Genomic DNA, 230,686 nt, shown 5'->3' on the forward strand with positions numbered 1-230,686 from the left:
CATTCTACTCCTGATCCGAGCGAGCGTTCGCAACTGTGGCCACGGGTTTTGGGCTCGCTGGCGATCATTGGCTTGCTGGTCGGACTGATGATCGGCCGCCTGGCAAATCCCGAGCCTGCCCGCTTGGACAACATCGAAGTGCACCGCGACCAGTTGGTGCTGTGGTTCAACGATGAGCCGCGGTTGCATGGCGAGGTGGTGGAAGGAACGGTGGCGATGCTGTTCGACGCCACCGGCGCTCCGGCCAGCGGGCGGTTGCTGGTGGGCGGCAAGCCGGTGACCTGGCGCATTCAGCGCAGTGATCAGGGGTTGTTGTTGACGGTGGTGGCAGCGCGTCCGTTGCAGATGCAATGGCGCGCGGTGCAGCTCGATGGACGCTGGCAAACCACCGTCGAGCTGCGCGAGCAATAAAAGAGGGGACCCCAGCCTGCCTGTACCGGGGCCCCCCAAGCGGGGCTGAAATACCCGGCCTTGCAGCCGGGCGTTTCGATGTAAAGAAGGGGAGTCCCGGCCTGCCTGTACCAAGGTCCCCAAAACAGTTGTGCGGTATTCCAGCCTTGGCTGGAGTCGCGGTGTAAAGAGGGAATCCCCGGCCTGCCTGTACCGAGGTTCCCGAAACTGGGTAATGGTTAGTACATTGCAGCGTGCGTGCCAGTTTTGTTGCAGAAGCTTTCTGAACGCCAAAAACGTTTTGTCTTGGAATCTATCTGATTGGAATGTAAGGGAAAATTATTTTTATCGGATAACAGTCTTTTAGCTCATTGAAACGGACGAGGTTTTATCCGAGCAATAAGCGATGTTCGCTAGCGCATCGTGTGGGTGCACTGCACAAGGCGAATGCACGAAAGCGGAGAGTTTCTTCAAACCCCCTGTAGCAGCGGCGCAAGCCGCGTCGGCGGTACGTGCGGTGCATCAGACCCAGCGCGGTGAGGCCGGACGCGGCTGGCGCCGCTGCTACAGAGATCGGGTATGCCGTGGGGGTGTGTGCTGGGCATCTGACGTACCCCTGTAGAAGCGGCGCAAGCCGCGTCGGCGGTATGTGCGGTGCATCTGACCCAGCGCGGTGAGGCCGGACGCGGCTGGCGCCGCTGCTACAGAGATCGGGTATGCCGTGGGGGTGTGTGCTGGGCATCTGACGTACCGCTGTAGCAGCGGCGCAAGCCGCGTCGGCGGCATCCGCGGTGCGTCTGCCCCAGCGCGGTGAGGCCGGACGCGGCTGGCGCCGCTGCTACAGGGATCGCATATGCCGGTGGCGGTGTGCGGGACGTCAGGCTTCTTCGACTTCGTCTTCGTCGGCGCCGTCGACCTTCATGCCCAGCTCCTTGATCTTGCGCGTCAGGGTATTGCGACCCCAGCCCAGCAGCACGGCCGCGTCACGACGACGCCCGGCGGTGTGCTTCAAGGCGGTCTCGATCATGATCCGCTCGAAGCTGGGCACGGCGCTGTCGAGCAGGCTCGATTGCCCGCGTGCCAAGGCCTGGTCGGCCCATTGGCGCAACGCCTGCTCCCAGTTGGTCACCGGTGCCGCGTCCTGCGGCAGGCTCAGCAACTCGGGCGGCAAGTCGCCGGTGTGCACTTCGCGGCCCGAGGCCATCACCGTGATCCAGCGGCAGGTGTTCTCCAGCTGACGCACGTTGCCAGGCCACGGCAGGTTCTTCAGGTAGTCCTCGGTCTCGCTCTTGAGCAGCTTGGGCTCGACCGCGAGTTCCTGGGCCGCGCGGCTGAGAAAATGTCGCGCCAGGGTCGGGATGTCTTCGCGACGGTCCGACAGACGCGGAATGTGGATGCGAATCACATTGAGGCGATGGAACAAGTCCTCGCGGAACTTGCCGGCGTGCACCAGGGTTTCCAGATTCTGGTGGGTAGCGGCAATGATGCGCACGTCGACCTTGACCGGTATGTGCCCACCGACGCGGTAGAACTCGCCATCGGCCAGCACGCGTAGCAGGCGCGTCTGGGTGTCGGCCGGCATGTCGCCGATTTCGTCGAGGAACAGTGTGCCGCCGTCGGCCTGTTCGAAGCGGCCTCGGCGCAGGTTGGCAGCGCCGGTGAAGGCGCCTTTTTCATGGCCGAACAGCTCCGACTCCATCAGGTCCTTGGGAATCGCCGCCATGTTCAGCGCAATGAACGGCGACGCGGCCCGCGGGCTGTGCCGATGCAGGGCGTGGGCGACCAGCTCCTTGCCGGTGCCCGACTCGCCATTGATCAACACGGTGATGTTGGAGTGGCTGAGGCGGCCGATGGCGCGGAAGACTTCCTGCATGGCCGGTGCTTCGCCGATGATCTCGGGCGTGCGGGTAAGAGCCGGTACTTCGGTCAGGCCTTGCTGTTCCTGGGCGTGCTGGTTGGCACGCTTGACCAGCGACACTGCCTCGTCGACGTCGAACGGCTTGGGCAAGTACTCGAACGCGCCGCCCTGGTAGGAAGCGACCGCGCTGTCCAGGTCCGAGTGCGCGGTCATGATGATCACCGGCAGGCGTGGATGCTGTTCGCGAATTCGCGCCAGCAGGTCCAGGCCGCTGGCCCCGGGCATGCGGATGTCGGAGATGATCACGTCGGGCTGCTGGCGTGCCAGTCGGCTCATGACACCATCGGCGCTGTCGAAGCTCTGGGTGGTCATGCCTTCTTGCTGCAGGGCCTTTTCCAGTACCCAGCGGATGGAACGGTCGTCATCGACGATCCAGACAGTTTCACTACGGCTCATGACGAAGCGGCTCCTTGTTCCAGCGGCAGGAAGATCGAAAAGGTGGTGTGGCCGGGGTGGCTTTCACACTCGATCAAGCCCTGGTGCTGACTGATGATGTTCTGGGTAATGGCCAACCCCAGGCCGGTACCGTCGGGACGGCCACTGACCATGGGGTAGAAGATGGTTTCCTGCAGTTGCGCAGGAATGCCCGGACCGTTGTCGGTGATCTCGATCTTGCTGACCAGGCGATGGCGCACATGGCCGATGGTGAACTGGCGCATGGCGCGGGTGCGCAGGCTGATGCGTCCCAGGCGTAGCTCGTTCTGGCCGCTGATCGCCTGCATGGCATTGCGCACGATATTGAGCACGGCCTGGATCATCTGCTCGCGGTCGATCAATACATCCGGAATGCTCGGGTCGTAGTCGCGCACCAGAGTGATGCAGCCCTGGCTTTCGGCCTCGACCAGATTGGCCACGCGCTCCAGCACCTCGTGGATATTGGTCATGGCCAGCAAAGGCAGCTTGTTCGAACCGAGCATGCGGTCGACCAGATTACGCAGGCGGTCGGCTTCCTCGATGATGACGTTGGTGTAGTCCTTGAGGCTTTCCTCGGGCAGCTCGCGCGCCAGCAATTGAGCCGCGCCACGGATGCCACCCAGCGGATTCTTGATCTCGTGGGCCAGGCCGCGCACCAGCATCTTGGTGGTCTCCTGCTTGGACAGCTGGGCCTCTTCCTTGGTGATGCGCAGCAGACGGTCACGCGGATGCACTTCGAGCAGCAGCCAGGTGGCGCCGTTACTGAGGATCGGCGTCACCGCGTAGTCGACCGTCAGCGTCTGCCCGGCCAGCGCGGTCAGCATCGCTTCGCGCTTGGTGAAGGGGTGAGCCTGTTCGACTGCCTGGCGCAGGGAGTTGAGGGCTTCGGTGGATTCGGTGAACAACTCGCTGATGAACTGACCATGGCTGCGTTGGCCACTGATCGCCAGCAGCATCTCGGCTGCGGGGTTCATGTACTCAAGGCGCAGGTCGGCATTGAGCAGAATGGTGGCAGTGGTGAGGTTGTCGAGTAACAGTCGGTGCAGGGCATCGCTGATGGTCATGGGGACAGGTGACCTCTTTTGGCACAGGGCGCCCGTGGCAGCGCCCGGGTTCGCGCGCGAAACAAACTCGCTGGTGCAGGGAAAATGCAAGAACCAAACCAAGGCTCCGAAAAGAAGCGCGGTTCCTGCAAATGGGTACCAATAGTGCTTCGCAGCAGGGGATCTTCGGTCCGTCAAATGCCGCGGCGACCCAAAATGGCACGGCATGCCTGGCAATGACCAGCATAGCGCACCAAAAAAGTGCGGTCAGGTATATGTGGTTTTTGGCTGTCGCTGCTCAGTCGTCTTCCGGCTTGTCCTTGAGTGGACATTCCGGGCGTACACCGTAGTCGGAACTTCGGCAGGGGTGAACCCGGCGTTTCTGAATCAGCGAGATACGCTGCAGGTGGACCGGCTGGGCTGGCGTGCGCTCGATCACATGGTCGTCCTGATCGATGATCTCGGCGGCCAGGGTATGAGTGCCGCGGTCGACGTTGCTCAGGGCGAACACCGGACTGCGCCCCGGCGCCTGTGCCACTTCGCCGTCGAGCAACAGGCGGTAGCGATGGTTGGGCTGCAAGGCCGGCTCACTGGTCAGGGTCACGATCAGTGAACCGTCTTCCTCGCGCACGGCGGTGTCCGGCAGGGGCCCGAGGATGCGCAGCATCTGATAACGCGTCGCCGCGGTTCTGTTCGGCACTGGCACCTTGCTGGTGCGCGGCGGCATCACGGTAGCCGGGGCGGTGGGCGTGGCGCGTGCAGGCATCGGCACCCGTTCGGCGCCCTTGCGCGGCTGGTCGGTGAAAACCCGGTTGCCATTGGCGTCGACGTAGGTGTACACCGCGGCTTGCGCGGAGGCGGTGATCAATGCCAGCCAGAGCAGCGTCCAGCGCATCACGGCAGGTGAACCCGCTGGACCGTGAAGGTGACGGTGGCGCTCTGCTGGATCACGGCTTCGCGGGCATCGAGGACCTGTACCGCCAGGCCATGTTCGCCGCGATCGACATTCACCAGTTGCAGGCGCGGCACGTTGCTTGGCTGACCATAGGGCTCGCCGTCGAGCACCAGGCGCAGGCGATCGCCCGAACGCAGGCGTGGCACGATCGCCACGCCCACATCGAAGGTGCCGTTGTTGGCCCGCAGCGCTTCGTCGGTTGGCAGCCCGGTCAGTTCCAGCTGGCTGTACTGGGTCTGCGGCACCGCGACGGTGGTGCTCGGCAGGGTGGTTGGCGCGGGCTTGCGCAGCGACTCCACGCTGTTGAGCGGCGGCAACTCGACCGTTTGGCTGGCACGCCCCTGGGGCGGCTGGTTGCTGTAGGCCGTGTTGCCCTCGGCGTCGGTGTATTTGTAGATCTGCGCCACGGCGGGCAGCGCACACAGCAGCAACAGGCAGGCTAGGGGTGAGCGCATGGAAACTTCTCTGAGTGGCGCTTGCATGGGGGCCAGCATAGAGCAATTGAGGGGGTGCGTGCAGCGTTGCCATGGTAGGCGCAGAACGAAAAAAGGCCACCCGAGGGTGGCCTTTCTGTCACATCACAGGGATCAGACGCTGTAGTACAGGTCGTATTCCAGTGGGTGTACGAAGGTGCGGACCTTGATTTCTTCTTCGCTCTTGAGGGCGATGAAGGCGTCGATGAAGTCATCGCTGAACACGCCGCCCTTGGTCAGGAACGCACGGCCCTTGTCCAGCTCTTCCAGGGCTTCCTTCAAGCTGCCGCAAACCTGCGGGATTTCCTTGGCCTCTTCGGGCGGCAGGTCGTACAGGTTCTTGTCGGCGGCATCGCCGGGGTGGATCTTGTTCTGGATGCCGTCCAGGCCAGCCATCAGCAAGGCCGCGAAAGCCAGGTACGGGTTGGCTGCCGGGTCCGGGAAGCGCGCTTCGATACGACGGCCTTTCGGGCTGTTGACGTAAGGAATACGGATGGAAGCCGAACGGTTGCGGGCCGAGTAGGCGAGCATGACCGGCGCTTCGAAACCTGGGACCAGACGCTTGTAGGAGTTGGTCGACGGGTTGGTGAAGCCGTTCAGCGCCTTGCCGTGCTTGATGATGCCGCCGATGAAGTACAGCGCGGTGTCGGACAGGCCGGCATAGCCTTCGCCAGCGAAGGTGTTCTTGCCATCCTTGGAGATCGACATGTGCACGTGCATGCCCGAGCCGTTGTCACCGTACAGTGGCTTGGGCATGAAGGTAGCGGTGCGGCCGTAGGCGTCGGCAACGTTGTGCACGACGTACTTCAGGGTCTGCACTTCGTCGGCCTTGGCGACCAGGGTGTTGAACTTGACACCGATTTCGTTCTGGCCGGCAGTCGCCACTTCGTGGTGGTGAACTTCGACGACCTGACCCATCTCTTCCAGTGCGTTGCACATGGCGGTACGGATCTCGTGGTCATGGTCGACCGGTGGCACTGGGAAGTAGCCGCCCTTGACGCCTGGACGGTGGCCCTTGTTGCCGCCTTCGACGTCCTGGTCGGTCATCCAGGAAGCCTGTTCCGAGAAGATCTTGAACATGGAGCCGGAAATGTCGGACTTGAACTTCACTTCGTCGAAGATGAAGAACTCAGGCTCCGGACCGACGAACACGGTGTCGCCGATACCGGTCGACTTCAGGTATTCCTCGGCGCGATGGGCGATGGCGCGTGGGTCGCGATCGTAGCCCTGCATGGTGGACGGTTCGATGATATCGCAGACCAGGATCAGGGTCGGCTCTTCGGTGAACGGGTCCAGAACGGCAGTGCTGTCGTCCGGAAGCAGGATCATGTCGGAGGCTTCGATGCCTTTCCAGCCTTCGATGGAGGAACCGTCGAACATCTTGCCGACTTCGAAGAAGTCGTCATCCAGGGCATCGCGCGCTGGCATGGTCACGTGCTGCTGCTTGCCTTTGGTATCAGTGAAGCGCAGATCAATCCACTTGACGTCATGATCTTTGATGAGTTGAACCGACTTCGACATGTTGTCCTCCGGGGTGGAATGGGGCCGATTGTGAAAGGGGGCCCCTAAATATGTGTGATGCCGGGCCCGATAGTCGGCCAAGGCAACCTGCCTCACAAGGGAGCAATTTGCATGCCAGTGCCCCGTGATGGGCGCAACGCTGATTCTCACTATCCGCAGGTTCGAACCCATTCCCCTGTAGCAGCGGCGCAAGCCGCGTCACGCTTCGTCCCCGGCATTAATAGGTATGAGCGCGGGACGCGGCTTGCGCCGCAGCTACAGGAGGTGGGGTTGAATAGGGGTGCGCTGGTTTGGTGCGGGTCTGTTTTAGATGGTCGATATTGGTGCGTTTGCCCGTTCGTACGATAACTGGTCAAACCTTGAGCAATTTCCGCTATAATCCGCGCCCCTCTTTTCAGGCTGGCATTTCGCGCGCTGTTTTCATGAAACTTATCGTAAAAGTCTTTCCAGAGATCACCATCAAGAGCCCGCCGGTGCGCAAGCGCTTCATCCGCCAGCTCGCCAAGAACATCCGCATGGTGCTCCGTGACCTGGACCCGCAGCTGATGGTTACTGGCGTGTGGGACAACCTTGAAGTCCAGACCAAGCTGACGGACGCAAAGGTGTTGCGCGAGATGACCGAACGCCTGAGCTGCACGCCAGGTATCGCGCATTTCCTGCAAGTGGACGAATACCCGCTGGGCGATATGGATGACATCGTGGCCAAGTGCAAGGCGCACTTCGGCCCGCTGCTGCCTGGGAAGATCTTTTCGGTACGCGCCAAGCGTGCCGGCAAGCATGCCTTCAGCTCGATGGATGTGGAACGCACCGTCGGCAGCCAATTGCGCCGCGAGTGTGGTGCTGCCGGCATCGACCTGAAAAAGCCCGACGTGGTGGTGCGCCTGGAAATCCGCGACCAGCGCCTGTTCGTCATCCATGACCAGCACGACGGCATGGGTGGCTACCCCTTGGGCGCGCTGGAACAGACGCTAGTGTTGATGTCGGGCGGTTTCGACTCCACCGTTGCCGCCTACCAGATCATGCGCCGTGGCCTGATGACCCACTTCTGCTTCTTCAACCTGGGCGGTCGCGCCCATGAACTGGGGGTGATGGAAGTTGCCCACTTCCTCTGGAAGAAGTACGGCAGCTCTCAGCGCGTGCTGTTCATCAGCGTGCCGTTCGAAGAAGTGCTGGGCGAGATTCTCGGCAAGGTCGACAACAGCCACATGGGCGTGATCCTCAAGCGCATGATGCTGCGGGCCGCCACGCGCCTGGCCGACCAACTGAAGATTCCCGCGCTGGTCACGGGCGAAGCCATCTCGCAGGTGTCCAGCCAGACCCTGCCCAACCTGTCGGCGATCGACAGCGCGACCGACAAATTGGTACTGCGCCCGCTGCTGGCGAGCCACAAACAAGACATCATCGATCAAGCAGTTGAAATTGGGACTGCCGATTTTGCCAAACACATGCCAGAATATTGCGGCGTGATTTCGGTCAACCCGACCACCAGTGCAAAATTGCCGCGCGTCGTCCATGAAGAGAAGTCTTTCGACATGGCCGTTCTTGAGCGAGCGCTGGAACGCGCCAAGCTGGTGTCCATTGATGAAGTCATCGACCAGCTGGGCCGGGATATCGAGGTCGAAGAGGTCAGCGAGGCGCTGTCCGGACAAGTCGTCATCGATATCCGCCACCCCGATGCCCAGGAAGACCAGCCGCTGTCACTGGCCGGCATCGAGGTCAAGGCAATGCCTTTTTATGCCCTGAACAGCCGCTTCAAGGAACTGGATTTCACTCGCCAGTACTTGCTGTATTGCGACAGGGGCGTCATGAGCCGACTGCATGCTCACCATCTGTTGAGTGAGGGACATGCCAATGTGCGCGTTTATCGTCCGACATAGAGTCCCAGGGTTGAATGGTGGGAGTATCCGCCATCGCCCTCCCGACCCCCAGACAGCGTAGGAACTACTGCGCTAGGCAATGCTGCGTCAGAAACAGGCTCGGAATGCTCATTTACAACCAGTAAACTGTGCTTCCTCGCCTATTTCTTCCTTGCCTTGCCGTCGCTCGCTACGTTCCTACGCTGTCTGGCCCGGATAGCTTTTTGTTTAATATTCGCCACGTAGAATGCGCGGCAACCGAATCCTCTGATCGAGATACACAAGTGATCGAAAATCTACGCAACATCGCCATCATTGCTCACGTTGACCATGGCAAGACCACCCTGGTAGACAAACTCCTGCGTCAGTCCGGCACCCTGGAGCGCAACGAGCTCAACGACGAGCGCGTGATGGACTCCAACGACCAGGAAAAAGAGCGTGGCATCACCATCCTGGCCAAGAACACCGCCATCAACTGGAACGGCTACCACATCAACATCGTGGACACCCCGGGCCACGCCGACTTCGGTGGCGAAGTAGAGCGCGTGATGTCGATGGTCGACTCCGTGCTGCTGCTGGTCGACGCCCAGGACGGCCCTATGCCGCAAACCCGTTTCGTGACCAAGAAGGCGTTCGAAGCCGGTCTGCGTCCGATCGTCTGCATCAACAAGGTCGACCGTCCAGGCGCGCGTCCGGACTGGGTTCTGGACCAGATCTTCGACCTGTTCGACAACCTCGGTGCCACCGAAGAACAGCTGGACTTCAAAGTCGTCTACGCCTCGGCCCTGAACGGCATTGCCGGTCTGGAACACACCGACATGGCCGAAGACATGACCCCGCTGTACCAGTCGATCGTCGACAACGTACCGGCTCCGAAAGTCGACCGCGACGGCCCGTTCCAGATGCAGATCTCGGCACTGGACTACAACAGCTTCCTGGGCGTCATCGGTGTTGGCCGTATCGCTCGCGGCAGCGTCAAGCCGAACACCCCGGTGGTCGCCATCGGCGCCGACGGCAAGAAGCGCAACGGTCGTATCCTCAAGCTGATGGGTCACCACGGCCTGCACCGCATCGACGTCGAAGAAGCCTTCGCTGGCGACATCGTCTGCGTGAGCGGCATGGACTCGCTGTTCATCTCCGACACCCTGTGCCAGCCGGACAACGTCGAAGCAATGAAGCCGCTGACCGTCGACGAGCCAACCGTTTCCATGACCTTCCAGGTCAACGACTCGCCATTCTGCGGTAAAGAAGGCAAGTTCGTGACGTCCCGCAACATCAAGGAACGTCTGGACAAAGAGCTGCTGTACAACGTTGCCCTGCGCGTTGAAGAAGGCGACTCGGCCGACAAGTTCAAGGTCTCCGGCCGCGGCGAGCTGCACCTTTCGGTACTGATCGAAACCATGCGTCGCGAAGGCTTCGAAATGGGTGTCGGTCGTCCTGAGGTGATCATCCGCGTCATCGACGGCGAGAAGCAGGAACCGTTCGAAAACGTCACCATCGACACCCCTGAGGAATCCCAGGGCAAGGTCATGGAAGAGATGGGCCTGCGTAAAGGCGACCTGACCAACATGGTGCCGGATGGCAAGGGCCGTGTTCGTCTGGAATACAACATCCCCGCTCGCGGTCTGATCGGTTTCCGTAACCAGTTCCTGACCCTGACCAACGGTGCTGGCATCCTGACTTCGATCTTCGATCGCTACGCTCCGATGAAGTCGGGCCACATGTCCGGCCGTCAGAACGGCGTACTGGTTTCGGTCGAAACCGGCAAGGCACTGACCTACTCGCTGGAAACCCTGCAGGCGCGCGGCAAGCTGTTCGTCGAGCACGGCCAGGAGATCTACAACGGTCAGATCGTCGGCTTGAACAGCCGCGACACCGACATGGGCGTAAACCCTACCAAGGGCAAGAAGCTGGACAACATGCGTGCGTCGGGCAAAGACGAAACCATCGCTCTGGTTCCACCTGTTCGCTTCACCCTGGAACAGGCTCTGGAATTCATCCAGGACGACGAGCTGTGCGAAGTCACGCCGAAGTCGATCCGTCTGCGCAAGAAGATCCTGGACGAAGGCGAGCGTACCCGCGCTGCCAAGAAAGCCAAGAACTGATCCGTAGTTCCGGTTGATTGAAAAGGCCCCCGGCGCGAAAGCGTCCGGGGGTTTTTTTATGGCTGTGTGTTGGCAGGTCTGCCCGCGAAAGGGCCGGCCCTGGCACCCTGCATACCTTCCATCGCCCACTTCTCGAGTTTCCTCGGACCGAGCCGATAGCGCAGGCAATATCGATTCCCTCCGAAGGGGGCCCCGTGAGCCTGCTACCTACCAAGATCATGTCCCGCTTCAGCCTGGGCATCCTGTTCATCCTTCTGGTCACGACGGTGGCCATCTACGCGGTCATGGTACTCAGCGGCGAGCCCAAGCTGATCCAGTCCAACACCAAGAGCGCCGAGCAGTCGGCCACGGCCATCGCTCGGCAGCTGTCGATCCAGCTGGCCGAGGTCGAGGGGCGCGTCGCCGCGCTGGCGAGTTTGGGCGCGACGCTGCCGGCCGACGTCGAGCTGGTGAAGGGTGCATTGGCACCGATCATCGACTCACAGGGCGATGCCGCCATTGCCGGCGGTGGCCTGTGGCCCGAGCCCAATGCGTTCAGCGCAGGCGTGCCGCGGCGCAGTTTCTATTGGGCACGCAGTGGGCAGGGCCTGGGTTATTCCGAGGAATACAATGCCGGCGCCGTCGATGACTATCACGCCGCCGACTGGTACGTGCAGGGCAAGGCATCCGCGCCTGGCCGCTGCGCGTGGTCGGATGCCTACGAGGATCCGGTCAGCAAGATCCTGATGACCACCTGTACCGTGCCCTACAGTCGTGACGGACGTTTCGCCGGTGTGGCGACCATCGACCTGACACTCACGGGCTTGGCCAACTTCCTCAAGTCCAATGGGCAGGTCACCGGGGGTTATGCATTCGCCATCGACCCATCAGGCAAGGTCCTGTATTTCCCGGCCGCCAACGACAAGCCGGCACCTGCCGACGAGGCGGCGATGCTCGCTGCCTACCCCTGGTTCAAGGGCGTTGCCGATTGGCGCAGCAGCGGCCAGCGCGAAGCCCAGACGTTTCATATCGATCAGGACGCGCAACTGGGTGGGGCGGGCTACATCAGTCTCACTCGGGTGCCGGCCAGTGGTTGGGTGGTGGGCCTGGCCACGCCGCAGGCACACATGACCGGCATTGCCAGCAAATTGACTGTGGATATCCTCACCACCTTGCTGCCGATCCTTGCATTGGTGTTCGGTCTGGCCTGGCTGGCCGGGCGCGCGGTGTTCAGTCAGATCAACGAAACCACGGCACAGATCGACAAGCTGGGCGAGCAGGGCGGTGGCGCCAGCGCCGAACTGGACGTGGCTCGCGCGGACGAGATCGGCCTGCTGCGCGGGGCGGTCAACCGTTACGCCGGCAACCTGCGCAGCATGCTCAAGGCCATCGCCGATGAGGCGCTGCGCCTGCAGAAACAGTCCGATGACGTTGCTCGGTTGTCGGTGATCATGGCCGAACGCGCCGAAACCCAGCGTCAGGACAACACCTTGCTGGCCACGGCGATTACCGAGATGTCGTCCAGTGCCCAGGAGGTTGCCTCCAACACCACGGAGTGTTCCGACACCGCGCAGCTGTCGCTGTCGACGGCGCGCCAGAGCCAGGGGCATGTTCAGCAGAACAGCCAGACGATCAATTCCTTGACCGGTGATATCGCCAGCGTGGCACAGGCGATCACCAGCCTGGGTCAGGACATAGAAAGTGTCAGTGGCGTGCTCGACGTGATCAAGTCGATTTCCGCGCAGACCAACCTGCTGGCGCTCAATGCCGCGATCGAAGCCGCTCGCGCCGGTGAGCAGGGGCGAGGTTTTGCAGTGGTTGCCGACGAGGTGCGCACCCTGGCAGGACGGACCCAGGCTTCGGCCGACGAGATCCAGGAGATGATCGGCGAACTGCGCCAGGCGTCGGTGAAGGCGGTCAATACCATGGTCGCGGGCGAGGACCGCACGCGGACCGTGGCGCAGCAAGCTGACGTATTGAGCGTGTCGCTGGGGAGCACGGTGGTCGGTTTCGACGACATCGTCCAGCGCACCCAGCAGATCGCTGTGGCCGCCCAGGAACAGAGCCATGTCACCCAGGAGATCAACGAACTGGCAGTGCGCATTCACGCAGCCAGCGAAGACGGCGCGCGCGATGCGTCGAGCCTCAGTGAACTGAGCCAGGGCATGCAGGCTCTGTCGACCCGTCTGGCAGGGCTGAGCCGACAGGGGTGACCGGCGGCAATTCGGCGGCGCTCCCTTCGCGGCAGAGCCCGCTCCCACAGGGGGAGGCGTGTGGCGATGTTCTGTAGGAGCGGTCATTGGCCGCGAAAGGGCGCTGCGGTGTGTCAGGCAGGCCGTGGTATGGCCTTCGCGGGCAGGGCCCGCTCCCACAGGGGTAGCAGGAACGTTACTCAGCCTTGGCGCGATACTGGCTTGGGCTGGTAGGCACAGAAGCCTGGGCGAGGCCCGATCTTCGGATGATTGCGGCAGGTGTCCGGACGCTTTTCATAGATGGTGCACAGGCGGCTTTTCTTGTCCAGGTACAGGCAATCGTTGTTGCTCATGCGCGTCAGGGTGAAAATGCCCGACTTCTGGTTGAAGCGCTCGACGATGCCTTCCTTCTGCAAACGCTTGGCAACGTTCTTGGGGGGGTCGCCTTTCTCGAATTCATCCACCACGCCGATACGGATCAGGTCCTTGATCTTCACTTCCACCGGCAGCGTGCAGCAGGTCGAGATACAGGCGCCGCACATCGGCGCGGAATATTTCTGCCAGGTGTCCAGGCGGTCCACTTCGGCGGCGGCAATCAAAGAGCTTTTCATTGTCAGGTCATCAGGTAACGTGGATCAGGGCGCGCGATCATACCGGCATTGGTGAAAAAGTGAACAACCATCTGCCTGAAACCCTGCTAATCGTGCAAAGTTACGAACCTGAGCTTTCAGCGTGTGTCGAAGCGTCTAGGCTCAGGTATTCCATCTAGAATCGTCAATTTCCCCGAGGACGCATTGCATGTCTCAGGAACCGCTTGTCCGTGACGCCGAGGTGGCCGATTTCCGCGCTGCTGTACTCGCCAAACTCACCTACGCGGTGGGCAAGGACCCCGATCACGCATTCGACCATGACTGGTTCGAGGCCATTGCCCTGGCGGCGCGCGACCACATGGTCGAGCACTGGATGGATCACACCCGGCAGATCTACCGCAAGGGTCAGAAACGGGTCTATTACCTTTCGCTGGAATTCCTCATCGGCCGGCTGCTCTACGACAGCCTGAGCAACCTCGGGCTGCTGGACATCGCCCGTGAAGCGTTGACCGACCTGGGCGTGGACCTGGAACGCATCCGTCTGCTCGAGCCCGATGCAGCGCTGGGCAATGGTGGCCTCGGCCGCCTGGCCGCCTGTTTCATGGAAAGCATGTCGACCCTGGGCGTCGCTGCCCACGGCTATGGCATCCGTTACGAGCACGGCCTGTTCCGCCAGGCCATCGTCGACGGCTGGCAGCAGGAGCAGACGGAAAACTGGCTGAATTTCGGCAACCCCTGGGAGTTCGAACGTCCTGAAGTGATCTACCCGATCAGCTTCGGTGGCCATGTGGAAACCGTCACCGACAGCGAAGGCCAGCAAAAGCAGGTGTGGTGGCCCAGCGAGACTGTGCGCGCGGTTGCCTACGACACGCCAGTGGTCGGCTGGCGTGGCTCCAGTGTCAACACGCTGCGTCTGTGGCGTGCGCGGGCACTGGAAGAGCTGCATCTGGAACGCTTCAACGCGGGCGACCACCTGGGCGCCGTGGCCGAAGTGGCACGCGCCGAGAGTATCTCGCGGGTCCTGTACCCCGCCGACAGCACCGAGGCGGGCCAGGAGTTGCGCCTGCGCCAGGAGTACTTCTTCGTTGCAGCCTCTCTGCAGGACCTGTTGCGTCGTCACCTCAATGGCAACGACAGCCTGCTCAACCTGTCCGACAAGGCCGCCATCCAGCTCAACGACACTCACCCCTCCATCGCCGTAGCGGAGCTGATGCGCCAGTTGGTGGACGAACATGGCCTGGCCTGGGACACGGCGTGGGAAATCACCGTCAACACCCTGGCCTACACCAACCACACACTGTTGCCCGAAGCGCTGGAAACCTGGCCGGTGGGCTTGATGGAACGCATGCTGCCGCGGCACATGCAGATTATCTACCTGATCAACGCCTATCACATCGATTCGCTGCGCGCCAAAGGCCAGGACGACGTCGATGTGCTGCGCGCGGTATCGCTGATCGAGGAAGACAACGGCCGTCGCGTGCGCATGGGCAACCTGGCGTTCCTCGGCTCGCACAGTGTCAACGGCGTGTCGGGCCTGCACACCCAGTTGATGCGCAGCACCGTGTTCTCTGAACTGCACAAGCTCTATCCCGACCGGATCAACAACAAGACCAACGGCATCACCTTCCGCCGTTGGCTGTACCAGTCCAACAGCGAGCTGACCGCCATGCTGGTCGACAAGCTCGGGCCGCAATTGCTCGACAACCCGGAAGGGCTGCTGAAAAACCTCGAACCTTTTGCCGACCAGCCCGAGTTCCGCAAGGCGTTCGCTGCACAGCGATTGAACAGCAAAAAGGCGCTTGCGCGCATCATTCATGAGCGCGTGGGGGTGGCGGTCAATCCGGAGGCGATGTTCGACGTTCAGGTCAAGCGCATCCACGAGTACAAGCGGCAGTTGCTCAACCTGATGCACACCGTGGCGCTCTACCAGGCCATTCGCGCCGAGCCGGAGACGAACTGGGTGCCGCGGGTGAAGATCTTCGCCGGCAAGGCCGCGGCCAGTTATCACCAGGCCAAGCTGATCATCAAACTGGCCAACGACATCGCCCGGGTGGTCAACAACGACCCGACCGTGCGGGGCCTGCTCAAGGTGGTGTTCCTGCCCAACTACAACGTGAGCCTGGCGGAAAGCATCATTCCGGCAGCGGATCTGTCCGAGCAGATTTCCACGGCCGGCTACGAAGCATCGGGCACCAGCAACATGAAGTTCGGCCTCAATGGCGCCTTGACCATTGGTACGCTGGACGGTGCCAACGTCGAGATGTGCGAATTCCTGGGCAAGGAAAACATGTTCATCTTCGGCATGACCGCCGCTCAGGTGGAGGAACGCAAGCATGCCGGGGGCTACAGTGCCCATGGCGATGTCGCGGCTTCCCATCGGTTGAACGATGTGCTGCAGGCCATCCGGGGCGGGGTGTTCTCGCCGGATGATCCATCGCGCTATGTCGGGTTGGTCGATTCGCTGACCAATTACGACCGCTTCCTGTTGTGCGCCGATTTCGACGCGTACTGGGATGCCCAGCGCAAGGTCGAGGACACCTGGCACGACGCCGACAAGTGGTGGCGCATGGCGGTATTGAACACGGCACGCATGGGCTGGTTCTCTTCCGACCGAACCATCCGCGAGTATGCGCAGGATATCTGGCAGGCGTTGGAGTAGGGCCAGGATCGGCGGCGCTCTTTTCGCGGCCGAAGACCGCTCCTACGGATGTCTGTAGGAGCGGTCATCGGCCGCGAAGAACGCACCGCGGTGTATCAAATACAGCGCACCAGCCTTTTCGCGGCCACAGACCGCTCCTACGGATTTTTGTGTTCATCCGGTAGGAGCGGTCATCGGCCGCGAAGGGCTCGCCGCATACTCGGCGGCGAACTATATTCCCTGATAGCGATCTGATGGCTGCCGCGGCGTGGCTAGCGCTCGCTAGGTTTGACCGCACCCGTGTAAACTGTGCGGGCTTTCCCCAACCCCTTTTCTACTCCGGAGTCGTCCATGTCCCGCGTTACCCTGAGTCGCTACTTGATCGAGCAGACCCGCAGCAACAACACGCCGGCCGATCTGCGCTTCCTGATCGAAGTGGTGGCGCGCGCGTGCAAAGAGATCAGCCATGCGGTGTCCAAGGGCGCCCTGGGTGGCGTGCTTGGCAGCATGGGCACCGAAAACGTCCAAGGTGAAGTGCAGAAGAAGCTGGACGTGCTGTCCAACGACATCCTGCTCGAAGCCAACGAATGGGGCGGTCACCTGGCCGGCATGGCGTCCGAAGAAATGGACAACGCCTACCAGATTCCCGGCCAGTACCCCAAGGGTGCCTACCTGCTGGTATTCGACCCCCTCGACGGCTCCTCCAACATCGACGTCAACGTGTCGGTCGGCACCATCTTCTCGGTCCTGCGCTGCCCTACCGAGCACCTGAGCCAGAACGACAGCCTCAAGGAACAAGCCTTCCTGCAGCCAGGCACCGAGCAGGTTGCTGCCGGTTACGCCATCTATGGCCCGCAGACCATGCTCATCCTGACCCTGGGCAACGGCGTCAAGGGTTTCACCCTGGATCGCGAAATGGGCAGCTTCGTGTTGACCCACGAGAACATGCAGATTCCGGAAACCACCGCCGAGTTCGCCATCAACATGTCTAACAAGCGTCACTGGGAAGCCCCGGTGACCAAGTATGTGGACGAGCTGCTGGCCGGTGAAGAAGGCCCGTTGAAGAAGAACTACAACATGCGCTGGATCGCCTCGATGGTCGCCGACGTGCACCGTATCCTGACCCGCGGCGGCTTGTTCATGTACCCACGCGACAGCCGCGAGCCAGAGAAGCCAGGCAAGCTGCGCCTGATGTACGAAGCCAACCCGATGTCGTTCCTGGTGGAGCAGGCCGGTGGTGCTTCGACCGATGGCCGCCAGCGCATCATGGACATCAAGCCCGAGGGCCTGCACCAGCGTGTTGCCGTGTTCCTGGGTTCCAAGCAGGAAGTCGAGCGCGTCACCGGTTACCACACCGAGTAAACGCCGCACGGCTAGCAGTTTCTAGCAGAGGCCGTGCCCCCCTCTGTGGGAGCGGGCTCTGCCCGCGAAGAGAGCGGCGCGGTGTGTCAGGCAGATCGCGGTGAGGCCTTCGCGGGCAGAGCCCGCTCCCACACATTAAATACCGTGCCCCGCTCCCATAGGGGCTGCTTGCCAATTGGAACCCGCGCCGCTTCCGCTCTTCTAAGCAGCACATCCCCTGTGTCTGCCGTTCAAGGAGAGCCCCCCATGTCGTTGCGCACGTTTGCCTTGCTGCCTTTGTGCCTGTCGCTGTTGATCGCCGGTTGTAGCAATGCCCCCGACGCCAGCATGGCGCCACGTACCGTCGACAGCGTAGACCTGAAGCGCTACCAAGGCACTTGGTACGAAGTGGCCAGGTTGCCCATGTTCTTCCAGCGCAACTGCGCCCAATCCGAAGCCCATTACACCCTGCAGGCCGACGGCAACATCGGCGTGCTCAACCGCTGCCGCACCGACAGTGGCAAGTGGCAGGAAGCCAACGGCACCGCTTCGCCGCAGGTCCCCGGCAAGACCGACAAGCTGTGGGTGGTGTTCGACAACTGGTTCTCCCGAATGGTCCCGGACCTGGCCAAGGGCGACTACTGGGTACTGGACGTGGACGACGGCTACCAGCACGCGCTGGTCGGCAGCCCGAACCGCAAGTACCTGTGGCTGCTGTCGCGCACGCCGCAGGTGTCCACGGCCGTGCGCGAGCGCATGCTGGCCAAAGCACGCCAGCAGGGCTATGACACCACGCGCCTGATCTGGCGCGCGGCGGATGCCGATATCGGCAAGTGATGGCGTAACCCCGCTCGCGCCCGGCCCGTGCAGAGTTGTCCTGCCCAGGCGCGAGTCGCGTTACAATGTCACTCGCTGTGCCCCACGAATCAATCCAAGGAATTCTTGTGCCGACTCCGCCCGTTGTCCCTGCGCTGGCTGCCCAGATGGGCGAAAGTCCGGCGCCCTTGTATGCCCGCGTCAAACAGATGATCGCGGTGCAGATCCTCAACGGTACCTGGCCACCGCACTACCGGGTGCCCTCGGAAAGCGAGCTGGTCAACCAGTTGGGCTTCAGCCGCATGACCATCAACCGCGCCTTGCGCGAGTTGACGGCCGAAGGCCTGTTGGTGCGCATGCAGGGCGTAGGGACGTTCGTGGCCGAGCCGAAAAGCCAGTCGGCGCTGTTCGAAGTGCACAACGTCGCCGACGAGATCGCCGCCCGCGGCCACCGCCACAGCAGCCGCCTGGTATTGCTGGAAGAAGAAGCGGCCGGCGCCGAGCGCGCCTTGACCTTGAACATGCGCGAAGGCCAGCGAGTGTTTCATTCGATCATCGTCCACTACGAAAACGACATCCCGGTGCAGATCGAGGATCGCTACGTCAACGCCCAGATTGCTCCGCAATACCTGCAGCAGGACTTCGTCGAAGAGACGCCTTATGCCTACCTGACCCGTGTGGCACCGCTGACCGCCGGCGAGCACCTGGTGGAAGCCATGCTCGCCAACCCCAGCGAGTGCGAACTGCTGCAGATCGAGCGCGGCGAGCCCTGCCTGCTGATCCTGCGGCGCACCTGGTCGGGCAAGACGCCGGTCACGGCGGCGCGCTTGATCCACCCAGGTTCGCGTCATCGGCTGGAAGGACGCTTCACCAAATAGGCCTGCTGGCGACACAAATACGCCAATCTGCCACAGGTCGCGCAGAACAATGGCTCATCGCGCGGTCACAGCCATAGACCGCCGTGACCCATGGCCCATGTGGAGCAGGACCCGATGAAACTGAACAAGACCCTCCTGGCAACGACCCTTTCCCTGGGCTTGCTGGCCGCTGCCGGTAACAGCCAAGCCGCCGGGTGGTGCGAATCGGGCAAGCCGGTGAAATTCGCCGGCCTGAACTGGGAGAGCGGCATGCTGCTCACCGACCTGCTGCAGTTCGTGCTGGAACACGGCTACGACTGCAAGACCGACAGCCTGCCGGGCAACTCCATCACCATGGAAAGTGCCTTGGGCAGCAACGACATCCAGGTATTCGCCGAGGAATGGGTCGGTCGCAGCGAGGTCTGGAACAAGGCCGAGCAGGCGGGCAAGGTGGTGGGTGTAGGCGCGCCGATCACCGGCGCCGTGGAAGGTTGGTACGTGCCGCGCTATGTGGTCGAAGGCGACGCCAAGCGCGGCCTCGACGCCAAAGCGCCCGACCTCGAAGCCATCGCCGACCTGGGCAAATACGCCCAGGTGTTCAAGGATCAGGAAGAACCGAACAAGGGTCGTTTCTACAATTGCCCGGCCGGCTGGACCTGCGAGCTGGAAAACAGCGAAATGCTCAAAAGCTACGGCCTGCTGGACAGCTACACCAATTTCCGCCCAGGCACAGGGCCCGCCCTCGATGCGGCGGTACTGTCGAGCTACAAGCGTGGCGAACCGATCCTGTTCTATTACTGGTCACCGACCCCTCTGCTGGGCCAGGTCGACGTCGTCAAGCTGGCGGAAAAACCCGGTGTGGACAAGACCATCAGCATCAAGGTCGGCCTGTCCAAGGCCTTTCACGACGGTGCGCCGGAATTGCTCGGCGTGTTCGAGAAGGTCAACCTGCCCATCGACCTGCTCAACCAGAATCTGGCGCGCATGAGTCGCGAGCGTATCGAGTCGCCCAAGCTGGCGCGCCTGTTCCTCAAGGAGCACCCGGACGTCTGGAAACCATGGGTCAGCGAAGCGGCCGCCACCAAGATCGAAGCAGCGCTTTGACCTGGTCTTTGGTATCGACAAAGCCCCCAGCATCGAGAGCGCCCCATGTTTCCTGAAAGCTTCACTTTTTCCATCGCCAACTGGGTCAATGACGGCGTCGATGCGCTGGTGACCCGCTATGGCGATGTCTTCCGGCAGATATCCGACACCCTGCTGTGGGCCATCGTCAACCTGGAAAGCCTGCTGCGCATGACGCCCTGGTGGCTGATGCTGGCAATTGTCGGCGGCATCGCCTGGCATGCATCGCGCAAGTGGCTGACCACCGCGGTCATCGTCGGCCTGTTGTTTCTGGTCGGCGCGGTGGGGCTGTGGGACAAGCTCATGCAGACCCTGGCATTGATGCTGGTTGCCACGCTGATTTCCGTCGTGATCGCCATTCCCTTGGGCATCCTTGCCGCACGCAGCGACCGTCTGCGCGCGGTGCTGATGCCGCTGCTCGACATCATGCAGACCATGCCCAGCTTCGTGTACCTGATCCCGGTACTGATGCTGTTTGGCCTAGGCAAGGTACCGGCCATCTTCGCCACCGTGATCTACGCGGCGCCGCCGCTGATACGCCTGACCGACCTGGGCATTCGCCAGGTCGATCGCGAGGTCATGGAAGCGATCAATGCCTTCGGTGCCAATCGCTGGCAGCAGCTGTTCGGTGTGCAATTGCCATTGGCCCTGCCAAGCATCATGGCCGGCATCAACCAGACCACCATGATGGCGCTGTCGATGGTAGTGATTGCCTCGATGATCGGTGCCCGTGGCCTGGGCGAAGACGTGCTGGTGGGTATCCAGACCTTGAACGTGGGCAAGGGGCTCGAGGCCGGGCTGGCAATCGTCATTCTGGCGGTCGTGATCGACCGCATCACCCAGGCCTATGGTCGTCCCCGTCACGAGGCAGGCCGATGAACGCGCCGAAGATCGAAGTGCGCAATGTCTACAAGGTGTTCGGCAAGCGCGAGAAAGAGGCACTGGCGCTGAGCCAGCAAGGGCAGAGCAAGGAGCAGGTGCTGGCCGCCACCGGTTGCGTGGTCGGGGTCGACGACCTGTCGTTGTCGATCGCCGCAGGCGAGGTGTTCGTCATCATGGGGTTGTCCGGTTCGGGCAAGTCCACCCTGGTGCGGCATTTCAACCGACTGGTAGATCCTTCCAGTGGCCAGATACTGGTGGATGGCGAGGATATCCTGCGCTACGGCATGCCGGCGCTGCGCGAATTTCGCCGTCGCAAGATCAGCATGGTGTTCCAGAGCTTCGGCCTGCTGCCGCACAAAAGCGTGCTGGACAACGTCGCCTATGGCCTCAAGGTGCGAGGCGAGAGCAAGGCGCTGTGTGAGGAGCGCGCGCAGCACTGGGTCGAAGCGGTGGGGCTCAATGGCTACGAACACGCCTACCCACAGCAGCTTTCCGGTGGCATGCGCCAGCGTGTTGGCCTGGCGCGGGCACTGGCCGCCGACACCGATATCATTCTCATGGACGAAGCATTCAGTGCCCTGGATCCCTTGATCCGCGCCGAAATGCAGGACCAGCTGCTGGAATTGCAGACCCGCCTGCACAAGACCATCGTGTTCATCACCCACGATCTGGACGAAGCGCTTCGCCTGGGCAACCGGATCGCCATTCTCAAGGACGGACGCCTGATCCAGGCCGGCACCGCCAGGGAAATCCTGCACAACCCGGCCGACGACTATGTGGACCGGTTCGTCCAGCGGCGCAGCGTCGCGATCTGAAGCCCCAAACGGCCTGTTATTCAGAAACGTCCGACAGACGTTTCTGAATAACAGGCCTTTCAGACTTTTCTGATTGTGGTCCCCCAATACCCTGCCTAGCGTGCAGGCATTCGCCTCGAACAAGGAATGCCTGCATGCCCGTCACCAAGCACTATCTCAGCCATGAAGCGATACACAAGGCGCTGCGCATTGCCGACCTGACCGACGCCTGCGAGCCGCCCCATGCCGTGCGCCTGCTGGTCAAGGATCTGCTTGCCGGCCTGGTGCGACAAGGCTGGCCCTTGGCCGAGGTGCACAAGGGGCCGCGGATCATCTCTGCCGTGGAAAACTTCCAGCTGTGCGGCGATGATCCCCAGGTGATGGATGAGGTAGGCAACCACAGCTGCTGGGTGGATGACGAACTGCTGCTGCGCACCCAGACCAGCAGCGCGATCATCACCGGCCTGCAAGCGGCGGCGGCGCGTCGGGCACCGGGCGAAACCATCATGCTCGCCGCACCGGGTATCACTTTTCGTCGCGATATCCGTGATCGCTGGCATTGCGCCGAGCCGCACCAGATGGACATCTGGGTACTGGGCGACGCCGAACTGGGCAATCGTCAGGATCTTCTGCGTCTGGTCGGTGATGTGCTGGACATCGCCGTGCCGGGGCGAATGTGGGGGCACAGCTGCGGAGCCTGCGGTTTTACCCGCGATGGCCTCAACGTCAGTCTGGTGACCCGCCAGGCACCGGTGGACATCCTCGCCTGCGGCTGCATCTGCCCGGCGTTCCTGCAGCGTCTGGAGGTCGATCCCCAAGCCCATGGTGGTCTGGTTCTGCGCCTGGGGCTGGACCGCCTAGCCATGCTGCGCAAGGGCGTTCCGGACATCCGCCTGCTGCGCGACGGCCATCCCCAGGTGCAGGCGCAGATGGGCGACCTCAAGGCCTGGCAGCCCCTGTACCGCCAGCCGGCGATCAGCCGTGACCTGTCGCTGGCGGTGGCACCGGGGTTGGGGATCGAGGATATCACCGAGCAGGTCCTGCAGGTGGCCGGCTACCGCGCCAGCTGGATCGAGGAACTGCACATACGCGGCTGCTGGCCGTTCGAGGAATTGCCCGCGCTGACCATCAAGCGCCTGGGCATCGTTCGTGGCCAGCACAATCTGGTGCTGCAGGTGGTGCTGCGCGACCACGCCCAGTCCTTGACTGCGCAGCAGGCCGACGGCTTGTATCGCGACATCCGCACGGCTTTGCACCAGGGCGTGCCGGGCGGCGCCTATCTGGTAGGGGAGCGCTTGTGAAACCCTTCAGTGGAAACCCTGCAATGAATAGGGAGAATGCGCCGGGCGGTCATTCGGGTTTATGATGGCCAACGGCAGAGACCCAACATCCAACGGAGCGCACGATGCAAACCTTGTACCCGCAGATCAAACCCTACGCCAGGCATGATCTGGCCGTGGAAGAGCCGCACGTGCTGTATGTCGACGAAAGCGGCTCGCCCAAGGGCTTGCCGGTGCTGTTCATCCACGGCGGCCCGGGTTCCGGGTGCGACGCGCAGAGCCGTTGCTACTTCGATCCCAACGTCTATCGCATCGTGACCTTCGACCAGCGCGGCTGCGGCCGCTCCACGCCCCATGCCAGCATCGAGAACAACACCACCTGGCGGTTGGTGGCAGACATGGAGCGCATTCGCGAACACCTGGGCATCGACAAGTGGGTGCTGTTCGGCGGTTCCTGGGGCTCCACGCTGGCCCTGGCCTATGCCCAGACCCATCCCGAGCGGGTCCACGGCCTGATCCTGCGCGGCATTTTCCTCTGCCGCCCGCAGGAAATAGAATGGTTCTACCAGGCCGGCGCCAGTCGCCTGTTCCCCGACTATTGGCAGGACTACATCGCGCCGATACCGCTGGATGAGCGCGGCAACCTGTTGCAGGCTTTCCACAAGCGTCTTACCGGCAACGACCAGATTGCCCAGATGCATGCGGCCAAGGCCTGGTCCACCTGGGAAGGGCGTACCGCGACCCTGCGGCCCAACCCGCTGGTGGTCGATCGTTTCTCCGAGCCGCAGCGTGCGCTGTCGATCGCGCGCATCGAAACCCATTACTTCGTCAACAATGCCTTCCTCGAGCCCGACCAGCTGATCCGCGACATGCCGCGCATCGCCCACCTGCCGGCAGTCATCGTGCACGGCCGCTACGACGTGATCTGCCCGCTGGACAACGCCTGGGCGCTGCATCAGGCCTGGCCAAACAGCGAGCTGCAGGTCATTCGCGACGCGGGTCATGCCGCCTCGGAGCCGGGCATTACCGACGCTTTGGTGCGCGCTGCCGAGCAGATGGCGCGGCGTTTGCTGGACCTGCCCCTGGAAGAAGCGTGAAGGGGCTGCTGCAGCGGGTCAGCCAGGCCCGCGTCGAGGTGGCCGGGCAAACCATCGGGGCCATCGACCAGGGGCTGTTGGTGCTGGTAGCGGTCGAGCCGGACGACACCGCCGCCAGCGCCGACAAGCTCCTGCACAAGCTGCTCAACTATCGAGTGTTCAGCGACGAGCAAGGCAAGATGAACCTGTCGCTGAAGGATGTTGGCGGCGGCCTGTTGCTGGTGTCGCAATTCACCTTGGCGGCGGACACCCGCAGCGGCCTGCGCGCAGGCTTCTCCACTGCGGCTGTGCCGGCCCTGGCGCAGGCGCTTTTCGAGCACCTCGTGGACGCTGCAAAAAAAGCGCATCCACAGGTTCAGGTCGGGCAGTTCGGTGCCGATATGCAGGTAAGCCTGACCAACGATGGCCCCGTAACCTTTTTGTTACAAATTTAATGGCCTATTGCTGGCGAGTTTGCAGTCGTCGTCCGTTTCTCACAGCATAAATACTTGAGCTACCCTGATGCGTTGTGACGCGACGTACTAGATAATCGCGCGCCAGGGGGCCACATTTCGCTACCCGGTATGTCCAGTTTGAAGCGTGTCCGGCTCCGCTTGGGGAATCATTGTGCCCTTTTGGAGTCGGAACAGTGCTCGCCAACCCGGCGCAAGACTGCTGGCCGTTGGTTTTTCGATATGTTTTCGGCGAGGGTTGCTCGTGATTGTTAGTCCTTTAAATGCTTCAAGAACACCCCGCACTCGGTTGCGCAATGCGATGCTGGCCGGGTCTGCACTGTTCTGCCTGTTCAGCGCCAGCCAACTCTGGGCTTTCAGCCTGGATGATGTTGCCGGACGCGCCAAGGAGCTCGCCGGTCAGAAATTCGAAACTCCGCGCAGCAATCTGCCCAAAGAGTTTCGCGACATGAAGTTTGCGGACTACCAGAAGATCCGTTTCCGCAACGAAAACGCCGAATGGGCCGACGCCAAGACCCCGTTCAAGCTGTCCTTCTATCACCAGGGCATGCACTTCGACACCCCGGTGAAGATCAACGAAGTCACCGCTACCACCGTCAACGAAATCAAGTACGACCCAGCGCGTTTCGATTTCGGCGACCTGCAGTTCGATCCCAAATCCACCGATCAGTTGGGCTACGCCGGTTTCCGCGTCTTGTTCCCGATCAACAAGGCGGACAAGCAGGACGAAATCATGACCATGCTGGGCGCGAGCTACTTCCGCGTCATCGGCAAAAACCAGGTCTACGGTCTGTCGGCCCGCGGCCTGGCCCTTGATACGGCATTGCCGTCGGGCGAAGAGTTCCCGCGGTTTCGCGAGTTCTGGGTCGAACGGCCGAACGAAGGCGACAAGCAGCTGGTGATCTTCGCTCTGCTCGATTCGCCACGCTCAACCGGTGCCTACAAATTGACCTTGCGTCCTGGCAAGGACACGACCGTCGACGTCGAGTCGCGGGTGTTCCTGCGTGACCGTGTCAGCCGCCTGGGCATTGCGCCGCTGACCAGCATGTTCCTGTTTGGCTCGAACCAGCCGTCCCGTGTGCAGAACTACCGTCACGAGTTGCACGACTCCACCGGCCTGTCCATCCATGCCGGCAACGGCGAGTGGCTGTGGCGCCCGCTGAACAATCCCAAGCACCTGGCCGTGAGCAGCTTCACTGTCGAGAACCCGCGCGGTTTCGGTCTGCTGCAGCGTGGCCGCGAGTTCTCCCGTTACGAAGACCTCGATGACCGCTATGACAAGCGTCCGAGCGCCTGGATCGAGCCCAAGGGCGATTGGGGCAAGGGTACCGTCGACCTGGTCGAAATTCCGACCGCCGACGAAACCAACGACAACATCGTGGCCTTCTGGAACCCGGAAAAGATCCCGGAGCCCGGTCAGGCGCTGGAGCACAACTACCGCCTGCACTGGACCACGGACGAAGACGAGTTTCACTCGCCCGACGTTGCCTGGGTCAATCAGACCCTGCGTTCGACCGGCGACGTGAAGCAGTCCAACCTGATCCGTCAGGCCGATGGCAGCATTGCCTTCCTGATCGACTACGAAGGTCCGGTGCTGGCCGCTCTGGCTGAAGACACCGCCGTTCGCAGTCAGGTCAGCGTCGATGACAACGCCGAGCTGGTCGAGAACAACGTCCGCTACAACCCGCAGACCAAAGGCTGGCGCCTGACCCTGCGGGTCAAGGTGAAGGATCCGAACAAGGCCGTGGAAATGCGTGCAGCGCTGGTCAAGGATCTGCCAGTGGAGCCTGTCAAGGCAGCCGAGCCGGTCGAAGCCAAGGCTGCGCCCAAGCATGACAAGGCACACGGCAAGGCCGACAAGGCTGCCGAGGTTGCACAGGCTCCGGCACCCGCCGCGCCTGAAACCGCTCCCGTCACACCGACCGAACCGGTCAAGACCGAGCAGGTCCTGACTGAAACCTGGAGCTACCAGTTGCCCGCCGATGACTAATTCTCCAGCTCGGCCAGAATCGCTTGGCGAATATCTGGCTCATTTGCCCCTGGGGGACGCACAGCGCGCAGAACTTGCCGACTGCACGTCCTTCACCGAACTGCACGAGCGCCTGTCCGGGCGCCCGTCGCACGATGCCGTGCTTGGCGCACAGAACTCGGTCGAGCAGCGCCTGCGGCTGGACTCGGCTGCCGAGCTGGAAGAGGCCGAGATGCTTGGCGTCGACGCCAGCGGTCGCCTGCAGCTCAAGGCCACGCCACCGATCAACCGCACGCTGGTGATTCCCGAGCCGTGGCGCACCAACGTGCTGGTGCGGGTATGGCGCAAGCTGACCGGCAAGGCCAGCAAGCCCGAGCCCACCAGCGACAAGCGGGTGCTGCCGAAGGCACGCTGGCGCTGGGTCGGTTCGATGCGTCGCTACATTCTGCTGGTGCTGATGCTGGGCCAGACCATCGTCGCCGGCTGGTACATGAAAGGCATCATGCCGTACCAGGGCTGGGGCATGGTCGACCTCGACGAAGTGGTTCGTCAGCCGATCATGCAGACCGCTACGCAGGTTCTGCCGTACTTCCTGCAGACCAGCATCCTGATCCTTTTCGGTATCCTGTTCTGCTGGGTATCGGCGGGTTTCTGGACGGCGTTGATGGGCTTCCTCGAACTGCTTACCGGTCGCGACAAGTACCGCATCTCCGGTGCCAGCGCGGGCAACGAGCCGATCGAGGCAGGCGCGCGTACCGCGCTGGTCATGCCGATCTGCAACGAAGACGTGACACGCGTCTTCGCCGGTTTGCGCGCCACGTTCGAATCGGTCAAGGCGACTGGTGACCTGGATCGTTTCGACTTCTTCGTGCTCAGCGACACCAACGACCCCGATATCGCGGTTGCCGAGCAACAGGCGTGGTTGGAAGTGTGCCGCGAAGCCGGTGGTTTCGGGCATATCTTCTACCGTCGTCGCCGCCGTCGGGTCAAACGCAAGAGCGGCAACCTCGACGACTTCTGCCGTCGCTGGGGCAGCGAATACCGCTACATGGTGGTACTCGACGCCGACAGCGTAATGAGTGGCGAATGCCTGACCAGCCTGGTTCGCTTGATGGAAGCGACCCCGGATGCGGGCATCATCCAGACCGCGCCGAAGGCTTCGGGCATGGACACCCTGTACGCGCGCATGCAGCAGTTCGCTACCCGCGTGTACGGTCCGCTGTTCACCGCCGGCCTGCACTTCTGGCAGTTGGGCGAATCGCACTACTGGGGGCACAATGCGATCATTCGCATGAAGCCTTTCATCGAGCACTGCGCCCTGGCGCCGTTGCCGGGCAAGGGTGCGTTCGCCGGTGCGATTCTTTCTCACGACTTCGTCGAGGCGGCACTGATGCGCCGCGCCGGCTGGGGCGTGTGGATTGCCTATGATCTGCCGGGCAGCTACGAAGAACTGCCGCCCAACCTGCTCGACGAGCTCAAGCGCGATCGCCGCTGGTGCCACGGCAACCTGATGAACTTCCGGCTGTTCCTGGTCAAGGGCATGCACCCGGTTCACCGGGCGGTATTCCTCACCGGCGTGATGTCGTACCTGTCGGCACCGTTGTGGTTCTTCTTCCTGGTGCTGTCCACCGCGCTGCTGGCGGTGAACACGCTGATGGAGCCGACCTACTTCCTGGCGCCGCGTCAGCTGTACCCGCTGTGGCCGCAATGGCACCCGGACAAGGCGGTGGCGCTGTTCTCCACCACCATCGTGCTGCTGTTCCTGCCCAAGCTGCTGAGCATCATCCTGATCTGGGCCAAGGGCGCGAAAGAATACGGCGGCCGTTTCAAGGTCACCTTGTCGATGCTGCTGGAAATGCTCTTCTCGATGCTGCTGGCGCCGGTGCGCATGCTGTTCCATACCCGTTTCGTGCTCGCCGCGTTCCTGGGTTGGGCCGCGACCTGGAACTCGCCGCAGCGTGACGACGACTCCACGCCCTGGAGCGAGGCGATCAAGCGTCATGGCTCGCAGACGCTGCTGGGCGCGGCCTGGGCTGCCCTGGTGATCTGGCTGAACCCCAGCTTCCTGTGGTGGCTGACTCCGATCGTGGGTTCGCTGATGCTGTCGATCCCGGTGTCGGTGATCTCCAGCCGGACCAATCTGGGCATGCAGGCACGCGATGAGAAGTTGTTCCTGATTCCCGAGGAGTACGACACGCCACAGGAGCTGCTGTCCACCGATCGCTATACCCAGGCAAACCGTGATAACGCGCTCAAGGATGGTTTCGTGCGTGCCGTTGTCGATCCGCGCCAGAATGCCTTGGCCTACGGCCTGGGCACGGCGCGGCACGGCAAGGCTGCGCCGATCGAAAGCATGCGCGCGCAGTGGGTGCATCAGGCACTGGAGGGTGGCCCGCAGAAGCTCGACAACAGCACGCGCATGTCGCTGCTCAGTGATCCGGTAGCGATCTCGCGTCTGCACGAGCATGTCTGGGCTGACCAGAACGTTGCGTGGCTGGAAGCGTGGCGTCAGTCCAAGCAGGCGGAGCGGCAATCGCCGGCTGTGCCAACGCTGGACACCGCTGCAGCGGCAGGCTTGCAGAACGCCTGACCGTGTTGGCCTCATTCGCGGGCAGAGCCCGCTCCCACAAGTAGCAAAAGCACTCCTGTGGGAGCGGGGCGGGCGGCTGAGCCCTCTGCCCGCGAATGCTGCACCTCGATATTCCTGCCATGCCCCCCAACAGCGCCATCTGGCACCCACAGGCATGCTGCAGTTCTTTGTAGGAGCGGTCAGCGGCCGCGAAGGCCGCACCACGGTTACTCCGCCATGCCCTCCAATAGTGCCACCTGGCACTCATTTCATCGCCAAACTTTGTTCAACCCCCTGTTTGAGTTAGGATCGCACCCCGAAATGGTGCGCCCAGGCTTGGCCGTGCCCGAAGTTGGCTAGGGGAATTGGTAATGAACAAGTATCTGTCGCGGCTGCTGCTCGGCGTCATGGCCATGGCGGTCGTGGGTTCGGCGCAAGCGGGCGCTATCGACGAAGCGGTCAAGCGCGGCACTTTGCGGGTGGGCATGGACCCGACCTACATGCCGTTCGAAATGACCAACAAGCGTGGCGAAATCATCGGTTTCGAAGTCGACCTGCTCAAGGCCATGGCCAAGTCCATGGGCGTCAAGCTGGAGCTGGTATCGACCAGCCTGGATGGCATCATTCCAGCGCTGATGACCGACAAGTTCGACATGATCGGCAGCGGCCTGACCCTGACCCAGGAGCGCAACCTGCGCATCAACTTCAGCGACCCGTTCATCGTCGTCGGCCAGACCCTGCTGATCCGCAAGGAATTGGCCGACAAGGTCAAGACCTACAAGGACCTGAACTCGCCGGACTACCGCATCACCTCCAAGGTCGGCACGACCGGCGAGTTCGTGGCGCGCAAGTTGATCGCCAAGGCGCAGTACCACGGCTACGACAACGAGCCTGAAGCGGTACTCGACGTGGTCAACGGCAAGGCGGATGCGTTCATCTACGATTCGCCCTACAACGTGGTGGCGGTGGACAAGGTCGGTAATGGCAAGCTGGTCTACCTCGACGAGCCTTTCACTTACGAGCCCTTGGCGTTCGGCTTGAAGAAGGGCGACTACGACAGCCTCAACTTCATCAACAACTTCCTGCGCCAGGCCCGTGAAGACGGCAGCTACGATCGTATCCACAAGAAGTGGTTCGTGAGCAAGAACTGGCTCGACGAAATGCAATGACTGCGCCTCTGGCCAGACTCTCCCTGACGCGCAGGCCTGCCCTGCGCGGCGGTCTTCTAGCGGATTGAACCCCCTGTGATCAAACACCACAAAGCTCAATGGCCCTGGCACGGGCTTACCGCGCTGGTGCTCATCGGCCTGGCTTTCAGCTTGTACGCTGCCACCTCGCGCATTTCCTATGAGTGGCATTGGAATCGAGTGCCGCAGTACTTCGTCTATCAGGCCGAGCTGCCGCAGCGCGCCGAGGGCTATGGCAGCGTCGAGCAGATCGTCCGGCAGGGCGGGCAGACACGGGTCACCCTGCGCGACGAAGACGGTGGCGAACAGGTGTTGCTGGCGGACAGTGGCAGTGTCGTGCTCGAAGAGGGCGATGACGTCTCCGAAGGCGACCAGATCGGCGTGACGCGCCACTGGACCGCCGGACCGATCGCCTGGGGGCTGTGGACCACGCTGTGGCTGTCGCTGGTGTCCGGCGTGGCCGGCCTGCTGCTGGGCCTGGTCACCGGGCTGTGCCGGTTGTCGAGCAACCCCACCTTGCGCCATCTGTCGACGGTGTATGTCGAGCTGGTGCGGGGTACGCCGCTGCTGGTGCAGATTTTCATCTTCTATTTCTTCATCGGTACCGTGCTCAACCTTTCGCGCGAATTCGCCGGGGTGGCGGCGCTGGCGCTGTTCACCGGTGCCTACGTGGCCGAGATCGTGCGCTCGGGCGTGCAGTCCATTGCCAAGGGGCAGGGCGAGGCCGCCCGCTCCCTGGGCCTGGATGCCGGACAGTCGATGCGTCACGTCATCCTGCCGCAGGCTTTCAAGCGTGTTCTGCCACCCCTGGCCGGGCAGTTCATCAGCCTGGTCAAGGACACGTCGCTGGTGTCGGTGATTGCCATTACCGAGCTGACCAAGAGCGGTCGCGAAGCCATCACCACGTCGTTCTCGACGTTCGAGATCTGGTTCTGCGTGGCAGCCCTGTACCTGGTCATCAATCTGCCGCTGTCGTATTTCGCCAGCCGGCTCGAGCGGAGGCTTGCGCAAAGTGATTGAAGTACGCGACCTGTTGAAGGTGTTCAATACCCGTGGCCAGGTGGTGCGCGCGGTCGATCAGGTGAGCACGCAGGTGGCCAAGGGCGAGGTGCTGGTGGTACTGGGCCCCTCGGGCTCGGGCAAGTCCACCTTCCTGCGTTGCCTCAATGGCCTTGAGGCATTCGATGAAGGCTCGGTAAGCATCGATGGCCTGCGCCTCGACGATCCCAAAACCAACATCAATGCCTACCGACGCGAAGTCGGCATGGTGTTCCAGCACTTCAACCTGTTTCCGCACATGACCGTGCTGGAAAACCTGTGCCTGGCGCAGAAAGTGGTGCGCAAGCGCGGCAGGGCCGAGCGAGAGGCCAAGGCACGCGCATTGCTGGCCAAGGTAGGCATCGGCGAGAAGGCCGATGCGTTTCCTTCACGGCTGTCCGGTGGCCAGCAGCAGCGCGTGGCCATTGCCCGGGCGCTGTGCATGGACCCTAAGGTCATGCTGTTCGACGAGCCGACATCGGCGCTCGATCCGGAGATGGTCGGTGAGGTGCTGGAAGTGATGAAGACCCTCGCCGAAGAAGGCATGACCATGGTGTGCGTCACCCATGAAATGGGCTTCGCCCGTGAAGTGGCGGACCGTGTGCTGTTCTTCGACCATGGCCGTTTGCTGGAAGATGCGCCCCCGGCCGAGTTCTTCGACGCACCCAAGGACCCAAGGGCACAGGCGTTTTTGCGGCAGGTGTTGTAGCCCAGGTTCCTGCGCCGATCCGCAGACCGCTTTCGCGGGCAGAGACCCGCTCCCACAGAAGTACCGCAGGTGTTGTAGTTCTGCTGCCTGTCTGGCTGTGGGGCCTCTTCGCGGGCAGAGACCCGCTCCCACAAGATCGCTGCAGATTCCTGTGGGAGCGGGTCTCTGCCCGCGAAGAGGCCCTCAGGCTCACCCAACCAGGGTCAGACCTTGAACTGACCCACCAACCCCTGCAGATGTGTGCCCAGACGCGCCAGCTCGATGCTCGACGCTGCCGTTTCCTCGCTCGCCGCCGATGTCTGCTCGGAAACGTCGCGCACGTTGAGCACGCTGCGGTTGATCTCTTCGGCCACCACACTCTGTTGCTCCGCGGCGGCGGCGATCTGCTGGTTCATCGCCTGGATCGTCGACACGGTACGGGTAATGTCGCTCAACGACTCACCGGCACGCCGGGCCAGTTGCACACTGCTGTCGGTCATCGCCCGGCTGCTGTCCAGTGCGCTGGAAACCTCATGGGTACCGGTCTGCAGCGAAGCGATCAATGACTGGATCTCTTCGGTCGATTGCTGAGTGCGTTGGGCCAGGCTGCGTACTTCATCGGCCACCACGGCAAAACCGCGACCTGCCTCGCCGGCACGGGCCGCCTCGATTGCCGCGTTCAGAGCCAACAGGTTGGTCTGCTGCGCCACCGACTTGATCACATCGAGCACGCCGCCGATCTTGCTGCTTTCCTGCTTCAACTGATTCATGGCCTCGCTGGAATGCAGCACCTCGGCGGCCAGTCGCTCGATCTGGCCCACGGCCTGGCTGACCACTCGATCACCTTCACGGGCCTGCTGATCGGCAGCCACGGCAGCTTCCGAGGCTTCCTCGGCGTTGCGCGCCACTTCCTGCACCGTCGCCGCCATTTCATTCATGGCCGTGGCCACCTGGTCGGTTTCGACTTTCTGCGCGTTGACGCCGGCGCTGGTCTGCTCGGTGACCGCGGAAAGCTCCTCGGCGGCACTGGCCAGCTGCGTGACGCCCTCGCTGATGCCACCCACCAGTTCGCGCAGGTTAAGGGTCATGCGCTGCAGGGCCAGCTGAACCTGGCCCAGTTCGTCACGTCGGGTGATGGCGGGCGACTGCCGGAGGTCGCCGGAAGCGACGCGCTCGACACTCGCCAGGGTCTGCCGCAACGGGCCGACGATCTGCGCGGTGATCGCCCATGCCGCAGCGATACCGAGCAGTGTGGCCAGGGCGGCTGCAGTGGCCAGCCACGCCTTGGCCTGGGCCGTGTCGGCATCGCGCTTGGCCGTCTGCGAGTCGCCCAGTCGGTCGCTCAACCCGAGCAGGGTGGTGCCCAATGCCGTCATCTTGTCGATGCTCTGCAGTGTGGCCTGCTGGTTTTCGCTGAATTGCGCCACCGCTGCGCGATAGGCACGCAGGGAATCGCCGGCCTGCTGCAAGCGGCCGGTGAATTCGCCGGAAACGCTGGCCCCCGCAGCGGCGACCGAAGCGATCGCCTGGTCGATGGCCGCCAGCGCCGGCTGACGTGCTTCGTCCTTGGCGCTATAGGTGTAGCCACGCACTTGAAAGCGCGCCTGCTGGATCAGCCGGCTGGTTTCCACCAGGGTGCTGTAGGCCGTCAGCTCGCCCTGGCTCAGCAGCGCTGCCTGCGCCTGATTGACTTCGGCCACGGCGCGGTCGGCGGTGCTGCCCAGTTGGCTGCGGGCTGCCTCGCGACCCTGGATCGACGCCAGCGATGCGGTGAATTCCCGGCGATAGGCTTGGGTGGTGGCTATTTCCTGCTCGACGAGCGCGATGTCTTCGGGCTGCACCAGAGTGTGCTGGGCGGCCGCAAGATCGTTGTCGAGCTGGTCGAGAAGACGGGTGACATTGTCGGCACCGGAACTGCCTTTCTGCAGTTCGAACGACTGAGCGGCAATGCGCAGGTCACGCATGCGGTCGTCGAGTATGGAAATGCTGGTGATCTTGTCGGCGCGCTCGATCAAGCGGGTCAGGCCAGACCAGCCCGTGGCGGCAATCAAAAGAGTAAGCAGTAGCACCACACCGAAACCAATCCCCAGTTTCAGGTTGACGCTCAGATTGCCCAGGTAGCGGGCAAAGGTGTTGGACATGATGAAGCTCCCTGACAGGCCGACAGCATGATTGTCGGCAGTTCAGGGGCATCGGCAGGTGTCGCCGAAACTCGATGGTGGCTAAGTGACGTGACCCACCGGGAATCGTCAAGCCTGGACGACGTGGGTCAGAACAGCCGCGCGAGCAGCACCGCCACGGCGGTTTCAACCCGCAGGATGCGTTCGCCCAGCTGCACTGGCTGCAAACCTGCAAGGCCCAGCAGGTCGACCTCGTAGGGAATCCAGCCACCTTCCGGACCAATGGCCAGGGTCACTGGCTGCTCCGGATGACGCGGGCAGGGCGGGTAGTCGCCCGGATGCCCGACCAGCCCCAGGGTGCCGGCGCTCAGAGCAGGCAGGCGATCCTCGACGAAGGGCTTGAAACGCTTTTCGATCAGCACTTCGGGGAGCTGGGTATCGCGTGCCTGTTCCAGGCCCAGGATGAGCTGCTCGCGAATGGCAGCCGGCTCGAGAAAAGGGGTTTGCCAGAAACTTTTCTCGACCCGATAGCTGTTCACCAGGACCAGCTTGGCCACCCCCATGGTGGCAATGGTCTGGAACACTCGGCGAAGCATTTTCGGGCGGGGCAGCGCAAGCACCAGTGTCAGCGGCAGTTTCGCCGGTGGCGGTTGGTCGAGCACCACGGCAAGTTCGGCCTCGTGATCTTCCAACCTTGTGACCTGGGCACGCCCCATCAAGCCATCGACCTTGCCCACCCGCAGGCTGTCGCCCAGTTCGACACGGTGCACGGCCTGCATGTGGGTGAAGCGTCGATCACGCAGCACTACCTTGTCCGGCGCGGTGAAGTCGGCCGTTTCGAGCAGCAGCAGGTTCATGCCTGAGTCGCAGGCGGCTGGCCGTTGCGGTCATCGTCCTCGGTTGGTTCGTCACCGCGCTTGCGGATCAGGGCACCGAACAGGATGCCGATCTCGAACAGCAACCACATCGGCACGGCCAGCAGTGTCTGCGAAAAAATGTCCGGTGGGGTCAGAATCATGCCGACCACGAAGCAGCCGATGATCACGTACGGGCGGATCTTGCGCAGGTACTTGACGTCGACCACGCCGATCCACACCAGCAGTACCACGGCCACCGGAATCTCGAACGCCACGCCGAAAGCGAAGAACAGCGTCATGACGAAATCGAGGTAACTGGCGATGTCGGTGGCCATGGTCACGCCCACCGGCGTGGCACTGGCGAAGAACTTGAAGACCAGTGGAAACACCAGAAAGTAGGCGAAGGCCATCCCCGCATAGAACAGGAAGATGCTCGACACCAGCAATGGTATGGCAATGCGTTTTTCGTGCTTGTACAGGCCCGGTGCGATGAAGCCCCAGACCTGGTGCAGGATGATCGGCACGGCCAGGAACAGCGAGACCATCATGGTCAGCTTGAAAGGCGTGAGAAACGGCGAGGCCACATCAGTGGCGATCATCGTGGCCCCTTCGGGCAGGTACTCGCGCAGCGGCGCCGACACCAGGGTGTAGATCTGTTGGGCGAAGGAAAACAGCCCGGCGAAGACCAGGAAAATCACGGCAACGCAACGCAGCAGGCGCGTGCGCAATTCGGTCAAGTGCGAGACCAGCGGCATGGGCTGGTCGTTTTCCGGAATTTCGCTCATGGGGCCCGCGGTGGCTGTGTAGGTTCATTGGAGGATACGGGTATCGCAACAGCCTGAGCGCTGCTCGTGTCACGGTCAACCACAGCCGGTGTCTGCGTGGCAGTGGGCACCGTGGTAGGAGTGACGTCGGTGCTCACCGCATCACGATCAAGCACCGGTTGCGCCTGGGCGCCGGGTGGAATCGGATCGGCCAGCGGTGCGGGCGGCTCGCTCGGACGCGCGGCGCGCTGCGGATCGAGGATCTTGCGCGCCTGCTCCTCGAGCGAAAGCACGTGCTCGTTGTGCAGTTGGCGACGGATTTCGTCGGCGCCTATCTCGCGTTCCACTTCGGTCTTGATCGCGTTGAAGCTGCGTTTCAGGCGCCCGATCCACAACCCTGCGGTGCGCGCGGCACCGGGCAGTCGCTCAGGGCCCAGCACCAACAGGGCGATGAGGCCCACGAGCATGAGTTCGCTGAAGCTGATACCGAACATTGATCAGTCTTTCCTGATGGGTTCTTCGACTTTCTGATGCTGGCCGTCGAGGGTATGCGGCGGAGTCAGCGGCGAGCTGGCCTGCGGGTGGACCGGCTGTGTCGGCTGCTCGGCACCCGGTTTGTCGTCGTCGTTCATGGCTTTGCGAAAGCCCTTGATCGATTCACCGACGTCGGTGCCCAGGTTCTTGAGTTTCTTGGTGCCGAAGACCAGTACCACGACAATCAGGATGACGATCCAGTGTTTCCAATCAAACAGACCCATGATTCAACTCCTCCAAAAAGACATTTCAGGCTGACGGCAGGCGGGCGGCTTTCTCATCGTGACCGGACAGGCCGAATCGGCGATCCAGTTCATCGAGTACAGCCTGTGGGTGTTGGCCGAGTTGTGCAAGCATGACCAGGCTATGGAACCACAGATCGGCGGTTTCGTAGATGACATCGCTGCAGTCGCCGCTGTGGGCGGCATCCTTGGCGGCAATGATGGTCTCGATCGATTCTTCGCCGAGCTTTTCCAGAATCTTGTTCAATCCCTTGGCGTACAGGCTGGCGACATACGAGCTGTCGGCGCTGGCGCCCTTGCGTTCTTCGAGCACCGCAGCGACGCGGTCCAGAGTGTCATTCATGGCCATGGCCTGCGGAATAGATGGCAGCGGGATTTTTCAGGACCGGGTCGACGACGGTCCATTGGCCGTTCTCGAAGACCCGATAGAAGCAGCTTTGGCGGCCAGTGTGACAGGCGATGTCACCGACCTGCTCGACGCTGAGCACGACCACGTCGGCGTCGCAGTCCAGGCGCAGCTCGTGCAGTTTCTGCACGTGACCGGATTCCTCGCCCTTGCGCCACAGCTTGCCACGCGAACGGGACCAGTAGATCGCCCGGTTTTCGGCAGCGGTCAATGCCAGTGCCTCGCGGTTCATCCAGGCCATCATGAGGATGCGCCCGGTGTGGTGATCCTGGGCAATCGCCGGCACCAGGCCGTCGCGGTCCCATTTGATCTCGTCCAGCCAGTCTTTCATGTGCGACTCCGACAACAGAGAGGGCTAGTGTGCCAGCCGATGGCGCGACTGGCTATCGGCGCACGACCAGGTACAAGCCCGATGCCAGCATCAACCAGGCGGGCCATGCCTGGACGCTGTCCAGGGCTATGCCGGAGACGGCGGTGACCGTTCCACCCACCAGCAAGGCGCCGCCGAGCAGCCGCAGGGCCCAGCGATCGTGGCGTTGCTCCCAGGGCGGCGGTGGATCCTTGCGATGAGGCTGAGACATTCGTTCGAGCAGATCGCGGGTCATGTTGGCCAGGTGAGGTAATTGCTCGACCTGCGATTGAACATTCTGAAACAAAGATTTCGGGCTGACCCGCTGGCGCATCCAGCGTTCCAGGAACGGCTGGGCGGTGCTCCACAGGTCGAGGTCCGGGTACAGCTGTCGACCCAGGCCTTCGATGTTGAGCAGGGTTTTCTGCAGCAGCACCAGTTGCGGCTGGACTTCCATGTTGAAACGTCGTGCGGTCTGGAACAGGCGCATGAGCACCTGGCCGAAGGAGATGTCCTTCAGTGGCTTCTCGAAGATCGGCTCGCAGACGGTGCGGATCGCCGCTTCGAATTCGTTGAGCTTGGTCTCGGCCGGTACCCAGCCCGAATCGATGTGCAACTGCGCCACGCGGCGGTAGTCGCGCTTGAAGAAGGCGAACAGGTTGCGCGCCAGGTAATCCTGATCTTCGGGGGTCAGGCTGCCGACGATGCCGCAGTCGATGGCGATGTAGCGCGGGCTCCACGGTGCCACGGTGCTGACGAAGATGTTGCCGGGGTGCATGTCGGCATGGAAGAAACTGTCGCGAAACACCTGGGTGAAGAAAATCTCGACGCCGCGCTCGGCCAGCAGCTTCATGTCGGTGCGCTGGTCGGCCAGGGCGGCCATGTCGGTGACCTGCACGCCGTAGATGCGCTCCATCACCAAGACCTTCGGCCGGCACCAGTCCCAGTAGACCTGAGGCACGTAGAGCAGGTCGGAGTCTTCGAAATTGCGCCGCAGCTGGCTGGAGTTGGCCGCTTCGCGCAACAGGTCGAGTTCGTCGTAGATGGTACGTTCGTAGTCGGCGACCACGTCGACCGGGTGCAGCAGGCGCGCGTCGGCGGACAGCCGCTCGGCCTGGCGGGCGAGCAGGAACAGCCAGGCCAGATCCTGGCTGATCACCGACTTGAGCCCCGGGCGAACGACCTTGACCACCACCTCTTCACCGGTCTTGAGCCGAGCGGCGTGAACCTGGGCCACCGAGGCCGACGCCAATGGCTCGACGTCGAAGCGACTGAACACGTCGGTGATCTTCGCACCCAGTTGCTGCTCGATGAGGGCCATGGCCTGCTTGGGGTCGAACGGCGGCACCCGGTCCTGCAGCAGCATCAGCTCATCGGCGATGTCTTCGGGCAGCAGGTCGCGGCGGGTGGAAAGGATCTGCCCGAACTTGATGAAGATTGGCCCCAGGTCCTGCAAGGCCAAGCGCAGGCGCGCGCCACGGTTGAGTTCCTGGCGGCTGCGCGGCAGCCAGCGCCAAGGCATGGCGAAACGGGTGATTTTCAGCCACCACGGCAGTGGCAGGGCGAACATCAGGTCATCGAGGCGGTAACGAATGATGACGCGCTGGATGCGCAACAGACGGCGGACGGCAAGCAGCTTCATGCGTTATCGCTGGAATTGTGGGATCGGGCGAGGCGCTCAATACGCGCCTCGAGGCGTTCGACGTCGACTTTCAAAGCATCCAGCTCACTGAAACGGGCCTGGGCTTCCTGCTCGCCCACCAATGTACGCGCTTCCTCGGCCAGGTATTCGCCCAGGTTCTGCGTCGCCGTGGCCAGACTCTGACGGGTCCAGCCCGTGCGGCTGCGCAAATGCCCGGCCAACAAGGCGGTGGGCACCGGACCCAGCCAGCGTGAGACTTCGTATTCCCAGTCCAGTTCAAGGTCCTGCAGCACCTTGACCAGGTCCAGCAGCGCGGCGCTGTCGCCGTCCAGATCGACCTGCGGGCTGTGCAGCACCGCGGTCTTGTCCTTGCGCAGTGCCAGTTGCACCAGGCTGGCAGCCGGCGCGCGCAACGTGCAGTCGGGCGGCGTGGCCCACTGCTGGGCCAGCATCAGGCCATTGGCACTGGGCAGTATGTACAGGTTAAAGGCGGGCTGGCGGCCCTGGATGGCAATCACCTTGCCGTGCAGGTGCGCCAGGCGCGGCAACGCCGTGGCGTCCAGGCGCAGCACACGGTTCAGACCGTATTCGACACTGGCGATCAGGCCGCCGAGCAGCATCAGGGCTTGATCCCGCGGTGCAGGGCAACGATGCCGCTGGTCATGTTGTGGTAGGTGACGCGGTCGAAACCGGCCTGCACCATCATGGCCTTGAGGGTTTCCTGATCGGGATGCATGCGGATCGATTCGGCCAGGTAACGGTAGCTTTCCGAATCGTTGGTGATCAGCTTGCCGGCCAGCGGCATGAACGCGAATGAATAGGCGTCGTAGACCTTGGACATCAGCTTGTTGGTAGGCTTGGAAAACTCCAGCACCAGCAGGCGCCCGCCTGGCTTGAGCACGCGCAGCATGGAAGCGATGGCCGCTTCCTTGTGGGTGACGTTGCGCAGGCCGAAGGCGATGGTCACGCAATCGAAGTGATTGTCGGGGAACGGCAGCTTTTCCGCATCGGCCTGGACGAATTCGATGTTGCCGGCCACGCCGCGGTCGAGCAGCCGGTCGCGACCGACCTTGAGCATCGAGGCGTTGATGTCGGCGAGCACCACCTGGCCGGTAGGCCCTACCAGGTCGGAGAACTTGCGTGCCAGATCGCCCGTGCCGCCGGCGATGTCGAGCACCCGGTTACCCACGCGCACGCCCGAGAGCTCGATGGTGAAGCGCTTCCACAGCCGATGCATGCCGCCGGACAGCACGTCGTTCATCAAGTCGTACTTGGCCGCTACCGAGTGGAACACCTCGGCGACCTTCTCGGCCTTCTGGCTTTCCGGTACGTGCTTGTAGCCGAAGTGAGTGGTGGGTTCGGCATCGCCGCCTTTGCGCTGATCATTCATATCGCTGTCACCAGGAAAAATTACGCACCATTCTAAGCCGCACAAGGGCGCTTTGTCTTGGCACGATGGATTGCCGGGGCAACCGGGTTAAACTGTGCGCCATTGAACCCTTACCTGTTGGAATTCCCGATGACCCAGATCAACGTCGAACGCAAACACAATCTGGGCCGCGACGCGGCGCGGCAGAAAGCTGAAGTGGTGGTCCAGAAGCTGATCGACCGCTATGACGTGCAGGCTACCTGGCAAGGCGACACGGTGGCGGTCAAGCGCAGCGGTGCACAGGGCACCGTGCAGATCGACGACGAAGCGATTCGAATCGATCTGAAGCTGGGCATGATGCTGGCGATGATGAGCGGCACCATCCAGAGCGAGATCGAAAAGGCCCTGGACAAGGCCCTGGCGGCTTAAAGCATCAACCTGACCACGGATTCGGCGGGGTCGCGGGATTTGCCGGCCGCGCGCAATTGTTCCAGGTAGTCGGCCCAGAGCTGCTCCTGGCGCAGCGCCAACTGGTACAGGTAGTCCCAGGTGAACAGGCCGCTGTCATGGCCGTCGTCGAAGGTCAGTTTCAAGGCGTACTGGCCTGCAGCTTCGACCTTGGCCAGGCCAACCCCCAGTTTGCCGACCTGCAGGATCGGCTTGCCGTGGCCCTGGACCTCGGCGGACGGCGAGTGCACGCGCAGAAACTCGGCGGGCAGGTGAAACACCTCGTCGGGGCCATAGGTCAGGCTCAAAGTCTTGGAGGCCTTGTGCAAATTGATGGCGCTGGGGATTCTGGTCATGGTGGGTCTCGAAGTCGCGCGGTGTCTGTTTCGCGGCCACGGACCGCTCCTGCGAACCCGGCCTGTGCGAACGATCATTGACGTCGCCCGCGAGCCGCGTTCCGTAGGCGCGGTCAGCGGCCGCAAAGGCCGCACCGCGCATGACAGGCCGTCTTACAGAATGTAGCGCGACAGGTCTTCGTTCTGCGCCAGCTCACCCAGGTGGCTGTTCACGTACTCGGCATCGATCTGGATCGGCGCCTCGCTGTGCGCAGCGGCCATGTCGCCGGCGCTGAACGAGACTTCCTCCAGCAACCGCTCGAGCAACGTGTGCAGGCGGCGCGCACCGATGTTCTCGGTCTTCTCGTTGACCTGCCAGGCGATCTCGGCCAAACGCTTGATCCCTTCGGGCACGAACTCGATGTTCAAGCCTTCGGTCTTGAGCAACTCGCGATACTGCTCGGTCAGCGAGGCATGTGGCTCGCTGAGGATGCGCTCGAAGTCCTGCGGGCTCAACGCCTTGAGTTCGACGCGAATCGGCAGGCGACCCTGCAGTTCGGGAACCAGATCGCTCGGCTTGCTCAGGTGGAACGCACCCGAAGCAATGAACAGGATGTGGTCGGTCTTGACCATGCCCAGCTTGGTGTTGACCGTGCAGCCTTCGATCAACGGCAGCAGGTCGCGTTGCACGCCTTCACGGGACACGTCGGCACCGCCCACATTGCCGCGCTTGGCCACCTTGTCGATTTCATCGATGAAGACGATACCGTGCTGCTCGACCGCTTCCAGTGCCTTGGCCTTGAGCTCTTCCTCGTTGACCAGGCGGCCGGCTTCTTCGTCGCGGACCATTTTCAGCGCGTCCTTGACCTTGAGCTTGCGGCTCTTCTTCTTGCCCTTGCCCATGTTGGCGAACAGGCTCTGCAGCTGGTTGGTCATTTCTTCCATGCCGGGAGGCGCGGAGATGTCCACGCCACCCATCTGCTCGGCCACCTCGATCTCGACTTCCTTGTCGTCCAGCTGGCCTTCGCGCAGGCGCTTGCGGAACAGCTGACGGGTGTTCGAATCGTTGCTCACCGGCTCTTCGTTGAAGCCTGCACGGGCGGCGGGCAACAGCGCATCGAGAATGCGCTCTTCGGCCGCATCCTCGGCGCGGTGGCGAACCTTGACCATTTCCTGCTCGCGCAGCAGCTTGATAGCCGCATCGGCCAGGTCGCGGATGATCGATTCGACATCGCGGCCTACATAGCCGACCTCGGTGAACTTGGTCGCTTCGACCTTGATGAACGGTGCATTGGCGAGCTTGGCCAGGCGCCGCGCGATTTCGGTCTTGCCGACGCCGGTAGGGCCGATCATCAGGATGTTCTTGGGCGTCACTTCGACGCGCAGTTCTTCGGGCAGCTGCATGCGCCGCCAGCGGTTGCGCAGGGCAATGGCGACAGCGCGCTTGGCATCGTCCTGGCCGATGATGTGGCGATTGAGTTCGTGGACGATTTCGCGGGGGGTCATGGACATGGTGTGTTCCGGACTCGGAGGTTCAGGCTGGGAAGGGGTGAAGGCTTGCGACGCATTGCGTGCAGGCCTGGCCCCACAACCGTCTGATCACTCGGCGAGATCCTGCTCCTCGATGGTCATGTTGTGATTGGTGAACACGCAGATGTCGCCAGCGATGCCCAGGGCGGTCTCGACGATTTCCCGTGCGCCCAGCTCGGTCTTCTTCAGCAGCGCACTGGCCGCGGCCTGCGCGAACGCGCCGCCGGAGCCCATGGCGATCAGGCCGTCTTCGGGTTCGACCACGTCACCGTTGCCGGTGATGATCAAGGAAGCGTCCTTGTTGGCCACCGCCAGCATCGCCTCGAGACGGCTGAGCGAGCGGTCGGTGCGCCATTCCTTGGCCAGTTCCACGGCGGCACGGACCAGATGGCCCTGATGTTTCTCCAACTGGCCTTCGAAACGCTCGAAGAGCGTGAAGGCGTCGGCGGTGGCACCGGCAAAGCCGGCGATGACCTGGCCGTGGTACAGGCGACGGACTTTCTTGGCGTTGCCTTTCATCACGGTATTGCCGAGAGAAACCTGGCCGTCGCCGCCCATGACGACTTTGCCATGACGGCGGACTGAAACGATGGTGGTCAAGGGGAGAGTCTCCACGCAGCGGGGCGAAAATGCCCTGATGGAAACGAATATGGGGGTGGGTGAGGAGATTTCAACCTTTGTCGGTTGTGCGCGGTGGTGGGACAGCTTGCGGGTATCGGGAGGTCCGTGTCACGGCTTTCGCGGCCGCTGACCGCTCCTACGGTCTGCAGGAGCGGTCAGCGGCCGCGAAGGGCGCGCCGCGGTTTACTGCCGGATCTGCCTTTGCTGCAACAGCAGGTTACTAAAGCCACTGCCGGCCAGCTGTTTCTGCGCCACGGTCAGCTGCTCGCGGTTGCTGAACGGACCCACCAGTACCCGGTACCAGGTGTCTTCCTTGACCGTCCCGGACTCCACGTTCACCGACTGCCCCAGCAGGATGATCTGCGCCCGCACCCGGTCGGCATCCGCCTGCTTGCGGAACGAACCGGCCTGCAGGTAGAACTGCGTGGTTGCGGCAGGCTTGATCACCGGCGGGGCCGGCGGCGGAGTCGCGCCACTGAGCGCGGCCTGAGCCCGGGCAGTGTCGATCTTGGCTGCCTCGGCCGGGGTTACCGGCGCCTGGGCCGGAATCGGTGGGGTTTTCTCGGGCACCGCTTCGGGTGGCACGATCACTTCGGATTCAGGCAGCAGCGTATAGAAGTCGTACTTGGGTTTGACCGGGGCTTGCGGGCTGGGCGGCGTCTTGTTCGCCTCGGCGATCTTTTCCGCTTTCAGTTGCTCGGCCTTTACCCGCTTGACGTCGCTGTTGCCCGGCTCGAGCTTCATCAGGAACACCACGAAGGCCCCTACGCTCAGGCCGATCGCCAGCCACAGCCAGCCTGGGATGGGCTTCTTCGCAGGTGCGGAATTGCGGCTGGCGCCGCGTTTGGGTGCGGGTTTTTTCTTGGCAGCCAACTTACATACGCTCCAGTGTTTCCAGGCCCAACAGAGCCAATCCTTGCTTGAGGGTGCGACCGGTCAGCGCCGCCAGGCGCAGGCGGCTGTGTTGCTGAGCGGGGTGTTCGGCCGCCAGAATCGGGCAGTTCTCGTAGAAGCTGGAGAACAGCCCGGCCACATCGTACAGGTAAGTGCACAGCACATGGGGCGTGCCTTTCTCGCCGACGTTGTTCAGTACTTCGGTGAACTGCGCCAGCTTGGCAGCCAGTTCCTTCTCGTGCTCGGCTTCCAGCACGATCTGCCCTTCGACGTCCGCGAAGTTCTTGCCCAGCTTGCGGAACACACCGGCCACGCGGGTATAGGCGTAGAGCAGGTAGGGCGCGGTGTTGCCTTCGAAATTGAGCATCAGGTCGAAGTTGAAGCTGTAGTCGCTGGTGCGGTGCTTGGACAGGTCGGCATATTTCACCGCCCCGATGCCCACGGCTCGGGCGATCACGCGCAGGTCGGCCTCGGCGGTCTCGGGGTTCTTTTCCTTGACCAGGGTGTAGGCGCGTTGCTCGGCTTCATCGAGCAGGTCGACCAGTTTCACGGTGCCACCGTCACGGGTCTTGAACGGACGTCCGTCGGCGCCGTTCATGGTGCCGAAACCCATGTGCTCCGGCTGCATGCCGTTGGTGATGAAACCGGCACGGCGCGCGACCTCGAACACCTGCTGAAAGTGCAGGGCCTGGCGCTGGTCGACGAAGTACAGCGCGCGGTCAGCCTTGAGCACGTTGCTGCGATAGCGCACCGCTGCCAGGTCGGTGGTGGCGTACAGATAACCGCCACCGGCCTTCTGCACGATCACCGGCAGGGGCGTGCCTTCGGCCGTCTTGAATTCTTCGAGGAACACGCACTGCGCGCCGTTGCTTTCCACCAGCAGACCCTTGGCGCGCAGGTCCGCGACCACGTTGGCGAGGTCGTCGTTGTAGGCGCTTTCGCCCATCACGTCGGCCGGCGTCAGTTTGACGTTCAGGCGCTCGTAGGTGCTTTGGCAGTGCGACAGGGAAATTTCGTTGAAGCGCTTCCACAAGGCCAGGCATTCGGCATCGCCGGCCTGCAATTTGACCACCAGGCCGCGGGCACGCTCGGCGAACTCTGCGGATTCATCGAAGCGCTGCTTGGCCGCGCGGTAGAAATTCTCGAGGTCGGAGAGCTCGTCGCTGGTGGCGGGCTTTTCCTGGAGATAGGCCAGCAACATGCCGAACTGCGTGCCCCAGTCGCCGACATGGTTCTGGCGGATCACGGTATCGCCAAGAAACTCCAGCACATTGGCCACGCCGTCGCCAATGATGGTCGAGCGCAGGTGGCCTACGTGCATTTCCTTGGCCAGGTTGGGTGCAGACAGATCGACCACCACACGCTGCGCGGGGCCGGCCTTGCGCACGCCGATGCGGGCATCGGCCAGGGCGGCATCCAGGCGCGCGGCGAGAGCCGCACTGTTCTGGAAGAAATTGAGGAAGCCGGGGCCGGCGATTTCCACCTTGCTCACCTGCTCGTCGGTCGGCAGTGCGGCAATCAGCTTTTCTGCCAGGTCGCGCGGCTTCATGCCGGCAGGCTTGGCCAGCATCATGGCGATGTTGCTGGCGAAATCGCCGTTCTTCTTGTCGCGCGAGTTTTCCACCTGGATTGCCGGCGTCAGACCTTCTGGCAGCACACCTTCGGCGACAAGGTGGGTCAGGGCTTGTTGAATCAGCTGGCGAATGGTGTCTTTCATGGGGTTCTCGGTCGACCGCAGGTACGGCGGTGCTGGATGCACGGGTGGAAAAACTGGGCATTATCCGGTTGTTGGCCGGGGTTGCCAACCCGCAAATCCCCCCTGCAAACCACCACCCCTGTAGCAGCGGCGCCAGCCGCGACGGCGGACGCCGCCGATCCCTGCCTCAGGTGCGCCTATCTCAATACAAATCCACCGGGTCCACATCCAGCGACCAACGCACCTGTCGCCCGCTCGGCAGTTGCTCCAGTTGCAGCATCCAGGCATTGAGCAGGCGGTGCAGCGGGGCGCGCAGCGTTGCCTGGACCAGCAACTGTGCGCGATAGCGTCCGGCGCGCCGTTCCATGGGTGCCGGGACCGGCCCCAGCAGCTCCAGGCCGCCCAGGGCCAGTTGCGCCACCAGCACTTCGGCTGCCGCACAGGCCTCATCCAGAAAGGCTTCGGCCTGGCCCGGCTTGTGCGCTTCGGCACGCAGTAGCGCCAGGTGCGCGAAGGGCGGCAGGCCTGCGCCCCGTCGCTCGGCCAGGGCCTGCTCGGCGAAAGCGAAGTAGCCCTGCTCGGTCAGTTGCACCAGCAGCGGGTGGTCGGCCAGGTGGGTCTGAATGATCACCTTGCCCGGTTCCTCCGCGCGCCCGGCGCGGCCTGCCACCTGGACGATCAACTGTGCCATGCGCTCGCTGGCGCGGAAGTCGCCGGAGAACAGCCCGCCGTCGGCATCCAGAATCGACACCAGGGTGACCCGTGGAAAGTGATGCCCCTTGGCAAGCATCTGGGTGCCGACCAGGATGCACGGATGGCCTTTCTGGATGGTTGCGAACAGCTGGTTCATCGCGTCCTTGCGCGAGGTGCTGTCGCGGTCGACGCGCAGCACCGGGTAATCGGGAAAGAGGATCGCCAGGCGTTCCTCGGCGCGCTCGGTGCCGGCGCCGACCGGACGCAGGTCCACCGTGCCGCACTTGGGGCACTGGCGCGGCACGCGTTCGACATGCCCGCAATGATGGCAGCGCAACTCGCCCGAGCGTTGGTGGACCGTGGTACGGGCATCGCAGCGTGGGCACTCGGATAACCAGCCGCAGTCGTGGCACAGCAGGGTAGGCGCGAAGCCGCGGCGATTGAGAAACACCAGCACCTGTTGGCCATTGGCCAGGGTCTGGCCGATGGCCTGCTGCATCGGTCCGCTGATGCCGCTGTCCAGCGGCCGGCTCTTTACATCCAGGCGCATGAACTTGGGTTGCTGGGCGCCACCGGCGCGATGGTCGATGCGCAGCAGGCCGTAGCGGCCGGTATGGGCGTTGTGCAGGCTCTCCAGGGAAGGCGTGGCCGAGCCCAGCACAATGGGAATGTTCTCTTGGCTGGCGCGCACCAGCGCCAGGTCGCGTGCGTGGTAACGCAGGCCTTCCTGCTGTTTATAGGAGCCGTCATGCTCTTCGTCGATGATGATCAGCCCAGGGTTCTTCATCGGCGTGAACAGCGCCGAGCGGGTGCCAATGATGATGTCGGCCTCGCCATCGCGTGCCGCCAGCCAGGCGTCGAGGCGGTCGCGGTCATTGACCGCCGAGTGCACCAGCGCGATGCGTGCGTTGAAGCGCTGCTCGAAGCGCGCCAGGGTTTGCGGGCCGAGGTTGATTTCCGGGATCAGCACCAACGCCTGTTTGCCGGCTTCCAGGCATTCGTGGATCAGTTGCAGGTACACCTCGGTCTTGCCGCTGCCGGTCACGCCCGCCAGGAGAAACGCATGGAAGCCGCCGAGGCTGGCGCGAATCGCCTCGAAAGCCGCGCGTTGCTCTTCGTTGAGCGGCAGTTCCGGTTGCGCCAGCCAGTGTTCGGCCCGCGGCCCGGGGCCGTGGCGGCGCACTTCCACGCTGACCAGTTGCTTGGCCAGCAGCAGGTCGAGGCTGTCCTTGTTCAGTTGCAGCTTGCTCAACAGCTGATGGGCGACGCCATGGGGGTGCTGGGCCAGGGTCTTGAGGGCATCGCGCTGCTTGGGCGCGCGAGCGATGCGCGGATCGTCCAGTCGTGCATCGGCGGCGGCGTGCCAGAAGCGCTCCTGGCGCGCTTCGGCCGGTTCGCCCTGACGCAGCAGCACCGGCAACGCCCAGCTGAGGGTGTCCCCCAGGCCGTGCTGGTAGTACTGCGAAGTCCACAGGCACAACTTGAACAGCGCAGGTGGCAGGGGGCTTACCGCATCGAGCAGGGCAATGGCGGGCTTGAGCTTGTCGGCCGGTACGTCGCTGTGGCTGGCCACTTCGATCAGGATGCCGATCATTTCCCGCCGCCCGAACGGCACCCGCAGGCGCATGCCGGGCATGAACACGGTGTGCGCAGTGTTGGCGGGCGCCTTGTAGTCGAACAGGCGTCGCAGCGGCGAGGGCAGGGCGAGGCGCAGGATGACGTCGGGCACGCGGGAGTTCTCTTGAGTGGAAGCAACTGCAGTCGCAGGAGCGGTCATCGGCCGCGAGGGCTGCGCCGCGGTGTTACCGAAATGACGCGGTGCGCCATTCGCGGCCGGAGACCGCTCCTACGTGATTTACGGGTCGCGGCTGGTTGCCGCTCGCACGGGGTTCGAGGTGCGCAGACTAGCAGACGACGGCCGGTGCGAGCGACACCTTGCGTGTTCGCCCTGTTCTGTTAATATACGCGGCCTAATTACGTGCGGTACTCGACAATGGTGTCGGGTGGCGGCACGCAGCCTGAGGAAGTCACCATGAAAGCCGATATCCATCCAGTATACGAAGCCATCGACGCTACCTGCAGCTGCGGTAACGTCATCAAGACCCGTTCGACTCTGGCCAAGCCACTGAGCCTCGACGTCTGCTCCGAATGCCACCCGTTCTACACTGGCAAGCAGAAGACCCTGGACGTTGGCGGTCGTGTTGACCGTTTCAAGCAGCGTTTCGGCGGCTTCGGCGCCAAGAAAGCTTGATTGGTTTGCTCTCGCTGTTGAAGAAGGCGCCCCTTGCGGGCGCCTTTTTTGTGGGCGCTTTCTGGCTCGGCTCCGCTCAGGCCGAGGCCTTCTGCCCGGCTCCGAGCGGGCTGGGCACCGCCCAGGTCCGCCAGGTCATCGATGGCGATACCCTGCGCCTGCAGGATGGCCGCAGCGTCCGCCTGATCGGTATCAATGCGCCTGAGATCGGTCGCCAGGGGCGCGGCGACGAGCCCTACGCCGCGGCCGCGCGGCGCCGATTGCAGGCGCTGGTCGATGACAGCGACGGCCTGGTCGGCCTGCAGTTGGGCCGCGAGAGCCAGGATCGCTACCAGCGCACCCTGGCCCATGTCTATGGCCGCGGCGGGCTGAACTTCGAGGCGCAACTGCTGGCCGAAGGGCTGGCCCTGCAGGTCGCGGTGGCGCCCAATGTCGAGCAGGTGGCCTGCCAGCAGCAGGCCGAGCACGCCGCTCGAAAGGCCGGGCTGGGGCTGTGGCGTCAATCGCCGGCCATCGCCGCCGCGCAGGTGGAGCGTGCCGGCTTCGCCCTGCTCGGCGGGCGGGTCAGCAAGGTCGAACGCAACCGCGCCGGGGCCTGGATCGAACTGGACGACTCGGTGGTCCTGCACGTCGCGCCCAAGGTGTTCGCGCTGTTCCCCGAAGGCTGGCTCGATGCCCTGAAAGGCCAAAAGGTCGAGGCCCGCGGCTGGGTGCTGGATCGCAATCGGCGCGGCAATCGGGCTGCCGGGCAGTTGCGCTGGATGTTGCCGGTGAGCACCCCGCAGATGGTGCAGATACAGCCGTGAACCGGCCAGAGGCGCCTGTGCATGGGCTGCCTCGCAGGCCCTCGACGGCCCTGTCGGTACCCGCCGAAAGTCGTAGGCCAGGGGCCTTGACGCATGTGACCGGGTAGTCTTGTCGGGTGTAGGCATCTTGCGTATCCTCGCGGGTCTCGTCAGACCAACGTAAAAGCGGAACGCCCCCAATGTCAGATTTGAAAACTGCCGCTCTCGAGTACCATGCCCATCCACGCCCAGGCAAACTGAGCGTCGAACTCACCAAGCCCACTGCAACCGCCCGCGACCTGTCGCTGGCCTACAGCCCCGGTGTAGCCGAGCCCGTTCGCGAAATCGGTCGCGATCCCGAGCTGGCCTACAAGTACACCGGCAAGGGTAACCTGGTAGCGGTCATCTCCGACGGCACCGCCATTTTGGGCCTGGGCAACCTCGGCCCGCTGGCTTCCAAGCCGGTCATGGAAGGCAAGGGCGTTCTGTTCAAGCGTTTCGCCGGCATCGACGTCTTCGACATCGAAGTCGACTCGGAAAGCCCGCAGGCCTTCATCGACACCGTCAAGCGTATCTCGATCACCTTCGGTGGCATCAACCTGGAAGACATCAAGGCGCCCGAGTGCTTTGAAATCGAACGCGCGCTGATCGAGCAGTGCGACATTCCGGTGTTCCACGATGACCAGCACGGTACCGCGATCGTCACCGCAGCCGGCATGATCAACGCGCTGGAAATCGCCGGCAAGACCCTGGAAGACGCCAAGATCGTCTGCCTGGGCGCGGGCGCCGCCGCCATCTCGTGCATGAAGCTGCTGGTCAGCATGGGCGCTCGCATCGAGAACATCTTCATGATCGACCGCACGGGCGTCATCCACGCCGGCCGCGACGACCTGAACCAGTACAAGGCGGTCTTCGCCCACACCACCGAGAAGCGCACCCTGGCCGATGCCCTGCAGGGCGCCGATGTATTCGTCGGTCTGTCGGGCCCCAACCTGCTGAGCGCCGAAGGCTTGAAGTCGATGGCCGCCAATCCGATCGTGTTCGCCTGCTCCAACCCCGATCCGGAGATCTCACCGGAACTGGCGCACGCCACCCGCGACGACGTGATCATGGCCACCGGTCGTTCCGACTACCCGAACCAGGTCAACAACGTGCTGGGCTTCCCGTTCATCTTCCGTGGTGCCCTGGACGTTCGCGCCAAGCGTATCAACGAAGAAATGAAGATCGCCGCCGCCAACGCCCTGCGTGAACTGGCCAAGCTGCCCGTGCCCCAGGAAGTCTGCGACGCCTACGGCGGTATCTCGCTGGAATTCGGTCGCGAGTACATCATTCCCAAGCCGATGGACCCACGCCTGATCACCCTGATCTCCGACGCCGTGGCCAAGGCTGCGATCGAGACCGGTGTGGCCACCCTGCCGTACCCCAAGCATTACCCGCTGCAGAGCGTGGATGACGTGTTCAACGGCTAAGCCTTTGGAAGCGCCATGAAAAAGCCCCGACTCGCGAGAGTCGGGGCTTTTTTTGTGGTGACCGCGAAGGGATCGACGCGGTCTGGTATCAGAACAGGTCGATCGGCGCCGATTCGTCTGCCGGGAGCGGGCTGCCCGGTGCGCTGCCGCCACCGAACTCGCTGTTGGAAGGCGGTGTGTCTTCGCTCTTGAACAGCTCGAAGTAGGCGCCCGGCGTGCCCGGTGCGGCCGCGCGGCCGCTGATCGGGTCTACCCGCAGGCTGAGGATGCCGTCGGGCTCGGGCTGCACATGAGCCGGCTTGTCCTTGAGCGCGGCGGCCATGTAGGTCATCCAGATCGGCAGTGAAACGGTGCCGCCAAACTCGTGCCGGCCCAGGGTTTCAGGCTGGTCGAAGCCCGACCAGACAGTGGTCATGTAGTCGGCGTTGTAGCCCGAGAACCAGGCATCCTTCGAGTCGTTGGTAGTGCCCGTCTTGCCGGCCAGGTCGGTGCGACCCAGGGCCATGGCGCGGCGCCCGGTGCCCTTCTTGATGACGTCCTCGAGCATGCTGGTGAGGATGAACGCGGTGCGCCCGTCGATGATCCGCTCGGCAATCACCGGGGCCGGGGCGGCGCCTGGCGTCAAGGTGGCGTCCACCGCGATGGGGGCCGATACCGTGGTCGCGCTGGCCGGTGCCGCCTGGGGCGTGGCGGCGGCGATGTCGTCGGCCGGTACCGTCGGCGGATTGGCGCGGAACAGGGTCTCGCCGTTGCGGCTGTCGATACGCTCGATCAGGTACGGCGAAACCTTGTAGCCGCCATTGGCGAACACGCTCCAGCCCGTGGCGATTTCCATCGGTGTTAGGGTGGCGGTGCCCAGTGCCAGCGACAGGTTGCGGGGCAGGTCCTGCTTGTTGAAGCCGAACTTGCTGATGTAGTCGATGGTGCTGTCTACACCCAGGCTCTGCAGCACGCGGATCGAGACCAGGTTGCGCGACTTGTACAGTGCTTCACGCAGACGGATCGGGCCCAGAAAGGTATTGGTGTCGTTCTTGGGTCGCCAGACCTTGTCCACCGACTCGTCGACGAACACGATGGGGGCGTCGTTGACCAGGCTGGCGGGCGTGTAGCCCTTGTCCAGTGCCGCGCTATAGATGAACGGCTTGAAGCTGGAGCCCGGCTGCCGCTTGGCCTGCATCGCACGATTGTAGTTGCTCTGTTCGAACGAGAAACCACCGACCAAGGCACGGATGGCGCCGGTGCGCGGGTCCAGCGACACCAGCGCGCTCTGCACCGTCGGTACCTGGCTGAACTTCAAGGTGTCATCGTCTTGACGCTGCACGCGGATCAGATCGCCTACCTGCGCAACGTCCGACGGCTGCGCAGGCGTGCGCCCGACACTGTTGGTGTTCATGAAGGGGCGCGCCCATTTCATGCTGTCCCAGGCGATCGACTCCTGCTTGTCGTCGCGGGTGAGCACGACGATGCCCGTCTTGTCGACCTTGGTGACGATGGCAGGCTCCAGGCCGTTCAGCGGACGCTGGCGAGTCAGTTCCTGGGCCCACTCGCGCGGCGTCTTGCCGGGCAGGCGAGCTTCCGGACCGCGATAGCCATGGCGTTGATCGTAGGCGATCAGCCCGGAGCTGATGGCGTGGTTGGCGTCTTCCTGCAGATTGCTCGGCACCGTGGTGGTGACGTTGAAGCCCTGTGTATAGGCCTCGCTGCCGTAGCGCCCGACCATTTCGGCACGGGCCATTTCGGCGATCCACGGCGCGCTGACTTCCGGCGTGGGCACGTGATAGCTGGCGTTGAGCGGCTCGCCGACGGCAGCGTTGTAGCTGGCTTCGTCGATTTTGCCCAGGCGGAACATGCGCCCCAGGATCCAGTCGCGACGCTCCTTGCTGCGCACCGGGTTGGCCAGCGGGTTGAAGCGCGAAGGCGCCTTGGGCAGGCCGGCGATCATCGCCATCTGCGCCAGGCTTACGTCGCGGATCGACTTGCCGTAATACACCTGTGCGGCGGCTTCGATCCCGTAGGCCCGGTTGCCCAGGTAGATCTTGTTCACGTACAGCTCGAGAATCTCATCCTTGGTAAGTTGGCGCTCGATTTGCAAGGCAAGGAGGATTTCAGTGATTTTGCGTGAAAAACTGCGTTCGGACGTCAAGAAATAGTTCTTGGCGACCTGCATGGTGATGGTACTGCCGCCGGTCTGGATATGACCGCTGCGCACCAGCTGCGAGGCGGCGCGCATGAGGCTGCTGGGGTCGACGCCGTAATGGTTTTCGAAATTGTCGTCTTCTGCGGACAACAGGGCTTGGATGAAATATGGCGGAATCTCGGCGAACTTGATCGGCGAGCGGCGCATCTCGCCGAACTCGGCGATCAGTTTTCCGTCGCTGCTGAAGACCCGCAGGGGGATCTGCAGCTCGACGCTGCGCAGGGCGTCGACAGACGGCAAGCTGGGGCTGAGATACAGAAATGCCCCGCTGAGCACGAGCAACAGCCCGCAGACGACGGCGAGGAAAGACCACCAGAAAAACTTCAGCAGGCGTATCAAGGCTTTTGGATTTCCAGATAAAAGAATGGGTTAAGCGCAGCACGCGGTACGTGGAAAAAACGCTGGGCATTATAAGCATTTTTCGACCCGGAGCGTCATTTGCGCTTCTGTCAAGACTGCTATTAAATGCCTCGTACGACAAAGGGTCCGTAAGTCGCGGATAGTAATAGGGAATCGGTTGTGCGTGGACTCTTCAGCAAGAAAGCACATTCGCTATTGGGCATCGACATCAGTTCCACGTCGGTCAAATTGCTCGAGCTGAGCCGCACGGGCAACCGTTTCCGGGTCGAGTCGTATGCCGTGGAACCGTTGCCGGCCAATGCCGTGGTCGAGAAGAACATTGCCGAACTCGAAGGCGTCGGGCATGCCCTGAGCCGCGTGCTGGTCAAGGCGCGCACCGGTACCCGCATCGTCGCGGTGGCCGTGGCCGGTTCGGCGGTGATCACCAAGACCATCGAGATGGACGCCGGCCTGTCGGACGACGAGCTGGAAACCCAGCTCAAGGTTGAGGCCGACCAGTACATTCCCTACCCCCTCGAAGAAGTCGCCATCGACTTCGAAGTGCAGGGCTATTCGGCGCGCAACCCCGAGCGGGTCGAGGTATTGCTGGCTGCCTGCCGCAAGGAAAACGTCGAGGTCCGCGAGGCTGCCCTGGCCCTGGCCGGGCTGAGCGCCAAGGTGGTGGATGTCGAGGCGTATGCGCTGGAGCGTGCCTTTGGCCTGCTCACCGCGCAGCTGGCCGGTGGCAACCAGGCCCTGACCGTGGCCGTGGTGGACATCGGCGCGACCATGACCACCCTCAGCGTGCTGCACAACGGCCGCATCATCTATACCCGCGAGCAGTTGTTCGGTGGGCGCCAGCTGACCGAGGAAATCCAGCGCCGCTACGGCCTTTCCAACGAGGAAGCCGGCCTGGCCAAGAAGCAGGGCGGGCTGCCCGACGACTATGTGGCCGAAGTGCTGCAACCGTTCAAGGATGCCGTGGTACAGCAGGTGTCGCGCTCGCTGCAGTTCTTCTTTGCCGCCGGCCAGTTCAACGATGTCGACTACATCATGCTCGCCGGTGGCACCGCTTCGATTTCCGGCCTGGATCGGCTGATCCAGCAACGCCTGGGCACCCCGACCCTGGTGGCCAACCCGTTCGCCGACATGGCCCTGAGCAGCAAGGTCAACGCCGGTGCGCTGGCCAGCGATGCACCGGCCTTGATGATCGCCTGTGGCCTGGCGCTGAGGAGCTTCGACTAGATGGCAAGGATCAACCTGCTGCCGTGGCGCGAGCAGCTGCGAGAAGAGCGCAAGCGACAATTCCTGATTGCCATGGCCGGCGTGCTGGTCGGCGCCATCGCGGTCATTTTTCTGGCGGACCGATTCATCGGCAATGCCATCGACACCCAGACGGCGCGCAATGCCCACCTGCAGTCCGAGATCGTCCTGCTCGATCAGCGCATCAAGTCGATCAGTGAGCTCAAGGCGCGGCGCAAGCAATTGCTCGAGCGCATGAAAACCATCCAGGACCTGCAGGGCAACCGCCCGATCATCGGGCGCATCTTCGACCAGATGGCGCGCACGCTGCCCGACGGCGTGTACTTCACCGACGTGAAAATGACCGACAAGAGCATTGCCATTGCCGGCGCCGCCGAGACCAACAACCGCGTGTCCGACCTGTTGCGCAACCTCGACGCTTCGCCCTGGCTGGAAGCGCCCGCCCTCAACGAAGTCAAGGCCAACACCAGTGCCGACGTCAACGGCGCCAACAGTTTCCAGCTGAACGTGCGCCAGACCGCTCCGGTCCAGGCCGAAGGGGACGACAAATGAACCCTTCGAGCTGGATGGACAGCCTGCGCAAGGTCGAGCTCAGCGAGCTTGACCTGAACAACATCGGTTCGTGGCCGACTGCGGTCAAGGTGATTGCCGGCGTGTTGCTGATGGCGCTCATTCTCGGCCTGGGCTACAACTTCCACATCTCGGACCTCGAAGCGCAATTGCAGCAGCAGGCCGATCAGGAAACTGCGCTCAAGGAGCAGTTCTCCACCAAGGCCTTCCAGGCGGCGAACCTGGAAACCTACACCGAGCAGATGCAGGAAATGGAAACGTCGTTCGGCGCGATGCTGCGCCAGTTGCCCAGCGACACCGAAGTGCCGGGCCTGCTCGAGGACATCACGCGCACCGGTCTGGGTTCGGGGTTGGAGTTCGAAGAAATAAAATTGTTGCCTGAGGTGACCCAGCAGTTTTATATCGAGCTGCCGATACAGATCAGCGTGACCGGCACCTACCACGACCTGGCCACCTTCGTCAGTGGCGTGGCCAGCCTGCCACGGATCGTCACCCTGCACGATTTCGAAGTGAAACCCGTGGATCCGAAGGCCAGCAACAGCCAGCTGCGCATGAGTATCCTGGCCAAGACCTACCGCTACAACGATCAAGGCCTGCCTGGCGCGGACGCGGCACCGACACAGGGGCAAGCGAAATGAAAGCAGTATTCGTTGCAGGCCTGGCCGCGTGCATGCTGGTGCTGGCAGGTTGCGGTGGCAACGGCGATTTCGCCGACCTCGACGCATTCATGGCCGAGGTTAAGGCCAGGCCCAAGGGCAAGATCGAACCGATACCGCGCTTTGCGCCCTATCAGGCGTTCAGTTACGAGGCTGCGTCGTTGCGCAGTCCGTTCCAGCCACCGATCAAGATCGAACTGGTGAACAGGCAGAAGGGCTCCCGGCTCATCAAGCCCGACACGGCGCGAGTCAAGCAATTCCTGGAGGGTTTCAACATCGAGGATTTCGAAATGGTCGGCACCCTGGGCAACGCCGGTGGGCGCTTTGCCTTGATGCGTGGCGCCGGTGGCGTGCACCGCCTGAAGGTAGGCGATTACCTGGGTCGCAACGACGGGCGGATCATCGCCATCAGCGATGCCCAGGTCGATGTCGTTGAAATCGTTCCCGATGGGGATGGTGGTTGGTTGGAGCGGCCTCGCACCATCCCGCTCAAAGAGCGCTCGTAAAGGGCTTGGGTCAAGCATGTCTAGTGGAACTCGAAAATGAACAGGATTCTCTCAGCCTTCGGTATTTCGCTAGGGATAGCGATGCTTTCACCGATCGTCATGGCCGCGAACTTGAAGACGCTCGACGTTGCTTCCCTGCCCGGTGATCGCGTCGAGCTCAAGCTTTCGTTCGACGGCCCGGTCACGGCGCCACGCGGCTATACCACCGAGCAACCGGCCCGGATCGCCCTCGACCTGCCTGGCGTGACCAGTCAGCTGGGCGCCCGCAGTCGCGACCTGGGCGTGGGCAACGCCCGCAGCGTGGTGGTGGTCGAGGCCACCGACCGCACGCGGATCATCGTCAACCTGACCAAGCTGGCGCCCTACAGCACCCGTGTGCAGGGCAACGACCTGTTCGTGTTGGTGGGCGAGGGTGCCGCGGCCCTGCAGGGTACGGCGATACCGGCGCCGACAGCGGCCAGGCCCGCCCCGCGACCCGCAGCCGTGCCTGCGCCTGCGCCTGCGCGCGCGGCGGTGCCCGTCGGCCGGGCCATTCGCAACGTCGATTTTCAGCGCGGCGAGCTGGGTGAGGGCAATGTCATCATCGACCTGAGCGACCCGACCATCAGCCCCGATATCCAGGAGCAGGGCGGCAAGATCCTGCTCACTTTCGCCAAGACCCAGCTGCCCGATCCGTTGCGCGTGCGTTTGGACGTGAAGGATTTCGCGACCCCGGTGCAGTTCGTCAACTCCTCGGTCGGCGCCACTGGCGCGACCGTGACCATCGAGCCCAGCGGCAGCTTCGACTACTCTTCGTACCAGACCGAAAACCGCCTGACCATCAGTGTGCGGCCGCTGACCAACGAGGACGTCGCGCGGCGCAATGTCGAGCGCAATGTCTATACCGGCGAGAAGCTCTCGCTGAACTTCCAGGACATCGACGTGCGTTCGGTGCTGCAGCTGATCGCCGATTTTACCAACCTCAACCTGGTGGCCAGTGACACGGTGCAGGGTGGCATCACCCTGCGCCTGCAGAACGTTCCCTGGGACCAGGCGCTGGACCTGGTGCTCAAGACCAAGGGCCTGGACAAACGCAAGGTCGGCAACGTGCTGCTGGTGGCCCCGGCCGACGAGATTGCCGCCCGCGAGCGCCAGGAGCTGGAGTCGCAGCGGCAGATCCAGGAGCTGGCGCCGCTGCGCCGCGAGTTGATGCAGGTCAACTATGCCAAGGCTGCCGACATCGCCAAGCTGTTCCAGTCGGTGACCCGTGGCGAGAACGTCGAGACCGAGCGTGGCTCGATCACCGTCGACGAACGCACCAACAACATCATTGCCTACCAGACCCAGGATCGCCTCGACGAACTGCGTCGTATCGTTACCCAACTGGATATTCCGGTGCGTCAGGTGATGATCGAGGCGCGCATCGTCGAAGCCAACGTCGGCTACAACAAGGCGCTGGGCGTGCGTTGGGGCGGTTCGACCAACCTGAGGGGCAAGAACAACTGGACGGCCTACGGCCTGGACAACAATGGCGACGAAGCCGGCAACACCGGCGCCGACGTCGGCAGCAACACGCCCTTCATCGACCTGGGGGCCGCCGATGCAACCTCCGGCATCGGCCTGGGCTTCGTGACCAACAACGTTCTGCTGGACCTGGAGCTCAGTGCCATGGAAAGCACCGGCAATGGCGAGATCGTCTCCCAGCCCAAGGTGGTGACCTCGGACAAGGAAACCGCGAAGATCCTCAAGGGCACCGAGGTACCGTATCAGGAGGCCAGCTCCAGCGGCGCCACCACGGTGTCGTTCAAGGAGGCCTCGCTGTCACTTGAGGTGACGCCGCAGATCACCCCGGACAGCCGCATCATCATGGAAGTGAAGGTCACCAAGGATGAGCCCGACTACCTGAACGCGGTGCTGGGTGTACCGCCGATCAGCAAGAACGAGGTCAACGCCAAGGTGCTGGTCAACGACGGCGAGACCATCGTCATCGGTGGGGTTTTCTCCAACACGCAAAGTAAAACCGTGGACAAGGTGCCCTTTTTGGGCGACGTGCCGTATGTTGGGCGCCTTTTCCGTCGGGATGTCGTGTCGGAAGCCAAATCCGAGCTGCTGGTATTCTTGACACCGCGTATCATGAATAACCAGGCGATTGCTGTGAGTCGTTGATTCTGTGCGAAATTTGATACTTGTTGGGCCAATGGGTGCAGGCAAGAGCACCATTGGCCGTTTGCTGGCCAAAGAGCTTCGGTTGCCGTTCAAGGATTCCGACAAGGAAATCGAGACCCGTACCGGAGCGAATATCCCGTGGATCTTCGATCAGGAAGGCGAGGCCGGCTTTCGCGACCGCGAGCAGGCCATGCTGGCCGAGCTGTGCGAGTTCGACGGCCTGGTGCTGGCTACCGGCGGTGGCGCGGTCATGCGTGATGAAAACCGCCAGGCATTGCACGCCGGCGGGCGCGTGGTCTACCTGCACGCCTCGGTCGAACAGCAAGTCGGTCGCACGGCACGCGATCGCAATCGGCCTCTATTGCGCACCGCCAACCCGGAGGCCACGCTGCGGGCCCTGCTGGCAATCCGCGATCCGCTGTACCGCGAGATCGCCGACCTGGTGGTGCAGACCGACGAGCGCCCACCGCGCATGGTGGTCCTCGATATCCTCGAACGCCTGCAACGCCTGCCGCCGCGCTGAAGGCCGTACGCGCGGCCATCCGCCACCGGCGCAGGGCGCCGTTTGACGGCATTCGATTCACAGAACAATAGTGGGGACACATGCAGACACTCAAGGTTGACCTCGGCGAACGCAGCTATCCGATCTACATTGGCGAAGGGCTGCTAGATCAGGCTGGGCTGCTGGCCCCGCACATTGCCGGGCGAAAGGTGGCGGTCATCTCCAACGCCACGGTGGCGCCGCTCTACCTGGATCGCCTGACCCAGACCCTGGGCGCCTATTCGGTGGTGCCCGTGGTGCTTCCGGACGGCGAAGCGTTCAAGAACTGGGAAACCCTGCAGACCATTTTCGATGCCATGCTCACGGCACGGCTGGATCGGCGCGTTACGGTCATTGCCTTGGGCGGCGGTGTCATTGGTGACATGGCCGGGTTCGCTGCTGCCTGCTACCAGCGCGGTGTCGATTTCATCCAGGTGCCGACCACGCTGCTGTCCCAGGTCGACTCGTCGGTGGGCGGCAAGACCGGCATCAACCATCCGCTGGGCAAGAACATGGTCGGTGCGTTCTATCAGCCGCAAGCGGTGGTGATCGACACCACCACCCTGGCCACCTTGCCGCCGCGCGAGCTGTCGGCGGGGCTGGCGGAGGTGATCAAGTACGGATTCATCTGCGACGAACTGTTCCTGGGCTGGCTGGAAGATAACGTCGATGCCCTCCGGGCGCTCGATCAGGCGGCCCTCACGCTGGCCATTGCCCGTTCCTGCGAGGCCAAGGCACGAGTGGTGGGTGCGGACGAACGCGAGTCCGGTGTGCGCGCCACGCTGAACCTGGGGCATACTTTCGGCCACGCCATCGAGACCCATATGGGGTATGGTGTGTGGCTTCACGGTGAGGCCGTGGGGGCCGGTACGGTGATGGCGCTGGAGATGTCCATGCGCCTTGGCTGGATCACCCAGGCCGAGCGGGATCGCGGCATTCGTCTGCTGCAGCGCGCCGGCCTGCCGGTGGTGCCGCCGGCGGAAATGACGCCGACCGATTTCCTCGAGCACATGGCAATCGACAAGAAAGTGCTGGATGGCAGTCTGCGCCTGGTGCTGCTGCGCAGCATCGGCGAAGCAGTGATCACCGCCGACTACCCGCACGATGTGCTTCAGGCGACCCTGGAAGCGGATTACCGCGCCATCGTCGCCGGGCTGGAAGCCTAGTGGAGCCTGTTCCAGCAGGACGTGTTTCCAGCAACCCATCAACGATCCACCTTTGTTCTACGAGAGTTCGATGACAAGTCTGCATGCCGATGAGGCCTTTCTCGGCCACTACCAATTGGATCATGACCCCTTCGCCGCAAGGGTGCCTGGCTTCAAATTCTTCCCGGCCCAGCGCAAGCCGGTACTGGGCCAATTGCACCATCTGGCGCGCTATAGCCAGCTGTTGCTGGTGGTTACCGGCCCCCATGGCAGTGGCAAGACCCTGCTGCGCCAGGCTTTGGTCGCCAGTACCAACAAGCAGTCGGTGCAAAGCATCGTGGTGTCGGCGCGCGGGGCCGGCGACGCCGCCAGCGTGCTGACCCAGGTCGCCCAATCGCTCAACCTCAATACTCTGGAAGTGCCGGCCCTGCTGGCGCAGATCGTCCAGTTGGGGCTGACCGGGCAGGAAGTCTACCTGCTGGTGGACGACGCGGAACAACTCGACGAATCCGCACTCGAAGCCCTGCTGGCGTTGGCGGCGGGCACCGCGGACGGGCGCCCACATGTGTTCCTGTTCGGCGAGCCTTCATTGATCGCGGGCCTGGAGCAGTTCAGCGCCGGGCAGGAATTGTTCCACGTGATCGAGCTGCAACCGTACAGCCTCGAGGAAACCCGCGAATACCTGGCGCTGCGTCTGGAGGGTGCCGGTAAGGGAATCCAGTTGCTCACCAATGATCAGATCGCCGACATTCACGAGAACTCGGATGGTTGGCCAGGAGCCATCAACCAGGTTGCTCGTGACGCGCTGATCGAGGCCATGATCGCTAGCCGCTCGTCGGTGAAGCGTCCTGCTATGGGGTTTAAGATGCCTAAGAAACACGTATTGGCGATTTCCGCCGTTGTCGTCGTCGCTGTGGCTGCCGCCTGGCTGATCCCCAGCCGCGACGGCAAGGCACCGAGCACGACAGAACAGGCCCAGTTGCCAATGGGGCAGGGGCAGCCAAGTGCAGCTCAGTCCAACAACGGCAATCCATCGGTCGAATTCAATGGCAGTTCGCAGTCGTTGCCGATGAATGGACAGCAGCCGGTCATGCGTGGCCCGCTGGCCGAGTCCACCGGCATGGGCGACGGAGAAGAGACGGGCGACGCGGTGAATACGTCGCCGCAGCCGCCTACCGTGACCACCATCGCACCGCCAGCCGGTGTGCCGGCAGGTTCGCCTGCAGCGGTTGCGCCGAGCCCGGCGCCTGCGCGTCAGACAGCTCCGCCAGCAACTACCAAACCTGCGCCGACCACTGCCGTCAAGCCTGCGCCTGCGCCCACCGTGGCGGCCAAGCCAGCTCCGGCGGCCCCTGCAGCGGCCGGCAAAGCTGCCGCCGGCGGCAGCTGGTATGCCGGGCAGTCGCCAAGCAATTATGTGGTGCAGATTCTGGGGACCAGCAACGAAGGCGCTGCGCAGGCCTACGTCAAGGAACAGGGTGGCGAGTTCCGCTACTTCAAGAAAACCCTGCAAGGCAAACCGCTCTACGTGATCACCTATGGCAGTTTCGCCAGCCGTGATGCCGCCGTTGCCGCCATCAAGAACTTGCCAGCCAAGGTCCAGGCTGGTAAACCTTGGCCACGCACTGTCGCCAGCGTCCAACAGGACCTCGCGACAGCTCGCTGATTGTCGGGCGGCACCCTATCCCCGCCGCCCCACCCTCCGGCGTCATCTGAATCCCGAGCCTGCCCCGCACTGCGAGGCAGGCTTCGCCGTCCCTGTTCCCTGGTTTGCTCTGAGAGGCTCAAGCACGGGCCCTGCAGGCATGCGGGCTTGCACTGTCAGGCTGCGGGATTCAGAATCCAGCTCAAGTCGCTATCACAATAGCCTGCTGGAAACGTTCACATTTGCGACAAATGAGTTATTGATTTCGTCGCTGAATTTGTGACCACCCGTAGCGCTGTGTACAATGACCTCCCTTTTGCCCCCGCAAAGCCGGCGAACGTTCGGCGCGTGTGGTAACTAGTTGAATCGAAAAGAAATTGCCTCGAACAAGAGGCAGCCTGGTGAGAATGTGTCTATGAAAACAGGTCTGTATCGTCCGGATGAATTCAAGGATAACTGCGGTTTTGGCCTGATTGCCCATATGTCGGGTGAGCCCAGCCATAACCTGTTGCAAACGGCCATCGAGGCCCTGACCTGCATGACCCACCGCGGTGGGATCAACGCCGATGGCAAGACCGGCGACGGGTGCGGCTTGCTGATCCAGAAGCCCGACCTGTTTCTGCGTGCCATCGCCCGACAGCACTTCGGCAACGAACTGCCCAAGCAATATGCCGTGGGCATGGTCTTCTTCAATCAAGACCCGGTACGCGCCCAAGCGGCCCGCGAAAACATGAACCGCGAAATCGAGGCTGCCGGCCTGCAGTTGGTCGGCTGGCGCGACGTGCCCATCGACACCAGCGTGCTGGGCCGCCTGGCCCTTGAGCGCCTGCCAAAAATCCAGCAAGTGTTCGTCGGGGGCGAAGGCCTGAGCGATCAGCAGTTCGCGATCAAGTTGTTCAGTGCCCGCCGCCGGTCCTCCGTGGCCAATGCCGCCGACACCGATCACTACATCTGCAGTTTTTCGCACAAGACCATCATCTACAAAGGCCTGATGATGCCGGCCGATCTCACGGCCTTCTATCCAGACCTGTCCGACGAGCGTCTGCAGACCGCCATCTGCGTGTTCCACCAGCGCTTCTCCACCAATACCCTGCCGAAATGGCCGCTGGCCCAGCCATTCCGCTTTCTCGCCCACAACGGCGAGATCAACACCATCACCGGCAACCGCAACTGGGCGCTGGCCCGTCGCGCCAAGTTCGCCAACGATCTGATCCCGGATTTGGAAGAGCTCGGCCCGCTGGTCAACCGCGTGGGTTCCGACTCTTCGAGCATGGACAACATGCTCGAACTGATGGTCACCGGTGGTATCGATCTGTTCCGTGGCGTGCGCATGCTGATTCCGCCGGCCTGGCAGAACGTCGAGACCATGGACCCGGACCTGCGGGCGTTCTACGAATACAACTCGATGCACATGGAGCCCTGGGATGGGCCGGCCGGCGTGGTCATGACCGACGGCCGCCATGCCGTGTGCCTGCTCGACCGCAACGGCCTGCGTCCGGCGCGCTGGGTCACCACCAAGAATGGCTACATCACTCTGGCCTCGGAAATCGGCGTGTGGAACTACCAGCCCGAGGACGTCATCGCCAAGGGGCGTGTGGGCCCGGGCCAGATCCTGGCCGTCGACACCGAAACCGGCCAGGTGCTGCACACCGATGACATCGACAACCGCCTGAAGTCGCGCCACCCCTACAAACAGTGGCTGCGCAAGAGTGCGCTGCGTATCCAGTCGACCATGGAAGACAACGACCACGGTTCGGCCTTCTACAGCAGCGACCAGCTCAAGCAGTACATGAAGATGTACCAGGTGACCTTCGAGGAGCGCGACCAGGTGTTGCGCCCACTGGGTGAACAAGGCCAGGAAGCCGTGGGTTCGATGGGCGACGACACGCCGATGGCCGTGCTGTCGCGTCGCGTGCGCACGCCTTACGACTATTTCCGCCAGCAGTTCGCGCAGGTGACCAACCCGCCGATCGACCCGCTGCGCGAAGCGATCGTGATGTCCCTGGAAATCTGCCTGGGTGCCGAGCGCAACATCTTCCAGGAATCCCCGGAGCATGCTTCGCGGGTGATCCTCAGCTCGCCGGTCATCTCGCCCGCCAAGTGGCGCTCGCTGATGAACCTGGATCGGCCGGGCTTCGATCGCCAGGTCATCGAACTGAACTACGATGAAGCCATGGGCCTTGAAGCGGCCGTGCGCAACATCGCCGATCAGGCCGAGGAAGCGGTACGCGCCGGACGTACCTTGCTGGTGCTCAGTGACCGCAACATCGCTGCGGGCAAGCTGCCGGTGCATGCGTCGCTGGCCACCGGTGCGGTGCACCATCGCCTGACCGAGAAGGGCCTGCGCTGCGACAGCAACATCCTCGTGGAAACCGCTACCGCCCGCGATCCGCATCACTTCGCCGTGCTGATCGGCTTTGGCGCTTCGGCGGTCTATCCGTTCCTGGCCTATGAAGTGCTGGGCGACCTGATCCGCACCGGTGAAGTGTTGGGCGACCTCTACGAGGTGTTCAAGAACTACCGCAAGGGCATCACCAAGGGTTTGCTCAAGATTCTCTCGAAGATGGGCATCTCCACCGTGGCGTCGTACCGCGGCGCCCAACTGTTCGAGGCCATCGGTCTGTCCGAGGAAGTCTGCGAGCTGAGCTTCCGTGGTGTGCCGAGCCGCATCAAGGGCGCGCGCTTCGTCGACCTGGAAGTCGAGCAGAAAGCCCTTGCCGCCGAGGCCTGGAGCCCGCGCAAGCCGATCCAGCAAGGCGGTCTGCTGAAGTTCGTGTACGGCGGCGAGTACCACGCCTACAACCCGGACGTGGTCAACACCCTGCAGGCCGCCGTGCAGCAGGGCGACTACAGCAAGTTCAAGGAATACACCGCGATCGTCGACAACCGTCCGGTGTCGATGATTCGCGACCTGCTCAAGGTCAAGACGCTCGACGAACCGCTGGGCATGGACCAGATCGAACCGCTGGAAGCGATTCTCAAGCGTTTCGACTCGGCGGGCATTTCCCTGGGTGCATTGTCGCCCGAAGCCCACGAAGCGCTGGCCGAGGCAATGAACCGCCTGGGTGCGCGTTCCAACTCCGGTGAAGGCGGCGAAGACCCTTCGCGCTACGGCACCGTGCGCAGTTCGAAGATCAAGCAGATCGCGACCGGCCGCTTCGGTGTCACTCCCGAATACCTGGTCAACGCCGAAGTGCTGCAGATCAAGGTGGCCCAGGGCGCCAAACCCGGCGAGGGCGGCCAGCTGCCCGGCGGCAAGGTCAACGGCCTGATCGCCAAGCTGCGCTATGCCGTGCCTGGCGTGACGCTGATCTCGCCGCCGCCGCACCACGACATCTACTCCATCGAGGACTTGTCGCAGCTGATCTTCGACCTCAAGCAGGTCAACCCGGCCGCGCTGGTGTCGGTCAAATTGGTGGCCGAGGCAGGCGTGGGCACCATCGCCGCCGGCGTGGCCAAGGCCTATGCCGACCTGATCACCATTTCCGGCTACGACGGCGGCACCGGTGCATCGCCGCTGAGCTCGATCAAGTATGCCGGTGCACCGTGGGAGCTGGGCCTGGCCGAAACCCACCAGACCCTGCGCGGCAACGACCTGCGCGGCAAGGTGCGGGTACAGACCGACGGCGGCCTGAAGACCGGCCTGGACGTGATCAAGGCGGCGATCCTGGGTGCCGAGAGCTTCGGCTTCGGCACCGCGCCAATGATTGCCCTGGGCTGCAAATACCTGCGCATCTGCCACCTGAACAACTGCGCCACCGGCGTGGCCACGCAGAACGAGAAGCTGCGCAAGGATCACTACATCGGCACGGTCGACATGGTGATCAACTTCTTCACCTACGTGGCCGAGGAAACCCGTGAGTGGCTGGCCAAGCTGGGCGTGCGCAGCCTGGGCGAGCTGATCGGGCGCACCGATCTGCTGGAAATGCTGCCGGGTGAAACCGCCAAGCAGCAGCACCTAGACCTGACCCCTTTGTTGGGCAGCGACCATATTCCAGCCGACAAGCCGCAGTTCTGCCAGGTGGAGCGCAACCCGCCGTTCGACAAGGGCCTGCTGGCCGAGAAGATGGTGGAAATGGCCTTGCCGGCGATTCAGGGCAAGACCGGTGGCGAATACGCGATGGACATCTGCAACTGCGACCGTTCCATCGGCGCGCGCATCTCCGGGGAAATCGCCAAGCTGCATGGCAACCAGGGCATGAACGCCAATCCGCTGACCTTCCGTTTCAAGGGCACTGCGGGCCAGAGCTTCGGCGTCTGGAATGCCGGTGGCTTGAACATGTACCTGGAGGGCGATGCCAACGACTACGTCGGCAAGGGCATGACCGCTGGCAAGCTGGTGATCGTGCCGCCCAAGGGCAGCCCGTTCAAGACCCAGGACAGTGCCATCATCGGCAATACCTGTCTGTACGGCGCCACCGGCGGCAAGCTGTTCGCCGCCGGTACCGCAGGCGAGCGTTTCGCGGTGCGCAACTCCGGTGCCCACACGGTCGTGGAAGGCACGGGCGATCACTGCTGCGAATACATGACCGGCGGTTTCGTCTGCGTGCTCGGCAAGACCGGCTACAACTTCGGCTCGGGCATGACCGGCGGTTTCGCCTACGTGCTCGACCAGGACAACAGCTTCGTCGACCGGGTCAACCACGAGCTGGTGGAAATCCAGCGCATCAGTGGCGAAGCCATGGAGGCCTACCGTACTCACCTGGAGCGCGTGCTGGCCGAATACGTCGCCGAAACCGACAGCGAATGGGGCCGCAACCTTTGGGAAAACCTGGACGACTATCTGCGTCGCTTCTGGTTGGTCAAGCCCAAGGCCGCCAACCTGAAATCGCTGCTGTCCAGCACCCGTGCCAACCCGCAGTGATATGCGCCTGAACAGTTTGATGAGGTTTTAACAATGGCTGAACGTCTGAGTAATGACTTCCAGTTCATCGAGGTCGGGCGCAAAGATCCGAAGAAGAAACTGTTGCGTCAACGCAAGAAAGAGTTCGTGGAGATCTACGAGCCCTTCAAACCCGCGCAGTCGGCCGATCAGGCCCACCGCTGCCTGGGCTGTGGCAACCCGTACTGCGAGTGGAAGTGCCCGGTGCACAACTTCATTCCCAACTGGTTGAAACTGGTGGCCGAGGGCAACATCCTCGCCGCCGCCGAGCTGTCGCACCAGACCAACACCCTGCCCGAAGTGTGCGGCCGGGTGTGCCCGCAGGATCGTCTGTGCGAGGGTGCCTGCACCCTCAATGACGGCTTCGGCGCGGTGACCATCGGTTCGGTGGAGAAGTACATCACCGACACCGCGTTCGCCATGGGCTGGCGCCCGGACATGTCCAAGGTCAAGCCGACCGGCAAGCGCGTCGCCATCATCGGCGCCGGCCCGGCCGGTCTGGGCTGCGCCGATGTGCTGGTGCGCGGTGGCGTGACCCCGGTGGTGTTCGACAAGAACCCGGAAATCGGCGGCCTGCTGACCTTCGGTATCCCCGAGTTCAAGCTGGAGAAGAGCGTGTTGAGCAATCGACGCGAAGTCTTCACCGGCATGGGCATCGAGTTCCGCCTGAACACCGAGGTGGGCAAGGACATCAGCGTCGAGCAGTTGCTGCAGGAATACGATGCGGTGTTCATGGGCATGGGTACCTACACCTACATGAAGGGCGGCTTCCCCGGTGAAGACCTGCCTGGCGTGCATGACGCCCTGGATTTCCTGATCGCCAACGTCAACCGCAACCTGGGCTTTGAAAAGTCGCCGGAAGATTTCGTCGACATGAAGGGCAAGAAGGTCGTGGTGCTGGGCGGCGGCGATACGGCGATGGACTGCAACCGCACGTCCATTCGCCAGGGCGCCAAGGCGGTGACCTGTGCCTATCGGCGTGACGAGGCGAACATGCCGGGCTCGCGCAAAGAGGTGAAGAACGCCAAGGAGGAGGGGGTCAGATTCCTCTACAACCGCCAGCCGATCGCCATCGTCGGTGAAGACAAGGTCGAAGGGGTGAAGGTAGTCGAAACCCGTCTTGGCGAACCCGATGCCCGTGGCCGTCGCAGCCCCGAGCCGATTCCGGGTTCCGAGGAGATCATCCCGGCCGATGCCGTGGTCATCGCTTTCGGTTTCCGCCCAAGCCCGGCGGCGTGGTTCCAGGACCACAGCATCCAGACCGACAGCCAGGGCCGCGTGGTGGCGCCGGAGCAGGGTCGGTTCAAGCACCAAACCAGCAACCCGAAGATCTTCGCCGGCGGCGACATGGTCCGCGGTTCGGACCTGGTGGTGACCGCCATCTTCGAAGGCCGCAACGCCGCCGAAGGGATCCTGGATTACCTGGAAGTCTGAGTCAGACTGGGCGGTGATGCCCGCTCCCACGGTGGAACTGCGGTGACCTGAGCAGGATGTGGGAGCGGGCTCTGCCCGCGAAAAGGTGGTTGCGGTATTTCAAGTGCACCGCGGTGGATTCTTCGCGGGCAGAGCCCGCTCCCACAGATGTTCTTCCCCAGGTTTACTGCCACAGATGTTCTTCCCCAGGTTTACTGCCACAGATGTTCTTCCACCGGTTTTCTGCCTGAGGTTTTCTCCTACCGGTTTTGCGTCAGCGCGGCTCAGGCGCGCATGACCGTGTGGATATCGGCGGCCAGCTCGCGCACGCGGGCTTCCTCGGTGTCCCATGAGCACATGAAGCGGGCGCCGCCGCTGCCGATGAAGGTGTAGAAGCGCCAGCCCTTGGCGCGCAGGGCTTCCAGGGCCGGTTCCGGCATCTGCAGAAACACCCCGTTGGCCTCTACTGGAAACATCAACTCCACCCCCGGTATACCCTCGACCAACGCCTTGAGCAGTTGCGCGCAATGGTTGGCGTGTCCGGCATGCTTGAGCCAGGCATCGTTCTCCAGCAACCCCACCCAAGGCGCCGACAGGAAACGCATCTTCGACGCCAGCTGCCCCGCCTGCTTGCAGCGATAGTCGAAATCTTCGGCCAGCCGGTGGTTGAAGAACAGAATGGCCTCGCCCACGGCCATGCCGTTCTTGGTGCCGCCGAAGCACAACACATCCACTCCCGCTTTCCACGTCAGCTCGGCCGGTGTACAGCCCAGAAACGCACAGGCGTTGGCAAAGCGCGCGCCGTCCATGTGCAGGTTCAGGTTCAGTTCCTTGCAGGTGGCGCTGATGGCCTTGAGTTCTTCGGGGCGGTACACGCTGCCGACTTCGGTGGCCTGGGTCAGGGTGACCACGCGCGGCTTGGGGTAGTGGATGTCCTGGCGCTTGAGCGCGACTTCGCGAATGGCCTGAGGGGTCAGCTTGCCCAGCTCGGTGCGTGCTGTCAGCAGTTTGGAACCGTTGGAGAAGAATTCCGGAGCACCGCACTCATCGGTTTCGACGTGCGCGGTTTCCGAGCAGATGACGCTGTGGTAGCTCTGGCACAGCGACGACAGGGCCAGGGAATTGGCCGCAGTGCCGTTGAAGGCGAAAAACACTTCGCAGTCGGTTTCGAACAGGCGGCGGAATTCATCGGCGGCGCGTGCGGTCCATTGATCGTCGCCATAGGCGCGCTGATGGCCCTGGTTGGCCTGCTCCATGGCCGCCCAGGCCTCGGAGCAGATGCCCGAATAATTGTCGCTGGCGAACTGTTGGGTTTGGTCGTTCATGGGCGGGTCCTTGGTGTTAGGTATGCGGGCACTGTAAACCAACTGTGAAAGATGTGTCGTCTAGGCGGGCCTCTTCGCGGCCACTGGCCGCTCCTACGGGAAACGTGTCGTCCATGCGGCCAGCTCCTGCGCTGTGTGAGGCTCGCGTGGGAGCGGTCTGTGGCCGCGAAGAGGCCGGTATGACAACCCAAAAACTGGAGCTTTTCTCGGATGATCCGACATCACGCACTGGATCTGCTCAAATGGCTGGCCATGCTGTGCATGGTCCTCGACCACCTGCGCTATGTCGGCTGGTCGCTGGACTTCCTCTACGTGCCGGGCCGCCTGGCTTTCCCCTGGTTCTGCCTGGCGATTGCCGCCAACCTGACGCGCCGCCCTGAGGCTCCCCTGGGCGGCCGCTACCTGGCCTGGTTGCTGAGCTTCGCCGCTCTGTCGGAAATCCCCTACCGCCTGTTCGTCTACCCGGCCGACACTCTCAACGTGCTGCCCACCCTCGCTCTGGGCTTGATCGTGGCCAAGGCCTGGCAGCAACGTCGACTACCCGCCATGGCCGCACTTGGCTGCGCGGTGGTTGCCGTGGCGGCGTTGTTCGACCACCAGCTGATGTTCGGTCTGGCGGGGGTGCTGCTGCCATTGGGGTTTGTCCTGGCCTGGCAGCGCCCGCTGTACTGGGCGTTGCCCCTGGGCGTGCTGTGCCTGGCCGCCAACGCCTGGGCCAACCTGTTCGAATCCGCGCGGCACTTCTACTGGCCGGCAATCGGCGGCATCGTTGCCTGTCTGCTGGCACCAGGGCTAGGCCTGCTGGTGCTGCGCGTCGGGATACACCAGGCAGTTGTCCCCATGCGCCGTTGGGCGTACGCCATCTACCCCCTGCATTTCCTCGCCCTGCTGGGCCTGCGCCTGCTGTTGCGGGCACTCTGACGCTGGCCTGATCGCGCCATGTCGTAAACGAACCTCTGCAAGGCGCGCGCAGGCATTTGGTCGGATCGCGCCGGCCCTACCATCGCAATCAAAGGGGGCAGCCGTTGCCGGTCGCCTTCGTCCAACATGCCAGGCGCCACGCCGCCGCTGGGGAGACCGCGATGTTCAGCAAACAAGATCAGATCCAAGGTTATGACGACGTCCTGCTGGCTGCCATGAACGCCGAGGACCAGCGTCAGGAAGACCACATCGAACTGATCGCCTCGGAAAACTACACCAGCAAGCGCGTGATGGAAGCCCAGGGCAGCGGCCTCACCAACAAGTACGCCGAAGGCTATCCGGGCAAGCGCTACTACGGTGGCTGCGAGCACGTGGACAAGGTCGAGCAACTGGCCATCGATCGCGCCAAGCAACTGTTCGGTGCCGACTATGCCAACGTCCAGCCGCACTCGGGTTCCCAGGCCAACGCCGCGGTCTACCTGGCACTGTTGCAGGCCGGCGATACGGTCTTGGGCATGAGCCTGGCCCATGGCGGTCACCTGACCCACGGTGCCAAGGTCAGCTTCTCCGGCAAGCTCTACAACGCCGTGCAGTACGGCATCGACACCGACACCGGCCTGATCGACTACGACGAAGTCGAGCGCCTGGCGGTCGAGCACCAGCCGAAGATGATCATTGCGGGCTTTTCGGCCTACTCCAAGACCCTCGACTTCCCTCGCTTCCGTGAAATCGCCGACAAGGTCGGAGCCTACCTGTTCGTCGACATGGCCCACGTTGCCGGGCTGGTTGCCGCTGGCCTGTACCCCAACCCGATCCCGTTCGCCGACGTGGTCACCACCACCACCCACAAGACCCTGCGCGGTCCGCGTGGCGGGCTGATCCTGGCCCGTGCCAACGAAGCCCTGGAAAAGAAATTCAACGCCGCGGTATTCCCCGGCGGCCAGGGCGGCCCGCTGATGCATGTGATCGCTGCCAAGGCGGTGTGCTTCAAGGAAGCGCTGGAGCCCGAGTTCAAGACCTACCAGCAGCAGGTCATCGACAACGCCCAGGCCATGGCCGGCGTGTTCATCGAGCGTGGCTTCGACGTGGTGTCCGGCGGTACCGACAACCACCTGTTCCTGGTCAGCCTGATTCGCCAGGGCCTCACCGGCAAAGACGCCGACGCCGCCCTGGGCCGTGCGCACATTACCGTGAACAAGAACGCCGTGCCGAATGACCCGCAGTCACCGTTCGTGACCTCGGGCCTGCGCATCGGTACCCCAGCGGTCACCAGCCGTGGTTTCAAAGTGGCCCAGTGCCTTGATCTGGCCGGCTGGATCTGCGACATCCTCGACAATTTGGGCGATGCCGACGTCGAGGCCAACGTGGCCCGTCACGTGACGGCCCTGTGCAGCGACTTCCCGGTCTACCGCTGAGAGTGGAGTGAACACCATGCAACGTTATTCTGGCTTCGGCCTTTTCAAGCACTCGCTCAGCCACCACGAAAACTGGCAGCGCATGTGGCGCACACCGACCCCCAAGAAGGTCTACGACGTCGTCATCGTCGGCGGCGGCGGGCACGGCCTGGCGACCGCCTATTACCTGGCCAAGGTCCACGGCATCACCAATGTGGCCGTGGTCGAGAAGGGCTGGCTGGGCGGCGGCAATACCGCGCGCAACACCACCATCGTGCGCTCCAACTACCTGTGGGATGAGTCGGCCCACCTGTACGAACATGCCATGAAACTGTGGGAAGGCTTGTCCCAGGACATCAACTACAACGTGATGTTTTCCCAGCGCGGCGTGTACAACCTGTGCCACACCCTGCAGGACATGCGCGACTCCGAACGCCGCGTCAGCGCCAACCGCCTCAACGGCGTGGACGGCGAGTTGTTGAACAACAAGCAGGTGGCCGAAGAGATCCCCTACCTGGACTGCACCAAGAACACCCGTTACCCGATCATCGGCGCCACCGTCCAGCGCCGTGGCGGCGTGGCCCGTCACGACGCCGTGGCCTGGGGCTATGCCCGCGCCGCCGATGCCCTGGGCGTGGACCTGATCCAGCAGACCGAAGTGACCGGCTTTCGCAAGGAAAACGGCGTGTGCATCGGTGTCGAAACCAACAAGGGTTTCATCGGTGCCAAGCGCGTCGGTGTGGTTACCGCCGGCAACTCCGGGCACATGGCCAAGCTGGCCGGTTTCCGCCTGCCGGTCGAATCCCATCCGCTGCAGGCGCTGGTGTCTGAGCCGATCAAGCCCATCATCGACAGCGTGATCATGTCCAACGCCGTCCATGGTTACATCAGCCAGTCGGACAAGGGCGACCTGGTGATCGGTGCCGGTATCGACAGCTGGGTCGGCTACGGCCAGCGCGGTTCGTACCCGATCATCGAACACACCCTGCAGGCCATCGTCGAAATGTTTCCTGTGCTCTCGCGGGTGCGCATGAACCGCCAGTGGGGCGGCATCGTCGACACCACACCGGACGCCTGCCCGATCATCTCCAAGACCCCGGTGCCGAACATGTTCTTCAATTGCGGCTGGGGCACCGGTGGCTTCAAGGCCACGCCGGGCTCGGGCCATGTGTTCGCGGCCAGCCTGGCCACGGGCGAGATGCACCCACTGGCCAAGCCGTTTTCCATCGAGCGCTTCCACAACGGCGCGTTGATCGACGAACACGGCGCCGCCGCCGTCGCCCACTGACAGGAGAAACCACCATGCTCAACATCTTCTGTCCACACTGTGGCGAGCTGCGCAGCGAAGAAGAATTCCACTGCTCGGGCCAGGCGCACATTGCCCGCCCGCTCGACCCGGGTGCGTGCACCGACGCGCAATGGGGCGAGTACATGTTCTTCCGCAACAACCCGCGCGGCCTGCAGCACGAGCTGTGGATCCATGCCGCCGGTTGCCGCCAGTATTTCAATGCGACCCGCAACACGGTGACCTACGAGATCCTGGAAACCTATCGCATCGGCAGCCAGCCGCAGTTCGTCGAAAAGACCATTGATGAGGCGCCGCAGATCGCCTCGGGAGACAAGCCATGAGCCAGGTCAATCGCCTCTCCACCGGCGGACGTCTGGAGCGCAGCAAGAAGCTGACCTTCACCTTCAATGGCGCGACCTACATCGGCTATGAAGGCGACACCCTGGCCTCGGCCCTGCTGGCCAATGGCGTCGACGTGATCGGCCGCAGCTTCAAGTATTCGCGTCCGCGCGGCATCGTCGCAGCCGGTGCCGAGGAGCCCAACGCGGTGCTGCAGATCGGCGCCACCGAAGCCACTCAGATCCCCAACGTGCGGGCGACCCAGCAGGCGCTGTACCAGGGCCTGGTTGCCACCAGCACCAACGGCTGGCCGAACGTCAATACCGACATGATGGGTATCCTCGGCAAGGTCGGCGGCAAGCTGATGCCGCCGGGGTTCTACTACAAGACCTTCATGTACCCGCAGTCCTTCTGGATGACCTACGAGAAGTACATCCGCAAGGCTGCCGGCCTGGGTCGTTCGCCGACCGAAGTGGACCCGGATTCCTACGACTACATGAGCCGCACCTGCGACGTGCTGGTGGTCGGCGCCGGCCCTGCCGGCCTTGCCGCTGCCCTGGCCGCCGCACGCAGTGGCGCCCGGGTGATCCTGGCCGACGAGCAGGAAGAGTTCGGCGGCTCGCTGCTCGACACCCGTGAAAGCCTCGATGGCAAGCCTGCCGGCGAATGGGTCGCCGCAGTGATCAGCGAGCTTGCAGGCATGCCTGAAGTGGTGCTGTTGCCCCGCGCCACGGTCAACGGCTACCACGACCATAATTTCCTGACCATTCACCAGCGCCTCACCGATCACCTTGGCGACCGTGCGCCGATGGGCCAGGTCCGCCAACGCATGCACCGGGTTCGCGCCGGGCGCGTGGTGCTGGCAACCGGCACCCACGAGCGGCCCCTGGTGTACGGCAACAACGACGTGCCGGGCAACATGCTGGCCGGCGCCATCTCTACCTATGTACGTCGCTACGGCGTGGCACCGGGCAAGAAACTGGTGCTGTCGACCAACAACGACCACGCCTACCGCGTAGCCCTGGACTGGCACGACGCCGGCCTCAAGGTGGTCGCCGTGGCCGATGCCCGCCACAACCCGCGCGGCGCGCTGGTCGAGGAAGCACGGGCCAAGGGTATTCGCATCCTCACCGCGAGCGCGGTGATCGAAGCTCGCGGCAGCAAGCATGTCACCGCTGCCCGCGTCGCTGCCATCGATGTCAAGGCGCACAGGGTAGTCAGCCCCGGCGAATGGCTCGATTGCGACCTGGTCGGCAGCTCGGGCGGTTACAGCCCGGTGGTGCACCTGGCCTCGCACCTGGGCGGCAAGCCCGTCTGGCGTGAAGACATCCTCGGCTTCGTGCCGGGCGAAGCACCGCAGAAACGCCTGTGCGTCGGCGGCGTGAACGGCGTGTATGCCTTGGCCGATGCCATGGCCGACGGTTTCGAAGGCGGTGCCCGAGCGGCCTCGGAAACAGGCTTCGGCGTCGTCGAAGGGACCTTGCCCAATGTCTTGACCCGCGTCGAAGAGCCGACCCTGGCGCTGTTCCAGGTGCCCCACGACAAGGGCACGGCGCGCGCGCCGAAGCAATTCGTCGACCTGCAGAACGACGTCACTGCGGCCGCCATCGAACTGGCTACCCGCGAGGGTTTCGAGTCGGTCGAGCACGTCAAGCGCTACACCGCGCTGGGCTTCGGCACCGACCAGGGCAAGCTGGGCAACGTCAACGGCCTGGCTATCGCCGCCCGCTCGCTGAACGTCACCATTCCGGAAATGGGCACGACCATGTTCCGCCCCAACTACACGCCGATCACCTTCGGTGCGGTGGCCGGGCGTCACTGTGGCCACCTGTTCGAGCCGGTGCGTTTCACCGCGCTGCATGCCTGGCATGTGAAGAACGGTGCCGAGTTCGAAGACGTCGGCCAATGGAAGCGCCCCTGGTACTTCCCCAAGCGTGGCGAGGACATCCATGCTGCCGTAGCCCGCGAGTGCAAGGCGGTGCGCGACAGCGTCGGTCTGCTGGACGCCTCGACCCTGGGCAAGATCGACATCCAGGGCCCGGACGCCCGCGAATTCCTCAACCGCATCTACACCAACGCCTGGACCAAGCTGGACGTGGGCAAGGCACGCTACGGCCTGATGTGCAAGGAAGACGGGATGGTCTTCGACGACGGTGTCACCGCCTGTCTGGCCGACAACCACTTCCTGATGACCACCACCACCGGCGGTGCCGCGCGGGTCCTGCAATGGCTGGAAATCTACCAGCAGACCGAATGGCCAGACCTGAAGGTGTACTTCACTTCGGTCACCGACCATTGGGCGACCCTGACCCTGTCCGGCCCCAACAGCCGCAAGCTGCTCAGTGAAGTGACCGACATCGACCTGGACAAGGACGCTTTCGGCTTCATGACCTGGAAAGAAGGGCAGGTGGGGGGTGTGCCGGCGCGCGTGTTCCGCATCTCCTTCACCGGCGAGCTGTCGTACGAGGTCAACGTCCAGGCCGACTACGCCATGGGCGTGCTGGAGAAGATCATCGAGGCCGGCAAGCAGTACAACCTGACCCCCTACGGCACAGAAACCATGCACGTGCTGCGTGCCGAGAAGGGCTTCATCATCGTCGGCCAGGACACCGACGGATCGATGACCCCCGACGACCTGAACATGGGCTGGTGTGTCGGGCGGACCAAGCCCTTCTCGTGGATCGGCTGGCGCGGCATGAACCGCGAAGACACCGTGCGCCACGAGCGCAAACAACTGGTCGGCCTCAAGCCGGTCGATCCGAACAAGTGGTTGCCCGAGGGTGCCCAGTTGGTGTTCGACCCCAAGCAGGCGATCCCCATGAGCATGGTCGGCCACGTAACGTCGAGCTATGCCAGCAACTCGCTGGGTTATTCGTTCGCGATGGGTGTGGTCAAGGGCGGTCTCAAGCGCATGGGCGAACGGGTGTTCTCGCCGCAGGCCGATGGCAGCGTGATCGAAGCCGAAATCGTCTCCTCGGTGTTCTTCGATCCGAAGGGCGAGCGGCAGAACATCTGAGGGCGGGGCGCCAGCGATCCTGTGGGAGCGGGCTCTGCCCGCGAAAAAACGCTGCGGTGTGCCAGACCCACCGCAGCGAGCCCTCCGCGATCACTGACCGCTCCCACGATGGTTTTCCATCTTTTTCCAGGCTTGAACAGCATTCACTGACAGGTGCAGCAAAATGACCACAGTCAACGTATACCAGCAACGCCCCGCTTCGGGCGCCAAGGCCGAAGACCCGCTCCACCATGCCGACCTCGCCAGCCTGGTCGGCAAGGGTCGCCAGGGCGCCGGTGTGACCCTGCGCGAGAAAAAGCTGCTGGGTCACCTGACCCTGCGCGGCGACGGCCATGACCCGATCTTTGCCGGCGCCGTGCACAAGGCAACCGGCCTGGAATTGCCCGGCGCTTTGAGCCTGGTCAGCAGCGGCGACACGTCGCTGCAGTGGCTGGGCCCGGACGAGTGGCTGCTGATCGTTCCCGGTGGCGAGGAACTGGCCACCGAGCAACGCCTGCGCGAAGCGCTGGCCGGGCTGCATGTCGCGGTGGTCAACGTCAGCGGCGGCCAGTCGCTGATCGAACTGAGCGGGCCGAACGTGCGCGACGTGCTGATGAAGTCCACGAGCTACGATGTGCACCCGAACAATTTTCCGGTAGGCAAGGCGGTGGGCACCGTGTTCGCCAAGTCTCAGCTGGTGATCCGCCGCACCGACGAGGACACCTGGGAGCTGTTGATCCGCCGCAGCTTCGCCGATTACTGGTGGCTGTGGTTGCAGGATGCCTCGGCCGAGTATGGGCTGAGCATCCAGGCCTGACAGTGCAGGGATTGCACAGCCCTGTGGGAGTGGTCATCGACCGCGAACCAGGCGCCGCGGTGCATCGGACATACCACCGTGCGCCGTTCGCGGCCGATGACCGCTCCTACAGTTGTTTCGACCTCGACACCAAGGACTACCCATGAGCCGCGCCCCTGACACCTGGATCCTCACCGCCGATTGCCCCAGCGTATTGGGCACGGTGGATGCGGTTACGCGCTACCTGTTCGAGCAGGGCTGCTATGTCACCGAGCACCACTCGTTCGATGACCGACTGTCGTCGCGCTTCTTCATCAGGGTCGAGTTTCGTCAGCCCGACGGCTTCGATGAAGTTGCCTTTCGCGAAGGCCTCGCCGAGCGCGGAGCCAGCTTCGGCATGATCTTCGAGTTGACCGCGCCGCAATACCGGCCCAAGGTGGTGATCATGGTTTCCAAGGCCGATCACTGCCTCAACGACTTGCTCTACCGCCAGCGCATCGGCCAGTTGCCGATGGACGTGGTCGCAGTGATCTCCAACCACCCGGACCTCGAGCCGCTGGCGCGCTGGCACGACATTCCCTACTACCATTTTCCGCTCGACCCCAAGGACAAGCCCTCCCAGGAGCGCAAGGTGTTGCAGGTGATCGAGCAGGCCGGCGCCGAACTGGTGATCCTCGCCCGCTACATGCAGGTGTTGTCGCCAGAGCTGTGTCGGCGTCTGGACGGGTGGGCGATCAACATCCATCACTCGTTGCTGCCTGGTTTCAAGGGCGCCAAACCCTATCATCAGGCCTACAACAAAGGCGTCAAACTGGTCGGGGCAACGGCGCACTACATCAACAACGATCTGGACGAAGGTCCGATCATCACCCAGGGTGTAGAGGTGGTCGATCACAGTCACTACCCCGAAGACCTCATCGCCAAGGGCCGCGACATCGAATGCCTGACCCTGGCCCGAGCCATCGGCTACCACATCGAGCGCCGCGTGTTCCTCAACGCCAACCGCACGGTAGTGCTGTAGCAGCGGCGCGAGCCGCGTTCGGCCCTGATGTGATGTGTCAGATGTACCGCGCCGTCATTGACGCGGCTCGCGCCGCTGCTACGGACGACCGCGCATTCCTGTAGCAGCGGCGCGAGCCGCGTCAGGGCATCGCACGAACAAACGCATGACCGCAGCACGCAAAACCCAAGCTCAAAAACAACAAACAGCGAGGTGAAAGCATGTCTGGTAATCGTGGAGTGGTGTATCTGGGCTCCGGCAAAGTCGAAGTGCAGAATATCGATTTCCCCAAATTGCAGGACCCCAGGGGCAAACGCATCGAGCATGGCGTGATCCTGCGCGTGGTCTCGACCAACATCTGCGGCTCCGACCAGCACATGGTCCGTGGCCGTACCACCGCTCAGGTCGGCCTGGTGCTGGGCCATGAGATCACGGGCGAAGTCATCGAAGCCGGTCGCGACGTAGAACACCTGAAAGTCGGCGATCTGGTTTCGGTACCGTTCAACGTCGCCTGCGGCCGCTGCCGCTCCTGCAAGGAGCAGAACACCGGCGTCTGCCTGACCGTCAACCCGGCGCGCCCCGGCGGCGCCTATGGTTACGTCGACATGGGCGACTGGGTCGGTGGCCAGGCCGAGTTCGTGCTGGTGCCCTATGCGGACTTCAACCTGCTGAAGCTGCCGGACCGCGATGCCGCCATGGAGAAGATCCGCGACCTGACGTGCCTCTCCGACATTCTGCCGACCGGCTATCACGGTGCCGTGACCGCAGGCGTTGGCCCTGGCAGTACCGTCTACGTGGCCGGTGCAGGCCCTGTCGGGCTCGCTGCCGCGGCTTCCGCGCGCCTGCTGGGTGCGGCAGTGGTGATCATCGGTGACGTCAACCCGGTACGTCTGGCGCATGCCAAGGCCCAGGGCTTCGAGATTGCCGACCTGTCCCAGGACACACCGTTGCACGAGCAGATCGCCGCCTTGCTGGGCGAGCCGGAAGTGGATTGCGCAGTCGATGCGGTAGGCTTCGAAGCACGCGGTCACGGTCACAGCGGGGCCAAGGCAGAAGCACCGGCTACCGTGCTCAACTCATTGATGGGCGTGGTGCGTGTGGCGGGCAAGATCGGCATTCCCGGCCTGTACGTTACCGAAGATCCGGGCGCGGTGGACGCGGCGGCGAAGATGGGCAGCCTGAGCATTCGCTTCGGACTGGGTTGGGCCAAGTCACACAGCTTCCATACCGGCCAGACGCCAGTGATGAAGTACAACCGGCAGCTGATGCAGGCCATCATGTGGGACCGCATCAAGATCGCCGATATCGTCGGCGTGGAAGTCATCTCGCTGGACGAGGCCCCGCGCGGCTACGGCGAATTCGACGCGGGCGTACCGAAGAAATTCGTCATCGACCCGCACAAACTGTTCAGCGCCGCCTGACCAGACCCGCTCCCACAACCTCCCTGTGGGAGCGGGGCGGGCGACGAGCCCTCTGCCCGCGAAAACGCAACGCGTCGCGCCTGATGCGCCACGGTTCTCTGTGGGAGCGGGCTCTGCCCGCGAAAAGTACACCGCGCAGTACCTGAATCCTGTGGGAGCGGGCTCTGCCCGCGAAGAGTACACCGCGCAGTACCTGAATCACCGCAGCGCGCCCTTCGCGGCCACAGACCGCTCCTACGTGGCTTCATCTTTGCCATTACACAATTTTCACCCCCGAGGAACATAATGGGACCGAACTGCCGTTTGACGACGGTCCGTCTATCTGTCCCGAGGTTGCTGCACAATGAACATCACTCGCGCCATGGCCCTGGCTTCCCTGATGGCCGTTGCCACCAGTCCCGCCTTCGCCTTCAACCTGAACGACGCGGTCAATGCCGCCTCCACCCTGCAGAACGGCAAGCAAGGCAACAACGCCGCCGTCGCTGCAGCCCCGGAAGCCGCAGGCCTGCTGAACACCTTGGGTTCGACCCTGAACATCACTCCGACCCAGGCCATCGGCGGCACCGGCGCCATGCTGGGCCTGGCCAAGAATCAACTCAGCACCGCCGACTATTCGCAACTGAGCAAATCCGTTCCCGGCATCGACAAGCTTTCGGGCAACAACGCCTTGGGTGGATTGGGTGGCCTGAGCGGCCTGCTCGGCAAGTCCGACCAGAAAAACATCAGCGCACTGAACAACGCCCTTGGCGACGTGAAAACCACCAGCGACATGAACAGCGCCTTCAGCGCGCTGGGCATGAACAGCGGCATGGTCGGTCAGTTCGCGCCAGTCATTCTTCAGTACCTGGGCCAGCAGGGTGTCGGCGGCCCGTTGCTGCAAAGCCTGGGCAGCATCTGGGGCGCCACCGGCAGCTGATCAACGTCCCGATTCGGTGCGCAATGTGCCGATCAATTGGTCTTTCTCGGTCCATAGCTGGTTGACCCAGTTCTGGACCTTGAGCCGAAATACCGCATCGTTTTCATAATCGCCATCGATCAGACCCGGATCGATGCTGCGCGACTTGATATCCACGATCACCTTGCGCACATCCCCGCACAACAGGTTCCAGAAGCCCGGGATACGCCCGTGCGGATACACCACCGTGACGTCCAGCAAGCGATCCAGTTGCGGCCCCATCGCGGCCAGTACGAAGGCCACGCCGCCTGCCTTGGGCTTGAGCAGATAGCGGAAAGGGGAGGCCTGCTGCTCGCGCTTGGCCTGGGTGAAGCGAGTCCCTTCCAGATAATTGACGATGGTCACCGGCTGACGCTTGTACAGCTCGCACGCCGCCTTGGTGATTTCCAGGTCCTGGCCCTTGAGGTGTGGGTGCTTGTCCAGAAACGCCTTGCTGTAGCGCTTCATGAACGGATAGTCCAGCGCCCACCAGGCCAGCCCCAGGAACGGTACCCAGATCAGCTCCTTCTTCAGAAAGAACTTGAAGAACGGCGCGCGACCATTGAGTGCCTGGATCAACGCGGCAATGTCGATCCACGACTGGTGATTGCTTACCACCAGATAGGACGTGCCCTTGCGCAGGTCGCGTGCCCCGCGAATATCCCACTCGGTACAAGTGCAGACCTTGAAGATCAGTTTGTCGATCTCCGACCAGGTCTCGGCAATCCACATGACCGCCGCCGAGGCATGATCGCGCCAGCGACCACGTACCCCCAGCTTGACCAAGGCGAACACCAGCAAGGGGCCGATCAACACCAGCGTATTGAGCAGCAGAAGGGCGGTCGCAAGACAGCCGGTGAGAAGGCGGCGCATAGGGCTACTCTGGCTTCATGAAGCAGGCAATGATAAGCACAAGCGCGGCTGTAACCAATTCTGCCCGAGGGTTTCGTCAACAAATGTTTCACTTTTATCTCGGTATGCTGCGCGCATTGCACACTGCCCCGAAGGAATCCCAGGTGAAGAACGTACTCGCCCTGTTGTCCATACTGGCCCTGCCCGCGCTGGCAGCAGAGCCGACCCTGTATGGCCGCTATGAATACATCAAACTGCCCGAAATTGGCGGGCAGACGCTCAAGGCCAAGATGGACACCGGCGCACTGACAGCGTCGCTGTCGGCCAAGGACATCCAGACGTTCACCCGCGACGGCGACGACTGGGTACGCTTTCGCCTGGCCACCAAGGACGCCGACAACAAGGTTTACGAGCACAAGATCTCGCGCATGAGCAAGATCAAGAACCGCGCCGAAGAAGACGACGATGGTGAAGGTACCGAAGTCTCGCAACGCCCCGTGGTCGACCTGGAGCTGTGCCTGGGCGACGTCAAGCGCACCATCGAGGTCAACCTGGTAGACCGCAGCAGCTTCAACTACCCCCTGCTGATCGGCGCCAAAGGCCTGCGTGAATTCAAGGCCGCGGTAAACCCTGCCCGCCGCTTCGTTGCCGACAAGCCCGACTGCTGATTCTGCGTATGACAGGCTGGCAATGCGCCTGTCACGTATCCAACGTGCATTAATCAGGATCGTGAGGCCTGCGAGGCGAACGGAAAATCTCTCATTTTCCCCCCTTGGATGCTGGTATATATTGTGGTGTATACCAGCACTGGGGAATGCACCATGTCTCAGACAGCGAAAGTCTTCGTAAATGGTCGAAGCCAAGCCGTGCGCTTGCCTGCCGCTTTCCGATTCGACACCGATGAAGTCTTCATACGGCGCGATCCCGAGACCGGCGATGTTATTTTGTCCAGAAAGCCGGATTCATGGGATGAGTTTCTGGCACTTGTCGCGGAAGGTGGCGTTCCAGACGACTTCCTGAACGCCGACGATCGCACCCAGGCGGGTGGTGAAAACCGTGATCCACTTGACGGTATCCCTGAATGAAGCAGCTGATGCTGGACACCAATACAGTCAGCTACCTGCTCAAGGGGCATCCAGCGGTCATCAAGAACTTGAGCGCTGTGCCCATGGCATCGGTGTGCATTTCCTCCATCACCGAGGCAGAGTTGCTTTATGGCTTGGCCAAGCGACCGTCGGCGCAGCGATTGGCGGGGCTTGTCAATGCGTTCTTGAAAACCGTCGATATCCTTCCCTGGGGCAGCCAGGCGGCCCAGGCCTATGGCTCGAGCCGAGCCGTAGGCGAGCGTCGCGGGCAATGTCTGGGCACATTGGACGGCCTTATCGCCGCCCATAGCCTTTCGCTCGGGATGACACTGGTCACCAGTGACAAGGCGTTTCGTCTTGTCGAGGGACTCGAGGTACAGGACTGGTGCGAGGTCGCGTGAGCACCCCGGCCTGTCAGGCCGACGGCACAGTCGAGCGCAGCGACTCGCGCTCACTCACCTCGGCATACCACCCTGCCAACCCCGGATAGCGCTGCCGCCAGCCAGACTCCGGCATGCGAAAATCAACATACCCCAGCGCACAGGCCACCCCGATCGCTGCGATATCGAACGCTGCGCTCAACTCCGCGACCGCCGTGGCCTCCAGATACGCCAGTCCCCGTTCGATCTTTTCCGCCTGATTATCCAGCCACAACGGCCAGTGCAGCTCAGGCGGCCGCAGGGCCTTCTCGTAGCGAATCAGCACGGCCGCGTCGAGCATCGCATCCGCCAATGACGCCACCGTCAACCGCCGCCAGCGCGACGCCCCTTCCCGAGGGATCAGCGGGTTGCCCACATGCTGGTGATCCAGATACTCCAGGATCACCCGACTGTCATGCAGCGTAGTGCCGTCTTCGAGCACCAACGCCGGAATCTTCCCGGCCGGGTTGTCCTGGTTCACTGACGCATCCGGACTGACAGGGCTCAACGCCACCGTCTTCAGCGCGACCCGCTCCAACTGACCGGTCTCATGCAGCAGCACCATGACCTTGCGAGCAAAGGGGGAGGCGGGGTTGTGGTAGAGCGTCATGGCGGGCATGAGGTGTTCTCCTTGGATAAGGAAACACCCTGTATCAGCGTGGAGACGGGGTCAAGCCGTCCCAACTCGATTGTGATCCAAAGCTCTCGGACCTGGATTGTCTTGGCCAGGAATGCAGGCGCGTAGCTCGAGTTACGCACAGGGCTGACGCTCAGCGTTCTGCCATTTCCGCTATGCCGTTGAGCAGACCTGCCTCCTTTCTCAACAGCTGCCATGGCCCATCGGCAACGATCTTGCCCTGCTGAATAACCAGAACCCGGTCGAAACGCGCCAATGCTTCGATATCGTGAGTAACGCAGATCAACCCTTTACCTTTGAATGCATGCATCAGGGTGTCCCACGTTGCCATGGCCAGCTCCTGATCGAGTGAAGCGGTTGGCTCGTCGAAAAGATTGAAGCGTCCAGGTCTGTTCAACAAGCGAAGCAGGCCAAGCCGCTTGGCCTGTCCACCGGAAAGGTTGGAAGCGTTGTCGTTGAGATTCAATTGGCTCAGGAGTGCGCTCAATGATAGTTGCCGGGCCTGCTTCAACAGTTCAGGTCCGGCGGCATGGCCATACATCACGCCCGATTCCAGATCGCCCGGCAGAAATACCGGACTTTGCGGGCAGTACCGCAGCGCGCGCAGCTGCGAGGCGCCGCGGGTCCGCTGAACGCAGATACCATTCAAAGAGAGATATTGTCGATACGCCGCATCCATACCCGCCAGCAACTCGAGCAATGTTGACTTGCCTGCACCACTGGGGCCCGTGATGGCCACGCTCTCATCGGACTTGAATCGCAGGGAAGCGTCGAGCGTCAAAAGTCGGCCTGACACCTCGCATGCTGCCAACTCCAAGGAGGAGATGAGGGGTGTCCCAGGTTCCAGTGATCGGTCCGGTCCATCGAATCGCGGAAGGCTGAGGGTCTGCTGCAGTTTCACTCTGTCAGCCATGAACTGGTGGGCCGAACGATAGGCTTCGGCAATGCCCGATATGTTGGTGAGAAATCCACCCGCAATCGAGCATAGGGCAACCAACTCGCCGATGGTCAATGTCGGGTTCGCCACCCCTTGGTTTCGAACGCCCCACACCAGAAGTCCACACGTGGAAAGCCCGATGAAGAGCATTTTCGCGGACCCCAGTGCCGCGGCAGAACTGGCGACGGTGGTAGCGCAACGCGCGTAGCGCTCGAATGCCAGGTTGAGCGGGGATAGCGTTCGTTCTGCCGCGCCTTCCAGCTTGATCGACCGTGCGGCGCGCAGCGTGCTGAACAGACATTCAGAGACTTCGTCTTCGCTGTCGTTGACGTCATTGATATGTCGAGTCCGCCACTGGATGATTCTGTGGCACACATATAAATAGATGCATGACGCCGTCAACAGCGCTGCAAAGAGTTGGGCGCCGCCAAAGTGCACAAACAGAACGCTGACGACAAGGATTTCGATGATCAGGGGAAGCCCAACGGTGATAAAGAAATTCAGTATCTGCTCATGAGCGGTAATACCTCGATCCGTCGCTTTGATCAAATGGCCGATTCTCAGATTGTCGAAGACGCAGAATTCTTTCTTGAAGATTTCTGCTAGCCAGCTGATGGATCGATCCTTGACCGTCTGCTGCACCAGTCGGGTAAGCACATACGTCTGGATGGGTGCAACCGCAGCTGTCACCAGTATGACCAACGCATAACCACCGAGCAGATAAGGTATCGTCAGGTTTTCAGCGCTGTTGTCGAGTGACAGGTTGTCAATAATAGAACCCAGCAAGAGTGGAGGCGCAAACAGCGAAAGTTTGAGGATGAATATCGTGATCAAGGTAGCCCCGAACAGGGCTGGCCTTTGCGTTACTGCATGCGCCAGGAAACGCCTCATACCGATGGGGCCTCATTTCAATGTTGGTTTGTTCACGAGCTGAATGCACAATTAGCCCGAGCAAACCAGTGGGCGTAGTGCGAGGCAGATAGAGATATCATTATGTTTGATTCGATACAACGTTAACGCACAGTGCTGCGTCCTGAAAAATTGTAGGATATTTAACAGTGAGCTATCAGAGTAATTAGCTTCAAAGTAGGGCGTGATCTTCGATTGTTTGATGTAGAACGGTTTGATGTGTAGGATTTGGAAACTTCGGTTGCTCGGATGATAAAGTTAAACAAAACATTACCGCCTAGTTAACTAGGGGTAACTTCCTTCCTCCCAGCTCAGCCCTTCCTCACCAATCCCCACACCCCCATCACCGCAGGAACCCCCAACCCCACCCACGCCAGGGCATCCCACCCGCCATCCCCCAGCAGGGCAGCGAACAATCCGGTGGCGCCGAGCACGCCGACCAACAGCGGAATGCGGAACACCGGCCAGAACATCGACTTCTTCCTTTTCGTCACGCAGTGGCCTCTGCGCCAGAGGCCTTGGCGGCGCGGCGTCGGACCCACCACAGGTACACGCCACTGCCCAGCACGATGATGGTCAATACATCCAGCGCCGCCCACAGGATCTGCATCGGCATGCCGCCGTAATCGCCGAAGTGCAGCGGCTGCGACAGGCCCATGGCGTCCATGTACCAAGGCCGTTCGACCACGGCAGTGACGTCCAGCGTGGTGGCGTCGATCAGCACTGGCGTCAGCAGGTGCGAGGTCAGGTGGGTACCGCCTTGCATGAACACCGCGTAATGGTGTTCGCTGGAAAAGCGCGTCCCGGGGAAGGCGATGAAGTCGGGTGTCATGCCTGGCGCAGCGCCGTGGGCGATGTCCAACAGGCGGGTGGCGGGCGCCAGTTGTTTGAGCGGTGGCGCGTCGCGGTAGGGTTCGATCAAGGCGCTGAGGGTTTCTGCCCGCCAGGCACCGATCAGCAGGTCGGCGCAGGCGCTGATCACCCCCGTCACGCCCACTACCAGCGCCCAGGTCAAGGTGACTACGCCGATCAGGTTGTGCAGGTCGAGCCAGCGGGTGCGGGTGGATTTCTGATTGCGCACGGTGCCAAACGTGAGTTTGCGCATGAACGGCGCATACAGCACCACTCCGGAAACGATCGCCAGCACGAACAGCAGACCCATGAATGCCAGCAACAGCTTGCCGGGCAGGCCGGCATACATGTCCACATGCAGGCGCAGCATGACCATCATGAAGCCACCGTTGGCCGAGGGCGTTTCCACGGCTTCGCCGGTACGCGCATCGAGCATGAAGGTGTGCGACGAATTGGGCTCGGTGTCGGCGGTGGCAGCGGTAATCGCCAGCACGCCGTGAGGCTCGTCCTCGTCCCAGCCGAAGTATTGCACCACTTCACCCGCACGATGGGCCTGGGCGGCTTCCACCAGCTGTTGCAGATCCAGTTGCGGCGTGTTGGCAGGCATTTCGCGGAACTGTGGCGCATCGCCCAGCAGGTGTTCGATCTCGTGATGGAACACCAGGGGCAGGCCAGTGATGGCCAGCATCAGCAGGAAAAGGGTGCAGATCAGGCTGGTCCAGGTGTGGATGAAGGACCAGCGGCGGATGGTGGTGCTTTTCATTTCAGGGCCTGCAAAAAGAACCCAGCCGTCCACATTGGGATGGCTGGGTCACGGAGCGTCAAGTGCCAGGACGTTATCACCTGTAGTCGAGACTGGCGACCGCTGTCGGGTAGCGATCGTGTGCATACACGCCTTTGCGCTGGTCAGAACACCTGGTTCTGTTGCCTGCGCCGCCACTGGCTCACTTTTTCGGCCAAGGCGCGGGGGCTGTCCAGACCTTGACGGCGCGCACGGCTGAACAGCAGCATGGCCAATTCCGCGGTCACCAGCGCATCGGCACTGGCGTGATGGCGCTCGCCGACCTGCAGGCCGAAATGCATGGTCCAGTCGTCCAGTCCAGCTGCGCGCAGCAGCGCATCGGGGCAGAGCATCGGGGCCAGCTCGGCGACATCGATGAAGGGGTGTTGCAACGTGTAGCCCAGACTGTCCTTGAGCGCGCGGCCCAGCATGTGCTCGTCGAACGGTGCATGGAACGCCAGCAGCGGGCTGTCGCCGACGAAGGTCATGAAATCGAGCAGGGCGTCTGCCGGCGCCTGGCCGGCGGCGATCGCTTCCGGCCCCAGGCCATGGATCAACACACTGGCGCCCAGGCGAGGTTGCTCGCGCAGCAATGTGCGTTCGAACTGCTGAGAGAAGTCCACCGCGCCGTCTTCGATGACCACCGCGCCGATCGACAGCACCTGGTCCTTGTTCAGGTTCAAGCCACTGGTTTCCAGGTCCAGCACCACCCAGCGCTGTTCGCGCAGGCTGCAGTCAGCCAAAGGCTGCGGGCCTGGCAACCCTTGCAGGCGCTGCTGCAGCTCGACTGCCAGCGGGGTGGGGCGTGGCCGTCGCCACGGGAACAAATTCACAGTTGATACCTCAGGCTCAGGCTGGCCTGCAGGCGTTGGGCCTGACGCAGCGACTCGCGCAGGATGCGCCGGTCCAGGTGGTTGAGCTCGGCGGGGTCGATGCGATTGGAGTAGGGCAAGTGCTGCCGGGCCTGGGCCTGATGCTGCTGCATGCGCGTCTGCTGGATGAAATGGTACGCCTCTTCGTAGGCGGCGCCGTCCTGCGCGTCGATGACCTCCTTGGCCACCAGTTGGCGCAGGCGCTCCAGGGTATTGCCGGTGTCGATGCCGTTGGCCAGGGCCAGCAGGCGCGCGCCGTCAACGAAGGGCGTCAGGCCTTGCACCTTGAGGTCCAGGGTGGCTGCCTTGTCGCTGCCTTGACGGGTCAGCACGAAGTCGCGAAAGCGCCCCACCGGTGGGCGTTGGCGCAAGGCGTTCTGCGCCAGCATGCGCTGAAACAGGCGATTGTCGGCCACCTGCTCCAGCACGCTGCGGCGCAACTGCGCACACGCCGAATCATCGCCCCATACCGTGCGCAGGTCGAAGTAGATGCTCGAATTGAGCAGGTTCTCCGGGCTCGCTTCGCGAATGAAGCCGGCGAAACGCCGTGCCCATTCCAGACGCGACAGGCACAGCTCGGGGTTGCTGGCCATGACGTTGCCCGAGCACAGGCTGAAGCCGCACTGTGCCAGGGCCAGGTTGATCTGGTGCGCCAGTGGCAGCAGCTTGCCGCGGATTTCGGCAGCGTGGGCAGCGTCGCGGGCTTCGAAGACGATGCCGTTGTCCTGATCGGTGTGCAGGGTCTGCTCGCGGCGGCCTTCACTGCCGAAACACAGCCAACTGAAAGGCACGCCCGGATCACCGCGCTCTTCCAGCACCAGCTCGATCACCCGGCAGACGGTGTGATCGTTGAGCAAGGTAATGAGCTGGGTGATCTGCGTCGACGATGCGCCATGGGCCAGCATGCGCTCGACCAGAGCGCTGATCTCCCCACGCAAGGCAATCAGTTGTTCCAGGCGCGAGGCATGGCGAATGGTGCGTGCCAGGTGCACCAGATCCACCCGCTGCAGGGAAAACAGGTCGCGCTCGGAGACCACGCCGCACAGGCGCTGGTCTTTCACCAGACAGACATGGGCGATGTGCCGTTCGGTCATGGCCACGGCAGCATCGAAGGCGCTGGCTTCAGGGCTGAGATGGAAGGGCCGCGGGATCATGTAGCGCTCGATGCCCGCACCGAAATCGGTGGCCGCGTCGGCCACGGCCTGGCGCAGGTCGCGCAGGGTGAAAATGCCCTGGGGGGCCTTCAAGTCATCGACGATGACGATGCTGCCCACTTGCTGCTCGTGCATCAGCCGCACGGCGTCGCGCAGCGGCAGAGAGCCTGAGCAGGTCACCGGGTGGCGCATGGCAAGGTCCCCCAGTCGGGTGTTCAGCGAATACTGGGTGCCCAGGGTTTCCACGGCCTGGCGCTGCACTTGCTGGTTGACCTGGTCGAGCAGGCTGCTCACCCCGCGCAGGGCGAAGTCGCGGAACACCGTCGACAGCGCGAACAGCTTGATGAAGGCCGGCTTGTTCAATTGCAGGCAGAAGGTGTCTTCGGCTGCCAGATGCTCGGTGCGCGTGGCCCGTTCGCCGAGCAGGGCGGCCAGCGGGAAGCACTCGCCGGCAGTGATCTCGAACGTGGTTTCGGTGCCGCGACGCGCACTGTGCGGCCGCTCGCCCACCACCTGCCCCTGCTTGACGATATAGAAATGCTCGACAGCGCCATCGGCCGGTTTGATGATGCTTTCACCGCCGGCATAGAAGCGCAGCTGGCACTGCTCGACCAGGTACGCCAGGTGGGCGTTTTCCATCTGGTTGAACGGTGGGAAGCGTTGCAGGAACTGCACGGTGCCGTGGATGTTCTGCAGCACCGCGGTCTTGCCCGCCTGGGTGAAGGCGTCGGTTTTGCTCATGGCCATTACCGCTCGATAGGTCGAATCGGAAGTTGTTGTTATGGGAGATTTGTCTTTATCGTTCGGCCATGGTCGACTGCATGGGCGAAGGTGCCCATTGGACGTAAGTCTAAAAGGCGGGATCGAGCGCAATGGCCAGATGGATAGGTTCTGGATGACGGGAAGCGTATGTCCGATCACGAATTGTTGTTGAGCGATGCCGAGCGTGAAGCGCTCAGCGAACTGGGCCAGGTGCAGGCGCTGCCGCCGCAGCTGGTGCTGGTAGTGGATGATGACGACGACACGCGGGATGTCCTTGCGCAGATTCTGGCGCTGCATGGCATCGAGTGCCTGCAGGCCGACAGCGCCATGGGCGCAATGCTGCAGTTGCGCGCCAACAGGGGCATCGGGCTGTTGATCACCGACCTGCGCATGGGGCCCGAGTCGGGCCTGGACCTCATCCGTGAAGTCCGCGAGTCGGAGCGTGCGGCGCTGCCGATCATCATCATTTCAGGCGATGCCAGCGTGAAGGATGCGATTACTGCCATGCACCTGAGCGTGGTGGATTTTCTCCTCAAGCCGATCGACCTGGACTTGCTGGTAAAACTGGCGCGCGAAGAGCTCGGCTTGATCTGAAGCCTCTCCCAGGTTATCCAAGGTTATCCTGCGCCTGCCTGTGGATAACCTGTGTCGACCTCTCTGCAGGGCGCGTCCTGCAAGGCTTACAGGAAATCGTTCAAAAAACAGCCAGTTTACGGCATGTTGTGCACAATCTGCGGGGACCAGGCTGTGGATAACCTCGGCGTAGATCGCTGTACACCAAGCTCCGCGCGGCCTGCAGCCAGTTGATCGTTTTCTGATCAGTCGCGTTTGCGTCGATTCCACCAGATATCCACACTGTAGATAGCCAGCCCCGCCCAGATGAAGATGAACGTCATCAAGGTCGCGGGAGCCAGGTGTTCGCCGAACACCTGAACGGCCAGCAGCAACACAAGCGTTGGCGCGATGTACTGCAAGAAGCCCAGCGTGGTATACGGCAAATGGCGCGCCGCGGCGTTGAAGCACAGCAGCGGCACCAGTGTGATCGGCCCTGCAGCCATCAACCAGAGCGCGTCGCTGGTGGTCCAGAAGGCCGGTTGGATACTGACGGCATCGCCGTGCCAAAGCAGCCAGCCCGCGGCCAGCGGTACCAGCAACCAGGTTTCGATCACCAACCCCGGCAACGCCGCCACCGGTGCCCGCTTGCGAATCAGTCCGTAGAAACTGAACGTCAAGGCCAGTGCCAATGAGACCCATGGCAGGCTGCCCACCTGCCAGACCTGCTGCGCCACCCCCGTCGCCGCCAGTGCCACGGCGATCCATTGCAGCGGGCGCAGCCGCTCACGCAGGATCAGCAGCCCGAGCAATACGTTGAGCAGCGGGTTGATGTAGTAGCCCAGGCTGGCCTCGAGCAGTCGACCGTTGTTCACCGCCCACACATAGACCAGCCAGTTGGCGGCGATCAGGCAACCGCTGCCCACCAGTATCGCCAGGCGTACGGGGTTCTCGCGCAATTCGCGCAGCCAGCCGGGGTGTTTCCACACCAGCAGCAGCAACGACCCCAGCAGCGCCGACCAGAGCACCCGCTGGGCGATGATCTCCACGGCCGGGTAGTGCGCAAGGGTCTTGAAGTAGAGAGGGATGAACCCCCAACAGATGTAGGCGCTCAGGCCCAGGATGTACCCCCGACGGGGATTGGCGACTTGCATGGAGCTCCCTGCTGGCACGGTTTCGATATCGAATCGCTGGTCGGTAACTGTTACACATCAAACCATTGGAAACAAAAAGGCGAGCACTGCTTTCAGGCACAGCGTCAGGCTAGAACAGCTTCAGCGGCTCTTCATTGAGTGCGGCCAGCTGCTCGCGCAGCGCCAGCACCTGGTCGCCCCAATACCGCTCGGTGCCGAACCAGGGGAAGCTGCGCGGAAAGGCCGGGTCTTCCCAGCGCCGTGCCAGCCAGGCGCTGTAGTGCATCAGGCGCAGCGCCCGCAGGGGTTCGATCAGCGCCAGCTCGCGCGGATCGAAGTCGTGGAATTCGCGGTAGCCGTCCATCAGCTCGGACAACTGGCCGAGGCATTCCTGGCGGTCGCCGGCGAGCATCATCCACAGATCCTGAACCGCCGGGCCCATGCGGCAATCGTCGAGGTCGACGATATGAAACACTTCGTCGCGGCACATCATGTTGCCCGGGTGGCAGTCGCCGTGCATGCGGATGTTCTGGTGCGGTGTGGCCTTGTACACCTCTTCCACGCGCTTGAGCAGGTCTCGGGCGACCGACTCGTAGGCGGGCAGCAGGCTGCGCGGTACATGGTTGCCTTCGAGCAGGGTCTGCAGCGAAGCGTGGCCGAAGTTCTGCACCGCCAACGCCTCTCGGTGCTCGAACGGGCGTGTAGCGCCCACGGCATGCAGGCGGCCCAACAACTGGCCCAGGCGATAGAGCTGATCGAGATTGCCGGGCTCGGGTGCCCGGCCGCCGCGACGCGGAAACAGGGTGAAACGGAACCCGGCGTGTTCGAACAGCGTTTCGCCCTCGTGCACCATCGGTGCTACCACGGGCACTTCGCAATCGGCCAGCTCGGCCGTGAACGCGTGTTCTTCCAGAATGGCAGCGTTGGTCCAGCGGTCGGGACGATAGAACTTGGCAATCAGCGGTTGGCCATCTTCGATGCCCACCTGATAGACGCGGTTCTCGTAGCTGTTGAGTGCCAGCACTCGTGCATCGCTCAGAAAGCCGATGCTTTCCACGGCGTCGAGCACCAGGTCTGGGGTGAGTGTTTCAAAAGGGTGGGCCATGCGAACTCCTGCGCGCGGCAGGCTGCCGCGTCCGGCTCGCCATGGTAGCGCAGACGCGGCAACAGCGGTGGCCGGGTTACGCGCCGATCACCCCGCCATCCTCGCGGCTGATGGCAATCACCGACGAGCGTGGCTTGCCGTTGGGCAGGTGTTCGGGGAAGGTCGAACCGCCGTTTTCGCCCGGATGCTGGATGCCGATGAACAGGGTGCGTTGATCGGCAGCGAAGCTGACGCCGGTGACTTCGCAACCGACCGGGCCGACCATGAACCGGCGGATCTCGCCGCTGGCAGGGTCGGCGCAGAGCATCTGGTTGTTGCCCATGCCGGCGAAGTCGCCCACGTTGGTGGTATCGCCATCGGTCTGTACCCACAGTCGACCGGCATCGTCGAACGCCAGGCCATCGGGGCTGTTGAACATGTTCTGCGGATTGATGTTGGACGAGCCGCCCTTGGCCTGGCCAGGGTGCACGCTGGGGTTGCCGGCCACCAGGAACAGGTCCCACTCGAATTCCATGGCGCCGTGCTCGTCGCCGCTTTCGCGCCAGCGCAGGATCTGACCGTAGACGTTCTTCGCGCGCGGGTTGGGGCCGCCGACCGGTTGGCCGTCGTCACCGCGTTTGACGTTGTTGGTCAGGGTGCAATAGACCTGGCCATCTTTCGGGCTGACCACGATCCACTCGGGACGGTCCATGCGCGTGGCCTGCATGACGGTGGCAGCCAGTCGCGCGTGGATCAGTACCTCGGCCTGGCTGGCAAAACCCTTGCTGGCATCCAGGCCGTGCTTGCCATGGGTCAGCTCCAGCCACTGGCCACGGCCCTTGGGGTGGTCAGGGTTGCCGTCGCCGTCGTCGAAACGCGCAACGTACAGTGTGCCGTGGTCGAGCAGGTCACGATTGGCCTTGGGGTTGTGGTGGTCGATGCGATCGCGGCTGATGAATTTGTAGATGAATTCGCCGCGCTCGTCGTCGCCCATGTACACCACGGCATGCCCGTCGCGGGTTTCGGCCAGGGCTGCGTTCTCATGCTTGAAGCGACCCAGTGCGGTGCGCTTGACCGGCATGGCGGTGGGGTCGAACGGGTCCACTTCCACGACCCAGCCATGACGGTTGAGTTCGTTGGGGTTGCGCGCCATGTCGAAGCGCGGATCGTGGGGGTGCCAATTGATTTCCTTGCTGGCCGCGACCACGCCGTAGCGTTTCTGCGCCGGGGTGAACGCCAGCGTTGCGTCGGAGCTGCCGAAGCAGTCGGTAAAGTTTTCTTCGCACGTGAGGTAGGTGCCCCAGGGCGTCTTGCCATTGGCACAGTTCTGGAACGTGCCATGCACCAGTTGCCCGGTGCTGTCGGCCGCAGTTTTGAGCAGGGCATCACCGGCCGCCGGGCCGCTGACACGGATCGGCGTGTTGCCGTGAACACGTCGGTTGTACTGCGAACCCTGGACGAAGTGCCAGTGGCCGGCCTTGCGCTGGATCTCGATCACCGACAGGCCTTCGCAGGCCAGGGCCTTGCGCACCTCGTCGGCCGACTGCGGGCTACCGCCATGGGCGTAGAGATAACGGTAGTTGGTGTATTCGTTGTTGATGGCCATCAACGCGCGATTGGCGTCGTTGGGGAAGGGGAACAGACTCATGCCATCGTTGTTGTCGCCGAACTGCACTTCCTGGGCTTCGGCGCTGCCGTTGCCACTGGGGTCGAACGCAGGGCCGCCGGCTTGCAGGGGTTGCCCCCAGCTGATCAGCACGCTGGCCCGATAGCCTGGCGGCAGGCTGATGGTGTCGCTGGTGGCAGCCGCAATGCCGGTGAAACCGAGCAGACCGCTGTTACCGGCGCTCACGGCGCTGGCCACGGCCGTGCGGGTCAGCAGGTTACCGCCCATGAACATTGCGGCACCGCACAATGCGCCAGCACCGATGAAGCGACGACGGCTCAGGCCGGTGATCTTTTCCAGGTCGGTGGCTTGATGTTCTTCTAATAGGCTCATGATCATCTCCCTTCAGGTCAGCGAGTACCTTAAGGAGGGATTATGACGAACAGGTTGCAGGCAGGGGGTGTGCCGATGCGTGCGTGCAGAAATGTTTCCGAATACAGCAATACGGGGGGAACCACGGTGCAAAGCCAGCATGAATGCGCACAAGAGAATTAGCTAACCAGATGGGCTAAGATACACTGTAGTCACCTGTACAAAGGAGTCTCCACCGATGGCCATTCACAATGTTCACGATGCCAAAAGCAATCTGTCCCGGCTACTGGATCAAGCTGCGGCCGGTGAAGTGGTCGTCATTGCCAAAGCCGGCAAGCCGGTTGCCCGGCTGGTGGCTTATGACACGCCACTAGCGGGTGAAGCAAAGCGTATCGGTTTCATGCTTGACCTGGAGGTACCCGAAGACTTTGATGAGCTGGACATTGAGGTCGCCAATCTCTTCGAGGGCAAGGTGTGAAGTTACTGCTCGACACGCATATCCTGATCTGGGTTGCCAAGGACAGCCCGATGCTTTCAGCAAGTGCTCGATCGTTGATCGGCAATATGGATCACGAGGTGTACTTCAGCGCAGCGAGCCTGTGGGAAGTGGCCATCAAGAACGGTCTGAGCCGCAGCGCCACGGTCATCGATACGGCGCGTCTGCGCCGGCAGCTATTGCTCAATGGCTACAGCGAGCTACCCATCACTGCAGCCCATGGCATGGCCGTGGAAAAACTGCCGCCCATTCATCGCGATCCGTTCGATCGCCTGCTATTCGCCCAGGCTACCCTCGAGAGCATGCAGTTACTGACGGCCGACGCATTGTTGAGCCAATACGGCGCACCCGCATTGCACGTTTGAATCGTCCTACCCAATAAGCTCCAGATGCAGATGCTCGGCAACGCTTTGGGCACTGGCGTCCTTCAGGTAGGGCACGCGACCCAGGCAGGGCGCTGGCAGGCGTTCGGCCAGGGTGGCGAGGTTATCTTCCAGGCGTGAGGTTTTCGGTTCGATGATGTTGGCCACCCAGCCGGCCAGCTGCAGGCCGTCGCGGGCGATCGCTTCCGCACTGAGCAGCGCATGGCTGATGGCACCCAGGCGCACGCCCACCACCAGAATCACCGGCAGTTTCAGGGCCATGGCGAGGTCCGAGAGGTTGGCCTGATCGGACAGCGGCACGCGCCAGCCGCCGGCGCCTTCGATCAGGGTGAAGTCTGCCTGCTGGGCCAGCACGTGGCGCATGGGCGCCAGCAACGATCCAACCGTCAGCGCCACGCCAGCCTCGCGAGCGGCGATGTGTGGAGCGATCGCCGGTTCGAAGGCCACTGGATTGACCTGCGCATATTCCAGGCTGATAGAACTCTGCGCCATCAAGGCCAGCGCATCACTGTTGCGCAGGCCCTTGGGTGTGACATCGCAGCCCGAGGCAACGGGCTTGGCACCCAGCGTGCTGAGGCCCCTGAGCATAGCGGCGTGCAACAGGCCGGCCGCGATCGTGGTCTTGCCGATGTCCGTGTCGGTACCGGCGATGAAATAGGCGCTCATCGGGATTGTCCTTGCTCGACAGGTTTGCGCAACACAGCGTAGACCACCTGGTAGGTGGCGGGCAGCCCCAGCGGTGTGCGAAAGGTTTCATAGGCGTGCAGCAGGCCAAGCATGCGCGTGCGGCCAGTCAGGCCGTCGGGTCGGCCGGGGTTGAGATTGTGCGCGCCCAGCGCCTTGAGTTCATGGGTCAGGCCGCGCACGTTCGCGTAGTGCAGCACATGGGGCACGTTATCCAGGCTCAGTACCTGCAGACCGCTGTTGGCGCACAGGCGCTGGTAGTCGGCGAACTCACGGAAGCGGTTGACGTGCACCCGGCCATCCACTGCGCGCCAGCTCTGGCGCAGCTCGTGCAGCGTGCCCGCGCACAGGCTGGCGAATGCCAGCACGCCACCGGGCTGCAGTGTTCGGTGGGCCTCGGCAAGCACCGCGGCGAAGTCGCTGCACCATTGCACCGCCAGGCTGGAATAGATCAGGCCACAGCTGCCATTGCGCAACGGCAGTTGCTCGGCATCTCCGGCCACATGCCAAGAGGTGCCGCCCTGGGCGCGGGCGTGGGTCAGCATGCCTTCGGCAATGTCCAGCGCCACGCCGCCGACTTCCGGAAAACTCTGGGCCAGGGCGCGGCTGAAATAGCCCGTACCGCTGCCCAGGTCCAGCCAGCGCGATGGCTGCAGATCGGTCGGCAGGCGTGCGAGCAGCGCATGGCCCACGTCGCGTTGCAACTGCGCGACGCTGTCGTAACTCGCCGCCGCCTTGGAAAAGGAAGCCGCCACCCGCCGCTTGTCCGGCAACGCAGACCCCGCCTCGGCCCCTGTAGCAGCGGCGCAAGCTGCGTCATCTACCACCGCCAAACGTGCGCCAAACGCAAAACCCTTGCCGTTATTCATCGAAACCTCGCTCACGCAGGAAGGCCTGAATTGCACCGGCGACCCTTTGCGAGTCCTCCAGCATGAACGCATGGCTGGTCTGCTCGACCAGGCCGATCTCCGCCTCTGGCAGCAGCTCCCGCAACGCGCTTACTGCACCAACAGGCACCAGCGAATCGTTCCCGGCAAACAGGTGCAGTTGCGGCCCGGCAAACGCCTGCAACGCGGCCCGGGTATCCAGCTCCGCCAGCACATGCAGGCCCTCCACCAACGTCTGTGTCGAAGTCGGCTCAGCAACCGCCAGTCGCCGAGAAAGCCCGCGCGGATCAGCAGCGCCTTGCGCACAGAGCGACGCGAAGCGCTTCAGCAGGTTTTTCGGATCCGCCTCGCAAGCGGCCAGAAACGCTTCGAACGTCTTAGCGGGCATTGCATCCGGCCAGTCGGCCCGGGCCACGAAACAGGGGTTGCTGGCCAGCGTCAGCAAGCCACGACAGCGCTCGCCACGGCGCGCCGCCAGTTCGGCAGCAAGCATGCCTCCCAGCGACCAGCCGCCCAGCCAGACACCGTCCGGCAGGCGTTCGTCGAGCGCGTCGAGCCAGTCGGAAAGCTGGATGGAACCGGGCTCGGGCAAGGCTTCGATCCGCGCCTGCACGGGTTCAGCGAGCCCTCGCAAGGCGGCGACCAGGGGATCCAAAGCACCGTTGCCCAGGCCCCAGCCAGGTAGCAGGATCAAGCGATCAAGCATGTTCAGCTCCCAGCAGCGGGTAGCACTCAGCCAGCGCATCGAGCAGTCGCTGCACCTGGACACTGCTGTGAGCGGCCGAAAGCGTGACCCGCAATCGCGCACTGCCGACAGGCACCGTTGGCGGGCGAATGGCCGTCACCAGCACTCCGCGCTCGCGCAGCAGACGCGACAAATGCAGGGCTCGCCCGGCGTCGCCGATGAGAATGGGTTGAATGGGCGTGAAGCTGTCCATCAAGGTCAGGCCCAACCGGGCAGCGCCCTGTCTGAACTGCGCGATCAGGGTCGCCAGGTGCTCGCGCCGCCAGTGCTCGCTGCGCAGCAGCTGCAGGCTGCGCAACGTGGCGCAGGCCAGCGCCGGTGGCTGGCTGGTGGTGTAGATGTAGGGCCGGGCGAACTGCACCAGCGTCTCGATCAGTTCCTCGCTGCCGGCTACGAAGGCGCCCGCAGTGCCGAAGCCCTTGCCCAAGGTCCCGACCAGCACCTGCACATCGTCCAACCCCAACCCGAAGTGTTCGACGATACCGCCACCGGTGGCGCCCAGGGCACCGAACCCGTGGGCGTCGTCGACCATCAGCCAGGCACCCTTGGCGCGGGCCGAAGCGGCCAGTTGCGGCAGCTCGGCAAGGTCACCGTCCATGCTGAAGACGCCATCGGTCACCACCAGCGTATTGCCGGTGGCTTTGTCGAGGCGCGTTTCCAGGCTGGCGGCATCGTTGTGCAGGTAACGGCTGAAGCGCGCGCCGCTGAGCAGCCCGGCATCCAGCAGCGAGGCGTGGTTGAGACGGTCCTGCAGCACGGTATCGCCTTGCCCCACCAGGGCGGTGACCGCCCCCAGGTTAGCCATGTAGCCGGTGGAAAACAGCAACGCCCGCGGACGCCCGGTGAATTCGGCCAAGGCCTCTTCCAGCGCGTGGTGAGGGCTGCTGTGACCGACCACCAGATGCGATGCTCCACCGCCCACGCCCCAGCGCTCGGCGCCCTCGCGCCAGGCCTTGATCACTTCGGGGTGGTTGGCCAGGCCCAGGTAGTCGTTGCTGCAGAAAGCCAGCAGCGGTTGGCCATCGACCACCACGCATGGCCCCTGCGGGCTTTGCAGCAATGGACGCTGACGATAGAGGTCGGCGGCGCGGCGCTCGGCCAGGCGCGCGCTGAGGTCGAAGGGCATGCAGGCCTCGAATGGCAGGGGGGTGAACGCCGGCCGCTGGGGCCGGCGCAGGGTCAGGCGGACGCGGCGTCGTAGAACAGGTCGCTGCTCTTCTGCTCGACCAGGGCCTGTTCGATGGCCGCTTGATGGACCTCGTCGGCGTGTTCTTCACGAGCTTCGGGAGCGATCCCCAGGCGGGCGAACAACTGCATGTCCTTGTCTGCCTGCGGGTTGGCCGTGGTCAACAGCTTGTCGCCATAGAAGATCGAGTTGGCCCCGGCCAGGAAAGCCAGTGCCTGCATTTGTTCGTTCATCGCTTCGCGCCCGGCGGAAAGGCGCACATGGGACTGCGGCATGAGAATGCGCGCCACGGCGAGCATGCGGATGAAATCGAACGGGTCGATATCCTCGGCGTTTTCCAGCGGCGTACCGGCCACTTTCACCAGCATGTTGATCGGCACCGACTCGGGGCGCTCGGGCAGGTTGGCCAACTGGATCAGCAGCCCGGCGCGGTCGTCCAGCGACTCGCCCATGCCCAGGATGCCGCCGGAGCAGATCTTCATGCCGGCGTCGCGCACGTGGGCCAGGGTCTGCAGGCGTTCGCTGTAGGTGCGGGTGGTGATGATGCTGGCGTAGAACTCCGGCGAGGTGTCCAGGTTGTGGTTGTAGTAGTCGAGGCCGGCCTGGGCCAGCGCCTTGGTCTGGTCTTCGTCCAGGCGCCCCAGGGTCATGCAGGTTTCCAGGCCCAGCGCCTTGACCCCGGCAACCATTTGCAACACGTACGGCATGTCCTTGGCCGAGGGGTGTTTCCAGGCCGCGCCCATGCAGAATCGCGTCGAACCGATCGCCTTGGCGCGGGCGGCTTCCTCGAGCACCTTCTGCACTTCCATCAGCTTTTCTTTTTCCAGCCCGGTGTTGTAGTGCCCCGATTGCGGGCAGTACTTGCAGTCCTCGGGACAGGCGCCGGTCTTGATCGACAGCAGGGTCGAGACCTGGACCCGATTGGGGTCGAAATGCGCCCGGTGCACGCTTTGCGCCTGGAACAGCAGGTCGTTGAACGGCTGCACGAACAGCGCCTTGACCTCGGCCAGGGTCCAGTCGTGACGAACGGTTGCAGTTGTACTGGCGCTCATCGGCGATTCCTTGTTTATGCTTGGGCGCGCGCACGGACGCTGGAATGTCCATGGGCGCAACGAGGCTATTGAGTCGAATGCGGGCATGATTAAGGAAGCTCCATGCACTGTCAACCTTCTGCGGCTACCAAGGTCTACAAGTGGCTAGAAACTGATCAGATTTGCCTGCTGTGCGACGAAGTGTCGGGCAATCCCTATGCCCTGTGCGAGGCCTGCGAATGCGACCTTCCCTGGCTGGAGGAGCAGTGCACGGTGTGCGCATTGCCCTTGGCGATGAGTGGGTTCACCTGCGCGCCCTGTCGGCGCCGGCCACCCGCATTCGGCAAGGTGGAAACCCCCTGGCACTATGGTTTTCCCGTCGACAGCCTGATCACCCGCTTCAAGCACAACAGCCAGTGGCTCTATGGACGTTTGCTGGCCGAGTTGACCAGTCACTGGCTCGATCATCGTTTCAACGAAGGGTTGCCACGCCCGCAGTTGCTGATCCCGGTGCCCATGGGGCGCAAACGCCTGCGCAGACGCGGTTTCAACCAGGCTGAAATGCTCGCTCGGTGGTTGTCCGAGGCACTGCACATCGACTGCGATTCGAGCCTGGTGCAACGACCGCGCGAGACCCGGGCGCAGCAGGAACTGGGGGCCAAGGCGCGCCTGCACAACCTGGAACGAGCCTTTGCCTTGATGCCCGGTGCGGTGCTCGATGGAGTGCACGTCGCCTTGGTCGACGATGTGATGACCACCGGCGCCACCGCGCAGGCCCTGGCCACGCTGCTTCGCGAGGGCGGCGCCGCGCGGGTCGACGTCTACTGTCTGGCGCGCACGGCCAAGCCCGAGTAGCCTTGGGCCATGACCTTGCCTCCTTTGCTGGCCCAGTACATCGCACGTCGTCCGCAACGCATCGAACTGCTGCGTCATATCGCCGAGCAGGGTTCGATCACCCGTGCCGCCAAGGCGGCTGGCCTGAGCTACAAGGGCGCCTGGGACGCCATCGACGAACTCAACAACCTGGCCCAAACGCCGCTGGTCGAACGGGTCGTGGGCGGCAAGGGCGGTGGTGGCGCGTGCTTGTCCGCGGAAGGGCAGCGCATGCTGCGCCTCTACCAGAAGCTCCAGGCCTTGCAGGCGCAGGTGCTCGAAGCCGCCGAGGACGTCGGCGACCTCGACCTGCTGGGCCGACTCATGCTGCGTACCAGTGCCCGCAATCAACTGCACGGCCGCGTGACTGCCATCGACGCTCAAGGGCGCAACGACGAAATCACTTTGGACCTGGGCGCGGGGTTGAGCCTGCGCGCGCAGATCACCCATGACAGCACGCAAACCCTGACGCTGGTGCCCGGCGCTGGTGTGGTGGCCTTGATCAAGGCGGGTTGGTTGTGCGTGTTGCCACTGGATGCTCCCGCCATGCCTGGTCACAGCTGCCTGCAGGGTGTGTTGGAGCAGGTCCTGAAGGACGCTCGAGGGCCTTGCGAAATGCGTATCGGCCTGGCGAATGGGCAGACCCTGTGCGCACTTTCCGAGCACTGCTCGATCCGTGAGGGCGACTCGGTCAATGTGTGGCTCGATCCTGCCAACGTTCTACTCGGTACTCCGCTCTAACCCGCGCCATACCCGCCGAACCCTGTCGATCCCGCCTTTCAGCGAACCAGCCCGCAGCCGCCACGGCACCGTGACGGCCGCCGGGCGGGTATTGACTTTGCGCAGGCGTAAACGTATGTTTCAAACAGCCGTTTGATAGCGACAACCTGTCGCAGGTCGAACCCATCGGAATTCATCAGCAGAGGTTTATCGCTATGCCTGAGTACAAGGCCCCCTTGCGTGATATTCGCTTCGTCCGCGACGAGTTGCTCGGCTACGAAGCGCACTATCAAAGCCTGCCCGGCTGCCAGGATGCGACCCCGGACATGGTCGATGCCATCCTCGAAGAAGGCGCCAAGTTCTGCGAACAGGTACTGGCTCCGCTGAACCGTGTGGGCGACATCGAAGGCTGCACCTGGAGCGAAGACGGCGTGAAGACGCCGACCGGCTTCAAGCAGGCCTACAAACAGTTCGTCGAAGGCGGCTGGCCAAGCCTGGCCCACGACGTCGAACACGGTGGCCAGGGCCTGCCCGAATCCCTCGGTCTGGCGGTGAGCGAGATGATCGGCAGCGCCAACTGGTCGTGGGGCATGTACCCCGGCCTGTCCCATGGCGCCATGAACACCATTTCCGCCCACGGCACGCCCGAGCAGCAAGAGGCTTACCTGACCAAGCTGGTGTCCGGCGAGTGGACCGGCACCATGTGCCTGACCGAACCACACTGCGGCACCGACCTGGGCATGCTGCGCACCAAGGCCGAGCCCCAGGCCGACGGCAGCTATGCAATCAGCGGCACGAAGATCTTCATTTCCGCCGGCGAACACGACATGGCCGACAACATCGTGCACATCGTGCTGGCACGCCTGCCCGATGCACCGGCTGGCACCAAGGGCATCTCGCTGTTCATCGTGCCCAAGTTCCTGCCTGACAGCGATGGCGCGATCGGCGCGCGCAATGCGGTGAGCTGTGGCTCGCTGGAACACAAGATGGGCATCCACGGCAACGCCACCTGCGTGATGAACTTCGACAGCGCCACCGGCTACCTGATCGGCCCCGCCAACAAGGGCCTGAACTGCATGTTCACCTTCATGAACACGGCACGCCTGGGCACTGCCCTGCAGGGTCTGGCCCATGCCGAAGTCGCGTTCCAGGGTGGCCTGCGCTATGCCCGCGATCGCCTGCAGATGCGCTCGCTGACCGGCCCCAAGGCGCCCGACAAGGCTGCCGACCCGATCATCGTGCACCCGGACGTACGGCGCATGCTGTTGACCATCAAGGCCTTCGCCGAAGGCACGCGGGCCATGGTCTATTTCACCGCCAAGCTGGTGGACGTGCTCAAGTTCAGCCAGGACGAGGAAGAGCGCAAGCGCGCCGATGCTCTGCTGGCGTTCATGACGCCGATCGCCAAGGCGTTCATGACCGAAGTCGGTTTCGAGGCCGCCAACCACGGCGTGCAGATCTACGGCGGGCACGGCTTCATTGCCGAGTGGGGCATGGAGCAGAACGTGCGCGACAGCCGTATTTCCATGCTGTACGAAGGCACCACCGGCATCCAGGCACTCGACCTGCTGGGGCGCAAGGTGCTCATGACCCAGGGCGAGGCCCTCAAGGGCTTTACCCGGATCGTGCACAAGTTCTGCCAGGCCAACGAAGGCAACGAGGCCGTTGCCGAGTTCGTTACACCCTTGGCGCAGTTGAACAAGGAGTGGGGCGAGCTGACCATGAAGGTTGGCATGGCCGCCATGAAGGATCGCGAAGAAGTCGGCGCAGCCTCGGTTGATTACGTGATGTATTCGGGTTACGCCTGCCTGGCCTATTTCTGGGCCGACATGGCTCGTGTGGCAGCGCAGAAGCTGGCTGAAGGCACGGGCGATGCCGCGTTCTACACGGCCAAGCTGCAAACGGCGCGCTTCTACTTCCAGCGCATCCTGCCGCGCACCCGCACTCACGTTGCCGCCATGCTCTCGGGTGCGGCCAACCTGATGGACATGGACGAAGCGCACTTCGGCCTGTCCTACTGACAGGTACGCCAACCAGCCGGGCGGCGCGCGTCTTGCCGAGCGCGCCACCCGGCTTTCGAACCTCAGCCCTCGAATTTCTGCGAGTCAGCCATGGCGGATTACAAAGCTCCCCTGCGCGATATGCGCTTTGTCCTGAACGAAGTATTCGACGTTGCCAGCCACTGGGCGCAGCTGCCGGGCCTGGCCGACAGCGTCGATGTCGACACCATGGAGGCCATTCTCGAGGAGGCCGGCAAGGTCACCGCCCAGGCCATCGCGCCCTTGAGCCGGGCGGCCGATGAAGAGGGCTGCCACTGGCGCGATACCGCGGTGACCACTCCGGCTGGGTTCATCCAGGCCTATCGGACCTACGCCGAGGGTGGCTGGGTCGGCGTGGGTGGCGAACCTGCCCACGGTGGCATGGGCATGCCCAAGGTGATTTCGGCGCAGGTCGAGGAAATGGTCAACTCGGCCAGCCTGGCGTTCGGCCTGTACCCGATGCTGACTGCCGGTGCCTGCCTGTCCATCAACGCCCATGCCAGTGAAGAGCTGAAACGCACCTACCTGCCCAAGATGTATGCCGGGACCTGGGCCGGCTCCATGTGCCTGACCGAAGCCCATGCGGGTACCGATCTGGGCCTGATCCGCACACGTGCCGAACCGCAGGCAGACGGCAGCTACAAGGTCAGCGGGACGAAGATCTTCATCACCGGCGGCGAACACGACCTGACCGAGAACATCATTCATCTGGTGTTGGCCAAGCTCCCCGACGCACCGCCCGGCCCCAAGGGCATCTCGCTACTGCTGGTGCCCAAGTTCATGGTCGATGCCGACGGTAACCTGGGCGCGCGCAACGCCGTGTCCTGCGGTTCCATCGAACACAAGATGGGCATCCAGGCGTCGGCCACTTGCGTGATGAACTTCGATGGCGCCACCGGTTACCTGGTCGGCGAGGCCAACAAGGGCCTGGCGGCCATGTTCACCATGATGAACTACGAGCGTCTGGGCGTAGGCATTCAGGGCCTGGCGTCGGCCGAGCGCTCCTATCAGAACGCTGTGGAGTACGCCCGTGACCGGCTGCAGAGCCGTTCGCCCACTGGGGCCATGCAGGCCGACAAGATGGCCGACCCGATTATCGTCCACCCGGACGTGCGGCGCATGCTGCTGACCATGAAAGCCTGCAACGAAGGCGGGCGGGCGTTCTCCACCTACGTGGCGCTGCAGTTGGACACCGCCAAGTACAGCGAAGAGCCGGCCACGCGCAAGCGCGCCGAAGACATGGTGGCTTTGCTGACTCCGGTGGCCAAGGCCTTCCTGACCGACCTGGGCCTGGAAACCACGGTGCATGGCCAGCAGGTATTCGGTGGCCACGGCTATATCCGCGAATGGGGCCAGGAGCAGTTGGTCCGCGATGTGCGCATTACCCAGATCTACGAGGGCACCAACGGCATCCAGGCACTGGACCTGATGGGCCGCAAGGTGGTGGGCAACGGTGGTGCGTTCTATCAGCTGTTTTCCGACGAAGTGCGTGCCTACGCCGCCCAGGCCGATGCCGCGTTGCACGAGTTCGCCCAGCCGCTGATTGACGCGCTGGACCGCCTCGACGCCTTGACTGCCGGGGTTCTGGACCGCGCCGCGAACGATCCGCGCGAGATCGGCGCCGCATCGGTCGAGTACCTGCAGGCCTTTGGTTACACCGCCTACGCCTACATGTGGACGAGAATGGCGGCGGCCGCGCTGGGCAGGCAGGACGAGGCGTTTTATGCCAGCAAACTGGGCACGGCGCGCTTTTATTTCGCCCGGTTGTTGCCGCGGATCCACTCGCTGGCGGCTGCCGTCGATGCCGGCAGCGCGTCACTGTTTCTGTTGGGTGAGGAGCAATTCTGACGATGTAAGCTTTGGCTTACATCACGTGGTGTCTTTGAGCTATATCCACGGATTGGATCCACAGTTAATCTTCACTCCAAGGACGTTGCGCAGGATGCGCCTAGATATAACAGGGACACGTAGGATTTCTGCCAGGACGGCGGACGGAAATGGATGTCATGGGAAACAGTCTGCAAAACCCCGCTTCGGCGGGGTTTTCTTTTTTCCGCTCCCGAATAATTTCCCCTGTAGCAGCGGCGCAAGCCGCGTCACCCACTGCGCGGTACACCTGACCCACTGCATCAAGGCCGGACGCGGCTCGCGCCGCTGCTACAGGGTTGCGCAAGCCAGTAAGGAAGGTTCGCGCCCCGTGTAGCAGCGGCGCGAGCCGCGTCTCCAACGACGCGATCCACCTGACACCCCGCATCGTCGCCGGACGCGGCTCGCGCCGCTGCTACAGGTTGCGTCAGGTCATTGTTTCGCTGGCGGCTTGAGCAGCGCTTCGGCCGCTTTGGCCAGGTCTGGCGGGAGGAAATCCCGGTCCGGGTTGTAGTCGGCCTTGAGGAATCGTGTCAGGTCCTGCAGGTCGCCGGGGCTCAGAATGCCCGCCGCCTGCTTGAGCCGCAGGTTGTCGAGAATGTAGTCATAGCGGGTGTTGTTGTAGTCGCGCACCGAGCTGTACAGCTGGCGCTGCGCATCGAGCACGTCGACGATGTTGCGCGTTCCCACCTGATAGCCGATTTCCGTGGCCAGCACCGAGCTCTGGTTGGAGATGATCGACTGCTTGCGCGCCTGCACCTGCTCGACATCGGTGTTCACCGCACGGTGCAGGTTGCGGGTGTTCTCCACCACCTGTCGGCGCAGGCTTTCACGCTGCTGCTCACTTTGGGTGAGCCGCGCATAGGCCTCACGGACCTGCGAACTGGTCAAACCGCCGCTGTAGATCGGAATGTTCAACTGCACCCCAATGCTGCGCTGCGACACGTCGCTGCCATAGCTCACGCCCGGCAGATTGGAAGGATTGCTGAAACCCAGATTGTCGTTGTCACCCTTCTGGTATTGCGCCACCGCATCCACCGTGGGCGCATGCCCGGCCTTGCGCTGGCGCAAGGTCTGCTCGGCAGCTTCCACGGCGTAGTTGCTGGCCAGCAGATCGAGGTTCTGCCGGGAAGCGGTGTCGACCCACGCACTCGCGTCGTTGGGCATCGGCGCCAGCACCGGCAAGGTGTGAACGATGCCCTGGATCGAATTGTATTCGCGGTTGGTCAGCGTGATCAGGGCCTGGAAGGCGTCGTCGACCTGACGTTGGGCGATGATTCGATTGGCCCGGGCGGTGTCGTAGCTGGCCTGGGATTGCAGGGTGTCGGTCTTGTCGGACAGACCGACGTTGAAACGCTCCTGCGACTGATCGAGCTGGCGCCGGAAAGCATTCTCTTCGGCACGCGCGGTGGCCAGATTGTCCTGCGCGCGCAGCACCGAGAAATAGGCCTGGGCACTCTGCAGAATCAGGTTCTGCTCGGTGGCCGACAGCTGCACGGCCGCCTGCTCGTCGACCGCCTTGGCGGCCTTGAGCTGGAACCAGCGGTCGGCGCGGAACAGCGGCTGGCTCAACTGCGCCCGGTAGGAATTGCCGCTGCGGTTGTACACCGCCGACGGCTGGTCCAGCGCCGTGCGGGTATCGTTGATGTCATAGCCCGCCGACAGGTTGGGCAGCAAACCGGCCCGTGCCTGCGGCACGATTTCGCTTTGCGCGGCGTAGTCGGCCCGCGACGCCGCCAGGTCGGCGTTGTTCAGCACCGCTTCCTGATAGACGCTGACCAGGTCGGTCATGCTCGCCAGCGGTGCCTGCTGCGCCAGGGCCATGCCTGGAATGGCACCGGACACGGCCAGGGCGAGGGCCGTTGCCGAGGGAAATCTACTGCGCAGCATGGGGCAATCCTTGGTCTGAAAGCTGGGTCTGGGCATCAGCTGTGAAAATAGGCGTGGGGCAGGGCGAGTGTAGAGCGCGACGCGCCGCACAACAATCCGGCGCAACGGCCAATATCAAGACCTGCAGGCGGAGTTGGCGTTCCGTGTGCGGGCCGTCTATGCTGTGCACGTTCTTGTCGGGGTGCCTTGCTATGAGGCTGAGATCGGATAATCCGGATCCCGTTGAACCTGATCAGGTTAACGCCTGCGTAGGGAACAAGATTTCTCGTCCTTTCGGCGAGTCCTCTTGTGCTTCGTCCGGGGTCTCGCGCATTTTCTGCACAGCACCTCGCGTACAAGCACAGCATCCGTTCACAGGGTGCATCCGTGCCTTTCAGGTTCGCTCCGACATTCCCGTGATGGATGCCGTCTGGAGAGCCTGTGATGAATACAAAAGCAAAAAACACCGTGCATTTGAGCGAATCGGCCCAGGTCGATTCCGGCTCCGTGCAGCCCTTCACCCGTTCGCGCAAGATCTACGTCCAGGGCTCGCGTGCGGACATCCGCGTGCCGATGCGCGAGATCAGCCTGGATGTCACGCCCACCGACTTCTCGACCGGCAACGGCGCAGGTGAAATCAACCCGCCGGTGACCGTCTACGACACGTCTGGTCCCTACACCGACCCCAGCGTCGTCATCGACGTGCGCAAGGGCCTGGCCGACGTGCGCTCGGCATGGATTGACGACCGCGGCGACACCGAGCGCCTGGCCGGCCTGAGCTCGAGCTTCGGCCAGCAACGCCTGAGCGACGAGGAACTGACCAAACTGCGCTTCGCCCATGTGCGCAACCCGCGCCGCGCCAAGGTCGGCGCCAACGTCAGCCAGATGTACTATGCCCGCCAGGGCATCATTACCGCCGAAATGGAATACGTCGCCATCCGCGAGAACATGAAGCTGGCCGAGGCGCGCGCTGCCGGCCTGCTAAAGGACCAGCACAAGGGCCACAGCTTCGGCGCCAGTATTCCCCAGGAGATCACCGCCGAATTCGTCCGCGACGAGATCGCCTGCGGCCGCGCCATCATCCCGGCCAATATCAACCACACCGAACTCGAGCCGATGATCATCGGCCGCAACTTCCTCGTGAAGATCAACGGCAACATCGGCAACAGCGCGCTGGGTTCCTCCATCGAGGAAGAAGTGGCCAAGCTCACCTGGGGCATTCGCTGGGGCTCGGACACGGTGATGGACCTGTCCACCGGCAAGCACATACACGAGACCCGCGAGTGGATCATCCGCAATTCGCCCGTGCCGATCGGCACCGTACCCATCTATCAGGCCCTGGAAAAGGTCGGCGGCGCGGCTGAGGACCTGACCTGGGAGCTGTTCCGCGACACCTTGATCGAGCAGGCTGAGCAGGGCGTCGACTACTTCACCATCCATGCCGGCGTGCTGTTGCGCTATGTGCCGCTGACCGCCAAGCGGGTCACCGGCATCGTCAGTCGCGGCGGGTCGATCATGGCCAAGTGGTGCCTGGCGCATCACAAGGAAAACTTCCTCTACACGCACTTCGATGACATCTGCGAGATCATGAAGGCCTACGATGTCAGCTTTTCCCTGGGCGACGGCCTGCGTCCGGGGTCGATCGCCGACGCCAACGACGAAGCCCAGTTCGGCGAACTGGAAACCCTCGGTGAGCTGACCAAGATCGCCTGGAAGCATGACGTTCAGTGCATGATCGAAGGTCCGGGGCATGTGCCGATGCAACTGATCAAGGAGAACATGGACAAGCAGCTGGAGTGCTGCGACGAAGCGCCGTTCTACACCCTGGGCCCACTGACCACCGACATTGCGCCGGGCTACGACCACATCACCTCGGGCATCGGTGCCGCGATGATCGGCTGGTTCGGCTGCGCCATGCTCTGCTACGTGACGCCTAAAGAGCACCTCGGGTTGCCGAACAAGGATGACGTGAAGACCGGCATCATCACCTACAAGATCGCCGCCCACGCTGCCGACCTGGCCAAGGGACATCCGGGCGCGCAGATCCGCGACAACGCCTTGAGCAAGGCGCGCTTCGAGTTTCGCTGGGAAGACCAGTTCAACCTGGGGCTGGACCCGGACACCGCGCGCGCCTACCACGACGAAACCCTGCCCAAGGATTCGGCCAAGGTCGCGCATTTCTGCTCGATGTGCGGGCCGAAGTTTTGCTCGATGAAAATCACCCAGGAAGTGCGCGAGTACGCGGCCAACCAGAAGATCGAAGCCGTTGACCTCAGCGTGGAGGAGGGCATGCGCGAACAGGCGCAGCGCTTCAAGCAGGAAGGCAGCCAGCTGTACCAAAAGGTCTAGTCAGTATCTTCGCTGGTGCGGCTTTCGCGGCCGCTGACCGCTCCTACGATTCCTCCGTAGGAGCGGTCAGCGGCCGCGAACCGGCACCGCCAATGCTCCAACAACCTTCGACCCATTTCCCCTCGAGCCCAGCCATTGAAAACCTCCTATTCTCCCGATACTGCGGTGTCCGCCGCCCAGCGCGTGCTGGGCGGGCGCGATCTGTTCTCCCTGTGGTTTTCCCTGGGCGTGGGCCTCATGGTGCTGCAGACCGGCGCCCTGCTGGCGCCTGGCCTGGGCCTGGCCGGCGCACTGGCGGCGATCTTCCTGGGCACCCTGGTGGGTGTTTTGCTGCTCGCCTCGGTCGGCGTCATCGGCAGCGACACCGGCCTGTCTGCCATGGCGGCCCTGCGCCTGACCCTGGGCCGTGGCGCCGGCAGCGTTCCGGCCTTGCTCAACCTGTTGCAACTGATCGGCTGGGGATCGTTCGAGATCATCGTCATGCGCGATGCCGCCAGCCTGCTGGGCACGCGCGCGTTCGGTGAGGGCAGCCTGGGCAGCAACCCCTGGCTTTGGACCGTGTTTTTCGGCGGCCTGGCGACATTGCTGGCGGTCACCGGGCCGCTGACCTTCGTGCGCAAGGTGCTGCGCAAATGGGGCATATGGCTGCTGTTGGCAGCGTGCCTGTGGCTGACCTGGAACCTGTTCGCCAAGGCCGACCTGACGACCCTGTGGAACACCGCTGGCGACGGTTCCATGGACCTGGCCACGGGCTTCGACATCGCCATCGCCATGCCCTTGTCGTGGCTGCCGCTGATTGCCGACTATTCACGATTCGGCAAGCGCGCCAAAAGCGTGTTCGGCGGCACGGCCGTCGGGTTTTTCATAGGCAACTTCTGGTTGATGAGCCTGGGCGTCGCCTACACCCTGGCGTTCGCGCCCAGTGGCGAAGTCAATGCGCTACTGCTGGCGTTGGCCGGGGCCGGCCTGGGCATACCGCTGTTGTTGATCCTGCTGGACGAGTCGGAGAACGCCTTCGCCGATATCCATTCGGCGGCGGTATCGACCAGCTTGCTGTCAGGGCTCAAGGTCGAACACCTGGCCCTGGCCATCGGCATCATCTGCACGCTGATCGCCTGCCTGGCACCGCTGGCGCAGTACCAGAACTTCCTGCTGCTGATTGGCTCGGTATTCGCGCCGCTGTTCGGCGTGGTGCTGATGGACCACTTCGTGCTGCGCAGGCGTTCGGCGCAGGTCGAACCGCGCGCCGTGCACTGGAGTGCGCTGCTGGCCTGGCTTGGCGGCGTATGCCTGTACCACGTGCTGGCCAATCTGTACCCGCAGATCGGCGCAACCCTGCCAGCGCTGCTGGTGGCCGGGTTGCTGTACTACCTGATCGAGCGAGTGCTCAACCGCGACCCGGGAACAGCTCGGGCTTGATCACGCCATTGAGGCGCGGGTAGGCGATCTTCACTTCCGGGTGGCCCATGGCGTAGGGGGCGATGCTGTACACATTGTACTTGAGCACCACGCCCCCATAGGTCAGGGCAATGTTCGGCGTTTGCTGGAAGGGCCACTGGCGAATGAACTCGGCGTCCTTGTCCAGTTTGCTGGCGACCAGCCAGCCGCGGTGGGCTTCTTCGGCGGCCTGCCAGAACGCACGCTCCTGGCCTGGGACCAGCATGTCCTGCAGGGTCAGCTCGCGGTGTTCGCGGCGCGACCAGTTGATGAAGCCGCGCCCGGGCATGCCATGGGCGCCGCCGGTCATGGCGTAGCTGGACAGCTCGACCACAACAATGCCGTCATGCTGTTCGCGTACCTTGGCTTGCAGGTAGCTGCTGTAACGTGGCTGGGCCTCGCGCATGAACTGCTCTTCGTAAGCCTTCAGGGTCGCGGGCACGCGGGCGTCCGGGGTATTGACGGTCATCTCGCGCAAGCGTTTGTCGATGGCTGCATCCAGGCCCGGCTCGTCGGGAAAGTGCACCACGTCGATGTTCACCAGCGGGCAATCCTGATTGTCGCAGCCAGGCTTGAGGTGCTCGAAAGCCTCGCGCTTGGTGTCCAGCGGCGCCCGGTAGTTGGGCTGGAAGAGGCTGGAGCAGGCGCCCAGGGTCAGGGCGACGCAGGCCACGGAGGCGAACTTGAGAAACGACATGAGGGTCCTTGGCGGGTAATGGAATTATCGTGGTTGGACTGTCGGTCGAACCGTCGGTTCGCCAGCTGCGCAATCTTAATGCCTGCTCGCCCAACCGCCTATCCCGAGGCGCGCGGCTTCACCTCAAAGGGGCTGCAATACGGGCCCATCGCGGTTAGGATGGCCCCATGCTGCATGCACGAGTAAGAGGTTTTTCCATGCCAGATTCATCACGATCAATGCCTTCGGCGGTCGAAATCGACAAGCGCGAGCTCTGCTTCCAGGGCTTCTACAAACTGGACAAGCTGTTCCTGCGCCACGAGCTGTTCAACGGTGGCATGAGCAAGCAGATCAGCCGCGAATTGTTCGTGCGCCACGATGCCGTGTGTGTGTTGCCCTACGACGCCGCTCGCGACGAACTGGTGCTCATCGAGCAGTTCCGGGTCGGCGCGGTGGGCAAGGTCGACAACCCCTGGCTGATCGAAATGGTCGCCGGGCTGATCGACAAGGACGAGCGGCCCGAGGAAGTCGCGCACCGCGAGGCCGACGAGGAAGCGGGCCTGCAGATCGAAGCGTTGTGGCCGATCAACAAGTACTTCCCGTCACCCGGCGGCAGCGACGAGTACGTGCACCTCTACCTGGGCCGCTGCAGCAGCGAGGGCGCTGGTGGCCTGCATGGCCTGGAAGAAGAGGGCGAGGACATTCGCGTCAAGGTCTGGGCATTCGACGATGCCCTGCAGGCCGTGCGCGATGGTCGAATCATCAACGCGGCAGCGATCATCGCCATCCAATGGCTGGCCCTGAACCGCGACGAAGTCAGGGGGCTGTGGTCGTGAGCCCGTTGCGCGAGCGCTACCGCGTCGATCTGGTCGGCCTGCAGGCCGCCTGCGAAGCCAATTATGCGCGGCTCATGCGCCTGCTGCCGGACATGCGCAGCCAGCAGTTGTCACGCCGCATCGCCATGACCCAGGCCGACCAGATGCTCGGTGTGCTGACGCTGGAAGTGCTGCTTGCCTGTCCGTACACCACTACCCTGCGCGTACGCCAGGAGCACAGCCTGCCATGGCTTCCGGTGCCGCAGATGGAGGTGCAGGTGTACCACGACGCGCGCATGGCCGAAGTCGTCAGCGCCGAGCACGCCCGGCGTTTCCGCAGCGTCTATCCCTACCCCAACGCGGCCATGCACCAGCCTGACGAAAAGGCCCAGCTCAATCTGTTCCTGGGTGAGTGGCTGAGTCATTGCCTGGCCTGTGGCCACGAGTACGAAGCGGTACGCTGAACATCGGCCTGCACGAGCGCCGCAGGTCGCATTGCCCTTGTCATCCAGGCTGCGCATAATTTGCCGGTTCGCCCTTTTGCCTGGAGACGGTCTTGTCGAGCCTATCTGATCCTGCTGTCGATGCACCGGTAGTGCTCGTGCAGCTTTCCGACAGCCACCTGGTGGCCGCAGCCGACGGTGCCATGTTCGGCTTGAACACGCGACGGAGCCTGGCGCAGGTGGTCGCGCAGGTGCTCGAGGAGCAGCCGCGCATCGACCTGCTGGTCGCCACCGGTGACCTGTCCCAAGACGGCACGCTGGCGTCTTACCAGGCGTTCGCGCAGGCCACCCAAGTCATTTGCGCACCCACGCGCTGGCTGCCCGGCAACCACGACGAGCCGGCGCTCATGCGGCAAGCCGCAGAAGGCACCCAGTGGCTGGAGCCTGTGGCGGATGTGGGTGCCTGGCGGGTGACGCTGCTCGATTCGGCCATCGCCGGTTCGGCAGCCGGCCATCTGGCCGACGATCAGTTGCAGTTGCTCGAGCGGGCGCTCGCTGAAGCACCGCACAAGCATCATCTGGTGTGCCTGCATCACCATCCGGTTGCGATCGGCAGCCAATGGATAGAGCCCATCGGGCTGCGCAACGCCGGGGCCCTGTTAGAGCTGCTCGGGCGTTTTCCGCAGGCGCGTGGTGTGCTCTGGGGGCATGTGCATCAGGAGATCGACCGGCACGCCCATGGCTTGCGCCTGCTGGCGTCGCCGTCCACGGGCATTCAGTTTCTGCCAGGCAGCGAGGATTTCGCACTGGACGACCGTGCGCCGGGCTACCGCTGGCTGCGCCTGATGCCCGACGGGCAGATCGAGACCGGCGTGTCGCGCCTGGCGAACTTCACCTTTACCCCCGACCTGAACGCCGCGGGTTATTGACTCAGAGGTGGTAGCGCGGCCTTCGCGGGCAGAGCCCGCTCCCGCAGGGTTTCGTGCCAGGATTGCAGCTTGCCCATATACCGACGCACCAACACCCCAACGGCACCCCCGACAAGGTAAACTGCGCGCCATCTCTATGCCCGGAGGCCCCCATGCCCGGTTCGATCCTCTACATTCACGGTCTGAACAGTTCGCCGGATTCGCAGAAAGCCCGCCAGCTGAGCGCGCTGATGCAACGCATCGGCCTGGCCGACCAGCTTCGCGCGCCGGCGCTGCACCACCATCCGCGCCAGGCCATTGCCCAGCTGGAAGCCGCACTGGCGGAGCTCGACGCGCCATTGCTGGTGGGAAGCTCCCTCGGCGGCTACTATGCGACGCATCTGGCCAAGCGCTTCGGGCTCAAGGCATTGTTGATCAACCCGGTGGTCAATCCGCACCGTCTGTTCGATGGCTATCTGGGGATGCAGACCAACCACTACACGGGCGAACGCTGGCAGTTGACCCGCGACCACGTCACGGCGCTGGCCGAGCTGGAAGTGCCGGCGCCCACCGATCCCGAGCGGCTTCAAGTGTGGCTGCAGACCGGCGACGAAACCCTTGACTATCGCCAGGCGGCGGCCTTCTACCAAGCCTGCAGCGTACACATCGAAAACGGCGGCGACCACGGCTTCCAAGGCTTTGCGCAAAAGTTGCCAGCGCTGCTGGCATTCGCCGGCATCGACGCAGCGCGTTACCAGGCCGTTGATTTTGCCCAGCTTTGATCACTCTTTTCACGAACGACTGACGACGAGACCCCATGGCCAATCCCAGCGCTAGCTCCTATAACGCAGACGCCATCGAAGTCCTCTCGGGCCTCGACCCGGTGCGCAAGCGCCCGGGCATGTACACCGACACCAGTCGGCCCAATCACCTGGCCCAGGAAGTCATCGACAACAGTGTCGACGAAGCCCTGGCGGGCCATGCGCGGTCCATTCAGGTCATCCTGCACGCCGATCACTCTCTGGAAGTGTCCGACGATGGCCGTGGCATGCCCGTGGACATCCACCCCGAGGAAGGCGTCAGCGGCGTCGAACTGATCCTCACCAAGCTGCACGCGGGCGGCAAGTTTTCCAACAAGAACTACCAATTCTCCGGCGGCCTGCACGGGGTCGGTATCTCGGTGGTCAACGCCTTGTCCAATCAGGTGCGGGTCAGGGTCAAGCGCGACGGCAACGAGTACCAGATGACCTTCGCCGATGGCTTCAAGGCCACCGATCTGGAAGTCATCGGCACCGTCGGCAAGCGCAACACCGGCACCAGCGTGTACTTCGCCCCGGACCCGAAATACTTCGATTCGCCGAAGTTTTCCGTCAGCCGCCTCAAGCATGTGCTCAAGGCCAAGGCGGTGTTGTGTCCCGGCCTGCTGGTCAGCTTCGAAGACAAGGGCAGCGGCGAGAAGGTCGAATGGCATTACGAAGACGGTCTGCGTTCGTACCTGATCGACGCGGTCACCGAATTCGCTCGCCTGCCCGACGAGCCGTTCTGCGGCAGCCTGGCGGGCAACAAGGAAGCCGTGGACTGGGCACTGCTGTGGTTGCCCGATGGTGGCGACAGCGTTCAGGAAAGCTACGTCAACCTGATCCCGACGGCCCAGGGCGGTACCCACGTCAACGGGCTGCGCCAGGGTCTGCTGGATGCGATGCGCGAGTTCTGCGAGTTCCGCAACCTGCTGCCGCGCGGCTTGAAGCTGGCGCCGGAAGATATCTGGGAACGCATCGCCTTCGTGCTGTCGATGAAGATGCAGGATGCGCAGTTCTCCGGCCAGACCAAGGAGCGGCTGTCCTCGCGCGAGGCGGCTGCGTTCGTCTCCGGCGTGGTCAAGGACGCCTTCAGCCTGTGGCTCAACGCCCATCCCGAATTGGGCATGCAGTTGGCCGAACTGGCGATCAGCAACGCCGGGCGTCGCCTCAAGGCGAGCAAGAAGGTCGAGCGCAAGCGCATCACCCAAGGCCCCGCATTGCCTGGCAAGCTGGCTGACTGCGCCGGGCAGGACCCGGCCCGCTCCGAACTGTTCCTTGTCGAAGGGGACTCGGCCGGTGGCTCGGCCAAACAGGCGCGGGACAAGGAGTTCCAGGCGATCCTGCCGTTGCGCGGCAAGATCCTCAACACCTGGGAGGTGGACGGCAGCGAAGTACTCGCCAGCCAGGAAGTCCACAACATTGCCGTGGCCATCGGCGTCGATCCCGGTGCCGCCGATATCAGCCAACTGCGCTACGGCAAGGTGTGCATCCTGGCCGACGCCGACTCCGACGGCCTGCACATCGCGACCCTGTTGTGCGCGCTGTTCGTCCAGCACTTCCGACCCTTGGTGGACGCCGGTCACGTCTATGTCGCCATGCCACCGCTGTACCGCATCGACCTGGGCAAGGAGATCTTCTACGCCCTGGACGAGGCCGAGCGCGACGGCATTCTCGACCGCCTGGTTGCCGAAAAGAAACGCGGCAAGCCGCAGGTCACGCGCTTCAAGGGCCTGGGCGAAATGAACCCGCCGCAGCTGCGCGAAACCACCATGGACCCCAACACCCGCCGGCTGGTGCAACTGACCCTGGACGACTTCGCCGGCACCACCGAAATCATGGACATGCTGCTGGCCAAGAAACGTGCGGGCGACCGCAAGGCGTGGCTCGAGTCCAAGGGCAACCTGGCCGAGGTGCTGGCTTGATCGCAGCGCTGCTGACAGCCCTGTTCGCCCTGGCCCTGCCGACGCTGGCCGTGGCGTCGGTGCAACCACCCGTGCCCGAGCTGACCCTGGTCGGCGAGCACGCGGTGGACGGTATGCCCACCGGAAACCTGTCCGGCCTGGCGCTGTGCCGCAAGACCTTGTGGGCCGTTTCGGACCGGGAGGACGGTACGGTCTATCGGCTCGATACCTCGACTCCCAACTGGCAGGCCACGGCCGTAGCCTTCAAGGCGCCGCCGGTACCGCCCAGCGGGCTGCCCGTTCGTCTGCGCATGAGCAGTTGGGCGGCGGCCTTCGTGCGTGGCGGCGACCTGGATTTCGAAGGCATCAGCTGCGATGCCCGAGGCAACCAATACCTGGTCAGCGAAGCTCACGTCGCGGTGCTGCAGATTCCCGTGTCGGGCGAGCCGAAATGGTTGCCCCTGGACCCGACCCTGATCAGTCAGGCACGTGCCAGCAACCTGCTGTTGCATTTCAATGCCCTGTTCGAAGGGCTGACCGTCAACCCGGCCGGCGACCGCTTGTGGCTGGCTGCCGAACGTCAGCAGCGCGGCCTGCTGGCCGTTCGCAAGCGGCCATTGAGCTGGAGCTGTGAGGGGCGTTGCGTATTGCTTGCCGAAGGCGGTGCGGAAGCCCTTCCGGTGCAGATTCCCCGGGCCCGGCACATGCCGCGCGATTTTGCCGATCTGGCCTGGTTCGATGGCAAGCTGTTCACGCTGGAACGCAATGCCTATCGCATCTGTCGTCGCGACGCGGACACGGCTGCCGTGGAGCGGTGCTGGTCGTTCGCCGCCGAGGCGCTGTTGCCGGTTCGCCGCTATGATGCTCCCTACGGTCTGACCGAAGCGCTGAGCGTCGATGCCGAGGGGGCATGGGTGGGCACCGACAATAACCAGTGGGCCCGCGCCGATGGCGAGCGTCGCCCGGTGGTCTGGCGCTTCGCGGCCCCCGCCGGCGGCTGGAGCGCCGCGCCATGAGCCAGGCCGCACCGGGCAGGCGTGTTGGCAAGGTGTTGATGCTGCTGGCCTGGGCCGCGGCGTTGTACCTGGCCACGCAGTTCTTCGGTGACTGGGAACAGCGTCGAGAAAATCCCAATGCGGTGCCGGTTTCCCAGCACGGCGACGGCTACGTGGAAGTGCAACTGGCCGGCAATGGCCAAGGGCACTTCGTCAGCTGCGGCTTCATCAATGGGCAGCCGGTGCAGTTCATGCTCGACACCGGCGCCACCGATGTGGCCATGCCCGAAGCGGTCTCGCGCAAGCTCGATCTGGCCCGCGGTGCACCAGTGCTGCTGACCACTGCCAACGGCAAGACCCAAGGCTACCGCACCGAGATCGCCACTCTGCAGCTGGGCGATATCCGCCTGAGCAATGTCCGCGCCCTGGTGGTGCCGGGCTTCGACGGCGACCAGGTGCTGCTGGGCATGAGCGCTCTGAAACAACTTGAATTCACTCAGCGCGGTGGCAACTTGCTGCTGCGCCAGACCACGAAACGATGAGGCTTGCATGAGCGATTCCCTCGATCTCAGTCTTGACGGCGTAGAACGCCGGTCCCTGGCTGACTTCACCGAACAGGCCTACCTCAACTACTCCATGTACGTGATCATGGACCGCGCCCTGCCGCATATCGGCGATGGCCTCAAGCCGGTCCAGCGGCGCATCGTCTATGCCATGAGCGAGTTGGGCCTGGACGCCGACGCCAAGCACAAGAAGTCCGCGCGCACCGTGGGCGACGTGCTCGGCAAGTTCCACCCCCATGGCGACTCGGCCTGCTACGAGGCCATGGTCTTGATGGCGCAGCCGTTCAGCTATCGCTACACGCTGGTCGATGGCCAGGGCAACTGGGGCGCGCCGGATGATCCGAAGTCCTTTGCGGCCATGCGCTACACCGAGGCACGCCTGTCGCGCTATTCCGAGGTGCTGCTCACCGAACTGGGCCAGGGCACGGCGGACTGGGTGCCGAACTTCGACGGTACCCTCGACGAGCCGTCGGTGCTGCCGGCACGGCTGCCCAATATCCTGCTCAACGGCACCACCGGCATTGCCGTAGGCATGGCCACCGACGTTCCACCGCACAACCTGCGCGAAGTGGCCAGCGCCTGTGTGCGCCTGCTCGACGAGCCCAAGGCGACGATCGAGCAGCTCTGCGAACACATCCAGGGCCCCGACTACCCGACCGAAGCGGAAATCATCACCCCGCGTGCCGATCTGCTGAAAATCTACCAGACCGGCCGCGGCTCGGTGCGCATGCGCGCGGTGTATCGCCTGGAAGACGGCGACGTAGTCGTCACTGCCTTGCCGCACCAAGTGTCCGGCGCCAAAGTGCTGGAACAGATCGCGGCGCAGATGCAGGCCAAGAAGCTGCCGATGGTGGCCGATCTGCGTGACGAATCCGACCACGAGCACCCGTGTCGCATCGTCATCATTCCACGCTCCAATCGCGTCGAAGTCGACGACTTGATGCAGCATCTGTTCGCCACCACCGATCTGGAGTCGACCTACCGGGTCAACGTCAACATCATCGGTCTGGACGGTCGCCCGCAGTTGAAGAACCTGCGCACGTTGCTGGTCGAATGGCTGGAGTTCCGTGTCAACACCGTGCGCCGTCGCCTGCAGTTCCGCCTGGACAAGGTCGAACGTCGCCTGCACCTGTTGGACGGCTTGCTGATCGCCTTCCTCAACCTGGATGAAGTGATCCACATCATCCGCACCGAGGAGCATCCCAAGGCGCGCCTGATCGAACGCTTTGCCCTCACCGAGATCCAGGCCGACTACATTCTCGACACGCGCCTGCGTCAGCTCGCGCGCCTCGAGGAAATGAAGATCCGCGGCGAGCAGGAAGAACTGGCCAAGGAACGCGCCAAGCTGCAGGCGCTGCTGGGCAGCGAAAGCAAGCTGAAGAAGCTGGTGCGCGCCGAGCTGATCAAGGACGCCGAAACCTATGGCGACGAGCGTCGCTCGCCGATCGTTGCGCGCAGCGAAGCACGCGCGCTGTCGGAGAACGAGCTGATGCCGACCGAGCCGGTGACGGTGGTGCTGTCGGAAAAAGGCTGGGTGCGCTGTGGCAAAGGTCACGATATCGACGCCACGGGCCTCTCCTACAAGGCCGGTGACGGCTACAAGACCGCAGCCATCGGGCGTTCGAACCAGTTCGCGGTATTCATCGACTCGACCGGGCGCAGCTATTCGGTGGCCGCGCATACCCTGCCTTCCGCCCGTGGCCAGGGCGAACCCCTGACCGGCCGCCTGACGCCGCCACCCGGCGCCACCTTCGAGTGCGTGATGCTGCCCGACGACGACGCGTTGTACGTCATCGCGTCGGACGCCGGCTACGGCTTCGTGGTCAAGGGCGAAGACCTGCAGGCCAAGAACAAGGCTGGCAAGGCACTGCTCAGCCTGCCCAAAGGGGCCAAGGTGATCAACCCGCGTGCCGTACCCGATCGGGAACGGAACTGGCTGGCCGCGGTAACCACCGAGGGCCGCCTGCTGGTGTTCAAGATCAGCGACCTGCCGCAACTGGGCAAGGGCAAAGGCAACAAGATCATCGGCATTCCCGGTGATCGCGTGGCCAGTCGTGAAGAATTCGTCACTGACCTTGCGGTGGTCGCCGAAGGCTCGACGCTGGTGCTGCACGCGGGTAAACGCACGCTGTCGCTCAAGCCCGATGACCTGGAGCACTACCGCGGCGAGCGTGGGCGGCGCGGCAACAAGCTGCCCCGCGGTTTCCAGCGTGTCGACGCTCTGGTCGTGGAAAACCTCTGATCGACGACCGCGCCTGGACGGTGGCCGTGCTGCCGTTCGACGGACAAGCACTGGAGTCAGGGCGCGGATTCACGGATGATAGGCCCTTTCGCGGCGCTGCCAAGCGGCAGCGTCCAGACGACTCGGTCAAGTATTGCTGCGGTTGCCGTGTGGCAGCCGCCTGGATGAAATGATGAAACTGTTGCGCCTTCCCGTGATTTTATTGCTCAGCGGCGTGCTGGGACTGGCCGGATGCAGCACGCATCAACCGGTGGCCCTGTACCAGCTCGACAGCGGCAACCCCGGGCTGCCCAAGGAAAGTCGAGGTATGGCCGTGCTGCTGGGGCCAGTATCCGTGGCCGACTACCTGCAGCGCGAAACGCTGCTGCAGCGCCAGTCCGACGGCAGCCTGAGAGCGTCCACCGACGGTCGCTGGGCCGGCAGCCTTTCTGCCGACATCGACCAGTTGCTGTTGCGCCAGATGGCCTGGCGCCTGGACAGCCAGCGCGTGGTGTTGGCGCCTACGCCCGCCAACTTCACGCCTGACGCACAGGTGCTGTTGTCGATCACGCGACTCGATTCAGGCAGCGGCCAGCCTGCCGTCCTGGATGCCCAGTGGCGTGTCCTCGACCGCCGTGGGCAAGTGCGTGACAACCGCATCGTCCATCTCGAGGAAAAGCATGACGGCGGCACCGCGGATCAAGTCCAGGCCCAGGGCGTACTGCTGCAGCGCCTGGCCGCGCAGCTGACTGCAGCGCTCAAGCCGCTGGCCAACCAGCCGGCGCTGGTCGAGGAGCGCAAGTCCGCGCCGGCGCAGGTGCGCCGCGAGCAAGAAAAGTCGCGGATTCCTCTGGCTACGCCTATCCGCACCGATCTGGAAGTGTTCCGCTTCTAGAACGGCGCCCACAAAAAAGCCCGCATTGCGGGCTTTTTTTATGGGCAAACGCTCAACCAATCAGCTGATTCGTGCCAGTTGGCGTTCCAGCAAGGACGGGTAGGGCTCCAGCAGACGCTCTACGCAGCAGGCACCTTCGGGGCTGGCAATCGAGCGAATGCGCGCGCGTTGACGGATCAGCGGGTCTTCGCCGATCTCGCGCACCACCAGCAACAGGTTGCGGCTGTGCTGCGAAAGCGCCAGTGCATCCTGGGCCGATTCGGTCAGCAGCAGGTCGATGGAGTTCAAGCCGTGAACTTCGTCGCTGAGCACCAGACCCAACTGCAGTTGCAGGGTGATGCCGCTGTCGGCGACCTCGATCTGCAAGGCATGGCCCAGGGCACGCAACAGTTCGCCGCAGCAGATCGCGTTGGTCAGGTAGTCATCACCGCTGTGTTCACTGTGGAACAGCATCAGGGTGCTGCCGTCGTTGAGCATGTGCACTTCGCTCTCGTACAGCGAGGCGGCCTGTTGCAGGCAGTCGTGATAGCGCTCCAGCAGCTCGGCCAGACGTGCCTTGGGCAGACGACGCAGTTGTTCCTGTGCACCCAGTTGCACGGCCAGCACGGCGCTGTCGGTGTGCACCCGAGCCACGGCAGTGGTCGGCTGCTTGATCACGGCCACCGGGGTTTCGCGCAGGTCGGCGAACGGGTCGTCACCGAAGTCTTCTTCGTCTTCGTCAGCCTGAATCTGGCGCATGACCGGTTTTACCGGCTTGGCTGCCACGGGCGGGAAGGGGCCCGGCTTGGCGGTTGCCGTGCGCACGGGTGGCGCTGCGTGCGGCACCTCGTCTTCGTCGGTGTCTTCGGGTTCGACCTCGGGCTCGCGCGGCTCTGGCGCCAGCTGTGCGTGCAGCTGCCGGGCCAGGTCGCCGATCTCGTCGGTGCGCTGGGTGGCCGGGGTGAACTCGTCGGGGTTGCGCAACCAGACCCGCAGTTGCAGCAGTGGCGTGGAGACGTAGCGACCCAGCCGCAGGCTCAAAGCCAGTGCCAGCACCAACAGGATACCGGCCAGAACGCCCATGCTTTGCAGGCTGATGGTCAACGGCTGCTGGAACTGATTCATGTCCAGGCTGATGCGCAGTTGCCCGGCCAGCGCATCCTGAAAGTTGATCTTGGTTTCGTACAGCCCCTGGCTCTGCCCCAGCAGGCCGCTTTTGGGGCGCTGTCCGGCTTCGGCGAGAATGCGGTTGTCCGGGCTGAAGATCGCCGCGTGGGCGACCAGCGGGTTCTTCACCAGGTTGTTGAGCAGCACGTTGAGGCTGAGAATGTCGTTGGACACCAGCAACTCGGTGGCGGACGTGGCCGTTTGCGTGGTCAGGCTCTGCCCCACCGCGTCGGCCTGCTCGTGCATGGCCTGCTTGAACTGCAGACCCATGACACAGGCGTAGATCACCAGGGCAATGGCAACCAGCACGATGTTGGTGAACGCGATGCGCAAAGCCAGGGGCACTCGACGGTGGCGCACGGCTCGGAAGATCAGCAGGAAGAAGTTGTCGGTTTTGACTGGCGTAGGCCGGTTCACTGAGCGCGGCTCTTTGTCCGTGAAGTTGGCGCGCAGTATAACGAGCACCCTCCGAGCGGCAAAGCGCTGCCTGTGCCCGATGGTCACTGAAAGTGGTTAGAATGCGTTTTTTTTCATGAAACGGGGTGCCTCTTGCGCGAAATCGTCCTGATCAACATCACCGCTCAGGAGCAGTCGGGCATCGCCGATGCCTTGCGCGCCGCTCTGGCCGCCGATACCACGTTCAGCGCCGCCCAGTCCGCCACGCCGGCTGAACATGTGGTCAGCGTGATGGGGCGCCATGTCGGTTACCCTGCCTTGCAGCAGGTTATCAGCCTGCTGAGCGAGCATGGCTTGGCGTTGGCGAGCATCGAGCGCCTGTCTGCGGCGGCGGGCGGCAACGCCTGTTTCGAGCTGGGCCTGCTCGGCACGCTGGAGCAGCCGCTGCAATTGCGCGGGCAAGTGCTTGAGCTCAGCGCCGCGCTGGGTCTGGACATCGTCTACCAGCCCGAATCCCCTCAGCGCCGACAGCCACGCCTGGCGGTGTTCGACATGGATTCGACCCTGATCGAGGCCGAGGTGATCGACGAACTGGCCAAGGCCGCTGGCATCGGCGAACGTGTTGCGGCCATCACCGAGCAGGCCATGCGCGGCGAAATCGACTTTCGCGCCAGCTTCAAGGCACGCCTGGCCCTGCTCGACGGCCTCGACGTTGCGGTCCTCGATGACATCGGCGCCCAACTGCGCCTGAGTGAAGGGGCCGAGCGCCTGTTCGCCGAACTCAACCGCATGGGCGTGAAGACGGCCATTCTGTCCGGTGGCTTCACGTATTTCGCCAGGCAGTTGCAGGAGCGCCTGGGCATCACCCATGTGTTCGCCAACGAACTGCAGGTGGTCGACGGCAAATGCACCGGCGTGGCAGTCGAGCCGATCGTCGACGCCCAGCGCAAGGCCGACCTGCTGCAGCAGCTGGCTCGTGAACAGGGTGTGGAGTTGAGCGAGACCCTCGCCGTGGGCGATGGTGCCAACGACCTGGCCATGCTGGCGATTGCAGGTCTGGGCGTGGCGTTCCGTGCCAAGCCGCTGGTACGGCAGTCGGCGCGTCAGGCCATCAGCGTGCTGGGGCTGGACGCCGTGCTGTACCTGCTGGGCCGCCGCGACTGAACGCAGGCTGGCTCAGAGGTCTTTCCACAGCGAATCGAAGTCTTCTTCGGGCGCCGCATCGTCGGCACCGGCCGGTGCCGGTTTGGCCACCTCCAGCAGGTGGTATTCGAACTGGTTGAAGCTGCCGGTGCCGGTCATGCGCTGACCAAGGCCGGCCGGGCGTTCTTCACCTTGGGTGTTGATGATCACCTTGTTGCCTTCCAGGAACGGCATGCGCGGGGCCAGCAGGGAGGCGGGTATGTCGATGGCGCGGATTTCCGGCAGCAACAGGCCGCGCAGGAACTGGCTGTTCTGCTCGCTGACGCGCACCAGTTGCAGACCGCATGGCTGCGCGTGCGGTGCCACCAGCTCGATGCCCATCTGCGTGCCGCCACTGCGCACCTGACGGATCCAGCGCACCACCGCCACGCTCCAGCCCTGGGCCTGGGTGTCCTGGATGCCGATCATTTCGCCGGCCTGCAGCTGCGGCGGGACTTCCCTTGGCCATGCCAGGCAATAGCCACCGGGGCTGTGGTTGACGATCTGCAGAGCGTAGGTAGGGAAGTGCTGGTCATTGTTGGACGCGCTGGCGGCGCCGCTGCCTTCGCCGCTCGGCAGGTCGTACTGGATTTCTTCGTAGTCGCCGTGCCGATCGGTTTCGCTCGGCCTGCTCCAGGACTGGGTGGCGGCGCCCGGCACGAACTGCGCGCTCTGGGAAAGGGCCGGGCGCTTGAGGATCTCGCTGAAGGAACGCTCGCCGCCAATGTAGTAATGCAGCGCGCTCATGCCGATGCACACCGTCAGGTTGCCCTGACCGGGGGTGCGGGTAAAGGTGCGTTCCGCCACATCGCCCCAGGCGGCCGCCACGTGTTGCAGCAGATCGATACTGAAGTTGCTGGGAATCAGCCGCGACTGAGCACGCTGCTCGACCGGCATTTCCAGGTGCGTCTTGATCGCCTCGACCAGATCGGCGGGGTCAAGTCCGACCAGCAGTGGCAACTGGTCCTCTTCATACAGCGTCTTGTAGCGCGGCGGGCTGTCTTCGTCGGGCGCCATGGCGAACAGGCTCGAAGCCAGGGTGGCAGGCTGCACACGCACCAGCAGGCTCCAGGCCTCGAGCACTTCGGCCAGACGCAGGATCGCCTGCTGGCGCATCTGGTTGCAGCGTGAACTGCCCAGCAACAAGGCGGCGGTGTAGCTTTGCTGCACGCTCAGGGTCGTGCCATGCGCGGCCAGCGGGTCATTGATCGGGACGTTCTGCAACTGATGCGCCAGGGCCGCCTGGTACAGCTGGTGCAGTTCCAGCCAGACCCCGTCGGGCACAGGGCAGTACAGCAGGCTGGCGCGCATCACTGGCCCATTCAGGCAGTGCAGGGCGCGCTGCGCAGCGGTGGCCAGCAGCGTGGCGCGATCCTTGGAGGCACGGTCTTTGGAGTAAGTGGAGGAAATGCGCAGTACGATCTGCTTGTAGCCGATCGCCAGGTGGTTCTGCAGGGCCTGGCACAGGTTGGCGACCTTGCGCGAGCGCTCGTCGAGAACGATAGACTGGTTGAGGAAGTGTCGCTCCAGATGCTTGCAGACGAAATACACCTCGGGCCGCAGCAGCTCGAGCAGTTGCAGGCGGTTTTCGCTGGGCGTGAGCAGTTGGTTGAGTTCGCCCAGGCCCTGGTACAGCAACCGGGCAGTTTCCCCCAGATTGGCCTTGGGCAGCTTGGCAATCCAGCGCTTGAGGTCGCGCGGGGTCGCTTCGCAGAAGGTCAGGCTCAACTGCGATGGCGTCGGTGCGCGCAACAACAGATGGGGGCGTGGCGACATCGGTCGTTTCCTGGTTCAACTCAGGTCGTCGCTCGAGGGCTTGAACGACGAAAAAAGACAGGCCATTCATTTGGCCGTATGCAAGGACTTTAACAGCATTGGATAACGGTCGCAGCCCCGATGTCGCCGAGGCTGCGCCGTGCCGTCCGCGCGGCTCAGATCACCGGGGGAGGTGTCGCCGACGCGGCCGCGGTCGAACTGTGCGCAAGTCCCAGGCCCTGGCCCATGTTCACCGGTGACAGGTTGGCCAGATGATGGGCCCATTGGACCTGTTCCGGGCCAAACAGCATGACCACGGTGGAGCCCAGCTTGAAGCGGCCCATCTCGGCACCTTTCTCCAGATGGATCGGCGCACGAGCGGCTTCGTCGTAGCGAAAGGTCTTGAGTTCGCGCTTGGGCGGCGTCACCAGGCCCGCCCAGACGGTTTCTATCGAGGCGACGATCATCGCGCCCACCAGCACCATGGCCATCGGCCCGCGTTCGGTGTCGAAGATGCACACCACCCGTTCGTTGCGCGCGAACAGTTCAGGCACGTTCTCGGCGGTGGTCTGGTTGACCGAGAAGATGCGCCCCGGCACATAGATCATTTCACGCAGGGTACCCGCCAGTGGCATGTGCACCCGATGGTAGTCGCGCGGTGACAGGTAGATGGTGGCGAACTTGCCACCCATGAAAGGAGCGGCGTTGTCTGGATCGCCGCCCAGCAGTTCGAGCACGCTGAAGCTGTGGCCCTTGGCCTGGAAAATGCGACCGTGTTCGATGGTGCCCAGCTGGCTGACGGCGCCGTCGGCCGGCGAGAGGATTGCACCGGGGGTCGGGTCCAGCGGACGCGCATCGGGCTTCAGGGCACGGGTGAAGAAGGCGTTGAAGTTCTCGTAGGCACTCAGGTCTTCGACCTGGGCCAGCGACATGTCGACGTTGTAGCGCTCGGCGAACCAGCGGGTGAAGGCGTTCTTGAACCAGCGCGAGCGGCATTCGGCAACGCACCCGGCCAGGCGCGAGAGCAGGTGATGGGGCAGCAGGTACTGGCTGATGATGAACAGGCGATCTTTCATTGAGTGTCCTTAAACTTCGGTGGGGGTGTCGGGGTGGTTGCCCCATTCGCCCCAGGAACCGGCATAGCCCTTGACGCGTGGATAGCCCAGCGCCTTGGCCACGAGATAAGTGAAGCCAGAGCGGTGATGGGTCTGGCAGTGAGTGATGATTTCCTTGTCGGCGGTGATGCCCAGGCCGTCGAGCATCTGCGCGACGTCGCTGCGGATGCGCAGCTGGCGCGCCGGATCCATGGCGGCGGTCCACTCCAGGTTGATCGCACCGGGAATGTGCCCCGCCTTGGCTGCCAGCACTTTTTCGCCCGAGTATTCCAGCGGGCCGCGGGCATCCCAGATGGCCAGGTCGCTGGCGCCCAGGCGGCTTTGCAGGTACTCGCGGGTTGCGGTGGGCTCGTCGTGCAGGGTCAGCGACACCGGGCCGCCGGCGCTGGCTGGCGTGTCCTGGCTCAGCGGCAGGCCGGCGGCCTCCCAGGCCAGGATGCCGCCATCGAGGTAGTGATAGCGAGAATGGCCGATCACGTCGAGCAGCCAGATGAAGCGTCCGGCCCAGCCGCCGCCCTCGTCGTCGTAGACCACGTAGGTCGCCTGCGGGTGGTGCCCCAGCTCGCCGAACAGCTGCTCCAGCGCCGCCAGCCCGGGCAACAGCCCCGGTGCAGGCGGCTGACCCAATTGGGTACGCTTGGGATCGACGAAACGCGCCCCGCGGATGTGCCCGGATGCGTAGCGCGCGGCGCTGGTCAGGTCGACCACGATCAGGTTGGCGGCGTCGAGCCGAGTACTCAGCGCCTCGGGCTCGATCACCAGGGGCAGGCCAGCGAAGTCAGGCATTCGGGTCTCCAGACGAAACGGAACGACGATTGTAGCGCAAGCCTTACCGGCTGCGGTTGGTAAAGCTGTCCAGCGCGCGCTCGATGCACTGTGCGGTCTTGCCGAAGCCCTGCACACTGATCTCGGAAAACGGGCGTCCGCCCTGGTCGGCGACCAGCAACGTGTGCACGCGACCTTCGACCCCCAGCGAGCGCAGCAGCACGTGTTCACCGCGGAACAGCGCGCGCAGGGTCGCCGGCAGCAGCGCCTGGAGCTGTGCGCTGTTGGCGCTGCCCATGCGCAACTGCGTCGGTTGGGCGAGCAGCCGCTGCAACAGGCTGCTGTGCTCGATGCCCAGGCTCAGCGCGGCCGCCTCCTTGGGCAGCCCCGCGCTCTGGTGCACGCGCAGGCTGCCATGGCTGCGGTCGACCATCAGCAGCATGACCCGCTGCATGCCGCATGCCAGCAGTGCATCGCGCGCGCAGGTGGTCAGGTGCAAGGCATTGTTGAACGGCGTTGGCGTGGCCAGCAGCTGCGTGCACAGGTGCCGCCAGCCCGCCAGTGCCGCTTCGCTGGGTGCCGGCGCCGGTTCGCTGTCCTGCGTCGCGGGCGCGTGCTGCGGCGGCCACGGCAGGCTGCGCGCCGGGTGCCACAGGTCGGTAGCCCAGTGCACACGGGCGCTGTGCACCGCATGTTGATGAACCTGTTGCTGCACCTGCTCCAGCGGCACTTGCAGGTACAGGCAGCTCAGGTACTGCCAGCGCTGCAGGTGGGGGGTGAACCAGCCGTGCTGCGCCGCCAGGGCCAGACCATTGGCCATCAGGATGGTATTGGCCGGCTGGTTCAGCCAGCGGCGCAGCGCCGGCTCGTCGTCCAGTTGCTGTTGCTGACGCAGGCGGTGCTGGTTGTCGCGGGCGATGTGCAGCGCCTGCACCAGCGCCCGGCGTTCCCCAAGCAGCAGGCGATAGCCGTGCAGCACCCAGGCCGGCAAGCGCCATTTCTGCGCCAGTGCCTCGCAGAGCACCAGCAGCGGTACGCCGAACAGCGCCTGCTCGACCGTGGCCGCCGTTTCGCCCTCGGCAATGACCCGACGCTCCCATTCATCGAGCAGTTCGGGGTAGGTGGCAGCCAGTGGCCAGAGCGGCGACAGGAACAACAGGCTGCCCCAGTGGATCTCCTGCCACAGCCGCGCCAGCCGTGCCGCGAACAGGCCATTGGCCTGCTGGCTGGCATGCTGGCTGATCATCTGCAACTGACGCAGGGTCAGGGGCATCTGCTGCGGGTCGAGCGCGGGCAGGCGCATCAGCAACTCTTCGGCACGCGACAGGCCCAGCCGGTTCAGGGCCACTTCGAGGCTTTCCGCCGGTTCCGCCAGGCTGTTGCTGGCATGCCGGTTGGCTTCGCGCATCACGCTGAGCACCAGTGCCGGGCTGTGCTGCATCAGGTCAGCGATGTCGCGCAGCGAGCGGCGTCGGTCCTTGATCGCCGCGCGAACCTTGTCGTGGTAGAGCCTGGGGATCGGCAGGCGCACGCCATCGAGCAATGCGAGCCAGGTGTCGAGGGTTTGAGGCTTGGCGTTGGACACTATGCTTATCCTGATGCATGCCTGAATGCAGGCCGACTACACGAACGGACCAAACTGGCTTTTGAAAACCGCTGCCTATAGTCTGGCGCAGTTCTGCCGATAAGGAGAACAACAGATTCAACATCACCTTTTTCGTCCATGAACCCGACTTCTGAAGTGTTTTTTATCCATGGCTAAAATTATCGGCATCATTGTCGTGTTCGCCAGCGTGCTCGGCGGATACGTTCTTTCCCATGGTCAGTTGGCTGCCCTGGTGCAGCCCTTCGAGGTGCTGATCATCGGTGGCGCCGCACTGGGCGCGTTCCTGCAGGCCAACCCCGGCAGCACCACCATGATCGTGCTGAAGAAGTCGCTGAAGATGTTCAAGTCGCGCTTCAGTCATGCCTTCTATCTGGAAGTGCTGAGCCTGCTGTTCGAGATCCTCAACAAGAGCCGTCGCGAGGGCATGATGTCCATCGAGGCCGACATCGAGGACGTCGCCGCCAGCCCGATCTTCGCCAAGTACCCAGCCCTCCTCAAGGACGAGCAGATGATGGCCTTCATCTGCGATTACCTGCGCATCATGTCTTCGGGCAACATGGCCCCACACGAACTCGAAGGCTTGTTCGACATGGAGCTGCTGAGCATGAAGGAAGAGCTCGAGCACCCGTCCCACGCCGTGACCGGTATCGCCGATGCGTTGCCCGGTTTCGGTATCGTTGCGGCGGTGCTGGGTATCGTCGTGACCATGGCCTCGCTGGGTGATGGCGACAAGGCAGCGATCGGCGGCCACGTCGGCGCCGCCCTGGTCGGTACGTTCCTGGGTATCCTGGCGGCCTATGGTTTCTTCGGGCCCTTGGCGACCTGCCTGGCCCATGACGCCAAGGAAGAACTGAACGTCTACGAGGCCATCAAGGCGTCGCTGGTGGCTTCGGCCTCGGGCATGCCGCCGTCGCTGGCCGTGGAGTTCGGGCGCAAGGTGCTGTACCCGGCGCACCGGCCCAGCTTCGCCGAACTCGAACAAGCCGTACGCGGTCGCTGAGTCATGGAAAACAACCAGCCCATCATCGTCAAGCGGGTCAAGCGCTTTGGCGGCGGCCATCATGGCGGCGCCTGGAAGATCGCGTTCGCCGACTTCGCGACGGCGATGATGGCGTTCTTCCTGGTATTGTGGCTGTTGTCCGAAGCTACGCCTGAACAGAAGATCGCCATCGCTGGCTACTTCAAGGACCCGATCGGCTTCTCCGAAAGCGGTACGCCCTATGTCATCGACCTGGGCGGCTCGCCCCAGCTATCGCCCGAGAAGACGCTGAATCCGGACGTCGAGGTGTCGCCGCCCAAGCCCGAAACCTCGACCCAGGTCGCGGCCGAGCAGGCCGAGCAAGTGGCCCAGCAGGTTGAAAAGGAACGCCTCGAATTGTTGCTGCAGGAACTGCAGAACAAGGTCGACGAAAACCCCCAGCTGCAGAAATTCAAGGACCAGATCCTTTTCGAGATCACTCAGGACGGTTTGCGCATCCAGATAACCGACGCCGAGAATCGGCCGATGTTCGACCTGGGCAGTGCGCGGCTCAAACCCTATTTCGAGGACATCCTGCTGGCCATGGCGGACACCATCAAGGCGGTGCCGAACAAGATCAGCGTCAGCGGTCACACCGATGCCAAGCCCTACGCCGGCAGTGCGGCGGGCGGCTTCGGCAATTGGGAGCTGTCGTCCAACCGTGCCAATGCCGCGCGCCGCGCGCTGGTAGCCGGCAGCTACCCGGAAGACCAGATCGCGCGCGTGGTTGGCTATGGCTCGTCTTCGCTGTTCGACCGCAAGGATCCGCTGAACTCCATCAATCGCCGTATCGATATCGTGGTTCTGACCAAGAAGGCCCAGCGCGATATCGAAGGCGAGCAACCGGCCCTGGAAACTCCGGCCCCCGGCGCGCCTCCAGCTGCCAGTCCTCCTGGCGCGTCGATCGGTGATCCCGATGCGCCGGTGCAGCCGCGCGAGCTGCGCCAGCGGCTGAACCTCTTCGAGGACGGCTCGACGAAGATGGTCGAGCCGGGCAAACCCGCGCCCTGATGGGCCGCACCGCCTTCCCAGCCTTGCGGCCGAGCTAGAATCCACGCCCGATGCGTTCGCGCAGGCCCCTGTGGATATCGCGCGCGCACAGCTGCAGCGGCGTCTCGCGCTGACTGGCCGGCATGCGCAGGGCCGCCTCGCGGTGGTAGGCCTCGATGACGAAGTCCAATTGCTGCGTGCGCGTCAGGGTCGGCCAATGGGCCAGGTATTCGGGCAGCGCCTGGTCACCCATTCGATACACGCAGATGCGTCGGTCCCACGAGGTCGCCTCGCCGATGGAGAAGGGTATCCACCAACGCCGCGCGCTGCTGTGGGACATCATCAGGATCACGTGGGTGCAGTCACGGATGTGCGCGGTGATCGTCTCGGTGACATGCAGGGTGGTCAGCGATTCGAAGTCCATCACGTCCATGCGCACCTCGATCCCGGCCCTGCGCAGTTGCTTGCGGACCCGCAGCGCGTGTGGATGATCGGCATGCTGGTAGCCGATGAACACGCTCATCGCCGACTCCCGCCAGCAGTCGGTCGAACGAGGCGCAGGCAGGCAACGGGCAGGTCGAGCATGGAAAACCTTCATCGTGAGTGTTGAAGGTTGAAAGATTGTTCAATGCCGTTTAAGCGGCAAGGGATGTCATTCAAAAGAGACATTCCTTACCTAGGAAAGTAACTTCTCCTACGGCCAATTCCTCTAGCCGGCACCTGTGCAAAACCCTTGCGGCGCATGGACCAAGGCGTACAGGGCATCGGCAATACGCTCCACCTCAGCCGCACTCAGGATCAAGGGCGGCAGCAGGCGCAGGGTGGTGCCACGGGTCACGTTGATCAGCAGGGCATGCTCTTGCGCCGCCCGCTGCATCAGTTCGCGACAGGGCCGGTCCAGCTCCACGCCGATCATCAGGCCCACGCCGCGCACAGCCTTGACTCCGGGCAAGACGCCCACTTCGCTGCGCAAGCGTTCGAGCAGCGCCTGCCCCTGGCGCGCGGCGTTGTCCAGCAGCCCCTCGCGCTCGATGATGTCCAGCACCGTGCAGCCAACCCGGCAGGCCAGCGGGTTGCCGCCGAACGTGCTGCCATGGCTGCCGGGCGTGAACAGGCGGCCTACTGCCGCGCTGGCCAGGCAGGCGCCGATCGGAATGCCATTGCCCAGGGCCTTGGCCAGCGTGAGCACATCCGGCTGGATGCCCGCATGCTGGTAGGCGAACCACTGGCCGGTGCGACCGATGCCACTCTGGATCTCATCGAGCATCAGCAACCAGCCATGGTGGTCGCAGTGCTCACGCAGGGCGCGCAGGTAGGCGGCGGAGGCGACATGCACACCGCTTTCGCCTTGAATCGGTTCGAGCAACACTGCCGCAATGCGCTGTCCGAACGCCTGGGTGACGCTGGCCAGCGCGTCGAGGTCGGCGAAGGGGATCTTCACGCAATCGCCCGGCAGTTGGCCCAGTCCGGCGCTCAAGTGCGCGCCATCGCTGGCTGCCAGGGTGGCCAGGGTGCGCCCGTGAAAGGCGTTGTTCATGACCACCACCAAAGGCCGGGCGATGCCGCGGGCATGGCCATGCAGGCGGGCCAGCTTCAATGCGGTCTCGTTTGCCTCGGCCCCCGAATTGTTGAAGAACGCCAGGGCCAGGCCGGATTTTTCAGCCAGCTTCGCGCCCAATCGTTGCTGCCAGTCGATGGCATACAGGTTGGACGTGTGCAGCAACAGCCCGGCTTGTTCGGCAATGGCGGCTACCACGTCGGGATGGCTATGGCCCACGTTGGTCACCGCCACGCCGGCCAGTGCATCCAGGTATTCGCGGCCGCTGTCGTCCCACAGGCGGGTGCCGAGGCCGCGGGTGAACGTCAGGGGTAGGGGTTGATAGGTCGGCATCAAGTGGCTGGCGCTCATCGCGAATCTCTCGGGAGGAAATGAATCTGCAGTATTCCCTTCAAGCTCAGATGGATAAACGCCGCTAGACTGGATGCACTTTTCACTTGGAGTTGATAATGGATCTGTTCCAAGCCATGCAGGTGTACGTGAAAGTCGTGGAGCTGGGCACCATGACGGCAGCCGCCAACGCCTGCGACCTGTCCACGACCATGGTCAGCAACCATCTGCATGCATTGGAGCGGCGTCTGGGCGTTACCCTGTTGCTGCGCACCACGCGCCGTCAGCAGGTGACCGACGCGGGCCAGGCCTACTACCAGCGCTGCCTGGAGGTGCTGGGACTGGTCGCCGATTCCGAGCGCTGGGCCGAACACACCCAAGGCACCCCGCAGGGCCTGTTACGGATCACCGCGCCGCCTACCTTCGGCGCCGAGTGCCTGGCGCCGGCACTGGCGGGGTTTCTTCAGCGTTATCCACAGATCAGCGTCAGCCTCAGCCTCGGCGATCAGGTACAGGACATGCTCGACGGCCGGTACGACGCCGCCCTGCGCCTGGGTAATCTGGAGCCCTCGACCTTGATCGCGCGTCCGCTGGACGACTATCGGCTGAGCATCTGTGCGTCCCCGGACTACCTGCGTCGCCATGGCACGCCTGGCCACCCCGAAGAGCTGGCTGCCCACGAGTGCCTGCAGTTCATGTACAACCCAGGCGATGAGTGGCGCGGCACGCAAAAGCGGTGGTCCATGCAGGGGCCCAATGGCTCGATCGGCGTCGATGTTCGAGGGCGTCTGGTCACCAACAGCAGCGCCGGGCTGCGTCAGGCCGCCCTGGCGGGCATGGGCCTGGTGATGCTTCCCGACGTGCTGGTGCGTGGCGATCTCGAGGAAGGCAAGCTGGTCCAGGTACTGGCTCGATACGCGTTGCCCGGCAGACCCATGCACCTGCTTTATCCACAGGCGCGCTACCGTTCGCCGAAGCTGCGCGCATTCGTGGACTACATCGTCCAGACCCTGGGGCCGCAGCCGGCCTCAGGGTCAGCAGATACCCTGGATCAGTAGGTGTCCTGGGTCAGGCTGGCGATGATCGAGCGGTAGCTGTTCATGCGCTGCTGCTGCACACGGCCATCGTCCAGTGCTGCGAGCAAGGCGCAGCCGGGTTCGCGGTCGTGCTTGCAGTCGCGGAAGCGACAGGTGCCAAGCAGGTCGGCGAACTCGATGAAGCCGGCTTCGACGTCGGCGCGGCTGACATGGCCCAGGCCGAACTCGCGGATACCGGGGGAGTCGATCAGCTCACCGCCGCCGGGGAAGTGGAACAACCGTGCGGTGGTGGTGGTGTGCGTGCCCTGGCCGGACCATTCCGACAGCGCACCCACGCGGGCCTGCACTTCAGGCAGCAGGCTGTTGACCAGCGATGACTTGCCTACGCCGGACTGGCCCACGAATACGCTGATGTGACCATCCAGGCGTGCCTGCAACTGCTGCATGCCATCGCCCTGATGGGCCGAGACCTCGAGCAGCGGGTAACCCAGCTGGCGATACACCGCCAGCAGCGCGTTGAGCGCCGGCGCATTTTGCTCGTCGATCAGGTCGGCCTTGTTCAGCAGCAGCAGGGGATGTATGCCCGCGTGTTCGGCAGCCACCAGGTAGCGGTCGATCAGGTTGGCATGGGGTTCGGGCATGGGCGCGAACACGATGACGATCAAATCGACGTTGGCCGCGACCGGCTTGAGCTGCCCGCGGCTGTCGGGGCGGCATAGCTCGGTGCTGCGCGGCAGTTGGGCAACGATGACACCGATGCCCTGATTGCCAGCGCGCCAGACCACCTTGTCGCCAGTGACCAGCGCCGGCAGGTTGGCGCGCAGGTAGCAGCGGCAAACCTGGCCGGCGTGCTCGCCTTCCAGCGCCTCGACTTCCACCTGAACACCGAAGTGCGCGATTACCAGCCCTGTCTGCTCGGGGCCCAGGTCGCCGCCCTCGAGCGTCTCCAGGGCCTGGGACTCGCGCTTGGCGGCGCGGGCAGCGCGCTCGCCCTGGATTTTTTCGATGCGCCAGTTCTGGCGGCGGTTCAGTTGGCGTTTGGCCATGTGTGTTCCGTGTAAATGAATGCAGGTGTTGACGAAGGCGGGATACTAGCACGGCCGGCTAGGCTAAACTGCGCAGCTACGCCGAGGAGACTTTCATGCAGAACCCACAGAACCTGATCTGGATCGACCTGGAAATGACCGGCCTGGACCCGGATCACGATGTCATCATCGAAATGGCCACCATCGTCACCGACAGCGACCTCAATACCCTGGCCGAAGGGCCGGTCATCGCCATCCACCAGAGCGACGAGATCCTCGCCGGCATGGACGAGTGGAACACCCGTCAGCACGGCGGCTCCGGCCTGACCCAGCGGGTGCGCGAGAGCACCGTCAGCATGGCCGAAGCGCAGGCGCAGACCATTGCCTTCCTCGAGCAATGGGTGCCCAAGGGCAAGTCGCCGATCTGCGGCAACAGCATCTGCCAGGATCGCCGCTTCCTCTACCGCCACATGCGCGAACTGGAAAACTACTTCCACTACCGCAACCTCGACGTTTCGACCCTCAAGGAGCTGGCCGCGCGCTGGGCCCCGGAGGTCAAGGACAGCTTCCAGAAGGGCAGCACCCACCTGGCCCTGGACGACATCCGCGAATCCATCGCCGAGCTGCAACACTACCGCAAGCATTTCATCAAGTTCTGAAGCCCGGAAACCTCTGCTGTGGGAGCGAAGCGGGCGGCGATCCCTCTGCCCGCGAAGCGGCCCTCAAGCCTACCTCTCTCAATACACCCGACGCCGGGGTGCCTGCATGGCACTGGCGATATCGCCGGCCAACCGCGCGATATCGGCATGAGCCAGGTTGCCGACACTGACACGCACCGCCGGCCCGCTCTGCAACCGGAACGGCTGGCCCGCCTGGACTGCCCAGCCGGCGGCTGCCAACGCCTGCACCGTCGATGTCTCGTCAATAACCGGCAGCCATACGTGCAGACCTTCACCCGCGCTGGACAGCCTCACACCGTTGAGTTCTAGCGCTTCGAGAAGCGAAAGCCGCCGGCTTCGATAGTTGGCGCCAACTGCCGTCAAACGATCCGCTTGCAGCATCGCGTTCCACAGGTGGGCGGTCAGCCGTTGCAGCAGCAGACTGACCCAGCGCGGACCGACCCGCTGCTGGCGTTGCATCTCGCCGTGCAAGGAAGCGCTGGCGCCCGCAATCGACACCCGCAGGTCGGGCCCGATGAACTTGCTGGTCGACAGCACATAGACCCATTGCTGTGGCAGCGGCTGCAAATCAATGATCGGGGCCTGGCTCAGCGGCCCCCAATGATCGTCGATCACCAACAGGGTCTGCACCGGGTCCTGCATGGCCTGCGACCACTGCCGCCACCGCTGGGCGTCGAACGAACAGCCGGTCGGGTTCTGCGCGCGAGGCGTCAATACCACGGCCGCCGCACCGCGCAGCACCTCGGGCGCCGGTGGCAGCGCGCCACGGTCGTCCATCGCCAGGGTCACCGGCTTGAGCTGCAGCCCGGCGAGTAGATCGCGCAACGGTGGCCAGCACGGGTCTTCGATCAGCACCGTGGCGCCGGGTCGGCAGCGCGCCCGCAATGCTCGCTCCACAGCGTCCAGCGCCCCGCAATACACGCCTACGTGCTCGCTGGGCAATCGCTGGCTCACGAGCCAGTCGCGTGCCAGGCCGGATAGCTGTGGATCATCGCCGAACTGGTCGAAACCATTCTGCTTGAAGTTGCGCAGCAGCCAGTCGTGATCCGCGGCTGGCAACAGCGCGGCATCCAGGTTGCCGCTGGCCATGTCGTCGAGGCCCTGAGGAATAACGAAGCCGTGTTCGGCGACCTGCGACCCAGGTGCATTGACGCGCGTGCCGCGGCGCCCGTCGGTGATCAACAGGCCGCTGTCGCGCAGCCTTCCATAGGCCGCCGCGACGGTATTGGGGCTGACCTCGAGCTGCATGGCCAGGTTGCGGACCGAAGGCAGCGAAGCGTTTTGAAGCAAATCACCCTGGCGGATCTGCCGCTCGATGGCGTCGGCGATCTCGACGGCAGTGGACGCATTCGTCAATAATGTATTCATACATTCATATTATTGTATTGGTGCAAAAATGAAAAGAGCATTGGTCCTGCGTCACCTCGCGTTCGAAGACCTGGGTTGCCTGGCTGCGGTGCTGGAAGCCGAAGGCTATGCAATCGAAACGATAGAGGCGCCTCTGCACCCGCTGGCGTCGCTCGATGTGAACTCGGCAGACCTGCTGATCATCCTTGGCGGGCCTATCGGCGCTTTCGATGAAGGGCTGTACCCATTCCTGCTGGAAGAACTCCAGCTCATCCGCCAACGCCTGGACAACGGTAAACCCTTGTTGGGCATCTGCCTGGGCGCTCAGTTGATCGCTCGCGCCCTGGGCGCCGACGTTGGCGCCATGGGCCATAAGGAAATCGGCTTCGGCCCCGTCACGCTGACCGCAGCCGGAAGCGCCTCGGTACTGGCGCCCCTGGCGAACGGAATACCCGTACTGCACTGGCACGGCGATCAGTTCGACATTCCAGCGCAGGCCACGCTGCTCGCCGGTACCGACGCCTGCCCCCATCAGGCATTCAGCGTGGGCGATCAGCTGCTCGCGCTGCAATTTCATCTCGAGGTGGCACCGCAGGCACTCGAAGCATGGCTGGTCGGCCACGCCGACGAACTGCATCAACAGCGAATCGACCCTCGCGAACTGCGCGCCCAGGCTCAGGCCCTGGGTTCTGCAGGCGTACAAGCAGCCAGCACGATCCTGATCGACTGGCTGGCGCGCCTGCGATGAGTGGGGCGCGGTCCGTCATCGAGTTGCGGCACGTGCTCGCGGGCAAGTCTCGCCGTTTTACGCGCCCAGGCAGTTTCACCGGTATCGACAAGGAGTCGGTGTGCGGACCGGTTGAAGTGGGAACGCTGGGAATAACAGGCGATGAGCAGGGGGACCGCCGCATCCATGGAGGCCCCGACAAAGCCCTTCACCACTACCCGTTCGAGCACTATCAGGCGTGGACACAGCTCATCGGCGAGCATCCACGCCTTGCATGGCCAGGCGCATTCGGCGAGAACCTGTCGACTGTCGGTCTCGACGAAACCACCGTTTGCCTGGGTGACATCTTTCGCTGCGGCGACGTGCTCCTCGAAGTCAGCCAGACCCGCCAGCCTTGCTGGAAGCTCAGCGACCGCTTCGAGGTGAGCGATATGGCCTTGCGCATGCAGGCCAGTGCAATGACCGGCTGGTATTACCGGGTCCTCGAGGGCGGTGTCCTGCGAGCAGGCGACGCAATGGTGCTCGAGGGCCGCCCCATCCCTCGATGGCCGTTGCGCAAAGTCATCGCGCTCTTGTACGAACGGCCGCTGGACCTCGATGAGTTGAGCCAACTTGCGCAACTGCCGCTCGTACCATCCTGGCGCTCACTCGTGGAGCGGCGCCTGACAACGGGGCAGATCGAGAACTGGGCCAGCCGAGTGCTGGGTCCCCTTTCAGGAGAGTAGAAACCATGCAGCACTTTCGCGTCATCGTTCAATTGCACCGGGCGTACTGGTGCCAGTTCGATATAGAGCATGCCGCTGCCGAGCATGCATTGGCGGATGTGGTCCGCCGCTTCCCCGAAGGCGAGGGCTACACCCTCGACATACAACGCAAAACGGGTGAGCGCCGGTTGTTGGAATCCACGCCTGACGGGATTCGGTTGCTGTATGCGCAGGGCATGTTTGCAAAGACTTGAATGCCATCAATGGCGCAATTGGTTGAACATTACAGGTAAAGAGGTACACAGCACGTGAATATGGAAGTTGGTCCGGAAAGCCATGATGGCGTCAGGAACATGCTGGAGAAGTTGTCTTCTTTGTGGAACGTACGGGCAGCAGTCAATAATGATGCGACCCCGTACAGCGAATTGCTCTTCGAACACGGCAGGTTGGACTTTAGCGAGTCGCTGGTTCCGTTTCGAAGTCATCCAGCCTGGCAGGCAGCTACGGCTGAAATGAAATCCAGATGTCTGTCCTATGGCTGGATTATCTATAACCTCAAAACCATTTATATCGAATGCGACATTGTGACACCTGCCTGCGAGGACATCATCAAAAGGCCACCTGTTGAGTCTCGCAACCGCGACATCCTGCAGCGAGTGATGTCTGAGGCGCTGCTTGACGAAGCGCTCCATACCAAAATGTCAGTCACGGCATGCAATTACATCTATCTGAACCGCAAGCTGCCCTACCTCGATTTCAGCGACTTCAATCTCATCCGCTGGCGGGACCAGATATTGTCCACATGTAAGGCTGAGTGGCAGCGGCGGCTCACTCGATTCGGTATTGCCTGTGCCAGTGAAACCTTGATCACTGACTACCTGAAAACCTTGTCCGAGGATGACTCCATCCAGCAGGTGTGCCATGAGGTGACTCGTACTCACGCAGTGGATGAGTGGAGCCATTCAAGTGTTTTCAGTTTTGTAGCGTGCGATATCGTCCACACGCTAAGTGTTGGCGAACGAACGTACTTGCAGGCTGTGATTGCCAGGACGGTAGAGATGTTTGCCGATAACGAACTGGGTGCGTGGGCTCGGGCGCTTTCTCTAGCGGGATTCCAGGGGTATGAGGCAATGCTTCTGGAGTGTTCTCGATCAAGCGAAGTAGAGGTCTACACCGAGTCGGTTTTCAGTCTCCTTGCACGTATAGGTCTGGAATAGATGGTGCTTTCGGCCAAGAATAATTCATCCGCAGTAGAGCCAGTTGGGCCAGGTTTTCTACGGTGTGATGTGGCATGCGACGTTGCCGAGAACGCGAGGAGATTTGTCTTCACGGTGCTCGATGAACAGCGTGAAGAAGAATATGTCCCAGGCCGTTACCTGATACTTGAATACGCAGGTGCTACCGGTCAAGTTCGCACGGCCTGCTATTCGATAGTGGCCTGCCCCACGCGCTGGCAGGTTGAGATCATCGTCCAGCGCGTGCCTTCCAAAGGGTTGTCAGAGACGATGTTCAATCATCTGATGGTCGGCGCCCTGGTGCGCTGTGTGGGCGTTGCAGGAGATATCACGGCGCAACAACTTTCTGGTTTGGATAGCGTGGCGCTGTTGGCTGGTGGTATCGGGTTTACCTTGCCTTGGGCATTGATACGCGAATTCAGGCAATGGGCACGGCAAGGCCGCCGAGTGCCACGGATCACATTGCTGTTGTGCACGCCCTCTCTGGAAGCCGTGCCATGCTTCGCCGAGTTGATGACCCTGGAGCTTGCCGAACGCTGGTTCACTTTGCGCATCCATGTCACCCGGCAGTCGTTGTACCAAGACAACGGCTGCTTGTGGAGGGGGCGTCCAAACCAAGGGGTACTGGACGCCCTGGAGGCGTCGCAAGGCATCGTGATCTGCGGAAGCCAGGCATTCGCTTTAGAAATACACCGGGCCATGCAGGTTCGGCATGGTGGGGCCCAGTACTTTATCGAAGCATTCAGCTCGGCCGATTCGCCGTTGCCCGCCAAGCAGGCCGACACTGGAACGGTGCGTTTGAAGATCCCCGCGTCGGGGGTCGAGTTCGAAGCGGTTCATTCGCTGACCCTGCTTGCGCAGTTGGAATCCCAGGGCCTGAAAGTGCGCAGTCAGTGTCGTGCTGGAATTTGTGGTGCGTGCAAGATCAAAGTCCTGAAAGGGGAATGTCGCAGCGAGGCCGATTTTGCACTGGGCGTACAGGAGCGCGCGGCTGGGTACGCATTGGCGTGTTGCAGCTATCCTGTGGGCGATGAACTCACGCTGTGTCTCCGGACCCCGTGAAGCGGACAACGCCAGTGCGTGCCCGGTATCATGAGGGATCATCGCGGCGCCCATGTTGCAGTCGATACCGCGCCCATCACACTGCTCGTCTTTTGGCTCCAGGTTCCCATGCTGCTGACCCTCTACCTCATCGCCATCACCGCTGAAGCCATGACCGGTGCCTTGTCCGCAGGGCGGCGCGGTATGGACTGGTTCGGTGTGGTGCTGATTGCCTGTGTGACTGCATTGGGCGGTGGGTCGATGCGCGACGTGTTGCTCGGCAACTATCCGCTGACGTGGGTCAAGCATCCCGAATACCTGGTGCTCACCAGCGTGGCGGCGCTGGTGACGATTTTCATCGCGCCACTCATGCGCCGCCTGCGTTCGCTGTTTCTGGTGCTCGATGCGCTGGGGCTGGTGGCGTTTACCCTGATCGGTACCATGACCGCGCTGGAGCTGGGCCACGATTATCTGGTGGCTTCCATCAGCGGCATGATCACCGGGGTCTTCGGCGGCATCCTGCGCGATATCCTCTGCAACGACATTCCCCTGGTGTTCCGCCGCGAGCTGTATGCCAGCGTCTCATTCGCTGCGGCGTGGTGCTTTCTGGGTTGCACCTACCTGGAGCTGGTGCCGATTCAGGCGCTGTCCATCACCCTGTTCGGCGGTTTTCTGCTGCGCCTGTTGGCTATCCGTTTCCACTGGGAAATGCCCAAGTTCGTCTACGACGATCGTTGAGCGTGGGCCGCCAGGGCCCATTCGACGTGTTCACGGACCAGTTCGCTGGGGTGTTCGCGGCGTGCCTTCAAGGCTTCGAGCACCGGGATGCTCGACGGTGCGTTGCCCAGCCCAACCGCCAGGTTGCGCAGAAAGCGCTCGTAACCGGCGCGGCGCAGGGGCGAGCCTTCGGTGCTGCTCAGAAACCGGTCTTCATCCCACAAAAACAGCTGCGCCAGTTCGGCATTGTCCAGTTGATGCCGCGGCTGGAAATCGCCTTCGCCCGAAGGGCGGGCGAAGCGGTTCCACGGGCAGACGATCTGGCAGTCGTCGCAACCGAACACACGGTTGCCGATCAGCGGTCGCAGCTCGGTGGGAATGGGGCCCTTGAGCTCAATGGTGAGATAGGAAATGCAGCGACGAGCATCCAGTACGTAGGGCCCGACGAAGGCGGCGGTAGGACAGATATCCAAACAGGCCGTGCAGCGTCCGCAATGCTCGCTGGCGTGGGGTTCATCGACCGGCAACGGCAGATCGACGAACAGTTCGGCGAGGAAGAAGTAGCTGCCGGCCTTGCGGTTGAGTACCAGGGTGTTCTTGCCGATCCAGCCCAGCCCCGCTTCCTGGGCAATGGCTTTTTCCAGCACCGGCGCGCTGTCGACGAAGGCGCGAAAGCCAAACGGGCCGATGTCCTGCTGGATGCGTTCGGCCAGGTGCTGCACGCGTTTGCGGATCAGCTTGTGGTAGTCGCGGCCCAAGGCATAGCGCGACACATAGGCTTTTTCAGGCTGCGCCAGGCGTTGCGCCATCTGGGTGTCGCCGGGCAGGTAGTCCATGCGCAGCGAAACGACCCGCAGGGTGCCTGGCACCAGCTGCTCGGGGTGTGAGCGCTTGCTGCCATGGGCAGCCATGTAGTCCATTTCGCCGTGATAGCCAGCATCGAGCCAGCGCTGCAGGTGCTGTTCATGCTCGCCCAGGTCCAGGCCTGCGATGCCGACTTGCTGGAAACCCAGTTCGCGTCCCCATTGCTTGATGGAGAGCGCCAGGGCGGGAAGGTCGATGGTGGGAGCAGACATGCGAGCGAGGAAACCTGTGCGGAGGTGGGTATAATTCTGCCAGACATCGACAGTAAAGGTTCAAGCATGCCGCCAGACACGCAAATTCCCGACGCGGGGCAGCGCCAGCCTTCGGCCGCCGTGCAGCTCGACCACACCACCTTGCCGGTTCTGGCCGCGCGGCCGATGGATGCGCACAAGGGCATGTACGGCCGTGTACTGGTGATCGGTGGCGACCATGGCACCGGCGGTGCGGCCTTGCTCAGCGCGCAAAGTGCCCTGCGCAGCGGGGCCGGCATGGTAACGCTGGCTACCCGCGGCGAGCACGTGGCGCCGGCGCTGGCGCGCATGCCGGAAGTGATGGTTGCCGATATCGCCTCGGCCAACCAGCTGCTGGCGCTGGCCGAAGCGGCCACGGTGCTGGTGGTCGGGCCCGGGCTGGGGCAGGCCAGCTGGGGCCGCAGCCTGCTGTCGGTGGCGGCCAGCCAGCACAAACCACAGGTGTGGGACGCCGATGCACTGAATCAGTTGGCGCAGGGCGCCGCCGCGCTGCCGGCCGATGCCGTGCTGACCCCGCACCCAGGGGAAGCGGCCAGGCTGCTGGGTATTTCCACCGCGCAGGTGCAGGCCGATCGCCCCGCGGCGGCCCTGCGCCTGGCGCGTCAGTATTCGGCAGTGTGCGTGCTCAAGGGGGCGGGCAGTCTGATCGCTGCGCCCGATGGGCGCCTGGCGATCTGCGATCAGGGTCATCCCGCCATGGCCACCGGAGGCTTGGGCGACGTGCTCGCCGGGCTGGTCGGCGCCCTGCGTGCCCAAAGCCTGGATGGCTTCGATGCGGCCTGCCTGGGTGTGTGGCTGCATGCCGGCGCCGGAGAGCGGCTGGGCAAGCTCGGTCGTGGTTTGGCGGCCAGCGACCTGATACCTGCCATTCGTCAGTTGCTCGAGGAGCATTATCCGTGTCTGAAGTAGAAATCTACCTGGAAGGCGAAGCGGCCATGCTTGCATTCGGTGCGCGCATGGCAGAGGTGATCCAGGGCCACGGATTGATCTTCCTGGAGGGTGATCTGGGCGCCGGCAAGACCACCTTTTCCCGAGGCCTGATCCGCGGCCTGGGCCACGTCGGAGCGGTCAAGAGCCCGACCTTCACCCTGGTCGAACCCTACGAGATCGGAGTTATAAAAGCCTTTCACTTCGACCTCTATCGTCTTGTTGATCCAGAGGAATTGGAGTATTTGGGCATCCGCGACTACTTTGAAGAGGACGCCTTGTGCCTGATCGAGTGGCCCCAACAAGGCGCAGGCTTTTTGCCAAAGCCGGACCTGACCATTACCATAAGCCCGCAAGCGGCTGGAAGGCTGTTGAAGTTATCGCCACAGGGCTCACGCGGTGAGTCCTGGTGTGCCGCTGTGGCACAGAAATCCAAATAAATTGATGGGGTTAGGTATGCGCATTCGCGCGCTGGTCGCGGTCGTTGGTCTGATGTTGACGGGTTTTGTCGTCAATGCCGTGGCCGCTACACAAGTCAAGAGCGTGCGCTTGTGGCGAGCGCCGGATAACACCCGGCTGGTCTTCGACCTCACCGGTCCCGTCCAGCACAGCGTGTTCACGCTGTCGTCGCCCGATCGACTGGTCATCGACATCAACGGCGCCACTGCGGCCGGTCCGTTGAGCGTGGCGCCTGGCGACTCGCCCGTCACCAGCGTGCGCTCGGCACAGCGTACCCCCACCGATCTGCGCGTGGTGGTAGACCTGAAAAAGGCCATCACCCCGAAAAGCTTCACGCTTGCGCCCAACCAGCAATATGGCAATCGCCTGGTGGTCGACCTGTTCGACTCCGCGGCCGATGCCGAGCCCACGCCACCCCAGCCGGCCGTGGCCATCACCCCGGCGGTGCCGGTGACGCCGACGCGTCCGGCCATCAAGCTGACCCCGGTGCCCAACGGCAAGCGCGATATCGTCATTGCCATCGATGCCGGCCACGGCGGCGAAGACCCAGGCGCCTCGGGGCCGCGCGGGCAGCACGAAAAAGACGTGGTGTTGCAGATTGCCAAGGAATTGCAACGTCAGATCAACGCCGAACAAGGCTTTCGCGCCGAGCTGACGCGCACCGGCGACTACTTCATTCCGCTGCGCGGGCGTACCGAAATCGCCCGCAAGAAGGGCGCTGACCTGTTCGTGTCCATTCACGCCGATGCCGCGCCCTCCTCGGCGGCTTTCGGCGCCTCGGTATTCGCCCTGTCCGAGCGCGGCGCCACGTCGGAAACCGCGCGCTGGCTGGCCGATACCGAGAACCGTTCGGACTTGATCGGTGGCGCCGGCAACGTCAGCCTGGATGACAAGGACCGCATGCTGGCCGGCGTGTTGCTGGATCTGTCGATGACCGCTTCGCTGACTTCCAGCCTCAATGTGGGCCAGAAAGTGTTGAGCAACATTGGCCAGGTGACACCGCTGCACAAGCGTCGGGTCGAGCAGGCCGGGTTCATGGTGTTGAAATCGCCGGACATCCCTTCGATCCTCGTTGAAACCGGGTTCATCTCCAACTCCAACGAAGCCAACAAGCTGCAAAGCTCGGGTCACCAGCAGGCGCTGGCGCGATCCATCCGTACCGGCGTGAAGCAGTTCTTCCAGCAGAACCCGCCGCCAGGTACCTACATGGCCTGGTTGCGCGACACCGGCAAGATTGCCCGCGGCCCCAGCACTCACGTGGTGCGTCCCGGCGAGACCCTGGCCATGCTCGCAGCGCGCTACGACTTGGGCATCGCCACCTTGCGCAGCGCCAATGACTTGAAAACCGATGAATTGAAGATTGGTCAGGAAGTCACCATTCCCAGCACTGCCCTGGCGTCCCAGTAATGGTTGAATCGGCGCGTATCGAGCTGCTCAGTCCGCGGCTTGCCAACCAGATCGCGGCTGGCGAGGTGGTCGAACGACCGGCTTCGGTGATCAAGGAGCTGCTGGAAAACAGCCTGGACTCCGGCGCCCGGCGCATCGACATCGAGGTCGAGCAGGGTGGCGTCAAGCTGCTGCGCGTGCGCGACGACGGCAGCGGCATCTCGGCCGACGACCTGCCGCTGGCCCTGGCGCGCCATGCCACCAGCAAGATCCGCGACCTGCAGGACCTCGAGCGCGTCATGAGCCTGGGGTTTCGCGGCGAAGCGCTGGCCTCGATCAGTTCGGTGGCGCGGCTCACCCTGACCTCGCGCACCGCGGCGGCCGATCAGGCCTGGCAGGTAGAAACCGAAGGCCGCGACATGGACGCCCGCGTGCAGCCTGCGGCGCACCCTGTGGGCACCTCGGTGGAGGTGCGCGACCTGTTCTTCAATACGCCGGCGCGGCGCAAGTTTCTCAAGACCGAAAAAACCGAGTTCGACCACCTGCAGGAAGTCATCAAGCGCCTGGCGCTGGCGCGCTTTGACGTAGGCTTCCACCTGCGGCACAACGGCAAGAGCATCCTCGGCTTGCATGAGGCCCATGATGAAACTGCTCGTGCACGGCGGGTCGCTGCGGTCTGCGGGCCGGCGTTCCTTGAACAGGCGATGCCTATAGAAGTCGAGCGCAACGGCCTGCGGCTGTGGGGCTGGGTTGGCTTGCCGACGTTCTCGCGCAGCCAGGCCGACCTTCAATACTTCTTCGTCAACGGCCGAGCGGTGCGCGACAAGCTGGTGGCCCACGCGGTACGCCAGGCTTATCGCGACGTGCTGTTCAACGGCCGTCATCCGACCTTCGTCCTGTTTCTGGAAGTGGACCCAGCGGTGGTCGACGTCAACGTGCACCCGACCAAGCATGAAGTGCGCTTTCGCGACGGGCGCATGGTGCACGACTTTCTTTACGGCACACTGCACCGGGCGCTGGCCGATGTTCGCCCGGAAGACCAGTTGGCGAGCGCGCCGGCGCAGGCCCAGCCGTTGCGGCCGAGCGGGGTCCAGGCAGGCGAGTTCGGCCCTCAGGGTGAAATGGGCCTGGCGGCCAACCTGCTGCACTCACCGATGGCCCAGCCGCAGTCAAGTGGGGGTTCCAGCGGCGGGTATTCATACACGCCACGGCCGACCGCTGCCCTGCCGGTGGCCGAGGCGCAGAGCGCTTATCGGGAGTTCTTCGCACCGCTGCCTACCGCCGGCAGCAGCACCGCGCCGATTCCCAGCCTGCCACCAAGCCAGGGCGACATCCCCCCGCTGGGCTACGCGCTGGCACAGCTCAAGGGTATCTATATCCTGGCCGAAAACGCCCAGGGGCTGGTTCTGGTGGACATGCATGCGGCGCACGAGCGCATCATGTACGAGCGCCTGAAGATCGCCATGGCCAGCGAAGGTCTGAGCGGGCAGCCCTTGCTGGTGCCCGAATCGCTGGCCATGAGCCAACGCGAGGCCGACTGTGCCGAGGAGCACGCGGCGTGGTTCCAGCGGCTGGGCTTCGAGCTGCAGCGCCTGGGCCCGGAAACCCTGGCCATACGCCAGATTCCAGCCCTGCTCAAGCAGGCCGAGGCCAATCGCCTGGTCGGCGATGTCCTGGCCGACCTGATGGAGTACGGTACCAGCGACCGTATCCAGGCCCACTTGAACGAATTGCTGGGCACCATGGCCTGCCACGGTGCCATTCGTGCCAACCGGCGCCTGGCCATTCCGGAAATGAACGGCCTGCTGCGCGATATGGAAAACACCGAGCGCAGTGGCCAGTGCAACCATGGTCGACCGACCTGGACCCAGATGGGCCTGGACGACCTGGACAAACTCTTCCTGCGCGGGCGTTGAACATGAGTGGCCTACCTCCGGCGATCTTCCTCATGGGGCCCACGGCCGCCGGCAAGACCGACCTGGCCATCGAGCTGAGCAAGGTGCTGCCGTGCGAGCTGATCAGCGTCGACTCGGCCCTGGTCTACCGCGGCATGGACATCGGCACCGCCAAGCCGTCGCGGGCGGTGCTCGACGCCCATCCGCACGCACTGATCGACATCCTCGATCCGGCGCAAAGCTACAGCGCCGCCGACTTTCGCCGCGACGCCTTGCAAGCCATGGCGCAGATCACCGCGCGGGGCAACATCCCGCTGCTGGTTGGCGGCACCATGCTGTATTTCAAGGCCTTGCTCGAAGGGTTGGCGGACATGCCGGGCGCCGATGCCCAGGTGCGCGCCGATCTCGAGGCGCAGGCCGCGCTGCACGGCTGGCAGGTACTGCATGACCAGCTTGCGGCGGTCGATCCGGTTTCTGCCGCGCGCATTCATCCCAACGATCCGCAACGGCTGATCCGAGCGCTGGAGGTCTACCGCGTGAGTGGTTCGAGCATGACCGAGCTGCGCGCGCGACAATCTGCGCAAAGTACCGAGGCAGGCGCATTGGCAAGCGGGCAATTGCCCTATACTGTGGCCCACTTGGCAATCGCACCCGCCGATCGCTCGGTGCTGCATGAGCGAATTGCCGTGCGTTTCGGACAAATGCTGGAACAAGGCTTCGTCGACGAGGTCACTGCCTTGCGTGCTCGAAGTGACTTGCATGCTGGGCTTGCGTCTATACGAGCGGTGGGCTATCGGCAAGTCTGGGATCATCTGGATGGCCAGCTGACCGAGGTGCAGATGCGCGAACGCGGCATCATCGCCACGCGCCAATTGGCCAAGCGACAGTTTACCTGGTTGCGCAGTTGGGCCGATCTGCACTGGCTCGACAGCCTGGCCATCGACAATCTGCCTCGCACCTTGAAATACCTGGGTTCGGCCTCCATATTGAGCTGAGTCCCGCAATTGCCGTCTATCCTTGGGTCTGACGGTCAGAGCCTTCATCTTTTCAAAGCTTTTCCACTATTGATCCTTAAAGGAGTGCGGCACATGTCAAAAGGGCATTCGCTACAAGACCCTTACTTGAACACCTTGCGTAAAGAGAAGGTCGGCGTCTCGATCTATCTGGTGAACGGTATCAAGTTGCAGGGCCAGATCGAATCGTTCGACCAGTTCGTCATTTTGCTGAAGAACACGGTCAGCCAGATGGTCTACAAACACGCTATTTCCACGGTTGTACCGGTGCGTCCGATTCGTCTGCCAAGTGCGACCGAATCCGAGCAGGGCGACACCGACCCAGGTAACGCTTGATAGGAGTCTGCCTTGTTCTTTGAGCGCCACGGTGGTGGTGAGCGAGCGATCCTCGTTCATCTGGATGGTCAGGACCCTGAGGCGCGCGAAGACCCGCAGGAGTTTCAGGAGCTGGCCATCTCGGCCGGCGCCGAAACTGTCGCATTCGTCAATGTCGCCCGTCATCGGCCCAGTGCCAAATTTCTGATCGGCAGCGGCAAGGTCGAGGAGCTGCGTGACCAGGTCAAGGCCGAGCACGCAGATCTGGTGATCTTCAATCACACCCTCACACCCAGCCAGGAGCGCAACCTCGAGAAAGTCTTCGAGTGCCGCGTGCTGGACCGTACCGGTCTGATCCTGGATATCTTCGCGCAACGCGCCCGTACCCATGAAGGCAAGCTGCAGGTCGAACTGGCCCAGCTCGAGCACATGAGCACGCGGCTGGTTCGCGGCTGGACTCACCTCGAGCGCCAGGGCGGTGGTATCGGCCTGCGCGGCCCTGGTGAAACCCAGCTGGAAACCGACCGGCGTCTGCTGCGGGTACGCCTGCGGCAGATCAAGCAGCGCCTGGAAAAGGTTCGCAGCCAGCGCGAGCAGGCACGTCGCGGCCGCCGGCGAGCCGACATTCCGTCGGTGTCCCTGGTGGGCTACACCAACGCCGGCAAGTCGACCTTGTTCAACGCCGTCACGCAGTCCGAGGTGTACGCGGCTGACCAACTGTTCGCCACGCTCGACCCGACCTTGCGCCGACTCGAGTTGAACGACCTGGGGCCGGTAATCCTGGCCGACACGGTGGGTTTCATTCGTCACCTGCCGCACAAGCTGGTCGAAGCGTTTCGCGCCACCCTCGAGGAATCGAGCAACTCCGACCTGCTGCTGCACGTGATCGATGCCCATGAGCCCGAGCGCATGGCGCAGATCGAACAGGTCATGGCCGTGCTCACCGAGATCGGCGCGCAAGGCTTGCCGATCCTCGAGGTGTATAACAAACTCGACCTGCTCGAGAACGTCGAGCCGCAGATACAGCGCGATGCCGACGGCAAGCCGGTCAGGGTATGGGTGTCGGCGCGCGACGGGCGCGGCCTTGAGCTGGTCAAGCAGGCGGTTGCCGAGCTGCTCGGCGAAGACCTGTTCGTCGGCACGCTGCAGCTGGGCCAGACACTGGGCCGCCTGCGCGCCCAGCTGTTTTCGCTGGGCGCGGTGCAAAGCGAAGCGCATGATGAGCAAGGTGGCAGTCTGCTGGCAATACGCCTGCCGCGTGCGGAGCTCAATCGCCTGGTCAGTCGCGAAGGCATGGAGCCCGCTGAATTCATCGAGCAACACACTTTGCAATAAAAGCCTCGTGTGGCAGCTGTGCTGTCATGTCGGGCATTCTGTAGCATTGGTCGGCGCGCCGTGGGTGCGTCTTTGCTTTATCAGATGGAGAGCGCTATGGCTTGGAATGAGCCGGGTGGCAACTCGAACAATCAAGATCCTTGGGGTGGTAAACGCCGTGGAGGCGACCGCAAGGGGCCACCGGATCTCGACGAGGCCTTCCGCAAGCTGCAGGACAGCCTGAACGGGTTGTTCGGCGGTGGAAAGAAACGCACAGGTGGCGGTGGCGACGGTGGAGGCACGTCCAAGGGCGGTGGTCTCGGCCTGTTGGGCATCGGCCTTGCCGTGCTTGGCGCGATCTGGCTGTACAGCGCGGTGTATGTGGTCGACGAGCAGGAGCAGGCCGTGGTGCTGCGCTTCGGCAAGTATTACGAAACGGTAGGTCCGGGCCTGAACATCTATTTCCCGCCGATCGACCGCAAGTACCTGGAAAACGTCACGCGCGAGCGTTCGTATACCAAGCAGGGGCAGATGCTCACCGAAGACGAGAACATCGTCGAAGTGCCGCTGACCGTGCAGTACAAGATCACCAACCTGCAGGACTTCGTCCTGCGCGTCGACCAGCCCGAAATCAGCCTGCAGCATGCTACCGACAGTGCGCTGCGCCACGTGGTGGGTTCCACCGCCATGGACCAGGTGCTGACCGAAGGCCGCGAGCAGATGGCCGGCGAGATCAAGGAGCGCCTGCAGCGTTTCCTCGACACCTACCAGACCGGTATCACCGTGACCCAGGTCAACGTGCAGAGCGCGGCAGCCCCGCGTGAAGTGCAGGAAGCCTTCGACGACGTGATCCGCGCCCGGGAAGACGAGCAGCGCTCGCGCAACCAGGCCGAAGGCTATGCCAACGGCGTGATTCCCGAGGCTCGCGGGCAGGCCCAGCGCATCATCGAAGATGCCAACGGCTACCGCGACGAAGTGGTATCGCGTGCCAAGGGTGAGGCCGACCGCTTCACCAAGCTGGTCACCGAGTACCGCAAGGCACCCGACGTGACCCGTCAGCGCCTGTACCTGGAAACCATGCAGGACGTGTACAGCAACACCAGCAAGGTGCTGGTGGCCAGCAAGGAAGGTCAGAACAACCTGATCTACCTGCCGCTGGACAAGATGGTCGGTGGCGACCGCAACAACGGCAGCACGCCTGCCGCCAGCACGCCGGCCTCGGCCAGCGACGCCGCCGGCGCACGCGCTGCGGCCGACCTGCAGCAGCAACAGCGTGAAATGCGTTCAAGGGAGAGTCGCTGATGGGCAATAAATCTGTGATCGCCCTTGTCGTCACCGTCGTTCTGGCGGTGGCAGCATGGAACTGCTTCTACATCGTTGCGCAAACCGAACGTGCGGTCCTCCTGCAATTCGGTCGCGTGGTCCAGGCCGATGTCCAGCCCGGCCTGCATGTGAAGCTGCCGTACGTCAACCAGGTGCGCAAGTTCGATGCGCGGCTGATGACCCTCGACGCCCCGACCCAGCGGTTCCTGACCCTGGAGAAGAAAGCGGTGATGGTCGATGCCTATGCCAAATGGCGTGTGAAGGATGCCGAGCGCTACTACACCGCTACTTCCGGCATGAAGCAGATCGCCGACGAGCGTCTGTCGCGACGTCTCGAATCGGGTCTGCGTGACCAGTTCGGCAAGCGCACCCTGCACGAAGTGGTGTCGGGTGAGCGTGACGCGTTGATGTCCGACATCACCACGTCGCTCAACCGCATGGCAGACAAGGAGCTGGGTATCGAGGTCATCGACGTGCGCGTCAAGGCCATCGACCTGCCCAAGGAAGTCAACCGCAGCGTGTTCGAGCGCATGAGCACCGAGCGTGAGCGCGAGGCGCGCGAACACCGTGCCAAGGGTAACGAGTTGGCGGAAGGCATCCGTGCCGACGCCGATCGCCAGCGTCGTGTGCTGTTGGCCGAAGCCTATCGCGAGTCCGAGGAAGCGCGTGGTGACGGCGATGCGCAGGCAGCGTCCATCTACGCCCAGGCCTATGGTCAGGACCAGGAATTCTATTCCTTCTTCCGCAGCCTGCAGGCATACCGCCAGAGCTTCGCCAACAAGAGCGACGTGATGGTGCTGGACTCCAAGAGCGATTTCTTCCGCTTCATGGAGAAGTACAAGCCCTGATCGGCTTTCCCCGTCGAGCGGTTTAACCGTTCGGCGGGGTGAACGATCGGCGAAACGTGTGTATGATGCGGCAGCCGGGAAATTCCCGGCTTTTTTGCGTCTGCAAGTTAGATTGGCCGATTCATAGGCCCGGTTCATGAGGACATTGCCCCGCGACCTGCTTGCGGTGGGCGATTTCTGCTTCACTCAAGGCTAGCCCGACGGCAGGCCGCCCGGATCATAGGGGAAAGGCGTAATGGCAACGGTAGACCGCTGGCTGCTGCCAGATGGCATCGAAGAAGTACTGCCGCCCGAGGCTGCGCGCATCGAAGTCGCGCGGCGTCAGGTGTTGGACCTGTTCCAGAGCTGGGGTTACGAGTTCGTCGTAACGCCGCACATCGAATACCTCGAGTCGCTGCTGACCGGTGCCGGGCAGGACCTGGACCTGCGCACCTTCAAGGTGATCGACCCGCAATCGGGTCGGCAGATGGGCTTCCGTGCCGACATCACGCCGCAGGTGGCGCGCATCGATGCGCACACCTTGCGCCGTGAAGGGCCGAACCGCCTGTGCTATGCCGGCAGTGTGCTGCATGCACAGCCGCGGGCACTGTCCAGTTCGCGCAGCCCGATCCAGCTGGGCGCCGAGCTGTATGGCGATGCCAGTCCGAGCAGCGACGTGGAAGTCATCAGCCTGATGCTGACCATGCTGGAAATGGCCGATGTGCCAGACGTGCACATGGATCTGGGGCATGTCGGTATCTATCGCGGCCTGGCCCGCGCGGCCGGGCTGTCGGGCGATGTCGAGCAGCAGTTGTTCGATGCCCTGCAGCGCAAGGCCATCGACGAAGTGATCGTCCTCACCGAAGGGCTGCAAGCGGACATCGCCGAGATGCTGCGTGCCCTGGTTGGCCTGTGTGGCGGTCGCGAAGTGCTGGCTCAGGCCAAGGTACGCTTGGCCAACGCACCGGCGCCGGTGATGACCGCACTGGACGACCTGCTGGCGATTGCCGAGCGGCTGTCGTTGCGTTTTCCACAATTGCCGCTGTACTTCGACTTGGGCGAGTTGCGCGGTTATCACTATCACACCGGCGTGGTGTTCGCCGTGTTCGTTCCGGGCATGGGCCAGTCCATCGCCCAGGGCGGCCGCTACGACGACATTGGTGCGGACTTCGGCCGTGCCCGTCCGGCAACCGGTTTCTCCACGGACCTCAAGTCCCTGGTGACGCTGGGTCGGGCCCGGATCGAACTGCCCGTCGGTGGCGTCTGGATGCCTGACAGCACCGATGCGGCCTTGTGGCAGGCAGTCTGCCAGCTGCGCCGCGAGGGTCGCCGCGTGGTCCAGGCATTGCCGGGACAGACGATCGAGGCTGCCGGCGAGGCAGATTGCGATTGTCAATTGATTCAGCAGAACGGGCAATGGCAAGTGCTGCCACTGGCCTCTTGAGTTTTCCTGCCGGCCGCTGCCGGCACCAAGTTTGCGCGAATGAGGACAAGTGTTATGGGTAAGAATGTCGTAGTCCTGGGCACCCAATGGGGTGATGAGGGCAAAGGCAAGATCGTTGATCTGCTGACCGAACATGCTGCCGCGGTGGTGCGCTATCAAGGCGGCCACAACGCCGGCCACACGCTGGTCATCGACGGCGAGAAAACCGTCCTGCACCTGATCCCTTCGGGCGTGCTGCGCGAGGGCGTCCAGTGCCTGATCGGCAACGGTGTGGTAGTTGCACCCGACGCTCTGATGCGCGAGATCACCAAGCTCGAGGACAAAGGCGTACCGGTGCGCGAGCGCTTGCGTATCAGCCCGTCCTGCCCGCTGATCCTGTCTTTCCACGTGGCGCTGGATCAAGCCCGTGAAAAGGCCCGTGGCGAGCTCAAGATCGGCACCACCGGTCGCGGCATCGGCCCGGCGTATGAAGACAAGGTTGCTCGTCGCGGCCTGCGTGTGGGCGACCTGCTCAACATGCCGCGCTTCGAAGACAAGCTGCGTGAACTGGTGGATTACCACAACTTCATGCTGGTGGGTTACTACAAAGAGCCTGCCATCGAGTTTGAAAAGACTCTGGCCGAGTGCAAGGAATACGCAGAGCTGCTCAAGCCGCTGATGCTCGACGTGACTGCCGAACTGCACGACCTGCGTCGTGCCGGCAAAGACATCATGTTCGAAGGTGCCCAAGGTTCGTTGCTCGACATCGACCACGGTACCTACCCGTACGTGACCAGTTCCAACACCACCGCGGGCGGCGTTGCGACCGGCTCCGGCGTTGGTCCCATGTTCCTGGACTACATCCTGGGCATCACCAAGGCGTACACCACCCGTGTAGGTTCGGGTCCGTTCCCCACCGAGCTGTTCGACGACGTCGGTGCGCACCTGGCCAAGCAAGGCCACGAGTTTGGCGCGACCACCGGCCGTGCTCGTCGTTGTGGCTGGTTCGACGCCGTCATCCTGCGTCGCGCTATCGATGTGAACAGCATCTCGGGCATCTGCCTGACCAAGCTGGACGTACTCGATGGTCTGGAAACCATCAATATCTGCATCGGCTATAAAGATGCGGAGGGCAAGGACGTTGCCCCCACTGACGCTGACAGCTACGTGGGCCTGCAGCCCGTGTACGAAGAAGTACCGGGCTGGAGCGAGTCGACCGTGGGTGCGAAAACCCTGGAAGAGCTGCCCGCCAACGCTCGTGCCTATATCAAGCGAGTCGAGGAGTTGATCGGCGCACCGATCGACATCATCTCGACCGGCCCGGACCGCAACGAAACCATCGTGCTGCGTCACCCGTTCGGCTGACAGCGGTTCGCGCAATACAGCAAAGGGCCCTTCGGGGCCCTTTGTCGTTCGAGCAACAGGCAAACCTTCTCGGCACGGCCTTTGCTGTGTGAGTCCTCAATCAGGCGCCATCGTCAGAATGGCGTCAATAAAAAGGGGATTCATATGTCCGCTGTCCTTTCTCTTCTGCGCAGCCGTTTGTTGCGTCCGGTCTTCATCGCCCTGGGCATCGCTCTTTTGGTGCAGGTGCTGGCCGCCATTGCGCTGACCCGAAGCACGGTCACCGCGCTGGAAGCGGATCTGGACCGTCGCATGGCTCAGGACAGCCAACGGCTGACAGGCGAGCTGCACAGCGCGAGCGCGGAAGTGTCTTCCGGCCTCGAGAGCCTTTCGGGCAATACTCGCCAGCGCCTGAGTGCCGGTTTGTCGGCACGTCTGACCGGCGAGCAGGCGCAGATCCGCGCCACGCTGGATAAGGACCTGCAGGAATCGGCCACCGACATGGCCGAATTGCTGGCCTCGGTCGCGCCGCGGGCAATGTGGGACAACGATGTACCGACGCTTTCCGAGTTCGCCCGCCGTGCCCAGCGCAACCCCAACGTGCTGTTCGTGATCTACAACGACGCCCAGGGCGAGCACTTGACCCGTTACTTGAACCGCGACAACCCCATCAACCAGGCGCTGTTGGCCAAGGGTGCCGGTGAGCGAGCTCTGGACAAGGTGCTCAATGCGGCCAAGACAGATCCGGCGGTGATCTATGTCGAGGCCTCGATCAACCCCAATGGCGCAGAGATCGGCCGGGTACTGATGGCTGTCTCGCGCACCGGTGTAGAGGCCGAGGTGGCCGAACTGGACAAGCGCTTCGCGGCATTGATTGCCAGTGCGGGGCAGTTGGTGGGCGAGAGCCTGCAGGGCGCCTCGGCTGAAAGCGCCAAGGCGCTGCAGGCGCGTCTGCAGTCGGCGGAATCGGCGGCAGCGACCATGCAGGCCAATACACACAGCACCGTGCAGGCCGCTGCGGCGCAGTTGCGCTGGCGCATTGGGCTGTGTCTGGCCTTGGTCGGCATGGTCATGCTGGTGGTGCTGGCCGCGGTACTGGGGCGGCGCGTGGTGCATCGCCTGCGTCTGCTGGTCGGCGCACTGGACGACCTCGCTGCGGGTGAGGGTGATCTGACCAAGCGGGTAGCGATCCACAGCCGTGACGAAATCGGCGACATGGCGGCGGCGGTCAATCGTTTCGTCGACAAGCTGCAGCCTATCGTTCGCGAGGCGGGTGAGGTGGCGCACAAGACCGGTATCGAGATCGGCAGCATGGCCCAACGCAACGCTGGTGCCGATGATGCCGCTCGACTGCAGCGCGATGAAGTGGCGCAGAGCCTGCACGACCTGTCGCAGATGGCCGATGAGGCTCAGGCCGAGAGCCAGGCGATGCAGTCGGCCTTGCAGCAGGTGGCGCAGATACGCAAGGCCACCGACGACAATACCCGTGCCTCGCAACAGGTCGGGGGGTTGATCGAGGCGTTGGCCGGCCAGGTGCAGAGCGGCTCAAAGGTGATCGAGCGCCTGGCCGAGCAGAGCCAGCAGATCGAGGTGGTGTTGACGGTGATCCACGGGATCGCCGAGCAGACCAATCTGCTGGCGCTCAATGCCGCCATCGAGGCGGCGCGGGCTGGTGAGACCGGGCGCGGTTTCGCCGTGGTCGCCGACGAGGTGCGCGCGCTGGCAAGCAAGACGCAGAGTTCGACCGGCGATATCCAGGCCCACATCGGCGCTTTGCAGGCCGGGGCGCGGGAAGCGGTGGCGGCTATCGGTCAGGCCGGACGGCAGGCGGACGAAGGCTTGGCAGTGCTGCGCGACAGTGCGCGGCTGCAGCAGGCCGTTCAGGCTTCGGTGGAACAGGTGCACTCGGCGATCGGCCTGGCAACCCAGGCGGCCGAACAGCAGGCGCGAGGCGCGCAGGCGGTGAAGGGCAGGGTGCAGGTGATCCACGCCCAGGCAGAGAAAGCAGCGTTCGCGGTACAGCAGACCACGGCCAGCAGCCGGGAACTGGACAAGCTCGCTGCCCAGCTCAAAGCCAGCCTGGGCCAATTCCGCGCCTGAAGCCGCGCTGCGGTCTGCCTGACGAACCGCAGTGCCTTTTCGCGGCCACGGACCGCTCCTGCAGGATTGCGTGGCTTCACTCTGTGCGGTTCAGGTACATACGAGTGGTGAGCAAGTACACCGGTACGCCGGAAATCAGGATCAGCAGTGCCGCGTAGGGCGCGGCGGCGGCGAACTCCATGTTCGAGGTGTGCGACCACACCTCGGTCGCCAAAGTCGTCATGCCAGTGGGGGCCAGCACCAGGGTAGCGGTCAGTTCCTTCATGCCATCGAGGAATACCAGCGCGAATGCCGCTGCCATCGCCAGGAAGATGATCGGCAGTGTCACACGGCAGAACGCGGTGAACGGCGTGGCGCCCAGGGTCCGTGCCGCTTCTTCGAGCGCAGGCGCAGCCTTGTTCAGGGCAGTACGCACCGGCGCCTGCGCCAGGGGCAGAAACAGCAGCGCGTAAGCCAGCAACAGCAGTCCGGTGGTCTGGTACATCGCCGGAACGTAGTGCAGGGCGAAATACACCAGCGTCAAGGCGATCACCAGCCCCGGTAGCGCATGCAGCAGATAGGGCAGGCGTTCTGCCCAGATGGCCAGGCGGCCCCGGTGGCGCACCACCAATAGCCCCACGGGCAATGCCAGCGCCAGGCACAGCGCAGCGCCGCCCAGGGCCAATGCCAACGAGGTCAACAGCGCCTCGCCGATGGCCGCCACGGGAAAGGCCGCCGACGAGCCCTTCACCAGCCAATAGCCGAGCATGGCCAGTGGCACACCGCTGCCCACGATCACCAGCAGCAGGCAATACGACTGCGCCAACACGCACCAGGCGCCGAGCCGCAACGGCGTTGCACGCCGGGCAGCGCCCTGGCCGGTACGAATGTGACGCGCGTTGCCACGCACCTTCAGCTCCAGCCACAGCAACAATAGGCACAGAACCAGCAGCAGTGCCGACAGCATCGCCGCATTGGTGTTGCTGAATTCCAGTTCGAACTGTTGATAGATCGCTGTGGTGAAGGTCTGCAGCCCCAGGATCGACAGGGCGCCGAACTCCACCAGCATGTGCAGCGCGATCAGCAGCGCCCCGCCCAGTACCGCCGGCCACAGCAGCGGCAGCGTGACCTTGAAGAACACCCCCGTGCGGTTCTGCCCCAGCGTGCGCGCCGATTCCTCCAGAGAGGTGTCCAGATTGCGCAGCGTCGCGGCGACCGGCAGAAACACCAGCGGGTATTTCGACAGGGTCATCACCAGAATCGCGCCGCCCAATCCTTCGAATCGTGGGCTGAGCGAAACCCAGGTAAAGCCGCTGACGAAGGCAGGTACCGCGAACGGCAGGCAGAGGATCACGCCCCAGAGACGTCGGCCGGCCAGGTCGCTGCGTTCGAGCAGCCACGCCAGGCTCACGCCGATGACCACGCAGGCCGCCGTCACCCCGGCCATCAACATCAGGGTGTTGCCCAGCAAGCGCAGCACGTAGGGGCGCCACAACAGCCTGATGGCTTCGTGGAGGCCCGCTTGCCACGCCTTCAGGCCAACGTAGAGCAGGGGCAGCAGGCTCAGCCCGACCAGCAGCAGGACGGGTACGAGCACCCAGACCGAGGGGCGCTTGCGCCGCCCCGCAGGCACGACGAGAGAGGTGGTCAATTCAGGCCGACATCCCGTTCCAGGTCCAGCGCGTCCTCGGCATTGCCGATGTCTGCCGGAGTGATGGCCGGTGCCTGCAGCTCGTCGAACGGCTTCAGGCCGCGGTCCGAGACCATGCCTTTGTGCAGTGGGTACTCGGCAGTGGTCTGGGTAATGACGCGCTGGCCTTCCTCGCTGGCCATGTAGGCGAGCAGCGCCTGGGCTTCCCGCGGGTGCTTGCTGGACTTGAGAACGGCAGCGGAAGAAATGGTGATCAGGCCGCCGGCGTCGCCGTTGCTGAAGTAATGCAGTTTGGAGTCGAGCTGGCCTTTCTCGCGCTGGAGTGCGAACCAGTAGTAGTTGTTTACCAGAACAGTGGCGATTTCGCCGTTTTCCACCGCCTTGAGGGCGACCATGTTGTTGGTGTAGGTCTTGCCGAAGGCGCGCAGACCGGTCAGCCATTCCTCGGCGGCCTCGCGACCGTGCAGCTTGATGATGGCCACGGCCTGCTCCTGGAAGGCTCCGCTGGTGGGCACGAAGCCGACCTTGCCCTGCCACTGCGGCTCGGCGAACTCCAGCACCGTTTCAGGCAGGTCTTTTTCGTCGATCAGCTTCGGGTTGTAGGCCACCACCCGTACGCGAGCGGTCACGCCCATCCACGAACCGTCCTTGGCGACGTATTCGGGCGGCAGCATGCTCAGGGTGCTGTCGTCGATTCTGGCCAGAAAGCCTTTCTCGCCCAGATTGTTCAGAGGAGGTGATTCTTCGGTGTAGATGAGATCCGCCGGAGAGCGCTGGCCTTCTTCCATTACCTGGCTGGCCAATTGATTGCTGCTGCCCTTGCGGACATTGACATGAATCCCGGTCTTGGCCTCGTAGGCCTGCGCGATGGCCTCGCCTATTTCCTTGTGCTGGCCATTGTAGAGGGTCAGTTCGACCTTGTCGGCGGCCAGGGCCAACTGGGCGGCCAGTGCCGTGCCCAGCAGGCAGGCGGCCAGGGTGCAAAAAAGGGACCGGAGGGTTGGTGTGGGCATGGGGCAACTTCCTTACGGCAGGGCAGCGGAATCTTGAAACAATTGTAAACGATATAGGTTCTCAGGTGGCCTTTCGGATCCACGCAAGGCTTATCCCTGGGAGCGGTCATCGGCCGGGAAGGGCGCCCTGGGGTGTGTCAGGAGGACCGCGTCGCCTGTTTCGCGGCCACGGACCGCTCCTACGGGAGAAAGGTGGGGAGATTTTGGGGTGCCAGAAACGCAAAAACCCGCTTTCGCGGGTTCTTGTGAAGAATTGGTGCCCAGAAGAAGACTCGAACTTCCACGACCGTAAGGTCACCAGCACCTGAAGCTGGCGTGTCTACCAATTTCACCATCTGGGCAGCATCAGCAGCGTTGCACGCCGTTGATGGGGCGCACTATACGACCGCCCTTTTGATCTGTAAACCCCTGTTTTGATTTTGTTAATTCAAAACATCCAACTGCCTGAAAAAGCCCTGAAACGCAAAAACCCGCTTTCGCGGGCTTTTGTGAGTGGCACAAGATTGATGTAATCTCGTGTCCTGAATTGGTGCCCAGAAGAAGACTCGAACTTCCACGACCGTAAGGTCACCAGCACCTGAAGCTGGCGTGTCTACCAATTTCACCATCTGGGCAGCATCTGCAACGCTGTGCGTTGTCGATGGCGCGCACTATACGGAGCGCTCTTTACGCTGTAAACCCCTGTGGCGAGAAAAATCGACTAAAATTCTCCAGTGGCGTCCCGGACACTGTTTTCGACCTCGGGGCAGGGCTTTTAACTGGCAGGCAGCGCCTGAAATTTCCCGTTTCAATACGCGTATGCCAAACTAACGCCTATATAGACAAGGTGAATTCTCTCTAATGGCCGATTGGCAGACCCTCGATCCCGAGGCCGCTCGTGAAGCGGAAAAATACGAAAACCCCATTCCCAGCCGTGAGCTGATCCTCAAGCACCTCGACGAGCGCGGCTCTCCCGCCAGCCGCGAGCAGCTGGTGGACGAGTTCGGCCTCACCACCGAGGACCAGCTGGAAGCCCTGCGCCGCCGCTTGCGTGCCATGGAGCGCGATGCGCAACTGATCTACACCCGTCGCGGCACCTATGCCCCGGTCGACAAGCTCGACCTGATCGCCGGCCGCATCAGCGGTCACCGCGATGGCTTCGGCTTCCTGATCCCCGACGACGGCAGCGACGACCTGTTCATGAGCCCGGCGCAGATGCGTCTGGTGTTCGATGGCGACCGTGCCCTGGCACGGGTTTCCGGCCTCGACCGTCGCGGTCGTCGCGAAGGCGTGATCGTCGAAGTGGTGTCGCGTGCCCATGAAACCATCGTTGGCCGCTACTTCGAAGAAGGCGGCATTGGTTTCGTGACACCGGACAACCCCAAGGTGCAGCAGGAAGTGCTGATCACCCCCGGTCGCCATGGCGCCGCGAAGATCGGCCAGTTCGTCGGGGTGAAGATCACCCACTGGCCAACCGCGCGCTTCCAGCCTCAGGGTGACATCGTCGAGGTGCTGGGCAACTACATGGCGCCCGGCATGGAAATCGACGTCGCCCTGCGCACCTACGACATTCCTCATGTATGGCCCGAAGCCGTGCTCAAGGAGGCCGCCAAGCTCAAGCCGCAGGTGGAAGACAAGGACAAGGAGAAGCGCATCGACCTGCGCCATCTGCCGTTCGTGACCATCGACGGCGAAGACGCGCGCGACTTCGACGATGCCGTCTATTGCGAAGCCAAGAGCAAGCTGCGCCTGTTCAACGGCGGCTGGACCTTGTACGTCGCCATTGCCGACGTGTCCAGCTACGTGAAGCTTGGCTCGGCGCTCGATACCGAAGCTCAGGTACGTGGCAACTCGGTGTACTTCCCCGAGCGCGTGATTCCGATGCTGCCCGAGCAGCTGTCCAACGGCCTGTGTTCGCTGAACCCCCATGTCGACCGTTTGGCTATGGTCTGCGAGATGACCATCTCCAAGACCGGCGAGATGACCGACTACAGCTTCTACGAAGCCGTGATCCACTCCCATGCGCGCCTGACCTACAACAAGGTCAGTACCCTGCTCGAGCATTCGCGCAGCAGCGAAGCCAAGGCCCTGCGTGGCGAGTTCGGCGATGTGCTGCCGCATCTCAAGCAGCTGTATGCCCTGTACAAGGTGCTGCTGTCGGCGCGTCACGTGCGTGGTGCCATCGACTTCGAAACCCAGGAGACGCGCATCGTCTTCGGTTCCGAGCGCAAGATCGCCGAGATCAAGCCGACCATCCGCAACGATGCCCACAAGCTGATCGAGGAATGCATGCTGGCGGCCAACGTGGCCACTGCCGAATTCCTCAAGAAACACGAAATCCCGGCTCTGTATCGCGTCCACGACGGTCCGCCGCCGGAGCGTCTGGAAAAGCTGCGTGCTTTCCTCGGCGAGCTTGGCCTGTCGCTGAACAAGGGCAAGGACGGTCCGTCGCCCAAGGATTACCGTGCACTGCTGGAAACCATCCAGGGTCGCCCGGATTTCCACGTGATCCAGACCGTCATGCTGCGTTCGTTGAGCCAGGCGGTGTACAGCGCCGACAACCATGGTCACTTCGGTCTGAACTACGAGGCGTACACCCACTTCACCTCGCCGATCCGCCGCTACCCCGACCTGCTCACGCACCGGGCAATCCGCAGCGTGATCCACTCCAAGCAGGACACCCCGCACGTCAAGCGCGCCGGTGCCCCGACCATTCCCAAGGCGCGCATCTATCCGTACGACGAAGCGGCGCTGGAGCAGTTGGGCGAAGAGTGTTCGATGAGCGAGCGCCGTGCCGACGAAGCCACCCGTGACGTGGTCAATTGGCTCAAGTGCGAGTTCATGAAGGACCGCGTGGGCGAAACCTTCCCTGGCGTGATCACCGCCGTGACCGGTTTCGGCCTGTTCGTCGAGCTGACCGATATCTTCGTCGAAGGCCTGGTGCACGTCACCGCGCTGCCGGGCGACTACTACCATTTCGACCCGATCCACCATCGCCTGGCCGGCGAGCGCACCGGGCGCAATTTCCGCCTTGGCGACACGGTCGAGGTGCAGGTCATGCGGGTCGACCTGGACGAGCGCAAGATCGATTTCGGTATCGGCGAAGCAACGCTGAACCAGCCGATCGGGCGCAAGAACCGCAAGGCCGACGCGCCGGCCGGCAAGCCCAAGAGCTACCCGACCACGCCGGCGGTCGAAAAGACCGCCGCCGAGAAGCCGGCCGCCGCTGCCGCCAAGCGCAGCGCTGCCCCGAGCAAGGCGCGCAAGGCCGACAGCGACGAGGTCTATCGGGCATCCGATGCCGCCGCGCAGAACGCCGAGGTGCGCAAGAGCCGTGAAATGAAGAAGGCCCTGCTTGCCGATGCAGCCAAGGGCGGCTCGGCCAAGGCTTCCGGCAGCCGCAACGGCGGTACTGGCAGCACGGGCGCCGGAGGCGATGCCAAGGCGACCAAGCACCGCAAGGGTCCATCGAAATCGGGCAGCCGCAAACCCAAGGCCAAGTCATGAGTCAGCTGGAAAAAATCTACGGCGTGCACGCGGTGGAGGCGCTGTTGCGCCATCATCCCAAGCGGGTCAAGCAGATCTGGCTGTCCGAGGGGCGCAGTGAGCCGCGGGTACAGACCCTGGTCGACCTCGCCACGCAGAATCGTGTGGCGATTGGCCAGGCCGAGCGGCGTGAGCTGGATGCCTGGGTCGAAGGCGTGCACCAAGGGGTAGTGGCGGAGGTCAGCCCAAGCCAGGTGTGGGGCGAGGCGATGCTCGACGAGCTGCTGGATCGCACCGAGGGCCCGCCGTTGCTGCTGGTTCTGGATGGCGTGACCGATCCGCACAATCTGGGTGCTTGCCTGCGTACCGCCGATGCGGCCGGTGCGCTGGCGGTGATCGTGCCCAAGGACAAATCGGCCACCCTCACTCCTGCCGTGCGCAAGGTGGCGTGTGGCGCAGCGGAAGTGATTCCGCTGGTGGCTGTGACCAACCTGGCCCGTACCCTGGAAAAACTCCAGCAGCGTGGCCTGTGGGTCGTGGGTACCGCCGGCGAGGCGGACAACGAGATCTACCAGCAGGACATGACCGGGCCCACCATCCTGATCATGGGCGCCGAAGGTAAGGGCATGCGTCGCCTGACCCGCGAGCACTGCGACTACCTGGTCAAGCTGCCGATGGCGGGCAGCGTGAGCAGCCTGAACGTGTCGGTGGCGACCGGGATCTGTCTGTTCGAAGCGGTTCGTCAGCGTAACGCCAAGAAGAAATGATCCGCCTGGGCCGGCCCCTTCGCGGGCAGAGCCCGCTCCCACAGATGTGACCGATAGATGTGGGAGCGGGGCGGGCGGAGAGCCCTCTGCCCGCGAAGGGGTTGGCCGCGACACCGCCATCGCTGTACAAATATTCACCAATCCCCTTGCTTCCCCCCAACCCCTTCTCTACAATTGCGCCCCTTGCCGTGATGGCTGGTGCACTCGTGCGCCTCTATCCAAAAGCCACAAGGCAAGACACACAGTGTCATTCACTCCTTGTCTGACCGCTCTGGCGGCAGGCTACAACCCGTAAGGAGCATTCATGCGTCATTACGAAATCATCTTTCTGGTCCACCCGGATCAGAGCGAGCAAGTCGGCGGCATGGTTGAGCGTTACACCAAGCTGATCGAAGAAGACGGCGGCAAGATCCACCGTCTGGAAGATTGGGGCCGTCGTCAGCTGGCCTACGCCATCAACAACGTTCACAAGGCTCACTACGTGATGCTGAACGTTGAGTGCACCGGCAAGGCCCTGGCCGAGCTGGAAGACAACTTCCGCTACAACGATGCCGTGATCCGTAACCTTGTCATCCGTCGCGACGAAGCCGTCACCGACCAGTCCGAGATGCTCAAGGCAGAAGAAAACCGCAGCGAGCGCCGTGAGCGTCGTGACCGTCCTGAGCACTCTGACAGCGCCGATGGCGATGACAGCGACAACAGCGACGCCAGCGATAACGCTGACGAGTAATCCACGGACCTTTTGAGGAGCCCATTACATGGCACGTTTCTTCCGTCGTCGTAAATTTTGCCGCTTCACCGCTGAAGATGTGAAGGAGATCGATTACAAGGATCTCAACACTCTGAAAGCCTACGTATCCGAAACCGGCAAGATCGTTCCAAGCCGTATCACCGGTACCAAGGCTCGTTATCAGCGTCAGCTGGCCGTCGCTATCAAGCGCGCCCGCTTCCTGGCCCTGCTGGCCTACACCGACAGCCACGGCCGCTGAGACCGGGTTGTCGATACGCAGTAAAAGGATAGATACGCATGCGTGCCCTGGCTGATTTCATCATGCGCGGTCGCATGCAGGCCACTCTGGTAGTGGTCGGATGCGCGGCATTGCCGCTGTTGTTCTGGTTGAGTGCTGCCGCAGCGTGCCTGGTGTACCTGCGGCGCGGCATGAGTGACGCCATTGGCGTCCTCATCTGGGCTCTGCTGCCGGCTTTGGCCTGGTGGTACTTCGGTGAACCGCGCACCTTGATGGTGTTGCTGGGCGCACTGGGGCTCGCGGCGCTGTTGCGCGCGGGGTGGGCCTGGAATCGCGTGCTGCTGGCCAGCATAGCGCTGGGGCTGGTGTACGGAGTGTTGTTGGGCGTGGTGTTTCGCGAACCCATCGAAGCGTTGGCGCAGGCGTTGAACGAACGCCTGCCGCAGATGCTCGGTGGTCTCTACCAGCAGATGTCGGTAGAGGAGCGGGCCAGCCTTGGCAGCCTCATTGCGCCGGTACTCAATGGCCTGATAGCGGCCTTGTTGCAAGTCGTCAGCGTGGCAGCCCTGATGCTGGGGCGTTACTGGCAGGCGGCGTTGTACAACCCGGGTGGTTTTGGCAGCGAGTTTCGCGCCATTCGCATTCCACTCTGGCCGGCGGTATTGCTGCTGGCGTGCATGCTCATCGGTCCGAACTTCGGACCTCAGATGGCCATGTTGACGCCGCTGTGCAGCGTACCGCTGGTGTTCGCCGGGCTGGCCCTGATGCATGGGCTGGTCAAGGCGGGCAAGCTGGGCAGGTTCTGGCTCGTGGGGATGTACGTCACGCTCGTGCTGTTCATGCAGCTGATCTATCCGTTGCTCGTGGTCCTGGCCATTGTCGACAGCCTGATTGATTTTCGCGGTCGAATCGGGCCGAAAGGCACCGATAGCGATTCCGCGAACGGTGAAGGTTAAAAGTTAAGAGGTTTATACCAAATGGAACTGATCCTGCTGGAAAAAGTCGCCAACCTGGGCAACCTGGGCGATAAGGTAAATGTTAAGGCCGGCTACGGTCGTAACTTCCTGCTGCCATTCGGCAAGGCTACCGCTGCGACCGCTGCCAACCTGGCTGCGTTCGAAGAGCGTCGCGCCGAGCTGGAAAAAGCAGCTGCCGACAAGAAGGCTTCGGCCGAAACGCGTGCTGCCCAACTGGCCGAGCTGGAAGTGACCATCACTGCCACCGCTGGCGACGAAGGCAAGCTGTTCGGTTCGATCGGCACTCACGACATCGCTGACGCCCTGACCGCCTCCGGCGTCGAAGTGGCCAAGTCTGAAGTGCGTCTGCCGAACGGCACCATCCGTAACGTTGGCGAATACGACGTGGCCGTGCACCTGCACAGCGACGTTGAAGCTACCGTACGCGTTGTCGTAGTAGCTGCATAAGTCGGCTGGCACCTCTGGTGCCAGGCGGTTTAACATCGGGCACGACCTGTTCACAGGTCGTGCCCTTTGTTTTTGTGAAGAAGCCGTTTTCTGCAACCCGAATTTCAAGTGGCCATGAACGAGATATCCGCTCCCGAGCAATACGATCTGCAAACCGCTGCCCTCAAGGTGCCGCCGCATTCCGTCGAGGCCGAACAGGCCGTGCTCGGTGGGTTGATGCTGGACAACAACGCCTGGGAACGTGTGCTCGATCAGGTTTCGGACGGCGATTTCTATCGTCATGACCACCGGCTGATCTTCCGCGCCATCGCCAAGCTGGCCGATCAGAACACGCCTTTCGACGTGGTCACCCTGCACGAACAGCTCGACAAGGAAGGCCAGGGCACTCAGGTCGGTGGCCTGGGTTACCTGGGCGAGCTGGCGAAGAACACCCCGTCGGTGGCCAACATCAAGGCCTACGCGCAGATCGTCCGCGAGCGTGCCACCCTGCGCCAGTTGATCAGCATCAGCAGCGAGATCGCCGACAGTGCGTTCAATCCGCAGGGGCGCAATGCTGCCGAGATTCTCGACGAGGCCGAACGGCAGATTTTCCAGATCGCCGAGGCGCGGCCCAAGACCGGTGGCCCGGTCAGTGTCAACGACCTGCTGACCAAGGCCATTGATCGCATCGACACCCTGTTCAATACCGATGCGGCCATCACCGGCCTGTCCACCGGCTACACCGATCTGGACGAGAAGACCAGCGGCCTGCAGCCGGCCGACCTGATCATCGTCGCCGGCCGTCCGTCCATGGGCAAGACCACATTTGCCATGAACCTGGTGGAAAACGCCGTGCTGCGCAGCGAGAAAGCCGTGCTGGTGTACTCGCTGGAGATGCCAGGCGATTCGCTGATCATGCGTATGCTTTCCTCGCTGGGACGTATCGATCAGACCAAGGTGCGTTCGGGTCGGCTGGACGACGACGATTGGCCGCGCCTGACCTCGGCGGTCAACCTGCTCAACGATCGCAAGCTGTTCATCGACGATACGGCCGGTATCAGTCCGTCGGAGATGCGCGCGCGTACGCGTCGCCTGGTGCGCGAGCACGGCGAGATCGGCCTGATCATGATCGACTACCTGCAGTTGATGCAGATCCCCGGTTCCAGCGGCGACAACCGTACCAACGAGATCTCCGAGATTTCTCGCTCGCTGAAGGCGCTGGCCAAGGAGTTCAATTGCCCGGTGGTGGCGCTGTCGCAGCTCAACCGCTCGCTCGAGCAGCGCCCGAACAAGCGCCCGGTGAACTCCGACCTGCGAGAATCCGGCGCCATCGAGCAGGATGCCGACGTGATCATGTTCGTCTATCGCGACGAGGTGTATCACCCGGACACCGAGCACAAGGGCATTGCCGAGATCATCATCGGCAAGCAGCGTAACGGTCCGATCGGTTTCATCCGCCTGGCCTTCATCGGCAAGTACACCCGCTTCGAGAACCTCGCTCCGGGTAGCTACAACTTCGACGACGACGAGTAGTGATTCTGCAGGTACTGCCCCTTCGCGGGTAGAACCCGCTCCCACAGGAGCCGCGTGCAACGCCGCTTGTTGTGGGAGCGGGCTCTGCCCGCGAAAGGGTCACTGCGGTTTATCAGGTCTACCGGATAAATATCTTCGCCAGCCATTTCCGACTAAAGCCATCGGAATTGGTTATTTTTTGTGCTATATTCCGCGCCCGCGATTTTTCATACGGTCATCGACATGCAAGCAGCCAAGCCGCTTTTTGACTATCCCAAATACTGGGCCGAATGCTTCGGCCCAGCGCCTTTCCTGCCTATGAGCAGGGAGGAGATGGATCAGCTTGGCTGGGATTCCTGCGACATCATCATCGTCACCGGTGATGCCTATGTCGACCATCCGTCGTTCGGCATGGCCATCATCGGCCGGCTTTTGGAAGCCCAGGGGTTTCGCGTGGGCATCATTGCCCAGCCGAACTGGCAGTCCAAGGATGACTTCATGAAGCTGGGCGAGCCGAACCTGTTCTTCGGTGTCGCGGCCGGCAACATGGACTCGATGATCAACCGCTACACCGCCGACAAGAAGGTGCGTTCCGACGACGCCTACACGCCCGGCGGCCAGGCCGGCTCGCGGCCAGACCGCGCCAGCCTGGTGTACAGCCAGCGATGCAAGGAAGCCTACAAGCATGTGCCGATCGTGCTGGGCGGCATCGAAGCATCGCTGCGCCGCATCGCGCACTACGACTACTGGCAGGACAAGGTTCGTCATTCGATCCTGATCGACGCCTGCGCCGATATCCTGCTGTACGGCAACGCCGAGCGCGCCATCGTCGAAGTGGCCCAGCGCCTGTCGTACGGTCAGAAGGTCGAAGAGATCACTGACATTCGCGGCACCGCGTTCATTCGCCGCGATACGCCCAAGGACTGGTACGAGGTCGACTCGACCCGTATCGATCGGCCAGGCAAGGTCGACAAGATCATCAACCCGTACGTGAACACTCAGGACACCCAGGCCTGCGCCATCGAGCAGGAGAAGGGCAACGTCGAAGACCCGAACGAAGCCAAGGTCGTGCAGATCCTGGCCAGCCCGCGGATGACGCGGGACAAGACGGTGATTCGCCTGCCTTCCTTCGAGAAGGTGCGCGGCGATGCCGTGCTGTACGCCCACGCCAACCGCGTGCTGCACCTGGAAACCAACCCAGGCAATGCCCGTGCCTTGGTGCAGCGGCATGGCGAAGTGGACGTGTGGTTCAACCCGCCGCCCATTCCCATGACCACCGAGGAAATGGACTACGTGTTCGGCATGCCCTATGCCCGGGTTCCGCACCCGGCGTACGGCAACCAGAAAATCCCGGCCTACGACATGATTCGCTTCTCGGTGAACATCATGCGCGGCTGTTTCGGTGGCTGCACCTTCTGCTCGATCACCGAGCACGAGGGGCGGATCATCCAGAACCGTTCCGAAGAGTCGATCATTCGCGAGATCGAAGAGATCCGCGACAAGGTGCCGGGTTTTACCGGAGTGATTTCCGACCTTGGCGGGCCGACCGCCAACATGTACCGCATCGCCTGCAAGAGCCCGGAAATCGAATCCGCGTGCCGCAAGCCGTCGTGCGTGTTCCCGGGGATCTGCCCGAACCTCAACACCGACCACTCTTCGCTGATCCAGCTGTACCGCAGCGCGCGGGCACTGCCGGGCGTGAAGAAGATCCTCATTGCCTCGGGCCTGCGCTACGACCTGGCGGTGGAGTCCCCCGAGTACGTCAAGGAGCTGGTGACGCACCACGTCGGCGGCTACCTCAAGATCGCCCCGGAGCATACCGAGGAAGGTCCGCTGAATCAGATGATGAAGCCGGGTATCGGCTCGTACGACAAATTCAAGCGCATGTTCGAGAAATTCTCGAAAGAAGCGGGCAAGGAGCAGTACCTGATCCCGTACTTCATCGCCGCCCACCCCGGCACCACCGATGAAGACATGATGAACCTGGCGCTGTGGCTCAAGGGCAACGGTTTCCGTGCCGACCAGGTGCAGGCGTTCTACCCCTCGCCGATGGCTTCGGCCACCGCGATGTACCACTCGGGCAAGAACCCGCTGCGCAAGGTCACCTACAAGAGCGACAACCTGACCATCGTCAAGAGCGAGGAACAGCGTCGCCTGCACAAGGCATTCCTGCGCTATCACGACCCCAAGGGTTGGCCGATGCTGCGCGAGGCACTGGAACGCATGGGCCGTGCCGACCTGATCGGTCCGGGGAAAAACCAGCTGATTCCGTTGCATCAGCCGGCTACCGACACCTATCAGAGTGCGCGACGCAAGAATTCCACCCCGGCCGGCAGCCACAAGGTGGCCAAGGAAACCCGCATCCTGACCCAGCACACCGGCTTGCCGCCGCGTGCCAGCGACGGTTCCAAGCCGTGGGACAAGCGCGAGCAGGCCAAGGCTGCCGCCGAGGCGCGCAGCAAGCAGGCCGCCAAGGATCGCCAGCAGGCTGCCAAGCCCGGCAAGGGCAAGGGCAAGCCGACCCGCCAGCCGGTCCTGCCGCGCTGATGCACGTTGCGCTGCCGTGAGCGCGATAGCTTACGACTCGGTGTGACCGTCAGGCTCGGTGTCGTTCGACTTCGGCTGCGCTCGTCGCGGTGGGCGGGCGGCGATGGCCTCGTGGGCTGGGTTGTCGGTCGTGTCCAGCACTCCGTCTCTGGTCGCACTGCGGATGGCGTCGATCAATGCCTGGGTGGGGCGCAACGACGTCTTGCGCTGTCTTGAAGGCTGCGCGGTGAGCAGGGCTTGCGCAGCGGTGTCTTGGTCGTTTGGCATGGGGATATCTCTTGATTGAATGAGCGCCCACATTAAGGTGAGCGCCTCCTGCCTGGGCAATACAGGTTTATCGCACCACGATGCGTCCAATGTATGCGACGCTGGCACACGCCGAACTAGGGCAACCGTTCGATCGGATGTCCCGCTTCGCAGTGCAGTGGCTGAACCCTCCACATGGCATAAGTCTTGCGCCGTGCACTTACCTTCCAGGCTCGCAGGAGGCACGCCGTGTCGATTCATGTCGCACTGAACCATGTCACCCATTATCGCTACGACCGCGCCGTCGATGTCGGCCCTCAAGTGGTGCGCCTGCGCCCCGCGCCGCACAGCCGCACGCGGGTGCTTTCCTATGCCTTGAAAGTGTCGCCAGCGCAGCACTTCATCAATTGGCAGCAGGACCCACAGGGCAACTACCTGGCCCGCCTGGTGTTTCCGGAGAAGGCCACCGAGCTGCGCATCGAAGTGGACCTGGTTGCCGAGATCGCGGTGTTCAATCCCTTCGATTTCTTTCTCGAACCGCATGCGCAGCAGATGCCCTTCGCATACACCGACGAAGAGCAGCATGAGCTGGCTCCCTACCTGGAAACCCTGGCCCTGACGCCCAGGTTTCAAGCGTACCTGGACGGCATCGACCGTACGCCGATCCCCAGTATCGATTTCCTGGTCAGGCTGAACCAGCAACTCAGCCAGGACATTCGCTACCTGCTGCGCATGGAGCCGGGCGTGCAGACGCCCGAGCACACGCTGCTCACCGGTGCCGGTTCGTGCCGCGATTCCGCCTGGCTGCTGGTGCAGCTGATGCGCCGACTGGGGATTGCCGCGCGCTTCGTCTCCGGCTACCTGATCCAATTGGTCGCCGATGAGCAGGCCCTCGACGGTCCGTCCGGTACCGATGTCGATTTCACCGACCTGCATGCCTGGTGCGAGGTGTATTTGCCGGGCGCTGGCTGGATTGGTCTGGACGCCACGTCCGGGCTGTTTGCCGGGGAGGGCCACATTCCCCTGGCGTGCAGTCCCGAACCTTCTTCGGCGGCGCCGATCAGTGGCCGGGTGGAGCCCTGTGAGGTGACGTTTTCCCACCGGATGTCGGTGCAGCGTATCTGGCAGACGCCACGCGTCACCTGGCCGTTGAGCGAAGAGCAATGGGCGGACATGCTGGCCCTGGGGCAGCGGGTCGATGCCGATCTGCGCGCAGAGGACGTGCGCCTGTGCATCGGTAGCGAGCCGACCTTCGTGGCCATGGATAGCGCCGATGCCGCGAGGTGGGAAGCTCGAAGCGACGCACCTGCCAGTGGTTTCAAGGCTACGTCGATGCCAGGCGTGTTCAAGGTCGACGTGCCGCAATCCACAAGCTGGGCGCAGTCGATCCAGGGTGTGGATGAGCTGTACGAGCAGGCTCGGCAGCGTCGCCTGGAGGCCCAGCGGTTCATGATCGACGGTCGGCAGACCGGCACCGGCGCGGGTAATCCGTTGCTGCTGGGTGGGACGACGGCGGCGGATTCGCCGTTTCTGCGCCGGCCCGACCTGCTGCGCAGTCTGATCGGCTATTGGCATGATCATCCGGCACTGTCGTATCTGTTCAGTGGCACTGCCTGGCCGACCCCGCGGGTCGACGAAACGCGCGGCGATGCGTTGTACGAACTCGAGATCGCTCTGGCGCAATTGCCCGTTCCCGGCGTGCCGTGCCCAACAGGACTGATCGACCGTGTGCTGCGCCATCTGTTGGTGGATATGACCGGTAACCCTGCCGGCGCGCAGTTCTGCATTGCCCGTCTGGACGGTGACGGACCAGGAGAGCGCGCGGGGCTGCTGCGCCTGCAGGGCCTGGAAATGCCACCCCATGGGCGCATGAACCTGGCTCTGCAACTGTTGCTGCGCAGCCTGGTGGCGCGCTTCTGGCGCAAGCCCTACGCACCGGCCAGGCTGACCCGCTGGGGTACACAGCTGCACGACCGCTTCATGCTGCCGTACTACATCGAGCGCGATTTCGCCGAGGTGATCGACGATCTGAATGCACACGGCTATGCCGTGGATGCCGGATGGTTTGCCGCACAACGGGCGTTTCGCTTCCCCACCATGGGCGACTGCGTGGTAGAGGGGATTGCCGTGGAGCTGCGCCATGCCCTGGAGCCTGGCCCCGGACGAGGCAGTGCCAGTGGCGCGCCGCAGTCGCCGGACGCATCGCTGGAGCGCCTGCAGGTGCGCGTCAATGGGTTGCTGGCCGATCGTTACCGGCTGGCTGTCAACGGCCAGCCCCTGCCGCTGACCGCTACCGGTCGTGCCGGCGAGTTCGTTGCGGGAGTGCGCTACCGTGCCTGGCAGGCCGATCACGGCGATGACGTCGCCGGCCAGGCGCATGTGCCGCTGACCTTCGACATCGTCGACACCTGGACGCAGCGCTCGCTGGGTGGGTGCCAGTACCATGCGGTGCACCCCGGCGGGCGCAGCTACGACAGCCCACCGGTGAATGCCAACGAAGCCGAAAGCCGGCGTCTGGCGCGGTTCTTTCGGATCGGCCACAGTCCCGGCAGGTTGGTACTGCCAGCGCTCAAGGTGGACGATGACTTGCCGATGACCCTGGACATGCGCCGCGTTCCTCAAGGCGGGGTGTGAGCCATGGACGGTATCCGCGCACCGTGCAGGCTGCGATAATCGTTCTTCTCAACGCTGCCCCCGAGCTTCGCCATGTCTGACCTGCTCGATCGTTACTCGCTGTCCGGCGGGTCCTATCATGAAATGCTCGAACCCGATGGCGGCGTGCGCCCGCACTGGCGGCGCCTGTTCGAGCATCTGCAACGCAGTGCGCCAGGCCAGTTGTCGCAGCGCCAGGCGTCGCTGACACGGCAGATCCAGGAAAACGGCGTCACCTACAACGTCTATGCCGACCCCAAGGGGGCCGATCGGCCGTGGGAACTGGACCTGCTGCCGCACATCATTCCTGCCCACGAATGGCGCCAGGTCGCGGCGGGTATCGCCCAGCGGGCACGCTTGCTCAACGCCGTGCTGGCCGATATCTATGGCCCGCAAACGCTGATTGCCCAAGGGCTGCTGCCCGCCGAGCTGATCTTCGGGCACAACAACTACCTGTGGCCGTGCCAGGGCATGCAGCCGCCGCAAGGCACGTTCCTGCACCTGTATGCGGCGGACCTGGCGCGCACGCCCGATGGACGCTGGTGGGTCACCGCCGACCGGACCCAGGCGCCCTCCGGCGCAGGTTATGCGCTGGAAAACCGCATGGGCCTGTTGCGGACCTTTCCCGAGCTGTACCGCGACTTGAAAGTCGAGCACATGGCCGGCTTTTTTCGCACCGTGCAGGACACCATGAGCCGACTGGCCGCCAGCGCCAACGAGGCGCCGCTGGTGGTGCTGTTGACGCCTGGGCGGTTCAACGAAAGCTATTTCGAGCATCTGTATCTGGCACGCCAGCTCGGCTATCCGCTGGTCGAGGGCAGTGACCTGACCGTGCGCGAGGCGACCGTCTACCTGAAGACCTTGAGCGGTCTGCGCCGGGTGCACGCGATCATGCGTCGCCTGGACGACGATTTCTGCGACCCCCTGGAGTTGCGCACCGACTCTGCCCTGGGCGTGCCCGGCCTGCTCGACGCCGTGCGCCAGGGCAATGTGATGGTGGCCAATGCCTTGGGCAGCGGCGTGCTCGAATCGCCCGGGCTGCTGGGTTTTCTGCCGCGGATCTGTGAGCACCTGTTCGGCGAAACCTTGATCCTGCCGTCAATCGCCACCTGGTGGTGCGGCGAGCCGCCGGTGCTGGCCCAGGCCCTCGAGCGGCTGGACGAGCTGGTGATCAAGCCGGCCTTCCCGTCGCAGAACTTCGGCCCGGTGTTCGGTCGGGATCTGGACGCCGCCCAGCGTCAGGCGCTGACCGAACGCATTCAGGCCCGGCCCTATGCCTACGTCGCTCAGGAAATGGCGCAGCTGTCCCTGGCGCCGGTGTGGCATGGCCACGGCAACCACCTGCAACCCAGGGCGATCGGCATGCGCGTGTTTGCGGTCGCCGCCGCCGACGGTTACCGAGTGTTGCCCGGCGGCTTGACCCGAGTGGCCACGGACGCCGATGCCGAAGTGGTGTCGATGCAGCACGGCGGCGCCAGCAAGGACACCTGGGTGTTGGGCGAGCACGCTCCGGTCGGCGAGCAGTGGCGGGCGCAGCGAACCATCGGGGTCCATGATCTGGTGCGCATGGACCCCTACCTGCCTTCGCGGGTGGTGGAGAACCTGTTCTGGTTCGGCCGTTACTGCGAGCGTTGCGACGGCAGCGCACGACTGCTGCGGATCATTCTCGGCCGCTATCTGGACGGCGACGATCCTCAGGCGCTGCAGGCCGCTGTCGATCTGGCCGAGAGCCTGCACCTGTTGCCCGAAGAGGGCGACCTGCGCGAGCGCCTGCTGATGGCCCTGCGCGGTGAGGATTGGGCGTTCAGCCTGCGTGCCAACCTGCAGCGTCTGCAATGGGCGGCGTTTCAGGTGCGCGGCAAGCTGTCGCGAGAGAACTGGCAGGCGTTGGGCGAACTGCAGCGCGAGTCACTGGTGCTTGAAGTCGACGTGCCGGACCTGGGCGAGCTGCTCGACTTCCTCAATCGACTGGTGATGAACCTGGCTGCACTGTCCGGTTTTGCGCTCGACGACATGACCCGCGATGAAGGCTGGCGTTTTCTGATGATCGGGCGACGCATCGAACGCCTGCAGTTTCTCAGCAATGGCTTGTCGGCGTTTCTGGCAAGCGATGCGCTGGACGAACAGGCTGGCCTGGACTGGCTGCTCGAGTTGGGCAACAGCAGCATCACCTATCGTTCACGCTACCTGGCCGTGCCGCAGTTGATTCCGGTGCTGGACCTGCTGTTGCTCGACGCCCAGAACCCCCATGCCGTGTTGTTCCAGCTCAAGCTGGTGGCGCGGGCCGTACGCCGCCTGAGCGATGAATTCGACCTGCCGGTGGATCGCGCCCTGGAGCCACTGATCGAGCGCGTGGCGCGCTTCGATCTGGGTACCCTGGAAAACGCGCTGTTCGGTGAAGCCAGCGTGCGCGCCGTGCTCGACGGCCTGCGCAGCCTGCTGGAGGATATCGCCAGTGTGAGCGTGCAGGTATCGGACCGCCTGGCGTTGCGCCATTTCGTCCATGTCGACGATGTCAGCCAGCAAACGGTGTCGGTGTGATGAGTGCGCATTACCAGATCGTTCACGACACCCGTTACTGCTACGACAGCCCAGTGTCGCTGGCCAAGCAGCTGGCTCACCTGTGGCCGAGGCCTTGCGCCTGGCAGGTGTGCCATGAGCACGCACTGCAGATCAGCCCCGAACCGACCCGGCGTACCGATGAGCTCGATGTGTTCGGCAATCCGCTGACGCGGCTGGCGTTCGAGCGCCCCCACGATGAACTCAAGGTTGGCGCGCGCCTGCATGTCGAGGTGCTGCCACGAGCGCCGGTCGTGCTTGCCCGGTCGCCGGCCTGGGAGTCGACCCGCGATGCCCTGTGCTATAGCGGCCGGCCAGTCGCCGCGCAGGTGCTGCAAGCCTGTCGCTACCGCTTCGAGTCCCCCTACGTGCGCCTGAAGAAAAGCTTCGTGGCGTTTTCCGCCAGTTGCTTTCCGTCCGGCAGGCCGATGCTGCAGGGTGCCCAGGCCCTGATGCAGAAGATCTTCAGCGAGTTCACGTTCGATGCCATGGCTACCCAGGTGGCGACGCCGCTGGTCGAGGTGTTGGAGAACCGTCGGGGCGTCTGCCAGGACTTCGCCCACCTGATGCTGGCCTGCCTGCGCTCACGCGGTTTGGCGGCACGCTACGTCAGCGGCTACCTGTTGACCCAGCCACCGCCAGGGCAGCCGCGAATGATCGGCGCGGATGCGTCGCATGCCTGGGTGTCGGTGTTCTGCCCGGTGCTGGGATGGGTCGATTTCGACCCCACCAACAACGTTCAACCGGGGCTGGAACACATCACCCTGGCATGGGGGCGTGATTTCAGCGACGTGTCGCCCTTGCGCGGAGTGATTCTGGGCGGGGGTGGGCACGATCCCGAGGTGCGCGTGACCGTTCTGCCGATGGTTTGAGCCGAATGTTTACAGCGAATGTCTGAGTGCTGGCAGAGTGCTGCAGCCTGCGGCCAATCGTGAAATGATTGCCGCCGTAGCCATTTCCCCTGCCTGGAGACTCACATGTTTGCAAAAGCTGTAGCGGTATCAGTGCTTGCCCTGGCCAGCGGTCAGTTGCTGGCAGCCGAGTGCTCGACCACCGTCGATTCAACCGACCAGATGACCTTCGGCAGCAAGGCTATCGAGATCAGCAAGAGCTGCAAGACGTTCACGGTCAACCTGACCCACTCCGGCAGCCTGCCCAAGGAAGTCATGGGCCACAACTGGGTCCTGAGCAAGGAAGACGATGCCCGCGGCATCGCGATGGACGGCATGAGTGCCGGCATCGACAACAGCTACCTGAAGAAAGGCGACGAGCGCGTGATTGCGTACACCAAGGTCATCGGCGCCGGGGAGAAGGATTCGGTGTCGTTCGACGTGTCGAAACTGTCGGCAGACCAGAAATACCTGTTCTTCTGCTCGTTCCCGGGTCACCTGGCCATGATGAAGGGGGCGGTGACCCTGGTCGATTGAGGCCTCGATCCGACCCGCAACCCCTGTAGCAGCGGCGCGAGCCGCGTCGGCGGTATCCCGCATAGACCTGATCTACCGTAGCGCCCGTGACGCGGCTTGCACCGCTGCTACAAAGAGCCTTCGCCTGTTGCGTTCGGCACCTTGAACACGTGGCGCAGGTAGGCGACGAAATTGGGGTCGCGGCATTGGGTCTTGGCGGCTTCGTCGGAAATCTTCGCCACCGGTTGGCCGTTGCAGTCGGTCATCTTCAGCACGATGTTCATGGGTTCCACGCCTGGAATGTCGCAGGTCAGGTTGGTGCCGATGCCGAAGCTCACGTTGATGCGCCCGCGCAGTGCGCGAAATATCTGCAGGGACTTGGGCAGGTCCAGCCCATCGGAAAACACCAGGGTCTTGGTCATCGGATCGATGCCCAGCTTGCGGTAGTGGGCGATGGCCTTTTCCGCCCAGACCACCGGGTCACCCGAGTCGTGGCGCAAGCCATCGAAGAGCTTGGCGAAGTACAGGTCGAAATCCCCCAGAAACGCATCCATGGTGATGCAGTCGGTGAGCGCGATGCCAAGCAGGCCACGGTACTCGCGCACCCAGCAATCGAGTGCGGCGATCTGGCTGTCGATCAAGCGTGGCCCCAGTTGCTGGTGAGCCATGATCCACTCATGGGCCATGGTGCCCAGCGGCTTGAGATCCAGCTGACGGGCCAGGTGCATGTTGCTGGTGCCGACGAAGCGCCCCGGAAACTCGTGCTTGAGCACCGTGACCACTTCCTCCTGCACCTTGTAGGAAAAGCGTCGACGAGTGCCGAAGTCGGCCACCTGCAATTCGGCCAGCTCTTCGCTGCTGGCATTGGCCTGCAGCCATTCGAACTTGCGATAGAGTTTTTCCCGCGGCTGGCTGAGCAGCACATCGGGATAGCGAATGCGATTGCGTACCTCGCTGACCGTGGCCAGCAGTGGCACTTCGAACAGGATCACATGCAGCCACGGCCCGCGCAGGCGAATGAACAGCTGGTCGTTCTCGATGCCGATGCTCAGGTAGCGCAGGTTGAAGCGAAACAGACCCAGGAAGCGCAGGAAGTCGGGCTTCATGAAATTGATGCCTTCCAGAAAGCTCAGCTGGTCCGGGCCCAGACTCAATTCGGAGAGCTGCTCGAGCTGTTCGCGAATGTCGTTCAGGTAGGGCCGCAGGTCTTCGCCGTTGCGACAACGAAACTCCCACTCGACATCGACGTTGGGGTAGTTGTGCAGTACAGCCTGCATCATGCTCAACTTGTAAAGATCGGTGTCGAGCAGGTTTTGCACGATGCGATCGGCGAATACGCTCTCGCTCATCAGGGTCTCCAGAACCGCGTGCCTCATTTGGAACGGCGGTGGCGCACAGTAGGGGCACATTCTGCCAGCTTTTTGGAGTGCGGGTGGATGTGACGTGCCTTCCCCTGCGCGACCCGTGCCAGTGCCTTGCGCAGGCCCGCGAAGAGAGACGCGAAGTGGCCTGCACCCGGCACTGCAGGAGGATCCTGTGGTGCGCGGTGTAGCGGTTATGCACCGACAGTGTGCACTTCGGTTACGTCGGCGGTTACAGCGTGGTTGCCCACGGGCGCTGCGTGGGGTTGCAATGATGGCGCATACGGGTTGTACCCGCACTCTTTGCGGGTTCCACCATTCCCGTGCCAGACGGTTGCACGACCTGTAGAAAATGGTTCCGGCGCAGTGAAGTGCTCCTGAAAATGAAAACTGCGCAAGTTGGGCAAATGCGCTGGCACGGCCCTTGCTCTGAGCAATGCGCTGAAGCTGTAGTGCCAACCAAAAAAATTCAGGAGCACCACTCATGTCGCAGACGTTCTACAGGAAAGGTTTTCTGGCCCTCGCAGTGGCAGCTGCGCTGGGCGCTTCGTCGATTGTTCAAGCCGACATCAAGATCGGCGTAGCAGGGCCGATGACCGGTGCCAACGCATCGTTCGGTCAGCAGTACATGAAGGGTGCACAGGCGGCAGCCGATGCCATCAACAAGGCCGGCGGCGTGAATGGGGAAAAGATCGTCCTGGTTGCCGGTGATGACGCCTGCGAGCCGAAGCAGGCCGTGGCCGTCGCCAACCGGCTGGCCGATCAGGACAAGGTCGCAGGGGTGGTGGGGCACTTCTGTTCCTCGTCCACCGTTCCGGCATCCGAGGTGTATGCAGACGCCGGCGTGCTGATGATCACCCCTGGCTCGACCAACCCGACCGTGACCGAACGTGGCCTGCCGGCGGTATTCCGCATGTGCGGTCGCGACGACCAGCAGGGCATCGTGGCCGGCGACTACATCGTCGACGTGCTCAAGGGCAAGAAAGTCGCAGTGATCAACGACAAGGACACCTACGGCAAGGGCCTGGCCGACGCCACCTCGGCACAGCTGACCAAGCGCGGTGTCAAGCCGGTGCTAGAAGAAGGCCTGACCCGCGGCGAGAAAGACTTCAGCGCCCTGGTCACCAAGATCCGCTCCACCGGCGCCGATGTGGTGTATTTCGGCGGCCTGCACCCCGAAGCCGGGCCACTGGTTCGGCAGATGCGCGAACAGGGCCTCAAGGACGTCAAGTTCATGTCCGACGACGGCATCGTCACCGACGAACTGGTCACCACCGCTGGCGGTGCGCAATACGTCGACGGCGTGTACATGACCTTCGGCGCCGATCCGCGCATGCTGCCCGACAGCAAGGCGGTGGTTGAGGAGTTCCGCAAGTCCGGCTACGAGCCAGAGGGCTACACTCTGTACGCCTACGCTTCGTTGCAGGCCCTGGCTGCAGGCTTCAACGGCGCCAAGTCGAACAAGGGCGAAGAGGCTGCCAAATGGCTGAAGGCCAACCCGGTCAAGACCGTCATGGGCGAGAAGGCCTGGGACTCCAAGGGTGACCTGAAAGTGTCCGACTACGTGGTCTACCAGTGGAACGCCGAGGGCAAGTACAAGCAGCTGGAACAGCAGAAGTAGGACGTTTGCACTGGCGCATGCCAGTCCGGGCCGCCCTTGGGATGGCCCACGTTTCCCTCAATACCGCCTGACAGGTGGCGGGCGGGCCAAGGCCTGTCCGCACCTTGCGCGGTGCGCGGTTCCAGACGTTCGTGAGAGTGCATGATGGACGGTATCTTCCTGCAACAAATGATCAACGGCCTGACCCTGGGGTCGGTGTACGGCTTGATCGCCATTGGCTACACCATGGTCTATGGCATCATCGGCATGATCAACTTTGCCCACGGCGACGTTTACATGATCAGCGCCTACCTGGCCGCCATAGGCCTGGCCGTGCTGTCGTTCTTCGGCCTCGAATCCTTTCCGTTCCTGATCCTCGGCACATTGGTGTTCACCATCGTGGTGACCGGTGTGTACGGCTTCGTGATCGAGCGCGTGGCCTACAAGCCGCTGCGCAACTCGACCCGGCTGGCGCCGCTGATCAGCGCCATCGGCATATCGCTGATCCTGCAGAACTACGCGCAGATCAGCCAGGGCGCTCGCCAGCAAGGCGTCCCGACCCTGCTCGAAGGGGCCTGGCGCCTTGAAGTGGGCACCGGTTTCGTGCAGATCACCTACACCAAGATCTTCATCCTCATTGCCGCCTTCGTGGGCATGGGCGTGCTGACCTACATCATCAAGTTCACCAAGCTTGGGCGCATGTGCCGCGCCACCCAGCAGGATCGCAAGATGGCCTCGATCCTGGGCATCAACACCGACCGGGTCATTTCCTACGTCTTCATCATCGGCGCGGCCATGGCGGCGCTGGCCGGCGTGTTGATCACCATGAACTACGGCACGTTCGACTTCTATGCCGGGTTCATCATCGGCATCAAGGCGTTCACCGCAGCGGTACTGGGCGGCATCGGCTCATTGCCCGGCGCCATGCTCGGTGGCCTGATACTGGGGGTTGCCGAATCGCAGTTCTCCGGCTTGATCAACTCCGACTACAAGGATGTGTTCAGTTTCGGCCTGTTGGTGCTGATCCTGATCTTCCGTCCCCAAGGCCTGCTGGGTCGCCCACTCGTGGCGAAGGTATAAGTATGTCCGCACCTACTGCCAAACCTATCGATATCAAGAAAAGCCTGGTCGACATGGTCATTGCCGGCCTGCTGGCGCTGATCGTGTTCGGCCCCATCGTCGGCATCGTGCTCGACGGCTACAGCTTCAACCTGCAACCGGCCCGCGTCGCCTGGCTGGTGGCAGCGGTGATGGCCGGGCGCTTCCTGCTCAGCCTGTTCCTGCAGACGCCGCGTGGCCGCAGCATTTCCCAGAGCTTCGAAAGCTCGGGGTCGGGCGTGCACGTGCTGCCGCCGGACTACAAGTCGCGGCTGCGCTTCATCATTCCAGCGCTGATCGTGATCGCCATCGTGTTCCCCATCTTCGCCAACAAGTACATCCTCACCGTGGTCATTCTCGGGTTGATCTATGTGTTGCTGGGCCTGGGCCTGAACATCGTGGTCGGGCTGGCCGGTCTGCTCGACCTGGGCTACGTGGCGTTCTATGCCATCGGCGCCTACGGCCTCGCATTGGGCTACCAGTACCTGGGCCTGGGCTTCTGGTCGGCGTTGCCGCTGGCCGCGATCGCGGCGGCGCTGGCGGGGTGCATACTGGGTTTCCCGGTGCTGCGAATGCACGGGGACTACCTGGCCATCGTGACCTTGGGCTTCGGCGAAATCATTCGCCTGGTGCTCAACAACTGGTTGTCGTTCACCGGCGGTCCCAATGGTGTGCCGGTACCTTCGCCCACCTTCTTCGGCCTGGAGTTCGGTCGTCGCGCCCGTGACGGCGGGGTGCCGATCCACGAGTACTTCGGCTTCGAATACAACCCCGACCTGAAATTCCTGTTCATTTACGCCGTGCTGTTCCTGGTGGTACTGGCCGTTCTCTACGTCAAGCATCGACTCACCCGCATGCCGTTAGGGCGTGCCTGGGAAGCCCTGCGCGAGGACGAGATCGCCTGCCGCTCGATGGGCCTGAACCACGTGTTGGTCAAGCTTTCGGCCTTCACCATCGGTGCCTCCACCGCAGGCCTGGCCGGGGTGTTCTTCGCCAGCTACCAGGGCTTCGTCAACCCGACCTCCTTCACCTTCTTCGAGTCGGCGCTGATCCTTGCCATCGTCGTGCTGGGCGGCATGGGCTCCACCGTGGGTGTGGTGATTGCTGCCTTCGTACTGACCGTGGCCCCGGAGCTGCTGCGCAGTTTCTCCGAGTACCGAGTATTGCTGTTTGGCGTATTGATGGTACTGATGATGATCTGGCGGCCACGTGGCCTGATCCGTATCAGCCGTACTGGCATCAAGCCAGTCAAGGGCGCATTGATCGACGCCAAGGGTACTACGCTATGAGTAACGAAGTCATTCTGTCGGTCGAGAAGTTGATGATGCATTTCGGTGGCATCAAGGCCTTGAGCGATGTCAGCCTGCAGGTCCGGCGCAACTCGATCTTCGCCCTGATCGGCCCCAACGGCGCCGGCAAGACCACCGTCTTCAACTGTCTCACCGGGTTCTACAAGGCCACCGGTGGACGCATCGAACTCAACGCTCGCGGCCAGAAGACCAATGTCATCAAGTTGCTGGGCGAGCCGTTCCAGGCTACCGATTTCGTCTCGCCACGCAGCTTCGCCAGCCGTGTCTGGTACAAGATGTTCGGCGGGACTCACCTGGTGAACCGCGCCGGGCTGGCCCGGACCTTCCAGAACATTCGTCTGTTCAAGGAAATGTCGGTGCTGGAAAACCTGCTGGTCGCCCAGCACATGTGGGTCAACCGCAACATGCTGGCAGGCATCCTCAACACCCGTGGTTATCGCAAGGCCGAAGAGGACGCTATCAAGACCGCGTTCTACTGGCTGGAAGTGGTGGACCTGGTGAACTGCGCCAACCGCTTGGCCGGTGAGCTTTCCTACGGCCAGCAACGGCGTCTGGAGATCGCCCGGGCCATGTGCACGCGGCCCCAGGTGATCTGCCTGGACGAACCGGCGGCGGGCCTCAACCCGCAGGAAACCGAGGCCCTGAGCGGCATGATCCGCCTGCTGCGTGACGAGCACGACATGACGGTGGTGCTGATCGAACACGACATGGGCATGGTGATGAGCATTTCCGACGACATCGTGGTACTGGACCATGGCAATGTGATCGCCAAGGGCGGGCCGGAGCAGATCCGCAACGACCCCAAGGTGATCGCGGCCTACCTGGGTGCCGAAGAGGAGGAGCTGGTATGAGTACGCCCATCCTCGAAATGAAGGAGATCGACGTTCACTACGGCCCGATCCAGGCGCTGAAGAAAGTCTCGCTGCACATCAACGAGGGCGAGACGGTCAGCCTGATCGGTTCCAATGGCGCGGGCAAGTCGACGCTGTTGATGTCGATTTTCGGCCAGCCGCGCGCCAGTGCGGGGCAGATCATCTACCGAGGTACCGACATCACCCAGAAGTCGTCCCACTACATCGCCTCCAACGGCATTGCCCAGTCGCCGGAAGGCCGCCGGGTGTTTCCCGACATGTCGGTGGAAGAAAACCTGATGATGGGTACCATCCCCATCGGCGACAAGCATTCGAGCGAAGACATGCAGCGCATGTTCGAGCTGTTTCCACGGCTCAAGGAACGGCGCAATCAGCGCGCCATGACCATGTCCGGAGGCGAGCAGCAGATGCTGGCCATCGCGCGCGCGCTGATGAGCCGGCCCAAGCTGTTGCTGCTCGACGAGCCGTCGCTGGGGCTGGCGCCGATCGTGGTCAAGCAGATCTTCTCGACCCTGCGCGAGCTGGCTCAGGGCGGCATGACCATCTTCTTGGTCGAGCAGAACGCCAACCACGCCCTGCGGCTTTCCGACCGTGCCTATGTGATGGTCAACGGCGAGATCCGTCTGACCGGCACGGGGCGTGAGTTGTTGAGCAACGACGAGGTGCGCAACGCGTATCTGGGCGGGCATTGAGCAGACGTGAAAGGCTTGCCGAACGCCCCGTCAGGGGCGTTTTTCGTCACCCTGCCCAATTGTGGAAAACAAATTCGCTGCAGTGTCAAAGTGCGACATAAAACCACTGTTGGTCACCGAAATGCCACAAAGCACGCTTGTCCCCAATTGCTGTGGAACCGGTTGTGGACAAGTTGGTGGTATACCTCTGCAGGCCACGGTATACGGGGCCTGCAGTCAGTTGATCAAAAATCGAACAGCAGGTTGGACAGTCGCGCGAACGGGCTTTGTCAACTGTTTTATCCACCGTGCCAATCAGAGTGACAGCACTCGCACAGGCTGTGGATAAGTCTGTGAACAAGCCTTGGAAATACTTCGAAAAGTGGCGGTTTCACTGGCGTTGCGCCTTTGGTCATATGACCACTGCAGACGCAGTGCCGTGCCTGCATGCGCAATACACCTCACCGGTCAAGCCAAAAAATTCTAATGGCTCCCGGCCAGCTTGGCCTCCGGGGTCGCCGTGCAGAAGGGAGTTGCCCCCAATCTCTGTGGAACGGCTTGTGGATAAGTTGCGGGTAACCGCACTGGGACCCGCAACCACAAGGGTCTGCGGGCGCTGTTCGATTATTGATCAGTTGCATACGGCCCGTACGCCGGGCATTCTGCAAAACCCCATTCACGGTGGCGACGGTTCGAACGGCCTGCGCATTGCGTGGGCACGCTCCGTGGCTACCCCCGCAGGAGACCCGCATGACTTCCACGGTATTCATCACTGGCGCCACGTCCGGATTTGGCGAAGCCTGCGCGCGACGTTTCGCCGAGGCAGGCTGGTCGCTGATTCTCACCGGCCGTCGCGAAGAGCGCCTGATGGCGCTGAGCGAAGAGCTGTCGGCAAAGACGCGGGTGCATCCGCTGGTGCTCGATGTGCGCGACAGAAAGGCCATGGAGGCAGCGATTGCCGGGTTGCCCGAGGAGTTCGCCAGCATCAGCGGGTTGGTCAACAACGCCGGCCTGGCCTTGGGTGCCGATCCTGCACCCAAGTGCGATCTGGACGACTGGGACACCATGGTCGATACCAACGTCAAGGGCCTGATCTACGCGACGCGGCTGTTGCTGCCGCGCCTGATTGCCCACGGCAAGGGGGCTACCATCGTCAACCTGGGTTCGGTGGCGGGCAATTACCCGTATCCCGGCAGCCATGTGTACGGCGCCACCAAGGCTTTCGTTGGGCAATTCTCGTTGAGTCTGCGCTGTGACCTGCAGGGCACCGGCGTGCGCGTCACCAACCTGGAACCCGGGATGTGCGAAAGCGAGTTCTCACTGGTGCGTTTCGGCGGCGACCAGGCACGCTACGACGCCACCTATGCCGGCGCCAATCCGATCCAGCCGCAGGACATCGCCGAAACCATCCACTGGATTCTGACCCAGCCGGCGCACATCAACATCAACAGTCTGGAAGTGATGCCGGTCACGCAATCGTGGGCCGGCTTCGCCGTGGAGCGTCCTGGCAAGGCTTGATCGGCCCTGGCGTCAGAGGAACGCCTGCAGGCCCTGGTAGCAGGTCAGCAGGTGGTAGGGGGTGGTCGATGGCATGTCCGTGCGGCTGACCACCCCGGTGCCATCGCGGCATTCGTGCCAGCCGCCGGGGTGCAGGAAGCGCTCGCGCAGTACCTGCAACTGCGCGGCCACCGCCGCACCGGGCTGCAAGGTCAGCGCCCGCAGGTATTCGGCCTGTGCCCAGATACGCTGGGTGGCGTCCAGCACCTGGCCATCGAGCGTGAGCATGCCTGTGACCACGCCGTCCCGAACGCCCGTGCGTTGTGCATAGGTGAAGGCGCGCTGCAGGGAAAAGTGCAGCGCACTGCCCTGCAACAGCGGTGAGGTCTGCACGAGGAACAGCCATTCGAACTGATGACCGGGCTCGAACCAGTTATCCACCGCTCCGCGCGGCTTCTCCAGCATGATCCCGTGTTCGGGCTCCACGAAACGCGCCTGCATCGCTTCGCAGAGGGCCTGCAGCGCCCTCTGCGTGGGTGGGTCGTCACGCACTGCCAGGGTTGCCAGGAAGCCCTCGGCCAGGTGCATCAAGGGGTTCTGCAGTGGGCCGGTGCCCAGGTTGGCCCAGCCTTCGCCGAGCACGGCTTCGTAGAGCCCATCATCTGTGGAAAAGCGCGTGGCGATGACCTCGAGGGCGGCACTGAGCACCGATTCCACCAGCGGTTCGCGCACCTTGGCCCAGTAGTGCGCACAGGCGAAGACAATGAACGCGTGGGTGTAGAGATCCTTGCGTCGATCCAGCGGGCGGCCCTGGGCGTCGATGCTGTAGAACCAGCCGCCGTGTTCGGCGTCGTGGAAATGCCGTTGCAGGGAACGGAACAGGGTGGCGGCGTGTTCGCGCGCACCGGGTTGCTCGATCAGGCTGGAAAAGACATACAGTTGGCGGGCGCAGGCCATGGCGCGGTAGCGCTGCACCGGCAACGGCTGGCCGGCAGCGCTCACCGCTTCGAACGGCAGGCCGAGTTCGCTATCGAAGCCAGCGCCTTGCCACAACGGCAATACGATTTCGCGAAAGTGCGCTTGGGTGGCCGCCAGGGCGGCGTGCAGCGTTGGGTCGGGCATTGGCGGGATCATCGGAGGCGTTTTGCGCGACATGGTAGCAGGTGTCGGCCACGGCTCCTAAAGCAAGGCCCCCGGACAGAGGGCCGCGCCGCGATCAGCCGGCCAGTAGCCAGGCACCGGTCAACGCCGACAGAGCACCGGCAACGCGTACCAGTGGCGCGGCTGCCGTTGGCAGGAACCGAACGACGGCATAACCCGCCGCATGCAGTGCTGCGGTCGCCATGACGAAACCGGCAGCATAGGCAACCGGGCTGGACATCTCCGGCAATTCCAGGCCGTGAGCGACGCCGTGGAACAATGCGAACAGCGCAGTGGCCACCACCGCCAAGGCTAACGGTGGCCGCACGGCCAGTGCCACGGCCAGGCCCAGGGCCAGTACCGAGGCGGCAATGCCGCTTTCCAGTGCAGGCAGTTGCAGGCCGGCAAAACCCAGCAGGCCACCGATCAGCATGGTGCCGACGAAGGTGCAGGGCAGGGCCCAGCGTGCCGCGCCTTGCTGCTGCGCCGCCCACAGGCCGACGGCGAGCATGGCCAGCAGGTGGTCGAGGCCACCCAGGGGGTGACCGATGCCGGCCAGCAGGCCATTGTCGCCGTGTCCCGGATGAGCGAAGGCCACCGCCGGTGTCAGCAGCAGGGCTGCGCAGGTGAGAAGCGTCTTGAAGGTCATGCGGGTCTGTTCCTTATCGTCGTGTTCACGGTAGTTGCGGGCAAGGGTGCGCTGGGTTCAGGCGGCGTCGAGCAGGCCTTGGCGTTCGATGAAGGCAATGATCTGTTCCAGGCCCTGACCGGTCTTCTGGTTGCTGAAGACGAACGGCTTGTCGCCGCGCATGCGTCGGGTGTCGCTGTCCATCATTTCCAACGAGGCCCCTACCAGCGGCGCCAGGTCGATCTTGTTGATCACCAGCAGGTCGGACTTGCAGATGCCAGGGCCGCCCTTGCGCGGCAGCTTGTCGCCGGCGGACACGTCGATCACGTAGATGGTCAGGTCCGACAGCTCGGGGCTGAAGGTGGCGGACAGGTTGTCCCCACCCGATTCCACGAGGATCAGGTCCAGGCCCGGAAAGCGCCGGTTGAGCTGGTCCACGGCTTCCAGATTGATGGAGGCGTCTTCGCGAATGGCGGTGTGCGGGCAGCCACCGGTTTCCACACCGATGATGCGCTCGGGCGCCAGGGCCTGGTTGCGCACCAGGAAGTCGGCGTCTTCGCGGGTGTAGATATCGTTGGTGACCACGGCCAGGTTGTAGCGCTCGCGCAGGGCCAGGCACAAGGCCAGGGTCAGCGCGGTCTTGCCAGAGCCTACCGGGCCTCCGATACCGACACGCAGGGGTTGGGTACTCATGGTGACTCTCCTAGGAACGGAACAGGCGGCTGTACTGGCGCTCGTGGGCCATGCTCGCCAATGACAGGCCGAAAGCGGCGCTGCCGTAGTGTCGGGGATCCAGTTCGGTGGCTGCGAACTGGGCCTGCTGCAGCGTCGGCAGCAGTTGTGTGGTAAGTCGCTGAGCAGCCTGCTGGCCCAGGGGCAGGGTCTTCATGAGCACCGCCAGCTGGTTTTCCAGCCAACTCCACAGCCAGGCCGCAAGGGCATCCTGCGCAGGGATGTTCCAGGCGCGCGCGGCCAGTGCCCAGCCCAGGGCCAGGTGGGGCTCTTCGATCTGAGCCAGATAGTGGCGGGCCGTAATGTCCAGTTCGGCAAGGCCGAGCAGCAGTTGCTTGAGCGAATAGCCCATTTGCCGGCTTTCGAGTTGCAGCTCGCGGGTTTCGCGGCTCGAGCGATGTTCGGCACCTAGCTCCAGCAGTTGTCCCCAGTCCTCTTCGGCGGCAGCCACGCAGTGGGCCAGCAGCAGGGGCGCCTCGAAACGGGCCAGGTTGAGCAGCAGTTGGTCGGCGATCCAGCGATGGGCGCTTTGCGCATCGGTCACCGTGCCGTTTTCCACGGCCATCTCCAGGCCCTGCGAGTAGCTGTAGCCACCGATCGGCAGTTGCGGGCTGGCCAGGCGCAGCAGGGCCCAGGCGTTGTTCACGTGCGCACGCCGAACTGGTGCAGTTTGGGCGCGTAGTTGAAGTCTTCCTCGCCATGGCGCGAATGGTGATGGCCACCGCCATAGGCGCCATGTTCGGGATGAAAAGGTGCCAGCAGGGGTTGGGTCTGGGCGCCGAGTTGTTCGAGCATGGCCTTGAGCACGTAGTCGTCGAGCAGGCGCAGCCAGCCGTCACCCACCTGCAGGGCCACGTGGCGGTTGCCCAGATGGTAGGCGGCGCGGGTCAGCTCGAAGGCGCTGCTGCAACTGACATGCAGCAGCGCCTCGGGACGTGCGCAGACCCGCACCACGCGGCCGTCTTCGGCCTGCAGGCACTCGCCGTCGTGCAACGGAGGTTGACCGCGTTCCAGAAACAGGCCGACGTCTTCACCTTCGGCACTGAAACAGCGCAGGCGACTCTTGCTGCGGGCTTCGAAGTTGAGGTGCAGTTCGGCAGCCCATTGGCTTGCGGGCGCGATTCTGCGATGGATAACCAGCATTGGACGTTTCCATTGAAGGGCAGTGGCCAATGCAGAGCAAGTGTCTTGCCAACCGGTAGTGAGCTAACGGGGCTGCGGGATCAGGATCAACGAGACTCGGCGCAATGCACTGGTGCGGTGCGTAGCGGCTTGAGACGCACCAATTCGAGGCGAGCGAGTTATTGGTTGAGGCCTTTCCAATATTTGGCGCCGATGAAAATGAAGCGCAGTTGCTGGCCGATCTTCGCCTCGGGGGTCAGGTGGGCCGGCAGGTCGGCAGCGGGTGGGTCGATCAGTTCGGGAAGCGTGGCAAACACGGCCTTGACGACAAGGTCGGCCATCACCTGCAGTGACGCGCTGCTCAGGTGCTGCCATTTGGGCATGGACCCCAGATCGGTGGCCAAGTCGGCGCTGATGCCGGCGCGCAAAGTGGCAATGGCCTGGCGCACGGGCAGGGACCCTCCGTATTGCTCGCGGGCGAGGAACAGGAATTGCGGGCGATTGGCAGCCACTCCGTCGAGAAAGATGCGGACGGAAGCCGCCGTGAGGCCGCCGACCACTATTTCATGGTGACGAACCAGGCGCAGCGTGGCGCGGAACGTGGCGTCGACTTCGTTGACCAGGGCCAGGCCGAGCTGATCCATGTCGTCGAAATGGCGATAGAAACCGGTAGGTACGATGCCAGCAGCCTTGGCGACTTCGCGCAGGCTGATACTGCCGAAGCCTCGACCGGCCGCCATCAGTTGGCGTGCAGCTTCGAGGAGGGCGAGACGGGTCTGCTGTTTCTGTTCGGCGCGAGGCAACATCGACGGAGCTTCTGTGAAGGACAGCGAAGAACTCTAGCAAATTGACAGGCGGGGCGTCGAACCAAGCGGGTGCAGCGATGGATTACGCGGAGGTGGCAAGCCCGGCTTGGGGAGGCCGGGCTTCGTCGGATACCTCAAACCGCTGCCTCATGCGTTGGCTTGGTCTTGACGATCGAGCAGACGCTGCGAGCCGTTCTCGGCGAAGGTACCTTGTGGGGTGCGATCCGAACCGTCTTCAGCGAAAGTGGCCTGTGGCGTGCGGTCGGAGCCGTTCTCGGCGAAGGTGCCTTGTGGGGTGCGATCCGAACCGTCTTCAGCGAAAGTAGCCTGTGGCGTGCGGTTGGAGCCGTTCTCGGCGAAGGTGCCTTGTGGAGTGCGATCCGAACCGTCTTCGGCGAACGTGGCCTGTGGCGTGCGGTCGGAGCCGTTCTCGGCGAAGGTGCCTTGTGGCGTGCGATCCGAACCGTCTTCAGCGAAAGTAGCCTGTGGCGTGCGGTCGGAGCCGTTCTCGGCGACAGCGCCTTGTGGAGTGCGGTCGGAACCGTCTTCCGCCAGGTAGGGCTGGCTGAAGCTGGCAGCGCTGGAACGCAGTTCGGCGGAAACACTTTGATCGGCGGCTGGCATGGCGAAGGCGTTGGCAGCGAGGACCGAGAGAGTCAGGGAAAGCAGCAATTGGCGTTTCATGATGGTGGCGCTCCTTGGGAGGGCAGTAATTGGGTACAGAGCCAATGCTACTCTTTGAAATTCGATAGAAAAGTTCATAAAGGCAATGGTAACAATCAACGAAAATGATGTTTTGCCGCGAGGGCTCTAAATCGAGGGTTTCAGTGCACCAGCACAGTGAATTCTCGGGCCCTGAGCACCGTTGTCGAGCGTCACCATCGGTAACGTCGATGAAGGAGCGACGCTGAAATCCTGTAGCAGCGGCGCGAGCCGCGTCCTGGTTGACCGCGTTGTATCAGGCAGATCGCATGCACCGCTGACGCGGCTTGCGCCGGTGCTACAGGGAGTAGACCGCGATCCCTGTAGCAGCGGCGCGAGCCGCGTCCGGGTTCATCGCATTGAATCAGGCACACAGCATCCGCCGTTGAAGCGGCTCGCGTCCGGGCTCGAAAAAGCCAAAAACTAAACCCTCGAGGCGTTTATCAGTCCTACCCTTGTTAGGTAGCACCCCCTGTGCTCGCGGGAGCACGCAGTCTCAAGGAGCCCGCAATGACGCGCCCACGTAAAATCATCGCCTGGACCCTGGGCAGCCTGTTGGTCCTGCTGGTGATATTGGTGGTGGTGATCGCCACCTTCGATTGGAATCGAATCAAGCCCACGCTCAACGAAAAAGTGTCCGAGGCCCTGCATCGCCCTTTCGCCATCAATGGCGACCTGGCTGTGCATTGGCAGCGCGAAACGGATGAGGGCGGCTGGCGTGCCTGGGTGCCATGGCCGCGCTTCGTCGCCCAGGACATCACCCTGGGCAACCCCGACTGGTCGCAGAAGCCCCAGATGGCGAGCCTGCAGAAGGTCGAGTTTCGTCTCTCGCCCCTGCCTTTGCTGGCCCAGCGGGTGGTCATACCGCGTATCGACCTGACCGGGCCCGACGTAGCCCTGCAGCGCCTGGCGGATGGGCGCGCCAACTGGACCTTTCAGTTCGACGAAAAAGACCCCGATGCCGAGCCCTCCAAGTGGGTCATGGACATCGGTGCCATAGGCTTCGACAAAGGCGTAGTGGCTTTCGACGACCAGACGCTCAAGACCTCGGTCAAGGTGTTGATCGATCCATTGGGCAAGCCCATCGCGTTCAGCGATATCGTCGGCAGCGGTGCGGCCAAGAAAGTCGCCGACCAGGGCGCCAGTGCCCAGGATTATGCCTTCGGCTTCAAGGTCGATGGCCGCTACAAGGACCTGCCGCTGTCGGGGTCGGGCAAGATCGGCGGGCTGCTGGCGCTGCAGGATGCAACGCGACCGTTTCCAGTGCAGGTCGACGTGCGCATTGCCGATACCCGCGCAGCGGTTGCCGGTACCCTGACCGACCCACGCAATCTCGGTGCCCTTGACCTGCGCCTGCGCCTGAGTGGCAGCAGCCTGGGCAACCTGTATCCACTGACCGGGGTGACCCTGCCGGATTCGCCTGCGTACGAAACCGACGGGCACTTGCTGGTCAAACTGCACGAGCCCGGCGGCGCGTCGTTCCGCTATGAAGGCTTCAACGGCAAGATCGGCAACAGCGACATCCACGGTGATCTGGGCTTCGTCGCCAGTCAGCCAAGGCCCAAGCTGAGCGGCGCGCTGGTCTCGAACCAGTTGCTGTTTGCCGACCTCAAGCCTTTGATCGGCGCTGACTCCAATACCGAGCAGAAGGCTCGTGGCGGCGCAAGCAAGCAACCCACCGGCAAGGTGTTGCCAGTCGAAGAGTTCAAGACCGACCGCTGGCGTGCCATGGACGCCGATGTCGAATTTACCGGACGCAAGATCGTCCACAGCGAAGAATTGCCGTTCACCGATCTGTACACCCATGTGGTGTTGAACGACGGCAACCTGCGCCTGGAACCTCTGCGCTTTGGCGTGGCCGGCGGCAAGCTGGATGCACAGATCTCGCTGAACGGGCGCACTACGCCGTTGCAGGGCAGGGCCAAACTGACCGCCCGCGGGTTTCAGCTCAAGCAGCTGTTTCCCACGTTCGAACCCATGCGCACCAGCTTCGGCCAGCTCAACGGCGATGCCGACATCACCGGTACCGGTAATTCAGTCGCAGCGCTACTGGGTTCGGCAGATGGCAATTTGAAGATGCTGGTCAATGATGGTGCCGTGAGCCGCGACCTGATGGAGATTGCCGGGCTCAATGTCGGTAACTACCTGGTGGGCAAGATCTTCGGCGACAAGGAAGTGGAGATCAACTGTGCGGCGGCCTCGCTGGGCATCAAGAACGGGCTGGCCAGCACCGATCTGTTCGTTTTCGATACCGAGAACGCGATCATCTACGTCGACGGCACGGTGAATTTCAAGCAGGAACAACTGGACCTGAAGATATCGCCGGAATCGAAGGGTTTCCGCCTGCTGTCGCTGCGCTCGCCGTTGTATGTGCGCGGCCCGTTCGCCAAGCCCAATGCTGGGGTGCAAGCCGTGCCACTGCTGCTGCGCGGCGCGGGCATGATTGCGCTGGGCGCTACCATCGGGCCGGCGGCCGGGTTGCTGGCACTGGTCGCGCCTAGTGGCGGTGAGCCGAACCAGTGCACGCCATTGCTCGAACAGATGAAGTCGGGCAAGGCGCCCAAGACGGTGCCTGCTTCCTGAGGCTCGGTTGGAAGGCGGCTCCCCCGGAATGACCCGCACCTGTGTGGGAGCGGGCTCTGCCCGCGAAGCGGTCGCCGCGGTGTGTCAGTTGAGCCGAGTCGTGTTTTCGCGGCCACGGACCGCTCCTACAAGCAGGCGCGGTATTCCTGTAGGAGCGGTCATCGGCCGCGAAACGGGCTTTGCGGTGTATCAGGTGAATCGAGGCGCGCCCTTCGCGGCCACGGACCGCTCCTACAAGCATGCGCGGTACTCCTGTAGGAGCGGTCATCGGCCGCGAAACGGGCCTTGCGGTGTATCAGTTGAAGCACATCTCCGCTGACGCGGCCGTCAGGCACAAAAAAGCCAGAACCTGAGTTCTGGCTTGGGACTCGCGGCAGGCTGTTACAGCGAGCCGTAGATGTCCGCCATGTCATCGGCGTGTTCTTCTTCCTGAGCCAGGATGTCTTCGAAGATACGGCGAGTGGTAGGGTCTTTGTCGCCGATGTACTGGATGATTTCGCGGTAGCTGTCGACGGCGATCCGCTCGGCCACCAGGTCTTCGTAGACCATTTCCTTCAGGCTGTTGCCAGCCACGTACTGGGCGTGGGAATTCTTGCTCAGCAGGTCCGGGTTGAACTCCGGCTCGCCGCCCAGCTGCACGATACGTTCAGCCAGCTTGTCGGCGTGCTCGGCTTCCTGTTCGGCGTGCTCGAGGAACTCGTCGGCCGCAATGCTGGCCTTCAAACCACTGGCCATGAAGTAATGGCGCTTGTAGCGCAGCACGCATACCAGCTCTGTCGCCAGCGAGCTGTTGAGCAGCTTGATGATCTCTTCGCGGTTGGCATCGTAGCCTTCGGTGACCGCGCCGTTCTCGACACCTTGGCGCGCACGGGCACGCAGTACATCGACGGGAGTCAATTTGGAAGTTTCTAGGTCGATCATGTTCGTCTCCAGCTATACGGTTTTGGCCGTCGCGCTCTGTTGCCCCGAATTCGGGGCCCGGCGGGATCGGTACAGAAGTCTCGCTACACAGATGTGAGTCGTGGCGGCGACGAAAAGTTTTATTACAAATGGCCCGGGGAGGGCGTTTCGTCAGCCGCCTGGGGCAGGGTTACGGTGCGGTTTCGTTGAGCTTGCGTTGCTCGCAAGTCATGAAGCCCTTGGTGGCCACGTGGCCGGAGCTGTCGAAACTCACGTAGTAAGGCTGCTGATGGCCTTCACGGGTCAGGATGTAGTTATTGCAGGTGCCGTACATGGAGTTGGCAGTGCCGGCAACGACGGTCGAAGGCGTGCCGCCGATGGCCAGCACCTGTTGCATGGTCATGCCTTTCTCGACCTGCTTGACCAGTGGCGCGTCACGGTAGGTCACGAAGTCCACCGGGTTCTGCACCGTGGTGTTCGATGAACAGCCAGCCAGCGCGGCTACGGCAAAGAGTGCTGCCAAGGATTGCTTGTACATGGGGAGTCGCTCCTTCGATGGGCCGTGAGTGGCCCCGTGATGCTTTGAGCGCATCGACCGCGCGATAGTTCTGAAATCTTTCAGGCAGCAAAGCGTCTGCAGGGCCGTTGAAGACGGGCTGCGGCGGAAAACAAATGACGCAATTTAGCCGGGGCTCGGCATGCGTCCGCCTACTGGCCCTTCGCTCACAACGCTGGCAGACTGCCTGTCCTTTCGAATCGCTCGCTTCTGAGGCTTTATGCCCATGTTTTCTTCGCGTCAAGTGCTGATCGCCAGCTGGATTCTGGTGTTCGGCGGCCTTCTGCTGGTCTTGCCGATGCGCTTGCTGCCGAGCTTGCTGGCTGGCCTGCTGGTATTCGAACTGGTCAACATGCTCACGCCGCAACTGGAGCGACTGATTGCCGGGCGGCGTGCACGGTGGGTGGCGGTGGCGTTGCTGGGCACCTTGGTGGTGAGCAGCCTGGCGTTGCTGTTCGCCGGCGTCATCAGTTTCATCCTGCACGAGGCAGAAAACCCTGGTGCTTCGCTGAACAAGTTCATGGGCGTGGTGGATCGCGCCCGCGGCCAATTGCCGCCTTTCATCGACGCCTACCTGCCGGCCAGTGCCGCCGAGTTTCGGGTGGCTATCAGCGGCTGGCTGAGCAAGCACCTGAGCGATCTGCAACTGGTGGGCAAGGATGCGGCGCACATGTTCGTGACCTTGCTGATCGGCATGGTACTGGGCGCCATCATCGCCCTGCAGGCGATCCCCGATCCCGAAAACCGCAAGCCATTGGCCGCGGCGCTGTTCGACCGCCTGGCCCTGCTGGTGCGAGCCTTTCGCAATATCGTTTTCGCGCAGATCAAGATTTCACTGCTGAACACCTTCTTTACCGCCATTTTCCTGGCCGTGGTGTTGCCGCTGTGCGGGATCAAGCTGCCGCTGACCAAGACCCTCATCGTGCTGACCTTCCTGCTCGGGTTGTTGCCGGTGATCGGCAACCTGATCTCGAACACGCTGATCACCATTGTCGGGCTGTCGCTGTCGATCTGGGTAGCGGTTGCGGCGCTGGGCTATCTGATACTGATCCACAAGGTCGAGTACTTCCTCAACGCGCGGATCGTGGGCGGTCAGATCAGCGCCAAGTCATGGGAACTGCTGCTGGCCATGCTGATATTCGAGGCAGCGTTCGGACTGCCCGGGGTGGTGGCGGGGCCGATCTATTATGCCTATCTGAAAAGCGAGTTGAGGCAGGCGCAGTTGGTCTAGGGTTCACTGGCCTCTGCCCGCGAAGAGGGCTCGCCGCCCGCCCCGCTCCCACAGGTATTGAGGGAATGGGCATTGTAGAAATGGGCATTGTAGAAATGGGCATTGTAGGAATGGGCATTGTGGGAGCGGGCTCTGCCCGCGAAGAGGCCGGACCTGCCTTACTCGGTGCCGTAGCGCTTGCGCGCCTCGATGGCCAGGCCGCTGCCGATGCTGCCGAAGATATTGCCTTCCACATGCCGCGCGTTGGGCAGCATGGCCGCCACGCCATGGCGCAGGACCGGGATACCGCTGGAGCCGCCGGTAAAGAACACCGTGTCGACCTGCTCCACGCTCACGCCTGCCCGGTTCAGCAACTCGGACACACTGCCACGCACCCGTTCGAGCAGGCCGTCGATGGCGGCTTCGAACAAGGCCCGGCTCAGCTCCACGCTCAGCCCCGGCTCGATGCGGTCCAGTGGCAGGTGACGACCGGCAGCTTGCGTCAGCTGGATCTTGGTTTCCTCGACTTCCATCGCCAACCAGTGCCCGGCTTTCTGCTCGATCAGCTTGAACAGGCGGTCGATACCGTCCGTGTCCTGGATGTCGTAGCGCATGCTGGCCAGAGCTAGTTGCGCCTTCTGCAGGTACACCGAGTTGATCGTGTGCCAGGTCGCCAGGTTCATGTGGTGGCTGGTCGGCATGAAGGCGCCGCTCTTCATCCGGCTGCCATAGCCGAACAGCGGCATGACGCCCTGCAGGCTGAGCTGCTTGTCGAAGTCGGTGCCGCCGATGTGCACGCCTCCGGTGGCCAGGATGTCGTCCACGCGGTTGTCCAGCGCACGTCGCTCGGGTGCCAGGCGCACCAGGGAAAAGTCGGAGGTACCACCGCCAATGTCGACGATCAGCACCAGCTCCTCACGCTCGATGGTGGACTCGTAGTCGAACGCCGCTGCAATCGGCTCGAACTGGAAGGACACGTCCTTGAAGCCGATCTTTTTCGCCACCTCGGCCAAGGTGTCTTCGGCTTCCTGGTCGGCGGCCGCGTCGTCGTCGACGAAGTGCACCGGTCGCCCCAGCACGACCTGGTCGAACTCACGCCCGGCGTTGGCTTCGGCGCGCTGTTTGAGCTCGCCGATGAACAGGCCCAGCAAGTCCTTGAACGGCATCGCCGTGCCCAGCACACTGGTGTCGTGCTTGATCAGCTTGGAACCGAGCAGGCTCTTGAGCGATCGCATCAGGCGGCCTTCGTAGCCTTCCAGGTATTCGTGCAGCGCCAGACGCCCGTACACTGGACGCCGCTCTTCGAAGTTGAAGAAGATCACCGAGGGCAGGGTGATCTTGCCGTCTTCCAGGACGATCAGCGTCTCGCTGCCCGGGCGGTGCCAGCCGACAGTGGAGTTGGAAGTACCGAAGTCGATGCCGCAGGCGCGGGCCGGGGATGCGTTTTTCATGGCAAGGCGGGTCTGTTCAAAAAACGGCCGCGCAGTGTATGCCAGTTGCGTACAGAATCAAGGCCTGCGACCGCCTTGAAAGCGCGCCGGCGGCCCCAACCTTCTAGCCATCGACCGCGCTGTACAACCCACTGTTCACATCCAGTGGCCTGCAGCCGATAAACTTCCCATGCGTTGCCGAGTCCGACCAGTAGGCGCGGGCGGCGCGCATTCGCTCATTGATGGTGATGCTTAGATGGATTTCAAAGACTATTACAAGATTCTGGGCGTCGAGCCGACAGCGGACGAAAAGGCGATCAAGACCGCCTACCGCAAGCTGGCGCGCAAATATCACCCCGACGTCAGCAAGGAAAAGGACGCCGAAGACAAGTTCAAGGAGGCCAGTGAGGCCTATGAGGCGCTGAGCAATGCGGACAAGCGCGCCGAATACGACGAGCTGCGCAAGTATGGCCAGCATGGCCGTCCGTTCCAGGGCCCGCCCGGTTGGCAGGGTCGCGGTGGCGGTGGTTTCCATGAAGAGAACGCAGGCGACTTCTCCGATTTCTTCAGCACCATCTTCGGTAACGGCGGTGGTCGTGGTGATCCCGGTGGCAATCCGTTCGGCCGTGGCGGTCAACAGCGCAGCGCAGCGCGCAAAGGTCAGGACGTGGAAATGGAACTGACCGTGTCGCTCGAGGAAACCCTGGCCGAGGAATCGAAGAAGATCAGCTTCAAGGTGCCGCAGTACAGCGCCGCTGGCCAGCGACTGACCGATGTGGTCAAGAACCTCAACGTGAAGATTCCCGCAGGCGTCGCCGACGGCGAGCGCATGCGCCTCAAGGGCCAGGGCGCGCCCGGCGTTGCGGGCGGTGCCAGCGGCGATCTGTTTCTGACCTTGCGTCTGGCGGCCCACCCTCTGTTCGAGGTGGACGCTCCCGACCTGGTCATCCAGGTACCGCTGGCGCCTTGGGAAGTTGCGTTGGGCACCAAGGTCGCGGTGCCTACGCTGACCGGGCGGATCAACCTGACGATTCGCCCGGACAGCCAGAACGGCCAGCGCCTGCGTGTCAAAGGCATGGGCCTGAAGAACAAGCTTGGCGGCCGCGGCGACCTGTTCGCCCAGCTGAAAGTGGTGATGCCCACGCAGGCCGACGAATCCACTCGCGCGGCCTGGGCCGAGCTGGCCAGGCACGCCGAGTTCGACCCGCGCGAGAACTGGGGACGCTGATACCGCTACGCCTCGATGCCGGACCCCTTGCCGGCCGCTGGCATTTTCAGGCTGATGTCGCCGCGAATCGGTATCAGCCCGGGGGTCAGCACTTCCCCGGTATCAAGGCCGAAGCGCAATGGCTGATCGCCGTCCACCAGCTTGACCCGCAGGCTTGGGGTTCCGATCAGATTGGCCAGGCCTGGGGTGCGGCTATAGTGGTTGGCCACGGTCTGGTCGGTCAGCGCCAGCCATTTTTCCTCGGGTTTGAGGCTCTGCAGCGCTTCGATGCGTTTGTACGCGTAGTAAACCCGCAGGCGTTGCTGCAGATGTGGCGCCGGGTTGCTCAGGCCGTCGGTGGACAGGCTGGCGGCGCAGTCCAGGGCTTTCACGCTTATGCCTTGGCGCCGCGCTTCCACCAGCACCTGGCGCAGGGTGTAGCGACCACTGTCCAGGGTGGTGCCACGGTTGTGCAGGTCACGCAGCTTCTTCTCCAGATCGCGGCCCAATATCCCGGTCGCGTGAAAGCGGTCGAGCAGGTCCTGATGCAGGTCCTTGAGCAGGCCTTGCACGTACAGCGTCTTGACCTGCTGGGCCTTGAGCGTGGACATGTATTTGATCAACAGCTGGCAACTGCCGACGGCATTCCTGGCCTCGTTGACCACCACCCCGGTATTGCTGGCATACACCTGAGTGAAAAACTCTTTGGGCGTCATGGTGGTGCTCACCGCCGGCAGGCGTGGGCTGTGCTGTGGGGTAGAAGTCAGGAAGAAGGCTTCGGCCTCCTTGCCCAGGTTCGTGCGCAACTCGATCAGCTGTGAGCGGGCGGTGCGCAGCACGCTGTCGATGGGCCCGGTCATCAACTGATGTGCGCCGGGATTGACCAGCATGGCGGTGATGTCACGAAAGCCAGGTGAAGTGTCGAATGCGGCCAGCGCGTCGGTGCTGGCCGCCAGGTTCTCGGGGGCGGTCATGGTGAACAGCTCCCAATGGCCGGTCCAGCTTCTTTGCACGGGGTAGCTGCCGGTGATCTGCTCGGGGGCGATCGGATCGACGATCACCCAGCGCTCCAGCGAGTCGATGTGGGTGACCTGAAAGATCTTGCCCTCCAGGCGAATGTAGTGCTGGCCATCGGGGTTGGTGAACACGCCCTGGTAGATGCCGGTGCCTTCCGGCAATCCGGTCAGGTCTTCATCCGTGGCGATGAGGTCCAGGGGCGAACCACCGGGAGTCACGCGGTCGATCTGAGCCAGGTCAGTGCTGTCCAGGTCGAGCGCGGCGCCCAGCTCCTCAAAGTTTCCCAGCTCGGCGATGGCTTCGTCGCCCACGCCGCGCAACAGCGGCATATCCAGCAGGATGTTCAGTGCATCCAGGATCGCCGCCTTGAAGGCCGCTTGACGGGCCTTGGGTACGGTCCCGTGCACGGCGTTCGCCAGGTGCGTACCAAAGGCTATCGAACCCGCCGCCACGGCCACCAGGGCCACTGCCGGGTCCGCCGGGGCCATGGGCGTGACGATGCGCATGAATGCCTCCAGGTCGACGAGGAACAGCTCCCTGCGCAGTTCGTGATTGCCGTTCAACAGTTGCCTGGCATCGAGCTTGAGACGTTTGCCCACGGTATCGAACAGCAGGCTGAACACGTCCTTGTCGATCGTCGTCGCGTTGCCGTTGAGCAGGCGCTGCCCGGCTTGCCATGGCGTGGTACGGATGCGCTCCAGGGTCGCCAGCAGCAGGCCCCGCGGTGGCAGGATCGACTCTCCGGGGGTGTCGAAGTGAGCGATCAGGCGCTCACGGCCCTGCTCGTGGGCGGCCGTTTCGGCCACCCACTCGTACATCTGCTGTTCATTGTGAAAGACCCGGAACCAGGCGGCAGGGATGTACAGGATCTGCGGGCCCTTGCCAGTGGTGATGCGCAGTATGTCGAACGAGGTCAGGTCCCCCAGGGTAAAACTCTTGACCGTTGCCTGGGTGCGAGCCGTGTGCAGCCGTTTCAGGTCCTCCAGGGTCGGCGGTCCTGCGATGGGGCCGGCCAGGGTGTCGAACACCAGCCTCAGCTCCCGATTGCTCAGCGCTCCGCTGTTGTAGGCATTCCAGCTGAAGCTGAAAAACAGGATCTTGATCAGCACGCGGCCGTCATCGGCATAGTCACGCAGGAAGGCGTCCAGGCGCTTCTTGTAGTGGCTGGAGAAATCCGTGGCCCAGAACGCTTTCATGATCTGCGAGGGCGCCAGGGGGACCTGATTGGTTTCGTTGTAGATCCCGGCCTGCTGGACGGTATAGAACCCGGACATCTGATCGAGCAGGTCGAAGTTCACTTGATAGAACGTCTTGAACCGGCGCAGGACCAGCTCCGTGACGGTCAGCGTTTCCTTGGGCTTGCCCATGTGCTGCTGTCCGGTAAAGGCGCGTGGGTTGTTCTGGGCGTTGTCGAAGTCGTGCCAGTAGACGGTGTCCGGATCCAGATCCAGGTGGGTATGGAACTTGAGCAGCTTGATGCCCCAGTCCCGCGCGCACTCGCGCAGGTCAGGGAAGTTCGCGTAGTAGCGGTCGGCAATGGCACTGACGTTTTCGGCCGATAGCGGGGTGGCGCCGGTCATGGTGGAGCTCCTGGATCGAATGGAGCTGCACCATAGAAAATCCGCCGGGGGGTTACGGCCTACATAGTTAGGCTGGCCCTGTCCGGGACAGCCTTGTCGGCACGGCGCATTGAGAACAGGCTTCTTAGAACAGGCCTCTTAGAACAGGCCTCTTAGAACAGGAAGTAGCGCTGCGCCATGGGCAGCACATCCGCCGGTTCGCACCACAGCAGCACGCCATCGGCCTTGACCTGGTAGGTCTGCGGATCGACGTCGATGTCGGGCAGGTAACCGTTGTGGATCAGGTCGGTCTTTTGCACCGAGCGACAGCCCTTGACCACCGCAATCTGCTTCTTCAAGCCCAGTTGCTCGGGCACGCCTGCGTCCAGCGCGGCCTGGCTGATGAAGGTCAGGCTGGTGGCGTGTCGCGAACCACCGAAACTGGCGAACATGGGCCGGTAGTGCACGGGCTGCGGCGTCGGGATGGAGGCGTTGGCGTCGCCCATGAGGCTGGCGGCGATGGCACCACCCTTGAGGATCAGCGTCGGCTTGACGCCGAAGAACGCCGGCCGCCAGAGCACCAGGTCCGCCCATTTGCCGACCTCGATCGAACCCACTTCATGGCTGATGCCGTGGGTGATGGCGGGGTTGATGGTGTACTTGGCAATGTAGCGCTTGGCGCGGAAGTTATCGTTGCCCTCGGCGTCCTCGGGCAGCGCGCCGCGCTGTTTCTTCATCTTGTCGGCGGTCTGCCAGGTGCGTGTGATCACCTCGCCGACCCGGCCCATGGCCTGGCTGTCGGAGCTGATCATGGAAAACGCGCCGAGGTCGTGCAGGATGTCTTCGGCGGCAATGGTTTCGCGGCGAATGCGGCTCTCTGCGAAGGCCACGTCCTCGGCGATGCTGGGGTCCAGGTGGTGGCAGACCATGAGCATGTCGAGGTGCTCGTCGATGGTGTTGCCGGTGAACGGCCGGGTCGGGTTGGTCGAGCTGGGCAGTACATTGGCGAAGCCGCAGGCCTTGATGATGTCCGGAGCGTGGCCGCCGCCAGCGCCTTCGGTGTGGTAGGTGTGGATGGTGCGCCCCTTGAAGGCAGCCAGGGTGGTCTCGACGAAACCCGACTCGTTGAGGGTGTCGGTATGAATCGCAACCTGCACGTCGTATTGATCGGCCACGTTCAGGCAATTATCGATGGCGGCCGGCGTGGTGCCCCAGTCTTCGTGCAGCTTGAGCCCGATGGCCCCGGCCTTGACCTGTTCTATCAGCGGCTCGGGCAGGCTGGCGTTGCCCTTGCCGGTGAAACCGATGTTCATGGCGAAGGCATCGGCGGCCTGGAGCATGCGCGCCATGTGCCACGGCCCCGAGGTGCAGGTGGTCGCATTGGTGCCGGTGGCAGGCCCGGTGCCGCCGCCGATCATGGTGGTGACGCCGCTCATCAGCGCTTCTTCGATCTGCTGCGGGCAGATGAAGTGGATGTGGGTGTCGATGCCGCCCGCGGTGAGGATCATGCCTTCGCCGGCGATGACCTCGGTGCTGGCGCCGATGGCGATGGTCACGTCCGGCTGGATGTCGGGGTTGCCGGCTTTGCCGATCGCGGCGATGCGCCCGTCCTTGAGGCCGACGTCGGCCTTGACGATACCCCAGTGATCGATGATCAGGGCATTGGTGATCAGCGTGTCGACTACTTCGGCGGCCAGCAGCTGGCCCTGGCCCATGCCATCGCGAATGACCTTGCCACCGCCGAACTTCACTTCTTCGCCGTAGGTGGTGAAGTCTTTTTCCACTTCGATCCACAGGTCGGTATCGGCCAGGCGGACCTTGTCACCGACGGTCGGGCCGAACATGTCGGCATAGGCTTGTCTGGAAATCTTCATCGGTATGCCCTGGAATTCAGTTGTGTATGGACCCTGTGGAGTCAGAGGTCACCCATGATGCGCCCGGCGAAGCCATATACCCGGCGCAAGCCGGCCAGGTCCACCAGTTCCACTTCGCGGCTCTGCCCCGGTTCGAAGCGCACGGCGGTTCCGGCGGGAATGTTCAGGCGCATGCCGCGAGCGGCCGGGCGGTCGAAATGCAGGGCGTCGTTGGTTTCGAAGAAGTGATAGTGCGACCCCACCTGAATGGGCCGATCGCCGCTGTTGGCCACGGTCAGGCTGAGGGTGCGCCGGCCGACGTTGAGCTCGATGTCGCCAGGCTGGATCCGGTATTGGCCAGGAATCATGAAATAGCTCCTCGAAGCGAAGAAAGACGGTGGTTCAAGCCGAGGCCTGGGGCGGCTCGGCGCCTGGCTGCAGCGCCAGTTGCATGAAGGTCAGGTCCAGCCAGCGGTCGAACTTGATGCCTACCTGGGGCATCTGCCCGGTGGTGACGAAACCCAGGCGTTCGTGCAAATGGATCGATGCCTGGTTGCCGCTTTCGATGGCGGCCACCATGACGTATTTGCCGCCCTCGCGAGCACGCTCGATGAGCGTCTGCATCAGACGCGCGCCGAGACCTTTGCCGCGCTGGTCGTTGCGCACGTACACCGAGTGCTCGACGCTGTAGCGAAAGCCTTCGAAAGGTCGCCAGTCGCCGAACGAGGCGTAGCCAGTGACCTCGCCTTGTTCCTCTGCCACCAGGATCGGATAACCCTGCGCCTGGCGCGCCTCGAACCAGGCCTGACGGTTGGCCAGGTCGACCGGCTTCTCGTTCCAGATCGCCGTGGTGTTGAGCACTGCATCGTTGTAGATCGCGCAGATCCCAGGCAGGTCGCGCTCGGTTGCATCACGAATCATGGCGTGCCTCAGGCGATGGGTTGATGGACGGTGACCAGTTTGGTGCCGTCGGGAAAGGTGGCTTCCACCTGGATCTCCGGGATCATTTCCGGAATACCTTCCATGACCTGTTCGCGGCTGAGCAGGGTGGTGCCGTAGTGCATCAATTGCGCCACCGTCTGGCCATCGCGGGCGCCTTCGAGCAGCGCCGCGGAGATCAGCGCCATGGCTTCCGGGTAGTTCAGCTTGAGGCCACGGGCCAGACGGCGCTCGGCTACCAGGCCGGCGGTGAAGATAAGCATCTTGTCTTTTTCGCGGGGTGTCAGGTCCATGGGTGTTCCTTCAGAATATTGGTTGGCAGTGAGGGCCTCTTCGCGGCCACTGGCCGCTCCTACGGCTACCCGGCAGATCGCCTGTGGGCGTGGCCGGCTGCCGCAGGCAGGTACCCGGCAGATCGCCTGTAGGAGCGGTCAGCGGCCGCGAAAGGGCTGGCAGATTCAATCAGGTGCTCCAGATCCGCGGGGCCAGCGCTTCGCGGCCGAGCACGGCCGGGCGCAGCATCTTCCACAGTTCGATCAGCCAGTCGCGCGCATGCAGTGCCTCGTCGGCCAGGCAGCGTGCCACCAGCAGCCCCGGCAACTGGCTGAGGTCGCCGCGTACGCGCGCCGGTAGTGTCCGGCAGCGTTCAAGCAGGGCCGGGTCGATCTCGCCGGTCACCAGCAAAGTGGCGAACACCGGCTTGCCTCCCAGGCCCACGGCCGAGTCGAGCAAGCCATCGTTGCCGATGATGCGCTGGCGTTCATGCCACAGCAGTTCGCCGTCTCGGCGAATTTCCAGCCGCGACTGAAAATGCCCCTGGTCGAAACGCTCGGCTGCCGCCGGTCGCCCTACGGCGACGATGTCCCAATAGAACAACCGGGCATCGCCCTGCAGGTAAATACGGGTATCCAGTTCGGCTTGGGCGGCACTGTAGACGATGGTCTCCTGGGGCAGCCATTCCAGCGTGGCGCCCGCGGCCACATGCAGTTCGGTGTTTTGACAGGCAGGGCTGTTGGCGCGGTACCACTTGGCCGCGCCCGGTGTGGTCAATTGCGCCCAGGCGTTGGCCTGCACCTGGGCGCTGATGTCCAGTCGATCGCCCCCGGCGATACCGCCAGGCGGATGCACGATGATGTGCTGGCACACCTCGGGCCCTTCGGCATAAAGGTGCTTCTGCACCCGCAACGGGCCGAAATGGCGGCGCAGGATCGGTCGCGTACTGTCGCCGAACCGCGCGTACCCCAGCTCCAGCCGGGCGTGCCAGCTGGGCGTGTAGGGCAGGGAAGTGACGGGTAGATTCATGGCCTTCATTCTTGTTCGGGTCGCGGCAGATTAAATGGTTACCAGGCCGCGTACACCCTCCGATTCCATGTTTTCACCCCGACCCTGCTGAACGATTTCACCGCGCGACATGACCAGGTACTGATCGGCCAGTTCGGCGGCGAAATCATAGAACTGCTCGACCAGCAATATCGCCATGTCGCCGCGCGCGGCCAATTGCTTGATCACCGCGCCGATCTCCTTGATCACCGACGGCTGGATGCCTTCGGTGGGCTCGTCGAGAATCAGCAGCCGTGGTCGGCTGGCCAGCGCCCGGCCGATTGCCAGTTGCTGCTGCTGCCCGCCGGACAGATCTCCACCGCGGCGGTGCTTCATCTGCAGCAGCACCGGAAACAGTTCGTAGATGAACGCCGGCACTTCGCGAGCCTCACTGCCGGGGAAGCGTGACAGCCCCATCAGCAGGTTTTCCTCGACCGTCAGGCGGCCGAAAATCTCGCGGCCCTGGGGCACGTAGGCGATGCCTGCATGCACCCGCTGGTGTGGCTTGAAGGCGGTGATCGGCTTGCCTTCCCAGGCCACGCTGCCTTGCTTGGCCGGAATCAGGCCCATCAGGCACTTGAGCAGGGTGGTCTTGCCGACGCCGTTACGCCCCAGCAGGCAGGTCACTTCGCCGATGTTCACGGCGAACGACAGGCCGCGCAGGATGTGGCTGCCGCCGTAGTATTGGTGAAGCTGGTCGACTTGCAGCATAGGTTTTGTCCTTGTTCTTGCAGTGTCCGGGCGGGCTTCTTCGCGGCCGCTGACCGCTCCTACGGTTTATTACCGTAGGAGCGGTCAGCGGCCGCGAACGGACCTCAACGCCCCAGATAAACCTCGATCACCCGCTCATCGGCCTGCACCGCCTCGAGCGACCCTTCGGCCAGCACGCTGCCCTGGTGCAGCACCGTCACATGGTCGGCAATCGAGCCGACGAAACCCATGTCGTGCTCCACCACCATCAATGAGTGCTTGCCGGCGAGGGTCTTGAACAGTTCGGCGGTGAATTCGGTTTCGGCATCGGTCATGCCCGCCACCGGCTCATCGAGCAGCAACAGCTGGGGGTCCTGCACCAGCAGCATGCCGATTTCCAGAAACTGCTTCTGGCCGTGGGACAGCAGGCCGGCCGGGCGATCGATCGACGCGCTCAGGCGAATGGTCTCCAGCACGTCGACGATGCGCTCATGCTGCTCGGCGCTCAGCCGCGCACGCAGGCTGGCCCAGACCGACTTGTCGGTCTTCTGCGCCAACTCCAGATTCTCGAAAACGCTCAAGGCCTCGAACACGGTCGGCTTCTGGAACTTGCGGCCGATGCCGGCCTGGGCGATCTGCACCTCGCTCATGTGGGTCAGGTCCAGGGTTTCGCCGAACCAGGCCTTGCCCGTGGTGGGCCGGGTCTTGCCGGTGATCACGTCCATCAGGGTGGTCTTGCCGGCACCGTTGGGCCCGATGATGCAGCGCAGCTCGCCCACGCCGATGTACAGATTGAGGTCGTTCAACGCCTTGAAGCCGTCGAAGCTGACACTGATGTCTTCCAACGTCAGGATAGTCCCGTGGCGGGTGTTAAGCCCCGGTCCGCTGGCCTGGCCCAGGCCGATGGCATCGCGGCTGGTCCCAGCGTCGCTGTTGGGATCGAGCACCGGTTCGAGCATGAACTCGGCGGTTGCGGTGATTCTCATTGTTCACCCCTCTTTTTCAGCAGGCCGATCACACCCTTGGGCAGGTACAGGGTCACGATGATGAACAGCGCGCCGAGGAAGAACAGCCAGTATTCAGGAAATGCCACGGTGAACCAGCTCTTCATGCCATTGACGATGCCGGCACCCAGCAGCGGCCCGATGAGCGTGCCGCGTCCGCCCAGAGCCACCCAGACGGCGGCTTCGATGGAGTTGGTCGGCGACATTTCGCTGGGGTTGATGATGCCGACCTGCGGCACGTACAACGCCCCGGCGAGGCCGCACAGCACCGCGCTGAGCACCCAGACGAACAGCTTGAAACCGCGCGGGTCGTAACCGCAGAACATCAAGCGGTTCTCGGCGTCGCGCAGTGCGGTCAGCACCCTGCCGAACTTGCTGCGCGCCAGGCGCCAGCCCACGTACAGACTCAGCACCAGCAGCGCCACGGTGAGCAGGAACAGCACGGCACGGGTACCTTGGGATGTGATGCTGAAGCCCAGGATGCTGCGGAAGTTGGTGAATCCGTTGTTGCCGCCGAAACCCGTCTCGTTGCGGAAGAACAGCAGCATGCCGGCGAACGTCAGTGCCTGGGTCATGATCGAGAAGTACACGCCCTTGATCCGCGAACGGAAGGCGAAGAAACCGAACACCAGTGCCAGCAAGCCTGGGGCCAATACCGCCAGGCACATGGCCCAGAGGAAATGCTCGGTACCCACCCAGAACCAGGGCAGCTCGGTCCACGACAGGAACGTCATGAACGCCGGCAAGCCGTCGCCGGCCGCCTCACGCATCAGGTACATGCCCATGGCATAGCCGCCAAGGGCGAAGAACAGCCCGTGGCCCAGCGACAACAGGCCGGCGTAGCCCCAGACCAGGTCCAGCGCCAGGGCGACGATGGCATAGCAGAGGATCTTGCCGACCAGGGTCAGGGTGTAGGCCGAGACCTGCAAGCCGTTGCTGGCCGGCAGCAGTGACAGCAGCGGCAGGGCGACGAGGATCGACAGGATCACGACGCCGATGGCGAGGGTCACTTTCGGCCCGGCTTTCTGCGCAGCAGTGAGCATCAATGGCTGGTTCATCAGTCGATCACCCGTCCTTTCAGTGCGAAGAGGCCTTGCGGACGTTTCTGGATGAACAGAATGATCAGCGCGAGGATCAGGATCTTGCCGAGCACCGCACCGATCTGCGGTTCCAGGATCTTGTTGGCGATGCCCAGGCCGAACGCGGCGGATACGCTGCCGGCCAGTTGGCCGACGCCGCCCAGTACCACCACCAGGAAGGAATCGATGATGTAGCTCTGCCCCAGGTCGGGGCCGACGTTGCCGATCTGGCTCAGCGCCACGCCACCCAGGCCGGCAATGCCCGAGCCCAGGCCGAAGGCAAGCATGTCGACGCGCCCGGTGGGCACGCCGCAGCAGGCGGCCATATTGCGGTTCTGGGTCACGGCGCGCACGTTCAGGCCCAGGCGGGTCTTGTTCAGCAGCAGCCAGGTCAGCACCACCATGGACAGGGCGAAAGCGATAATCACGATGCGGTTGTACGGCAGCACCAGGTTGGGCAGCACCTGCCAGCCGCCGGAGAGCCAGGCCGGGTTGGCCACTTCCACGTTCTGCGCACCGAAGATCAGGCGAATCGCCTGGATCAGCATCAGGCTGATACCCCAGGTCGCCAGCAGGGTTTCCAGGGGGCGTCCGTACAGGTGGCGGATGACGGTGCGTTCCAGCACCATGCCGATCACAGCGGTAACGAAGAAGGCCACGGGCAGCGCGATCAGCGGGTAGTACTCGATGGCGCCCGGCGCCAGGCGCTGGACCAGCATCTGCACGACGTAGGTGGAGTAGGCGCCGAGCATCAGCATCTCGCCATGGGCCATGTTTATCACGCCAAGCAGGCCGAAGGTGATCGCCAGGCCCAGGGCGGCCAGCAGCAGGATCGAACCCAGGGACATGCCGCTGAAGGCCTGGCCCAGGATGTCGCCGACCATCAGCTTGCGCTTCACTTGAACCAGGCTGGTCTCGGCAGCGGTGCGCACAGCCGTGTCCGCTTCGACACCGGGCGCCAACAGGTTTTCCAGACGGGTGCGCGCCAGTGGCTCGCCGGTTTCACCCAGCAGGCGTACCGCAGCCAGGCGCACGGCGGGTTCGGGATCGACCAGCTGCAGATTGGCCAGGGCCAGGGTCAAGGCGGTTTTCACCGTTTCGTCCTGTTCACCGGCGGTCTGCCGGTCGAGCAGGGGCAGTTGGCTGGGCTGCGCCGAGCGTTGCAGTTGCTGCGCGGCGGCCAAGCGTACCTGAACATCGTTGCTCAGTAGTTGGTGGCTGGCCAGGGCGGTGTCCACCAGGCCGCGCAGACGGTTGTTGAGGCGCAACTTGCGCACTGGTTCGATGGCCGCGGCAGTGCCGTCGGCTGCGGTCATCTGGCCATCGGTTTCGATGAACGGTTTTTTCTCGGCATCGGCCGCCACTCGGCCGTCCTGAAGGGCGGTGAGCAAAGCCATCCGCGCCGGCTCGGGCTGCGCAGCCCAGGCTTCCAGCAGTCGAACCTGCTCGGCGGATGAAGCGCCGGTAAAATCACTGGCGTCGTTGGCGCTCGCCACCATGGGCAAGAGCAGAACGACAGCGGTGAAGAATTTGATGAGGGACATGGCAAGTCCTTTGAATTGAAGGCAACACCCGCCCCCTTTGTGGGAGCGGTCATCGGCCGCGAAAAAAAACGCTGCGGTCTATCAGCTGCACTGCGATAGCCCTTCGCGGCCATAGACCGCTCCTACAGAAAACTCGCGATCCACCGTAGGAGCGGTCATCGGCCGCGAAGAGAGCGCTGCGGTCTACCAGACGCACCGCGCCGCCCCTTCGCGGCCACGTGGATCAGTTGCTCTTCACCGCATGATCCGGCTTCTTGTCGTTGCCAGGAATGTACGGGCTCCATGGCTGGGCGCGGATCGGCTCCTTGGTCTGCCACACCACGTTGAACTGACCGTTGTCCTCGATCTCGCCGATCATCACCGGCTTGTGCAGGTGGTGGTTGGTCTTGTCCATGGTCAGGGTGTAGCCCGACGGCGCAGCGAAGGTCTGCCCGGCCATGGCCTCACGCACCTTGTCGACGTCGGTGGACTTGGCCTGGTTGGCGGCCTGTGCCCACATGTTGATGCCCACGTAGGTCGCTTCCATCGGGTCATTGGTGACCACGGTGCCGGCGTTCGGCAGGTTCTTGGCCTTGGCGTAGGCTTTCCAGTCAGCAACGAACTTGGTGTTTTCCTTGTTCTCCACCGACTGGAAGTAGTTCCATGCCGCCAGGTTGCCCACCAGCGGCTTGGTGTCGATGCCGCGCAGCTCTTCTTCGCCGACCGAGAAGGCCACCACCGGTACGTCGGTAGCCTTCAGGCCCTGGTTGGCCAGTTCCTTGTAGAACGGCACGTTGGAGTCGCCGTTGACGGTGGAGATGACTGCAGTCTTGCCGCCTGCCGAGAACTTCTTGATGTTGGCGACGATGGTCTGGTAGTCCGAGTGACCGAACGGGGTGTAGACCTCTTCGATGTCCTTGTCGGCGACGCCCTTGGAGTGCAGGAAGGCGCGCAGAATCTTGTTGGTGGTGCGTGGGTAGACGTAATCGGTGCCCAGCAGGAAATAGCGCTTGGCCGCGCCACCGTCTTCGCTCATCAGGTATTCGACCGCCGGGATCGCCTGCTGGTTGGGCGCCGCACCGGTGTAGAACACGTTCGGCGACATCTCCTCACCCTCGTACTGCACGGGGTAGAACAGCAGGCCGTTGAGTTCTTCGAAGACCGGCAGCACCGACTTGCGCGACACCGACGTCCAGCAGCCGAACACCACGGCCACCTTGTCCTGAGTGATCAACTGCCGTGCCTTCTCGGCAAACAACGGCCAGTTGGACGCCGGGTCCACCACCACCGCCTCGAGCATCTTGCCATTGACGCCACCCTTGGCGTTGATCTGGTCGATGGTCATCAAGGCCATGTCTTTCAGCGAAGTCTCCGAGATGGCCATGGTGCCGGACAGCGAATGCAGGATGCCGACCTTGATGGTCTCGGCAGCCTGGATCGTCCAGGACAAACCCATGGCAGCGATCGATGCGGAAAGGGTGAACGCCTTGATCAAGCTGCGACGCTTCATTGTGCAATCTCCATGTACGGAATGTCGTTCCGGTGCGGCAGGTGGGGACTTCTCGCTGGAGTATTGCAAGGGGTGTGCCGGAGTCGCGCAGGGGCGCAATACGTGCCGGTTGAGGTGAGGCAACGCAGCGGCGCGCACCGTGCTGGTGCTCGACTGGCAGGATGGTGCGCAGGGTTGAGTGGTATTGGTGCGCCGGACTACGTGCGCGACCCACCAGGCAGATCGCGTGCACCGCCGACGCGGCTTGCGCCGCTGCTGCGGGATCGCGTGCACCGCCAACGCGGCTTGCGCTGCTGCTACGGGGGCCGCGAATCCCCTGTAGCAGCGGCGCGAGCCGCGTCCGGGCGCACCGCAGATGTATGCAGGATGACTCAGACAGCTTCGACCGAAGGCCGCACCCGCAGCAGCACCCGATCCGCCACCCAAACCAGCACCAAGGACAGGCCCACCAGCGGAAACAGCACGCCCACCGCAACCATCACCCCGACCGCCACCTTCCATCGCGGCAGATCATGGCGCAGCGGCGGTACACCGAGCTTGCCCTGTGGCCGGCGCTTCCACCAGATCACCAGGCCGCTGACCGAACTGAGCAGGATCATCAGGCACACCAGCAGCGCGATGATCTGATTGACCGGGCCGAACATCTTGCCCTCGTGCAGCATCACGCCGGTTTCGGTAGCACGGGCGACCAGGCCGTACTGTGCCCAGCGCACATCGGCCAGAACCTGACCGCTGTACTGATCGATGTGCAGGGTCGCGTCGTTGCGTGGGTCGTCGGCGAATACCGCCACGGTGAACACGCCGCTCGCGGTGGTCGGCAAGGTGATGCTGTAGCCCGGCTCCACCTGCAATCGCGCCGCTGTATCGACCACGCTCTGCAGGCTGATCTGCGGCGCCGCCGGGGCATGCACGTGCTCGCCATGAGCCATGTGTTCGGCATGCGCGCCGCTGGACTGTGGCATCGGCGTGTGTTCCATGGCCCACGGCACGGTCTGCCGGTGGGCCTGGTTGAGTTTGCCAGCCTGCTCGTCGGAGGTGGGCATATCGTTCCACATGGCGGCAGGGAACTGGTTCCACAGCTGGGCATACTGCTTACCCCAGAAACCGGTCCAGGTCATGCCGCTGAGCAGCATGACCAGCAGCAACGCCGCGCCCCAGAAACCGACTGCCGCATGGACGTCGCGCCACAGCGCCCGGCCACGGCTGCGCCAGCGCGGCCAGAGCACGCCGCTGGCCGCCGCGCCGCGCGGCCACCACAGGTACAGGCCGGAGATCACCAGCACAATGCCCCAGCCGGCGGCCAGCTCTATCAGCCGGTCGCCGACGGTGCCGATCATCAATTCGCCGTGCAGCGCCCTGGCCACCGCCTGCAGGTTCCACTTGGCATCTTGCGCGCCCAGCAATTCGCCGGTGTAGGGATTGACGAATACATTCAGTTCGCGGCCATCGGCATGGACCACGAACTGAGCGCTGCGCTCGGCGGTGCTGGGCGGCAGGTACTGGCCGATGGCACCACGCGGGTAGGCGTTGTGGGTTCGCACCAGCAATTCATCGGCGCTCAGGCGCTGTTCGGCCACCGGCACCACCAGCAGGTCACGGTACATCCAAGGGTCCAGCTGTGGCTTGAACAGGTAGATGATTCCGGTCAGCGCGAGCAGGATCATGAACGGCGCGACGAACAGCCCGGCGTAGAAATGCCAACGCCAGGCAAGGTTGTAGAAAGAGGTTTTCATGGAGAAGGCGTGTTCCGACTTATCGTGTACTCAACAAGGCCCATGCGCTGCCCGTTCCCTTCCACAGGTCAACCGCGCTACCGCGCGGGAGCGAGCCTTGCCTGCGAAGACATTCGCAGGATCAGCAACGCCCACTGTGGGAGCGGGGCGGGCGGCGAGCCATCTACCCGCGAAGAGGCCCGCGTTGACAACGCACAAGCGTGTGTATGTTTGGCGTGGAAGCTCAAACCAACGCAGGCGGCGCTCGCGTGCGCGCGCCGAGGAACACCGCCTGTGTAGCGTGCCCCGCGCGGGGCTCGGCCATGAATACACTGTGCGGGCGCTGCGCATTCGCCCCCGCAATGGCCAGCGCCTGAGGCAGCGCTGGGCAATGGAAGAACAGGCTGCAATAACCGCACTTTTCCATCAGCACGTGCAGGTCGCTGCTGCCCGCGGCGCTGCCGTGATGCTCGCCATGAGCCTGGTGGTCCATGGCGGGCATGTCCATGACGGGCACGGCGCTGTCCAGCACCATACTGGACATCCTGTGGTCCATCGGCATGGATTGGGAAATCAGCGGGCCGATGAATATCATCAGCATCGCGAACAGGCTGATCCAGCTGGCGCGCGCCTTGGCAGACGGCGTGGAAGGAGGGCGCTTGGCGCTCAGCGCATTCATTCAGTCAATGCGCATGCTCGGTGGCCTCTTCCTGCGCGGGCGCCTGCTTGAGCACCTGTACCTCCACCACGAAATCACCGGCCTTGGCAAAGTGCAGCGTCACCGGAAAGTGCTGGCCGGCCTGCAATGGGCTGCTCAGCTTGAGATCCAGCAGCATCACGTGAAACGCCATCGGCGCGAAGACCGCGTGGCCGCTCGCCGGAACGGTGACACCCTGGACCTGCTGCATTTTCATCATGCCGTCCTGGTTGATGTGCTGATGCAACTGCGCCTCTGCGGCGATGGGCGTGTCGACGCTGGTCAGCGTGTCGTCGTCGAGCCCGCGGTTGCGCAGCTCGAAGTACACCGCCGCTGTCGGCGAGCCGGGTGGCAGTTCCTGGGACCAGGGTTCGACGATGAGCAGGTCACCCGCCTTGTATTGACGGACGTCGCCCTGTGCGGCCGCAGCAAGCAGCATGAGCACACAGGCAGACCAGAATCTTTTCATCGCAGACACCCCGATACGAAAGCCGCCATTGTAGCAGCGGCGCAAGCCGCGTCGGCGGCATACGCAATAAATCTGGTCCACCGCGCAAGCCGCATCATCAGGCACCGCAATACCCTGTAGCAGCGGCGCAAGCCGCGTCATCAGGCGCCGCGATTCATCTGCACCAGCAATGAGCCCGCATCCATGAACATGCGATCCACCGCGGGCAGCGCCGGGCGCTTGAGCACCAACACCGGCAACCCCATCTCCCGCGCCACCTGCAGCTTGGGTTCGGTCGCGCCGCTGCCGCTGTTCTTGCTGATCAGCACGTCGATGCTGCGCTGGGCGAACAAAACGCGTTCGTCGTCCAGACAAAAGGGACCACGGGCGCCGATGACCTCGCATTGCGCCGTGCCCGGGTAGGGGTCCAGCGCCCGCAGGGTCCAATGCTGATGCGGCGGGATCTCGTGGAGGTGCTGCAGAGGTTCGCGACCCAGGGTAAACAGCGGTCGCTGGAACGGTGCCAGCACCTGCACCAGTGCAGCCCAGTCGACCACCTCTCTCCAGTCGTCACCCGCCTGAGGCGCCCAGGCCGGACGGCGCAAGGCCCAGCACTCGATGCCGGCCAGGCCCGCCGCCTTCGCCGCATTGGCGCTGATCTGCGCCGCATAGGGATGAGTCGCGTCCACCAGCAACGTGATGCCCTCGCCACGAATGTAGGCTGCCAGCCCTTCGGCACCGCCATACCCACCGACGCGCACCTGACAGCGCAGGTCGGTCGGCACGCGGCCCACGCCCGCCAGGCTGTAGACATGCTCAGGCCCCAGGGTCCGCGCGATCGCCAGGGCCTCGGTCACGCCACCCAGCAGCAGGATGCGCTTCATGGACTCCCCCCGCCTGCCCGACGATCCCGCCCTGGCGATCGATGGCGAACACCTCCACCTGAACCCGATCCTGTACCACGCTGCAAGCGAATTGCCAGGCATGGCGGCAGACCTCATCGCCCAGCTTCACGCCCTCGGCATGGGCCAGGGCCAAGGCTTGCTGGCTGGTGTTGGCCGCGCGAATCCGCGTTTGCAGGTCACTGCCTGCGCCGACGTCGCTGGCCCAACCCGCCAGCTGTGCCAGATCGATACTCGAATGACGACTGTGCAGGTCCATGTGTCCGGCCGCCAGCTTGCTGATCTTGCCGAAACCGCCGCACAGGCTGAGTTTGTCCACGGGCACCTTGCGCAGGTGTTTGAGTACCGCACCGACGAAGTCTCCCATCTCGATCAGGGCGATCTCGGGCAACGCGTAGACCTGGCGCATGGTGTCCTCGCTGGCATTGCCGGTGCACGCGGCGATGTGCCGGTAGCCGTTGGTGGTCGCCACATCGATACCTTGATGAATGGAAGCGATGTAAGCCGCGCACGAGAACGGCCGCACGATACCGCTGGTGCCCAGGATCGACAGCCCGCCGAGGATGCCCAGGCGCGGGTTCATGGTCTTGAGCGCCAGGCCAGCGCCGTTCTCGACGTTGACGGTGACCTCGAAGCCGCCGCCGTAGCCATGTTCCTCGGCCAAGCGCGCCAGGTGCTCGCCGATCATCCGCCGCGGCACCGGATTGATCGCCGGCTCACCGACACCTAGCACCAGCCCCGGCCGGGTGACCGTGCCTACGCCGACGCCGGCCACGAAATGGATGCCGGGCTCATCGAGCAGACGCACCTGGGTGTACAGCAAGGCGCCGTGGGTCACATCCGGATCATCGCCGCCATCCTTGAGCGTACCGGCTTCAGCGCCGTCGGCATTCAGCCGGCAGAACTCCAGGCGCATCGACACCTGCTTGCCCTTGGGCAACACGATATGCACCGCATCGCTGGCGCCACCGCCGAGCAACAGGCGCGCGGCGGCCAGGCTGGTGGCCGTGGCGCAACTGCCGGTGGTCAGGCCGCTGCGCAGTGGTGCCGGCTGTTCCGCTGTTTCTTCACGCATCGAGGGGTTTGACCGCTTCGAGCAGGGTGATCGGCAACGCCTGGCGCCAGGTGTCGAACTCGCCCAACGGGCAGGCCTGGGCAATGTGCAGGCGGGTCAGTTCGCCGCCGTGGTGCTCGCGCCACTGCACCAGCGCCAGTTCGCTTTGCAGCGTGACCGCGTTGGCCACCAGACGGCCACCGGGTTTGAGCGCCGCCCAGCAGTCGGCCAGGACGTTTTCGCGGGTGACGCCACCGCCGATGAAGATCGCGTCAGGCGTGGCCAGCCCGGCCAGGGCCTGCGGCGCCCGACCGCGCACCAACTGCAGGCCTGGCACGCCGAGGGCATCGCGGTTGTGTTCGATCAAGGCCTGGCGGCCCTCGTCGGATTCGACCGCGATGGCGCGGCAACTGCGGTGGGCACGCATCCATTCGATGCCGATCGAGCCACAGCCGGCACCGACGTCCCACAGCAACTCGCCCGGCTGGGGTGCCAGGCGTGCCAGGGTCACCGCGCGAATGTCACGCTTGGTCAGTTGGCCATCGTGGCGAAAGGCAGTGTCGGGCAGGCCGGCCAGGGGTGACAGCCGCGGGGCGTCCGGGCTTGCCTGGCATTCGAGGGCGATCAGGTTGAGCGCGGCGATCTCGCTGAAGTCATCGTTGGCGGTACCGTCGATACGACGTTCGCCGGGCCCCCCCAGGTGTTCGAGCACGGTCATGCGGCTGGCACCGAAGCCGCGCTCGCGCAGCGACCGTGCAACGGCTTGCGGGCTTGCCCCATCGTTGCTCAAGACCAACAGGCGCTGGCCGCTGTACAGGTGTGCCGCCAGCGCCGCGACTGGACGGGCGACCACCGACAGGGTCACCACGTCTTGCAGGGCCCAGCCCAGGCGAGCAGCGGCCAGAGAGTAGGAGGACGGCGAGGGCAATACGTGCATCTGCGCAGCCGGGACCTGCCGCGCCAGGCTCGCGCCGACGCCATAGAGCATCGGATCACCGCTGGCCAGCACGCAGACTGCCTCGCCGGGCTCGGACAGTACCGCATCGAGGCTGAACGGACTGGGCCAGGCGACGCGGGTACCGACGATGCAGCGCGGCAGCAGTTCGAGCTGGCGTGGCGCGCCGACGATGCGCCGCGCGCTCAACAACGCACGTCGCGCCTGTTTGCCCAGGCCCGCAAATCCGTCTTCACCGATACCTACCAGGGTCAGCCAGGCCGACATGAATATTCCTCATACAAAACTATTCCGACGGGCAGACTTTTCATGCCTTCGGCCAAAGCAGGCATAATACCGCGCCTTACCCATTCCAGTGGTTTTTCGCGCGTGTCCGGTGCCCCTTTGAACAAGACTTCGAACGTTGTCCGCCCCTCGGCGTGTCCGGGGTTGCTGCGTATCGTGCAGGCATTGGACGGGGGGATCTGCCGCATCAAACTCGCCGGCGGCGAACTGGGTGCGCACCAGGCCGAGGCCGTCGCCGAAGCCGCCGAGCGGTATGCCGGGGGAACGATCGAGGCGACCAACCGCAGCAATCTGCAGATTCGAGGTATCGGTGAACGTCATCAGGCCTTGATCGAGCACTTGCTGCAGGCTGGCTTGGGTCCACGGGACGCGGCCGGTGACGACGTGCGCAATGTCATGCTCGGCCCCACCGCCGGCATCGACCCCCGCCAGGTCGTCGACACGCGCCCACTGGCGGCCCAGGTCATCCACAGCCTGGAAACCGAGCCGCGCTTCCATGCGCTGTCGGCCAAGTTCGCGGTGCAGTTGCACGGCGGCGAGCGCCTGGCGATGCTCGAGCATCACCACGATCTGTGGCTGTCGGCCTTCGAGCGTGATGGACAGTGCTGGTGGGCGTTCGGCCTGGCCGGCTGTCCCGGGAGCGACCCTGCCGTGGGCGCCGTGCCTTTCGACCAAGGCCATGCCTTGGTGGCGGCGGTGTTGGACCGCTTCCTTGAATTGGCGCGCCCTGAACACACGCGAATGCGCGATCTGCTTGCCGACGCCTTCTTCGCAGGCAAGGGGCTCAGCCGCCCGCCTCGCTCCCACAGGATCCTCGTCGCTGATACCAGCATGCCAGCCACCACAGCCAAGGCAGGCAAGATTGCTGCACCTGTGGGAGCGGGCTCTGCCCGCGAAGAGGCCGCCACTGACACTACCCAGGCATTCCTCAGTACCCTGGGTCTGCCTGTTTGCCCTGCACCACTGGGCAGGCCGCTGGCTACCTTCAAACTGGGCATCCAGCCACAGCGCCAAGCGGGCCTGAGCTTCATCTGCACCCTGGCCCCCCTGGGCCGGCTGACCCCGGCCATGCTGCGCGGCGCGGCCCAGCTCGCTCGCGACCACGGCAACGGCACCCTGCGCATGACCCCGTGGCAGGGCCTGCTGTTACCTGACCTGCGCGATCCCGAACCCGTGCTCCAGGCCCTGACCCAGCTGGGCTTCATCACCGGGCCGCAACAGCCCTTGGCGGCCATGATCGCCTGCACGGGCGCCAGCGGCTGTGCCAAGGGCCTGGCCGACACCAAGGCGGATGCCGTTCGCCTCGCCGCTTTGCTGCCTGCGCGGGCGCCGCTGAGCGTACATCTGAGCGGCTGCCCACGTTCATGCGCCGCGCCCATGTCGCCCCGGCGACCCTGCTGGCCAGTAGCGCCGGCCATTATGACCTGTATCTGCGCGACGCCGAACGACCCGGATTCGGGACTCTGCTCGCGCGCCATCTTTCACTGGATGCGGCCGCTGCCCTGCTGCGCGACCGCTCACGGAGCGACACCCATGATTGACTACATCCGCGATGGTCAGGAGATCTATCGCAATTCCTTCGCCATCATTCGTGCCGAAGCGAAGCTGGATCAGATCCCCGCAGACCTGGAAAAGCTCGCCGTACGGGTCATTCACGCCTGCGGCATGGTCGATGTCGTCCAGGACCTGCGCTTCTCGCCCGGCGCCGGCAAAGCCGGCCGCGACGCCCTTGCCGCCGGCGCGCCGATCCTGTGCGACGCGCGCATGGTCGCCGAAGGCATCACCCGCGCCCGACTGCCTGCGAACAACCAGGTGATCTGTACCCTCAAGGACGACAGCGTGCCAGCCCTTGCCCAAGCCTTGGGCAACACCCGCTCGGCGGCTGCGCTGGAGCTGTGGCGGCCCCATCTGCAAGGCTCGGTCGTGGTCATCGGCAATGCGCCGACCGCGCTGTTCCACCTGCTCGACATGATCGATGCCGGCGCGCCCAAGCCCGCCCTGATCCTCGGCTTTCCAGTCGGTTTCGTCGGCGCGGCCGAGTCCAAGGCGATGCTGGCGGCGGACAGCCGTGGTGTGCCGTTCGTCATCGTCGAAGGCCGCAAGGGTGGCAGTGCCATGGCCGCCGCTGCGGTCAATGCACTGGCCACGGAGGTCGAGTGATGCAACCGCGTGGCCGTCTGCTGGGACTGGGCGTAGGCCCGGGCGATCCCGAACTGATCACCGTCAAGGCGCTGCGCCTGTTGCGCGAGGCGCCGGTGGTGGCCTATTTCGTCGCCAAGGGCAAGAAGGGCAATGCGTTCGGCATCATCGAGGGCCACCTGCAGGCTCTGCAAACCTTGCTGCCGCTGGTCTACCCGGTGACCACCGAAGCACTGCCAGCGCCGCTTTCCTACGAGCAGGTCATCAGCGATTTCTACGACACCGCCAGCCTGGACGTCGCCGCGCACCTGGATGCCGGCCGCGACGTGGCGGTGATCTGCGAGGGCGATCCGTTCTTCTATGGCTCCTACATGTACCTGCACGACCGGCTCGCCGAACGCTATGAAGCCCAGGTGATCCCTGGCGTCTGCTCGATGCTCGGCGGTGCTTCGGTGCTGGGCGCACCCTTGGTGTACCGCAACCAGAGCCTCTCGGTGCTCTCGGGCGTGCTGCCGGCGGACGACCTCAAGCGTCGCCTGGCCGACGCCGACGCCGCCGTGATCATGAAGCTGGGCCGCAACTTTCCCAAGGTCCGCCAGGTGCTGATCGAACTGGGCCTGGGCGAGCGCGCCCTGTATGTCGAGCGCGCCACCATGGCCAACCAGAAGATCGTCCCCCTGGCCGAGGTCGATCCGACCTCGTCGCCCTATTTTTCCTTGATCATCGTTCCGGGTGAGAGGTGGCAAGGCTGATGAACGCCCCAGCAATCGTCATTCTCGGCAGCGGTGCCCTGACCACCGCGCGGCGCCTGCAGCAACTCTATCCACAGGCGCTGATCCACGGCCTGGCCGAGCGCGTGACCGGTGTCGAGCGCAGCTATCAGGACTTCGGCGCCACCTTGCGTCAGTTGTATCGACAGGACACCCCGATCATTGCCCTGTGCGCGGCGGGCATCGTCATCCGCTGCCTGGCGCCGCTCCTGCTGGAGAAGGGCGCCGAACCGCCGGTGCTGGCCGTGGCCGAAGATGGCAGCGCGGTGGTGCCGCTGTTGGGTGGCCTGGCCGGGGTCAACGTGCTGGCTCGCGAGATTGGCGCAGGCCTGGGAATTGCGGCTGCGATCACCACCAGCGGCGAGCTGCGCTTCGGTACCTGCCTGCTCAACCCGCCCAGCGGCTATGCCCTGGCCGATCTGGAACTGGGCAAGCGCTTCGTTTCCGACCTGCTCGCCGGTGAGCAGGTGCGCGTCGAAGGCGCCGCGCCCTGGCTGGCCGACGCACGGCTGCCCGAAGACGCACAGGCGCGCCTGGCCATTCATGTTGGCAGCGAGGCGCGGGCGCCGGTTGCCCACGAACTGCTCATCCATCCGCGCAACGTGCTGGTGGCGGTGAATTCAGCGTTGCCCCATTTGGCGGAGGCCGTGCGTGACGCACTGCAGGGCCGTCGTATTGCCGTGCCATCACTGGCGTGCCTGCTGGCGGACGAGGGCGCCATGGCCGATTCTGCGCTGCACGATGCTGCCGCCGACTTGGGCGTGCCGCTGCGGTTTGCCCCGGCGCAAGGCTCGCTGGTGCAGATGGCCGGCCACGCGGTGCCGCAGTCGTCGCCCGTGGCGATCGGCGAACACATGGCAGTCGCCATGGCCGAGCAGCCACTGGACCTGTCGGGCATTGGCCGGCCGCGCGGACGTCTGGCCGTCATCGGCCTGGGCCCCGGCGCCGCCGACCTCATGGTCCCGGCGGTCAAGACGGAGCTGGCGCGTGCCAACGACATTCTGGGCTACGAGACCTACGTGCGCATGGCCGGCCCGTTCCGCGCCGATCAGGTGCTGCACTGCACCGACAATCGCGAAGAGATGCAGCGTGCCCGGCACGCGTTCGAATTGGCCGCTCAGGGTCGCTCGGTGGTGGTGGTGTCGTCCGGTGACCCCGGCGTGTTCGCCATGGCGGCTGCGGTGCTGGAAGCGCTGCACGAATCCGCCGACCCGAGTTGGCACGCGGTAGAGCTGCAGATGCTGCCAGGCGTCTCGGCCTCCCTGGCCACGGCGGCCCAGGCCGGCGCACCGCTGGGCCACGATTTTTGCGTATTGTCGCTGTCCGACAATCTCAAACCCTGGGCCATCATCGAGAAGCGCCTGGACCTGGCCTGTCAGGCTGATCTGGCCCTGGCGTTCTACAACCCGATTTCCCGCTCGCGGCCGTGGCAACTGGGCAAGGCGCTGGACATCGTTCGCCTGCATCGCACGCCTGCCACCCCCGTCGTGTTGGGCCGCGACATCGGCCGTCCCGGCCAGACCTTGCGGGTCATCACGCTGGGCGAGCTGACGCCTGAGCAAGTGGACATGCGCACCATGGTGCTGGTGGGTTCTTCCACTACCTGCACCTTCGCCAAGGCCGCAGGCGGCACCTGGGTATACACCCCACGCTGGTACGGCACCAAGCCCTGATCTACAAACGAACACCAACCGCCGCCGAACGCCCCCCTGTAGCAGCGGCGCAAGCCGCGTCCGGCCGCACCGCGCACTTCCTGACACACCGCGTTTGCCGCCGACGCGGCTCGCGCCGCTGCTACGGGATCAGGGGGGTTTCAACGGGGGGGATGATGGCCTCGCGCTGTGAAGCCCAGTGCTCCACCAGTTCGCGCAATTGCGACATTTCGATCGGCTTGGCCATATGCCCGTCCATGCCGGCCTGGCGCGCCTGCTCCTTGTGCTCGCTGAGAATATGCGCGGTCAGCGCCACCACCGGTGTGCGCACGCGCTGGTTGCCCATTTCCCAGGCACGCAACTGACGGGTCGCCGAGAAGCCGTCGAGAATCGGCATTTCACAGTCCATCAGCACCAGGTCGTAACGCTGGGCCTTCATCGCCTTCAGGGCTTCCTCGCCATTGCTGGCCGTGTCGGGATGCAGGTTGAGCTTGCCGAGCATGCCGCGGATCACCTTGGTGGAAATGTTGTTGTCTTCGGCCACCAGAATACGAAAGTCACCTGGCACATCGATCGGCGCCAGGTGGGCGGCAGCGAGTGGCGGTGCCTCGCTTTCTCCACGATGGCTGAGCTCGTCGGCCAGGGTGGTCTTGAGGGTGTACCCGGCCACCGGTTTGGCCAGGATGCGCTTGATCCCGGCATTGCGTGCGACCACCTTGCTCGGCGCATTGCTGATACCGGTAAGCATGATCAACAGAATGTCGTGGTTCAGGCTTGGATCTTCCTTGATCTTCGCGGCCAGTTGCATGCCAGTCATGCCGGGCATGTTCTGGTCCAGCAAGACCACGTCGAAATAGTCACGCAGGTGCGCCTTGGTTCGCAGCAAGGCCAAGGCCTCCTTGCCCGACGGCACGGAGCTGACATTCAGGCCCCAGGCACTGCACTGCTGCACCAGTACCTTGCGGCAGGTCTCGTTGTCGTCGACCACCAGCACCCGCGCGTTCTTGAGCGGCAGGTCGAGGTCCGAAGACGGTTGCTCGAGGCGTTGCGGATCCAGCGGCAGGGTCAGCCACAGGGTGCTGCCATGCTCGCTGCCGCTCTTGATGCCGAAATCACCCTTCATCAACAGCACCAGTTGGCGGGCGATCACCAGCCCCAGGTGCCCGCTCAGGCGGTTGCCGTCGAGCAGGTTGGTACTGCGCAATTCGGTGTGCAGCAGCGCTTCGCGTTCGGCGCCGGGCATTGGTTCGCCACTGTCCTGCACGGCGATGCGCAGGCGCGGGGTGGCGCTGCGCTGGTCGAGCGCCACCACCAGCAGGATCTCGCCCTGGTCGGTCTTCTTCAGCGCGTTGTCCAGCAGGCTCAGCAGCGCCTGGCGCAGGCGTGTAGGATCACCACTGATGACTCGCGGAACCTGGGGCTGGGTAAAACTGATCAACTCGATGTTCTGCTGCTCGGCCTTGGCGCGAAAGATGTTCAGGCAGTCTTCGATCAGGGCGTGCAGGTCGAACTGCACATCGTCCAGTTCGATCTGCCCGGATTCGATCTTGGAGATGTCGAGGATCTCGTTGATCAGACCGAGCAGCTCGTTGCCGGCACTGTGGATGGTCTGCACGTAGTCGCGTTGCTTGACCGACAGCGGTGTGCCCAGCAACAGTTCGGTCATGCCCAGGACGCCGTTCATGGGGGTGCGGATCTCGTGGCTGAGCTTGGCCAGGAATTCCGCCTTGGCGTTGATCTCGGCAGTGCTGGCCGCCAGCTGCCGGCTGGCGCTGAAGCGATCCTCGCTGATGCTGCGCAGGCGCTGGGTCAGCGCGGCGTTGAGGATCACCCCGCCCACCATGGCAAACCCGAGCAGGGTGAAAATCAGCCACTGCGAAGGTGTGCGGGTCAGGCCCAGCAGCGCCGGCAATACCACCAGGCACCCCAGGTTGCACACCAGCAGCCCCAGGCAGAAGGTGCGTGCCGGGCGATAGCCCTGCAGCCAGTGCCAGATGCCGATCATCAGCATGGTCATGCTGGTCAGGGCCAGCAGGCCGTAGGCGAAGAAGTTGAACGGCAGGCCGTCGATGAACAGCAACAACAGCCCGCACAGGGCGATCAGGGCAACCTCGGCCTTGATGATGCGGTTGGAGCGCTGATGGCCGCGTACGGCAAAGAAACGCAGGCAGAACATCAGCCCGGTCATCGATGCCAGCAGCAGCGCGCTGTAGGCGGCGGGTGTACGCGCTGCCGGCCACAGCGAAACCCAGGGCCCGGTGAAGTTGAACAGGATCAGGGCCGAGGCCAGCAGGCAGGCCTGGGAGCAGGCCAGCCACAGGCTGCTGCTGGAGCGGCGATGGGCGAAGCACATCAGGTTGTGCAGGATGAGCATGGCAACGCAGCCCAGCAGCAGCCCGAACAGCAACGGCTCCCGTTGATCGGCGGCCGCTGCGGAAGAGGATTGCAGAACGATGCTGGGGCGGATCTGGTGTTCGGAGGCGATACGCAGGTACACGTCGAGATGTTTCTGGCTCACCGGCAAGGTCAGCAGATGGTCGCTGCTGGCCAGCGGCGCCTCGGTGTTGGCATCGGTGTCCGACGACACACGCCTGATCAGCGTGTCGGCGTCGAGCACATAGAAATCCAGGGCCTTCAGGTCAGGGCAGAAAATACGCAGCAACAATTCCTGGTCGGTCGGCGGCAGGCGATAGTGCAGCCACAACGCGCCGTTGGGCCCGGCCGCGTTGACCTGACGCAGTTGCACCGGGGCGAACTGGTTCTGGAAGCGTTCGGAGCGCACGTCGCCCAACTGCAGCCGGCCGTCTTCGTCCATCAACATCGACCAGCCGCCCGCCGACTCTGCCTGGGCGCCGAGCACACAGAGCAGGGCCAGCAGGCCGGCGGTGAATCCTATGGCAGTCCTGAGCCAGCGCAAGGCGAAATCCCTTCGTAGATGAATGCCTGATTATAGCCGCGTGCGCCATGAAACGTGTGTCGGGGGCTTGAAGCCCCCGACAGTCACCACACTTATTTGCCGCTTTCGCGGGCAATGGCCCGGTAGCCGATGTCATGGCGATAGAAACAACCCTGCCAATCGATCTTCGCGGCCAGCGCATAGGCCTGGCGCTGCGCGGCGCCGACGCTGTCGCCCAGTGCCGTGGCGCACAGCACGCGACCCCCTGCGGTGACGACCTGGCCGTCCTTGAGCGCGGTGCCGGCATGGAACACCTTGCCGGTCTCGGCAGCCGCTGCGTCCAGGCCGCCGATCGCATCACCCTTGGCATAGTCACCCGGATAGCCACCCGCCGCCAGCACGATGCCGACGCTCGGCCGTGGGTCCCACTGCGCCTCGACCTTGTCCAGCGCCTGGGCGAAAGCCGCTTCGATCAGCAGGATCAGGCTCGACTGCAGGCGCAGCATGACCGGCTGGGTTTCAGGGTCGCCGAAACGGCAGTTGAACTCGATGACCTTGGGGTTGCCGGCCTTGTCGATCATCAGCCCGGCATAGAGAAAACCGGTGTAGACATTGCCTTCGTCCGCCATGCCGCGCACAGTCGGCCAGATGACCTGATCCATGACCCGCTGGTGAACCTCGGCGGTCACCACCGGAGCAGGGGAGTACGCCCCCATGCCGCCGGTGTTCGGGCCGCTGTCGCCGTCGCCAACGCGCTTGTGGTCCTGGCTGGTGGCCATGGGCAGCACGTTCTTGCCGTCGACCATGACGATGAAACTGGCTTCCTCGCCGTCGAGGAACTCTTCGATGACCACCCGCGAGCCGGCGTCACCGAAGGCGTTGCCGGCGAGCATGTCGCGTACGGCGTCTTCGGCCTCCTGCAGGGTCATGGCAACGATCACGCCCTTGCCCGCGGCCAGGCCATCGGCCTTGATCACGATCGGCGCACCTTTTTCACGCAGGTAAGCCAGCGCCGGTTCGATCTCGGTGAAATTCTGGTAATCGGCGGTGGGAATCTTGTGCCGCGCCAGGAAATCCTTGGTGAAGGCTTTCGAGCCTTCGAGCTGGGCCGCGCCCGCGGTCGGGCCGAAACAGTCCAGGTTGCGCGCGCGGAACAGGTCGACCACGCCAGCCACCAGCGGCACTTCGGGGCCGACGATGGTCAGCGAAACGTTCTGTTCGGCGAAGTCCGCCAATTGCTCCAATGCCAGCACGTCGATAGCGACGTTCTCGCACTTGGCCTCGGTGGCGGTACCGGCATTGCCCGGTGCCACGAACACTTTCTGGACCCGTGGGTCCTGGGCGACTTTCCAGGCCAGCGCATGCTCGCGCCCGCCGCTGCCAATGATCAATACGTTCATGGTTCAAAACCTCGGTAAAGCGGAATTCTAAGGGTGTTCGCGGTATGCCGCGCAACGGCCTGACGCGGCTCGCGCCGCTGCTACAGGGGCGGCGTACCCGTGAAACATCACTGTAGGAGGCCGCATCTTCAATGCGGCCGTCGCCAGATCAGTGGCGGAAGTGGCGCATGCCGGTAAATACCATGGCGATGCCGGCTTCGTCAGCGGCCGCAATCACCTCGGCATCGCGCATCGAACCACCTGGTTGGATCACTGCGGTGATGCCCACCTTGGCGGCATTGTCCAGGCCGTCGCGGAACGGGAAGAACGCATCCGACGCCATGACCGAGCCCTGCACCTGCAAGCCGGCATGTTCAGCCTTGATCGCCGCGATGCGCGCCGAATTCACCCGGCTCATCTGCCCGGCACCGACGCCGATGGTCTGGCGGTTCCTGGCGTACACGATGGCGTTGGACTTCACGTACTTGGCGACTTTCCAGGCGAAGATCAGGTCATGGATTTCCTGTTCGCTGGGTGCCCGGCGCGTCACGACTTTGAGGTCATCGGCACCGATCATGCCGATGTCGCGGCTCTGCACCAGCAGCCCACCGTTGACGCGCTTGTAGTCCCACGCCTCGGCACGCTCGGCCGACCACTGCCCGCAGGCCAGCAGGCGCACATTGGCCTTGGCCGCCACGATGGCGCGGGCTTCCTCGCTGACGCTCGGGGCAATGATCACTTCGACGAACTGACGCTCGACGATGGCCTTGGCAGTGGCCGCATCCAGCTCGCGGTTGAAGGCAATGATGCCGCCGAACGCCGATTCGGTATCGGTGGCGTAGGCCAGTTCGTACGCCTGACGGATGCCGCCCTCGGCGTCCGGGCACACGGCCACGCCGCAGGGGTTGGCATGCTTGACGATGACGCAGGCCGGCTTGACGAAGCTCTTCACGCACTCCAGAGCGGCGTCGGTATCGGCCACATTGTTGTAGGACAGCTCCTTGCCCTGCAACTGGGTCGCCGTGGCAATCCCCACTTCGGCCGGCTGCGCCTCGACATAGAATGCCGCCTTCTGATGCGGGTTCTCGCCGTAGCGCATCTCCTGCGCCTTGACGAACTGGCTGTTGAAGGTCCGCGGAAACTCGCCGCGGCCTTCGGTGCCCAGGCGCTCGCCGGTCTGGTCGATGGTGCCCATGTAGTTGGCGATCATGCCGTCGTACGCGGCGGTATGCTCGAACGCCTTGAGCATCAGGTCGAAGCGCTGCGCGTAGGTCAGGCCGCCGGCCTTGAGCCCGGCCAGCACTTGGGCATAGTCACCGGCGTTGACCACGATGGCCACGTCCTTGTGGTTCTTCGCCGCCGAACGGACCATGGTCGGCCCGCCGATGTCGATGTTCTCGATGGCCGTGGCCAGGTCGCAGCCAGGCTTGGAAATCGTTGCCTGGAAGGGGTAGAGATTGACCGCCACCAGATCGATCGGCTGGATGCCGTGCTCGGCCATGATCGCGTCGTCGGTACCGCGGCGGCCGAGGATGCCGCCATGGATCTTCGGATGCAGGGTTTTCACGCGGCCGTCCATCATCTCGGCGAAGCCGGTGTAGTCGGCCACTTCCACGGCGGCCACGGCGTTGTCGCGCAGCAGCTTGAAGGTGCCGCCGGTGGACAGGATCTCGACGCCAAGGGCTTCCAGTTCGCGGGCGAATTCAACGATTCCGGTCTTGTCGGAAACGCTGATCAAGGCGCGGCGGATCGGCAGGCGGGTGGTCTGGTCGGTCATCACGATTTCCATCTTCAAAGCGTAGAAGTCAACAAAAAAGGCGAACCGCTGGGTCGCCTTTTCTGGTTTGAATGCTTCGGTTACAGCAGGTCGTACTGCTTGAGTTTCTTGCGCAGGGTGCCTCGATTCAGGCCCAGCATCTCGCTGGCCTTGGTCTGGTTGCCCTTGACGTGGTTCATGACGCTTTCAAGCAGGGGAGCTTCGACTTCGGACAGCACCAGGTTGTACACGTCCGTGACGGAGGCGCCTTCGAGGTGGGCAAAGTAGTTGTGCAACGCCTTCTCGACACTGCCGCGCAGGGTCTGGCCCTCTTCGCTCGGCGTGTTCAGATGCTGCTTGAGGTTTACATTGTCGCTCACAGGCGTTGTTCCACTCACTAAAGTCTCGCTCATCATCGTCATGCGGCCACCTCTTTCGCGTCCCTTTCACCAAGGCTTCTATAGCGCTCGCCGAAAAACTCGCGAACGTTGGCGCATTGCTCTTGCGTCTCTTGCAGCCCATTGAAATGGCTGCGAAATTCACGCCCGCCAGGCTGTGTACACAGATACCAGCCAACATGCTTGCGGGCGATGCGCACGCCCATCACATCGCCGTAAAAGGCGTGCAGGGCCTGCAGATGTTCCAGCAGAATGCTTTCCACTTCACTCAACTGCGGTGCCGGCAGCAGCTCGCCGGTGCGCAGGTAATGCTCGATCTCCCGGAAGATCCAGGGCCGACCCTGGGCCGCGCGCCCTATCAGCAGGCCGTCGGCACCGGTCGCCTGCAGTACCTGCCGGGCCTTGTGCGGTGAATCGATGTCGCCATTGGCGAAGACCGGGATGGACACCGCCTGCTTGATCGCAGCGATGGTGTCGTATTCGGCTTCGCCGGTGTAGAGGTCGGCGCGTGTGCGACCGTGCACCGCCAACGCGGCGATGCCCGACTGCTCGGCAATCTTTGCAACAGCGATGCCATTGCGGTTGGAGCGGTCCCAGCCCGTGCGAATCTTCAAGGTCACCGGCACATCCACGGCGGCCACCACGGCTTCCAGAATCTGCGCCACCAGCGCTTCATCCTTGAGCAAGGCAGACCCCGCCGCCTTGTTGCACACCTTCTTCGCCGGACAGCCCATGTTGATATCGATGATCTGCGCCCCGGCCTCCACGTTCGCCCGTGCCGCCTGGGCCAGCATCTGCGCGTCCCCTCCGGCGATCTGCACCGAGCGTGGCTCGGGATCGCCCTCGTGGACCATGCGCAGACGGGACTTGCGGCTGTTCCACAGGCTCATGTCGCTGGTGACCATTTCCGACACCACCAGGCCTGCGCCCAGGCGTTTGCACAACTGACGAAAGGGCTGGTCGGTAACCCCGGCCATGGGGGCCAGGATCAGCGAGTTGCTCAAGGTGTATGGGCCGATGCGTACCGCCGACATAGGACTTCCCTGTTGTGGGGCCGGATCATGAGAGTTCGAAAAAGGGTTGGCATAATACCCGCTCTCGATGACGGGTTAAAGATAGATTTGGATAAAATCTGAACAGTTATCTGCCCGCGCGGACAGCTTTGAACGGGCGCAGTCCACCCTTGCCCCACAGCATCTGGCTATTCGGGCGAGCGGAAACTGAGGCTGTAATTGACCGCCGAAGGGCCTGGGTCGAGGATGTCCAGGGCAATGTGGATGGGCGTTTGCGGCGGCATCTCGGCCTTGCCGGCCAACTCGCCGTCGAGGTATTCGCTGGGCTTGAATCGACGGCTGGCGATCAACTGGCCATTGAGGTCGGCAAAGCGCAGCTCCAGCAACGGAAAAGGCTGCGAGAACGCCGCGCGGTTGTAGATGATCGCATCCACCACCAACGCCCCGGCGAACTCGGGATGGCTGCGCACCACCAGGTTGCTGCTTTTTACCAGGGCAATATCGACCTTGGCCGGCACACTGCAGCCTATAACGGGGCACAGCTGCTGGAACAGCGGCCGGTACTGGTCCTGACGGGCCAGTTCGGCGAAATGATAGACCACGTACTGCACGCCCAGGCCCAACGCGGCAACGATCGCCAGGCCCAGCCACAACAGGCGCTTGCCCCAGTGCGAGCGGGGCTTCTCCCAGGCCAGTTGCATCGGCTCGTCCAGCAGGTCGGCCAGATCGTCCTCATCCCGCACGGCAGGTTCGTTGCGGGTTGCCTGGCCCTTGCGAGTGCTGGTGGCGGCAGCAAGAGGCGGCTCGTCTCGATCATGCTCGTCGAGTGCCGATAACCGGCCGTGGCCATCCACCGACGGCTCGTCATCGACGTGGGCCTGGTCGAGGGCCTCGGAATGGGAAAACGAAGGCTCGGTCCGCTTGGCGGGTGTCGGCGCTTGGTCTTCGTCCAGTGCCGGCAGCCGTTCGATGATCGGTGGCAAGGCCGCCGCATCGGTATCGGCGTCGTCCCGGCGCGCGCTCAGGCTGTCCATTCTGGGAGTGTCACCCAGCT

General features: G+C 63.4%; 196 protein-coding genes, 2 tRNA genes, 3 pseudogenes and 1 riboswitch (2 of these 202 cut by a window edge). Of the genes and pseudogenes, 111 read left to right on the plus strand and 90 right to left on the minus strand.

The genetic code is table 11. The features are described from left to right. On the plus strand, positions 1-411 hold the 3' portion of the coding sequence (locus ONG87_RS01525; protein WP_192137555.1) for a hypothetical protein. It extends 30 nt beyond the left edge of the window; only the last 411 of its 441 coding nucleotides appear in the window; its start codon lies beyond the left edge, outside the window; its stop codon occupies positions 409-411. 856 nt (positions 412-1,267) lie between these two features. Here ONG87_RS01525 and ntrC read toward each other — a convergent pair. The 5 genes from ntrC to glnA form a co-directional block, all read right to left on the minus strand. Beyond that, positions 1,268-2,704 (minus strand): nitrogen regulation protein NR(I), encoded by a 1,437-nt coding sequence (ntrC, locus tag ONG87_RS01530; protein ID WP_122480484.1) that lies wholly within the window; start codon positions 2,702-2,704, stop codon positions 1,268-1,270. Continuing rightward, entirely contained in the window at positions 2,701-3,786 is a 1,086-nt protein-coding gene (gene glnL, locus ONG87_RS01535) for a nitrogen regulation protein NR(II) (protein ID WP_122480483.1), read from the minus strand. The genes ntrC and glnL overlap by 4 nt, the downstream gene beginning before the upstream one ends. A gap of 277 nt (positions 3,787-4,063) precedes the next feature. Then, on the minus strand, positions 4,064-4,660 hold the full coding sequence (locus ONG87_RS01540; RefSeq protein WP_264382811.1) for a DUF4124 domain-containing protein: 597 nt from the start codon (positions 4,658-4,660) through the stop codon (positions 4,064-4,066). After that, the gene (locus ONG87_RS01545; protein ID WP_185794922.1) at positions 4,660-5,175 is read right to left on the minus strand and encodes a DUF4124 domain-containing protein; all 516 of its coding nucleotides are present in this window, start codon (positions 5,173-5,175) and stop codon (positions 4,660-4,662) included. The genes ONG87_RS01540 and ONG87_RS01545 overlap by 1 nt, the downstream gene beginning before the upstream one ends. Before the next feature lie 132 nt (positions 5,176-5,307). After that, positions 5,308-6,714 carry a glutamate--ammonia ligase gene (glnA, locus tag ONG87_RS01550; RefSeq protein ID WP_122480480.1) on the minus strand — a complete coding sequence of 469 codons (1,407 nt, stop codon included), beginning with the start codon at positions 6,712-6,714 and terminating at the stop codon, positions 5,308-5,310. Positions 6,715-7,136: 422 nt separating this feature from the next. On the opposite strand from glnA, the gene thiI reads away from it, so the two are divergent. The 3 genes from thiI (at position 7,137) to ONG87_RS01565 (ending at position 12,867) form a co-directional block, all read left to right on the plus strand. Next, positions 7,137-8,591 carry a tRNA uracil 4-sulfurtransferase ThiI gene (gene thiI, locus ONG87_RS01555; protein WP_192055847.1) on the plus strand — a complete coding sequence of 485 codons (1,455 nt, stop codon included), beginning with the start codon at positions 7,137-7,139 and terminating at the stop codon, positions 8,589-8,591. A gap of 263 nt (positions 8,592-8,854) precedes the next feature. After that, a complete protein-coding gene (gene typA, locus ONG87_RS01560) occupies positions 8,855-10,675 on the plus strand; it encodes a translational GTPase TypA (RefSeq protein ID WP_122480478.1) in 1,821 nt (606 codons plus the stop codon). Between the two features lie 194 nt (positions 10,676-10,869). Further along, positions 10,870-12,867 carry a methyl-accepting chemotaxis protein gene (locus tag ONG87_RS01565; protein ID WP_192102833.1) on the plus strand — a complete coding sequence of 666 codons (1,998 nt, stop codon included), beginning with the start codon at positions 10,870-10,872 and terminating at the stop codon, positions 12,865-12,867. 179 nt (positions 12,868-13,046) lie between these two features. Here ONG87_RS01565 and ONG87_RS01570 read toward each other — a convergent pair whose 3' ends face one another. After that, complete coding sequence (locus ONG87_RS01570; RefSeq protein ID WP_122480476.1) at positions 13,047-13,457, minus strand: YkgJ family cysteine cluster protein; 411 nt, start codon at positions 13,455-13,457, stop codon at positions 13,047-13,049. 187 nt (positions 13,458-13,644) lie between these two features. On the opposite strand from ONG87_RS01570, the gene ONG87_RS01575 reads away from it, so the two are divergent. From ONG87_RS01575 to ONG87_RS01645, 15 genes are all read left to right on the plus strand, one after another. Then, positions 13,645-16,095, plus strand: coding sequence for a glycogen/starch/alpha-glucan phosphorylase (locus tag ONG87_RS01575; protein WP_192048040.1), 2,451 nt, complete (start codon positions 13,645-13,647; stop codon positions 16,093-16,095). Positions 16,096-16,425: 330 nt separating this feature from the next. Continuing rightward, entirely contained in the window at positions 16,426-17,436 is a 1,011-nt protein-coding gene (locus tag ONG87_RS01580) for a class 1 fructose-bisphosphatase (RefSeq protein ID WP_122480474.1), read from the plus strand. 246 nt (positions 17,437-17,682) lie between these two features. Continuing rightward, the gene (locus ONG87_RS01585; RefSeq protein ID WP_264382084.1) at positions 17,683-18,252 is read left to right on the plus strand and encodes a lipocalin family protein; all 570 of its coding nucleotides are present in this window, start codon (positions 17,683-17,685) and stop codon (positions 18,250-18,252) included. A gap of 146 nt (positions 18,253-18,398) precedes the next feature. Then, positions 18,399-19,109, plus strand: coding sequence for a histidine utilization repressor (gene hutC / locus ONG87_RS01590; RefSeq protein ID WP_240998863.1), 711 nt, complete (start codon positions 18,399-18,401; stop codon positions 19,107-19,109). 114 nt (positions 19,110-19,223) lie between these two features. Next, on the plus strand, positions 19,224-20,192 hold the full coding sequence (locus tag ONG87_RS01595; RefSeq protein WP_264382085.1) for an ABC transporter substrate-binding protein: 969 nt from the start codon (positions 19,224-19,226) through the stop codon (positions 20,190-20,192). A 45-nt stretch (positions 20,193-20,237) separates the two neighbouring features. Next, positions 20,238-21,089 (plus strand): proline/glycine betaine ABC transporter permease, encoded by an 852-nt coding sequence (locus tag ONG87_RS01600; RefSeq protein WP_122480470.1) that lies wholly within the window; start codon positions 20,238-20,240, stop codon positions 21,087-21,089. Continuing rightward, on the plus strand, positions 21,086-21,907 hold the full coding sequence (locus tag ONG87_RS01605; RefSeq protein ID WP_264382086.1) for a glycine betaine/L-proline ABC transporter ATP-binding protein: 822 nt from the start codon (positions 21,086-21,088) through the stop codon (positions 21,905-21,907). The genes ONG87_RS01600 and ONG87_RS01605 overlap by 4 nt, the downstream gene beginning before the upstream one ends. Before the next feature lie 134 nt (positions 21,908-22,041). Further along, the gene (locus ONG87_RS01610) at positions 22,042-23,187 is read left to right on the plus strand and encodes a hypothetical protein (RefSeq protein WP_192102835.1); all 1,146 of its coding nucleotides are present in this window, start codon (positions 22,042-22,044) and stop codon (positions 23,185-23,187) included. Positions 23,188-23,291: 104 nt separating this feature from the next. Continuing rightward, complete coding sequence (gene pip / locus ONG87_RS01615; RefSeq protein WP_122480467.1) at positions 23,292-24,263, plus strand: prolyl aminopeptidase; 972 nt, start codon at positions 23,292-23,294, stop codon at positions 24,261-24,263. Next, on the plus strand, positions 24,260-24,697 hold the full coding sequence (gene dtd / locus ONG87_RS01620; RefSeq protein WP_122480466.1) for a D-aminoacyl-tRNA deacylase: 438 nt from the start codon (positions 24,260-24,262) through the stop codon (positions 24,695-24,697). Before pip ends, dtd begins: the two co-directional genes overlap by 4 nt. Before the next feature lie 262 nt (positions 24,698-24,959). Next, positions 24,960-26,705 carry a glucan biosynthesis protein G gene (locus tag ONG87_RS01625; RefSeq protein ID WP_301335541.1) on the plus strand — a complete coding sequence of 582 codons (1,746 nt, stop codon included), beginning with the start codon at positions 24,960-24,962 and terminating at the stop codon, positions 26,703-26,705. Continuing rightward, positions 26,698-29,274 carry a glucans biosynthesis glucosyltransferase MdoH gene (mdoH, locus tag ONG87_RS01630; RefSeq protein WP_192058990.1) on the plus strand — a complete coding sequence of 859 codons (2,577 nt, stop codon included), beginning with the start codon at positions 26,698-26,700 and terminating at the stop codon, positions 29,272-29,274. The genes ONG87_RS01625 and mdoH overlap by 8 nt, the downstream gene beginning before the upstream one ends. A gap of 350 nt (positions 29,275-29,624) precedes the next feature. Next, positions 29,625-30,422, plus strand: a complete 798-nt coding sequence (locus tag ONG87_RS01635) for a transporter substrate-binding domain-containing protein (protein WP_122480464.1) — start codon at positions 29,625-29,627, stop codon at positions 30,420-30,422. A gap of 75 nt (positions 30,423-30,497) precedes the next feature. Continuing rightward, entirely contained in the window at positions 30,498-31,460 is a 963-nt protein-coding gene (locus ONG87_RS01640; protein WP_185794929.1) for an amino acid ABC transporter permease, read from the plus strand. After that, positions 31,453-32,187, plus strand: a complete 735-nt coding sequence (locus ONG87_RS01645) for an amino acid ABC transporter ATP-binding protein (protein WP_192102963.1) — start codon at positions 31,453-31,455, stop codon at positions 32,185-32,187. The genes ONG87_RS01640 and ONG87_RS01645 overlap by 8 nt, the downstream gene beginning before the upstream one ends. A 203-nt stretch (positions 32,188-32,390) precedes the next feature. Here ONG87_RS01645 and ONG87_RS01650 read toward each other — a convergent pair whose 3' ends face one another. From ONG87_RS01650 to ubiE, 10 genes are all read right to left on the minus strand, one after another. After that, the gene (locus ONG87_RS01650; protein WP_264382087.1) at positions 32,391-34,307 is read right to left on the minus strand and encodes a methyl-accepting chemotaxis protein; all 1,917 of its coding nucleotides are present in this window, start codon (positions 34,305-34,307) and stop codon (positions 32,391-32,393) included. 128 nt (positions 34,308-34,435) lie between these two features. Beyond that, complete coding sequence (locus ONG87_RS01655) at positions 34,436-35,143, minus strand: 16S rRNA (uracil(1498)-N(3))-methyltransferase (RefSeq protein ID WP_264382088.1); 708 nt, start codon at positions 35,141-35,143, stop codon at positions 34,436-34,438. Then, positions 35,140-35,928, minus strand: coding sequence for a twin-arginine translocase subunit TatC (gene tatC / locus ONG87_RS01660; RefSeq protein ID WP_122480460.1), 789 nt, complete (start codon positions 35,926-35,928; stop codon positions 35,140-35,142). Before tatC ends, ONG87_RS01655 begins: the two co-directional genes overlap by 4 nt. Next, the gene (tatB, locus tag ONG87_RS01665; RefSeq protein WP_185794932.1) at positions 35,925-36,401 is read right to left on the minus strand and encodes a Sec-independent protein translocase protein TatB; all 477 of its coding nucleotides are present in this window, start codon (positions 36,399-36,401) and stop codon (positions 35,925-35,927) included. The genes tatC and tatB overlap by 4 nt, the downstream gene beginning before the upstream one ends. A gap of 3 nt (positions 36,402-36,404) precedes the next feature. Further along, complete coding sequence (locus ONG87_RS01670) at positions 36,405-36,665, minus strand: twin-arginine translocase TatA/TatE family subunit (RefSeq protein ID WP_122480458.1); 261 nt, start codon at positions 36,663-36,665, stop codon at positions 36,405-36,407. Positions 36,666-36,690: 25 nt separating this feature from the next. Beyond that, entirely contained in the window at positions 36,691-37,026 is a 336-nt protein-coding gene (locus ONG87_RS01675; protein WP_122480666.1) for a phosphoribosyl-ATP diphosphatase, read from the minus strand. Then, on the minus strand, positions 37,019-37,420 hold the full coding sequence (hisI, locus tag ONG87_RS01680; protein WP_185794933.1) for a phosphoribosyl-AMP cyclohydrolase: 402 nt from the start codon (positions 37,418-37,420) through the stop codon (positions 37,019-37,021). The genes ONG87_RS01675 and hisI overlap by 8 nt, the downstream gene beginning before the upstream one ends. Positions 37,421-37,472: 52 nt before the next feature. Then, entirely contained in the window at positions 37,473-39,080 is a 1,608-nt protein-coding gene (ubiB, locus tag ONG87_RS01685) for a ubiquinone biosynthesis regulatory protein kinase UbiB (protein ID WP_122480456.1), read from the minus strand. Further along, positions 39,077-39,700, minus strand: coding sequence for an SCP2 domain-containing protein (locus tag ONG87_RS01690; RefSeq protein ID WP_264382089.1), 624 nt, complete (start codon positions 39,698-39,700; stop codon positions 39,077-39,079). The genes ubiB and ONG87_RS01690 overlap by 4 nt, the downstream gene beginning before the upstream one ends. Then, entirely contained in the window at positions 39,700-40,470 is a 771-nt protein-coding gene (gene ubiE, locus ONG87_RS01695) for a bifunctional demethylmenaquinone methyltransferase/2-methoxy-6-polyprenyl-1,4-benzoquinol methylase UbiE (RefSeq protein ID WP_043191385.1), read from the minus strand. Before ubiE ends, ONG87_RS01690 begins: the two co-directional genes overlap by 1 nt. A gap of 129 nt (positions 40,471-40,599) precedes the next feature. On the opposite strand from ubiE, the gene ONG87_RS01700 reads away from it, so the two are divergent. Continuing rightward, on the plus strand, positions 40,600-40,878 hold the full coding sequence (locus tag ONG87_RS01700) for a polyhydroxyalkanoic acid system family protein (protein ID WP_043191383.1): 279 nt from the start codon (positions 40,600-40,602) through the stop codon (positions 40,876-40,878). Here the strand turns inward: ONG87_RS01700 and ONG87_RS01705 are convergent. The 6 genes from ONG87_RS01705 to ONG87_RS01730 all read right to left on the minus strand — a co-directional run bounded on the left by ONG87_RS01705 (position 40,875) and on the right by ONG87_RS01730 (position 48,394). Continuing rightward, entirely contained in the window at positions 40,875-41,252 is a 378-nt protein-coding gene (locus ONG87_RS01705) for a gamma-butyrobetaine hydroxylase-like domain-containing protein (RefSeq protein ID WP_122480453.1), read from the minus strand. The genes ONG87_RS01700 and ONG87_RS01705 overlap by 4 nt on opposite strands. Before the next feature lie 153 nt (positions 41,253-41,405). Continuing rightward, complete coding sequence (hslU, locus tag ONG87_RS01710; protein ID WP_122480452.1) at positions 41,406-42,743, minus strand: ATP-dependent protease ATPase subunit HslU; 1,338 nt, start codon at positions 42,741-42,743, stop codon at positions 41,406-41,408. Between the two features lie 87 nt (positions 42,744-42,830). Further along, positions 42,831-43,361, minus strand: coding sequence for an ATP-dependent protease subunit HslV (gene hslV, locus ONG87_RS01715; RefSeq protein WP_043191380.1), 531 nt, complete (start codon positions 43,359-43,361; stop codon positions 42,831-42,833). A 204-nt stretch (positions 43,362-43,565) separates the two neighbouring features. Then, the gene (locus ONG87_RS01720; RefSeq protein ID WP_122480451.1) at positions 43,566-44,255 is read right to left on the minus strand and encodes an SPOR domain-containing protein; all 690 of its coding nucleotides are present in this window, start codon (positions 44,253-44,255) and stop codon (positions 43,566-43,568) included. 1 nt (position 44,256) lies between these two features. Then, entirely contained in the window at positions 44,257-45,993 is a 1,737-nt protein-coding gene (gene argS, locus ONG87_RS01725; protein ID WP_122480450.1) for an arginine--tRNA ligase, read from the minus strand. Positions 45,994-46,174: 181 nt separating this feature from the next. Next, positions 46,175-48,394 carry a primosomal protein N' gene (locus ONG87_RS01730; protein ID WP_122480449.1) on the minus strand — a complete coding sequence of 740 codons (2,220 nt, stop codon included), beginning with the start codon at positions 48,392-48,394 and terminating at the stop codon, positions 46,175-46,177. A 303-nt stretch (positions 48,395-48,697) separates the two neighbouring features. Between ONG87_RS01730 and rpmE the strand changes: the two genes are divergently transcribed. The 3 genes from rpmE to ONG87_RS01745 all read left to right on the plus strand — a co-directional run bounded on the left by rpmE (position 48,698) and on the right by ONG87_RS01745 (position 51,170). Continuing rightward, a complete protein-coding gene (rpmE, locus tag ONG87_RS01735; RefSeq protein WP_043193699.1) occupies positions 48,698-48,916 on the plus strand; it encodes a 50S ribosomal protein L31 in 219 nt (72 codons plus the stop codon). Beyond that, a complete protein-coding gene (locus ONG87_RS01740; protein WP_264382813.1) occupies positions 48,916-49,722 on the plus strand; it encodes a thermonuclease family protein in 807 nt (268 codons plus the stop codon). Before rpmE ends, ONG87_RS01740 begins: the two co-directional genes overlap by 1 nt. Positions 49,723-49,901: 179 nt before the next feature. Then, positions 49,902-51,170 (plus strand): malic enzyme-like NAD(P)-binding protein, encoded by a 1,269-nt coding sequence (locus tag ONG87_RS01745; RefSeq protein WP_122714552.1) that lies wholly within the window; start codon positions 49,902-49,904, stop codon positions 51,168-51,170. An 88-nt stretch (positions 51,171-51,258) separates the two neighbouring features. Here ONG87_RS01745 and ONG87_RS01750 read toward each other — a convergent pair whose 3' ends face one another. Then, positions 51,259-53,706: a penicillin-binding protein 1A gene (locus tag ONG87_RS01750; protein WP_264382090.1), complete on the minus strand. Its 2,448-nt coding sequence runs from the start codon at positions 53,704-53,706 to the stop codon at positions 51,259-51,261. 180 nt (positions 53,707-53,886) lie between these two features. On the opposite strand from ONG87_RS01750, the gene ONG87_RS01755 reads away from it, so the two are divergent. The 10 genes from ONG87_RS01755 to ONG87_RS01800 all read left to right on the plus strand — a co-directional run bounded on the left by ONG87_RS01755 (position 53,887) and on the right by ONG87_RS01800 (position 68,493). Continuing rightward, positions 53,887-54,951: a pilus assembly protein PilM gene (locus ONG87_RS01755; RefSeq protein WP_122480446.1), complete on the plus strand. Its 1,065-nt coding sequence runs from the start codon at positions 53,887-53,889 to the stop codon at positions 54,949-54,951. After that, complete coding sequence (locus ONG87_RS01760; RefSeq protein WP_185794938.1) at positions 54,952-55,521, plus strand: PilN domain-containing protein; 570 nt, start codon at positions 54,952-54,954, stop codon at positions 55,519-55,521. Further along, positions 55,518-56,177 carry a type 4a pilus biogenesis protein PilO gene (pilO, locus tag ONG87_RS01765; RefSeq protein WP_122480444.1) on the plus strand — a complete coding sequence of 220 codons (660 nt, stop codon included), beginning with the start codon at positions 55,518-55,520 and terminating at the stop codon, positions 56,175-56,177. Before ONG87_RS01760 ends, pilO begins: the two co-directional genes overlap by 4 nt. Continuing rightward, entirely contained in the window at positions 56,174-56,701 is a 528-nt protein-coding gene (pilP, locus tag ONG87_RS01770; protein ID WP_264382091.1) for a type 4a pilus biogenesis lipoprotein PilP, read from the plus strand. Before pilO ends, pilP begins: the two co-directional genes overlap by 4 nt. 36 nt (positions 56,702-56,737) lie before the next feature. Beyond that, entirely contained in the window at positions 56,738-58,846 is a 2,109-nt protein-coding gene (pilQ, locus tag ONG87_RS01775; RefSeq protein WP_264382092.1) for a type IV pilus secretin PilQ, read from the plus strand. A gap of 4 nt (positions 58,847-58,850) precedes the next feature. Continuing rightward, positions 58,851-59,369, plus strand: coding sequence for a shikimate kinase AroK (gene aroK / locus ONG87_RS01780; protein ID WP_043191342.1), 519 nt, complete (start codon positions 58,851-58,853; stop codon positions 59,367-59,369). A gap of 80 nt (positions 59,370-59,449) precedes the next feature. Then, positions 59,450-60,553, plus strand: a complete 1,104-nt coding sequence (aroB, locus tag ONG87_RS01785; protein WP_264382093.1) for a 3-dehydroquinate synthase — start codon at positions 59,450-59,452, stop codon at positions 60,551-60,553. Positions 60,554-60,623: 70 nt separating this feature from the next. After that, positions 60,624-62,198: an SPOR domain-containing protein gene (locus ONG87_RS01790; RefSeq protein WP_122480664.1), complete on the plus strand. Its 1,575-nt coding sequence runs from the start codon at positions 60,624-60,626 to the stop codon at positions 62,196-62,198. A gap of 394 nt (positions 62,199-62,592) precedes the next feature. After that, complete coding sequence (gene gltB / locus ONG87_RS01795; protein WP_264382094.1) at positions 62,593-67,041, plus strand: glutamate synthase large subunit; 4,449 nt, start codon at positions 62,593-62,595, stop codon at positions 67,039-67,041. Positions 67,042-67,074: 33 nt separating this feature from the next. Continuing rightward, the gene (locus ONG87_RS01800; RefSeq protein ID WP_122480439.1) at positions 67,075-68,493 is read left to right on the plus strand and encodes an FAD-dependent oxidoreductase; all 1,419 of its coding nucleotides are present in this window, start codon (positions 67,075-67,077) and stop codon (positions 68,491-68,493) included. Positions 68,494-68,756: 263 nt separating this feature from the next. Here ONG87_RS01800 and ONG87_RS01805 read toward each other — a convergent pair whose 3' ends face one another. After that, complete coding sequence (locus tag ONG87_RS01805; RefSeq protein WP_264382095.1) at positions 68,757-69,797, minus strand: low specificity L-threonine aldolase; 1,041 nt, start codon at positions 69,795-69,797, stop codon at positions 68,757-68,759. A 210-nt stretch (positions 69,798-70,007) separates the two neighbouring features. Here ONG87_RS01805 and ONG87_RS01810 point away from each other — a divergent pair, with 210 nt between their 5' ends. The 9 genes from ONG87_RS01810 (at position 70,008) to ONG87_RS01850 (ending at position 80,867) form a co-directional block, all read left to right on the plus strand. Beyond that, positions 70,008-70,718, plus strand: a complete 711-nt coding sequence (locus ONG87_RS01810; protein WP_264382096.1) for a conjugal transfer protein TraX — start codon at positions 70,008-70,010, stop codon at positions 70,716-70,718. Positions 70,719-70,879: 161 nt separating this feature from the next. After that, positions 70,880-72,133: a serine hydroxymethyltransferase gene (gene glyA / locus ONG87_RS01815; RefSeq protein ID WP_122480436.1), complete on the plus strand. Its 1,254-nt coding sequence runs from the start codon at positions 70,880-70,882 to the stop codon at positions 72,131-72,133. Positions 72,134-72,149: 16 nt separating this feature from the next. Further along, a complete protein-coding gene (locus ONG87_RS01820) occupies positions 72,150-73,400 on the plus strand; it encodes a sarcosine oxidase subunit beta family protein (protein WP_122480435.1) in 1,251 nt (416 codons plus the stop codon). 14 nt (positions 73,401-73,414) lie between these two features. Further along, positions 73,415-73,741 carry a sarcosine oxidase subunit delta gene (locus ONG87_RS01825; RefSeq protein WP_122480434.1) on the plus strand — a complete coding sequence of 109 codons (327 nt, stop codon included), beginning with the start codon at positions 73,415-73,417 and terminating at the stop codon, positions 73,739-73,741. Further along, positions 73,738-76,755, plus strand: coding sequence for a sarcosine oxidase subunit alpha (locus tag ONG87_RS01830; protein WP_264382097.1), 3,018 nt, complete (start codon positions 73,738-73,740; stop codon positions 76,753-76,755). The genes ONG87_RS01825 and ONG87_RS01830 overlap by 4 nt, the downstream gene beginning before the upstream one ends. 163 nt (positions 76,756-76,918) lie before the next feature. Beyond that, positions 76,919-77,551, plus strand: coding sequence for a sarcosine oxidase subunit gamma (locus tag ONG87_RS01835; protein ID WP_122480432.1), 633 nt, complete (start codon positions 76,919-76,921; stop codon positions 77,549-77,551). A gap of 142 nt (positions 77,552-77,693) precedes the next feature. Further along, positions 77,694-78,551, plus strand: coding sequence for a formyltetrahydrofolate deformylase (gene purU, locus ONG87_RS01840; protein ID WP_185794946.1), 858 nt, complete (start codon positions 77,694-77,696; stop codon positions 78,549-78,551). Between the two features lie 200 nt (positions 78,552-78,751). Continuing rightward, positions 78,752-79,951, plus strand: coding sequence for a formaldehyde dehydrogenase, glutathione-independent (gene fdhA, locus ONG87_RS01845; RefSeq protein ID WP_122480430.1), 1,200 nt, complete (start codon positions 78,752-78,754; stop codon positions 79,949-79,951). A 343-nt stretch (positions 79,952-80,294) separates the two neighbouring features. Then, on the plus strand, positions 80,295-80,867 hold the full coding sequence (locus ONG87_RS01850; RefSeq protein ID WP_122480429.1) for a DUF2780 domain-containing protein: 573 nt from the start codon (positions 80,295-80,297) through the stop codon (positions 80,865-80,867). On the opposite strand, the gene ONG87_RS01855 is transcribed toward ONG87_RS01850, so the two are convergent. Then, positions 80,868-81,758, minus strand: a complete 891-nt coding sequence (locus tag ONG87_RS01855) for an acyltransferase (protein ID WP_264382098.1) — start codon at positions 81,756-81,758, stop codon at positions 80,868-80,870. Positions 81,759-81,901: 143 nt separating this feature from the next. Between ONG87_RS01855 and ONG87_RS01860 the strand changes: the two genes are divergently transcribed. The 3 genes from ONG87_RS01860 to ONG87_RS01870 all read left to right on the plus strand — a co-directional run bounded on the left by ONG87_RS01860 (position 81,902) and on the right by ONG87_RS01870 (position 83,223). Continuing rightward, a complete protein-coding gene (locus ONG87_RS01860; protein ID WP_122480427.1) occupies positions 81,902-82,405 on the plus strand; it encodes an ATP-dependent zinc protease in 504 nt (167 codons plus the stop codon). Between the two features lie 153 nt (positions 82,406-82,558). After that, a complete protein-coding gene (locus tag ONG87_RS01865; protein ID WP_185794949.1) occupies positions 82,559-82,822 on the plus strand; it encodes an antitoxin in 264 nt (87 codons plus the stop codon). Next, complete coding sequence (locus ONG87_RS01870; RefSeq protein WP_192055813.1) at positions 82,819-83,223, plus strand: type II toxin-antitoxin system VapC family toxin; 405 nt, start codon at positions 82,819-82,821, stop codon at positions 83,221-83,223. Before ONG87_RS01865 ends, ONG87_RS01870 begins: the two co-directional genes overlap by 4 nt. 13 nt (positions 83,224-83,236) lie before the next feature. Here the strand turns inward: ONG87_RS01870 and ONG87_RS01875 are convergent, their stop codons facing one another. The 6 genes from ONG87_RS01875 to ONG87_RS01900 all read right to left on the minus strand — a co-directional run bounded on the left by ONG87_RS01875 (position 83,237) and on the right by ONG87_RS01900 (position 90,130). Continuing rightward, on the minus strand, positions 83,237-83,860 hold the full coding sequence (locus tag ONG87_RS01875; protein WP_240998857.1) for a glutathione S-transferase: 624 nt from the start codon (positions 83,858-83,860) through the stop codon (positions 83,237-83,239). A 151-nt stretch (positions 83,861-84,011) separates the two neighbouring features. Beyond that, positions 84,012-85,706, minus strand: a complete 1,695-nt coding sequence (locus ONG87_RS01880) for an ABC transporter ATP-binding protein (protein WP_264382099.1) — start codon at positions 85,704-85,706, stop codon at positions 84,012-84,014. Between the two features lie 329 nt (positions 85,707-86,035). After that, positions 86,036-86,218 (minus strand): hypothetical protein, encoded by a 183-nt coding sequence (locus ONG87_RS01885; protein WP_264382892.1) that lies wholly within the window; start codon positions 86,216-86,218, stop codon positions 86,036-86,038. Next, a complete protein-coding gene (locus ONG87_RS01890) occupies positions 86,215-87,339 on the minus strand; it encodes a PepSY domain-containing protein (RefSeq protein WP_185794953.1) in 1,125 nt (374 codons plus the stop codon). The genes ONG87_RS01885 and ONG87_RS01890 overlap by 4 nt, the downstream gene beginning before the upstream one ends. A 143-nt stretch (positions 87,340-87,482) precedes the next feature. Then, a complete protein-coding gene (locus ONG87_RS01895) occupies positions 87,483-88,190 on the minus strand; it encodes a PolC-type DNA polymerase III (RefSeq protein ID WP_264382100.1) in 708 nt (235 codons plus the stop codon). Further along, a complete protein-coding gene (locus tag ONG87_RS01900) occupies positions 88,187-90,130 on the minus strand; it encodes a putative nucleotidyltransferase substrate binding domain-containing protein (RefSeq protein WP_192059015.1) in 1,944 nt (647 codons plus the stop codon). The genes ONG87_RS01895 and ONG87_RS01900 overlap by 4 nt, the downstream gene beginning before the upstream one ends. Positions 90,131-90,292: 162 nt before the next feature. Between ONG87_RS01900 and ONG87_RS01905 the strand changes: the two genes are divergently transcribed. Continuing rightward, positions 90,293-90,739, plus strand: coding sequence for a response regulator (locus tag ONG87_RS01905; RefSeq protein WP_192055805.1), 447 nt, complete (start codon positions 90,293-90,295; stop codon positions 90,737-90,739). 224 nt (positions 90,740-90,963) lie between these two features. Here the strand turns inward: ONG87_RS01905 and rarD are convergent, their stop codons facing one another. The 3 genes from rarD to ONG87_RS01920 all read right to left on the minus strand — a co-directional run bounded on the left by rarD (position 90,964) and on the right by ONG87_RS01920 (position 94,913). Beyond that, positions 90,964-91,851, minus strand: coding sequence for an EamA family transporter RarD (rarD, locus tag ONG87_RS01910; protein ID WP_122480420.1), 888 nt, complete (start codon positions 91,849-91,851; stop codon positions 90,964-90,966). Positions 91,852-91,960: 109 nt separating this feature from the next. Further along, positions 91,961-92,935, minus strand: a complete 975-nt coding sequence (locus ONG87_RS01915; RefSeq protein ID WP_264382101.1) for a serine/threonine protein kinase — start codon at positions 92,933-92,935, stop codon at positions 91,961-91,963. Positions 92,936-93,011: 76 nt separating this feature from the next. Beyond that, entirely contained in the window at positions 93,012-94,913 is a 1,902-nt protein-coding gene (locus tag ONG87_RS01920) for a PhoX family phosphatase (protein WP_264382102.1), read from the minus strand. A 217-nt stretch (positions 94,914-95,130) separates the two neighbouring features. On the opposite strand from ONG87_RS01920, the gene ONG87_RS01925 reads away from it, so the two are divergent. Both ONG87_RS01925 and ONG87_RS01930 read left to right on the plus strand, forming a co-directional pair. Beyond that, a complete protein-coding gene (locus ONG87_RS01925; protein WP_122480418.1) occupies positions 95,131-95,370 on the plus strand; it encodes a type II toxin-antitoxin system Phd/YefM family antitoxin in 240 nt (79 codons plus the stop codon). After that, entirely contained in the window at positions 95,367-95,753 is a 387-nt protein-coding gene (locus ONG87_RS01930) for a type II toxin-antitoxin system VapC family toxin (protein WP_122480417.1), read from the plus strand. Before ONG87_RS01925 ends, ONG87_RS01930 begins: the two co-directional genes overlap by 4 nt. Before the next feature lie 6 nt (positions 95,754-95,759). Here the strand turns inward: ONG87_RS01930 and bioD are convergent, their stop codons facing one another. From bioD to bioB, 5 genes are read right to left on the minus strand one after another with little or no spacing between them, the layout of a single operon-like run. Continuing rightward, positions 95,760-96,437, minus strand: a complete 678-nt coding sequence (gene bioD, locus ONG87_RS01935) for a dethiobiotin synthase (RefSeq protein ID WP_185794958.1) — start codon at positions 96,435-96,437, stop codon at positions 95,760-95,762. Beyond that, positions 96,434-97,324 carry a malonyl-ACP O-methyltransferase BioC gene (bioC, locus tag ONG87_RS01940; protein WP_264382103.1) on the minus strand — a complete coding sequence of 297 codons (891 nt, stop codon included), beginning with the start codon at positions 97,322-97,324 and terminating at the stop codon, positions 96,434-96,436. Before bioC ends, bioD begins: the two co-directional genes overlap by 4 nt. Then, positions 97,317-98,048 carry an alpha/beta fold hydrolase gene (locus ONG87_RS01945; protein WP_192055795.1) on the minus strand — a complete coding sequence of 244 codons (732 nt, stop codon included), beginning with the start codon at positions 98,046-98,048 and terminating at the stop codon, positions 97,317-97,319. The genes bioC and ONG87_RS01945 overlap by 8 nt, the downstream gene beginning before the upstream one ends. Beyond that, a complete protein-coding gene (bioF, locus tag ONG87_RS01950) occupies positions 98,041-99,213 on the minus strand; it encodes an 8-amino-7-oxononanoate synthase (protein ID WP_264382104.1) in 1,173 nt (390 codons plus the stop codon). The genes ONG87_RS01945 and bioF overlap by 8 nt, the downstream gene beginning before the upstream one ends. A 53-nt stretch (positions 99,214-99,266) precedes the next feature. Then, entirely contained in the window at positions 99,267-100,325 is a 1,059-nt protein-coding gene (gene bioB, locus ONG87_RS01955; RefSeq protein ID WP_264382105.1) for a biotin synthase BioB, read from the minus strand. 102 nt (positions 100,326-100,427) lie between these two features. Here bioB and ONG87_RS01960 point away from each other — a divergent pair, with 102 nt between their 5' ends. The 4 genes from ONG87_RS01960 (at position 100,428) to ONG87_RS01975 (ending at position 105,784) form a co-directional block, all read left to right on the plus strand. Then, the gene (locus tag ONG87_RS01960; protein ID WP_264382106.1) at positions 100,428-101,159 is read left to right on the plus strand and encodes a ComF family protein; all 732 of its coding nucleotides are present in this window, start codon (positions 100,428-100,430) and stop codon (positions 101,157-101,159) included. A gap of 9 nt (positions 101,160-101,168) precedes the next feature. Continuing rightward, on the plus strand, positions 101,169-101,918 hold the full coding sequence (locus tag ONG87_RS01965; RefSeq protein ID WP_192059029.1) for a TOBE domain-containing protein: 750 nt from the start codon (positions 101,169-101,171) through the stop codon (positions 101,916-101,918). A gap of 194 nt (positions 101,919-102,112) precedes the next feature. Beyond that, complete coding sequence (locus ONG87_RS01970) at positions 102,113-103,918, plus strand: phenylacyl-CoA dehydrogenase (RefSeq protein WP_122480409.1); 1,806 nt, start codon at positions 102,113-102,115, stop codon at positions 103,916-103,918. A gap of 90 nt (positions 103,919-104,008) precedes the next feature. Beyond that, on the plus strand, positions 104,009-105,784 hold the full coding sequence (locus ONG87_RS01975) for an acyl-CoA dehydrogenase C-terminal domain-containing protein (protein ID WP_264382107.1): 1,776 nt from the start codon (positions 104,009-104,011) through the stop codon (positions 105,782-105,784). A 450-nt stretch (positions 105,785-106,234) separates the two neighbouring features. On the opposite strand, the gene ONG87_RS01980 is transcribed toward ONG87_RS01975, so the two are convergent. After that, on the minus strand, positions 106,235-107,692 hold the full coding sequence (locus ONG87_RS01980) for a TolC family outer membrane protein (protein WP_301335542.1): 1,458 nt from the start codon (positions 107,690-107,692) through the stop codon (positions 106,235-106,237). A 167-nt stretch (positions 107,693-107,859) separates the two neighbouring features. Then, positions 107,860-107,964, plus strand: a riboswitch (TPP riboswitch). 151 nt (positions 107,965-108,115) lie between these two features. Here ONG87_RS01980 and thiC point away from each other — a divergent pair. Next, positions 108,116-110,020, plus strand: coding sequence for a phosphomethylpyrimidine synthase ThiC (gene thiC / locus ONG87_RS01985; RefSeq protein WP_264382108.1), 1,905 nt, complete (start codon positions 108,116-108,118; stop codon positions 110,018-110,020). Between the two features lie 114 nt (positions 110,021-110,134). Further along, on the plus strand, positions 110,135-111,439 hold the full coding sequence (cytX, locus tag ONG87_RS01990) for a putative hydroxymethylpyrimidine transporter CytX (protein ID WP_264382815.1): 1,305 nt from the start codon (positions 110,135-110,137) through the stop codon (positions 111,437-111,439). Here the strand turns inward: cytX and ONG87_RS01995 are convergent. Continuing rightward, the gene (locus tag ONG87_RS01995) at positions 111,408-112,154 is read right to left on the minus strand and encodes an RsiV family protein (protein WP_185794968.1); all 747 of its coding nucleotides are present in this window, start codon (positions 112,152-112,154) and stop codon (positions 111,408-111,410) included. The two genes, cytX and ONG87_RS01995, sit on opposite strands and share 32 nt — an antisense overlap. Positions 112,155-112,351: 197 nt before the next feature. Here ONG87_RS01995 and ONG87_RS02000 point away from each other — a divergent pair, with 197 nt between their 5' ends. From ONG87_RS02000 to ONG87_RS02040, 9 genes are all read left to right on the plus strand, one after another. Beyond that, positions 112,352-112,969, plus strand: a complete 618-nt coding sequence (locus ONG87_RS02000) for an NUDIX domain-containing protein (protein ID WP_264382109.1) — start codon at positions 112,352-112,354, stop codon at positions 112,967-112,969. Beyond that, the gene (locus tag ONG87_RS02005) at positions 112,960-113,412 is read left to right on the plus strand and encodes a DUF1249 domain-containing protein (protein WP_122480402.1); all 453 of its coding nucleotides are present in this window, start codon (positions 112,960-112,962) and stop codon (positions 113,410-113,412) included. Before ONG87_RS02000 ends, ONG87_RS02005 begins: the two co-directional genes overlap by 10 nt. A 92-nt stretch (positions 113,413-113,504) precedes the next feature. Next, positions 113,505-114,320, plus strand: coding sequence for a 3',5'-cyclic-AMP phosphodiesterase (gene cpdA / locus ONG87_RS02010; RefSeq protein WP_264382110.1), 816 nt, complete (start codon positions 113,505-113,507; stop codon positions 114,318-114,320). 152 nt (positions 114,321-114,472) lie between these two features. Further along, positions 114,473-115,081 (plus strand): YqiA/YcfP family alpha/beta fold hydrolase, encoded by a 609-nt coding sequence (locus ONG87_RS02015; RefSeq protein WP_192048097.1) that lies wholly within the window; start codon positions 114,473-114,475, stop codon positions 115,079-115,081. A gap of 35 nt (positions 115,082-115,116) precedes the next feature. Next, on the plus strand, positions 115,117-117,021 hold the full coding sequence (gene parE, locus ONG87_RS02020) for a DNA topoisomerase IV subunit B (RefSeq protein WP_264382111.1): 1,905 nt from the start codon (positions 115,117-115,119) through the stop codon (positions 117,019-117,021). A gap of 8 nt (positions 117,022-117,029) precedes the next feature. Then, positions 117,030-118,016: an esterase-like activity of phytase family protein gene (locus ONG87_RS02025; RefSeq protein WP_264382816.1), complete on the plus strand. Its 987-nt coding sequence runs from the start codon at positions 117,030-117,032 to the stop codon at positions 118,014-118,016. After that, a complete protein-coding gene (locus tag ONG87_RS02030; RefSeq protein ID WP_264382112.1) occupies positions 118,013-118,537 on the plus strand; it encodes a TIGR02281 family clan AA aspartic protease in 525 nt (174 codons plus the stop codon). Before ONG87_RS02025 ends, ONG87_RS02030 begins: the two co-directional genes overlap by 4 nt. A 7-nt stretch (positions 118,538-118,544) precedes the next feature. Continuing rightward, positions 118,545-120,800 (plus strand): DNA topoisomerase IV subunit A, encoded by a 2,256-nt coding sequence (parC, locus tag ONG87_RS02035; protein ID WP_122480398.1) that lies wholly within the window; start codon positions 118,545-118,547, stop codon positions 120,798-120,800. A 169-nt stretch (positions 120,801-120,969) separates the two neighbouring features. Next, positions 120,970-121,674, plus strand: coding sequence for a membrane integrity-associated transporter subunit PqiC (locus tag ONG87_RS02040; RefSeq protein ID WP_122480397.1), 705 nt, complete (start codon positions 120,970-120,972; stop codon positions 121,672-121,674). Positions 121,675-121,734: 60 nt separating this feature from the next. Here the strand turns inward: ONG87_RS02040 and ONG87_RS02045 are convergent, their stop codons facing one another. After that, positions 121,735-123,237, minus strand: a complete 1,503-nt coding sequence (locus ONG87_RS02045) for a histidine kinase (protein ID WP_264382113.1) — start codon at positions 123,235-123,237, stop codon at positions 121,735-121,737. Positions 123,238-123,429: 192 nt separating this feature from the next. On the opposite strand from ONG87_RS02045, the gene serB reads away from it, so the two are divergent. Then, positions 123,430-124,380, plus strand: a complete 951-nt coding sequence (gene serB, locus ONG87_RS02050; RefSeq protein ID WP_264382817.1) for a phosphoserine phosphatase SerB — start codon at positions 123,430-123,432, stop codon at positions 124,378-124,380. A gap of 12 nt (positions 124,381-124,392) precedes the next feature. Here the strand turns inward: serB and ONG87_RS02055 are convergent, their stop codons facing one another. The 4 genes from ONG87_RS02055 to ONG87_RS02070 form a co-directional block, all read right to left on the minus strand. Continuing rightward, the gene (locus ONG87_RS02055) at positions 124,393-126,174 is read right to left on the minus strand and encodes a molecular chaperone (protein ID WP_122480395.1); all 1,782 of its coding nucleotides are present in this window, start codon (positions 126,172-126,174) and stop codon (positions 124,393-124,395) included. 155 nt (positions 126,175-126,329) lie between these two features. Beyond that, complete coding sequence (gene asd, locus ONG87_RS02060) at positions 126,330-127,229, minus strand: archaetidylserine decarboxylase (protein ID WP_264382114.1); 900 nt, start codon at positions 127,227-127,229, stop codon at positions 126,330-126,332. A 9-nt stretch (positions 127,230-127,238) separates the two neighbouring features. Continuing rightward, on the minus strand, positions 127,239-128,054 hold the full coding sequence (locus ONG87_RS02065) for a rhodanese-like domain-containing protein (RefSeq protein ID WP_264382115.1): 816 nt from the start codon (positions 128,052-128,054) through the stop codon (positions 127,239-127,241). Between the two features lie 43 nt (positions 128,055-128,097). Further along, positions 128,098-129,618 (minus strand): HDOD domain-containing protein, encoded by a 1,521-nt coding sequence (locus ONG87_RS02070; protein ID WP_264382116.1) that lies wholly within the window; start codon positions 129,616-129,618, stop codon positions 128,098-128,100. A gap of 169 nt (positions 129,619-129,787) precedes the next feature. On the opposite strand from ONG87_RS02070, the gene motA reads away from it, so the two are divergent. Next, on the plus strand, positions 129,788-130,639 hold the full coding sequence (gene motA / locus ONG87_RS02075; protein ID WP_122480391.1) for a flagellar motor stator protein MotA: 852 nt from the start codon (positions 129,788-129,790) through the stop codon (positions 130,637-130,639). A gap of 3 nt (positions 130,640-130,642) precedes the next feature. Next, a complete protein-coding gene (gene motB, locus ONG87_RS02080; RefSeq protein ID WP_122480390.1) occupies positions 130,643-131,668 on the plus strand; it encodes a flagellar motor protein MotB in 1,026 nt (341 codons plus the stop codon). Positions 131,669-131,702: 34 nt separating this feature from the next. Here the strand turns inward: motB and ONG87_RS02085 are convergent, their stop codons facing one another. Both ONG87_RS02085 and ONG87_RS02090 read right to left on the minus strand, forming a co-directional pair. Then, positions 131,703-132,170: a toll/interleukin-1 receptor domain-containing protein gene (locus ONG87_RS02085; RefSeq protein WP_163007695.1), complete on the minus strand. Its 468-nt coding sequence runs from the start codon at positions 132,168-132,170 to the stop codon at positions 131,703-131,705. A 186-nt stretch (positions 132,171-132,356) separates the two neighbouring features. Then, positions 132,357-133,556 carry an aspartate aminotransferase family protein gene (locus ONG87_RS02090; protein WP_264382117.1) on the minus strand — a complete coding sequence of 400 codons (1,200 nt, stop codon included), beginning with the start codon at positions 133,554-133,556 and terminating at the stop codon, positions 132,357-132,359. Between the two features lie 98 nt (positions 133,557-133,654). Between ONG87_RS02090 and ONG87_RS02095 the strand changes: the two genes are divergently transcribed. Next, the gene (locus ONG87_RS02095; protein WP_264382118.1) at positions 133,655-134,593 is read left to right on the plus strand and encodes a LysR family transcriptional regulator; all 939 of its coding nucleotides are present in this window, start codon (positions 133,655-133,657) and stop codon (positions 134,591-134,593) included. Here the strand turns inward: ONG87_RS02095 and rsgA are convergent. Further along, positions 134,587-135,618: a small ribosomal subunit biogenesis GTPase RsgA gene (rsgA, locus tag ONG87_RS02100; RefSeq protein WP_122714605.1), complete on the minus strand. Its 1,032-nt coding sequence runs from the start codon at positions 135,616-135,618 to the stop codon at positions 134,587-134,589. The two genes, ONG87_RS02095 and rsgA, sit on opposite strands and share 7 nt — an antisense overlap. Positions 135,619-135,713: 95 nt before the next feature. Here rsgA and orn point away from each other — a divergent pair, with 95 nt between their 5' ends. Then, a complete protein-coding gene (gene orn / locus ONG87_RS02105) occupies positions 135,714-136,256 on the plus strand; it encodes an oligoribonuclease (protein WP_264382119.1) in 543 nt (180 codons plus the stop codon). 78 nt (positions 136,257-136,334) lie between these two features. Here orn and ONG87_RS02110 read toward each other — a convergent pair whose 3' ends face one another. Next, positions 136,335-137,645, minus strand: coding sequence for an aminotransferase class I/II-fold pyridoxal phosphate-dependent enzyme (locus ONG87_RS02110; protein ID WP_264382120.1), 1,311 nt, complete (start codon positions 137,643-137,645; stop codon positions 136,335-136,337). 28 nt (positions 137,646-137,673) lie between these two features. On the opposite strand from ONG87_RS02110, the gene ONG87_RS02115 reads away from it, so the two are divergent. The 6 genes from ONG87_RS02115 (at position 137,674) to ONG87_RS02140 (ending at position 142,069) form a co-directional block, all read left to right on the plus strand. Further along, complete coding sequence (locus tag ONG87_RS02115; protein WP_264382121.1) at positions 137,674-138,372, plus strand: glutamine amidotransferase; 699 nt, start codon at positions 137,674-137,676, stop codon at positions 138,370-138,372. After that, positions 138,369-139,076, plus strand: a complete 708-nt coding sequence (locus ONG87_RS02120; protein WP_264382122.1) for an MOSC domain-containing protein — start codon at positions 138,369-138,371, stop codon at positions 139,074-139,076. The genes ONG87_RS02115 and ONG87_RS02120 overlap by 4 nt, the downstream gene beginning before the upstream one ends. Positions 139,077-139,081: 5 nt before the next feature. Next, positions 139,082-139,309, plus strand: coding sequence for a hypothetical protein (locus tag ONG87_RS02125; RefSeq protein ID WP_049862045.1), 228 nt, complete (start codon positions 139,082-139,084; stop codon positions 139,307-139,309). A gap of 60 nt (positions 139,310-139,369) precedes the next feature. Further along, the gene (locus ONG87_RS02130) at positions 139,370-140,272 is read left to right on the plus strand and encodes a diiron oxygenase (protein WP_122480381.1); all 903 of its coding nucleotides are present in this window, start codon (positions 139,370-139,372) and stop codon (positions 140,270-140,272) included. A gap of 114 nt (positions 140,273-140,386) precedes the next feature. Then, a complete protein-coding gene (locus ONG87_RS02135; RefSeq protein WP_264382123.1) occupies positions 140,387-141,352 on the plus strand; it encodes a 2Fe-2S iron-sulfur cluster-binding protein in 966 nt (321 codons plus the stop codon). Between the two features lie 108 nt (positions 141,353-141,460). After that, complete coding sequence (locus tag ONG87_RS02140; protein WP_185794985.1) at positions 141,461-142,069, plus strand: trimeric intracellular cation channel family protein; 609 nt, start codon at positions 141,461-141,463, stop codon at positions 142,067-142,069. Here ONG87_RS02140 and queG read toward each other — a convergent pair. After that, positions 142,054-143,124 carry a tRNA epoxyqueuosine(34) reductase QueG gene (queG, locus tag ONG87_RS02145; protein ID WP_192059061.1) on the minus strand — a complete coding sequence of 357 codons (1,071 nt, stop codon included), beginning with the start codon at positions 143,122-143,124 and terminating at the stop codon, positions 142,054-142,056. The genes ONG87_RS02140 and queG overlap by 16 nt on opposite strands. A 141-nt stretch (positions 143,125-143,265) precedes the next feature. On the opposite strand from queG, the pseudogene ONG87_RS02150 reads away from it, so the two are divergent. From ONG87_RS02150 to ONG87_RS02205, 12 genes and pseudogenes are all read left to right on the plus strand, one after another. Further along, a pseudogene (locus ONG87_RS02150) lies at positions 143,266-144,072 on the plus strand (NAD(P)H-hydrate dehydratase); the annotation flags it as partial. Then, positions 144,060-144,530: a tRNA (adenosine(37)-N6)-threonylcarbamoyltransferase complex ATPase subunit type 1 TsaE gene (gene tsaE, locus ONG87_RS02155; RefSeq protein ID WP_264382124.1), complete on the plus strand. Its 471-nt coding sequence runs from the start codon at positions 144,060-144,062 to the stop codon at positions 144,528-144,530. The pseudogene ONG87_RS02150 and the gene tsaE, both read left to right, overlap by 13 nt. A gap of 16 nt (positions 144,531-144,546) precedes the next feature. Then, entirely contained in the window at positions 144,547-145,956 is a 1,410-nt protein-coding gene (locus ONG87_RS02160; RefSeq protein WP_192048115.1) for an N-acetylmuramoyl-L-alanine amidase, read from the plus strand. Then, on the plus strand, positions 145,956-147,851 hold the full coding sequence (mutL, locus tag ONG87_RS02165) for a DNA mismatch repair endonuclease MutL (protein ID WP_185794990.1): 1,896 nt from the start codon (positions 145,956-145,958) through the stop codon (positions 147,849-147,851). The genes ONG87_RS02160 and mutL overlap by 1 nt, the downstream gene beginning before the upstream one ends. 2 nt (positions 147,852-147,853) lie before the next feature. Next, entirely contained in the window at positions 147,854-148,825 is a 972-nt protein-coding gene (gene miaA / locus ONG87_RS02170; RefSeq protein WP_264382125.1) for a tRNA (adenosine(37)-N6)-dimethylallyltransferase MiaA, read from the plus strand. Positions 148,826-148,918: 93 nt separating this feature from the next. Continuing rightward, entirely contained in the window at positions 148,919-149,179 is a 261-nt protein-coding gene (gene hfq, locus ONG87_RS02175; protein ID WP_043191144.1) for an RNA chaperone Hfq, read from the plus strand. A 12-nt stretch (positions 149,180-149,191) separates the two neighbouring features. Beyond that, positions 149,192-150,493, plus strand: a complete 1,302-nt coding sequence (gene hflX / locus ONG87_RS02180; RefSeq protein ID WP_122480372.1) for a ribosome rescue GTPase HflX — start codon at positions 149,192-149,194, stop codon at positions 150,491-150,493. 96 nt (positions 150,494-150,589) lie between these two features. Continuing rightward, on the plus strand, positions 150,590-151,774 hold the full coding sequence (gene hflK, locus ONG87_RS02185) for an FtsH protease activity modulator HflK (RefSeq protein WP_122480371.1): 1,185 nt from the start codon (positions 150,590-150,592) through the stop codon (positions 151,772-151,774). Then, entirely contained in the window at positions 151,774-152,643 is an 870-nt protein-coding gene (hflC, locus tag ONG87_RS02190) for a protease modulator HflC (RefSeq protein WP_122480370.1), read from the plus strand. Before hflK ends, hflC begins: the two co-directional genes overlap by 1 nt. 235 nt (positions 152,644-152,878) lie before the next feature. Continuing rightward, complete coding sequence (locus ONG87_RS02195; RefSeq protein ID WP_122480369.1) at positions 152,879-154,066, plus strand: ATP phosphoribosyltransferase regulatory subunit; 1,188 nt, start codon at positions 152,879-152,881, stop codon at positions 154,064-154,066. 54 nt (positions 154,067-154,120) lie between these two features. Next, positions 154,121-155,410 (plus strand): adenylosuccinate synthase, encoded by a 1,290-nt coding sequence (locus ONG87_RS02200; protein ID WP_264382126.1) that lies wholly within the window; start codon positions 154,121-154,123, stop codon positions 155,408-155,410. A gap of 144 nt (positions 155,411-155,554) precedes the next feature. Then, entirely contained in the window at positions 155,555-157,489 is a 1,935-nt protein-coding gene (locus ONG87_RS02205) for a methyl-accepting chemotaxis protein (protein ID WP_264382127.1), read from the plus strand. A 76-nt stretch (positions 157,490-157,565) separates the two neighbouring features. On the opposite strand, the gene ONG87_RS02210 is transcribed toward ONG87_RS02205, so the two are convergent. The 4 genes from ONG87_RS02210 to ONG87_RS02225 all read right to left on the minus strand — a co-directional run bounded on the left by ONG87_RS02210 (position 157,566) and on the right by ONG87_RS02225 (position 160,746). Further along, positions 157,566-159,119, minus strand: a complete 1,554-nt coding sequence (locus tag ONG87_RS02210; RefSeq protein ID WP_264382128.1) for an iron ABC transporter permease — start codon at positions 159,117-159,119, stop codon at positions 157,566-157,568. Continuing rightward, positions 159,116-160,132, minus strand: a complete 1,017-nt coding sequence (locus tag ONG87_RS02215; RefSeq protein ID WP_264382129.1) for an extracellular solute-binding protein — start codon at positions 160,130-160,132, stop codon at positions 159,116-159,118. Before ONG87_RS02215 ends, ONG87_RS02210 begins: the two co-directional genes overlap by 4 nt. A gap of 254 nt (positions 160,133-160,386) precedes the next feature. Continuing rightward, positions 160,387-160,473, minus strand: a tRNA-Leu gene (locus ONG87_RS02220). A 186-nt stretch (positions 160,474-160,659) separates the two neighbouring features. Continuing rightward, positions 160,660-160,746 (minus strand) — tRNA-Leu (locus tag ONG87_RS02225). Positions 160,747-160,972: 226 nt separating this feature from the next. Between ONG87_RS02225 and rnr the strand changes: the two genes are divergently transcribed. From rnr to ONG87_RS02265, 8 genes are all read left to right on the plus strand, one after another. After that, a complete protein-coding gene (rnr, locus tag ONG87_RS02230; protein WP_122480364.1) occupies positions 160,973-163,618 on the plus strand; it encodes a ribonuclease R in 2,646 nt (881 codons plus the stop codon). Then, positions 163,615-164,364 (plus strand): 23S rRNA (guanosine(2251)-2'-O)-methyltransferase RlmB, encoded by a 750-nt coding sequence (rlmB, locus tag ONG87_RS02235; protein WP_264382130.1) that lies wholly within the window; start codon positions 163,615-163,617, stop codon positions 164,362-164,364. Before rnr ends, rlmB begins: the two co-directional genes overlap by 4 nt. A gap of 304 nt (positions 164,365-164,668) precedes the next feature. Continuing rightward, the gene (gene rpsF, locus ONG87_RS02240) at positions 164,669-165,094 is read left to right on the plus strand and encodes a 30S ribosomal protein S6 (RefSeq protein WP_122480362.1); all 426 of its coding nucleotides are present in this window, start codon (positions 164,669-164,671) and stop codon (positions 165,092-165,094) included. A 28-nt stretch (positions 165,095-165,122) separates the two neighbouring features. Then, positions 165,123-165,353 (plus strand): 30S ribosomal protein S18, encoded by a 231-nt coding sequence (rpsR, locus tag ONG87_RS02245; RefSeq protein WP_008368574.1) that lies wholly within the window; start codon positions 165,123-165,125, stop codon positions 165,351-165,353. Positions 165,354-165,391: 38 nt separating this feature from the next. Next, positions 165,392-166,288: a hypothetical protein gene (locus ONG87_RS02250; protein WP_122480361.1), complete on the plus strand. Its 897-nt coding sequence runs from the start codon at positions 165,392-165,394 to the stop codon at positions 166,286-166,288. Positions 166,289-166,309: 21 nt separating this feature from the next. Then, complete coding sequence (gene rplI, locus ONG87_RS02255) at positions 166,310-166,756, plus strand: 50S ribosomal protein L9 (protein ID WP_122480360.1); 447 nt, start codon at positions 166,310-166,312, stop codon at positions 166,754-166,756. A 114-nt stretch (positions 166,757-166,870) separates the two neighbouring features. Continuing rightward, on the plus strand, positions 166,871-168,268 hold the full coding sequence (dnaB, locus tag ONG87_RS02260) for a replicative DNA helicase (RefSeq protein ID WP_122480359.1): 1,398 nt from the start codon (positions 166,871-166,873) through the stop codon (positions 168,266-168,268). Between the two features lie 222 nt (positions 168,269-168,490). Beyond that, the gene (locus ONG87_RS02265; protein ID WP_122480358.1) at positions 168,491-170,794 is read left to right on the plus strand and encodes a YgiQ family radical SAM protein; all 2,304 of its coding nucleotides are present in this window, start codon (positions 168,491-168,493) and stop codon (positions 170,792-170,794) included. A 30-nt stretch (positions 170,795-170,824) separates the two neighbouring features. Here the strand turns inward: ONG87_RS02265 and ONG87_RS02270 are convergent, their stop codons facing one another. Further along, a complete protein-coding gene (locus ONG87_RS02270) occupies positions 170,825-171,061 on the minus strand; it encodes a hypothetical protein (RefSeq protein ID WP_264382131.1) in 237 nt (78 codons plus the stop codon). Between the two features lie 228 nt (positions 171,062-171,289). On the opposite strand from ONG87_RS02270, the gene ONG87_RS02275 reads away from it, so the two are divergent. From ONG87_RS02275 to azu, 4 genes are all read left to right on the plus strand, one after another. Then, complete coding sequence (locus tag ONG87_RS02275) at positions 171,290-173,674, plus strand: transglutaminase family protein (protein WP_264382132.1); 2,385 nt, start codon at positions 171,290-171,292, stop codon at positions 173,672-173,674. A gap of 72 nt (positions 173,675-173,746) precedes the next feature. Then, positions 173,747-176,233: a circularly permuted type 2 ATP-grasp protein gene (locus ONG87_RS02280; protein ID WP_192102884.1), complete on the plus strand. Its 2,487-nt coding sequence runs from the start codon at positions 173,747-173,749 to the stop codon at positions 176,231-176,233. Continuing rightward, positions 176,233-177,123 carry a transglutaminase family protein gene (locus ONG87_RS02285; RefSeq protein ID WP_192102886.1) on the plus strand — a complete coding sequence of 297 codons (891 nt, stop codon included), beginning with the start codon at positions 176,233-176,235 and terminating at the stop codon, positions 177,121-177,123. Before ONG87_RS02280 ends, ONG87_RS02285 begins: the two co-directional genes overlap by 1 nt. Positions 177,124-177,228: 105 nt before the next feature. Then, positions 177,229-177,678, plus strand: coding sequence for an azurin (azu, locus tag ONG87_RS02290; protein ID WP_122480353.1), 450 nt, complete (start codon positions 177,229-177,231; stop codon positions 177,676-177,678). 107 nt (positions 177,679-177,785) lie between these two features. Here azu and pncB read toward each other — a convergent pair whose 3' ends face one another. Next, positions 177,786-179,006: a nicotinate phosphoribosyltransferase gene (gene pncB / locus ONG87_RS02295; RefSeq protein ID WP_122714632.1), complete on the minus strand. Its 1,221-nt coding sequence runs from the start codon at positions 179,004-179,006 to the stop codon at positions 177,786-177,788. A gap of 496 nt (positions 179,007-179,502) precedes the next feature. Here pncB and ONG87_RS02300 point away from each other — a divergent pair, with 496 nt between their 5' ends. The 6 genes from ONG87_RS02300 (at position 179,503) to ONG87_RS02325 (ending at position 186,087) form a co-directional block, all read left to right on the plus strand. Next, complete coding sequence (locus tag ONG87_RS02300) at positions 179,503-180,639, plus strand: branched-chain amino acid ABC transporter substrate-binding protein (protein ID WP_122480351.1); 1,137 nt, start codon at positions 179,503-179,505, stop codon at positions 180,637-180,639. Between the two features lie 144 nt (positions 180,640-180,783). After that, a complete protein-coding gene (locus ONG87_RS02305) occupies positions 180,784-181,698 on the plus strand; it encodes a branched-chain amino acid ABC transporter permease LivH (protein WP_122480658.1) in 915 nt (304 codons plus the stop codon). Positions 181,699-181,700: 2 nt separating this feature from the next. After that, positions 181,701-183,005 carry a high-affinity branched-chain amino acid ABC transporter permease LivM gene (gene livM / locus ONG87_RS02310; RefSeq protein ID WP_264382133.1) on the plus strand — a complete coding sequence of 435 codons (1,305 nt, stop codon included), beginning with the start codon at positions 181,701-181,703 and terminating at the stop codon, positions 183,003-183,005. Next, positions 183,002-183,877: an ABC transporter ATP-binding protein gene (locus ONG87_RS02315; protein WP_122480349.1), complete on the plus strand. Its 876-nt coding sequence runs from the start codon at positions 183,002-183,004 to the stop codon at positions 183,875-183,877. The genes livM and ONG87_RS02315 overlap by 4 nt, the downstream gene beginning before the upstream one ends. Further along, positions 183,874-184,590: an ABC transporter ATP-binding protein gene (locus ONG87_RS02320; RefSeq protein WP_122480348.1), complete on the plus strand. Its 717-nt coding sequence runs from the start codon at positions 183,874-183,876 to the stop codon at positions 184,588-184,590. The genes ONG87_RS02315 and ONG87_RS02320 overlap by 4 nt, the downstream gene beginning before the upstream one ends. Before the next feature lie 729 nt (positions 184,591-185,319). Continuing rightward, a complete protein-coding gene (locus ONG87_RS02325; RefSeq protein ID WP_122480347.1) occupies positions 185,320-186,087 on the plus strand; it encodes an SDR family oxidoreductase in 768 nt (255 codons plus the stop codon). Positions 186,088-186,099: 12 nt separating this feature from the next. Here the strand turns inward: ONG87_RS02325 and ONG87_RS02330 are convergent, their stop codons facing one another. The 7 genes from ONG87_RS02330 to ONG87_RS02360 form a co-directional block, all read right to left on the minus strand. Beyond that, positions 186,100-187,188, minus strand: a complete 1,089-nt coding sequence (locus ONG87_RS02330) for an AGE family epimerase/isomerase (protein ID WP_264382134.1) — start codon at positions 187,186-187,188, stop codon at positions 186,100-186,102. A gap of 94 nt (positions 187,189-187,282) precedes the next feature. After that, positions 187,283-187,855 carry a HupE/UreJ family protein gene (locus tag ONG87_RS02335; RefSeq protein WP_264382135.1) on the minus strand — a complete coding sequence of 191 codons (573 nt, stop codon included), beginning with the start codon at positions 187,853-187,855 and terminating at the stop codon, positions 187,283-187,285. A gap of 57 nt (positions 187,856-187,912) precedes the next feature. Next, positions 187,913-188,527, minus strand: a complete 615-nt coding sequence (gene ureG, locus ONG87_RS02340; protein ID WP_264382136.1) for an urease accessory protein UreG — start codon at positions 188,525-188,527, stop codon at positions 187,913-187,915. 10 nt (positions 188,528-188,537) lie between these two features. Beyond that, entirely contained in the window at positions 188,538-189,212 is a 675-nt protein-coding gene (locus ONG87_RS02345; RefSeq protein WP_185795297.1) for an urease accessory protein UreF, read from the minus strand. Further along, complete coding sequence (gene ureE, locus ONG87_RS02350; protein ID WP_264382137.1) at positions 189,209-189,709, minus strand: urease accessory protein UreE; 501 nt, start codon at positions 189,707-189,709, stop codon at positions 189,209-189,211. The genes ONG87_RS02345 and ureE overlap by 4 nt, the downstream gene beginning before the upstream one ends. Positions 189,710-189,867: 158 nt before the next feature. Next, positions 189,868-190,494, minus strand: a complete 627-nt coding sequence (locus ONG87_RS02355; protein WP_122480341.1) for a TetR family transcriptional regulator — start codon at positions 190,492-190,494, stop codon at positions 189,868-189,870. Between the two features lie 147 nt (positions 190,495-190,641). Then, positions 190,642-191,178: a hypothetical protein gene (locus ONG87_RS02360; RefSeq protein WP_264382138.1), complete on the minus strand. Its 537-nt coding sequence runs from the start codon at positions 191,176-191,178 to the stop codon at positions 190,642-190,644. A gap of 528 nt (positions 191,179-191,706) precedes the next feature. Here ONG87_RS02360 and ONG87_RS02365 point away from each other — a divergent pair. After that, positions 191,707-193,779, plus strand: a complete 2,073-nt coding sequence (locus ONG87_RS02365; RefSeq protein ID WP_185795295.1) for an AsmA family protein — start codon at positions 191,707-191,709, stop codon at positions 193,777-193,779. Positions 193,780-194,160: 381 nt separating this feature from the next. Here ONG87_RS02365 and ONG87_RS02370 read toward each other — a convergent pair whose 3' ends face one another. Beyond that, positions 194,161-194,700: a bacterioferritin gene (locus ONG87_RS02370; RefSeq protein ID WP_264382139.1), complete on the minus strand. Its 540-nt coding sequence runs from the start codon at positions 194,698-194,700 to the stop codon at positions 194,161-194,163. 169 nt (positions 194,701-194,869) lie between these two features. Further along, positions 194,870-195,217, minus strand: a complete 348-nt coding sequence (gene osmE / locus ONG87_RS02375; RefSeq protein ID WP_122480337.1) for an osmotically-inducible lipoprotein OsmE — start codon at positions 195,215-195,217, stop codon at positions 194,870-194,872. Between the two features lie 238 nt (positions 195,218-195,455). Between osmE and ONG87_RS02380 the strand changes: the two genes are divergently transcribed. Continuing rightward, positions 195,456-196,466 (plus strand): AI-2E family transporter, encoded by a 1,011-nt coding sequence (locus ONG87_RS02380; protein ID WP_122480336.1) that lies wholly within the window; start codon positions 195,456-195,458, stop codon positions 196,464-196,466. Positions 196,467-196,624: 158 nt separating this feature from the next. Here the strand turns inward: ONG87_RS02380 and ONG87_RS02385 are convergent, their stop codons facing one another. Then, positions 196,625-197,896: an Hsp70 family protein gene (locus ONG87_RS02385; RefSeq protein WP_264382140.1), complete on the minus strand. Its 1,272-nt coding sequence runs from the start codon at positions 197,894-197,896 to the stop codon at positions 196,625-196,627. 235 nt (positions 197,897-198,131) lie between these two features. Here ONG87_RS02385 and ONG87_RS02390 point away from each other — a divergent pair, with 235 nt between their 5' ends. Continuing rightward, the gene (locus ONG87_RS02390; protein ID WP_122480334.1) at positions 198,132-199,103 is read left to right on the plus strand and encodes a DnaJ C-terminal domain-containing protein; all 972 of its coding nucleotides are present in this window, start codon (positions 198,132-198,134) and stop codon (positions 199,101-199,103) included. 5 nt (positions 199,104-199,108) lie between these two features. Here ONG87_RS02390 and ONG87_RS02395 read toward each other — a convergent pair whose 3' ends face one another. The 17 genes and pseudogenes from ONG87_RS02395 to cbiE form a co-directional block, all read right to left on the minus strand. Then, positions 199,109-201,679: a membrane-targeted effector domain-containing toxin gene (locus ONG87_RS02395; RefSeq protein WP_192059090.1), complete on the minus strand. Its 2,571-nt coding sequence runs from the start codon at positions 201,677-201,679 to the stop codon at positions 199,109-199,111. A gap of 152 nt (positions 201,680-201,831) precedes the next feature. Then, complete coding sequence (ureC, locus tag ONG87_RS02400) at positions 201,832-203,532, minus strand: urease subunit alpha (protein WP_264382141.1); 1,701 nt, start codon at positions 203,530-203,532, stop codon at positions 201,832-201,834. Positions 203,533-203,573: 41 nt separating this feature from the next. Continuing rightward, a complete protein-coding gene (locus tag ONG87_RS02405; protein ID WP_122480331.1) occupies positions 203,574-203,879 on the minus strand; it encodes an urease subunit beta in 306 nt (101 codons plus the stop codon). Between the two features lie 34 nt (positions 203,880-203,913). Then, on the minus strand, positions 203,914-204,432 hold the full coding sequence (locus tag ONG87_RS02410; protein ID WP_264382142.1) for a GNAT family N-acetyltransferase: 519 nt from the start codon (positions 204,430-204,432) through the stop codon (positions 203,914-203,916). An 8-nt stretch (positions 204,433-204,440) separates the two neighbouring features. Continuing rightward, positions 204,441-204,743, minus strand: a complete 303-nt coding sequence (locus ONG87_RS02415; RefSeq protein WP_049861996.1) for an urease subunit gamma — start codon at positions 204,741-204,743, stop codon at positions 204,441-204,443. 169 nt (positions 204,744-204,912) lie between these two features. After that, positions 204,913-205,752, minus strand: coding sequence for an urease accessory protein UreD (locus tag ONG87_RS02420; RefSeq protein ID WP_264382143.1), 840 nt, complete (start codon positions 205,750-205,752; stop codon positions 204,913-204,915). Between the two features lie 30 nt (positions 205,753-205,782). Then, positions 205,783-206,481, minus strand: a complete 699-nt coding sequence (gene urtE / locus ONG87_RS02425; RefSeq protein ID WP_122480328.1) for an urea ABC transporter ATP-binding subunit UrtE — start codon at positions 206,479-206,481, stop codon at positions 205,783-205,785. Between the two features lie 104 nt (positions 206,482-206,585). Then, positions 206,586-207,446, minus strand: coding sequence for an urea ABC transporter ATP-binding protein UrtD (gene urtD, locus ONG87_RS02430; RefSeq protein WP_192059098.1), 861 nt, complete (start codon positions 207,444-207,446; stop codon positions 206,586-206,588). Beyond that, positions 207,443-208,522 carry an urea ABC transporter permease subunit UrtC gene (gene urtC / locus ONG87_RS02435; RefSeq protein WP_122480326.1) on the minus strand — a complete coding sequence of 360 codons (1,080 nt, stop codon included), beginning with the start codon at positions 208,520-208,522 and terminating at the stop codon, positions 207,443-207,445. Before urtC ends, urtD begins: the two co-directional genes overlap by 4 nt. Next, on the minus strand, positions 208,522-210,087 hold the full coding sequence (urtB, locus tag ONG87_RS02440; RefSeq protein WP_264382144.1) for an urea ABC transporter permease subunit UrtB: 1,566 nt from the start codon (positions 210,085-210,087) through the stop codon (positions 208,522-208,524). The genes urtC and urtB overlap by 1 nt, the downstream gene beginning before the upstream one ends. A gap of 223 nt (positions 210,088-210,310) precedes the next feature. Further along, positions 210,311-211,576, minus strand: a complete 1,266-nt coding sequence (gene urtA, locus ONG87_RS02445; protein WP_122480324.1) for an urea ABC transporter substrate-binding protein — start codon at positions 211,574-211,576, stop codon at positions 210,311-210,313. A 371-nt stretch (positions 211,577-211,947) separates the two neighbouring features. Further along, a complete protein-coding gene (locus tag ONG87_RS02450; RefSeq protein ID WP_264382145.1) occupies positions 211,948-213,309 on the minus strand; it encodes a PepSY domain-containing protein in 1,362 nt (453 codons plus the stop codon). Positions 213,310-213,532: 223 nt separating this feature from the next. After that, complete coding sequence (locus ONG87_RS02455; protein ID WP_264382146.1) at positions 213,533-213,967, minus strand: DUF2946 domain-containing protein; 435 nt, start codon at positions 213,965-213,967, stop codon at positions 213,533-213,535. A 4-nt stretch (positions 213,968-213,971) separates the two neighbouring features. Then, positions 213,972-214,424 carry a copper chaperone PCu(A)C gene (locus ONG87_RS02460; protein WP_192059187.1) on the minus strand — a complete coding sequence of 151 codons (453 nt, stop codon included), beginning with the start codon at positions 214,422-214,424 and terminating at the stop codon, positions 213,972-213,974. Between the two features lie 170 nt (positions 214,425-214,594). Then, complete coding sequence (locus ONG87_RS02465) at positions 214,595-215,317, minus strand: cobalt-precorrin-6A reductase (protein WP_264382147.1); 723 nt, start codon at positions 215,315-215,317, stop codon at positions 214,595-214,597. A gap of 10 nt (positions 215,318-215,327) precedes the next feature. Next, positions 215,328-216,410: pseudogene (locus ONG87_RS02470) on the minus strand (cobalt-precorrin-5B (C(1))-methyltransferase); the annotation flags it as partial. Further along, on the minus strand, positions 216,403-217,611 hold the full coding sequence (cbiE, locus tag ONG87_RS02475; protein ID WP_264382148.1) for a precorrin-6y C5,15-methyltransferase (decarboxylating) subunit CbiE: 1,209 nt from the start codon (positions 217,609-217,611) through the stop codon (positions 216,403-216,405). The gene cbiE and the pseudogene ONG87_RS02470, both read right to left, overlap by 8 nt. 42 nt (positions 217,612-217,653) lie before the next feature. Here cbiE and cobG point away from each other — a divergent pair. The 4 genes and pseudogenes from cobG to cobJ all read left to right on the plus strand — a co-directional run bounded on the left by cobG (position 217,654) and on the right by cobJ (position 222,211). Next, a pseudogene (gene cobG / locus ONG87_RS02480) lies at positions 217,654-219,170 on the plus strand (precorrin-3B synthase). Beyond that, positions 219,163-219,789 (plus strand): precorrin-8X methylmutase, encoded by a 627-nt coding sequence (locus ONG87_RS02485; RefSeq protein ID WP_122796485.1) that lies wholly within the window; start codon positions 219,163-219,165, stop codon positions 219,787-219,789. Before cobG ends, ONG87_RS02485 begins: the two are co-directional and overlap by 8 nt. Further along, positions 219,789-220,520, plus strand: coding sequence for a precorrin-2 C(20)-methyltransferase (locus ONG87_RS02490; protein WP_122480316.1), 732 nt, complete (start codon positions 219,789-219,791; stop codon positions 220,518-220,520). The genes ONG87_RS02485 and ONG87_RS02490 overlap by 1 nt, the downstream gene beginning before the upstream one ends. After that, positions 220,520-222,211, plus strand: coding sequence for a precorrin-3B C(17)-methyltransferase (cobJ, locus tag ONG87_RS02495; protein WP_264382149.1), 1,692 nt, complete (start codon positions 220,520-220,522; stop codon positions 222,209-222,211). Before ONG87_RS02490 ends, cobJ begins: the two co-directional genes overlap by 1 nt. A 121-nt stretch (positions 222,212-222,332) precedes the next feature. On the opposite strand, the gene ONG87_RS02500 is transcribed toward cobJ, so the two are convergent. From ONG87_RS02500 to ONG87_RS02525, 6 genes are all read right to left on the minus strand, one after another. Beyond that, a complete protein-coding gene (locus ONG87_RS02500) occupies positions 222,333-225,107 on the minus strand; it encodes a hybrid sensor histidine kinase/response regulator (protein ID WP_264382150.1) in 2,775 nt (924 codons plus the stop codon). A gap of 92 nt (positions 225,108-225,199) precedes the next feature. Continuing rightward, positions 225,200-226,486 (minus strand): phosphoribosylamine--glycine ligase, encoded by a 1,287-nt coding sequence (purD, locus tag ONG87_RS02505; RefSeq protein ID WP_122480313.1) that lies wholly within the window; start codon positions 226,484-226,486, stop codon positions 225,200-225,202. 148 nt (positions 226,487-226,634) lie between these two features. Beyond that, the gene (gene purH / locus ONG87_RS02510) at positions 226,635-228,242 is read right to left on the minus strand and encodes a bifunctional phosphoribosylaminoimidazolecarboxamide formyltransferase/IMP cyclohydrolase (protein ID WP_122480312.1); all 1,608 of its coding nucleotides are present in this window, start codon (positions 228,240-228,242) and stop codon (positions 226,635-226,637) included. An 80-nt stretch (positions 228,243-228,322) separates the two neighbouring features. Further along, entirely contained in the window at positions 228,323-228,643 is a 321-nt protein-coding gene (fis, locus tag ONG87_RS02515; protein ID WP_049861977.1) for a DNA-binding transcriptional regulator Fis, read from the minus strand. Further along, a complete protein-coding gene (dusB, locus tag ONG87_RS02520; protein ID WP_192055701.1) occupies positions 228,640-229,653 on the minus strand; it encodes a tRNA dihydrouridine synthase DusB in 1,014 nt (337 codons plus the stop codon). Before dusB ends, fis begins: the two co-directional genes overlap by 4 nt. 167 nt (positions 229,654-229,820) lie before the next feature. Beyond that, positions 229,821-230,686: the 3' portion of a DUF3426 domain-containing protein gene (locus ONG87_RS02525; protein WP_264382151.1), read on the minus strand. It continues 235 nt past the right edge of the window; 866 of the gene's 1,101 nt are visible here — the last part of the coding sequence; its start codon lies off the right edge, out of view; it ends in the stop codon at positions 229,821-229,823.

Origin of the sequence: Pseudomonas sp. MM227, assembly GCF_947090715.1 — a bacterium.
Classification (GTDB): Bacteria; Pseudomonadota; Gammaproteobacteria; order Pseudomonadales; family Pseudomonadaceae; genus Aquipseudomonas; species Aquipseudomonas baltica.

What these genes read in the sequence shown, in the direction of transcription:
- ntrC (WP_122480484.1), bottom strand. Translation starts at nt 2,704, where the DNA reads ATGAGCCGTAGTGAAACTGTCTGGATCGTCGATGACGACCGTTCCATC.
- glnL (WP_122480483.1), bottom strand. Translation starts at nt 3,786, where the DNA reads ATGACCATCAGCGATGCCCTGCACCGACTGTTACTCGACAACCTCACC.
- ONG87_RS01540 (WP_264382811.1), bottom strand. Translation starts at nt 4,660, where the DNA reads ATGCGCTGGACGCTGCTCTGGCTGGCATTGATCACCGCCTCCGCGCAA.
- ONG87_RS01545 (WP_185794922.1), bottom strand. Translation starts at nt 5,175, where the DNA reads ATGCGCTCACCCCTAGCCTGCCTGTTGCTGCTGTGTGCGCTGCCCGCC.
- glnA (WP_122480480.1), bottom strand. Translation starts at nt 6,714, where the DNA reads ATGTCGAAGTCGGTTCAACTCATCAAAGATCATGACGTCAAGTGGATT.
- thiI (WP_192055847.1), top strand. Translation starts at nt 7,137, where the DNA reads ATGAAACTTATCGTAAAAGTCTTTCCAGAGATCACCATCAAGAGCCCG.
- ONG87_RS01570 (WP_122480476.1), bottom strand. Translation starts at nt 13,457, where the DNA reads ATGAAAAGCTCTTTGATTGCCGCCGCCGAAGTGGACCGCCTGGACACC.
- ONG87_RS01575 (WP_192048040.1), top strand. Translation starts at nt 13,645, where the DNA reads ATGTCTCAGGAACCGCTTGTCCGTGACGCCGAGGTGGCCGATTTCCGC.
- ONG87_RS01580 (WP_122480474.1), top strand. Translation starts at nt 16,426, where the DNA reads ATGTCCCGCGTTACCCTGAGTCGCTACTTGATCGAGCAGACCCGCAGC.
- ONG87_RS01585 (WP_264382084.1), top strand. Translation starts at nt 17,683, where the DNA reads ATGTCGTTGCGCACGTTTGCCTTGCTGCCTTTGTGCCTGTCGCTGTTG.
- hutC (WP_240998863.1), top strand. Translation starts at nt 18,399, where the DNA reads ATGGGCGAAAGTCCGGCGCCCTTGTATGCCCGCGTCAAACAGATGATC.
- ONG87_RS01595 (WP_264382085.1), top strand. Translation starts at nt 19,224, where the DNA reads ATGAAACTGAACAAGACCCTCCTGGCAACGACCCTTTCCCTGGGCTTG.
- ONG87_RS01600 (WP_122480470.1), top strand. Translation starts at nt 20,238, where the DNA reads ATGTTTCCTGAAAGCTTCACTTTTTCCATCGCCAACTGGGTCAATGAC.
- ONG87_RS01605 (WP_264382086.1), top strand. Translation starts at nt 21,086, where the DNA reads ATGAACGCGCCGAAGATCGAAGTGCGCAATGTCTACAAGGTGTTCGGC.
- ONG87_RS01610 (WP_192102835.1), top strand. Translation starts at nt 22,042, where the DNA reads ATGCCCGTCACCAAGCACTATCTCAGCCATGAAGCGATACACAAGGCG.
- pip (WP_122480467.1), top strand. Translation starts at nt 23,292, where the DNA reads ATGCAAACCTTGTACCCGCAGATCAAACCCTACGCCAGGCATGATCTG.
- mdoH (WP_192058990.1), top strand. Translation starts at nt 26,698, where the DNA reads ATGACTAATTCTCCAGCTCGGCCAGAATCGCTTGGCGAATATCTGGCT.
- ONG87_RS01635 (WP_122480464.1), top strand. Translation starts at nt 29,625, where the DNA reads ATGAACAAGTATCTGTCGCGGCTGCTGCTCGGCGTCATGGCCATGGCG.
- ONG87_RS01650 (WP_264382087.1), bottom strand. Translation starts at nt 34,307, where the DNA reads ATGTCCAACACCTTTGCCCGCTACCTGGGCAATCTGAGCGTCAACCTG.
- ONG87_RS01655 (WP_264382088.1), bottom strand. Translation starts at nt 35,143, where the DNA reads ATGAACCTGCTGCTGCTCGAAACGGCCGACTTCACCGCGCCGGACAAG.
- tatC (WP_122480460.1), bottom strand. Translation starts at nt 35,928, where the DNA reads ATGAGCGAAATTCCGGAAAACGACCAGCCCATGCCGCTGGTCTCGCAC.
- tatB (WP_185794932.1), bottom strand. Translation starts at nt 36,401, where the DNA reads ATGTTCGGTATCAGCTTCAGCGAACTCATGCTCGTGGGCCTCATCGCC.
- ONG87_RS01670 (WP_122480458.1), bottom strand. Translation starts at nt 36,665, where the DNA reads ATGGGTCTGTTTGATTGGAAACACTGGATCGTCATCCTGATTGTCGTG.
- ONG87_RS01675 (WP_122480666.1), bottom strand. Translation starts at nt 37,026, where the DNA reads ATGAATGACACTCTGGACCGCGTCGCTGCGGTGCTCGAAGAACGCAAG.
- hisI (WP_185794933.1), bottom strand. Translation starts at nt 37,420, where the DNA reads ATGAAAGACTGGCTGGACGAGATCAAATGGGACCGCGACGGCCTGGTG.
- ubiB (WP_122480456.1), bottom strand. Translation starts at nt 39,080, where the DNA reads ATGAAGCTGCTTGCCGTCCGCCGTCTGTTGCGCATCCAGCGCGTCATC.
- ONG87_RS01690 (WP_264382089.1), bottom strand. Translation starts at nt 39,700, where the DNA reads ATGCTGCTCGGCGGCCTGATCGCCAGTGTCGAATACGGTCTGAACCGT.
- ubiE (WP_043191385.1), bottom strand. Translation starts at nt 40,470, where the DNA reads ATGAATGATCAGCGCAAAGGCGGCGATGCCGAACCCACCACTCACTTC.
- ONG87_RS01700 (WP_043191383.1), top strand. Translation starts at nt 40,600, where the DNA reads ATGACCCAGATCAACGTCGAACGCAAACACAATCTGGGCCGCGACGCG.
- ONG87_RS01705 (WP_122480453.1), bottom strand. Translation starts at nt 41,252, where the DNA reads ATGACCAGAATCCCCAGCGCCATCAATTTGCACAAGGCCTCCAAGACT.
- hslU (WP_122480452.1), bottom strand. Translation starts at nt 42,743, where the DNA reads ATGTCCATGACCCCCCGCGAAATCGTCCACGAACTCAATCGCCACATC.
- argS (WP_122480450.1), bottom strand. Translation starts at nt 45,993, where the DNA reads ATGAAAGACACCATTCGCCAGCTGATTCAACAAGCCCTGACCCACCTT.
- rpmE (WP_043193699.1), top strand. Translation starts at nt 48,698, where the DNA reads ATGAAAGCCGATATCCATCCAGTATACGAAGCCATCGACGCTACCTGC.
- ONG87_RS01745 (WP_122714552.1), top strand. Translation starts at nt 49,902, where the DNA reads ATGTCAGATTTGAAAACTGCCGCTCTCGAGTACCATGCCCATCCACGC.
- ONG87_RS01760 (WP_185794938.1), top strand. Translation starts at nt 54,952, where the DNA reads ATGGCAAGGATCAACCTGCTGCCGTGGCGCGAGCAGCTGCGAGAAGAG.
- pilO (WP_122480444.1), top strand. Translation starts at nt 55,518, where the DNA reads ATGAACCCTTCGAGCTGGATGGACAGCCTGCGCAAGGTCGAGCTCAGC.
- pilP (WP_264382091.1), top strand. Translation starts at nt 56,174, where the DNA reads ATGAAAGCAGTATTCGTTGCAGGCCTGGCCGCGTGCATGCTGGTGCTG.
- pilQ (WP_264382092.1), top strand. Translation starts at nt 56,738, where the DNA reads ATGAACAGGATTCTCTCAGCCTTCGGTATTTCGCTAGGGATAGCGATG.
- aroB (WP_264382093.1), top strand. Translation starts at nt 59,450, where the DNA reads ATGCAGACACTCAAGGTTGACCTCGGCGAACGCAGCTATCCGATCTAC.
- ONG87_RS01790 (WP_122480664.1), top strand. Translation starts at nt 60,624, where the DNA reads ATGACAAGTCTGCATGCCGATGAGGCCTTTCTCGGCCACTACCAATTG.
- gltB (WP_264382094.1), top strand. Translation starts at nt 62,593, where the DNA reads ATGAAAACAGGTCTGTATCGTCCGGATGAATTCAAGGATAACTGCGGT.
- ONG87_RS01800 (WP_122480439.1), top strand. Translation starts at nt 67,075, where the DNA reads ATGGCTGAACGTCTGAGTAATGACTTCCAGTTCATCGAGGTCGGGCGC.
- ONG87_RS01805 (WP_264382095.1), bottom strand. Translation starts at nt 69,797, where the DNA reads ATGAACGACCAAACCCAACAGTTCGCCAGCGACAATTATTCGGGCATC.
- ONG87_RS01810 (WP_264382096.1), top strand. Translation starts at nt 70,008, where the DNA reads ATGATCCGACATCACGCACTGGATCTGCTCAAATGGCTGGCCATGCTG.
- glyA (WP_122480436.1), top strand. Translation starts at nt 70,880, where the DNA reads ATGTTCAGCAAACAAGATCAGATCCAAGGTTATGACGACGTCCTGCTG.
- ONG87_RS01820 (WP_122480435.1), top strand. Translation starts at nt 72,150, where the DNA reads ATGCAACGTTATTCTGGCTTCGGCCTTTTCAAGCACTCGCTCAGCCAC.
- ONG87_RS01825 (WP_122480434.1), top strand. Translation starts at nt 73,415, where the DNA reads ATGCTCAACATCTTCTGTCCACACTGTGGCGAGCTGCGCAGCGAAGAA.
- ONG87_RS01830 (WP_264382097.1), top strand. Translation starts at nt 73,738, where the DNA reads ATGAGCCAGGTCAATCGCCTCTCCACCGGCGGACGTCTGGAGCGCAGC.
- ONG87_RS01835 (WP_122480432.1), top strand. Translation starts at nt 76,919, where the DNA reads ATGACCACAGTCAACGTATACCAGCAACGCCCCGCTTCGGGCGCCAAG.
- purU (WP_185794946.1), top strand. Translation starts at nt 77,694, where the DNA reads ATGAGCCGCGCCCCTGACACCTGGATCCTCACCGCCGATTGCCCCAGC.
- fdhA (WP_122480430.1), top strand. Translation starts at nt 78,752, where the DNA reads ATGTCTGGTAATCGTGGAGTGGTGTATCTGGGCTCCGGCAAAGTCGAA.
- ONG87_RS01850 (WP_122480429.1), top strand. Translation starts at nt 80,295, where the DNA reads ATGAACATCACTCGCGCCATGGCCCTGGCTTCCCTGATGGCCGTTGCC.
- ONG87_RS01855 (WP_264382098.1), bottom strand. Translation starts at nt 81,758, where the DNA reads ATGCGCCGCCTTCTCACCGGCTGTCTTGCGACCGCCCTTCTGCTGCTC.
- ONG87_RS01865 (WP_185794949.1), top strand. Translation starts at nt 82,559, where the DNA reads ATGTCTCAGACAGCGAAAGTCTTCGTAAATGGTCGAAGCCAAGCCGTG.
- ONG87_RS01870 (WP_192055813.1), top strand. Translation starts at nt 82,819, where the DNA reads ATGAAGCAGCTGATGCTGGACACCAATACAGTCAGCTACCTGCTCAAG.
- ONG87_RS01875 (WP_240998857.1), bottom strand. Translation starts at nt 83,860, where the DNA reads ATGCCCGCCATGACGCTCTACCACAACCCCGCCTCCCCCTTTGCTCGC.
- ONG87_RS01880 (WP_264382099.1), bottom strand. Translation starts at nt 85,706, where the DNA reads ATGAGGCGTTTCCTGGCGCATGCAGTAACGCAAAGGCCAGCCCTGTTC.
- ONG87_RS01890 (WP_185794953.1), bottom strand. Translation starts at nt 87,339, where the DNA reads ATGAAAAGCACCACCATCCGCCGCTGGTCCTTCATCCACACCTGGACC.
- ONG87_RS01900 (WP_192059015.1), bottom strand. Translation starts at nt 90,130, where the DNA reads ATGGCCATGAGCAAAACCGACGCCTTCACCCAGGCGGGCAAGACCGCG.
- ONG87_RS01905 (WP_192055805.1), top strand. Translation starts at nt 90,293, where the DNA reads ATGTCCGATCACGAATTGTTGTTGAGCGATGCCGAGCGTGAAGCGCTC.
- rarD (WP_122480420.1), bottom strand. Translation starts at nt 91,851, where the DNA reads ATGCAAGTCGCCAATCCCCGTCGGGGGTACATCCTGGGCCTGAGCGCC.
- ONG87_RS01915 (WP_264382101.1), bottom strand. Translation starts at nt 92,935, where the DNA reads ATGGCCCACCCTTTTGAAACACTCACCCCAGACCTGGTGCTCGACGCC.
- ONG87_RS01920 (WP_264382102.1), bottom strand. Translation starts at nt 94,913, where the DNA reads ATGAGCCTATTAGAAGAACATCAAGCCACCGACCTGGAAAAGATCACC.
- ONG87_RS01925 (WP_122480418.1), top strand. Translation starts at nt 95,131, where the DNA reads ATGGCCATTCACAATGTTCACGATGCCAAAAGCAATCTGTCCCGGCTA.
- bioD (WP_185794958.1), bottom strand. Translation starts at nt 96,437, where the DNA reads ATGAGCGCCTATTTCATCGCCGGTACCGACACGGACATCGGCAAGACC.
- bioC (WP_264382103.1), bottom strand. Translation starts at nt 97,324, where the DNA reads ATGAATAACGGCAAGGGTTTTGCGTTTGGCGCACGTTTGGCGGTGGTA.
- ONG87_RS01945 (WP_192055795.1), bottom strand. Translation starts at nt 98,048, where the DNA reads ATGCTTGATCGCTTGATCCTGCTACCTGGCTGGGGCCTGGGCAACGGT.
- bioF (WP_264382104.1), bottom strand. Translation starts at nt 99,213, where the DNA reads ATGCCCTTCGACCTCAGCGCGCGCCTGGCCGAGCGCCGCGCCGCCGAC.
- bioB (WP_264382105.1), bottom strand. Translation starts at nt 100,325, where the DNA reads ATGAGCGCCAGTACAACTGCAACCGTTCGTCACGACTGGACCCTGGCC.
- ONG87_RS01960 (WP_264382106.1), top strand. Translation starts at nt 100,428, where the DNA reads ATGCACTGTCAACCTTCTGCGGCTACCAAGGTCTACAAGTGGCTAGAA.
- ONG87_RS01965 (WP_192059029.1), top strand. Translation starts at nt 101,169, where the DNA reads ATGACCTTGCCTCCTTTGCTGGCCCAGTACATCGCACGTCGTCCGCAA.
- ONG87_RS01970 (WP_122480409.1), top strand. Translation starts at nt 102,113, where the DNA reads ATGCCTGAGTACAAGGCCCCCTTGCGTGATATTCGCTTCGTCCGCGAC.
- ONG87_RS01975 (WP_264382107.1), top strand. Translation starts at nt 104,009, where the DNA reads ATGGCGGATTACAAAGCTCCCCTGCGCGATATGCGCTTTGTCCTGAAC.
- ONG87_RS01980 (WP_301335542.1), bottom strand. Translation starts at nt 107,692, where the DNA reads ATGCTGCGCAGTAGATTTCCCTCGGCAACGGCCCTCGCCCTGGCCGTG.
- thiC (WP_264382108.1), top strand. Translation starts at nt 108,116, where the DNA reads ATGAATACAAAAGCAAAAAACACCGTGCATTTGAGCGAATCGGCCCAG.
- ONG87_RS01995 (WP_185794968.1), bottom strand. Translation starts at nt 112,154, where the DNA reads ATGTCGTTTCTCAAGTTCGCCTCCGTGGCCTGCGTCGCCCTGACCCTG.
- ONG87_RS02000 (WP_264382109.1), top strand. Translation starts at nt 112,352, where the DNA reads ATGCCAGATTCATCACGATCAATGCCTTCGGCGGTCGAAATCGACAAG.
- ONG87_RS02015 (WP_192048097.1), top strand. Translation starts at nt 114,473, where the DNA reads ATGCCCGGTTCGATCCTCTACATTCACGGTCTGAACAGTTCGCCGGAT.
- parE (WP_264382111.1), top strand. Translation starts at nt 115,117, where the DNA reads ATGGCCAATCCCAGCGCTAGCTCCTATAACGCAGACGCCATCGAAGTC.
- ONG87_RS02030 (WP_264382112.1), top strand. Translation starts at nt 118,013, where the DNA reads ATGAGCCAGGCCGCACCGGGCAGGCGTGTTGGCAAGGTGTTGATGCTG.
- parC (WP_122480398.1), top strand. Translation starts at nt 118,545, where the DNA reads ATGAGCGATTCCCTCGATCTCAGTCTTGACGGCGTAGAACGCCGGTCC.
- ONG87_RS02040 (WP_122480397.1), top strand. Translation starts at nt 120,970, where the DNA reads ATGATGAAACTGTTGCGCCTTCCCGTGATTTTATTGCTCAGCGGCGTG.
- ONG87_RS02055 (WP_122480395.1), bottom strand. Translation starts at nt 126,174, where the DNA reads ATGTCGCCACGCCCCCATCTGTTGTTGCGCGCACCGACGCCATCGCAG.
- asd (WP_264382114.1), bottom strand. Translation starts at nt 127,229, where the DNA reads ATGAAAGATCGCCTGTTCATCATCAGCCAGTACCTGCTGCCCCATCAC.
- ONG87_RS02065 (WP_264382115.1), bottom strand. Translation starts at nt 128,054, where the DNA reads ATGCCTGACTTCGCTGGCCTGCCCCTGGTGATCGAGCCCGAGGCGCTG.
- motA (WP_122480391.1), top strand. Translation starts at nt 129,788, where the DNA reads ATGGCTAAAATTATCGGCATCATTGTCGTGTTCGCCAGCGTGCTCGGC.
- motB (WP_122480390.1), top strand. Translation starts at nt 130,643, where the DNA reads ATGGAAAACAACCAGCCCATCATCGTCAAGCGGGTCAAGCGCTTTGGC.
- ONG87_RS02085 (WP_163007695.1), bottom strand. Translation starts at nt 132,170, where the DNA reads ATGAGCGTGTTCATCGGCTACCAGCATGCCGATCATCCACACGCGCTG.
- ONG87_RS02090 (WP_264382117.1), bottom strand. Translation starts at nt 133,556, where the DNA reads ATGAGCGCCAGCCACTTGATGCCGACCTATCAACCCCTACCCCTGACG.
- ONG87_RS02095 (WP_264382118.1), top strand. Translation starts at nt 133,655, where the DNA reads ATGGATCTGTTCCAAGCCATGCAGGTGTACGTGAAAGTCGTGGAGCTG.
- rsgA (WP_122714605.1), bottom strand. Translation starts at nt 135,618, where the DNA reads ATGGCCAAACGCCAACTGAACCGCCGCCAGAACTGGCGCATCGAAAAA.
- orn (WP_264382119.1), top strand. Translation starts at nt 135,714, where the DNA reads ATGCAGAACCCACAGAACCTGATCTGGATCGACCTGGAAATGACCGGC.
- ONG87_RS02110 (WP_264382120.1), bottom strand. Translation starts at nt 137,645, where the DNA reads ATGAATACATTATTGACGAATGCGTCCACTGCCGTCGAGATCGCCGAC.
- ONG87_RS02115 (WP_264382121.1), top strand. Translation starts at nt 137,674, where the DNA reads ATGAAAAGAGCATTGGTCCTGCGTCACCTCGCGTTCGAAGACCTGGGT.
- ONG87_RS02120 (WP_264382122.1), top strand. Translation starts at nt 138,369, where the DNA reads ATGAGTGGGGCGCGGTCCGTCATCGAGTTGCGGCACGTGCTCGCGGGC.
- ONG87_RS02125 (WP_049862045.1), top strand. Translation starts at nt 139,082, where the DNA reads ATGCAGCACTTTCGCGTCATCGTTCAATTGCACCGGGCGTACTGGTGC.
- ONG87_RS02130 (WP_122480381.1), top strand. Translation starts at nt 139,370, where the DNA reads ATGGAAGTTGGTCCGGAAAGCCATGATGGCGTCAGGAACATGCTGGAG.
- ONG87_RS02140 (WP_185794985.1), top strand. Translation starts at nt 141,461, where the DNA reads ATGCTGCTGACCCTCTACCTCATCGCCATCACCGCTGAAGCCATGACC.
- queG (WP_192059061.1), bottom strand. Translation starts at nt 143,124, where the DNA reads ATGTCTGCTCCCACCATCGACCTTCCCGCCCTGGCGCTCTCCATCAAG.
- ONG87_RS02160 (WP_192048115.1), top strand. Translation starts at nt 144,547, where the DNA reads ATGCGCATTCGCGCGCTGGTCGCGGTCGTTGGTCTGATGTTGACGGGT.
- mutL (WP_185794990.1), top strand. Translation starts at nt 145,956, where the DNA reads ATGGTTGAATCGGCGCGTATCGAGCTGCTCAGTCCGCGGCTTGCCAAC.
- miaA (WP_264382125.1), top strand. Translation starts at nt 147,854, where the DNA reads ATGAGTGGCCTACCTCCGGCGATCTTCCTCATGGGGCCCACGGCCGCC.
- hfq (WP_043191144.1), top strand. Translation starts at nt 148,919, where the DNA reads ATGTCAAAAGGGCATTCGCTACAAGACCCTTACTTGAACACCTTGCGT.
- hflK (WP_122480371.1), top strand. Translation starts at nt 150,590, where the DNA reads ATGGCTTGGAATGAGCCGGGTGGCAACTCGAACAATCAAGATCCTTGG.
- hflC (WP_122480370.1), top strand. Translation starts at nt 151,774, where the DNA reads ATGGGCAATAAATCTGTGATCGCCCTTGTCGTCACCGTCGTTCTGGCG.
- ONG87_RS02195 (WP_122480369.1), top strand. Translation starts at nt 152,879, where the DNA reads ATGGCAACGGTAGACCGCTGGCTGCTGCCAGATGGCATCGAAGAAGTA.
- ONG87_RS02200 (WP_264382126.1), top strand. Translation starts at nt 154,121, where the DNA reads ATGGGTAAGAATGTCGTAGTCCTGGGCACCCAATGGGGTGATGAGGGC.
- ONG87_RS02205 (WP_264382127.1), top strand. Translation starts at nt 155,555, where the DNA reads ATGTCCGCTGTCCTTTCTCTTCTGCGCAGCCGTTTGTTGCGTCCGGTC.
- ONG87_RS02215 (WP_264382129.1), bottom strand. Translation starts at nt 160,132, where the DNA reads ATGCCCACACCAACCCTCCGGTCCCTTTTTTGCACCCTGGCCGCCTGC.
- rnr (WP_122480364.1), top strand. Translation starts at nt 160,973, where the DNA reads ATGGCCGATTGGCAGACCCTCGATCCCGAGGCCGCTCGTGAAGCGGAA.
- rlmB (WP_264382130.1), top strand. Translation starts at nt 163,615, where the DNA reads ATGAGTCAGCTGGAAAAAATCTACGGCGTGCACGCGGTGGAGGCGCTG.
- rpsF (WP_122480362.1), top strand. Translation starts at nt 164,669, where the DNA reads ATGCGTCATTACGAAATCATCTTTCTGGTCCACCCGGATCAGAGCGAG.
- rpsR (WP_008368574.1), top strand. Translation starts at nt 165,123, where the DNA reads ATGGCACGTTTCTTCCGTCGTCGTAAATTTTGCCGCTTCACCGCTGAA.
- ONG87_RS02250 (WP_122480361.1), top strand. Translation starts at nt 165,392, where the DNA reads ATGCGTGCCCTGGCTGATTTCATCATGCGCGGTCGCATGCAGGCCACT.
- rplI (WP_122480360.1), top strand. Translation starts at nt 166,310, where the DNA reads ATGGAACTGATCCTGCTGGAAAAAGTCGCCAACCTGGGCAACCTGGGC.
- dnaB (WP_122480359.1), top strand. Translation starts at nt 166,871, where the DNA reads ATGAACGAGATATCCGCTCCCGAGCAATACGATCTGCAAACCGCTGCC.
- ONG87_RS02265 (WP_122480358.1), top strand. Translation starts at nt 168,491, where the DNA reads ATGCAAGCAGCCAAGCCGCTTTTTGACTATCCCAAATACTGGGCCGAA.
- ONG87_RS02270 (WP_264382131.1), bottom strand. Translation starts at nt 171,061, where the DNA reads ATGCCAAACGACCAAGACACCGCTGCGCAAGCCCTGCTCACCGCGCAG.
- ONG87_RS02280 (WP_192102884.1), top strand. Translation starts at nt 173,747, where the DNA reads ATGTCTGACCTGCTCGATCGTTACTCGCTGTCCGGCGGGTCCTATCAT.
- ONG87_RS02285 (WP_192102886.1), top strand. Translation starts at nt 176,233, where the DNA reads ATGAGTGCGCATTACCAGATCGTTCACGACACCCGTTACTGCTACGAC.
- azu (WP_122480353.1), top strand. Translation starts at nt 177,229, where the DNA reads ATGTTTGCAAAAGCTGTAGCGGTATCAGTGCTTGCCCTGGCCAGCGGT.
- pncB (WP_122714632.1), bottom strand. Translation starts at nt 179,006, where the DNA reads ATGAGCGAGAGCGTATTCGCCGATCGCATCGTGCAAAACCTGCTCGAC.
- ONG87_RS02300 (WP_122480351.1), top strand. Translation starts at nt 179,503, where the DNA reads ATGTCGCAGACGTTCTACAGGAAAGGTTTTCTGGCCCTCGCAGTGGCA.
- ONG87_RS02305 (WP_122480658.1), top strand. Translation starts at nt 180,784, where the DNA reads ATGGACGGTATCTTCCTGCAACAAATGATCAACGGCCTGACCCTGGGG.
- livM (WP_264382133.1), top strand. Translation starts at nt 181,701, where the DNA reads ATGTCCGCACCTACTGCCAAACCTATCGATATCAAGAAAAGCCTGGTC.
- ONG87_RS02315 (WP_122480349.1), top strand. Translation starts at nt 183,002, where the DNA reads ATGAGTAACGAAGTCATTCTGTCGGTCGAGAAGTTGATGATGCATTTC.
- ONG87_RS02320 (WP_122480348.1), top strand. Translation starts at nt 183,874, where the DNA reads ATGAGTACGCCCATCCTCGAAATGAAGGAGATCGACGTTCACTACGGC.
- ONG87_RS02325 (WP_122480347.1), top strand. Translation starts at nt 185,320, where the DNA reads ATGACTTCCACGGTATTCATCACTGGCGCCACGTCCGGATTTGGCGAA.
- ONG87_RS02330 (WP_264382134.1), bottom strand. Translation starts at nt 187,188, where the DNA reads ATGCCCGACCCAACGCTGCACGCCGCCCTGGCGGCCACCCAAGCGCAC.
- ONG87_RS02335 (WP_264382135.1), bottom strand. Translation starts at nt 187,855, where the DNA reads ATGACCTTCAAGACGCTTCTCACCTGCGCAGCCCTGCTGCTGACACCG.
- ureG (WP_264382136.1), bottom strand. Translation starts at nt 188,527, where the DNA reads ATGAGTACCCAACCCCTGCGTGTCGGTATCGGAGGCCCGGTAGGCTCT.
- ureE (WP_264382137.1), bottom strand. Translation starts at nt 189,709, where the DNA reads ATGCTGGTTATCCATCGCAGAATCGCGCCCGCAAGCCAATGGGCTGCC.
- ONG87_RS02355 (WP_122480341.1), bottom strand. Translation starts at nt 190,494, where the DNA reads ATGTTGCCTCGCGCCGAACAGAAACAGCAGACCCGTCTCGCCCTCCTC.
- ONG87_RS02360 (WP_264382138.1), bottom strand. Translation starts at nt 191,178, where the DNA reads ATGAAACGCCAATTGCTGCTTTCCCTGACTCTCTCGGTCCTCGCTGCC.
- ONG87_RS02365 (WP_185795295.1), top strand. Translation starts at nt 191,707, where the DNA reads ATGACGCGCCCACGTAAAATCATCGCCTGGACCCTGGGCAGCCTGTTG.
- ONG87_RS02370 (WP_264382139.1), bottom strand. Translation starts at nt 194,700, where the DNA reads ATGATCGACCTAGAAACTTCCAAATTGACTCCCGTCGATGTACTGCGT.
- osmE (WP_122480337.1), bottom strand. Translation starts at nt 195,217, where the DNA reads ATGTACAAGCAATCCTTGGCAGCACTCTTTGCCGTAGCCGCGCTGGCT.
- ONG87_RS02380 (WP_122480336.1), top strand. Translation starts at nt 195,456, where the DNA reads ATGCCCATGTTTTCTTCGCGTCAAGTGCTGATCGCCAGCTGGATTCTG.
- ONG87_RS02385 (WP_264382140.1), bottom strand. Translation starts at nt 197,896, where the DNA reads ATGAAAAACGCATCCCCGGCCCGCGCCTGCGGCATCGACTTCGGTACT.
- ONG87_RS02390 (WP_122480334.1), top strand. Translation starts at nt 198,132, where the DNA reads ATGGATTTCAAAGACTATTACAAGATTCTGGGCGTCGAGCCGACAGCG.
- ONG87_RS02395 (WP_192059090.1), bottom strand. Translation starts at nt 201,679, where the DNA reads ATGACCGGCGCCACCCCGCTATCGGCCGAAAACGTCAGTGCCATTGCC.
- ureC (WP_264382141.1), bottom strand. Translation starts at nt 203,532, where the DNA reads ATGAAGATTTCCAGACAAGCCTATGCCGACATGTTCGGCCCGACCGTC.
- ONG87_RS02405 (WP_122480331.1), bottom strand. Translation starts at nt 203,879, where the DNA reads ATGATTCCTGGCCAATACCGGATCCAGCCTGGCGACATCGAGCTCAAC.
- ONG87_RS02410 (WP_264382142.1), bottom strand. Translation starts at nt 204,432, where the DNA reads ATGATTCGTGATGCAACCGAGCGCGACCTGCCTGGGATCTGCGCGATC.
- ONG87_RS02415 (WP_049861996.1), bottom strand. Translation starts at nt 204,743, where the DNA reads ATGGACCTGACACCCCGCGAAAAAGACAAGATGCTTATCTTCACCGCC.
- ONG87_RS02420 (WP_264382143.1), bottom strand. Translation starts at nt 205,752, where the DNA reads ATGAATCTACCCGTCACTTCCCTGCCCTACACGCCCAGCTGGCACGCC.
- urtE (WP_122480328.1), bottom strand. Translation starts at nt 206,481, where the DNA reads ATGCTGCAAGTCGACCAGCTTCACCAATACTACGGCGGCAGCCACATC.
- urtD (WP_192059098.1), bottom strand. Translation starts at nt 207,446, where the DNA reads ATGAGAATCACCGCAACCGCCGAGTTCATGCTCGAACCGGTGCTCGAT.
- urtC (WP_122480326.1), bottom strand. Translation starts at nt 208,522, where the DNA reads ATGAACCAGCCATTGATGCTCACTGCTGCGCAGAAAGCCGGGCCGAAA.
- urtB (WP_264382144.1), bottom strand. Translation starts at nt 210,087, where the DNA reads ATGTCCCTCATCAAATTCTTCACCGCTGTCGTTCTGCTCTTGCCCATG.
- urtA (WP_122480324.1), bottom strand. Translation starts at nt 211,576, where the DNA reads ATGAAGCGTCGCAGCTTGATCAAGGCGTTCACCCTTTCCGCATCGATC.
- ONG87_RS02450 (WP_264382145.1), bottom strand. Translation starts at nt 213,309, where the DNA reads ATGAAAACCTCTTTCTACAACCTTGCCTGGCGTTGGCATTTCTACGCC.
- ONG87_RS02455 (WP_264382146.1), bottom strand. Translation starts at nt 213,967, where the DNA reads ATGAATGCGCTGAGCGCCAAGCGCCCTCCTTCCACGCCGTCTGCCAAG.
- ONG87_RS02460 (WP_192059187.1), bottom strand. Translation starts at nt 214,424, where the DNA reads ATGCTGCTTGCTGCGGCCGCACAGGGCGACGTCCGTCAATACAAGGCG.
- ONG87_RS02465 (WP_264382147.1), bottom strand. Translation starts at nt 215,317, where the DNA reads ATGAAGCGCATCCTGCTGCTGGGTGGCGTGACCGAGGCCCTGGCGATC.
- cbiE (WP_264382148.1), bottom strand. Translation starts at nt 217,611, where the DNA reads ATGTCGGCCTGGCTGACCCTGGTAGGTATCGGTGAAGACGGATTTGCG.
- ONG87_RS02485 (WP_122796485.1), top strand. Translation starts at nt 219,163, where the DNA reads ATGATTGACTACATCCGCGATGGTCAGGAGATCTATCGCAATTCCTTC.
- ONG87_RS02490 (WP_122480316.1), top strand. Translation starts at nt 219,789, where the DNA reads ATGCAACCGCGTGGCCGTCTGCTGGGACTGGGCGTAGGCCCGGGCGAT.
- cobJ (WP_264382149.1), top strand. Translation starts at nt 220,520, where the DNA reads ATGAACGCCCCAGCAATCGTCATTCTCGGCAGCGGTGCCCTGACCACC.
- purD (WP_122480313.1), bottom strand. Translation starts at nt 226,486, where the DNA reads ATGAACGTATTGATCATTGGCAGCGGCGGGCGCGAGCATGCGCTGGCC.
- purH (WP_122480312.1), bottom strand. Translation starts at nt 228,242, where the DNA reads ATGACCGACCAGACCACCCGCCTGCCGATCCGCCGCGCCTTGATCAGC.
- fis (WP_049861977.1), bottom strand. Translation starts at nt 228,643, where the DNA reads ATGACGATGATGAGCGAGACTTTAGTGAGTGGAACAACGCCTGTGAGC.
- dusB (WP_192055701.1), bottom strand. Translation starts at nt 229,653, where the DNA reads ATGTCGGCGGTACGCATCGGCCCATACACCTTGAGCAACTCGCTGATC.